Below are 230,686 nucleotides of genomic sequence, written 5' to 3'. Positions count from 1 at the left end.
GCCACCCAGTTCAGGGACTGCGGCAGTCGATTTAGGCGCAGACATGGCATCCATTTGCATGGAGCGCATGTCCAGCATCAACCGATTAAATTCAATACCTTGGCTCATGGTCTACTCTCGTTGGCGACCCGCAATTTTTTGACACTCACTCGGCGGGTAGTGAGGTGTTAGCAACAAGGGTGCCAGCTCCGTGGCTGCTCTGAACAAAAGCGTTTCCCGGGCTTTGTTGGCGAACGAATCAAGTCGCGAACAAATAAGCTTCCACATCCATCCCGGCATCGCGCATCTGCGCCAGCTTGTAGCGCAAGGTGCGTGGGCTGATGCCCAATCGCTCAGCCGCTTCTTTGCGACGGCCGCGCTCGGAACGCAAGGTGTCGATGATCATCTGGAATTCACGGCGACGCAGGTCATCACCCAACGCCCCGGCCGATTCAGCCTCGACCTCCACGGCCCGCACCGGCGCCAACGCCGGCAACGGCGCACAAGCCACCGGTCCGGACAGGCAGAAATCCTGGGGCTGGATCAAACCACCCTGCTGCAGAATCAAGGCGCGCTGGATCGCGTTATCCAGTTCACGCACGTTGCCCGGCCACGGATAACCGATCAGGCACGCCTGTGCCTCGGGCGACAGTTTCGCAGCGGCATGCTTCATTTTATTGACGTGTTTGGCCAGCAGACGCTCGGCCAGCGGCAGGATGTCGGCGGTACGCTCGCGCAGCGGACGCCAGGCCAGCGGAAATACCGACAATCGATAGAAGAGATCTTCTCGGAACCGCCCCGCCGACACCTCACCGGACAGGTCACGGTTGGTGGTCGCCACGACCCGTATATCCAGGGAGATCGGCTTGCGTGCGCCGACCCGTTCGACTTCACGCTCCTGCAACACCCGCAGCAATTTGGCCTGGAGCCCGAGGGGCATTTCAGAAATTTCGTCGAGCAGGATCGTTCCGCCATCGGCCTGCTCGAACTTGCCGGCCTGCGCCGCGATGGCGCCGGTGAATGAACCTTTTTCGTGACCGAACAAAGTGGCTTCGAGCATGTTGTCGGGGATCGCCGCGCAGTTGATCGCAATGAACGGCTGACTGGCGCGATGGGAGTGCTGATGGATATAACGCGCCAACACTTCTTTACCGGTCCCGGACTCGCCGGAGATCAATACCGTCGAATCGCTGCGCGCGACCCGCGCGGCCAGTTCCAGCAATTGCACACTGGCCGGCTCGAAGGCGATCGGCCCTTCGCTCTCGGTCGCACCGAGCGTGCCCAGTGCGTGCCGCGCCACGAGGTCGAGCAAGGCTTTGGGCTCGAACGGCTTGACCAGATAATCCGCCGCGCCCTGGCGCATCGCATCGACGGCCCGCTCGACCGCACCATGAGCGGTCATCAGCAACACCGGCAATTGCGGCTGACGCGTTCGCAGCAAACCGAGCAGTTGATGGCCGTCCATGCCTGGCATATTGACGTCGCTGATCACCAGGCTGAAGGCCTCATTGCCGACCGTCGCGAGCGCCTCTTCCGCCGAACCGACGGCCGTGTAATCGTGCCCCGCGAGCAGCAGCGTATCGGCCAGTGCTTCGCGTAGCGCGCGGTCGTCCTCGACCAGTAAAACCTTGATTGCCATGTCCTTCACTCCGCTCCCTGAGCGTTAGGCTGTTCACCGGAAAAAAGCGGCAGGATGACCTGCGCGCAGGTGCCGCGACCCGGCCGCGAGCGCAACTGCAATTCTCCCTGATGAGCACGGGCCACGGCCTTGACCACGGTCAGGCCCAGGCCAGTCCCGGTGGTTTTAGTGGTGAAAAACGGCTCACCCAAGCGCGCCAGTACTTTGCCGTCGATGCCGCTGCCGCTGTCACTGATGCACACCCGCAGGTTGTTTCCCCTGGCATAGAAATGCACTTTCAAGCGGACATCACCGGCACTGGCCTGAACGGCGTTCTCGATCAGATTAAGGATTGCGCCGACCAAGGTGTCGAGGTTGCACAGCAGTTCACCGGCATGACTGTCGCACTGCCAGCGAATCGGCAAATCCTGAACATGAGTCAGTGCCGCCGATTGCAGCGACTGCATCAATTGCTTGGGCGTGACGCGGTCGGTCAACGGCAGCTCGCCCCGCGCGAACACCAACATGTCGCGAACCTGATGTTCCAGCTCATGCAACCGCTCTTTCAGGCGCCCGGCAAAACGTTGCTGCGTGGCGACCGGCAATTCCTGCTCAGTCAAATGACTGGCGTAGAGCAACGCGGCGGACAACGGCGTCCGAATCTGATGGGCCAGCGAGGCGACCATTCGGCCGAGAGACGACAGGCGCTCGTGGCGAGCCAGCTGATCTTGCAGATGACGGGTTTCGGTCAGGTCGTTGAGCAACACCAACTGCCCGGGCTCGGCATCCAGCGAACGAGTGGCGATCGACAGACGTCGACCGTCCTTCAGAGAGATTTCGTGACCGTCGTCTTCGCGAGGAGCAAAGCAACGAGCAATGACATGGCGCCAGAGCTCGCCTTCGAGGGGCAGGCCGAGCAACTCGCAGGCCGCCGGGTTGGCTTCACGCACAATGCCCTGGGCATCGATGACGATGACGCCGCCAGGCAACAGATCGAGGAGGTTTTGCAGACGGTTGGCCAGGCGTTCCTTTTCCGCCAGCTCTTGCATGCGCTGAGCGCTGACCACCGCCAGCTCACCCTTGAGCTCGGTGACCCGGGCTTCCAGCATGCTGTAGGAATCAGTCAGCTGGCTCGACATTTGGTTGAACAGCGAGAACGCCTGCTCAAGGCCAAGCCGGCTTGCCTGCTCTACGGACGACGGTTGCCCCGAAGCATCAGGGACAGGAGACATCTGGGCGGCTTGGGGCATCGTGCTCTCTCGCTAGGCTGACCGTCAGTTAAACGGAACGTTGCGAGGGATGTAGCAATACCCGTGCCTAAAAAAAACCGCCTACAAATGAACGACTTGAAAAACAGGCGTCAATCATCCGCCTGTTCATCACCGTCGCGACGGCTCATGCCGTACTTGCGCATCTTCTCCACCAGCGTGGTACGACGAATACGCAGGCGTTCTGCGGCACGCGCCACGATCCCATTGGCATCATCCAGCGCCTGCTGAATCAAGCCCTGCTCCAGACCACCGAGGTAGTCTTTGAGGTCCAGACCTTCCGGCGGCAGCATGGCGTTGGCGGTGAAGTCCGGGGTATGACCGTTGATGGCCACCCGTTCTTCAAGATCACTGCGCAGGCTGTCGACCAGTTGCTCGTCTTCATCATCGACGTAGCGGAATTTCTTCGGCAGCTCGACCACGCCGATCACCCCGTAGGGGTGCATGATCGCCATGCGTTCCACCAGGTTGGCGAGTTCGCGAACGTTGCCCGGCCAACCGTGACGGCACAGCGACATGATCGCCGCCGAGTTGAAGCGGATCGAACCACGCTTCTCGTGCTCCATGCGCGAGATCAACTCGTTCATCAGCAACGGGATGTCTTCGACACGTTCGCGCAGCGGCGCCATCTCGATCGGGAACACGTTCAGGCGGTAGTACAAGTCTTCGCGGAACGTGCCGATCTCGATCATGCTTTCGAGATTCTTGTGAGTCGCCGCAATGATGCGCACGTCGACACTCTGGGTCTTGTTGCTGCCCACGCGCTCGAAGGTGCGTTCCTGCAACACGCGCAGTAACTTGACCTGCATCGGCAACGGCATGTCGCCAATTTCGTCGAGGAACAGGGTGCCGCCATTGGCCAACTCAAAACGCCCGGCGCGGCTGGTGATCGCCCCGGTGAAAGCGCCTTTCTCGTGGCCGAACAATTCGCTTTCCAGCAACTCGGCCGGGATCGCCCCGCAGTTGACCGGAACGAACGGCGCGTCACGACGCTTGGAGTGGTAGTGCAGGTTGCGCGCGACCACTTCCTTGCCGGTGCCGGACTCGCCAAGGATCAGCACACTGGCGTCGGTATCGGCCACTTGCTGCATCATCTGACGGACGTGCTGAATCGCCCGGCTGGTGCCGACAAGGCTACGGAAAAGGTTGGGTTCTCGATGACGACCGCGTTCGCGGGCCTGGTCGTACATCTCGCGATAGACCTGCGCACGGTGCAGCGAGTCGAGCAATTTGCTGTAGCTGGGTGGCATTTCGAGGGTCGAAAGCACTCGGCGACGCTGGTCTTCAGGCAAGTCAATGGAAGAATTATCGCCCATTAACAAAACCGGAAGGAACTCATCCCAGGTTGCGAGTGTCTTTAACAGGCCCGGAAGTGCGCCAGGAGCATTGACCGTCCCGATGAGGACACAGATCACTTCACGACTTGATGACAAAGAGCCGACAGCCTGCTGCCAGTCATGGCTACCACAGGGTAAATTTTCTTCGCCAAGAAAATTTAAAATCACCGCCAAATCGCGGCGGCGGACGCTATCGTCGTCAATCAGCAGAATTTTGGTTTCACGCCACATGCAATAGCAACTTCCCTAGTCAACTCAATGCCCAAAATGAGGGGGCAAGCTAGACGCTTGCAGACACGTTATGCCTGTAGACGACTGAAATCTGGTACCAGCCACTAGTTAAGTCAAAAAACCGTGCACAGTCAAATTTATGGCGCACTATGTTTGGATTAACTGAGGGTTAATTAACCAAACAGATGGTAAACCTTTGCCGCGCTCTGTGCTTGATGGATCTGCGACATCTCGTCGACTATCGCCTGGCGCTCCCCTGTCGCCGCCTCCAGAAGCTGTTTATACACGCCCAGCAACTCCTCAAGGTTGTCGCGCAACGCGACCTCATCCACCGAAGCTTCACTCAAGACGTCTTCCATGCAGGAACGGCAAGCCAGGTCCAATTCACTAATGGCCTCCCAGTTGCGCTCGGCCAATGCACCGACGAGGGCATCGCGGGTTAGTTCGATTCGCTGCAAGACAAGACTCATGGTGATCTCCTTAAAACTGCGGACCCGGCGCGGCAATGGCATCCCAACCGTCTTTGACCGTGCGAAGCAGGTCGGCGACTTCGTCGAGGATTTTTGGATCGGTCTTGATATTGGCTTCAGCCAGACGCTTCATCATGTAGGTATAGAGATTATCCAGCTCGCCTACCGATTCAGCCTGATTTTCCAGATCCAGACCTTCACGCAGACCGCCGATGATGCCGATGGCCTTGCCGATCAGAACACCCTTGTTCGGAATGTCTTTGCGTTCCATCGCGCCCCTGGCTTGGGCTATGCGATCCAGTCCGCCTTCCATAAGCATCTGAACCAGACGATGCGGGCTGGCTTCGGAAGTCTGCGCCTGAGCGCCAATCTTCTGGTATTGGCGAAGGGCTAACATTGGATTCATGTTGTACCTCATCAGAAATCTGTGGTTCGTATAACCAGTGTATCGACGACGCGTCAAAAAACTTTAGATCCAAAAACAAAAAGCCCGGAGCGCTCTAAAACGCTGCCGGGCTTTTGGCGGTTCGGGTGTTACGAGTTCTTCTGCTGCGCTGTCATCGCCTCAAACATCGAGGTGATGTTACTGGCTGTCGCTTTCAGCTTGCCGACCAGAGTATCCATGTCGTTGTACTTTTTGGTCAGCACCGCCGTCAGGGTCTCGATTCGGCGATCCAGGGCCGCCTGGTCATTGGACAGCTTTTTCTTGGTTGAATCTAGACTCTTGGCGCGCGCATCCAGGATAGAGTCGACTGCTTTGCCATTGACGGTTTTACCTTCGGTGTAAGGCTTGATCGCGTTGTTCATACGCTCAATCAGACCGTTGGTACCCGTGAACAGTGTCTGAACCTCACCGCCCAGCTTCTTGTCGTTCATTGCAGTGTTGAACTTGGTGCTGTCAAAGTCCAGTGCGCCGGTCTTCTGGTTGGTGGTGATACCCAACTGGGAAAGCACAGTCAGCTTGTCGCCGGCACCGGTCTGTGACAGCGGGCCCCGCAAGGAATCCAGAATCGAACGTGGCAGCGGGTCACCGGTCAGCGCCGCGGAAACGGTCAGCTTGCCATCGTCATCCAGGGACGGCTTGGTCAACGAAGTCACAGCGTTGGCGACGGCGTTGTACGCATCGACGAATTTCTGGATCGACGCCTTCAGACCATCATTGTTGGGCGCAACGGTGACGGTCGACTTGCCGGTGGTGAGCAAATTCAGGCTCAACCCGGAGATCGTCTTGTCGATGGTGTTGGACTTGCTGGTCATCGCCAGACCGTCGACGCTAAACACCGCATCCTGGGCCGGAGCACCAATAGCCCCCGAAGAAGTGGCCGTCGGCGGTGTGACCATCGGGGCGGTCCCATCGATTTCCAGACCGGCAATACCGCTGGCGGAAATGTCGGAACCCGCACCAGTCGTCGTGGAACCCAACACCAGACGCGAGCCGAAACTGTCGGTCACAATGTTGGCGCTCAAGCCACTGGACTGGTATTGGCTGTTGATCGAATCACGCACCGATTGCAACGTGGCGCCTGCACCCACAGTTACCGGATAGCTTTTGCCATTTTGGGTGATGGTCAGCGTGCCAGCAGGGATCGCACTGGTTGTACCACCGGCAAATGCAGCGGAAGCCACTTTCGATGAGGTGGCCAGGCTAGTGATGTCGACCACGTAGTTACCGGCGACAGCCGCGTTACTGGACGTAGCGGTCAGCACTTTTACATCGGACGACGTCGCGGCAAAACCCGTGAACTGAGGGGTTGTCGTACTACCCAGATCGGTAAGCGCTTTCTGGAACGTGGCCAACAGCGACTTCAAGGTACCAATCCCGGAAATACTCGCCGAGTTAGTGGCGGTTCCACGATCGATCTGACCTTGCTTGGCCGCTTTGTCAGCGTTCACCAAGGCTTTGACGATAGCACCAGTATCAAGGCCGGAACCTAAACCTGTGCCCGGTAGAATTGGACTTGCCATGTGAAACTCCCTTCAGTGTGTCGCCGGCCTTTTGACCACTACAACGCCCAAAAGAACATAGCAACAAAATTCGTGCCAGTTGTCAGGCTTTAGCGCTGAACAACAGGCTGCTTGCATCATTCAAACTATTGGCCAGTTTCAAGACCTCTTCGTTGGGGATCTGACGGATCACCTCACCAGAGTCGCTGGCAATCACTTTTACCACAACCTTGCCTGAAGGCTCGTCAATCGAGAACTCCAGATTACGCTTGACCGACTGAACGAACTTTTCGATTTCCTGAACGGCCATCTTCAGTTTTTCCTGCTCGGTTAAGCCGCTTTTACCTTCATCCTTGACAGCAACCACTGACGCAGCGACCGCTTGAGGCTTTTCCGCAGGCTTCTCGGCAACAGCCGTCGCCTTTGGGGCCGCAGGATAAGACAAGTTCAGCTTCACGCTCATATCCATGTCCATCACCTCTTAAACCAAAAAAGCGAGAGAGCGCGACATGCACACTCCCCCGCCAAAACTCACTCAGCTATTACTGAAGCAGTTTCAGTACAGCGGATGGCAGTTGGTTGGCCTGAGCCAGAACTGCGGTGGAAGCTTGTTGCAGAGTTTGTTGCTTGGTCAGCTGTGCAGTTTCAGCAGCGAAGTCGGTATCTTGTACGCGACCCAGTGCAGCACTGGCGTTTTCGTTGATGTTTTGCAGGTTGGAAATGGTGCTGGACAGACGGTTTTGTGCAGCACCGAGGTCAGCACGGCTGGAGTTGATCTTGGCCAGAGCGGCGTCGATTTTGGTCAGCGCGTTGTTCATCGAAGCTTCGGCGGTTGCCGAGTTGTTACCAGTGATCTGAACGGTAGCCGAGTCAACCGACAGGGTAGCTGCGTCGAAGCCGCTGTCCAGGGTCAGGGTGATCTGGTTGGTAGCGCCAGTGTTGGAACCAACCTGGAAGGTCATGGTGCCAGCGGTGCCGTCGATCAGGTTCTTGCCGTTCAGGTTGGTCGACTTGGCGATACGAGTCAGTTCGTCCGACATCGAAGCGAATTCTTTGTTCAGAGCAGCGCGGTCAGCGGTGCCGTTCGAGTCGTTTCGGGATTGAACAGCCAGTTCACGCATACGCTGCAGAATGTTGGTCGATTCTTGCATCGCGCCTTCAGCGGTCTGAGCGATCGAGATACCGTCGTTGGCGTTTTTGATAGCCATGGTCTGACCGCGGATCTGCGAAGTCATACGGGTAGCGATTTGCAGGCCGGCGGCGTCATCTTTAGCGCTGTTGATTTTCAGGCCGGAAGACAGGCGAGTCATCGATGTCGACAGAGCGTCGGAAGCGCGGTTCAGGTTTTTCTGAACGTTCAACGATGTGACGTTGGTGTTTACTGTTAAAGCCATGACGAATTCCTCGTTGGTTGGGTACTGCGGCTTCCGGCCCTGGCAACCGCCGGGTATGGCCTAGAGAACCTTCGTAATAGTTATCGTCGCCAATGCAACTTGCTTTAGGGGATTTTCAAAATTATTTGCCATCACGTTGCCACCCCCCGTAAATCAAGGGGTTGGCGATGATCCGGCAGCGAAAAAATGACGCCAGGGAAATGTCGGCGACAGGTTGGCGAGGACTCGCCGGCACCGACAGAAGGGATATTGCTTAAACAGACAGGCTTTCGGTCAGCAACTCGACCAGTTCATATTCCAGGTAATCGGCCAATGCGAGCCAGTTCTGCGCTTCCTGACACGCGAACATTTTGCTGAGCAAAAATGCCCATTGCTGTTGCGATGCCTGCGGCGTGGAATCAAATGCCGAATGCACTTCACCGACCAGCTCGATCATTACCAGGCTGGCTTCGACATCACGCCCCAGACGGAACAAGGCTGCACAGTGCTGCGCATCGGCAACGAAGGTTTCAAGCGCGCTCATGACGCAAACTCCGGATGAAAAACCGTACCGGCGATCATCGCCCCTGCCCGACTGCTGTTATGGAAACGCACCTGTGGGTGGCCCGCAATAAAACGCTCCAGCTCACACAGATAGCTGCGGAAGTTGAGTTGAGTCTTGATGCGCTGGCCGTGGCCATCCAGCACCCAGTGCTTGGCAGCCCCCATCTGCGGCCCCAGATCACCATCGCTCCACCCTGCGTGGGTCTTGTCACCCGGGAAGGCAAAGTCGGCGCCGAACAGCGTGATTTGCACAGCGCCCATCTTCACCGCCAGGTCGACCGCCGGGTGAATCACGCTACCGCCAACATACAGCTCGCCCCTGGGCAATTGCCGACGCAGCTGCTGGTAGATCGGGCTCGCGGAATAACCGGCATAACGCGGCCCCTGCCAGGCCTGGATCACTGCCGGATCAAGCATGGGCATGTACACCAGCGTGATGTCGGCCGTGCCTTCAGACGGCAGGTGCCGCTGCGAAATGCGCTGGTCGATGCTGACGACAATGTCAGGACGAATACCGTGCTTGAGCAGCGGACGATAGGCTGTGTCGACGCAGATGAACAACGGTCGCTCGGCTTCATTGCGAATGGCGCGCAAGGTCGCAAAGTGCTGTTCCAGGCTTGGCCCGGTGGCGATGACAAACACCTCCCGCCCCGGCTGTGAACCGAACAACTCGGCCACGTCGCGATCGCCCAGCAACCATTTGAGACTGACCTGCAAGCGCTCCACGATTTCAGGCGACTGCGGATCGAACTCACGATTGTTGAAGGTCAGATGGGTTTCACTGATCAGGCGATCACGGATCTTTGCGCTGAAATCGTCGGCCAGTACCAGCTCGGAGGGCAAGGCAAAAAACGGCAGCTGGATTTCTCCCAGATCGCCGGCATACAACAGCTCGACCCTGGGATCGCTGAGCCACGGCTGTTGATCGAGCAGTTGCAGCACCAGGGCAAACACGGCGCCGTTGAGGATGTGCACGTACAAATGCTCAAGACCGGCGCGTTGCAGCAACTCCATTTGCAGATCGCCGAGCCCGGTGCCGTAGACGTGCGCCACCGGACTGTCGAGCGGCAAACTGTCGGCCTGAAGCACGGCCTCGCGACTGCGATCATGGCGGCTGGTCAGCTGAATGCCATTGATGCTCAGCGTCGAGCCCAGGCCTTCCACCAGATCAGCCTGTAGCAGGCTCGTGTCTTCGACCAGCAAGCGCACAGCCAACGCCGGCCAGCGTTGCTGGATGACGTCGACGTTGTGCTCAAAGAACTCGCTCATGGCGCCTCGCATTGTGTTCGGGCAAAAAAATAGCGCTCAAGATTACACCTTGAGCGCTTTTTTTGTGTCTGGCTTTCTTTGACTAAGACGCCTTGTTCAAGGGCGGTAGAGGATCGCCGAGCCCCAGGACAGGCCAACGCCGAAACCGCTGAGCGCAACGCGCTTCCAGTCGGAGTCCAGCACGTGTTTTTCCAACAGCAGCGGAATGCTCGACGACACGGTGTTGCCGGTCTCGACCATGTCCTTGATGAACTTCTCCGGCTCACCTTCGAAGCGGCGCGCCACGGCGTCGACAATCGCGGCGCTGCCTTGGTGAATGCAGAAGGCGTCGATGTCATCAGCGGTCAGTTGCGAGTCAGCCAGCAGCTCATGCAAGTGCGCCGGGACTTTGAGCAGTGCAAAGTTGAACACCTGGCGACCGTTCATGTAGAACACGCCGTCGGTGACTTTCAAGTGCGGCGCACCGGAACCGTCGGTGCCGAACTTGGCTTTGCCCAGCTGCCAGGGCGCGTTTTCGCCCATCCAGGTCGCGGTGGCGGCGTCGCCGAAGAGCATGGTGGTGTTGCGGTCTTCCGGGTCGACGATCTTCGAATAAGGGTCGGCGGTGATCAGCAAGCCATTCTTCAGGCCAGCGGCTTCCATGAAGCCCTTGATCGCGTAGATGCCGTAGACGTAGCCGGAGCAGCCCAGGGAAATATCGAACGCCGCCACGGTAGTCGGCAGGCCCAGCTTGTCCTGAACGATGGCGGCCGTGTGTGGCAAACCTTCTTCGTCGCCGTTCTGGGTGACGACGATCAGCACATCGACGGATTCACGCTTCAAGTCAGGGTTGTTGGCGAACAGCGCGTTGGCTGCTTCGACACACAGGTCCGACGTTTCCTGCCCGGCGTCTTTACGCGGCAGGAAGGCCGAACCGATTTTGCCCAGGATGAACTCTTCATCCTTTTCGAATTTTGCACCTTGTGCGTAATTGTCCACGCCGGCTACAGGAACGTAGCTCGCAATGCTTTTTATGCCAATCATTACGGCTTCCCAATAATAAACAGCCCAATACCACCGCTCGTAATGATTCGAGGGGCGCCGACAAACAGTGAAAAACGTCGCCCCATGGAGGCGACAACGGGAAGAATAAAAGGCTATCACTGGGCCAAACAGAGACCAGGCGCCACCTCCCCGATTTATACAATACAGTGAAGATGCGCGTTATGACTCGCAGGTCACGCTATTTTGCCGAAACAGACCGACAAGGCGTTATTCGACCAACGACCAGTCCAGCGCGGTACCACGCTGGATGGCGTGGCGGGCGCGGCGGCCCAGAAGGGTTTCAGCGTGTTTGGGCGCCAGCCCCAGGCCAGGACGGATGGCACGCAGATTGGCGACGGTAAACGGCTCTCCGGCCGCCATATCTTGCGTGACATAGAGCGAGCGTCGGTACACCAGGGACTTGCGCTCGGCCTCGGTCACGCCGTAATGCACCTTGCCCATAGCCTGCCAGGCACGCTCGGTTTCGATCACCAGGCTTTCCAGTTCGGCCGGCTCCAGGGAGAAACTGGCGTCCACCCCTCCGGCCGCACGGTCGAGGGTGAAGTGCTTTTCGATCACAGTCGCTCCCAGCGCCACGGCGGCCACAGACACGCCGACGCCCATGGAGTGATCGGACAGGCCGACCTCGCAGCCAAACAATTCACGCAAATGTGGAATCGTGCGCACATTGCTATTGGCCGGTGTTGCCGGGTACGTGCTGGTGCATTTGAGCAGCACCAGGTCCTTGCATCCCGCCTCACGGGCAGCGCGCACGGTTTCGTCGAGCTCGGCGATGCTGGCCATGCCGGTGGAGATAATCAATGGCTTGCCGGTGGCCGCGACCCGACGAATCAGCGGCAGGTCGGTGTTTTCAAAACTGGCGATCTTGTACGCCGGCACATCGAGGCTTTCGAGGAAATCGACGGCGCTGTCATCAAACGGCGTGGAGAACGCCAGCATGCCCAGTTCATTGGCCCGGGCGAAAATCGGCGCGTGCCATTCCCACGGCGTATGCGCTTTCTCGTACAACGCATATAACGAGGTTCCGGCCCACAGACTCTTTGGGTCCTTGATGAAGAACTCACCTTCGGCCAGGTCCAGGGTCATGGTGTCCGCGGTGTAGGTTTGCAGCTTCAAGGCATGCGCGCCGGCTTTGGCCGCCGCTTCGACGATTTGCAGCGCCATGTCCAGCGACTGGTTATGGTTGCCGCTCATCTCGGCGATGATGAACGGCGGCGCGTCGGCACCGATGGAGCGGTTGCCGATCTTGAAGCTAGTCATTGCTGCGTTCCTTTAATACGCGCGTGAACGCGCAAGCACTCTGAGTAAAACCGGCTTCGCGAAACACCTTCAGCGAAGGCTGGTTGTCCGGCAACACCTGGGCGGTGATGGCCGTCAGTTGCGGCCAGTGGGCCGTCACGAACGTCTCGCCGCGGACCAGCAGCGCCCTGCCCCAGCCCAGGCCGATGCGATCTTCAAACAGATAAATCGAGACTTCGGCTTCAAAACCGCGCACGTCGTAACGCAACACCCCCACCGGACCGTCATCGGTTTCGGCGATCAATAGCAAGCGCCGCGCATTATTCAAACTGGCGGCCAGCCAATGTTGATGCGACGACCATTCAATCGCCCCGGCGTCCAGCGACCAGCGCCGAACCGCCTCGGCGTTGCGTCCGTGGAACAGAAGCCGTGCATCGTCTGCGGTCGCGAGACGGATCTGCAACACCGCACCGGCCAACGCTGCCGCCACCCGCTGCGCCCCCCGACCATCCACCAATTGCCGCGAATGATCGGCCAGGCTCTGGCGTATCCCCTGATTGCCCGCGACAAAACCGATGGCCTGGCGCAGTTGCTCGATGCTCACCTGCTCACGAGGGCCCAGGTAGACATGGGCACCCGAGGCGGCCATGACCTCGCCATTGGCCTGCTGATTGTTCGAGACCGCAATGCAAATCGTCGGCAGCCCCATGGCCGCCCGCTCCCAACTTGTCCCGCCACCGGCACCGACAAACAGGTCGGCCTCGGTCATCAACCGGTAGAAGTCACTGACAAAACTGTGCAAGCGCCAGTTCGGCCGAGTCGCCGCCATGGCCTGCATATCGTCCCAGGCCGGGTTGTCGGCTCCGGCAACGAAATCGACTTCCAGCGCATCAAAATCCGCCATGGCCAGCATCGCGTGATGAGTCTGCATCGCCGCATCGAAGCCGCCGAAATTCACCAACACCCGCTGGGCCTGCGGTTTGATCGGGATCGCCGGGCAACGGAACTCATCGCGCAGCATCGCGAAACGTGGGCCGAACAACGTATGGCAGCCAGGCGTGAGCAGTGAGTCATAGGCCGCTGGTGTGCCCGACAGGTTCTGGTTGAGCAGCAGGTCGACGGCGTACTGGCGAGTGGCAAGATCATCCACCGCAGCGATCCGTAGCGCCCAGCGCCGGGCCGCCGTTTGCCAGTGATGGTCGAGGCCGTAGTGATCGACGATGATCCAGTCGAACGGCGGATGGTTTTCCAATGCCTGCGCCAACGCGTCGATGTCCGCCTGCCACGGCAGCATGGATTCGATGCCTTGCTGCGGGTCTTCATCGGGATAACGCCCCGGCAGCGCGAAGGTTTCAAAACCTTCGGCCGCCAGACTGTCCAACCGATGGCCCGGCAGCAGGCGACAGGCAAAGGCAACATGTGAACCCTGCTTGCGCAAGGTTCTGGCCAGGGGCAACAAGCGAGCGATATGCCCGCTGCCAATGGTCGGCGATGCGTCGGAGCGAATCAGCACCCTCATTGCAGTTCGCCTCCAGCCTTCAACGCGGCGTAAAGGTATTCAGCGCGTTTCCAGTCTTCGAGGGTATCGATGTCCTGCACCAGATGCCGCGGCAGAATCACCGGCAGGCTCGCCGGGGAAAACAATACATCGCCACGCAACCAGGCCTCGCTGCGCCCCCAGTAGAACTGCCCCGCATCTTGAAAGGCTTCGGCCAGGTCCTGCGAGCGGGTGTTGCGAAATTCCGGGTACAACGACGTCAACGCGCCGTGTTCGTCGAGGGTCAAGGCACGCTGCACGGGAAAGCCGAAACCGGCCACGGAAAACGCGAAGGATTTATCCGGGTTCTGCTCCAGCAATTCAAAGCCCTGACGCAGAAACCGTGCCTGCAAGAGGGGTGCGGTCGCGTAGATACAACAGGCATAGTCGAACGCCGCAAGCTCATTCAAGGCATGCACCATCACCGCCGCCGTGCCGGTGAAATCGTCGGCCAACGACGCCGGACGCATGAACGGCACCTGAGCACCGTGCACCCGCGCGACCTCGGCGATGTCTTCATCGTCGGTGCTGACGACCACCTGATCGAACAGCTGCGAATCCAGCGCCGTACAGATCGAGCGGACGATCATCGGCACGCCGTCGAACGGTTTGAGGTTCTTGCGCGGGATTCGCTTGCTGCCGCCCCGGGCCGGAATGATGGCTACGCAGCTCACAACCAGCCCCCCGCCGCCCGACGATACATCATGATGTTCAACCCAGAATTCGCCTCAAATGCCCCACCACTTCATCCTGCTCCTCATCCGTCAGATCCGGGTACAACGGCAAGCTGATGGCTTCGGAAAAATAACGTTCGGCCTCAGGGAAGTCGCCGTCCTTGAAACCCTGCTCACGGTAATACGGCTGCAAATGCACTGGAATGTAATGCAGGTTCACCCCCAGCCCGGCAGCCCGTAACGCTTCGAACACCTGAGTCTGGCTGAGTTTGATCTGTTCCAGCTGCAACCGGACAACGTACAGGTGCCAGGCCGATTCGGCACCTGACTGAACGGCCGGCAATGTCACCGCAATACCCGCCAGCAGTGTTTCATAACGCGCGGCCAATTGACGACGTCGGGCGACAAACGCATCAAGCCGCGCCATTTGCGACAGGCCCAAGGCGGCATGCAGGTCGGTCATGCGGTAATTGAAGCCAAGCTCCAATTGCTGGTAGTACCACAACCCTGTGTCCGGCACGCTCATCTGAGCCGGATCACCGGTAATACCGTGACTGCGCAAACGGCGCAAACGGTCGGCGAATTCCGGGCGATTGGTCAGCACCATGCCACCTTCGGCGCTGGTGATGATCTTCACCGGGTGAAAGCTGAAAATTGTCATCGCCGCGTATTGGCCACACCCCACCGGCCGCCCCAGATACGAAGCGCCCACCGCATGGGAAGCATCCTCGATCAAGGTGAAGCCATAGCGTTCGGACAACTGCGAGATCGCGCGCATATCGCAACTCTGCCCCGCGAACGCGACCGCCACCACCACTTTGGGCAACTTCCCGGCCGCTTCGGCGATCTCCAGTTTCTCTGCGAGTAACCGTGCATCCAGGTTCAAGGTGTGCGGGTCGATGTCGACGAAATCGACGTCGGCGCCGCAGTATCGACCGCAGTTGGCCGAAGCGACAAACGTGTTGGGACTGGTCCAGAGGTAATCGCCCGGACCAAGCCCTGCGACCCGACAGGCAATGTGCAACGCCGCCGTGGCATTGCACACGGCTACCGCATATTCAGCCTGGCAGTGTTCGGCCAGGGTTCTTTCAAAGCGCTCGATCGTCGGCCCCTGAGTCAGCCAGGGCGAGTTGAGTACCTCAATGACAGCGTCGATGTCTGACTGATCAATGTTTTGTCGGCCGTAGGGAATCCGGTACGGCATCATGACCGTGACTCAACACAATGCCCAACCAGCAGGCGGCCACAAGCGTCCTTGAACTTCATTTTGCCGTTGCACATGTGCTGAGTCCTTTTGCTGATCAGGTAGCTTATGCGAGCAACTGCGTCCAATTCACGCTGGAAGCATCGCCGAGGGTAAAGCCCTTGCCGGTCAAGGCCAGGTTCTGGTTGTAGGCTGAATCCTGTTCGAAGCGTGCTTGCCACTTGTCGCGCAGAGCGGCGCGAGCCTGGGTTGCCTCAGGCAGCACGCCCGGATGCAACAGTTGCGCTTGTGGTGTCCAGACAGTCAGGTAACCGGCATCGGCGACTTTCAGGCACAGGTCGATATCGCCAAACACTTCGTCGAAATGCTCCTCGTCCAGACCACCTACCGCTTCGAACACGTCCTTGCGAATCATCAGACAGGCACCGGACACTGCCGAGTAGTTCTGCTCGACCTGATGGCCGTTCATGTAGCCCTTGGCGTCCTTACGTTCATCGACAAAGACCGAGCCGATATCGCCATTCAAACCCAGGACCAGACCGGCCTGAGTGGTGACGCCACGAATGTCCATCAGTTTGGCGCCAACGATGCCGACTTCCGGACGCTGGGCCTGGTTGAGCATGGCGTCGAGCCAATTGGCATTGACCACTTCGGATTCTGCCGACAGCAATACCAGGTAGTTCCCCTTGGCCTCGCCACAGGCAAAATTGTTCAGCGCCGAGGCGCTCAGGCGCTGACCGCTGCGCAGTACACGAAGGCGATCGCCCTTGCCTTCCAGGCTGCTCAGCCAGGTTGCGAGTTCTTCGGATTGGCTGTGGTTGTCAGCAATCAGCACTTCGTGACGCTGATAACGGGTACGTTGCAGCACACTGACCAGCGCCCGTTGCAGCGACTCAAGGTTGTCCTGGCTCTGGAGGATGATCGACACCAGCGGCCGTTCAGCGTGTTGATAGTCGATCTGGTACGTCAGCGGCAGTGCCGAGCTGACCTGAGCGCGATAACCGCGCGCCGCCAGCGAGCGGGTCAGCACCTGACGTTCCTGAGCGCTGGATTCTTCTACCGGGGCATTGCAAATCAGCAAGGGTTCGGCCAGATGCGCCAGCCCTGCCAGGCCACCGTCCTCGATCAGGCGCAGCAACAGATCGAACTCCAGAGCCTGGGGGTACTCGGTCGAGAAACCTTTGGCCTGAGCCAACACATCACGCTGGATCAACCAGTGCCGCGCCATCAACGACGGCACGGTTTGCAGCAGGTCGAGGTTGACCCCGGGACGGAATACATCCGCCAGAGCGCCGTTGGCCTGACGCTGAAGCTCATCCATCGCCACCGCACGCACACCCTCGGCACCGGCCAGCTCAAGGCTGGCGCGCAGCAAACCGCTGGCAGTGAACTGATCTCCGGCCTCGGCCAGCAACAGCCAATCGGCGGTGGACTGGGCGACGATCTGGTTGATGCGCTCCACATAATTGATTGTGCTGACTTTGACGAAGTGCACGGTGTCGCGCACGGTCGTGGTCGCCGGTAAATCACCGGTGGTGAACACCACCAGGTTGAACGCCCTGCAGTGACCAGCGACCAAGCTATCGAAGGTCGCCTGCAACTTGACCATGTCGGCGTCCAGATCCAGCAACAGAATGCCGAACTGAGGACCGCCATTGTGCCTGGCCAACTGTGCGGCGATCGCCTTGAGCTGCGCGGCATCCGGGTTACGCGCTTCGAGCCAGTTCAGCAACCGGCCGGACGGCATGTTCTCGAACAATCGACGGTCTTGCTGACCCGGTAAAGCGTTCAGTCGCTCGGCCCAGGCTTGCAGCTTGAGGCCTTCTTCCGGCTCTTCGCTGTCCTTCAACGACTCCGCCAGGCGCTCGACCACCGCCCGGTTGAACACGTTCAGGCTCAAGGCCTCCCACAACCGGCTACGCACAGTGCGGTCAGTGTCATTGGGGTGAATTTGCATCAACTCATGCTGCTTGAGCAGGATGCCTTCCAGTTCCTGAAGTTGCAGGCGTCCGGCAGGCATGGCATGCAGCAGGAATTCGAACTCGGTCAGCAGGTCGAACACCGGTTTGTTGTAAAACGGCATTTCGACGAATTGCTGGGGGCCGAACGAACGAATCGGCTCCTCCCCCGCCTCGCGCCAGGCCGAGCGAATAATCATGGTGCCTTTGAGCGAGCGACCTTCGATCAGGCAATCGGCCATGGCGGTAAAACTGTCCAGGGCGATCTGCTTGGCCTGGACCGCCCCCTTGGCGCTGAGTGGCGTCGGGATCGAGGCCAGGAATTCGGCAAACTGCTCGCGCTCGGCAACGCTTTTGGCGTCTTTGAAGGTCAGCACCGTCAACACGTTGGTGTTGTGGTCCGAGGCCCCATAGTTCATTTCCCGCACGGCGAACGGAATCGGCAGGATCCGTGCCTTCGCGCAGGCCAGCAGGTAGAAGGTATGGCCGATTTCCTGCCATTCGAAACCGGTGCCCGGTGGCAGCAGGCTGTACCACTGTTGCAGCAGATCGGTACGGGTGACCGCATAGAACGGCGGCAGGAAATTATCCATGAACCGCACGACACGGTCTTCAGCCTGCTCCGAGTTGTAGTCCTCATGAACCTTGCGGTCGCGGCGGAAGTAGTTCACTTCAGTGGCGCGGGTCAGGTACATGATCCCGTAGCCATGGCACACGCCGTAGTCCGGATTGGCTTCGAGAAACTCCACCGACTCGGTCAGTGCTCGGTGCAGCAGGAAGTCGTCATCGGCGGCAAACACCATGTAAGGCGTGGTGACCTGATTGACGCCGTAAGTGAGTTTTTCCTGCAGCCCCTTGTAGGTGTATTGCGGCAAGTGGCGATAGTCGACCGACGGGAAGTCCCGGGCCATGTTCTCGTCACCCTCAGCAGAGGAGTCCAGAACCAGAACCGTGCAGGGATAGCTGCTGTAGTACTGCAAAGTGCGCCGCAGGAACGCGTTCCGGTTGTGAGAAATCACCACCACCGTAAACCGCTCGTTCAGCGGTGCAACGTTGTTTTGAGCACTGTTTTGAACCTGCATCTTCCTATCCCCACAACCGGCCAATCGCCAAGAACCTGAAACCACTTTTGATTAACGAACGCGACGCAGATAGCCGTCTGGCGCCACGGTGATCAGCAGTTTGTTTTGCATCTGCTGGTCGATCTCGAAGTCCTTGTTTTCTTCCAGGTACTTCCACACTGCGGTTTTCGGGTTATCGCCCGGGCCCCAAGGACGATCCGGGAAGAAGTCCGCCGGCATGTCTTCAACCACGGTGTCCATCACCACGCAGTAGCTGTCCACCGAGACCAACGGCGCGTAAAGACGCAGCTCTTCGAGCACGTGATCGTGAGTGTGGTTAGAGTCCAGCACCAGAATGACTTTCTTGCCTTCGGCCGCGGCGCGCACTTGTGCAGCGATCGCAGGATCAATGCTCGAACCTTCGATCATCTTGATGCGCTTGCTCATCGGGTGGCTTTCGATGGCTTCGCGGTTGTGCGGACGGATGTCGAGGTCAATACCCAGCACTTCGCCGTGGCCTTGCAGCTCAAGCAACGATGCGTAGTAGATGATCGAACCGCCATGGGCGATGCCACACTCGATGACCAGATCCGGTTTGACCTGCCAGATGATCTCTTGCATGGCCATCATGTCTTGCGGCAGCTGGATGATCGGACGGCCCATCCACGAGAAGTGGTAGCTGTATTTGTGCTTGGCCGATTCGTTGAAGAAGTCCCGGGCCAGGCCGGTGAGTTTCTGGTCATCACCTTGCTGGGCGATCTGTTCCCGGCATTCGGCTTCGAAGGCTTTATTGATGCTGTTGTCGGTCATTTCAAAATTCTCAATGGTCACTGGAACGAAGCGCTGTCGACGGCGTGATAGACGTAGCGTCCATCGGTCATCCGCTTGATTTCTTCGAGGTAGTTGGAGTTCATCACAAACAGGTTGGCGCCTTCGGGTAACGCATCCATGGCTTCTTGTGGCGAGGACACCCGCACGCCACTCAGGGGCAGATACCGACCCTGTTTGGCCGGGTTGATATCCACCACACGATCCACCGCCACGCCGGCCCGTTGCAGGAACAGCGAATAGATCACGCCTTTGGACGACGCGCCCCAGATCGCCGAACCCTGCTCGGGCGCGGCCTGAATGATCTGCACGGCTCGGTCGAGGCTGGTGGTGAAATCTTCGGGCAGCGTCAGGCGCGACACCGGTTGATCCGGGGTCAGGCGCAACGTCGACAGGTCGGCGACGATGTACAGGTATTGGCCACCGAACAGGTGACCGGCCTCGTGCACCGTGCCGAACATCCGGCGCAGGTCGTCGAGGCGGAAATAATTGACGTGCTCGTAGAACAGGTCGAACCAGGCACGGTGCTCGAGGATCCAGTCGAAGCACGGCACTTCGATGTAGATCTGCCCGCCCTGATTGGCGTCGGCCATTTCGGCGAGGAAACTCACCGGGTCCTGAATGTGCTCCAGCACATGCCGCAGCACAATGGCGTCCGCCGCCAGTCCTAGGCCGCGGGTGAACGGCGCCTTGATCACGTCAGCGTTGTTGCCTTCGTAGGCCGGGTCAATGCCGGTGATGGCGTAGCCCAGGCTTTTCAGCAGCTCGAGAAAGTAGCCTTTGCCGCAGCCGACTTCGATCAGTTCCTGACCCTTGAAGTGACGGGCAATGATGCCTTCGACATCGCTCAAGTGCTTCTGGAACTGACCCGAGTGCGCCTGTTCGTTCTGGTAGTCAGCGTCGTAGCTGAGCTTGTCGGCATTGAAGGCCTGGTTGAAGATCAACCCGCTCTTTTCGTCCTGCACCAAGACCATGTCGGCGCACGCCGACGCTTTCGCCGACGCAGGGTCGGCAAAGGTGCGGTTCTGCAACACCGGCAGGTCGGCGACCCGATACAACTCATGCCTCATGCTCTGCTCCCAGTAGCTGTTGCAAACGGTCCGCCACGCCCCAGAACGCCATCGGTTCGTGGGTCGGGTATGGGTAGTGACCGAGGTTCAGGCGGATCGCCGCGCCACGCTCGCGCAGGCGCTGCTCGACCAGCGCCCGAACCGAAACCGGTTGGCCGCTGGAACAATTGATCACGCCGTCGAATTCACGCTGTTGCACGATGGCGGCGAGGTAGCCGGCGGCCGTGTCGATGGCCAGGTAATCGCGCAACTGCTCGCCGGCCGACATGTTGAAACTGGCATCGCCGGCATCGATGGCCCGGTCCAGCGCCGCCAGCAAACTGTTCGGGTTTTGCCCCTCGCCGTGCAGGTAAAACAGCCGCGCCCATTGCAGGGTGAACGGTTGAACCCGCTGCAGATTTTCGAGGAACAGGCGCAAGGTGTTCTTGGCCAGGCCGTAAGGATTACTCGGCAGAGGCGCGGTCTGCTCGCTGAGCGGTCCGCTCTGCAAGCCATATTCAAAACAGGTGCCGGTGACCAGCACTTGCGAGACGCCCGCCTCCACCGCGCCCTTGATGAACCGATAGTCGGCCATCAGGTTGTGCTCGAAGTGAAACAGCGCCTGATAGTTCGGCAACCCTGGCCAGGCCAGGTGCGCCAAGGCATCGATGCCATCGGTCAGCGCGGCAATGTCGAGGTCGGCGGCGTGAATATCCGCCGCAACGAATTCCACGGCCTTGATCCACGGCAAGTTCGCGGCGGTCTCGGCGTTACGCGCCACGGCGCGGACTTCGCAGCCACGGGCGAGCAAGGCCTCGACCAGATGCCTGCCGACGAACCCGGTCGCCCCGGTGACCAGGACTTTCACAGGACGGTCAACTCAGGCACGGCGATGACGAAGCGGCCATCCCACTCGCGCACCTGGGCCAGTTGCTGACTGACTTCGTGCAGCAAGTTCCACGGCAGCACCAGGACGTAATCCGGCTTTTCCAGATCGATCTGCGCGGGCGAAACAATCGGGATGCGGCTGCCCGGCAGGTACTTGCCCTGTTTGTGAGGATTGGCGTCGGCCACCCAGGCCAGCAAGTCCGGCTTGACCCCGGCGTAGTTGAGCAAGGTGTTGCCCTTGGCCGCCGCGCCGTAACCGACCACGCGCTTGCCATCGGCCTTGGCCTGCAACAGGAAACGCAGCAGTTCGTGCTTGATGCGTTCGGCAGCGGGCGCGAGGGTCGCGTAGTACTCGGGCGTTTTCACCCCGGCGGCGAGTTCGGCTTGCAGCTGCTGAGCCACCGCTGGCTGCACCTCGCGGCGCACACCGTCGGCGCGCTGGACAAAGACCCGCAGCGATCCGCCATGGGTCGACAGCTGGCTGACGTCGAACACTTCCAGACCGTTGCGCGCGCACAGGGTCTGGACAGCGGTCAGCGACAAATAGGAATAGTGCTCGTGATACAGCGTATCGAACTGCTGCCCGGCCATCAGGGTCAGCAACTGCGGAAACTCGAACGTCGCCACGCCGGTCGGCTTGAGCAATGTCGCAAAACCGCCGAGGAAATCATTGATGTCGGGCACGTGGGCCAGCACGTTATTGGCCGCCATCAGGTCGGCGGACCAACCGTCGGCGATCAGTTGCGATGCCGTGTCGCGGCCGAAGAACAGCTCGCGGATCTCCAGACCTTTTTCCCGCGCCGCTTGTGCGGTGCTGCGGGTCGGCTCGACGCCCAGGCATGGGATGCCACGCCCGGCCACGTACTGCAACAGGTAACCGTCGTTGGCGGCAATTTCCACCACGCGGCTGTCGGCGGTCAGACCGAAACGCTCGACCATCTCGGCGACGTATTTGTCGGCATGGGCCAGCCAAGTGCTGGAGAACGAACTGAAATACGCATACTCGGCGTCGAACAGGCTGTCGGCGCTGGTGTAATCCTCGGTCTGCACCAGCCAGCATTGCTGACACACCGCCACTTTCAGCGGTACCCATTGCTCGGCTTGTTCCAGCTGATCGGCGCGCACATACGCGTTGGACGGCGGCGAGGTGCCGAGATCGATCAGCGGCAAGGCCAGAGAAGTCCCGCAACCACGGCAGTTCATACACGTACTCCAGCGAAGTGTTCATCAAGCAAAGGATGGCTGGAATCCCGTGCCGACAGATTATTGACAGGCAACGGCCAGGCAATCGCCAGCCGTGGATCGTTCACGCTCAAACCACCCTCGTGCACCGGCGTGTAATCCGCGCTGTGCAGGTAGAGCAATTCAGCGTCGTCGGTCAGGGTCTGGAAGCCATGGGCGAACCCGGCAGGGATCAACAGGCTGCGACCGTCGCCGGCCCGCAGGTGTTCGGCGTGCCAGTGCAGAAAGGTGTCGGAGTCGGGGCGAAGATCCACCGCGACGTCCCAGACTTCACCGCGCAGGCAAGTGATCATTTTCGCTTCCGGCGCGCTGGCGTTCTGGTAATGCAGACCGCGCACACTGCCGCGTTCGCGGGTGCAGGAATGGTTGATCTGGCGGATATGAAACGGCTCACCGAATGCACTCAGGCTGCCTTCACAAAACAACCGCGCAAAGTGCCCGCGCTCATCTTCGAAGCGTTTGTGCTGCACGCTGAACAGTCCGGCGAGCGGCAATGGCTGCAACAGAAACTCGCTCACAGCGCGCCTCGGTACAGATTCAACTGGCTCAGCGTGATGGCGCGCATGTCGTCACCGTTCTGCCACGCCAAATGCCAGTCGAGGGTCTGGGTCAGGCACTGCTGCAACGACCAGCGTGGCTGCCACGCCAAGAGTTGACGGGCGCGGCTGCTGTCCAGGCGCAGCAGACCGGCCTCATGCAAATCACTTGGTTCGATGCGCAGGCCACGGGCTTGCGGCCAGCGGCTGGCAAGCAATTCGACAACTTCGCCGACGCTGCACATATCCGCTTCGCTCGGGCCGAAGTTCCAGGCACCGGCAAATGCCGGCCCCTTTTCGTAGAGCCCGGCGGCCAGTTGCAGGTAACCGGCCAACGGCTCCAGCGCGTGCTGCCACGGGCGTACGGCTTGTGGGTAACGCAGGGTCACCGGTTCGTCGGCGGACCAGGCTTTAAGCACATCGGGGATCAAACGCTCTGGTGCAAAATCACCACCGCCCAACACATTGCCGGCACGCGCAGTGGCCAGGGCCAGACCGTGTTCGGCATGTTTGTCGGCCGGGAAGAACGACGCCGCGTAAGACTGCGCCAGCAACTCGCAGCAGGCTTTGCTGCTGCTGTAAGGATCGTGTCCGCCGAGGGCTTCGTTTTCGCGGTACGGCCACAGCCATTCCTGATTGGCGTAGACCTTATCGGTCGTCACCAGCACACAGGCGCGCACGCCACCGACCTGGCGGATCGCTTCGAGCAAATTGAGGGTGCCCATGACGTTGCTGGAGTATGTCCCCAGCGGGTCGCGATAACCCTCGCGCACCAGCGGCTGGGCTGCCAGGTGCAGGACGATTTCCGGTTGGGTTTCGGCGATCAGCTCCAGCAGCGCGCCGAGGTCACGCAGGTCGCCGCGCTGATCGTTGATGCCTTCGTGCACCCGCGCCAGCTCGAACAGGCTCGGCTCGGTCGACGGGTCCAGCGAAAAACCGCTGACCTCGGCCCCCAGGCTTTGCAGCCACAACGTCAGCCAACTGCCTTTGAAACCGGTATGGCCGGTCAGCAGGACCCGCTTGCCGCGCCAGAACTCCGGACTCAGTCCCATTGTTTCCATGGGGCCTCCCCGCTCTGCCACAACGCTTCGAGGTGGTTCTTGTCACGCAGGGTGTCCATCGGATGCCAGAAACCTTCGTGCTCGAAGGCCTTCAACTGTTCATCCTGGGCCAGACGGGCCAAGGGCTCGGCTTCCCAGGTGGTCTCGTCACCGCCGATGTACGACAGCACTTTCGGTGAAAGCACAAAGAAGCCGCCATTGATCCAGCCACCGTCGCCACGGGGCTTCTCGGTGAAACCGAGCACCTGATCGCCGTGACGCTCCAGGGCACCGTAACGGCCCGGCGGTTGTACGGCAGTGACGGTCGCCAGGCGACCGTGGGCGCTGTGGTAGTCCACCAGTTGACGGATATTGATATCGGAGACGCCGTCGCCGTAGGTAAAGCAGAAGGCTTCTTCATCCTTGAGGTAACGGCCGGCGCGCAGCAAGCGGCCACCGGTCATGGTTTCTTCACCGGTGTCGATGAGGGTGACGCTCCACGGCTCGCTGTAGTTCTGGTGCACGTCCATGCGGTTGTTGCGCATGTCGAAAGTGACGTCGGAAGTGTGCAAAAAGTAGTTGGCGAAGAAGTCCTTGATCGCATAGCCCTTGTAGCCAAGGCAGATCACGAAGTCATGAATTCCGTGGGCGGAGTACTGTTTCATGATGTGCCAAAGAATTGGCTTGCCGCCGATCTCGATCATTGGCTTTGGCTTGAGGTGCGACTCTTCGCTGATCCGCGTACCGAGACCACCTGCCAGAATTACTGCCTTCATCGCTGTCCTCTTGCTCTTCGCGCGGCCTGGGCACCCTCGCGAGGGTGGGCGGACCGTCAGATGCACATCATTTACCCGCAGCCATTGAGCCGTTCACACCCATTGGGGTGAAGGTTTTATGGCGATATACGGGGGACTTGCAGGAAGTGAGCCAATTGCGCAGGACAAAAAAAATCGCAGCCTTGGGCCGCTACAGGTGTCAATACATCCCTGTAGCGGCCCAAGGCTGCGATCTTTTGATCGTTTAGAGGGTAATCACGGAATCAGTCAGGCAACCAACCCCACAACCAGTGATTGAGGTTGTCGCCCCGCAGCATGAAATCGCGGTGAACCGCTTCACGCAATTCATCGCCCATACGGTAGCTGGCGTCCGGGTCGGCCAGGTGCATGCGGATCGCCTGCAGCCATTCGTCCGTGCTGTTGCTATAGACCCTGGTACACGGCAGATGGCCGCGATAGGCCTCGGTGTCGGTGCAGATCACCGGGTATCCACAGGCGCCGTACTCCAGCAAGCGCAGGTTGCTTTTGCAGTCGTTGAAGATATGGAATTCCAGCGGTGCCAGCGCCAGGTCGAGGTTCAGGCTGGCCAGTTTGAACGGGTAGCTCTGCAAGCCGATGGTGGAGTGAAACTCGTGGACATACGGACGCAAGGCATCAGGGCACATGCCGAAGAACACCCACTCGACTTGGTCCGCCAGTTCGCGCACAACCTCGGCAATGATCTCCAGGTCACCGGTGTGGCTGGTGCCGCCCCCCCAACCGACTCGAGGCTTGCTGGAGGTGCGCCGATGGCTGGTCAGCGTCGCCCATGGTGCCGGCGATAGCATGTTCGGCACTACGCGGATTTCGCTGTGCATGCTCGACAAGGCATCGGCCAGCGGCTGAGTGGTGACCACTACGCGATCGCACAGGCCAATGCCTTCGCGCAACAGCTGCTCGGTATTGACCGGTTTGTTGCGGGCGTGGGTGTTTTTCTTCGGCGCACTGACGATGTAGTCGTCGAGTTCGAAAATTCGTAGCGCACTGGAGTACTTTTTCATCCGCAGAATGTCACCCGCAGCGCCTTCGCTGTAACGCCCTTGCAGAATGATCGTGTCTGGTGACAGACGCTCGATCTCCACGGTCGACGGCGACTCATAGGCCACCCGCGCGATCACCCGACCGGCTGCTTCGAGCTCAGCCAGTGGCGCGGTTACCCGGTAATGGCCAACGGCGGTGCTGTTAACCGGCAGACCGAGAATCAACGGCAAGGCACGGGTGCAGAACGGGTTCCAGTTATTGCGCAGTGACGGCTCCAGACTGAAGCTGGAAATCCCAAGGCTCAGCGCCGGGCTGTAGGCCGGATCCTTGGCGATCTTCGGCAGCCATTTGCGATAGAAATCCTCCTGTTCACGCTCGCGCAGTGCCAGTGTCGAAAGCCCTGCCGGCGACACCTCTTGCTGCACCCATACCACGCTGGCGTAAGGCGTCCAGACCACCAGATAACCATCGTTGCCTGCCCGTAAACACAAGTCGACGTCGCTGAGGCCCTGGGTGAAGGTCACCTCATCGAACTGCTCGAGTTCATCAAACACTTGCTTGCGCACCATCAGGCAGAGATTGCTCACCGCACTCCAATTCTGGGTTACGTGTAATCGCTGCATGTAGCCGCGAGAACCGGCCGCTTCGCCATAAAATGGCGAACCGACCGGCCCGGCCAGGCCAAGAATCAACCCGGCACTGACGATCGAGCCCTCGGGGCTGAGGATACGAGCACCGACCACACCCACTTCGGGGCGCTGGGCGTGATTGAGCATTTCATCCAGCCAGTCGCTGTCGCAGATCACTGTCTGCGCGCTGAGCAGCAGCAAATATTCGCCATGCGCCAGGCTCGCGGCAAAGTTACGGATCGCCGCGTCGTTGGCATCACCGGCGTAACGCAATACTTGCAGCATTGCGGCGCCCAGCTGCGCCATCGCCTCCAGCCAGTCGAGCATCGCCGGGTCGTCCGTGCCGCTGTCGACGATCAGGATTTCGTATTGGCCGTAAGCCGTGCGCTCGATCAGGCCTTCGATGCACCGCTGCAACGCGTACAGCGAATCGCCGGTCTGGATGATGATCGACACCAAAGGGCGCGCCCCATGGAGGTAGTCGATTCGGTTGATCAACGGCAACTCTTCCTGCCGGATCGAGTGCGCCACACCAATACGATCCAGGTGTGCGCTGACCATCCCGGCATTGTTCTCGATCACCTCCGGCAACGACAGCCAGGCGGCGAAAGACTGACTCGACTCAATCTGGATTTCGGCGATGTGCTCGATGGTTTGCGGCCCGGCCTCTTCCACCAGACGCCATAACAAATCGTGCGGCGCCAGCTCACCGTGAGCCGAATCGAAGCCGCCCAGCGTCATGAAGCGCTGCCGCTCGAAGGCCAGGGTTCGGCCGACGTAGGGATAAGCACGCATCAGATCGAGATTGAAATCGGGTTTGAACACCGGGTCGATCGACTCGCCATCGACCAGCGCGCCCTCATCGCTGTAGGCACAGAGAATGCCCACCGAACCCGCAATGCGTTCAGCCAGGATCAGCAGGGCCGACTCGCGCAAAGTGTCGCCAGCATGCAGCAGATAAAACCAGTGAGCGCCTTCCAGCTGCGGCACCACCGCATTGAGTTGTTGCGCCCAATCCGCCTGGAACGGCAACTGCACCACACGATCGTCGGTCGCGCACAAGGCATCAGAAAGCACCACCACCGCCTGCGGCGTGTAAAGCTGTCGGCTGATGCTTTGCAACGTAGTGTTCAGCGCTGCACTGTCAGCGCCGCTGTCGATCACAATCGGCACGATCTGCGGACGGAACGCCCAGCTGTCGAGGCGTTGCGGCATGAGCTGCTGCTCGACATCGGAGAACCTGCGGATCGCCAGCCATTCGCGATAGAAATCGGCGTAGCTTTCGCTCTCCCCGCCCACCCGACCATTCACCACTGTGTTGCGGTTGCCCAAAATGCGCACCACGCACAATTCTTCCCAGGCGTGGGGCTGGTCGGTGATTTTAGTCAGCTCGATGTAGCGCACCCAACCCGATGCCGGTGCCGATTCACCGCTGCGTGCCGCGAGCATCTGCGAAAGCCAGCTCCACTCCACCGCTGCGGCCTTGACCATTTCCGGGGTTTTGCTCAGACGCTCCGGGTACAAACGTTCGGTACTCAGCACAGTGCTCAGCGACACCAGATTGCCGCGACGCATCAAGCACACGAACAAGGCGAAATCGAGCATGGCGACGAAACCGGCGCCTTCCTGAATCAGCGCCGGCAACAGCTCCAGTACATCGACGCGACGCATCAGGGTCGAACTGAAGTTGCCGAGGAAATTCTTCGGCGTACCTTCGAAGATCGCCAGCATGTCATCGCCCTTGAGCAAGGCGTCGTTCGGTGAGAACCGGCAATTGTCGACCCGTGGCGGCAGGATGAAATTGCCGGCGTCGCTGAGCATCCGCAGGGCAAAGACCACATTCACGTCCGCGTGGTCGATCAACACCTGCGCCTGCAAGGCTACGCTGGGTGAAAACAGACGGTCGTCATCGCACAGCACTTTGATGAATTCGCCACGGGCTTCTTCGACGCAACGCAATACGTTCTTCTGCAAGCCCAGACGCTGCGGATTACGCAAGTAGCGAACCGGGTGAGCCGGCTCGATGAAGGCCTCGACAATGTCGCGGATATCGTCGCCGGACGAATCGTCACAAATGACGATCTCGATGTGCTCGTAGGTCTGGGCGAGCGCACTTTCCAATGCCTGACTGAAGAAGCGCGGGTTGAAGGCTGGGATGACGATACTGACGAGGGGGCGTTGATTCACGGCAGGAAACTCTCGAGCGGCGGGCCTCTACCCTTTCAGGCAGAGGCCCCGGAACCGCTTACAAAAAGACGGTTGGCAGCTCGGCAGGCGCTGGCTCAGACCTTGTTGAACAGGCCCAACTGAGCGATCTTGCTGAAGGCCAGTTGCGAGGCCTGCAACATGGTTTGTTGCAAGGTCAGACGGGTCATCACTTCAGCCGGATCGGAATCGCGGATTGACGATTGGGTCTGGGCATTGGCCAGCGTCAGGCTCTGGTTGGTATCGTTCTGGGTCTCCAGAGCAGCACCGCGACCACCCACCGAACTCAAGGCGCTGGACAGCTGATCGGTGCCGCTGGCCAGGTTGGCAATACCGGAAGCCAGTGACGCTTGCAGCTTTTGAGTAGCGATCGGGTCACCATTGGTTGGTGTATTCAGAGCGGTTTTCAGTTGGCTCACGGTGTCCAGGATGTTCTGGGTTTCGTGAGTGTTGACCGCGATGCTGAACTGATCGTTGGCAGCCGGCGCACCGCTCAACGTGAAACTCACACCCGATGCAGTGGCGACGCTGCCGGCCATGGTTCCGCTAGACACAGGCTTACTGCTGGCCGTCAAAGGCGCCGCATACAGGTCGAAGGCGGTGGCGCTGGTGAACTTGAGGATCGCCGAACCGGTAGGGAAACTGGCGTGGTAATCCACCGGGTTGGTGATGCTGCTGGTGGTGACCTGCGCCGCCGAAGCGTTGCCCGGGCTGCCGGTTGCACTGAAGGTGTCCGGCTTGGCCGCCAGGGTAAACGTGTGGCCAGGCAGCACGGTCGCCGCCGTATCGCCGGCACTCAGGTTGATGTTCAGGGTCAGCTCGACGCCACGGAAAGTGACGGCCTGGCCGTTCTTGCTGGCAGGGTCGAACGCACCGCCCTGACTGGCTTCGGCAGTCACGTCATTACCGCCCGAGTCGGTGATTTTCAGCTGGGTGCCGCTGACGAAGTCCACGGTATACGGCTCGCCGCTGCGGAATTTGGCGTTGTAGGTGACGTTCGACGACACCTGGCCGTTGGACAGGGTCACGCGGCCGTCATCCACGACCGGCGCGGTCCGGGTGACCTCGCTACGGCTGGTGTTGATCGCCTGCTGGAACGCTTCCCAACCGGTGCTGTTGGTGGCCATCGACATGGTGTCGCCGATCGCCAGGTCAAGCGTCACCTGGTCGCCGTTGTAGCTGTAGGTGCCATCGTTGTTACGCGTGAACGGAATTGTATCGCCCTTGGAACCGGCGAAGATGTATTTGCCGTTCTCGTCCTTGCTATTCATCAGGCTCAGCAACTGCTCTTCGATCTGCCCCAACTCAGATGCGTTGGCCTGGCGATCGGCATCGGTGTAACCGGCGTTGCCGGCGCCCACAGCCAATTCCTTGGCGCGCTGCAACACGCTATTGATGCTGGTCATCACCGCTTCGGTCGTGCCCAGGGTCGCCTTGATGGTGGTGGTATTGGCCTTGTACTGATCAAGCATCGACGCCTGTTGACCCAATTGCAGCAGACGCGAGGCGCCAACCGGATCATCGGCGGCGGTGTTGACGCGAACCAGGCTGCTGGCCTCTTCGCTGCTTTTGACTACGTTGGCGAAATTTTTCTGGTAGTTCGCAGCAGAGGACTCGTAAAACTGGGCGGTAGAAATGCGCATGGGCTACGACTCCTTAAAGACTGTTGATCAGTGTGCTGAAGATTTCCTGCGCAGCCTTGATGATCTGCGAAGACGCGGTGTAGTACTGCTGATATTTGACCAGGTTGCCGGTTTCCTCATCGAGGTCGACACCCGACAGCGAATCGCGAGCGCCCTTGGCGTTGGCCAGGATAGCGGTGGTCGCGGCACTGTCGAGCTTGCCTTGCGCGGCCTTGGCGCCGACGCCTTCGACCAGTTTGCCGTAGGCGTCGGTCAGGGAAATGCCTTTACTGGCCGAACCGGTATCCACGGTCTGCTTGGTCTGCAAGCCGGCCAGTGCGGTACCGTTACGGTTGTCCAGCGTGCCCGGTTGACTGAGCGTGACGTTAATTGCACTGCCTTGACCTGGCGAACCGGCCACGGTCATATCAAAGGTCGCCGTACGCTGCACGGCGGGTGGCCCCGGATCCATGATCGCGGCGCCGCTGGCGTCGACCAGTGGAATGCTCAGGCTGAGCGTATTGTTCTGGCCAGGCACAATGGTGCCGCTGCTGAGTGCATTGCCTTTTGCATCGAGCAATTGGTAAGTCTGGGTGGTGCCACCGCCGGCACCGAAAACCACTTTGACCGGAGTCGAATTCTGCAGCCCGTTCTGAATGGCCAGAGTGGTCGCCGAGTCATAAATATCAAACTGCGTGGTCAGGGTCGGTTGACCACTGGCCGGGATCGTCAAGGTGCCGCTACCGCCCGGTGCGATGGACGCGCTCAACGGTGCCGCGATGGCCAGACGCTTGCTGTCGGTCATCTCGGTCTTGATGTTCGCCGCCGCGTTGCGGGTCGGCGTGATCTTGAACGTGTCGCCCGCCGCGGCGGTGCCGCCGGAAAGCTTCAGCGAGAAACCGTCGATTACCGGCGGCGGCGTGGTCAGGGTGCTGAAAGCGCCCATGGACGTGCCATCTGGCAGACGCGACACGGTGTAGTTGGTGCCGCTGGTGAAGGTGACCTTGTAGTCGTTGATGGTCAGCTTGCCGCTGTCTTCGATACTCACATCAAAGTTACCCGAGCCGGCACTGTTGCCGACGGTGGCAACACTGCGGCTGGCCATCTGCGCGGCACTGTTGATGCTGTTGAACAGGTTCGAGCCGAACGCACCGTTTTTGTCGATGCCCTGAGCCTGGAGGCTGTTCATCTGATCGGCGACAACCAGCGCCACGCGGCCCAGTTCGTTCATCGCCGGGTCCAGTACGGTGCTGCGATAGCGCAGCAAACCACCCATTTCACCACCGGTCATCACCGACGTGATGTCAACGGTGCTACCGGCGCGATTGAGCTGAATGCCCATGCGCGAAGGGTCGTTCAGGCTTGACGCCACGGACAGGGTGCTGGCGGTGCCGCCGATGACCAGCGGCTGGCCGCTGCCCAGATAAACGTCAAGGTTACCGTCGCGTTCGATGACCTGCGCACCGGTGAAGGTGGAGAGCTGACGCACGGTTTCGTTACGCGCATCGAGCAGCTCGTTCGGCATGCCGCCGGATTTGGAAATCTCGGAAATCTTCTGGTTCAACTGCGCCACGGTGGCGGCCAGTTTGTTGACCTGATCGGCCATGTTCGCCAGGTTGCCGTTGACGTTGGCGTTCTGCTGCGTCAACTGGCTGGAGATCGAGTTGAAACGATTGCTCAAGGCCTGGGCATCGCTGAGCAGCAGCTGGCGCGACGCGTCATCACCCGGCTTGGCGTTGACGTTCTGCACCGAGGCGAAGAACTTGGTCAGGGCGCCGTTGAGGCCGGTGCCGCTGTCCGAGAGCAAGGCGTCGAGCGGGCTGATCTGCCCGGCATACGCAGCCGCATCGCTGTTGAGCGAGGTGGTGGTCTGCAGTTGTGCATCGAGGTAGCTGTTGTAGACGCGACGCACATCGGCCAGGGTCGTACCGGTGCCGATGTAGACATTGCCGAACTGATTCGAGGCTTTGGTGCCCTGCACGGTTTGCTGGCGTGAATAACCGGCGGTGTCGGCGTTGGCAATGTTATTGCCGGTAGTCATCAACGAGGATTGGCTAGCAGCCAGACCCGACATCCCGATATTGAGCAAACTCATGGTTCAGACCTTATGCCTTGTGCCTATAGAGGCGTAGTAGAAGCGCCCGCCGCAGCGTAGTTTTGGTAACTCGTCATCTGCTTGGCTATCTGCGAAATCTTGCTTGCGTAGGCCGGGTCTGTCGCATACCCGGCTTTCTGCAGCTCGCGTACAAACTGTTCTGGGTTATCGGCAGACTTCAGAACATCTTGATAGCGATTATTGGTTTGCAGCAAAGTCACCAGGTCATGGAAGCTGTCTTTGTACGAATCGTAGGAGCGGAACTCTGCCGTCTCCTTGACCATCTCGCCATTCCTGAATTCGCTGGTGATCGCTCGCGCCGATTCACCCTTCCAACTGCTGCTGGCCTTGATGCCAAACAGGTTGTGACTGCTGCTGCCATCCTGGGCACGCATGACCGATTTGCCCCAACCGGTTTCCAGGGCCGCCTGGGCCACCAGGTAACGCGGATCGACGCCGATACGGTCGGCGGCTTCCTTGGCCATCGGCAGCATGGTGTTGACGAATTCGTCGGCGGAACTGAAGGCTTTCTTCGGTGGCGCCAGCGGAATCTGCGCCATCGCACGGCCGTAAACCTGCAGACGTCCGCTCGACTTGTTATCGGTTGGCGAGGGCAGCCAGTCGCCATTGAACAGCGGGCCGGCACCGGTCACGACCGGAGTCGCGGCGCGCTCAGGCAGCAAGGCTTTGTTCGGGGTTGTAGCGGCAGTCGTTGCCGAAGGCACCAGGCCGGCGAGCAAGCGATCGGACAGTTTCGGCGGCAAGGCCAGACGGCGCTGATTGATCAGCGCCATGTCATTGTGATGCGTGCCCTCGCCTGTTGGCGCTTTCACCGAACGCGAGGCCCACAACGGACGCTGACCATTGAGCCGCGACAGCGGACCGTCGGTGGCCGCGGTGCCTGCGGCAACCGGTGTCGGCACGGCCGCTTTCGCCGCTTCCTGCTTGGCGGCGGACGCGGCTGCAGCCTCGCCCGGCGCCAGCGGTTTGTTCTTCGACATCTGGCGCATCAGCACGTCCGCCAGACCGATACCGCCGCCCTCGCGGGACATGGAAACGGCCAACTGCTGGTCGTACATTTCCTGGTATTGCTTGGCCGCCGGCGTGTTGAGCGGATTGTCCTTGCCCAGCGCATCGGTGGCCGAGCGCATCGACTTGAGCATTTCACCGAGGAACAGCGACTCGAATTCCTGCGCCACTTTGCGCATGTTCGCGTCACTGTCCTTGTCGCCGACCTTGAGCTGGTTCAAACGATTCAAGTCCGAATAGGAGCCCGAATCGTTGCTGCTGACACCCAGGCCGCCCTTGCGCATATCCATGGTCGCTGTCCTCAGATCACAATCAGGTCGGCTTGCAACGCGCCAGCCTGTTTCAATGCTTCGAGGATCGCCATCAAGTCACCCGGTGCCGCGCCGACCTGGTTCACCGCACGCACAATTTCGTCGAGGGTGGTGCCCGGGCCGAACTTGAACATCGGCTTGGCTTCTTGCTGAGCGTTGACCCGCGAGCGCGGCACGACGGCGGTCTGGCCATTGGACAGAGGGCCGGGCTGGCTGACAATCGGGTCTTCGGTGATGGTCACCGTCAGGCTGCCGTGAGTCACGGCGGCCGGTGAAACCTTGACGTTCTGGCCGATCACGATGGTGCCGGTGCGCGAGTTGATGATGACTTTCGCCACCGCCTGACCCGGATCGACTTCAAGGTTTTCGATGATCGACAGATAGTCGACGCGCTGACTTGGATCGAGCGGCGCGCTGACCCTAATCGAACCACCGTCGATGGCCTGGGCAACGCCAGGGCCGAGCATGTCGTTGATCTTGTCGACGATGCGCTTGGCGGTGGTGAAGTCCGAACGGTTGAGGTTCAGGGTCAGGCTGTTGCCCTGGTTGAAACCGCTTGGCACCGAACGCTCCACCGAGGCACCGCCCGGGATACGACCGGCCGACGGAACGTTGACGGTGATCTTCGAACCGTCGCGGCCTTCGGCATCAAAACCGCCGACCACCAGGTTGCCTTGGGCGATTGCGTAGACGTTGCCGTCGATACCCTTGAGGGGTGTCAGCAGCAAGGTGCCGCCGCGCAGGCTCTTGGAGTTACCGATGGACGAAACGGTGATGTCGACCTGCTGACCCGGCTTGGCGAACGCCGGCAGATCAGCACTGATCGACACGGCGGCGACGTTCTTCAACTGCACGTTGCCCGAACCCGGCGGCACCTTGATGCCGAACTGCGAGAGCATGTTGTTGAAGGTCTGCAGAGTGAACGGGGTTTGCGTCGTCTGGTCGCCGGTGCCGTTAAGCCCGACCACCAGGCCGTAGCCGATCAATTGGTTGGAGCGCACGCCGGAAATACTGGCGATATCCTTCAGCCGCTCGGCTTGCGCGTTGAACGCAGCCGAGAGCATCAGGGCAGCCACCATCAGGTGTTTAAGATTCAACGTGGCCACCTAGAAAGGGAACAGCGGGCTGAGGAAGAAACGGTCGAACCAGCCTGGCTGACTCGCATCGGCAAACGCACCGGTGCCCGAGTAGGTGATGCGTGCATCGGCGACGCGGGTCGACGACACGGTGTTGTCGGTGGAGATGTCATCGGCGCGCACCATGCCGGCAATCCGCACCAGCTCATCGCCGGTGTTGAGCGTCAGCCACTTCTCTCCGCGCACGGCGATGATGCCGTTGGGCAGCACGTCAGCGACGGTCACCGTGATCGAGCCGGTCAGGCTGTTGCTCTGCCCGGACTTGCTGTCGCCCTTGGTCGCACGGTCGCCTTCGTAGCCAACGTCCAGGCTCAGGCTACCGCTGCCCACAGGGTCGCTGGTGCTCAGGCCACCGCCAAAGAACGAGCTCAGGCCGATGTCGGTCTTGCTGTTCTTGCCGATTTGCGAGTTGGCGTTCTTGCTGGCCTGGGTCCGTTCGTTCAGGGTGATGGTGATGATGTCACCGACCCGGAACGCCTTGCGGTCGCTGTACAGGTTCTGTTCAAAGCCGGCCTGATAGATCGAGCCGTTATTGGCGGCAGCCGGCAACGGCGTGCGCGGCAACACCGGGGCGTAGTAAGGGTCATTGGGCTTGGGTGGCGGAGCGACGCAGCCCGCGAGCACGACGACCCCACTCAGTGCCAGAACAGATACAAAGCGATTCATGACCCTACCTCACGGTGTTGCAGACGACCTCATGGCCGCCTCATAGACTGATTACAGATTCTGCGTTACGAACGAGAGCATCTGGTCGGCGGTGGAGATCACCTTGGAGTTCATCTCGTAAGCGCGCTGAGTGGTGATCATGTTGACCATCTCTTCAACGGTGCTGACGTTGGACGTTTCCAGGGTGTTCTGCAGCGTGGTACCGAAACCGTTCAGGCCCGGGGTGCCGACTTGCGGCGCGCCGCTGGCAGCGGTTTCCAGGAACAGGTTGTTACCCACGGCTTGCAGGCCGGCCGGGTTGATGAAATCGGCGGTTTGCAGGTTGCCGATCACCTGGCTGGCCGGGTTACCCGGAACGGTGACCGACACGGTGCCGTCGCGACCGACCGTGAAGGTCTGCGCGTCGTTCGGAATGACGATGGCCGGCTCCAGGGCGAAGCCGCTGGCATTGACGATCTGGCCATTGGAATCGAGGTGGAACGTGCCGTCACGGGTGTAGGACGTGGTGCCGTCCGGCTGCAGGATCTGGAAGAAACCGCGACCATCGACGGCCAGGTCCAGCGGCTGCTCAGTGGTTTGCAGGCTGCCGGCGGTGAAGTTTTTCTGGGTGCCGACGATGCGCACACCGGTACCCACTTGCAGACCCGACGGCAGTTCGCTGTCCTGGGTCGACTGGGCGCCTGGCTGGCGCTTGATCTGATAGAGCAAGTCCTGGAACTCGGCACGGTCACGTTTGAAACCCGTGGTCGACACGTTGGCCAGGTTGTTGGAAATGGTCGTCAGGTTGGTGTCCTGGGCGGACAGACCTGTTTTGGCAACCCATAGAGCCGGAAGCATTCGATTCTCCTCGTGCGCCTGTTTTACGGCGCGACGTTCTGATAATTAGCTGATCTGCAAGACCCGAGCCATGGCCTGGTCATCGTCTTTGGCGGTGTTCATCATCTTGATGTGCAGCTCGAACTGCTTCGACAAAGCCAGCACCGAGGTCATCTCTTCCACGGCGTTGACGTTGCTCGACTCAAGGAACCCGGACACCAGTTTGACGCCTGCATCGGCTTGCGCCGGCTTGCCGTCCTTGGTGTGGATCGAACCATCCAGGCCTTTGGTCATGTTCTTCAGGTCAGGGTTGACCAATTTGATACGGTCGACTTCAGCCATCACACGCGGGCCTTCGCCCATCGCACGGATGCTGATGGTGCCGTCTTCGCCCACTTCGATTTGCTGCTCGGGCGGCACGGCGATCGGTCCGCCATTGCCCATCACCGGCATACCGTTGCCGGCACGCAGCACGCCCAGGGCGTCCACGTTCAGGCTGCCGGTGCGCACGTAGCTTTCAGCGCCATCGGGGGTCTGCACGGCGATCCAGCCGTTGCCTTGCACCGCGACGTCGAGGTCGCGACCGGTTTCAACCAGCGAACCTGGTGAGAAGTCGGTGGCCGGACGCTCGGTCATGGCAAACGCACGCGCCGGAAAGCTGTCACCAAACACCGGCATCGAACGGGCCTGTTCCAGGTCCTTCTGAAAACCGTTGGTAGAGATGTTTGCCAGGTTGTTGGCATGAGCCTTCTGCGCCAGTGCATTCTGGCTGGCGCCGGTCATTGCCACATAAAGGTACTTGTCCACACTCTTTCCTCTGCATGCCGGACGTTTGCCGCCCACCGCTGTACTGTTGAGCGATAAGCAATTTACAGACCAACTTTTTTCTGGCGGTGCGAGGCCCGGCAAACAAAGGACTTGAGGGGTTTTGCGGGGATTGGGGAAATGTATCGGAGACGAAAAACCGGCGGTGTTATGCCGGTTGGTGGCAAGTGCTGGCCTTTGCAGCCAACAGGATCCCCTGCGGCGAGGGAGCTTGCTCCCGCTGGGCTGCGAAGCAGCCCCAAAAAGACTGGCCGAGCGTGACAGTCAGATCATGCCGGATGGTCTTACGGCCGCTTCGCACCCAGCGGGAGCAAGCTCCCTCGCCACAAAGTTGTCATTGCTTCAGCTTAAGCGTCGGGGTCTTTGCCGACTTCATACTCACGCAACTTGTTGGCAATGGTCGTATGCGAAACCCCCAACCGCTTGCCCAACTGCCGACTGCTCGGATGCTCGGAATACAACCTCTCCAGCACCGCTTTCTCAAAGCGCCCGACGATCGCATCCAGCCCGCCTTCGAGGGAGAAATCGCCAAGCGGCTGACGCACGCCGTAATCCGGCAAGCGAATGTGCTCGGCCTTCACGGTCCCGCCTTCGCACAACGAAACCGCCTGGAACAACACGTTTTCCAATTGCCGGACATTGCCCGGCCAATGGTAATGACTGAGCCGCTCCATCGCCGCTGGCGCCAGCTTCGGCAGCGGGCAACCGATCTGACGACTGGCCTGGTCGAGGAAGTGCTCCACCAACGGCGTCAAACCATCGAGGCATTCACGCAGCGGCGGAATGTGCAGTGAGAGCACGTTCAAGCGGTGATACAAATCCTGGCGAAACTCGCCCCGCGCGCATAACTCGGACAAGTCCACCTGCGTCGCGCAGATCACCCGCACATCCAGATAGACCTCTTCATCACTGCCCACACGACGGAAGCAACCGTCCTGCAAGAAGCGCAGCAATTTCACCTGCAAGCGTGGGCTCATTTCCCCGACGCCATCGAGAAACAACGTACCGCCCGCCGTCAGCTCCAGCAGCCCAAGCTTGCCTTCGGCACGCGCGCCTTCGAAGGCGCCGGGGCCGTAGCCGAACAGCTCGGTCTCCGCCATCGATTCCGGCAGGCCGGCGCAGTTGAGCGCCATCAAAGGTGACTGGCCGCGCGGACTCGCCAGGTGACAGGCACGCGCCAATAATTCCTTACCGGTGCCGGTTTCGCCTTCTATCAAGAGCGGCGCATCCAGCGGCGCCATGCGCCGCGCTTCGCGGACCACCGCGGCCATGACTTTCGAGCTTTGGAAGATGCTGTCGAACCCGCGCAGTTCCTGCTTGCGCACGTTATAGATGCGCTCCCCCACCCGATCAGCGCGGTGCAGCGTCAGGACTGCACCGGCCATGGCTTCGCTGTCGTCATGCTCGGATTGCAGCGGCGCGATGTCGGCGAGGAACACATCGCCCTTGACCTTGACCCGCAGCCCGTTGATCCGCGACTTGTTGGCACGCACCAGTTCCGGCAAATCAAAATCCTCGGCGTAACGCGATAGCGGAATCCCCGGCACCTCATCCACCCGCACCCCGAGCAACTGCGCCGCTGCACGGTTGGCCGCCACGATGGAGCCGCCCATGTCGATCGACAACACCGGAAACTCCAGGGCGCCGAGCAAGGCATTGAGCTCCATGTGCCGACGCTCGCTGGGCATCAGCCCTACACGCTTGACGCCAAATACCCCGGCAATCGACTCGAATTTCGGACGCAACGCCTGGAACTGAATATTGATCAGGTTCGGGCAGTGCAGGTAGATCGCATTGCCATGCTCACCGCCGACCTCGCCGCGAGCGACGTTGATTCCGTACTCGACCAACAAGTTGAGAATGTCGCGCAGGATGCCGATGCGGTTCTGGCAGTGGACTTTGATACGCATATAAAGGCCCAAGAAAAACGGTCAATAGGTTGGATGCCCGAGGTACAACCCTGTGGGAGCGAGCCTGCTCGCGAATGCGTCGGTGCATTCGGCATTGATGTGTCAGGCAGAACGCTTTCGCGAGCAGGCTCGCTCCCACAGGGTATTTTTTTGCTGGCACGCTCAGATAGCCGTCAAGATTATGTGACAGGCGCAACGCTTTTCAAACCCGAAAAACTCAATACCTGCGCCACTGCGATCCATTCGTAACGAAATCTTTACGAAAACTGGAGAACTTTCCTACGCACGGCACGATTCACCTACTGCAACGCGGCACGCCTTGGAGTATTTCTAAGTCCATAGCAGTACATAACAAGAATGAAATCCCCTAGCAGGAGAGCAGCATGAAGCAGACGCAGTACGTGGCTCGCGAGCCCGATGCGCAAGGTTTTATCGACTACCCCGCTGAAGAACATGCGGTGTGGAACACGCTGATTACTCGCCAACTGAAAGTGATCGAGGGGCGTGCGTGCCAGGAATACCTGGACGGTATCGAAAAACTCGGCCTGCCCCACGACCGCATTCCGCAACTCGGTGAAATCAACAAAGTCCTCGGTGAAACCACCGGTTGGCAAGTAGCCCGAGTGCCGGCGCTGATCCCCTTCCAGACCTTTTTCGAATTGCTGGCCAACAAGCAGTTTCCGGTGGCGACCTTTATTCGGACCCGCGAAGAGCTGGATTACCTGCAAGAGCCGGATATTTTCCACGAGATCTTCGGCCACTGTCCGCTGCTGACCAACCCTTGGTTCGCGGAATTCACCCACACCTACGGCAAGCTTGGCCTACAGGCCACCAAGGAAGAACGCGTGTACCTCGCGCGTCTCTACTGGATGACCATCGAGTTCGGCCTGGTCGATACACCAGAAGGCCTGCGCATTTACGGCGGCGGCATTCTCTCCTCGCCGAAAGAAACCGTTTACTGCCTGTCGGACGAACCTGAGCATCAGGCCTTCGATCCGCTGGAATGCATGCGCACGCCTTACCGCATCGACATCCTGCAGCCGCTGTACTTTGTCCTGCCGAACCTCAAGCGTCTGTTTGATGTGGCTCATGAAGACATCATGGCCATGGTCAAGCAAGGCATGCAGCTCGGTTTGCACGCGCCTAAATTTCCACCCAAAAAAGCCGCGTGATCCGCAGCTTTTAGAATCAAGTGAGCCTGTCAGGACACGACGCTTTGCTATAGCGTGGTGAAACTGACGGCCGATTTCCAATCATTCGATTTCAGGAACCCATCATGTCCACATTGAATCAAGCCCATTGCGAAGCCTGCCGCGCCGATGCCCCTCAGGTCAGCGACGAAGAATTGCCGATCCTGATCAAGCAGATCCCGGACTGGAACATCGAAGTGCGCGACAGCGTGATGCAACTGGAAAAAGTGTTCCTGTTCAAGAATTTCAAGCACGCCCTTGCATTCACCAACGCAGTCGGTGAAATCTCCGAGGCCGAAGGCCACCACCCTGGCCTGCTCACCGAGTGGGGCAAAGTCACCGTGACCTGGTGGAGCCACTCCATCAAGGGTCTGCACCGCAACGACTTCATCATGGCCGCGCGCACTGATGAAGTGGCCAAGAACGCCGAGGGCCGCAAATAATGCATTTCGACGCCATCGGTCGAGTACCCGGCGACCCGATTCTCGGCTTGATGGAAGCCTATGCGCAGGACCCGAACCCGCGCAAATTCGACCTTGGCGTGGGCGTCTATAAAGATGCCCAGGGCCTGACGCCGATTCCCCAGTCCGTGAAGCTGGCCGAGCAGCGCCTGGTGGATCGCCAGACCACCAAAACCTACATCGGTGGTCACGGCGAACCGGCGTTCGGCAAGGCGATCAACGAGCTGGTACTTGGCGCCGACTCCCCACTGATCGCCGAACAACGGGCCGGCGCCACCCAGACACCGGGCGGCACCGGCGCGCTGCGCCTGAGCGCCGACTTCATCGCCCAGTGCCTGCCGGGCCGTGGCGTGTGGCTGAGCAACCCGACCTGGCCGATCCACGAAACCATCTTCGCGGCGGCCGGGGTCAAGGTCAGTCATTACCCCTACGTCGGCAGCGACAACCGCCTCGACGTTGAAGCCATGCTGGCAGTGCTCAAAGACGCGCCGAAGGGCGATGTGGTGTTGCTGCACGCCTGCTGCCACAACCCGACCGGTTTCGATCTGTCCCATGACGATTGGCGCCGCGTGCTGGACGTGGTGCGCAGCCGCGATCTGGTGCCGTTGATTGACTTCGCCTACCAGGGCTTCGGCGATGGCCTGGAACAGGATGCGTGGTCGACCCGGCTGTTCGCGGCCGAGTTGCCGGAGGTGCTGATCACCAGTTCCTGCTCGAAAAACTTCGGGCTGTACCGCGATCGCACGGGTGCGCTGATTGTCTGTGCGAAAACCGCTGAGAAGCTGGTGGATATCCGCAGCCAACTGGCAAACATCGCCCGCAATCTGTGGTCGACGCCGCCGGATCATGGCGCTGCCGTGGTCGCGACGATTCTTGGCGATCCCGAGTTGAAAAGCCTCTGGGCCGACGAAGTGGAAGCCATGCGTTTGCGCATCGCCCAATTGCGCAGCGGCCTGATGGAAGCGCTTGAACCCCATGGTTTGCGTGAGCGTTTTGCGCATATCGGTGTGCAACGCGGGATGTTTTCCTACACCGGCTTGTCACCGGAGCAAGTGAAACAGCTTCGTGATCATCACAGCGTGTACATGGTCGGCACCGGCCGTGCGAACGTGGCCGGGATCGATGCAACCCGCCTTGATCTGCTGGCCGAGGCCATCGCCGAAGTCTGCAAGTAACCTCAAGCCCTGCACACTCCCACCTGTGGGAGCGGCGGTGCGGCGATCCGACTTGCTCGCGAAAGCGGTGTGTCAGGCGACATAGATGTCGACTGAGACTCCCTCTTCGCGAGCAGGCTCGTTCTCACATTTGTTTTGCTGACCCTTCCAACGAACCAATCGCTGAAGTTGCGCCCGGCCGCGTCAGCGGCGAGAGGGTTGCAACCTCACCAGAGTGGGAGCAAGCCTGCTCGCGAAGGGGCCAGTCAGAGCAATCCATCACTCTCGGGCAACTCATACTCCGCCGCAACCTTCCCAGCCCTCCCCGGCTTGCTCAGGGTCGGCTCCTTCTCCAGACACTCCACCAGATAATCAATAAGCACCCGCAATTTCGGCGGCAAATAGCGCGTCGGCGAATGCAGCAACCAGGCGCCGCCATGGTAGGACGCGAGGAAGGTCCAGTCCGGCAGCACCTGCACAATCAACCCTTGCTCCAGCGCATAACGCGCCGTGAAATACGGCAGACTGCCAATCCCGATGTGCTGCAACACCGCCCCCAGCCGCACACCTGTGTGATTCGCCGCATACCGACCGCGCACACCGACCGTCACAGCCTTGCTGCCTTTCTTGAATTTCCAGCGCGCATCGCTCGGGGTTTCACCCAGGTAGATACAGCTGTGGTTGAGCAAGTCGTGGGGGTGCGTCGGCGTACCATGTTCGGCGAGGTATTGCGGTGTAGCGCAGAGCAAATGGTCGATGGTGAGCAATTGCCGCCCGACCAACCCTGCGGGCGGTCGATCGGTAATCCGAATCGCCAGATCAACGTTGTCGTCGATCAGATCCACCTGCCTATCCTCAAGCAACAACTCCACATCCACTTTGGGATAACGGCGCAGAAATTCCGGCATATGCGGGTGAATCACAAATCGACCGACCGCCTTGGGCACGCTGACCCGAACCAGCCCTTCCGCTTCATGGGTGAACTGCCCGCTGATTTCCATCACGGACTTGGCCGCACTGACCATTTCCTGGCAACGCTTGAACACCTCTTCGCCACCGTCGCTCAAGCGCAGCTTGCGCGTGGTTCGCTGCAGCAGACGCGTGGCCAACGCTTTTTCCAGACGCGAAATACTGCGACTCACCGCCGAGGGTGAAGAACCCATCTGACGAGCCGCTTCGGAAAAGCTGCCGGTCTCGACAACCTTGACGAAAATCGCCATTTCACCCAGTAACGGCAGTGGAAGATTTATGCTCACAGCGCAACAGTCCTTTGATGTTTGAACGGATTATCACGCAATTCCACGATTCATATAATAAAAAGAGAAACTTTAATGAGGACATGGAATATGACGCTTCGCCTCTTTTTCCATAGTGATGACCTCAAGGCCAATGTGGAAGTCCTGGATTGCACGCCCCAGGAAAACGAGTTTGCGGTGGTGCTGCGCGCCACGTTGTTTCACCCCCAGGGTGGCGGCCAGCCTTTCGATACCGGCTGGATCGGCGAAAGCCAGGTGCTGCGCGTGGTCCAGGACCCGGACCGAATCATTCATTTTGTCGACCGACCAGTAAAACCCGGCATGACCCAGATCAGGATTGACGAGCAACGCCGCCGGTTCAATTCGCGCATGCATTCGGCCGGCCACCTGATCGGCCATTTTGTCCAGGCACTGGGCTGGATGCCGGTCAAGGCTCATCACTGGCCGGGCGAAGGACGCGTGCAATTCAAACCGCTGGAGTCGGCAAAAGAGATGGATGCCGAGATGATTCAGCACGGCATCGAGCAATGGGTCGCCCATGACCTGCCGCGCCTGACATCGATGCGCGAAGGCGCCCGGGAAATTGGTTTCGGTGAGCTGCCCGCCTACGGCTGCGGCGGCACCCATGTACGTAGCCTGAAGGATTTGGGCACGGTCACGATCGCTTCCCTTTCACTGAAAAAGGGAATGCTGTCAGTCCACTACAGCGTGGATTGAGCTTTCGGCGATGTCGTCCCCGGCATCGCCCGACGCCCGGGGGAGCCCGCATTCGCGGGTTCTGTTGACTATCTAATAGATGGACCTAAGACATGATGCTTGACGTCGAGCGTCTCGATGAGACGTGCATAAAAAAACTGGCCAATGAAGAAGTCCTCGCCATCCGCGTCAAAGGCCTGCTGCCCCAGCCGCTGGCGATTCAGATTGGCGACAAGATCCTCGCCCCGGGTTTCGAAGGCTATATCAATGCGCCGAGCATCGGTCGCATCGGCATGGCGTTTTATGAGGCGGAAAACCAGCCGCTGCTGATCGAAGATTATTTCGAGCATGCCTCGCGCAACATCGCGGAATTACGCAAACGTTGCGCGCCCTACTCGTCCCCGGTCGACACCTTGCGCTGCATGCTCGATGAGTCCTGGCCGGCGGGTGCGCACCTGGAAAATCTCTACGGCCGCAAGATGTATGTCGGCCTGTCCCGCGTGGTGAAACCAGGGGTGTGCTTCCTGGCCCATCACGACATTTTCGCCAAGGATGCCCCCGACAGTTACCAGGCCAGAAGCCTGGAAGCGCAGTTCGCCTGCAACGTCTACCTGAACATGCCCTCCGAGGGTGGCGCCTTGCAGATGTGGGACCACGATATTTCTCCGGATCAATTCGACGAGATGCGTGGCGACAGCTACGGCATCGACCCGGCCTTGCTCGGCACGCCGGCCCTGGAGATTCGTCCTGAGCCGGGTGATTTCATCATGTTCAATTCGCGCTGCATGCACTCGGTAACACCCGGCGTGGCGGATCCGCGATTGAGCCTTTCGTTCTTTGTCGGCTATCGCGGCAATGCTTCACCCCTTACTTTCTGGAGTTGAAATGCTTTCGAATTACCTGGGCGAGTTCCTTGCGCTGGCGACTATTCACTTTCTGGCTGTGGTCGCACCTGGACCGGACTTCGCTGTCACCATCCGTCAAAGTGTGCGTTTCGGCCGGTTGGTCGGGATCTGCACGGCCCTGGGCATCGGTGCGGGGATTTCCGTGCACGTGCTCTACACCCTGCTCGGGGTCGGCGCGTTGATGCATACGACGCCCTGGTTACTGACGGTGGCCAAGGTGGTGGGCGGCGTTTACATTTTGTACCTCGGTGTCAGCCTGCTACGCAGTAAACCCAAATCCGCGCTTGAGGGGGACAAAGTCGCCAACGAGCCCGTCGTCGAACAAACACTGTTGAAGGCGTTCACCACCGGCTTTTTGACCAACGCGACCAACCCCAAGGCAACGCTGTTTTTCCTGGCAATTTTCACCACGCTCATCAGCGCTACGACACCCTTGAAGATCCAGGCGCTGTATGGGGCCTGGATGTGTTTTGTGAACGCGCTGTGGTTCGTGATCGTCGCGCTGTTCTTTTCCAGCGCCCGGGTGCGATTGCTGTTCATGCGCATGGGGCATTGGTTCGAACGCACCATGGGGGTGATTCTGATCCTGTTCGCCGGGCGTTTGATTCTCTCGATGTAAGAGCGCCTCAAACGCAAAAGGCCCGCTCAGTCTGACTGACGGGCCTTTTTCGTTTCTGCGCCGCTTTTGCATTTCTGTGCGACAGATCCCACATCAGGGACTCCCGTAACACTCCGTTACAGTGTTAGCTTGGAACCGTTTCTGTCTCATCGATCAGAAACTTCTCACTCCACTGCCTGCAAAGGAATGCCAACAGCAATGAATTTCTCACTCAAGCACCTGGCTGCGTCAACCCTGATACTGGCCAGCCTTTCGTCGTTCACCCTGACAGCGCAGGCCAACATCACCCCGCAACAGAGTGCGGCGATCCTCAAGACGTTCAGTGACACCTCCGTAACGGATTTCAGGCAATTCCTGGGAGGCCTGGCCAAGAGCGACCTCGGCAAAACCGACAATCTCGGCTCCGCCATCAGCGCCTTCCTCGACAACAAGACCCTCACTCCAGACCAGCAGAACGAAATCCATCGCCTGCTTGGTCTCTACGCACGGGTGAAATACGGTGCCGCCGCTACCGAGACCCTGCGCGAGCTGGTGGCTATCCCGACTTTCCGCGTCGAGGGCGTTGATCAACACGACAATCCCGAATTCATCAAGATCGCCGACAAGATCAAGGGCCTCGCCCAGGCGTTCAACCTGAACTTCCGCAACATTGACAACCGCGTCTATGAAATATCCCTTGAGGGCAGCAGCGACGAAGTCGTGGGCATTCATGCGCATGCCGATGTGGTGCCCGTAACGCCGGAGAACTGGGTTCTGAAAGACGGCACCAAACTTGATCCGTTCAAGGTCACCCTGATCGGCGACCGCATGTATGGCCGGGGCACCGAAGATGACAAGAACGGTATCGTGGTAGCGCTTTATGCGATGAAGGTCATCAAGGAAGAGAAGCTGCCGCTGGCGCGCAATTTCAAGCTGCTGGTCGATACCACCGAAGAAACCACCGGCGACGCCATCCCTTATTACTTCGAACACAACCCGACACCCAACTACAACCTGGCGCTGGATGGCGGCTACCCGGTAGTGATTGCGGAGAAAGGCTACGGCACCGTGATGGCGAACTTTGCCAAACGCAAGGCTGAGGGCAAGGGCGCCGAGATCATCTCGATGACCGGTGGCATGGCCACCAACCAGATCCCGTCGACATCGGTCGTCACCCTTTTGAGTGAGAAGCCTGTCGAGTTGGCCGCCAGCCTGCAGAAGGCCGGCGCCGAATATGCCAAAAGCAATGGCGGCAACTTCGACGTCACCGCCAAAGTTGATGGCAAGGATGTCAAATTGACGGTCACCGGCGTTTCCGCCCACTCCTCCGAACCCGAATCCGGCATCAACCCGGTGTCGAGAATGCTGGGCTTCATCAATAGCCTCGACGGCAAGGTTGCGCTCAAGCACAACCACATCACCGACGCCGCCCGCTACGCTGCCGACAACTGGGGGCTGGATTACCTGGGAGGCAAATTGGGGGTCGGTTTTTCCGATGCTTTCATGGGACCGCTGACCGCATCCCTTACCTATGTCGGGATGGACGATAAAGCCTTCAAGCTCGCGGTCAACCTGCGCGTGCCGAAGGGCAAGTCGCCGGAAACGCTCAAGACTGAAATCGCCGATAAGCTTGATGCCTGGAGCAAGAAAACCCACATCGCGGTGGCCTTCGACTACTCGATCGCCGAGCCGATGTACCGCAACCCTGAAGGTGAATGGGTCAAGGCCTTGCTCGCCGTGGCCAGCGAAAACCTGGGCATGGAACACAAGTACGGCACCTCTGCGGGCGCCACTTCGGTCCATGAACTGCCCAATGGCGTGCAATTCGGCCTGGCCAGGCCCGAGGTCAAGTACACCGGCCACACCGACAACGAGTTCAAGATGGTCGACCAGTTCCTGCTGGACCTGCAGATCGTGACGGAAATGATGGGGCGGATCGGGCAGTTGCCGAAACTCTGATCGCCTTTTCGGACCCGCTGTTGTGGCGGGTCCGACGCGTTGATCATCTTGATGCCGGCACCGACAAAAAAGGACCGTCGGTCCTTTTTATAAATGACACACAAACAAAAACGCCGCTCATTGCTGAGCGGCGTTTTTGTTGAATATGGAGCGGGAAACGGGACTAGAATCTAGCCTCTAACCTTTTGATTAGAAAAGGTTTTCCTTGCTTCCTATCTCAGGAATGGACGCTATCTTGGACTTGTTCTGGCTCATTGGCAAGTCCAATACCAAGTTTTTTCCATTGATTGCCACAGAGGGCCAACAAGAACCATGACTCACCCTTCACACGCCCCTGGAGGCGAGTCGTTCGTGGAGGGGTTCAACGGAAGGAGAGCAAATGAACGCAGCAATATTGGCGTGTGCACCTTCCGGCACGTCGTGGGACGGCATCAATTGGGCCGGTGCTCAACGTCGAGTAAGAGGGCTGCAAGCGCGTATTGTGAAGGCGGTACAAGATGGCGGGCATAACAAGGCGAAAGCCCTGCAATGGCTGCTGACTCACTCGTTTAGCGGCAAAGCATTGGCCGTGAAACGGGTGTCTGAAAACAAAGGCAAAAATACCCCCGGGGTGGACAAGGTCACTTGGAATACACCGGGGGCCAAGATCTGTGCGATAGCGTCATTGAGGCGGCGAGGCTACTCGCCGCTTCCGCTTCGGAGAGTGCTTATTCCTAAGAAAAACGGCAAGACGAGACCTCTCGGAATTCCCGCGATGAAATGCCGGGCCATGCAGGCGCTCCATTTGCTGGCTCTGGAACCGATAGCGGAAACCACCGCCGATCCGAACTCTTATGGATTCAAGCCGGAACGTTCAACTGCGGATGCCGCCGCACAGTGCTTTGGTGTGCTGTCACGAAAAGCAAACGCGGAGTGGGTGTTAGAGGGCGACATTCAAAGCTGTTTCGACAATATCAGCCATGACTGGTTGATCGCCAACATTCCCATGGATAAGGCGATTTTGCAGAAATGGCTCCAGGCCGGTTATGTCTACCAGAATCAGCTGTTCTCCAGCCACGCCGGAACCCCGCAGGGAGGCATCATAGCACCGGCAACAACAGAGCAAACTCTCGGATAAAATGGGGACTGCGCATTGCCAGGGAGAGTTTTGCCCCGAGGCATGCGGGATGCCCCGATGTCGAGATTGTTCTCGTCATTGAGGGCCTCGCCCCCACTGATGGGAGACTTCAGTCATGAGCCGAAAACCGCGTATCTGGCGTATTCGTCTGACTTTTGAGCCAAATCGATTCTCTCGTGAACAGCTCGAGAGGGTCTACGAGCAGCTTAAGCCGACAGAAACGCGGGCTTCCTCAGAATTGTCACAATCCCAGCCCTCGGTGAAAAAGCATCGTACTGCCAAGCGAGGTGAGCAATGAGCCAGGCTGGGATGGTGGCATTCTATGCCCGCGTATCCTCTGACCAACAGGCTAAACGCGGCACGATTGAAAGCCAGATTGCCGCGTTGACAGAGCGGATCTGTGGCCGATGGTGCCCATGTTGCTGAGGACATGCGCTTTGTCGGCGTCAGCGGCGCGACGCTGATTCGTCCACAGTTGGAGCGGCTCAGAGACCGGGCGGCCCTCGGCCTGGTGGATCGTCTCTATGTCCTGTCCCCAGATCGACTGTCGCGCAAATATGCTCATCAGGCATTGCTGATGGAAGAGCTATTGGCGTGTGGCGTGCAGGTTGTGTTCCTCAATCATGCCATTGGCGTCACGCCGGAGGAGTCGTTGCTGCTGCAGATGCAGGGCATGATCGCGGAGTACGAACGGGCCAAAATTATGGAACGCAATCGTCGCGGCAAGCTTCATGGGGCCAAACGCGGCAGCATCAATGTGCTGTCGACTGCCCAGGATAAAACGCACATCGTACATATCCATCAAGGATTTGATTTTCTTGGGTGGAATTTTAAGAAGTACGTTCCGAAGTCGTCGAAAAGAAAAGCAAAGCTGATGATCAAGCCTTCGAAGAAAAATGTATCAGCGTTCTACCGAAAAGTGCGAGATATCATAAAAAATAGCGGAGCGCTTACCCAAAACGCACTGATGGGACGGCTTAACCCTGTACTGCGAGGATGGGCACAAAACCATTCCCCGGTTGTGGCGAAAGCCACCTTTAGTAAGCTGGATAATCTAATATTCTGGCGTATTTTTAGGTGGGCAAAGCGACGGCATCCGAGGAAGTCTGTTGGCTGGATTAAGCGACGATATTACTGCTCCGAAATTCATCGGGCATTTGTGCACCCATTAAAGGGGCCCGACGGGATGGTAAGGTTTCGCCAACTATACATGCTGGCGGACACAGCAATCGTTCGTCACAAGCGTTTACCGCTTGCGTATCAACCGTACGATGCAGAACAGGAGTTCAAATGGGAGGCATTAAGGGTTCAGCGGATGCTGCACAAGCTTCGTTATCGACGGCAGATACATAGCCTTTTCAGGCGGCAACAGGGTATATGTGCCTTATGCGGGCATGCCATCAGCAAGGATACCGGCTGGCATGATCACCATGTTGTCAGGCGGGTGGATGGCGGCTCTGATAAGTTAGAAAACCGCGCACTGCTTCATCTCGACTGATACTTGCAGTGCCATGAACTGGGACTCAACAAGCCACTTCAGTATAACGGTTTGCAAAAAACCACCTTCCGCGTAACCGGCCAGTGATGCACTGGCTTTCGTAAGCTTGAGCCGTATGCGGGGAAACTCGCACGTACGGTTCTGAGGGGGCTGCGGATCAGTAATGATCTGTGGCTACCCGACACTTCTTCGTCCAATCTCGATCAAATGACCCCCGATCAACTGCGTGCATTCGCTGCGCAGTTGCTGTCGCAGGTCGATACGATGGGCAAGAAGATCCAGCGAATCGAAACGGTCAACGAACAGCTCACCCACGAAATCGCACTGTTCAAACGGCACAAGTTCGCCAAGCGCAGCGAACAGCTGAGCCCTGACCAGGGCAGCCTGCTCGACGACCTCCTGCATACTGATATCGCGGCCATCGAAGCCGAGCTGAAGGCGGTCAATCCGCCTGCCGCACCGCCTGGACCGGGTCAGCAGCCCAAGCGTGCGCCATTGCCGCCGCAGTTTCCACGAACCGTGATCCGTCACGAACCAGAGAACACCCAGTGCGTGTGCGGCTGCCAGCTTCAGCGCGTCGGCGAAGACGTCAGCGAGAAGCTGGATTACACGCCGGGCGTGTTCACGGTCGAGCAACACGTACGTGGAAAATGGGCCTGCCGCGAGTGTGAAACGCTTATCCAGGCACCGGTGCCGACGCAAGTGATCGACAAAGGCATCCCGACCGCAGGCCTGTTGGCTCACCTCCGACCGCGATCATCACCCACAGGGGCGCGCAGAGATCATGCGCTGCGGCGCCCCCGTGCGTGTTTACCTGTCAATGTGCCGATGCGCCGCTTGCCCCCACTCCGGTTTGCCCGCGCACATACTGGTCCTCGAATGCCTCGCGCTCGGTTTTAGCACGCGCACTGTGGTCGAGCTTCGAGAACACGTAGGCGGCGAGGAAGGCTATCGGCATGGAGAACAGCGCCGGCTGGGTGTAAGGGAACAGCGGCTCGCTGAAGTGAAACACGTCGACCCAGACCAACTTCGACAGCACCACGAACGCCATCGCACTGACCAGCCCCAGGTAACCTCCCGCCAGCGCGCCACGCGTCGTCAGCCCGCGCCAGAACATCGAGAGAAACAGCACCGGAAAGTTCGCCGAAGCAGCGATGCCGAAGGCCAGCGCAACCATGAACGCCACGTTGGTATTCTCGAAAACGATACCCAGGCCGACCGCTACGAACCCCAGACCCAGCGTTGCATATTTGGTCACCCGCAGCTCTTGCGCCTCACTGGCCGTGCCCTTCTTTATAACCCGCGCATACAGGTCGTGAGCAATTGCCGAGGCACCGGCCAGGGCAAGCCCGGAAACCACGGCGAGGATGGTGGCGAACGTTACCGCCGAGAGGAAACCGAGCAGCATGTTGCCACCGACGGCCTGGGCCAGGTGCATGGCAACCATATTGCCGCCGCCAAGCAGCTTGCCGCCAGTCTGACCGCCCTCGAAGTACTGCGGTTCCTGGCTGACGATGACGATCGAGGCCAGGCCGAGCAGAAAGATCACGTTGAAGAAATAGGCGATGAAACCGGTGGCATAGAGCACCGACTTGCGTGCTTCCTTGGCGTCGCTGACGGTGAAGAAACGCATCAGAATGTGCGGCAGCCCGGCGGTGCCGAAGACCAGGCCCAAACTCAGCGAAAGCGCAGTCAGTGGGTCAGCGAGCAGGCTGCCGGGCGCCAACAGGCGGTCACCCAGACCGTGAATGCTCATTGCCCGATTGACCAGGGTGTCGTAGCTGAAGTTGAACTCGTTCATTGCCAGCAACATCACTAGGGTACCGCCGACCATCAGCAGAAAGGCCTTGATGATCTGCACCCAGGTGGTTGCAACCATGCCGCCGAAGGTCACGTAAAGCATCATCAGTGCACCGACAATCAGCAGCGCGATATGGTAATCGAGGCCGAACAACAGCTTGATCAACTGCCCGGCCCCCACCATCTGCGCCACCAGGTAGAAGCACACAACGGTCAACGAACCGATCGCTGCCATAGTCCGCACCTTGCCTTGATCGAGGCGGTACGAGGTGATGTCTGCGAAGGTGAAACGACCGAGGTTGCGCAGTCGTTCGGTCATCAGCAACAGCAGCACCGGCCAGCCGGCGAAAAACGCGATCAGGTAGATATAGCCATCCATGCCCGAGGTGTAGATCAGCGCGGTGATACCCAAAAGCGTCGACGCCGACATGTAGTCGCCGGCCAGCGCGAGACCGTTCTGAAAGCCCGTGATGCCGCCACCGGCGCTGTAGAAATCGGCGGTCGAACGTGTGCGCCGCGCGGCCCACCAGGTGATGCCCAGGGTGAAGACAACGAACACCATGAACATGCCGATCGCATGCAGGTTGAGCGGCTGCCGCACCGTCGCGTCCATAGTCGGCGCGGCCAGTAACGAGGTGGAGCAGAACGCTGCGCCCAGGGCGAGCAAAGTAAATGCTTTCATCGTGCCTCCTCCTGCTCGACCTGGGCGATCAGCTCGCGGGTCATCCGGTCGAATTCACCATTGGCGCGATACACATAGAAGCCAGACAACGCGCAGAAGAACACGAACAACGCTACCCCAGCGGCTACCCCGAACGTCAGGTTCGAGCTCTCGGCCAGGCGGCGGGCGATCAACTCGGGCCAGAACGACACCAGCCCCATATAGGCGTAGAACACCGCCACGATCACCACGAGAAGGCTCAGCGTGAGCCGGTTACGTCGAGCCACCAGATCTACGAATTGGGTGTTGCCACGAATGCGTGCATACAAGGGACTGGAACTGGGCATGGGATCACCTCTGACGAAAGCACTTGTTGTTATTGGAATAAGGTGTGCGGCGGCTTGATTTAGTGTTCGATTGTGCTGGGTACCTCCTGTGGCGCCTTGGCCCATTCACGCAGCACGAACTTCTGGATCTTGCCGGTCGCGGTTTTCGGCAGTTCCACCAGGGACACATGCCGCGGCGCCTTGAAATGCGCCAGGCGCTCGCGACACCAAAGAATCAGGTCGTCGCCACAGACGGTCGCCACGGCATCCGCGCGCAAAGTGACGAATGCGTGGGGTGTTTCCCCCCAATGGGAATCGGGGCGTGCTACCACGGCGGCCTCGATCACACTGGGGTGTTGATAGAGCACTTCCTCGATCTCCAGTGAGCTGATGTTCTCGCCGCCGGAGATGATGATGTCCTTGGAGCGGTCCTTGATTTCTATGTAGCCATCCGGGTGCTGCACTGCCAGGTCACCGGTGTGCAGCCAGCCATCGGCGAACGCTGCGCGAGTCGCTGCGGGGTTGTTCAGGTAGCCCTTCATCACCGTATTGCCGCGTACCGCCAGCTCGCCGAGGGTGACTCCATCGGCGGGTACCGGCTGGCCGCTATCGACATCAAGTACCGTGGCGTCTTCAAGCATCGGGTGGGCTACACCTTGGCGGCTCATGAACTGGGCGCGGGCCTCCAGTGGCATTTCGTCAAGGCCCGGCTGCCACAAGCAGAGGGTGCTCGGCCCGTAGCTTTCGGTCATACCGTAGGCGTGGGTGATGCTGAAGCCTCGCGCTTCCATGGCGGCTATCACCACGCTGGGCGGCGCCGCGCCCCCTGTGATCACCGCTACAGGCTGACCGGTGCGCCGCTCGAACTGCTCCTCGGCATGGATCAGCATCGACATCACCACCGGCGCCACACTCATATGGGTGACACCATGCTCGGCGATGGCCGCATAGATCGGCGCGGTCTGCACCTTGCGCAGGCAGACATGGGTGCCGCCAGAGAGCGTGACCGCCCAGGTATGGCTCCAGCCGTTGCAATGGAACATCGGCAGCGTCCACAGGTACACGCTGCGCGGCCCGAGCTGGAAGATCAGCGCACCGGCGCAGGCGTTGAGGTAAGCCCCACGGTGATGCAGCAGCACCCCCTTGGGATCACCGGTGGTGCCTGAGGTGTAGTTGAGGGCAATTGACTGCCATTCGTTTTCCGGCAGCGAAAGCGGCCGCTTGCAATCTCCCTGGGCGAGGAACGCCTCGTAGTCCAGTTCGCCGATCAGTTCACCGCCACTGGACTGTGTATCGTCGATATCGACCACCAGCGGTCGCGTTTCCAGCAGTGCCAGCGCCTCGCGCGCAGTGGCCCCGAATTCGCGGTCACAGATCAGCAGCTTGGTAGCGGAATGGCGAAGGATGAAGGCGATACTCTGCGCTTCCAGGCGCGTATTGATACTGACCAGTACCGCGCCTGCGCCAGGCACACCGTAGTGCGCCTCCAGCAGTTCCGGCACGTTCGGTGCGAGTACCGCAACGCGGTCACCGGGGCGAACCCCTACCCGCTCCAGTGCGCTGGCCAGGCTACAGCTGCGTTGATGCAACTGCCGGTAGGTGTAGCGACGCGCGCCGTGAATCACCGCGTCCCGCTCTGGATAAATGTGCGCGGCGCGCTTGAGGAACGAGACCGGCGACAGCGGCACATAGTTGGCGTCGTTGGGCGCCAACTCGGCGTCGAACATCGAAGGCATCATGACCACTCCCCCGTTGCCACTCGGGCGCTGTCGAAACGATGGGCGGGTACGGCACTGTGATGTGAATACATACAATCCTCCTGACCGTTATCGGTCTGTTGTTCTTCTGGCGAAGCGACACGCATGCGGCATACGGCATACGGCTTACAAGCTGCTGCAGAGATGTCCTCCATCAACCACGATTTCTGCCCCGCTCATCGCCTTGCCGGCATCCGAAGCCAGTAGCAACAAGGCTCCATCCAAGTCAGCCGGCAGATTGAAACGACGGCTCGGAATTCGCGCACGCAGCTTTTCTCCGGCTTCACTGCAAAGGAATTCTTCATTCAGCTCGGTCATTACGTAGCCGGGAGCCAGGGAATTGACCCGGATGCCGTGGCGCGCCAGTTCCAGCGCCATGGCGCGGGTCAACTGAGCCAGTCCGGCCTTTGCTGCAACGTACGGGCTTACCGCACCGGCCACGCGGCTGGCGAGAATGGACGTGACATTGATCAGGCTGCCGCCCCGCCCGCCTTGCACCATTTGCCGCGCCGTTTCCTGGGCGACTATCCAGGCACCTTTGAGGTTGGTATCGAGAATCCGATCCCAGCCCTCATCGTCGTAGGCCAGCAGGTTTTGGCTGTCGCTGACGCCGGCGTTGTTGACCAGAATGTCCAGCGGGCCGATTTCATCAAGGCAGCGACAGACGTCGTCGCGGTGGGTCACGTCGAGGGTGAATGCCTTGGCATGGCCGCCAGCCGCTTCGATCTCCTCCACCAGGCTGCGCAACGGCTCGCTGCGCCGCGCCGCCACGGCCACTTCAGCGCCGGCCGCCGCCAAGGTCAGGGCAAAATGCCGACCGAGCCCGCTGGATGCGCCAGTAACCAGGGCGCGCCGGCCGTCGAGGCTGAAAAGATGGGCAATAGAAGGCTGCATCAGTGCGCTCCTACGCGGCGGTCGAGAAGTTTTTTCGCCAGGCTCATGCGGTGCACTTCGCTCGGGCCGTCATAGATGCGAAACGGTCGAATGTCGCGGAAGATCCGTTCGACCACGGTCTCATCGGTTACCCCTCGGCCACCAAGCACCTGCACGCAACGATCAACCACCCGCCACAACGCTTCGGAGCTGATCACTTTGGCCATGCTCGAATCGACATTGGCGCGCTGCCCTTGATCAAGCACCCAGGCGCAATGCCAGACCGCCAGGCGCACGACGTGCAGGTCCATCATGTTGTCCGCCAGCATGAAGCCAACGCCCTGATGCTCGCCCAGCGGCTTGCCAAAGGAATCACGGGTACGGGCGTAGTCGCAGGCGATGTCATGGGCGCGTCGGGCGGCGCCAAGCCAGCGCATGCAATGGGTTAGCCGGGCGGGCGCCAAGCGCACCTGGGCATAGCGAAAGCCCGCGCCGATCTCACCCAATACATCACTGGCCGGCACGCGCAGGTTGTCGAAGCGCAACTGGCTGTGACCACCAGTGAAGCAGCTGTCCAACGAGTTCATCTGCCGCTCGTGGATGATGCCGTCGCGGTTCATGTCCGACAGAAACATCGTCGCGCTGCCGTCTTCCATACGCGCCATGATGATCACGAAACCAGCACCATCGGCCCCAGTGATCAACCATTTGCGGCCGTTGATCAGGTAGTCGTCGCCATCGCGGGTGGCCGTGGTCCGCAGCATCGAAGGGTCGGAACCCGAGCCCGGCGCCGGTTCTGTCATGGCGAAGCAGGAGCGTATGCGGCCCTGTACCAGCGGACGCAGCCAGCGATCCTTTTGCGCCTCGGTGGCGACCACATCCATCAGGTGAATGTTGCCCTCGTCAGGCGCGTGGATATTCAGCGCCACCGGTCCCAACGGCGAGTAACCGGCTTCTTCGAAGACGATGGCTTTGGCAGCATGGCTAAGCGCCTGGCCACCCATCTCGCGGCTGGCATGGGGCGTCAACAGTCCGGCCGCACGGGCGCGCTCGATCAACTCCTGGCGCAAGGCTTCGCTCGGGCCATGGGCGGTCTGCCGTGGGTCATTTTCCAGCGGGATCACCTGCTCGGCGATAAACAGGCGGGTCTTTTCCTGCAGGGCGAGCAATTCATCGGGGATAGTGAAGTTCATGGCTGTCCTTGTGTTCTAGGCTCGGTGCGGTGTTTGGAAAGTGCAAGCGCACTCAAGGCAGCGCCTTGGGATTGCTGATCGCCAAATGCGCGAGGGTTGTCTGTTGCAGCACCTGCAGTAGCTGAGCTTGTTCATCTCCAGCGTCGAAACGACCTTCGCGGATCGCGGCGACCAGGTGCTGACGCGCAAGCTCAAGCGACAGCTGCGGATCATTCAGCAGTGCACGCAGGTGCTCGCCCTCCTCGGCGTCGGCGCGACTGCCGGCGTGATACTCGCGGACAGCGATGGCCATCGCGTTGGCCACCATCAACGTCAGGTAGCGCTTATCGGCGGGCAGTTCGGGGAGCAACGTCTGTAGCAGGGTCTGGCGAGCGATTTCCAGCAGCTCGCGGGCATCGGGGCGGTTCATCGGGCACCTCCGGTGGTCAGGCGCAGGATTTCCAGCTCCAACTCGGGCAGCAAACGCCCGGTCAGTGCTAACTCAAGCGACGGCTCTTCACCGCAGAGGTGGCGTTGCGCTTGTTGCAGGGCGATCACCGCCCAGCGCAAGGTCGCCATCACTTGCCAGTAATTCAGTTGTTCACGGTCGATGTGCAGCGTGGACACCTCGCGGTAGCCGCGTAGAAAGTCCTCCAGCGGGCCGATGCCCCCCGCTTCTAGGTCCGGTCGGGCGAATCGCCAGCAACGTGCGCTGAACCAGCCGATGTCTTCCCGCGGATCGCCCCAGCCGGTGAATTCCCAGTCGAGTACCGCCTGCAAGCCTTCTTCGCTCGCCAGGTAGTTACCGGTGCGGTAGTCGCGGTGCAGCAAGCACACCACACTGTCACTCGGCGCATTCAGTTCGCACCAGCGCAGGCCCCACTCCAGCACTGGATGGGCAAACGCGTGCTGGTCGAGGAACGCGCGGTAGGCAGCGATGGCGGCGAGTGCCGGCGGCGTGCTCGGTACCGGCAGAAATTCCAGTTCTGCACTTGGCGGGCGTAGTTGATGCAGCCGCGCCAGGTTGGCCCCCAGCTCAGCGGCCAGTTGCGGATTGCCTCCGCTAGCGCATCGGCCAGTGAGCAAATGGCCGGCTGCGATCCCGGAAACCATTTCCATCAGAAAGAATGCGCGTCCAATCACTGCAGTGTCGCGACACAACCACAGCGGCCGAGGCACTTTCACGCCGGCCCGATGGACCCGACTCAGCACCGCGAACTCTTCGGCACGGCTGAGACTGGCCGGTAGCGCGGAGACTGCATCGCTGCGCAGTACCCAGCGTTGCACGCCGGCCCAGGGGCCACCGTCGACCTGCAATTCGAGCAACCAGTTTTCCTGGATCGCACCGCCTGAAAGCTGCTTGCGCTGCAGGATGACCACCCGATGCGCCTCGGCCTGCTCTCGGATGAAAGCCAGCAGGCCTTCGTCATTCGCCACGTCGCTGCGCACGCCAGCTGCTTGAGATGCTGCGTTGAGACTGCTCATCAATCAATTCGCCCTGACTTTTGGATTTTTTATCGGGAGTTGCTTATGGCGTGTTAGCTATAGCAACTGCCGGGCCAAATCCTAACAGGCCTTCGTCAATCAAGCGCAAAGCCCCGCCATGCCTGGGCTGCAGCAGCTCACTTGAAATGCAGGGTGCATCACCACGCTGAATATCCGTTTCACTATCGAGACAAATCTGTTCAACTATGAAAAATAATTTCATATTTGAAATGAGGAGTTGTGCATGTCACTGCCCCGTGCGCAAATCGTCGTGCTGATCAGCCACCTGCAACGTCCCAATCAGCAGAGCCGACTGGCGCAAGTGGTTGAGGGGTTGATGGGTGACTACGCCGATGAGACCAACATCAAGGTGCTCGACACTTCGGTGGACGAAGCGCTTCAGGTCGCTTGCGAGCTGGAGCGGCGCGGTGAAGTCGACGTGTTCGTGTGCGCAGGCGCAACCGCTGCCTACCTGCGCAAGCATCTGACCCGCCCGGTACTGTCGATGCGTATCAGCGGCGCTGACCTGCTGCACGCACTGGAGCAGGCACGTTCGCACTCCTCCCAGGTGGCACTCCTGAGCTACAACCGCACCAACGTGGAACTACAAGCAATGGCCGCGCTGTTCACCGTACAGATCCATCAAGCGGCCTACACCACCCTTGAGGAGGCGCGGCAGGCGGTGGAAAAGATGGCCAGCCTCGGTTGCCGCAGCATCATCGGTTCGTCCACTGTGCTCGAAATCGCGGAGCAGGCCGGTCTGCATGGCGTACTATCGCTGAGCGCCGAGACCGTCCGCAAAGCCCTGGAGGAAGCGCTCGGCATCCTGCACAGCCAACGCATCGAAATCGCCAAGCGCCAACATTTGAATGGTGTTTTGCAGCACATTCCGGCCGGTGTGGCTGCGGTGGACAACCAAGGTATCGTGCAATCGCTCAACCCGGCACTGGCGTTGCTGCTGGACCTGCCAGTGAGCGCCGCGCTCGGTCGGCCCTTGCAAGAACTGTGTCCGGCGCTGGACCTGGAGCAAGCGCTACGCGATGGCATCGGTGAAGAAAACCAGGTCATGCGCCTCGGCACACATCAAGTGGTCAGCAACTTGCTGCCGATCCTGGAAAACGGACAGCGCACCGGCATGGTGTTGGTCTGTCAGGACACCACAGCAGTACAGCGCGCCGACCAGCGCATTCGCTCCTCCCGCCGCCCGGGAGCGTTCGCCGCCAAATACCGACTGGAGCAGATCAGCGGCAACAGCCTGGCCAACCGTGAACTGCTGCACTTGGCCGAACGCTATGCGCTGACCAACTCGACCATCCTCATCACCGGCGAGAGCGGCACTGGCAAGGAGCTGCTGGCCCAGGGCATCCACAACACCAGCCATCGCCCGCATGGGCCTTTCGTGGCGATCAACTGCGCGGCGTTTCCGGAGTCGCTGCTGGAGAGCGAGCTGTTCGGCTACGAGGAAGGTGCGTTCAGCGGCTCGCGCAAAGGTGGCAAACCCGGTCTGTTCGAGGTAGCGCATCGCGGGACGCTGTTCCTCGACGAGATCGGCGACATGCCAGTGTCGCTGCAGACTCGTCTGCTTCGCGTGTTGCAGGAACGCGAAGTGTTGCGCCTGGGCGGCACCGAGCCGATATCCATCGACGTGCGGGTCATCGCGGCCACCCATCAGGACTTGCGTGGAGCGATTGAGGCCGGACGCTTTCGCACCGACTTGTATTACCGGCTGAACATCCTGCGCCTGCAAACCCTGCCGTTGCGCGAGCGCCCTGAGGACATCGCGCTGATAGCCCGCGGCATCGTCCAGAGCCTGCTGGTCAGCGGCCAACCGCGAGGTGCGGGTGCGCTGCCCCCGGCGTTGTTGCCGTACCTGATGGCTTACGCCTGGCCGGGCAACGTGCGCGAACTGGAGAACATCGTCGAACGCGCAGTGCTCTCGGCCAAGGAACTGACGCAACACGGCGAGATCGACGAACAACGCCTGGCGCGCCTGCTTCCCGAGCTCTTCGAGCAGCGAAAAGACCCATCGGCCATGCCGCCGGCACCGACGCAGAACCTGCGTACGCTAAGCAAGACGGTGCAATTGAACCATGTGCGCCAGACGCTGGACGACTGCCAGGGCAACCTGGATGAGGCAGCCCGCCGTCTAGGCATCAGCCGCACGACACTCTGGAGAAGGTTGCGCAACGAGCGCAGTTGAAAACAAAAAAAGCACCCTAACAGACTGTGTGAAAACACACTGAAGGCCAGCCCAACAAACGCCCCGACTTGTTCGGGGCGTTTGTTTTTGTGCGAACGACAGACGAAAAAAGGCCTTTAGCCCATTAGCGCCATCAACTGGCGGGCTCCGAGCACGCTAATTGCGCGTTTTAGGTTGTAGGCGTTCACTGCCAGGGCCATTTCCGCTCTCGCTCCATCCAGTTGGCGCAACAGGAAGCGAGCGTTGCCAAACACCCATTGCTTCAGGTTGCCGAAGGGGTGTTCAACGATGGATCTTCGGCTGGCCATCATCTGCGGATGGGCCAGCATTCGTTGCTCCATTCGCTCAAATGCTTCCTCATGGGCATGACGTGAGATGTAGCGGCGTTGAGCGCCAGTGCATCGGGATTTGAGCGGGCAGGCAGCGCAGCCGCTGACATCTGCCTGATAGATCCGATCACCCTTGTTGCGCTGCTTGAGCGTCAACCACTTGCCCGCCGGGCATTGATAACGATCGTGTTCGGCTTCGTAGGTAAAGTCTTTGCGCTCAAAGAGTTCCTCGCCGCCTGGGTTGACTGAGCGATTAGGTGGCACATAAACCGTAATTGCAGCCTCCTCGTAGGCCTGAAACTGCTGGCCGTTTGAATAGCCGGCATCGGCCGTCACGCTCAAGGCATCTTGTTCCAGGTATTCTTTGGCGGCCTTTGCCATTGGCTCCAGTTGTTTTCGGTCGTCGCCGTCCTGGGTCACTTCATGATGCAGAATCAGGCAATGTGCGGCATCCACGGCGCTCTGCACGTTGTAGGACACACGCGGCCCCTTGGGCGTGCGCATCATGCGGGCATCGCTTTCATGGGTGTTGAACTGCTCCAGGCCCATCGAATTCATCAGCGCCTGGCAGCTCTGATTGTCCTGCTGCCGAACTTCAAGCTGCGCCAGTGCTGTTTTGATCGCGCCGCGATCAATCACCTCTCCCGCCTCGGCCTTGTCGGCCTCATCCAGTTCCGCCAGATACTGGGCTATGCGCTTGTCCAGTTTCTCTTCCTGACGCTTGAGTTGCTTGAGGTTCATGTGGCGCCGCGAGGAAGCGACCGCCTGAAACTTACTGCCATCGATGGCCACCAAGTCACCTGCGATCAGGCCTGCCATGCGGCAAAACCGAACGAAGGCGCGACACGTCGCCACAAAGGCGAGTTTGTTGTTTTTACGAAAGTCAGCGATGGTCTTGAAGTCGGGTTTGAGTCGGTTGATCAGCCACATCACTTCGATGTTGCGCTGGCATTCGGCTTCGAGCCGCCGCGATGAGCGGATCCGCTGAAAATAGCCGTAGAGGTAGAGTTTTAGCTGATCGGCAGGGTCATAAGAGGGGCGACCGGTGCTTTTGGGAAGCGCTTTATCAAAACCCAGTTGCACCAGATCCAGCTTGGCGACGTACAGGTCAATAACCCGGACGAGGTGATCCTCAGGGATCAACTCTTCCAGCGAGACCGGGAATAGACTGGTCTGGCTGCGGGACTCTCCTTGGATGTAGGCCATAACGAAAAATGCTCCGTATCTTTCGATACGGAGCATTTTCTTTGAGCGCTGCGCAGATTGCTAGGTTTTCACACAGTCTGCTAAGGTGCTTTTTTTGATGTCGCTATCTATAACGACCTGCATTTGAAAACGCCCCGACCTGCAATCAAGGCGCTTTTCGACCAGGATTAACTGCGACTGTCCGGTCCTGCAAACCAGCATTAATTGCGAATGAACCTGCACTGATCCGCGCCGACCTGCATTCCATTGTCGCCAACCAGCATTAGGGCTTTATTCATGTGCCCTACTTGCCCAGCCCGCGTAGACCCTGGGCAACCTTCGATGGCACTGGAAGCGCTGGTGAAAGGTTTGCGGATCGCCGCGCTCACCGCGTGGAATACGCAACAGGATCTGGTGGCAAGCGCAGGCCAGGTCAGTTGAGGCAACGCTGTTGCTGATCCAAACAAAAGAGCGTCTAACCGCGCTTATAGCGCCGAGAAGGCGTAGCTGATAATCAGACGGTTCTCATCGAACTCCAGGCTGCTGTAATCGCGACGCAATGTGCTGTTGCGCCATTTCAGCGACAGGTTTTTCAGGCTGCCACTCTGGATCACATAGGCCAACTCACTTTCCCTGCCCCACTCCTTGCCGTCGCTCACAGTCGCGGTGTGCACGTCTTCACCGCTGATGTAGCGGTTCATCAGGGTCAGGCCAGGAATGCCGACACCGGCGAAGTTGAAGTCGTGACGCAACTGCCAGGACCGCTCCTTGGCGTTGTCGTAACTTGAGTTGTAGCTGTCGTTGGCCAGGGTGCCGCCGCTGGTGCCATTGACGCGCATCCAGGCGTTGTCGCCGCTGACTTTCTGCAACCCCAGGTAAAAGGTGCTGCTGCCGTACTTGGCCGAGAGCATGGCGGAGGCGGTTTTGTTGTCCAGCTCCCCTGCCCGTTTGCTGCCGCTCTCCTTGCCGATGAAGTAGCCAAGATTGGCGCCCAGCACCCAGCTACCCACCGCTTGGCTGTGCACCAGGTTGATGAATTGCTGGTTGTAGATGTCCTTGAGCTCGGCATTCCACAGGCCAATCATGGTTTGCTTGCCGTTGAAGCTGTACTCGCCACCGGCAAAGTTGAAGCGGTCGGAGGTAACGCCGCCGACACCGGTCATCGACATGTCGTCCATGCTTGCGTCGTTGCGCGGGCTGTTACCCCGGAACTGCCCGCCATACAGGGTCAAGCCGTCGATTTCCTGGGAGGTAACCTGGCCTCCCCGGAAGGTTTGCGGCAGGGCGCGGCCGTCATCGGAACGTAGGATCGGCAGTACCGGCATCCATTCGCCGACCTTCAGTTCAGTTTTTGACAGCCGAGCCTTCAACGCCACGCCCAATCGCCCAAAATCATCGGCAGGACGGCCATCCTCATGCACCGGTAACAATTGGGTGTTGGTGGTGCCGCGACCACCATCGAGCTTGAGCGCATACAGCCCCAGCACGTCGACACCGAAACCCACCGTCCCCTGGGTAAAGCCGGACTTGGCGTCCAGGATAAAGCTCTGGGTCCACTCCTCAGCCTTGCTCTGCGGATAAGCCGGATTGGTGAAGTTGCGATTGATGTAGAAGTTGCGCGCCGTCAGGCTCGCCTTGGCGTCCTCGAAGAAACCCTCGGCCAGGGCCGGAAAGGCAAACACGGCCAGCGCCAGTCCGAGAGCATGGGTGCTCACGACAGGTGTAAGCATGCGGATAGTTTTACTGCTGCAGTTCATTATTTTTATTCTCATGGTTAAAAAGCGCACAAAACCCTCCCCTCTGCGTTGACAGACGAGGTGAAAAAAGGGAGGGCAAGCTGATACGGCCCCTCAAATTAGGGTGCGTACCCCTTCAGTACACCGCCTGTTAGCAGGCGATGCGCGTCAGTCGGTTAGAAGATGCTGCGGTAGAGGGCTTCTACGTCCTGCTCGGTCATGTCCTTGGGATTGCTGTCGATCAGGCGACGCAGGTTCAGCACCACCGCGTTGGCCATCTCGGCGAGGGCGGGTTCGTCTACCTCGAGTTTCGACAGGCGGGTTTCCAGGCCGCTGGCGGCCACCAGCGTTTCAATGGCCTGGACAAACGCTTGCGCGGCATCGGCCTCGTGCTCGAAATGGCGATCAGGCAACAGGTACGCCGCCAGCTCCGCGTATTGGCTTTGCGCCGCGCTCAGGTTGAAGCGCAGCACCGGCGCCATCACCAGGGCATTGGCGTGGCCGTGGGGAATGTGAAAACGCGCCCCCAGCGGATAGGCCAACCCATGGATCGCCGCCACCGAGGCGTTGACGAAAGCCATGCCCGCCATCAGCGAGCCTTGCAGCATCGCCGTACGCGCCGCTACGTCCTGACCGTTGGCCAGCACTTTGCGCAGGTTGGCGCCCAGCAACCCCAGGGCTGCGGTGGCCAGGCCATCGGCAATAGGGTTCTTGCGGGTGCGACTGGTGTAGGCCTCGATGGCATGAACCATGGCGTCCAGGCCGGTGGCAGCGGTGACCTTGGCCGGCAGACCGAGTGTCAGCAGCGGGTCGAGCACCGCCACGTCCGGCATCAGTTGCGGCGAATACACCGCTTGCTTGCGCTGTTGCTCGTCAGTGATGACGGAGACCCAGGTCACTTCCGAGCCGGTGCCTGCCGTGGTCGGCACCAACACCAGCGGCACCCGCTGCCCCTGGGCTTTGTCGGTGCCATACAGATCTTCCAGGGGCTGTTCGCTGTTAATCAGTAAAGCCACCAGTTTGGCGGCGTCCAGGGAACTGCCGCCACCGAGGCCCAGCACGCCATCGGCCTTGAATTGACGTGCCTGCTCGGCGGCCTCCTTGACCACGGCGGACGACGGATCGGGAACCACTTGGTCGAACACAGTGACCGCGCAGCCAGCCGCTTCCAGCGCCGCCTGGGCCTTGCCTGCAAAGCCGAGGCTGACGATGCCCGGATCGCACACCAGCATCACCCGTTGTGCACCGAGGCCCTTGAGTTCCGTGCCCACGCTGTGCAACGCGCCCGCTTCGCAGACAATGCGCGGCACGCTTCTGAATTCATAATTCATCGGTCAATCCTCTCTGTTTACAGCACCGAGGCATAAATGGCGCGGGCATCGTCGCGGGTTACCGGACGCGGGTTATTGATGAGCAGGCGCTCGACCTTCATCGCGTCATCAGTCAGGCGATCCAGGTCGTCGGCAGTCACGCCCACGTCCCGCAGCCGCTGGGCAAATGGCATGCGTTCCACCAACCGGGTCATGAACTCAATGAAGGCATCGCAGGCCAGTGCCTCGCTGGCAAAGCGCTGCCCCGGCAGCACCGCCGCCGCCAGTTGCGCGTACAACGCCGAGGCTGCGGGACGATTGAAGTTCAGCACCGGCACCAGCACCAGGGCGTTGCTCAAACCGTGGGGTACATGGAAGTGGCCGCCCAACGGATACGCCAGCGCATGCACCGCCGCCACCGGCGAGTTGGCAAAGGCCATGCCCGCGAGCATCGAGCCCAGGAGCATGTCGGAACGGGCCTGCAAATCACCCGGCTCGGCCAGGACCCGATCCAGATTGCCCGCCAGCAGGCGCAACGCCTGCACTGCCAGGCCATCGGACAGCACATTCTTCTTGTGCACGCTGGTGTACGCCTCGATGGCATGGACCATGGCATCGACACCGGTCATGGCGCTGACGGCAGCAGGCAAGCCAACGGTCAGGCGGGCATCCAGCAACGCGATATCCGGATACAACAATGGGCTGACCACGCCCTTCTTCTCATGACTGGGGGTGGTGACAATCGCCACCGCCGTCACTTCCGAGCCCGTACCCGCCGTGGTCGGCACCTGGATCAATGGCAAGCGCGGGCCTTGGGCCAGGTTGATACCGTAGATCGACTCCAGCGCCTGTTCGCGGCCACAGAGCAAGGCCACCAACTTCGCGGTGTCCAGGGAGCTGCCGCCACCCAGGCCGATCACTGCTTGGGCACGGCAGTTACGCGCGGCATCCACCGCGTCCTGCACCGATTCCGACGGCGGATCGGCCTGCACATCGCTGTACAGCGTCGCTTCGACCCCGGCTTCGCGTAGGGCCCGCAAGGGTGCATCCAGCAAACCGGCGCGCAACAGCCCCGGATCGCTGACCAGCAATACCCGCTCGGCCTTCAGCTCGCGGCACAAGGTGCCCAGGCGTAATGCGCCATCGATCTCGCAAATCACCCGAGGCGTGGTTTCAAAGTTAAACGTCGACATTTATCTGCCCTACCCTGCTGTCACGCTGCCGCGCTCGATGCGGAACAACGCATCGACCAGGTCGGCAGAGTGTGTGTCATCGGATTCGGAGATCAGCACGCACAGGCCTTCCTGGCCCAGTTTTGCGATCACCTCGCTCAAACGCCGGGACAACACCGGCGCCACACCCTCGAAAGGTTCGTCCAGAATCAGCAACTGGTTGCCCGGCATCAGCGCGCGGGCCAAAGCCACCAGCTTCTGCTGGCCACCGGACAACTGCATGGCCTTGCGGTCACGGAACTGGGCGATTTCCGGAATCAGACCGTAGACCCATTCCAGGCGCTGCTTGCTGTCGGCCAGTTTATTGGCCCACACCGGCAGCATGATGTTCTCTTCCACGGTCAGCGCCGGGATCAGGCGCCGGTCTTCCGGCAAGTAGCTGATACCCGTCGCCGCACGAGTAAAGGCCGGTTGCGCGCAGAGGTCCTGCCCATCGAAAAACATTTCGCCGGTGTCAGTGGGCAACAACCCCATGATGGCGCGGATCAAGGTGGTCTTGCCGGCGCCATTGTGGCCGATCAAGCCGACCATTTGCCCGGGGCCTACGTACAGCGACACGTCATTGAGGATCGGTATGCCTTCAATCGACACGTTGAGATTGCGAATTTCCAGGCTCATTTCACGGCCCTCCTTTGCGCCTTGTCGTGGGCCTTGTCGTGGGCTTTGGCGCCGCCGGTGACGAACTCCTGCACCCGAGCATTGGCCAACACCTCTTGCGGGGCGCCGTCGGCCAGGACTTCACCGCTGTAGAACGCAAGGATGCGCGACACATAGCGGCGTACCACGTCCATGTCATGTTCGACGAACAGCACGGTCACTTGATGTTCGGCGACTACCCGCATCACGGTGTCCATCAGCGCGGTTTTCTCTTCGGCGCTGACACCGCTGGTGGGCTCGTCGAGCAGCAACATCTGTGGGTCACCGATCAACGCCATGGCGATGTCGATGAGTTTGCGCACCCCTTGCGGCACCGCCGTGACCAGGGTGTCGCGCCATTGCGGTATGCCGAACTCTGCGAGAATGGCGTCGGCGCGGGCGATCCGTGCGGCGCTGCGCACGGGCGCCAGCAGCGCTGGAAACGGACTTTCTGCCGCCGCCACCGCGATCAGCAGGTTGTCCAGCACGCTCAATTGCGGGAACAGTTGGGCGACCTGGAACGAACGGGCCATGCCCGAGCGGGTAATCGCCCGTGGCGTGCGGCCAATGATCGACTGGTTATTGAAGAGGATCTCGCCCCGGCTCGGCTTCAAGTAACCCGTGACCATATTGATGAAGGTGGTCTTGCCGGCGCCGTTGGAGCCGATTACACCGACCACTTCCCCTTTGTTGATCCGCACATTGACGTCCTTGGCCGCAGTGACGGCGCCGAACTCTTTGCACAGGCCCTGGGTTTCGAGAATGCAGGTCATGCTTTGGCCCTCCTGGCGTTACCGGTAAATAGGCTCCACAAGCCCTTGGGCAGGAACACGATGATCGCCAACAAGGTGAAGCCCAGGATCATCTGCCAGCTATGGGGCACCAGTTCGATGGCGTAAGTGCGCACCACGGCAAACACTATGGCGGCGATAAAGGGGGCGGCCACGTGGGCGGTGCCGCCGAGCAAGGCGATGAACACGAACTCGCCGGAGGTGATCCAGTAGGCCATTTCCGGGTCGATATGCCCGGCGGACAGCGCCATGAAACCACCACCCAATGCCGATACCGCCGCGGCTGCGACGTAGTTCATGTACAGCACCCAGCGCGGGGACTGGCCGAGGTACTCGACCCGCACTTCGTTTTCACGGATGGCTTCGCACATCATCCCGGCGCTGCTGCGGCTGTAGCGATGCAGCAACACCGCCAGTACCGCCGAGCAGGCAATGATGATCATGAACAGCGCCAGCGGCCCCTGCCCGGAAGCCGGCGACCAGCCAAACAGTGTCCAGGCCTTGACGTTGAAGCCGTCGGTACTGCCCAGGGCCGAGCTTTTCACCAGCACGCCGTAGAGGATCATCGAGAACGCCAGCGATAGCATGGCAAAGAAAATCTCCCGATAGCGGGTCATCAGCAGACCCAGAATCATCGCCAGCAGCACCGCCGCGCCAACGCCGATCACCAACAGCAGGGCCAGGTCGCTGATGTTGAGGAAGTGCCCGCTCATGCCCACGGCGTAGCCACCGACACAGAAGAACAGGCCCTGACCAAAGGTCACCAGGCCGGCGCGCATCTGCATCACCACGCCTTGCACCACCATGGCCTTGGCCAGCGCCATGGTCAGCAGGAACACCAGCCATTGCGGGGCAATCCAGCCACCGGCGGCCAGTAACGCTGCAACCGCCAGTAGAATCAGTTCGGTTTTATCCAGGCGCATCAGATTTTCCTCGCAAGCACGCGGCCGAACAGGCCTTGCGGACGTACCGCCAGAACCAGCGCCATGACGCCGTAAATCACAAAGAGTTCGAATTCCGGCGCGTAGTGCACCGCCGCCGCACGGCTCAGTCCCACCAGCAAGGCGCCTACTGCCGCGCCTTCGATACTGCCCATGCCACCGATGACCACCACGGCGAAGGCCAGGACGATGATTTCCACGCCCATGCCCGGCACCACTGAAATCGCCGGAGCAGTCAAGGCACCAGCCAAGGTGCCGAGCATGGTGCCCAGCACAAAGACCAGGGTGAACATGCGCTTGACGTTCACGCCCATGGCCATGGCCACTTCGCGGTCGTGGATCACAGCCCGCAGGACCTTGCCCTGGTTGGTGCGTTCCAGCCACAGGTACAAGCCCAGCCCGAGCACCAGCGACACACCCACCAGCATCAGGTCGTAATTGGACACCTTCAATCCGGCCAGGGCGCTGCGGCCCATTTCGGCATAGGGTTGATAGGCGAAATAGGGGTTCACGCCCCAGATCATTTTCATGGTGTCTTCCAACACCAGCAGCAGCGCGTAGGTGATGATCACCATCAGCACTTCGTCGCGGCCGTACATGAACTTGAGCAGGCCGCGCTCGATAATCAGGCCGACGATCAGCCCAGCCACCAGGGCACAGCCAAGCATCAGCAGGTAACCGGCCCAGACTGGGCCGATGCCGTTATTGAAATACCAGCCCACCAGCGAGGCGGCGGTGTAGGCGCCAATGGCATAGAAGCTACCGTGGGCCATGTTCAGGATCCGCATGACCCCGTAGATCACCGTCAGCCCGGCCGCGACCAGAAACAGCCACGAGGCATAGATGGTGCCGTCAATCAGCACCGCGAAAAGACTCATCATAGAGGTCCTACCTTGGCAAAAAGGTGGCGGCGCCACAGGGCCGCCACTTCGGATCAATCAAGCGAGGTTGATCAGTTGCACTGGGCACCGGGGAAGCCAGCCTTGATCCACTCCAGAGCGGTGGTGCCGTCCGGTGGGGTCACGCACTCACCAGAGAAAGCGATGACGTTTTGCACGCTGCCTTTCTTACTGGCCTTGTCGTACTGGTACTCGCCATAGGAAATGCCCTGCATGGCCTGATGGCCGCCGGCGCGGGCCATTTGTACGGTGCCGGACACCGATTCAAAGGTCGCGCCCTTGAAGGCCTTGGCGATTTCCAGCGGCGCCGGGATCTTGCCCGATTCAACCTTGGCGTTTTCCGCCGCGTGCTTGAGTCCGAGAATGGCCTGGGCCATTTTGCTCGCGGGGTAAGTCGGCGCGGTGTTGTACGCGGTTTGGTACTTGTCCTTGAACCAGCGATTGAGTTCGTTATCCGGCGCGAACGCACCGAACGGGCCCCGACCGCCGATAATCATGCCGTTCGGCGCCTGGTCCTTGTAGCGGTCCAGGGCAGACTCGCCGCAGGTCAGCACGGCGGTGGCGTCTTCCAGCAGGCCACGGGCGTTGGCTTGCAACACCAGGGCTTCCATGTCGCCGCCCCAGAAGCTGGAGTGGATGATGTCCGGACGCTTGACCGACAGTGCGGAAATCTCCGCGCCGTATTGGCCCTGGAAGACCTTCGGCATCTGCGACTCGACCACCTTGGCCTTGGGCATCAACTGCTCCATGGAGTGGGTGAAGTCGTTCCAGCTGTCCTGGCCCCAGGCGTAGTTCTGCTGGATGCCGGCAACTTTCTGCGCGTCCGGGCGGGTCTTGGTCAGGTAACGGGCGGCGCCGATATTGTCCACGGCCGCATCGAGGCTGGTGCGGAACACGAATTGCGGGGTCTTGTCTTCGTTGAACAACTGGGAAGTGCCGCAATCGTAGAACACGGTCATGGCACCCAGTTCTTCGGCCACAGGCGCAATGGCCAAGCAGTCACCGGAAGAAATGTAGCCAACCACCGCATCAACCTTCTGGCGCTGCACCAGGTTACGGAACTCTTCGACCTGTTTGGCCGCGCCGCCCGCCTCGTCGATGATCACCACCTCGATTTCGGCACCGTTGATACCGATGGTGTTGTAAGGCACCGGGAGCTTGCCTTTGTTTAGCCCTTCCACCAGCACTTTGGCGGCGTTCGCGGAGGGCTCGCCGAACGGCCCGGCTGCTGGACCCGATAGAAAAGTCACCACGCCGATGCGGAACTTGCCGTTCTCGGCAGCCATGGCCGAGGAGCCCATGGACAGTGCCAAGCCAGCGGTAATGGCTAAGGTCAAAGGGTGTTTCAGTGCGCTTTTCTTATAGTTGTTCATCTGTGCTTCCACTGTCGATTAATGAGTTGACTAAGGACTCTCGGGACGGCTGTTTTTCGAGCCAGGGCTTTCAGCGGCCATGCGACGTTTGATGGTGGCGCTGCTTTGCTGCAGTTCCTGGGCGGAATACACCGCCCAATTGCCCAGCATGGCCTTGGCGGGCGGGTAGTCGTTGTTGAGTACCGGTGTGCCGATGGCCTGGGTCTGCTGGATCTGGTGGGTTTGTGGGTCGATCCGCGAGACAAACCCGGGCGGGTCTTCCGGCAGGGCGATCTCCAAACCCTCCAGGGCACGGATCAACGCCTGGGTGTCAGTGCTGCCCGCGGCTTTTTCGTAGGCTTTGGCCAGCACCATGACCCCGGTATAGGCGCCTTGGGCGGCGTAGGTCGGGTAGCGACCGTTCAAGGCCTGGAAGCGCTCGACAAAGGAGCGATTGCGCGGCGTGTCCGGCCAGTTGTTGTGGTGCCGCGCCGAGAGGATCAGCCCGGGCGGTGCTTTGTCGCCCAGGGACACCAGGAAATCGTAGTTGCCACCGGTGTCGAAGTTGGCTAGGCGCGACGTGGCGAACAATTGGGTGCCGGCCGCCTGCTTGACGAAGGCGTGGAAGTCACCGCCCCACAGGGCCGAGACAATGATGTCGGGCTTGGCTTGTTCCAGGGCGGCGATATAGGCCGAATAGTCAGGCTCATACAGGCGTGGCCAGAGCTCGGTGACGTCCTCAAACTTAACCCCCAGTTGGGCAAAGGCTTCGTGCAAGTCATCACGGGACACATGGCCGTATTCGTAATCCGGGCCGATGAACGCCAAGCGTTTCCAGCCGGTTTGTTGTTGCAGGGCTTGCAGGTAGCGGGCACCGGCGGCCATCGAGGTCCAGGTGTCATTGGTGACCCGGAAGTAGTACGGGTGGCCGTTTTCCAGGGGCATGCGCGAGGACGCATGGTCGGTGCCGATCATCAACACCTTCTCGCGCTTGGCCAACTGGCTGACCGCCAGGCCCACGCCGGACGAGACCATGCCGCACAGCACTTGCACACCGTCCTGGTGGATAAAGTTTTTAGCAAGGCCTACGCCGTAGGAAGCCTTGGACTGGTCGTCGTCGATAATCACCCGCAGGCGCGGCACTTGCTGGCCGGCCTCGCGCTGGGCCTGCAACTCGCCGAGGGCGAGCTGAATCCCGGCGATGCTGTCCTGGCCGTAGATCACTGCGCGCTCGGTCATCGGGTACAGGCAACCCATGGTCAGGTCCGCCTGGGAGGCGGCCGCGCCCAACTCCACGCGGCCGACCTGGGCTGAGGCAACAACGCTCAGCAGCAGACCGCCCAATGTGAGCGCGCAATGAAACCATGGTCGTGGCAGTGACATAGAAATCCTTTAGGGCGTTGGCAACGCCTCTTGTTAGTTAGCCAGAGGGATAGAGCAAAGGGTGTGCCAGGACGCTGGCACAGACGGATTTTCGTGTGAGCGAGCTGGCTCCGGGCGGCGTTCCTACGATGACGAAGTCACATTCATCGGGGATGTTGGCGGGAACAACACTATCGCGAGCAGGCTCGCTCTCACATGGGTATGCTGCTTTGAGCGGTGCCCACGTGGCGTTGAGCGCTTAGCGCTCAACCTGCGCGCGGTATTGAGCGGTTACCGCTCAGTGGAGCGATCCAGCCCCAGGCGTTGCAGGCGACGCTTGAGCGCGTGCCGGGAAATACCCAACAGGCCCGCTGCCAGACCTTTATGGCCCGATGCGCGGCTCAGAGCATCGGTGACCAGATCACGCTCGGCGCGCTCCAGTTGCTCGCCCAGCACCAGCGGCTCGACCTGCGGGCCTTGCAGCGGCGCTGGCAGCATCGCCACGGTGATCGCCTGCCCCGGCGAAAGAATAGTCAGGCGTTCTACCAGGTTCTTCAGCTCGCGTACGTTCCCGGGCCAGCGGTGACGGGCCAATGCCTGGGCGCTGTCCGGCAGGAAGCGGATCGGTTCTACCCCCTCCTCCACGGCCTGGCGCCGGGCAAAATGCTGGGCCAGCAACAGCACGTCTTCACCGCGTTCGCGCAGTGCCGGAATATCCAGGGTGATAACGTTCAGGCGATAGAACAGGTCTTCGCGAAACCGCCCCGATTGCACGTCATCGGCCAGATCCCGATTGGTCGCCGCGACTACTCGCACATCAGCGCTGCTCGCGGCACTGGCACCCACGGCACGGTAACTGCCGTTCTCCAGAAAATGCAGGAGTTTGGCTTGCAGCGCCAACGGCAGTTCGCCGATCTCATCGAGGAACAGGGTGCCGCCATTCGCCTGACTGACCAGCCCGGCACGCTTCTGGTGGGCACCGGTATACGCGCCCTTTTCCGAGCCAAACAACTCGGCCTCAATCAACTGCTCCGGCAACGCCGCGCAGTTGACCTCGATAAACGAATGCCCGCCCCGCCCGCTATGGTTGTGCAGGGCCTGGGCGACCAAGGTTTTGCCGGTGCCGGATTCGCCCAGCAGCAAAATCCGCGTCGCGGAACTACGGGCAATGCGCCCCACCGCTGCGTGCAAGGCGCCCATCGCCGGGCTGTGCCCAAGCAGCCCGGCGGCCAGTTCACCGCTGACCACCACTGTGGGCTCTTCGTGGTTGGCCAGCGACAGGGTGCTGGCGATGGTCGCCAGCAGGTCATCCAGTTCGAAAGGTTTGGTCAGGTAGTCGGTGGCGCCGCTTTTCACCGCCTGTACGGCGGCGCGGGTGTCGCCGTGAGCGGAAATCATGATCACCGGCAGTTGTACGTGACGCTGGCGTAAACCGTCCAAAGTGGCCATGCCATCGATGCCCGGCAGCCCGAGGTCAAGCAGCACGATGTCGATGTCGGTGGTGTTCCCCGCCAGCAATTCCAGTGCAGCCTCGCCGCTGCCGGCCGTGCTGATGCGCATGCCTTCGCCGCGCAGGGCATAGCTGAGGGAGCGCACCAGCGCCTCTTCGTCATCAACGATCAAAACGTGAATGTCAGACATCGGTGGTTTACTTCGCCTCATTCCCTGGGGGCGTGGGGAAAGTCCAGGATCACCTGAGTCCCTACGCCAAGCGTGCTGATAATGTCCATGCGCGCACCGTTGGCTTCCAGCAGTTGCTGACTGATGCTCAGCCCCAGCCCGGTGCCCCGCGCCTTGGAGGTAAAAAACGGTTGGCGGATGCGTTGCAAGTCCGCCTCGGAGATACCGCAACCCTGGTCAATGACCATGACCCGCACCTGCCCATCCCACGCCTGGGCACACAGGTGCACGGGGCTTTGGTTGTCGCAGGCCTGGAAGGCATTCAAACACAGGTTGAGCAGTATCTGGCGGATCTGATCCGGGTCGACGTACAACTGCAAGCCGGGTTCTGTCTTGCACAGCAATTGCAGGTCATTCGGCGCCACCAGCCGGGCGATCTGTTCGAACAACGGCGCCACGGCCACCACCTTGGGTTGAGCCGGGTGCGGCCTGCCGTATTCCAGCAGATCGCTGGTGACGTGGGACAGGCGGTCGATCTCCTTGCCCAGGTCGGTCAGCAAGTGGCGTCGTTCGGGCTCCTCCTCACGACGCAGCAAGGCTTGCACCGTGGTTTTCATGGTCGCCAGGGGATTGCGCACCTCATGGGCCACGCCGGTGGCAAAAGTCCCCAATACCGCCAGGTTTTCCGTGCGCACGGTGTTTTCCAGCACGTCGGCCAGGCGCGCGGCCATCACGTTGAATGCCCGCGCCACATGGCTGATTTCGTCGTCACGGGGCTGTTCGGCCAGGCGATAACTCAGGTCGCCCATGGACAACTGATGAGCGCCCTGCAACAAGGTGCTGACCCGCGAACGCAGCTGCCGGGACAGGGTAAAAAACACAACGAGGATAAACGCGATAAAACCGGCGGCCACCCAGTACAACCACCAACGCGCATCGTTCAACGGCTTGAGGATAGCCCCCGGCTGCACACTGAACACCAGTTGCCAGCCGGGGATGATCTGCGGGCCATCACGCCACTGCTTAGGCGCCTCGACCGCGCGCCCGGTGGGGTCGATAAAGGCACCGCTCGGCACCCGCAGCAACGGTGCAACCACCCCGCTCATCCCGGCACTGACCAGCAGCTCGGTCAGCGAAGCAAGGCGCAGGTGCAAGGCGATGCGCACGCGGTGATCGGTGCGGCCATTGCGGATCGTCTTGCGGATCAAAAAGCCACCGGAGCGCCCGGGTTCGGCGAGCAACGGCCCAATCACCTCGATGTCACCCACCCACTGGATCGGCAGACCGGCGATGGACCAATGAGTGTTGGTCCAATAGGGCTCGCCGGAGGCGGCTTGCCCCGGCAGCACATTGATCAAGAGGTCGTGCTCATCGAAAAACAGCACGCCATAGAGGAACGGTAAGTCCGCTTCGAGCTTGAGCAATGAGTCCACGTCACTGCCAGGGCCAGACTGATCGGCGATAAACCCCGGCATGTTCGGGTGATTGGACAATGCCGAGAGCTGGTAGAAACGGTCATCGAGAAACGACGACAAGCGGTTGGCCGTGGACAGCGCCTGGGCGTCCAGACGTTCACCGGTCAGGCGATTGAGCAAATCCTTGGCCAATTGCTCATAGAGCACCGCCAGCGTGATGAGGGCAATGCCCATCACCAATACGGACAGCAAGGTATAGCGCGCCACCAGGCTGCGGTGCGGCCGGGCGAGCCACTTGCGTAGCCCGCAGAAGTAAGCAGTGCGGTTCATGGCTTTTTTGATTATTTTTTATAAAGTCGCCGCCAGCATAGGGATGACAACTTGTACCTGTCTATTAGCATAAGCATCTGCGCCCATCATACGGCCACTATTGAATTCTGTAGCCGCTGCCGAGGCACGAGGCTGCGAACGGTCCTGAAGGGGCCGCAGCAGGTCCGAAACCTGCGTTGCCTTCAGGATTTTTACGACCGCTTCGCGCCCGATCGCAGCCTCGTGCCTCGGCAGCGGCTAGAGGTCAAAGCGATCAATGGCCCTGCGCCTTTCGTTATCGTCGCACACGTCGTAGCTGGCGGTGGTCTGGATATTGGTGTGATGGGCCAGTTTTTGGGCGATCGACAGATCATGTTCTTCGATCACCCGGGTAATGAATGAGCGCCGGAAGTCATGGGCATGATCTTCACCCCGACTTGCGTTTTGTTTGCGTGAAATGACGATCCATAAAAAGCCAAGTAAATCATGCCATTACAGGTCTAATGTCCTAATTTTTCCTTATCTCGGCATGATCCCATCCACACGTAACTGAGCATTCGCATCGCCGGCGGCAGCCTTACCCGACGCTGCGCCCAATGATCGGCGGCACGCTGAACATCAAGCACATCCGTGCCCACTGGGACGAGATTCTGCGTCTGGCCACGTCGATCAAGCTGGGTACTGTCACTGCCTCATTGGTGCTGCGCAAGCTTGGCAGCTATCCACGCCAGAACGGCCTGGCCGTGGCCCTGCGGGAGCTGGGCCGGATCGAGCGCACTCTGTTTATCTTGGACTGGCTGCAAAGTGTCGAGCTACGCAGCCGTGTGCATGCAGGACTCAACAAGGGCGAAGCACGCAATGCCCTCCGCCAGGGCGGTGTTCTTCAACCGCCTAGGTGAAATCAGGGATCGGAGCTTCGAGCAGCAGCGCTACCGGGACAGCGGACTGAACCTGGTGACCGCTGCTATTGTGCTGTGGAACACGGTCTACCTGGAACGCGCAACCCAAGGGCTGACTGACACCGGAAAACCGGTGAATACCGACCTGTATCAATACCTATCGCCGTTGGGCTGGGAGCACATCAACCTGACCGGCGACTACGTCTGGCGGCAGAGTCGCAAGCTGGAAGAGGGGAAATTCAGGCCGCTACGGTAAGTCGGAAAACCTTAGCGTACGATTTTTTCCGAATTCTGTAGGCTCCCCTTGTAGGTGCGTACCAGGTAACGCATCAGCCATTCGTTGACTTGCGCTTCAGTTTCCGGCTTGTGGAAGTGATACAGCGTTTCGTGGGCTTCCTTCACTGTGCGAAATGGCCGCTCAACCTTGCCCTTCGAGCGGGTCGTAGTGCGTGTGCCATCCTTGCCTGCCGGCGGGAATGTGCGTCTGCCACTCGATGTCCAGTGCCTGCATGACGTTCTGGAAGACGCGGCGCTTGGCCACCGGGCCATTGTCCAGGTAGATCATCTTCGGGCGGCCTTGGAGCGGAAAGCTGGGGTCGGCCTTCGGTGATCTGACCCCGAAATGTTGGACATCAACATTGGGGGGCACGTAGAGACGCCGGTAGGATCAACACTTCAGTTCAGGAAGCAGTCACACGGTTGCGACCTGTACGTGTCAGCTTCGGCTGCGTCAAAACTTGTGGACTGAATCACACAGCAGCTCACCGAAACCACTACCCGTGCGCGAATAACAGGGCACTGCTCGCGGTCAAAGCACAGGTCAACAACCAACAAGGAAGATGCACCATGAGGATACGTCACCTGCGCTATTTCCTGATCGTCGCTGAAGAGCAAAGCTTTGCTCGTGCGGCGGCCAGAGTTCACATCGAACCTTCCCCGTTGTCCAGAGCCATAAGAGATCTTGAGTCCTATCTCGGTGTCCGACTGCTCCATCGCACCAAGGGGCGTATACAGCTGACTTGGCCAGGGGAGGTTTTCCGTGAGGAGGCGCGCCGCGTCCTTGCCTTCATGGATAACGCCCTGACGCGCGTGCAATCGGCCTCCCAGGGCTATCGTGGCCGGGTACGTATAGCCATCGCCGATAGCCTGGCTCAGCCTCGGCTGACACAGCTGCTGGCTCGATGCCGTGAAGAGGAACCTGCCACCGAGATTCGGATCGTGGAAATGACCGTCAACGAGATGCATAAGGCTCTTGCCCATGACGAGATAGATGCGGGTTTCACTGTCGACAGCACAGTCGCCACCAATGGCTTCACAAAGTTAAGGGTGTGGGTCGAACGCCCTGCCATCGCTATTCCCACTCACCATCCGCTGCTTTCCCTGGATAAAGTGCCTCTTGGGGAAGCACTCCGCTACCCGTTGATTCTTTGCCATCCTGAACGTTGCGCCGGAGGACACAACGTCATTAATCATTGGTTTGAGGACGATTCGTTGCCCTCCCCCAATATTGCTGAACATGTTTCTGGTCATGAGCCAATGATGATGCTGGTGGCCGCTGGCTATGGCATTGGTATCGGGTTGGAATCGCAGCTTTCCATTTACAACCACCCTGACGTCATTGTTCGGCCGGTTATCGACGCTATCCCCGACACGGCAACATTCATCGTTGTACCGGAGAGGCCAATTTCAGCAGAGCTGGAACGCTTCATTAAAAGAGCGCAACACATCGGGGGCAGCATGACCAATGAGTGACGATGATCATTCCATGCTCAGCACTGGGCTCTCACATTAAGTTCCATACATTTTTGTCTGGTGCAAGTCTCAAATATCCCCTTCATCATCGCGAGATAAAGGGGGCGGCCATTGAATTCAGTTGGGGAGGCGCCTGCTCATGCACAAGCGTTGGAGCTGGTAGCGCTTGTCAATCGCACCCCGCCATTAATGACCGACTTTTTTTGTCGTCTAGATGACGAAAAATGCCGTATTCAGTTGCTACTAAATTGAACAACGAGCCAACGCCCGACGGACTATTTATCAAAACGCTGAACCTTTTAATAGTGTCAGTTCCACGGATAGCGTTGGCCGCAATGCTTCGCCTCGCAGCCTTAGCTTCAATGACGAAGCAATGAATACGATGGTCAGCACAATCCTATTGTTTGATGTGCTCCAGTGGTGACATCGATTCAATACGGGTCACGCCCAACACGTGCCACTGAGCATTAAGGAGTGACCATTATGTCTGAACAGAACTCGGCTCCGATTGCGGAGCGACGCATTCTCCGCCGGCCTGAAGTCGAGGCCAAGACAGGCTTCAAACGTGCCTATCTTTACAGCCTCATGAAGGCGGGACAATTCCCCAAAGCCATAAAACTTGGCGTCCGTGCCGTTGGCTGGGACTCCACTGAGATCGACCAGTGGATCACTGACCGCCTTAAAGAACGCGCCTGACTGAGCTCCCCATTCCTTGCCAAAGAGGAGCACGTCATGCAGGTGATTTCTGTTATCTCGACCAAAGGCGGTGTAGGAAAAACCACCGTAGCCGCGAACCTCGGCGGCTTTATCGCCGATGCCGGCCTAAGGGTTCTGCTGCTTGATCTTGATATGCAGCCGACGCTGTCATCCTACTACGAGCTTGCCCGTCGCGCTCCATGCGGGATCTATGAGCTGCTGGCATTCAACGAGCGCGACATTGCGCGCCTGGTATCGCGCACCGTCATAGACCGGCTGGACGTGATTCTGTCCAATGACGCGCATCGGCAGTTGAACACCCTCTTGCTGCATGCCCCGGATGGGCGGCTTCGACTGCGGCACCTGCTACCGGTGTTTCAGCCGCACTACGACCTGGTGCTACTCGATACTCAAGGCGCTCGCAGTGTGCTGCTCGAGATGGCCGTGCTGGCGTCCGAACAGGCGGTCTCGCCCGTCACCCCCGAAATCCTCGCCGCGCGTGAAATGCGCCGAGGCACTCTGCAGCTCATCGAAGACATCGCCCCCTATAGGCATCTGGGCATTAACCCGCCACACCTTCATCTCCTGCTCAACCGCGTACCTGCTGTGTCAGCCAATGCAAAGCTGATCCAGCAGACACTGCGTTTGATCTACCGAGATCAGGAAGGGGTTCACGTCCTGCGTACCGAGATTCCTGCAATCGAGGCATTTCCCCGAGCGGCAACGCGTGGTTTGCCGGTCCACCGGGTTGAGCACCGACGGCCCACTGGCCGAGTCGCGGCAGCCGCACTGGACATTGTCCGCGGGCTGGCCAGCGAACTGTGCCCGCAATGGCAGGAACAGTTCGCTCTGGTCACCGGGAAGTTTGAGGGAAGACATTCTCATGTTGAACGCCCATGAACTGGCCCGTGGCCACAAGCGACTACTGCCACTGATTGAACATGCCCTGAGCGAGGGTTGGAATGTCTCCCGAACACCTGGCGGGCACCTGAAATTCGTCAAGCCGGGCTTACCGCCGATTTATACCAGCGCGACAGCCAGCGATCACCGGGCAGAACGCAATGCGCGCGCCATGCTGCGGCGCGCACAACGTCACGCCACAGTGGTCGAGCACCCCGATCAAGAGGGAGCCGACCATGACTGATGTCTCCCCAGAAGACATCGCCAGCAAGCTCCTGAGCGATGGTTTCACACGCAACGGCCCGGTAGCGAGTTCGATGAGCGATCCGATCGCCGACACGCCAATGGTGGTGACGCTGGACCAGTTACGCTCCTATGAGCTCGATCCGAGGCTGACGCGCAATCCGCTGTACGAGGAGATCAAAGCGTCCATCCGCCAGCGTGGGCTGGATGCCCCGCCGCCGATCACCCGACGCCCTGGTGCCGATCACTACATCATCCGTAACGGCGGCAACACGCGCCTGGCGATACTGCGCGATCTTTGGAGTGAGAGCAAAGACGAGCGATTCTTCCGTATCGGCTGCCTGTTCCGCCCATGGCCGGAGCGTGGCGAGATCGTTGCCCTGACGGGACATTTGGTCGAGAACGAACTTCACGGCGGCCTGTCGTTCATCGAACGTGCCCTGGGCATCGAAAAAGTCCGTGAGCTCTATGAGCAAGAGGATGGTAAATCGCTGTCGCAATCAGAGCTTGCCCGACGCCTCAAGGCTGATGGCTACCCCGTGCCCCAACCCCACATCAGCCGCATGCAGGAGGCGATCCAGTTCCTGCTGCCAGCGATACCGAACGTGCTCTATGCCGGCCTCGGACGCCCCCAAGTCGAGCAACTGACCAGCCTGCGTAGGGCCGGTTCCCGGATCTGGGATGCGCGCATGACCAGAAACAGTGCGAGCATTGATTTTGCGACGCTGTTCCAGGACGTCCTGATGGTATTTGACTCCCCAGGGAGCTTTGCGGCGCAGCGAGTACAGGATGAGCTGATCGGTCAAATGGCCGATTTGCTCGGGGTGGACTATGACACGCTGGCATTCGAGATCACCGATTCCGAGAAGCGCTGGCAACTGCTGAATAGTGACCCCAACAACACGTCCAGCACGGCGACTACCGGACAGGCACCCACGAGCCAGCCAACATTGCCATCGACGGTCGCACCGCCGCCGTCAGCATCCACACCGCGGACGACGGAGACATCCAGAACATCTGCAAGCGAGCCCCATACGCTCCAAGGTGGATCTGCAACACGTCCTCCGGCCGACGCGGTTGAGGATCAACAGGACAAGGACGATCGCTCGGTCTTGTTTCAGGAACATATCGTTTCGCCGGCCGAGACCACCGATCGCCTGCAGTCGATCCAGCGACTGGTGGCTGACCACACCGGCGAGACACCACCTGATTTCGGAACAAACGTCCTGCAGGCCATCCCTGTCCAGGCTGGAGGTCTCTATCCGATCTCGGATGTCTGGTACATCGACCCCAGCCTCGATACACCCGATCGGCTGCGTATCCACATCGCTCAATTCGCGCGTGAGATCGCCAACGAAGCGGGTCTGGATGATGGCATCGTCGCCTGCAACGAGGGCATCGGCTTCACGTGCGCACGAGCGTTTGGCGAGTTGGACACGCCATCAAATCTCCCGCGCTCGTTACTGTCACTGCTGCATGCCTTGAGCGCCCCCTATCAGCCGGTCGGCAGTTTGCCTGTACGCATCAACACAGCACAACTGGCCGAGGACCTGGGCGCTCTTTTACTGGGGCAGGTGCGTACGCCCTCATCACAGCAGGTCGTGCGTCTGAGCGACAGTGGGCTGGTGAAGCTTTTCCGCTTGTTGAGGCTTGCCAGGCGATTGCTGGACATCGAGGCCGGCATCACTGATGGCGACACCGCCATGCACGGATCATGAGGACGGCCGCCATGCCCGACCCCCATCCGCTCAATCAGGCAGTGATCGCGCAAGCGCTCCACGATTTGCGCAACGGCCAGCTACGCCGGGCAAAATCCATGGGGTTCGACGACACGGCGCTGGAGGCACTCAAGCACCCGGCCATGGCCAGTCTCCTGGCCAACGCAACCGTTAAATGGTGCTCAGTGAGCGTGAACAAGGAGGTGCTGCATCATCTCTTGAGCCAGGTGAATGATGTCACCCGGGAGATTGAAGAAATCGATCGGCTTCTGCGGCTGGGAGCGAGTACGGAGCTCATCAGCAAGTTCTACGGCTTGACCCACCAGGAAATCGCCCTCAGGCGCGACGTCATCGGGCTACCGAAACGCAAGGGCCGGCATCCGGTCCTGTCAGAAGAACAGGACGCTGATCTCTGGCATCGCTGGTCAGCGACCGTCAAAGAACGTGGCACCGAGTTGAACGACGACATGGCAATGCTTGCGATTACAGCCGATCTTGCCGAATGCACGGGCCTGCCCATCTCAGTGATCTGGAGCGCTATCCGAGGGTGGATTGATGAAGGGCTGGTCTGATGGGCAGTCCACGTCATTCACGCGGCCCCGTATCGCTGGGGGAGCTGTTCGACCAGGCACTGCAGCACATGCAACCTCCCCCGGACACAACACCGGCGCCGACTCCGGCACCCCCTCCCTCTGATGGATTCATCTTCAGCGGCAACCGCCATGACAGCGTGCCCCGTGCATTGCTGCTGGATAACCGGCTGACCCCGCTTGAACGAAATGCCTGGCAGGTCTTTCGTCTGCTGCTCAACGACGATGGGGTCACCGCCTTCCCCACCTACGATCAGCTCTGCCCCTATCTGGCCTCAATGCCGTGCACGGCTCGTGCGTCCCATGAGACCGTCGCGCGGGCGCTAACGTTGCTGCGCCTGACGCGCTGGATCAGTCTGGTGAGGCGCCGTCGTGATCCGAAAACAGGACGAATACAGGGCAATCTCTATGTGCTGCACGACGAGCCCCTGACGCCCTATGAAGCCATTCAGCTCGACCCGGATTATTTGGGTCTGGTCAGCCAGGCATTGAATCACGCCAGCAAGTCCGTCCAGCGTGTCGGTGTGCACACGCTCAAAGAAATGGCCGACGACCCGCTGCTCAGCGGGCGAATACTGCCAAGCAGGCTTCAGGTGCTGTCGCAGCGATTGGCTGCGCAAGGCTGGACCGAAGAGCAAAGTTATCCACAACCTGGGGATGACCACGAATCCGAAGAAGGTCCCAAAGACTTACTTCGGAATCCTACCCCCCCGACTTCGGAATCCGAAGCAGGCGTAAAACCCAGTAAAACCGACTCACTTCGGAATCCGAAGACCGATAGTACTGTACGTAAAGAAAAAGAATTAAAAGAAGTACGTACAGTACCGCGCGAGCGGGGAAAACTTCGCCTACCCGAACGCTTCCTGTCACTCAAAGCAGAGCAGCAATCAGGCGCGCTGACCGCACTGCAGCCTGTGGATGCCGAGTTGCACCAAGCCATCCTCGACGAATGGGATGCACGTTGTCGGGCAAGCTCAGTGCGCAACCCTGCGGGCTACCTGTTTGGCATCATTCAGAAGGCCATGAAGGGTGAGTTTCACGCCTGGGTCGGTCAGAAGACAGCCAGCCCCCCGGTAAGCCAGCCCCCACAGCCACCGCCAACGCAGGCTGTCGACCCTGAAGTCGCCCGAAAGAACATCGCACGGCTGCGCTCTCTGCTGGGTAGGTGAAAGCAGCACCCACGGGGCATCAATGGCGTTTTGCCAATGCTCAACATCAGGGTTTGTCCTATACCTCTGCCAGCAAGTCCAACGACGTCCATGATCGCCTATACCACTGGTATAGTTGAACACACTGCCTTCCCTTCAATGCATCACCTCCAGCCGCAGAGTCATTCGCCTGAAGAGTCCACCGAAGGCCACCGTCGCCTATACCACTGGTATAGTTGAACAGGCTGCCTTCCCTGCAACGCATCATCTCCAGCCTCAGGTCATCCGCCTGAAGAGTCCACCGAAGGCCACCGTCGCCTATACCACTGGTATAGTTGAACAGACTGCGTTCCTTGCAATGCATCACCTCCAGCCCCGGGGTCATCCGCCTGAAGCGTCCACTGAAGGCCACCGTCGCCTATACCACTGGTATAGTTGAACAGGCTGCCTTCCGGCAACGGTGGCGGGCAACGGACGCAGAATGCCTCACGCCACCCTCTCATCCGCAGGGAGGTGCAAGATTCCACTGCGGCAGTGCGAATTCACAAACAGGCGGTCATGCGGTGCGGTTTGATGACTGACACCCTTCCGGTCAATGCCGATGCTGGCGACTCGTTTCCTCACCGAGAGTCGTCACGATGGCCACCGAACCCGAATCTTCTCTGCAGTTGAACCTTGGGTCATTGCGCAGCGCGATGTCGCTGACACTGCACACCCATCATGCGTCCCGCATCTGGCACGGACGCGCGCCCTCCGAAGGCAAGCCGGGCATTGTTGGCCTCAACGGTTTTGTCGCCATCATGACCAAGCTCAAGCGAGGTTCTGAGCAAGACGACCCCTACTCCGACTGGTGGATGCTGCGCATCGAAGACAAGCTCAGCACCACCAAGGCACAACTCCAGACCCTGCGCGAACAGGTTGATCAGGCGCTGGCCGATGTGCCGGCGGCACTCAGTCTGGGCGAGAACCTCAACGTCCAGCCGGTAAAGCTACCCCTGTTCGTGGCCTCGCAACTCGGCTTCATGGCGGTCTATCTGCTGGCCGACTACGACGACCTGGCCCGGCGCCTGATCCTGGCGCATCACACGGCCCTGATCGACCGCAGCACCCTGGAACGCTGGCTCAATGAAGGCGCACATGCGCTGCGCAGCCTTTTCAGCCTGGCGCAGCAGTATCGCTACTCCGGTACGAAGCGCGATGATTTCGCCGCAAACAACGCGGCGGCGCGTGCCGCCCTGGAGAAATACGGTGAACTGCCGCAGGACGTGCTGGAAGGCACGCGCCGTTCACGCTTTGCGCCACCGCTCATCCGTCGTGCCCCTTTTGCATCGGCGCCAACTCCGTCAACAACTTCCGATATTGCGCCAGCCGGTGAACCCGACGCGGCTGAGCCAGCCGTATCTGCAGGGGGACCTCTGGGCGAAGACTCTTCCGTGTCGTTGGACCGCGAGGACCACCCAGCATGACCGCATCCAACCGCTTCTTGGCACTGGAACAGGCGGACTTCCAGCGGCTGGAACACGCAGGCTACCTAAAAGGCCTTTTAAAACCTTTTAAAGGTAATGGGGAGCTTGCGACCTGGGCCAGCCAGTGCAAAGCACTGCGGGACGATCTGATCGGACTGGCGCAGCGCAAGGTGCTGTCGCAGGCCCGCAGCCACCCCTTCAACCTCCTTCCTGTGCAACTGGCCCAGCAAACCACTGGCGCAGGCACGACCTTTCTGCGCTGGCGCAACCTTGATCGCTCACGCATGGGTACGGCTTTGTGGGAGGAGCTGCTTGCCAGCCCCGGCACACCGACATCGCTGATCGATGACCTCTACACCATCGAGGTGCAGCGCATCGTGCTGAACCTGCAGATCAGCCTCACTCACAGCATCGCCCGCCAAACCTCGGAATGCGCCAGCAAGTTGGTCCACGCCGAGGGGGCTTACCAACGGCGTGTCCACGCCACCACCCCCAAGGAGTCACACCCATGAGCACGCATTTCTACGGCGAGGGCAACATCGGTTCTGCGCCAGAATTCCGCGAGTTTCCGAACGGCAACAATGAGCCGCGCAGGCTGCTGCGCCTGAATGTCTATTTCGACAACCCCGTGCCTACCAAGGAGGGCTTTGAAGATCGCGGTGGGTTCTGGGCGCCGGTCGAGATCTGGCATCGCGACGCCGAGCGCTGGGCCGCGCTGTACCAGAAGGGCATGCGCGTCTTGGTCGAAGGTCGGGCGGTGAAAGACGATTGGGAGGATGCGGACGAAAACGAGCGCGTGACCTTCAAGATCGAAGCGCGTCGCGCTGGCATCCTGCCTTATCGCATTGAGTCTGTCGTGCTCGGGGCCAAGCCCGCGGCAGCGGAGCCAGCCGAGAACGAGTGATCATTCCCGCCCTGCGTGCACCTTTCCCGCTGAGCGATTGCGCCAACCACCAGTCGCTCACCGGGCAACAGTCAGCGTCCATGGCGTTCCACTGAGATCCACCGCTCGCGGCACATGGAGAAGCTCCCGGAGAACCAACCTACGGCCCCCATTCGCGGCCTCATGGCTTCCGGCTACTCTTGCAGACGCTTCTCGCTTGCCACATCAGTCCAGATTCTCCGCGATATGGAACACAAGTTTGAGCGGTTCCTTGCTGTCGACTATCTGGTACATCACATCCCGCTTGCTTCTCGGCAGCGTTTTGGTACAGCGCTTCGCCGTATCACGCACTGCGGCATCCGTGCCGTGGATGGTCGCCGCCAACAGCAGCACTAGGTATGCATCGGTAAGCGTCTTCGCCATCACCTCACTCTCGTTGCAAATCGTCACTAACGCTTGGCCCATTGCATAGCGTCTTTCTTCGGCTGATCAGGGGGTAGCTTAACGACCATCACTCGCTGTCTCGCCACTTTGCACCCAACCGCTTGGGCCTGGATCATCTCAAGTTGCTCCACTGACGTCCACTGAGGTCGCTGTCCGCGGTACATGACGATGCCCCCCGATGTTCCACTCACGACACGCTTGAACCTCCTGAGCACGCCATCACACGCTGCTTACGTCGGTCTGCTCACACCCACTCACGCTGAATACGGAGCAGCAGCGGCTCGGTTAGGTTTTCGACAACCCCGGTAATCGCCGGCATCAATGATCGGGTGTCCATTCTTTCCCGGTGCACAGGTCGAATGCCGGGCTCTTCATTGCGCATCGGCAATGAAATGGACGGCGTATTCATCAATATCTTGACCTAACGCTACAAGGAGGGTCCATGCGTCTGCCATTCGAGCTCGATCCGCAGATCATCCATCACATCATTTACAGCCAGGCGGGCTCCATCAGCAAAGCCCTCATCGAGTTGCTGATGAACTCGGTCGACGCCAGGGCCAGCTCTGTGCATCTTTCACTGACCCGTAGTGGCTTCACCTGCAGCGACGACGGCCAGGGCTTTGCCAGCCGCGACGATGTCGTTCGGTACTTCGGTCGGTTCGGCACGCCACACGATGAAGGCGACGCCACCTACGGCCGTTTCCGCCTCGGGCGCGGCCAGATCATGGCGCATGCCAAGACAGTCTGGCGCTCCAATGCCTGGAGGATGACCGTCGATACACGTGCGATGGGCTATCACTACGATCTGGACGACCTCCAGGACGCGTCGCCGGGCTGTTCGATCTCTGGCGACTGGTACGAAGTCCTGAGTGATGTGGAGCTGATGTCGGCCATCCAGGAGGTTCGGGACCTGGTGCGTTACACCCCCGTCAGCGTTGAGCTGAATGGCCAGCGCATCACCCGCGATCCCCGCACCGAGCACTGGGATGCCGAGGACGAGTTCGCCTGGTATCGGGTGAAAGCGGACGGCGCCGTTTCCATCTACAACCAGGGCGTACTGGTGCGTCACGATCCCGCGCATTTGTGGGGTGCAGGCGGCCTCATCGTTTCCAAAAAGGCCATCGGCCTGAACGTCTCCCGCACCGAAATCCTGCGCAAGACCTGCTCGGCGTGGAAATCAATTGCCAGGCAATTTGGCCAGATGGCTGACCAGATGGCGTCCCGTCTTGGTGACCACCGCAAAACCGAGGCTCGCCGTGAAAAATCCGCGCGGGCCTTGCTTTCGGGCGATGCCAACATCGTCCAGATCTACTCTCGGGAAGAGGTCGTCACGCTTCTGCCCGGCAAGCGGCACGTGTCGTTAGAGGACTTTCTGCGCAAATGCCGTTATAGCCACAACCAGCGGCAAGGCGGCAGGTTCGCGGTCGTAGACAACGCCTTCGAGGTCCCGAAGGGGGAAACCATCGCCCGCGAAGGTATCGCCGTGATTGTTCACCCCACCACGCTCGACCGCTTCGGCTGCTACAACGCACAGGATTTTCTCGACTGCATCATTCGGGTCCATGCCAACCTGCGCCACGACGTGGAGCAGAACGGCACACCGTACTGGTGGCTGAACGGCCTCTACGTTCCGGACTTGCTCGCGTTTTCAACACTGCGCGACGCGTTCATTGAGCGGACCCATATCTTGACGGAGAAAGACGCGCTCGATCGGGAAACACGGCGCGCCTGGACCGCTTTACGCTGGTGCCTGCATCACTACGCCGCCCTGTGCACGGGTGGCCGGCCTGCGTACGGGGGGCAGGTCCGTGAGGGTAAATCGCTGCACATTCTTCTCGGGCAGTCCAACATCGCCGAGGCGTGGACCGACGGCAGCAGCTACATCGCCGTCGACGTCACCCTTGTGAAACGGCTCAAGTCCAGTCCGCTCAGGAGCGCTGCCTATATTTTTTCTCTCATCGAGCACGAGGTTGCCCACGAAGGCGACAGCCTCGACTGCGGCCACGATGAAGCGTTCTATCAGCGCTTCCATGACCTCGCCCTGCAACACAGCGAGCAACGCCAGCGCTACATGCACATGTGGCTAATAAAGTACACCATGAGCCTGGAGGGTGACGGGAAGCGCGCGCGTGGCGAGGCCTGGCGTGAACGTTATCTGGTCGACCGTGCCGGCAGCGGTCGGGAGAAACGCGGCCTTCCGCCGATCATCGAAGATATCAGCAACGATCCTGTCGTCGTCGACCCGGTTCCTGGCGAAAATATGGCCTTCATCGACTACCAGAACACGCTTCTTGCTGTGGTTGGCACCGATTCCCCGGCACCCAACTGGCCGAATGTCCTGACGCGTGCCGAGGCTGACCAGAAGCTCATCGAGGCGCAGCACCGGGTTGACACGGCGCAATGTACCTCAGCGCAGATCCAGTACGACGAGGAAGAGGCCACGTATTGGGCCGAGATCGAAGCCTATGAGAAAGCCCAGGCCGGGGCCAAAGAGGCTGCACGGCGTCGATTCGCCACACTGTTCAATGTACAGGTCCAAGAGCTCCATCCTGACGCACTGTGCTACTTGCTGCGCGAGGATCTGAGCGATGAAGAGCTTCATGCCCTGTGGGCTGCAAAGCCCTGGGAGGCTGACGACCAGGAGTACTCTGGCGATGACGAACTTGAAGACGGCGACCTCGAAGAAGTCGACCCGCCCGATGGTCGTCAAGGAGCTTCTTGTGATGGCCCGACAGCGCATTTATCCGAAGACCTGCAGGCACTGATCCGTCCCGGCGAGACAGCATGGACGCTCGAGCGCAATGCGGCCGCTGCCGGCTTCTTTTGTGTTGGTGATTATCTGAAATGGCGTGAAGGGCCGGATGCCTGATCCGGGGGCGGCTGTAGCAACCGATGGTCGCCCTCAATTCGCCAGCGCCTATCGGCCTGCCAAGTACCGGCTTCCAGCGGACACCGCTATACCCAGGGTATAGCGCCATGGACGTCCACTGAGTTCCACGTGCGCGCCCAAAACGAAGCGCCTGCTCTGACGATCGCCTAAACGACCCTGGATTCAACTGCCGCAATCTTGCCTCCCAGGGCCAACAAGCCGGTTATTGTCGAGTCCACCTTGTTTGCGGTCTCTCGCGGTCTCCCCGGACATGCTGGTGCTCATTCGATGGACACCACGCTATTTCCGAGGAGGTTGCATGCGCGTGTATCTGTGCGAGAAGCCTTCGCAGGGTAAAGACATCGCGCGTGTGCTGGGTGCGAAACAGCGCGGAACTGGCTGCTACAACGGACCAGGAATTGTCGTGACCTGGTGCATCGGTCACCTGATCGAGGCGGCACCACCGGAAGCCTACGGTGAGCAGTACAAGCGCTGGTCCATTGAACAGCTTCCCATTCTTCCCGAGCGCTGGCGCAGCGAGGTCAAGGCCTCCACTGCCGCGCAATTCAAGGTCGTCAAACAGTTGCTCGGACAGGCCACCGAACTGGTGATTGCCACCGATGCTGATCGCGAAGGCGAGATGATTGCCCGCGAAATCATCGAGCTGTGCGGCTACTGTGGTCCCATTCAACGGCTGTGGCTGTCGGCACTGAATGACGCCTCCATTCGCAAGGCACTGGACGCGCTCAAGTCATCGAGCGAGACCCTGCCGCTGTATTACTCGGCACTCGCCCGCTCTCGCGCCGATTGGTTGATCGGCATGAACCTCAGCCGGTTGTTCACGGTGCTCGGCCGCCAAGCCGGCTACCAGGGCGTCCTCTCAGTCGGTCGTGTGCAGACGCCGACGCTGCGTCTTGTGGTTGATCGCGACCGCGAGATCGCCCGGTTCGTGTCTGTTCCGTTTTGGTCCGTCGAAGTGCAGCTATCGCACGCCGGCAATTCTTTCACCGCAAACTGGATGCCGCACGATGCCACCACCGATGCTGCAGGTCGGTGCCTGGACCAACGAACGGCCCAGCAGGCAGTAAGCCAAATCGGCGGCACTCGTGAGGCGCAGGTGCTGTCGGTGGAAACCGAGCGGGTCCGCGAAGTCGCGCCTCTCCCGTTCGACCTCAGCACGCTGCAGGAAGTCTGCTCGCGTCAGTTTGCTCTCGACGTTCAGGAGACACTGGACATCGCGCAATCGCTGTACGAGACGCACAAGGCGACCACCTATCCCCGTTCGGACTCCGGCTACCTGCCGGAGAGCATGCTGGCCGATGTGCCGACGGTACTCAACGCCATCCTCGCAACTGATCCCAGCCTGCGCCCCTTGATCGACCAACTCGACCGCACCCAACGCTCACGCGCCTGGAACGATGCGAAAGTCACTGCTCACCACGGCATCATTCCCACGCTGGAGCCGACCAACCTTTCTGCCATGTCGGAGAAGGAGCAGGCCGTTTATGGGCTCATCCGTTCGCATTACCTGGCGCAGTTTCTGCCTCACCATGAGTTCGACAGAACAGTCGCCACCTTGTCAGCCGGCGGCCAGACACTGCAGGCGACGGGTAAGCAGGTTGCCGTCCTGGGATGGCGCCTGGCGCTAATCAACAGCGGACCAGCAGCACCCGACAATACGGACGACGAGCCCACCCAACGTAGCCAGATCCTGCCGCTGCTATCCGAGGGCACACATTGCCAGGTCCACTCTGTCGATCTGAAAGCGCTGAAGACACTGCCACCCAAGCCGTTCACGCAGGGGGAGTTGATCAAAGCCATGAAGGGTGTCGCCAAACTGGTGACCGACCCACACCTGAAGCAGAAGTTGAAGGAAACCACGGGCATCGGCACAGAGGCCACCCGTGCAAACATCATCAACGGCTTGCTGGGCCGAAGCTACCTGATCAAAAAAGGCCGATCCGTCCGCGCCTCCGAGGCGGCTTTCACCCTGATCGACGCAGTTCCAGCGGCCATCGCCGACCCGGGCACGACCGCCATTTGGGAACAGGCGTTGGACATGATCGAAACCGGTCAGTTGACCCTGGACACCTTCATCGAGAAGCAATCGGTCTGGATCACGCAACTGGTGCAACAGTACCGTGACATCATCTTGTCCATCCAGATTCCCGAAGGTCCAGCTTGCCCATTGTGTGGTGCAGCGACGCGGCAGCGCACCGGCAAAACCGGTCCTTTTTGGTCGTGCAACCGTTATCCTGACTGTAAAGGCACCGTACCGTTCGAATCGTTCGATGGGAAGCAAGCCGCTTCGCGCAAGCGGCGGACCGCTCCCAGAGCTTCCTGACGCCTGCCAGACACGTCCTGCCCCAGCCGCGTTTTCCAGCGGTTGTCAGGAATGGCCCCGCTACCCGCGGGGCATCCCAAGCATGCCCCCGCCTTCTGCAATGGCATGTACCTCTCCAGCGGCTCGTGTCGTCGGGAGGATTGAAGGTGCTTTCCTGCCCGGCCGGATGCACGGCCTGTTGATCGGCACTCTCTACGTCCGGCCCGAAGGGTCTCCTGGCGCCTTGCGCGCGAGATGCCAGGAGACCCTTCGGGGACGACGGTGTTCTCCCCCGGTGCCCGCCGGTGAAACAACGGGCTCCTTTTGTGCGCGGATGTGCGCCGAAAGATATCGACCCCAGCCACGAAACGGGTCGGGTGCGATCTGCTCCAGCGACAGGCGTTGACGACGGCCAGAGTCCCTGCGACAGCCACAGGTGGTATCCCTGTCCCCCGCTGGAGGCGTACTGCCTCCAGCGCCTTGTTCCTCTCCGCATCTTGAACGCCGTCTGCCTGCGACCTGTCCAGAACCGGGTGACTTCGCCACAACCAGAACAGAAGATGGACACATGCACCTTCAACCCCTTCGGTACGGCAGCGTGTGCCGCCGCATCAAAGTCATGAACTTGGCCGCCGAACAGGGAGAGTGGCATGTCGCCATAATTAGGCGTCAGCTCCGGTAATGATGACGAAAGCCCCATACCGGTGCCGAACTATGAAACCCTATTTCTGCTACTACGGGAATACCCCGGCACAGCGGACAGGTACCAATGACGGGGGCTCTGGCTAATGCCCAAGGAGTGCCGCCGCCTTTAAGGCATACCGGACGACTACACCCTGGTGCCGTATCGCGTGCACCTCGCTGCAAAGCCATTGGCAACTCAATGGCCGTGCCTTGCGGCCTAGCTCGGACGACACCTGCAACAGGTCTTGCAATAACAGGGGCGCGCAAAAAGCCCATTGTCGGCAGACGCCATGAAGCCGCTTTGCCATTCTGCCACCATCTGTTGCTAACTCCGGTCAGCACCATGCCAGCAGCCACGGTCCTCAGGCTGCGACGTGGAGGTTCCACGTAGACCGATCCAGTCCGCTTCGCATCGTTTTACGCGGACGTGCGCCACACCTAGCGCCGATGCTCTTCATTCCCGCGCAACCCCGCGTTTCTTCATTCGACGCATGGCACTGACCAGTTCAGAACTGCCGTCGTGTCGGCGTACGCGAATTCAATCCACCGCGCCTATGGCGCATCGTCTTCTGGAGGCTCCCATGGCACTGTGCAGCAAATCACGACTGTTCGAGTTCGGCGGCCATGGCTGCGTCATCAGCAACGAGGTGATATTCCACCCACGACTCAACACAGGCACTGAATCTCGGCGAACAACTGCGCGAGGCCGTGCTGCAGAACCAGATCGATGAAACATCGTGCCTACTCAAGCGCTAGACGGTGAGCCTACTTGTCGGCATCTCCGACCTGCATATTCAAGCGATCCTGCGAGCGCACGTTGCGCAGCTTCTGCTTGATACCTCCAACGCTGAGTGCTTCGACTGAAGCACCAGCATTTATTCACCCACTGGGACCCGATCCCCAGTTGGGGATGGGCTCCGCCTAACCTCTGCTGGAGAAATACCATGTCTCAGACTCCCAATCCTTTCATCCGAGGCTACCAAAACCTGCATGTCGTTCGAACTCTCTGCATCACCTATGAAGACGACAGCCCGCCCGTATGGCGGCGACTTCATCCCAGCCAAGCACACCTTCTGGACGATCAAATCGCACAGTTTCCCTGCATCCTGTGCAACGACTTCGCGCTGATCACGGAAGGCCAGGAGGTCGGCGACGACCTTGAGGCACAGTGCCAAACCGAAGGAATCGTCCGCTCGGTGGTCTACGCCGTCCTCGGCGGCGATGCCGGGCAGCCCATCCACATCGGCGATACCTACGCCGCTGAGGACGCGCGGGAAGTTGTACGGCGCCTGACTTTTGAGACTGGCTTCTACAGCCGATGCTGGGAAATCAGTACGGCGCACATCACCGAAGAAGCGGGTTGCTACCTGACAGAGCTTGCAGACATCGCCACGCCGATCGGTTTTCTGTTCGTCGCTTTCCGGATCCCATACAGCCCGGCGATCGGCGTCAAGGTGATTGCCACGCCCTGGACCGATGCCAACCTGCAGTACGTCGAAGGCATCACCGCCGAGCAGTTGCGGCAGGAGCAATGCGACAAAGGCATGCCGGAGTCGCTGGTGAATGTTCTTCTTCTGGCCGCGCAGGCTGATGTCCGCATCCTGATCTTCGACGCCGACGCACCGGTACTCGACGGCTTGCCGTTGTACGAAGAATGACCCTTGCCACGACATACCTTCTAGCCCCTCAACCGAGGGGCTTTTTTCTGCTCGGATGAAACGACAAATGCGGGGCACGCCGGTTGCCGATTGACGCGGGCCTACCGCCGTGTGGCGATGTCATTCTGCGCACAGGTTTGCTGGCGTAGCCGGCACCATCCCAGGTAGTCGAGACCTTCAAGACTTCGGTGCGGCTTTGCGCGCTGGTCACTGTGCTCCCTGATGCACGCAGCATCTATTTACCCACCCCCCAAGGGATACCCTCCCTTGCGGGCAGGAGTCCCTTGTTTTCCTCAAAGGAGTCTCCCCATGGATCACTCGTCCATTCGCACGCAGATACCAGCGTTGGTGTCGGCCCATGTTCCGCGCAATGTTCGCAGCTTCAAGTTCCGCATCTACGAAGACCTTCCGCAGGAATCCTCGCTCGGCGTCCGTATGGACCCGCAGCCCTTCGAGGGCAAAATTGTCGCCAAGACCGATCAGGTCATTGTGGTCAAGATCGGTCGTGCCGAATTCGCCGTACTGGATCGCCACCAGGTGAGCCAGGAACCCGACGAAGGCACCAAGGTACAAGTCCAACCCTATGTTCGTCGCCGCTTCGACGGTCTTCGCGCGGATACGCCCGAAGAGCGCACAGAAGTAGCCTCAGACGGCACTCCATACACGGTGAAGACACACATTCTCGGATCAGCACCGGCCAAGTTGCCGGCCCCTGAACTGCGTTGCCCGGAGTTGCAGGAACTCGTTCATCAACTGGAGCAACTGCCCGCTCCCGATGGTTTCCGGCGCATCACCCACCTCCTGGTGGATGCCAAGGCCAGGGATTTCACCTGGGTCGACCCGTTGCCCAACAACATCATCGAAACGCCACCCGCGATCAGCTTCACGGTCTCCACGGAGAAATTCCAGGGCCGCGTCACGGTGCTCTATGACCGTGCCGGCGACCATTACGCCGTGGAGTTGCGCCACGCTGATGAACTCATCCAGCGCGTGGACGAGGTGTACTTCGACATGCTCGGCGAAACGCTGGAACACCTGATCGACGACGGGCATTGGCGGCAGATCCAGGTGGAAATCCTGTCGGACGGGCGCAAGCCGATCCGGCATTGATCAGTCGACCAACACCACTCCTTACCTGTCCAGCTTCCTGCCTTCCTGGCGGGAGGCATTTTCCTCAAGCAATGGAGACCACCATGTTGCGATTCAAAGGTACAAATTTGCGTCCCGTGCTGGCCGAGGCAATCGCTCACAAGGGCCGCCTCATCCTCGCCAAGGATCATGGGGTGTATTTCCTGGCCGAGTTCGGCGAGCGTACACCCGATGGGCAGCAAAAACTGCTGGCCTACGCCGTTGGCTGCGATCCCGACATCGATCCATTCGATGACTGGTGGGAACTCGCCCGCACCGAGCTTGGCGGGGATGACTTCGGGGAGTTTCTTGATCCTCACGATGCTGTCTTCACCCGCATCCTCAACAGTGAAGACGATCTTGAGTTGTCGGCCACGCCGACACAGCTTTCGCTGCAAGCCGTTGCGTCCAAGCCTGGTAAAGGCTAGCTCACCACCTGATCACAAGGCCTCCATCCGGGCAATGCTGTTCACTTAAGGATTGTTGACTAATCCTTGAACCGCTGGAAAATCCGGAATTCGATAAGGATTCCGGATTTTTTTTGTCTATTGCCCAGGATTTGAACACTGTTTTGGAAACTGCCGGACAGTCCCTTGCTCGATTGGATGTCTTGGCGGAACACATCCCAGTGGAATGGATAGAGGCTGCGGCGACATTAGCTGAGCAAGCCAGCATTCGCCGTCGCCGATTACCTTCCGACCTGGTTTTATGGCTGGTGGTGGGCATGGCTTTCTTTCGCGGCGAACCGATTGCCGAGGTCGCTCGCCGCCTTAATATCTGCTCCAAGGGCTTGGCCAACGAAGTGCTTCTGGCCAACAGCGCTCTCTCCAAAGCCAGGCAGCGTCTGGGTAAAGAACCCGCTTCGTGGCTCTTCCAGCAGTGCGCAAATGTCTGGGGTTATGAGCGTTACCCGAAAGACCACTGGCATGAACTGCAAGTCTTTGCCGTCGATGGTGCGTTGTTTCGAACCCAGGAAACACCGCAACTGCGTGATCACTTCGGGGCAGGCAATACCTCCAGCGAACGACAAACACCGTACCCGGTCCTGCGTCTGGTGGCCTTGATGAATGTCCGTTCTCATGTACTCGCCAATGCGGCCATCAGTCCATATCGTCGCGGGGAAATCCCCTTGGCTGCCGAGTTTGTCGAGGCGATTCCCGCTCACTCGGTCACCTTGCTGGATAAAGGGTTCTTCAGCGCCGACTTGCTATTGAACATCCAGAACGGTGCGGCCAATCGGCACTGGCTTATTCCAGAGCGAAAAGGCCTTGTGTCCACAGAACTGCTGCGGTACGGCGACGGGGATCGCCTTCTTCAAATGCGCGTCTCGCCTCAGGCTCGAAAGAAAAATCCGACGCTGCCGGAGCACTGGCAGGTTCGAGCGGTGACCTACGAAATCCAAGGAAAAGAGAAAACGGTATTCACCTCTTTGCCCTCCGAGCAGTTCAGTGCTGAACAAGTGGCTACGCTGTACCACGAACGCTGGGAAATTGAACTGGGGTTCAGGGATATCAAAAGTTCAATGCAGGACAACGCCTTGACGCTTCGAAGCAAAACCGTGGACTTGGTGTATCAGGAGTTGTGGGGATTGCTACTCGGTTACAACGTCGTGCGTAGAGAAGCCAGTCAGGCCGCCGTGGCCCACCAGCGGGCGCCTTGCGAGATCAGTTTCAAATTTGCCTGCCAGTTTATTGCCAGCCACTTGGTTGTTATGGCAGCGGTGTTGTCGCCCTCGCACACACCACGAAGATTGAAGGAGCTGCGCGGCAGCATCGGCACGCTGTTCATAAAAAAATGCCCCAGGCCGTCGAGACCCAGGGCAGTGAAGATGTCTAAAACCCGATATCCAGTGGATCGCAACGCTGCTCCGCTTAAGTGAACAGCATTGCTCCATCCGGGGGCCTTTTCTGAACAACGGCCATGTGACCGCATGCCTGTCTCTCGTTCCTTTCACAAGGAGTTCCTTCTGTCGTCGGTGCCTGCCGGCACGCCAGCCTGGAGACAGCTCACATGCGCGACCCATTCAAGATTGACCAACCCACCTGTATCAGTTTCAGCGGCGGTCGCACCAGCGCCTACATGCTGTGGCGAGTGCTGCAGCCAATGCGGGCCTGCCTGCGGATACCGTAGTCTGCTTCGCCAACACCGGCAAGGAAGTGGAGGCCACGCTGCGTTTCGTACGCGAGTGCAGCGTACGGTGGCAGGTGCCGATCCAATGGCTCGAATATCGCGATGCGTTGCCCGGCTTCGCGGTGGTCAATTTCGCAAACGCCAGCCGGCAAGGCGAACCCTTCGAGGCGCTAATCCGCAAGCGCCAGCACCTGCCCAACCCGGTAGCTCTGGGTTGCACCACCTCCCTGAAAATCCGTGCAATGCACAAGTTCGTAAGCAGTTTGGGTTGGACCGATTGGGATCAGTTCATCGGCATCCGGGCTGACGAGCAGCACCGCGTGGCGAAGATCAGGACGCGCAGTCATTCCACAGAGTCCAGCGAGAGACGATGTGCATGCCGTTGGCCGAGGCTGGCGTGCGCGAGGTGACCGCCTTCTGGCAGGCCCAGCCCTTCGATCTGGAATTGCTGACCGTGAACGGCCGCACGCTCGAAGGCAACTGCGACCTGTGCTTTCTCAAGCCACAGGGACAGCGGCTGGCACTGATCAAGGCCAAACCGGGGTCCGCCGTCTGGTGGATACGTATGGAGTCTTTGAATCTTGCCAGCAAACCCAGCGGCGCGCGCTTTCGCCACGATGACCCGAGCTATGCCGACCTAGCCCGATTCACCGCCCACCAGCGCGACATGCTCGATTCCGACGAAGCGTCCATCGCCTGTTTTTGTGGTGACTGAACAATGGGGATGCGCGCCAGTACCGATTTCCGGTAGCGGGCACATCGCACGGGTGCCACGTTACAGCCGTGTTCCGCTGACGTTGTCAGCAACATGCCCAGGTGGTCACGATCTTCAAGACTACGGCGCGGTTCCGTCCGCGTTGATCAATCCAGTTCGCACTCGGCATCCCAGATGCGAACGCCCATCGAGTCTTCGATGGTGATGCCAGTCTAGTTGTACCGGATCCCAGGATCCATCAACCCACGCGGGGGTTACACACCTCCCGTCCGGGTCGGTGTGTCTCCGCACTCTTGTCCTGCAAGTCTGGAGATTCACCATGACCACTTCATCCGAAAAAACCTTTTTCGATCTTCACATCACCGGCCTCGGTTATCTCAATCGCGTTCGCGAAGTGAAGCCAAAGAAAGGTGATCCGTTCCTGGCCTGCGATATCGCAGCGCTCAATGGTCCGAGCGACGACGTCTCGTACGTGCGTTTTGATACGCGCGTATCGGGCTCGGAAGCACAACACCTGGTTCGTCGCTGCATCGAGGCCGTCGAGGCGGAGAAGAAAGTGATGATCGGGTTCCGACTCAGCGACCTGTGGGCTGATACGTTCACCTACACCAAAGGTAAACGTGCAGGCGAACAGGGAGTGAGCCTCAAGGCCCGTCTGCTGTTCATCAGTTGGATCAAGGTCGACAGTACTTTGGTTTACAAGGCCGAGCCGAAATCGACCAAGGCCGATGAAAGCGAATCGCAAGCCCCTGCGGCTTCCGAAACGCCTGTCAGCCAAGAAGCACCCGCTTCGGAAACCTCCGAGCCTGTTGCAGAACCTGTCGACAAAGCCACCGATGCACAAACACCGGCACTGGCCGAGTCGTTCTGATCCGTAACGCCGGGGTGGTCCTTCGATTCAACCCTCGTGCGGTTGATATCGGGCCAACATAAGCCCCGGCCTTCCTTCATTGCCTAATGGGTTATTACGCCATTGGCGTATCCATCCGCATCGGTACGACCGACATGCAGATAGGCTTCTTCCTGCCAATTTTCGTCCAGCCCCTGCATCGCGGGGCTTTTTGTCCTATGCACTCGTGCTCGCCTGGCTCCTAGCCAGTCGTTGTCGGCTGCTCAATTTTCAAGGAGTTTGTCATGCAACTTGCCTCTCGTTTTGCATCACGTTCCCCCGTGCTACGTGCTGATCATCCGCTGTCGGATGACCAGATCCGCGCAGTCGCCCCTTCCATCTTCGCGGAAAACCCGCATGAAAGCCGTTCCGAGCGGTACAGCTACATACCGACCTGCGCTGTACTGGCGAAACTACGCGATGAAGGGTTCGAGCCCTTCATGGTGTGCCAGACCCGCGTGCGTCACGAAGACCGTCGTGAATTCACCAAGCACATGCTCCGGCTTCGTCATGCGAGCCAGATCAATGGCAAAGAGGCCAATGAAATTATCTTGCTCAATAGTCACGACGGTACGAGCAGCTATCAGATGCTGGCGGGTATGTTCCGCTTTGTCTGCCAAAACGGTCTGGTGTGCGGCAACATCGTCGGTGACGTCCGTGTGCCTCACAAGGGCAACGTGACGGAACATGTCATCGAGGGCGCCTATGAAGTCCTGCGTGGCTTCGACCAAGTACAGGACTCCCACGAAGCCATGCGAGCTATCACGCTCGACGATGGCGAAGCAGAGGTCTTTGCGCGCTCGGCACTGATGCTCAAGTACGACAGCCCGGACAAGGTGCTGCCGATCACTGAAAGCCAGGTGTTGGCGACACGCCGGTTCGATGACCAACGCACGGATCTGTGGTCGGTGTTTAACCGAGTACAGGAAAATCTGGTCAAAGGAGGTCTGTCCGGCCGGACTGCCAACGGTCGTCATCAACGCACACGCCCGGTGCAAGGCATCGATCAAAACGTACGCCTCAATCGGGCATTGTGGTTGCTGGCCGAAGGTTTGCGACAGCTCAAAGCTTGACCGCTCGCTGACTTTGCCCACTCCGGGCAGAGTCAGCGATTCTCACACATCGCTCCTGCCAGAGCGCTCTTCAATCCCCAAGGGACTGTACTGGCCTCGCGGGCTGGTGCCGTCCCTGCTTCTTCGTAAGGACATCACCATGCCCCATGCATCCGCCATCCAACCGCTACTGCGCATCCACGGACCGACTTCTTTATCCCAAAGGAGCTTTAGCATGAACCTTCGATACCTCCCACATCTGCGCTCCGCGCAGCCCTTCTCCGCCCAAGGAGCACCGTGCCATCAGTGGTGATTTAGCGTTGGTGGTTATCACTGACGAGCAACGCAGTCTCACGACCATTCAATTACTCGTCGAGGCAGTTGCCCCCTGAAGGCCGAGATTGTCGGTTTATCCACCTGTTGGGGCCCATCCCCCAAGGGTGCTGTGGTCCTCAACAAGGAAACTTCCATGGCACATTCATCCAGATACCACCGCCGCCACTCCAAGCTGTTGTTTCCGGTTGGCGCGTTGATCTTCAGCAAGGGCGTCGATCGCCTGATGCGTGAAGGTCGCCTTGATCCAATGCCGTTCTTTCAACGTCATGCGCGTGGTGACTGGGGCCAGGTTTCCGACGAGACATGGTACGCCAACAACGCCGCGCTGAAGATCGACTGGCAGCTCAATTCATTCTACGTGGTCACCCGCGAAATCAGCCTTAGCATCATGTCCGAGGCCGACCGCAGTGCCACCATGATCCGGCTACCGTCGGAACGCTGAGGCCGCTCTTGCCATTATCTACCGACTTCCGGTCGCCAGTACCGGTCAGTCACTTTTTTCACCGCCCGGGGGCCTAACTCGGCCCCTGTTCCCCTTGGCCTAAGGCAGAGTTTCCGAGCGCGGCCAAGGCCATGATCAATCTGGTGACTCGGCGAATCCTATTGTTTGCTGATGCACCGGCCTTGTGAGGCGATGGTGTCGGTTCCACGCTCCAGAGAATCGACCGATGCCAGCATTCAGCCAAAATCACCCCAGCAAGGTCTTACTCTGCCTGCTGATGACAACCGCTCTGGCCGGTTGCACGACGGCATCCGCGCCTACCCCGCCCACTCCGGCAGAACCCGCAAAGAAAGGTCCCAGCGCGTCCGCGCGCTGGATGCCGGAGTTCATCCCGGTGGTGCGTTATGGCCGGTACACCCTGGTCGAGTTGGCCCCGGCATCAGCGCAACAGGACCTGCTGCTTCAGGTCGTCGATGTGGCCGTTCCCGAGACACGCACAGCCACCGTTGGGGACGCCCTGCGTCATGTCCTGCTCCGTTCTGGCTACCAGTTGTGTTCCAGCAGTGATATCGCAGCGCTGAATGCGCTCCCGCTACCGGCTTCGCATTACCGACTGGGTCCGCTGTTGTTGCGTGATGCGCTGCTCACGCTGGCCGGTCCTGCCTGGGATCTGGAAGTCGACGACGGCGCACGCCGGATCTGCTTCACACACGCAGCACAGCCCACCACCGATGGCGCCCTTCCCCAATCCGGACCAGTCGCCCCTGTCGGCATAGCGCGGCCTCCATTGAAAACGGAGGCCAGGCCATGACGGGATCTCAATCCACCACAGCCGTTTCCCGCAGCATGCTGTTGCGTGCAGCAGGTATCACATGGCTGGTCCTCACTAGCGCAGCCACGATCGTCAACCATGTCTCACTGTCGAGTCTGGCCACCCAGGCCAGCGCCAACGCTCAGGCCAGCCAGGTTGTTGCCTTGGAAGCCCGACTGACTGATCTGAACCAGCGCCTCGACGTTCTGCAGAAACGGCCTGTCGCCTTGACCCAAGCCCGTTATGAGGCTGATAGCAAAACACTTGAGCAACGAATGACCGCCGTCGAAAGCGGGCTCGACCAGCGTCTGACAGCAGCCAGCCTGTCTTCTCTGGAAACACGCATCGACCAGTTGACCTCCCGTCTGGATAAACCCAACCAGACGACTCCAGTACCGGTGCGCACCCGTGTGACACACCCCACAAAGCCAATCCAAACAGCAAACCTACCGTTCACGGTTATGGGAACGGAGCTTCGCGGCGGCGAACGATTCCTGTCGATTCTGCCAACTGGCAATGCCGCCTTTTCCGAGATGCGCGTCCTGCGTCCCGGTGAGACCGACAGCGGCTGGCGCCTGCAAGCCATCGATGGCCAGACCGCCGTGTTCCAGCGCGAGAACGACGGTCAGACGCATCGATTGACGCTGCCATAGGGGCTCCGGATGAACAGCAATCTTGTTTTCCGCGCGTTAACGCTGAGCCTGATCGCCTTCTTTAACTCTCCGGTGATCGCACAAAACGCTCGCACGATCGCCTCTACCGTCTCGCCCAGCGAGGAACAAACAGCGACCTCACGCGTCAGCGACGAACAACAGGCCCGTGACTGGGGGTTGCACACGGAAGAATGGGCTCGCTATCGCCAATTGATGCAGGGACCGCTGGGCCTTTTTTCGCCCAACCTCGACCCATTGACCGCACTCGGCATCGAAGCGCGCTCCGAGGAAGAACGCGACCGCTATGCCGAGTTGCAGGTTCAGGTTGAAGCCCGCCGCGTCGAAAAGACGCTGGCATACCAGCAGGCCTACGACGCCGCCTGGCAACGCCTGCACCCGGGCATGCAACGTGTCACCCTGCCCGGCCATACTCCACGCAATTCCTCCACCACAGCCAACAGCACCGACCGCATCGCCGTGTTCATCAAGGACGGCTGCGCGCCCTGTGGCCTGGCGGTTCAGCAGTTGCAGGTATCCGATGTCGGCTTCGACCTCTACATGGTTGGCAGCCGCGCCAACGACGCGCTCATTCGCGACTGGGCAAAACGCGCCAGGATCAATCCAGATCGCGTACGCAACGGTTCAATCACGCTCAACCACGATGCCGGTCGCTGGCTGTCTTTGGGCCTGCCGGGGGACCTGCCTGCCGTTGTGCGACAGGTCAATGGCCAATGGCAACGGCAGTGACCCGTTGGCGTCATCGGCTCGTGGTACTGGGGTGGATGGCCATCATCGTCCCCGTCAGCGCGCAGGACGTACCGCCTCCGGCATATCAGATCGCCGCTCACCGGGCTGGCATTCCCTCTGCGGTGCTGTATGCGGTGGCGTTGCAGGAGAGCGGCCTGCAACGCGATGGCCGGCTGGTGCCATGGCCCTGGACTCTGAACGTGGCAGGCGTATCGCGCCGTTTCAGTTCCCGCGCCAAAGCCTGTACGGGTCTGCAAAAGGCGCTGCGGGAGGCTCCTCCCACACGGGTCGACGCCGGCCTCGGCCAGATCAATCTGGGTTATCAGAAGCACCGCTACCCGCAGCCCTGCGATCTACTCGACCCGTATCGCAACCTCGTTATCGCAGCGGAAATTCTGCGCGAACAGCACACCGACGGCGAGGACTGGCTGCTCGCCATTGGACGCTACCACCGCCCGGCAGGTGGGGCACCGGCTGCCCGCTACCGCATGAGTGTGCACAAGCACCTGCAGCACGTGCTCGGCGGCGCCCTCGCTGAAAACTCCCTCAGGAGAAAACCACTATGAAGCTCCATCCTCCTCTGCGAATCGCCGCCCCATCGCTGTTCGGCCTGCTATGCCTGGCCACCGGGGGAGCGCTCGCAGACGCCGCCTCGTTGATCGTGGTCGAAGACCGTGGCGGTGTTTCGGCATGGCCCTACTACCAATCACTGAATCTACGACCAGGCCAGGACCAGCCGTTAGCTCCTTCCCTCTCCGCACCTCATCCGTCACAGCAACGTTTCAGCGAAACAGACATGCTGCCGGTTCGTTCCGGGCGGCTGTCGCCGGGGGAGGAGCCGCGCAGGGTCATCCAGGCCTCCGGGCTGCGGCCAATGTTTCTGATCGGCGATGACGACCGCTCGCGCCAATGGTTACGCGAGCGTGCTGCAATCCTGGGCGAGTTGAAGGCGGTCGGCCTGGTCGTCAACGTGGCATCTGCCGACGCCCTTGCCACCTTGCGCGGACTGGTCCCGGACCTGACACTGTCGCCGGTATCAGGCGACGATCTCGCAGAACGCCTGGGGTTGCACCATTACCCCGTACTGGTCACTGCCACCGGCATTGAGCAGTGAGCCACTCGCCATGGCCCAGCCTCATGCGGTGGAAGTCCTACTACGGCCAGCGGTGGAGCTGTACACCGTGGCCGTCTGCGCCGCTGCCACGCTTCTGTGCCTGGTGGCGCCATGGTCGCTCGCGCTCAATCCGCTGCTCGGCCTGGGCTCGGCCCTGGCATTCTTCGCCTTTGGCGCGATCCGCCTGCGGGAAGCCTGGGCCATCCTGCGCTACCGCCGCAATATCCGCCGTCTGCCGAAGTACGTGATGACCAGCCGTGCTGTGCCGGTCAGTCAGCAGCGCCTGTTCATCGGTCGGGGGTTTCGCTGGGATCAACGGCACACGCATCGGCTGATGCAAACGTACCGCCCCGAGTTTCGTCGTTATGTGGAACCCACGGCTGCCTACCGCATCGCCCGCTGCCTGGAAGAGCGGCTGGAATTCGCACCCTTCCCACTCTCAAAGCTTGCCCGACTGACGGCCTGGGACAGCCCATTTAATCCGGCGCGGCCGCTACCTCCAGTCGGTGGCATGCCGCGCCTGCATGGCATTGAACCGCATGAAGTGGACGTTACGCTGCCGCTGGGGGAACGGGTTGGGCATTCACTCGTCCTGGGCACCACGCGGGTGGGCAAAACAAGACTCGCCGAGCTGTTCATCACCCAGGACATCCGGCGGCGTAACGCAGCCGGCGAGCATGAAGTGGTCATCGTCTTCGACCCCAAAGGCGATGCGGACCTGCTCAAGCGCATGTATGTCGAGGCCAAACGCGCCGGGCGCGAGGGCGAGTTCTATGTTTTTCACCTCGGCTGGCCAGATATTTCCGCCCGCTACAACGCCGTGGGACGGTTTGGTCGCATCAGCGAGGTGGCCACGCGCATTGCCGGCCAACTCTCCGGCGAGGGTAATTCCGCGGCGTTTCGCGAGTTCGCCTGGCGCTTCGTCAACATCATCGCCCGTGCACTCGTCGAGCTGGGGCAGCGGCCCGACTACCTGCTGATCCAGCGGCACGTGGTGAACATCGATGCCTTGTTTATCGAATACGCCCAGCACTACTTCGCGAGCAACGAGCCGAAGGCCTGGGAAGTCATCGTGCAGATCGAGGCCAGGCTCAACGACAAGAACACTCCCCGCAACATGATCGGCCGCGAGAAGCGCGTCATTGCGCTCGAACAATACCTGTCACAGGTCAGGGTCTACGATCCGGTGCTGGACGGGCTCAGATCTGCCGTACGCTATGACCGCACCTACTTTGACAAAATTGTCGCCTCGTTGCTGCCCCTGCTGGAAAAGCTCACGACCGGCAAGATTTCTCAGTTGCTGGCCCCGGACTATGCCGATCTGGCCGACCCCCGGCCCATTTTCGACTGGATGCAGATTATCCGGAAGAAGGCCGTGGTGTATGTGGGCCTCGATGCGCTCTCGGATGCCGAGGTTTCAGCCGCCGTGGGCAACAGCATGTTCAGCGACTTGGTGTCGGTCGCTGGACACATCTACAAGTTCGGTATTGACGATGGTCTACCCGGCACGGCGTCTGGGGTCAAAGTACCGATCAACGTGCACGCCGACGAGTTCAACGAACTGATGGGTGATGAGTTCATCCCCATGGTCAACAAAGGCGGCGGTGCCGGTCTCCAGGTCACCGCCTACACGCAAACGCTCAGTGACATTGAAGCGCGTATTGGCAACCGCGCCAAAGCCGGTCAAGTGGTCGGTAACTTCAACAATCTGTTTATGTTGAGGGTGCGGGAAACTGCGACCGCCGAATTACTCACGAAACAACTGCCGAAGGTTGAGGTGTACACCACCTCACTGATGAGCGGCGCCACCGACAGCTCCGACATTCACGGCAAGACCGATTTTACCAGCAACACCCAGGACCGCATCACGACGACGAGTGTGCCCCTGATCGAACCCGCCCATGTTGTCGGCCTGCCCAAGGGGCAGTGCTTTGCACTGATCGAAGGCGGCAACCTCTGGAAGATTCGCATGCCGCTGCCGGCACCCGACCCTGACGAAGTGATGCCTAGGGACCTGCAGCAGCTTGCTGGGTACATGCGCCAACACTACGTCGAGGCGGGTGACTGGTGGGACAGCAAAGCACTACCGGGCCTGCAGGATGCCCCTCTGCCTGATGACCTGCTTGACGGGTTCCGGCATATGGCGACCGCCGAAGTGGATGCTGAAGAGGCGCAACCGTGAGTGACCCGGCCAACACAGCGCAGCGCCAGCAGACCCAACAGCAGGGTTTGATCACCGGCATCATCACGCTGCCATTCCGGTTTGTGGCCGTGCTGTTGGGGTCTTTGTTTCTGTCCATCGTGATCGAATGTGTGGGTATGCACCTGTTCTGGGCCGATCAAGGCTGGCGGCACGCGCAAGGCATGCTGGACTACGAACTGACGCAACTCTCACAACACTTCACACGCAGCGCCGTGGTGCAGGAACCGGGACAAACGGCGTCCTGGTTGGTAGAAACGGCTTACCAATGGGTGTTCGTCAAAAGCGGGCTCATTGACTGGATGCGCGACGCATCGGCCAAAGCCAGTTCACCCAGCCAGGGAGCGGGTCGGGATTTCCGTTTTTATCTGAGTCAGGTTTATGTGTACCTGGAGAACGATCTGATCGCCAGTGCGTACACGCTACTGGTGTTCCTCGTCCGGCTGCTGGTGCTGGTACTGACCATCCCACTATTCCTGATGGCAGCTTTCGTCGGACTGGTCGATGGCCTGGTGCGGCGGGACATCAGGCGCTTTGGTGCGGGCCGTGAGTCAGGCTTTGTCTACCACCGGGCAAAGGCCAGTCTGATGCCTCTCGCCGTCATGCCTTGGGTCCTTTACCTGACCCTGCCCGTCAGCGCACACCCGCTTCTTATCTTGCTTCCCTGCGCAATTCTGTTAGGTGCCGCAACAGACCTCGCAGCAGGCAGCTTCAAAAAATACCTATAAGTGCTGACCGGTATTTCAGGCCAGTAATGCCTGCGCCGCCTCCATTTGCTCGTGCTCAAACGCTGGCGCAAAATCGTCCAACTCGCTCGCTTGCAACCCCACCACTGCACTGAGCGCAATCTGCCGCCAGTCCAGCACGGCGTCATACACTTCTGCCAGCACGGCCAACGCATCCTCCCGACTCAACGAAAAATAGGTGCTCCGCGCCAGCAGCATCTCAAGATCGGTGATCGGTCCATCCTCCTCCGACAGCCAGGTTTTCGACTCTCGCTCTTTGTCCGGGAAGGGATTGACGTCGAATGCCGGTGCCAGCCGCCAGAGCCCCTTTTCCACATGAAGAAAGCCATGGTTCTGCAGGTGGTCATCCACATTGGTGATCAGTAGGTTAAAAACCAGTCGCCGCCACAGCTGCTGCACATCTGCGGTCGGTGCATACCCCACGGAACGGATAGCATCGGCAATTTCGGTATAGCTTCGATCCTCTTCGCGCGACGCCTGCAGCAAAGACGCGGCGGACTGGTATGGAATACGCCCATCAGCACCATCGCGATCGAAACGACGGATGATAGCGACCGGTACGCCGTCCAACTCTATGATACGGGCCGGCGCGGCATTGATACCTGCTTGTTTTGCCAAGCATAAGGCCAGCACTTCGCCGCGCGTCACGCTACGGGTGTCGCCCACGCTTGGGAATTTTCCAATGGCGAGTGCGCCATCCTCATCGACCACCGTGCTCTTGGGGCGCATCCCGCCGAGCGATGTGCCTTTGCCCTGAAGGTAACGCAAATCTTCAGTGCTTTCCTGACCTTTCTCAACTGCCCGGCTGGCCTGGTAGATGCGCTGCAATTCCAGCAGTGGCGGTGTAGCGCGCCGTCCATCTTCAATCGTCCGGCAATAATGTCCGTTCTGATCGCGCAGTCTCAGCGCGCCGATCCGGCTGAAATCGTCAACCGCCAGCAGGTAGTCCATCTCTGTCAGCGACGCGAGCGATGGATTACCCTTACGACGCTTGGCATGGTCACGTGCGATGACCCGGCGTCCCCAAGCGTCCGGTGTCGTATCGGCAATGGCGAAATGAAAGACCGAATCGTGAGCTGAGGGAGCTCTACGTGGCTGATAACCCGAGATCAGGCTGAGATCGGCAGAAACATTGAACCCCTCCTGATTCCCCAACCATCCCTGCTCATAGGCAAAGGTGGTGTTCTCACGGCGTCCCTGCTTGACGTAAATAAGAGTGCCAACAGGTATTCCCGCCTTACCAAGACAGACCTGGACTTGCTGGCGAACTGAAGTAACCGATTTCATAATGCCCCCGATGCCGGCGGTTTACTGCGTACACGTTTAGGCAATTGTTCATCCATCAGCGTCAACCCGATGTCGTCGTGCGCCGTATCCAGCAGGTTGGCCAGCGCCTGTACCTCACCGAACACGTGCAAGGCGCGGGCGAAGAAATGAATAGGCACCCGCATATCCCCTTTCTCCATGCGCCGAACAGTGGACACAGAAGCTCCCATTCGCTCTGCAAGCGAGGCCTGTGAAATCCGTCGACGCCTGCGTGCAAGCTCAATGTCGCTGCCGAGCTTGCGGAGCGCCCGCTCGACGGGCAACGGCAATGGTGTACTCATTTATCATCCTCATAGGAACGCTTAAGGCTATTATCAGTTCCCATGAGAACAATTACCTCACGCCTTGTTACTGTTGTCAATAAACATCCCACGGGAGCGCTAATAAGCGATTAGCACTCCAATCAGAATGCTAAAGTGAAATTTGACAAGATATCCGCCCTGAGCGTCCACGATTTCGATACGCAGAGACACAGATGAAGAGATAGCTGTTCTGCGATGAAACAATCGCCCCTGCCACTCTCTTCAGAATGCACAACGCAACACCACCAAAAAAATGTTGTAAGGAAAGTGGTGAGGAGTAACTCCCCATTGTTTGCGGCTTTCCACCAGCTATCCCCGCAGCATCGAGCCATTCGAGTCCATCGGAAATGGCGCAATGGCAAGGTTTCACAATTCGGCTTACGCATGGCGACGTCCTGTCGTAGCGTTGCTGCTCACCAGTATCTTCATCACACAGCTCGCCGCCGCAGCTGACGATGGGTATGAGCGTGAACACCTGGCGGCCGTCGCCCGCCAGCTCGACCTGCTTGACCGTCTGGCCAAACAATCCGCCAGCACCGCCCCCGAGTCACGCTCCCGCTATCACTTCGACTATCGGCGTCTGGATGCCGACCTGCAGCGCATGCGGTCGGGCATCAACGACTACCTGACGCCTCAGCGTGCACAGCCACGCGATCCCTCTGCACTGCTTGGCGATTACCGCCAGGACGCCAAACAGGAGGATGACCGATGAACGCCAACCAGCTTGCCGCCTTTCAGGCCAATGCAGGCTTCACCCCCTCTGCTGTCGCCGGCGTACTGCTCGGCGCCGTGTTCGCAACCCTGCTGCTGTGGGGCGTATGGGCCCTGCGCACAGCCTATGTCGGCTGGTCGGAACAGCGGATTTCCCAGCGTCAGTTCGTCGGCGTTGCGGTGAGGTTTATCGCGATGTACGTGGTGCTGACTTTTTTCCTGCTCTCCTAACGCAAAGGCTCACATCATGAACCTGCTCTCGTATCGCTTGCATTCGGCACGTATGGCCGTCCTGACCTCGGCATCCACACTCGCCATGCTGCCGACGTTTGTCCGGGCCGACCTCCCAACCCTGGAAGATCCGTCGAGGGGCACCGGCTCCGGCATCATGGAGACGCTGCGCAATTACGGTTACGACATCGTGATGCTCGTTGCCTTGCTGGTGGTCGCCTCGATGTTTGTCGGTGTCTGCTACCACGCCTACGGTACCTATGCGGAAATCCACACGGGCCGCAAAACCTGGGGGCAATTCGGCCTGACGGTGGCCGTGGGCGCCGTCCTGCTGGTCGTTGGTGTCTGGCTGCTCACTGAAGCCACCGGCGTGCTCTAGGAGTCATGCCATGAGCACGCATCAGGACATTCGGCCTGACGGGACGGTGGTGTTTCTTCCACACCGTCTCAACCGTCACCCCGTGGTCGTCCGCGGCCTTACCGCGGATGAGCTGTGGATCTGCGCCGGGCTGTCGGCGGCAGGCAGCCTGGTGGTTGGCGTGCCGCTGGCCTTTGTATTTTCGACGATCGCCATCGTGCCCACGGCCATCATGCTGGGCATCGCTGCCGGGGTGTTTGCAGGTGGAGGCATGCTGCGTCGCCAGAAACGTGGCAGACCCGATACCTGGCTGTATCGCCAACTGCAGTGGCGTATTGCACAGCGTCATCCAGCCTTAGCGTCTTTTGTGGGCGCGCACGCGTTAGTGATCCGATCGGGTTACTGGAGCACGCGCAGGAGCAAGGCAGCGTGAGCCGGTTCAAGAACGAAATCACTCACCTCCAGTCGCACATCAAGACCTTGCGGCTGGGGCTTGGCGCACTACTTGTTATCGCCTTGGTGATGGGCGGCGGCTGGTGGAGCGCACCGCGTGACCTGACCGTGCACGTCCCGCCCGACCTGCGCTCCGGCAGTACCCGGAAATGGTGGGAAGTGCCACCCGAAAGCGTCTACGCCTTCTCGTTCTACATCTGGCAGCAACTCCAGCGCTGGCCCACCAACGGTGACGAAGACTATGCGCGCAACATTCATGTACTGGCGCCCTACTTCACCCCCGCCTGCCAGACCTTTCTGCGCAATGACTATGAATACCGCCGTACGGCAGGTGAGTTACGCCAGCGGGTACGAGGCATTTATGAAATTCCGGGGCGTGGCTACGGCGAGAACCCGGCCCAGCGGGTGAAAGTCGTCTCCGACCGCGATTGGATCGTCACGCTTGATGTGACGGCGGATGAGTACTACGGCGCCGAGCAGGTCAAACGAGCGCTGGTTCGTTACCCGCTCAAGGTCGTACGGGTGGACGTCGACCCCGAGCGCAACCCGTTCGGCCTGGCCCTGGACTGCTACAGCGGCGCGCCGCAACGCATCATCAGCCCCGACCCCGTCACACCTGCCAGCACCACGCCGGGCGGGCTGGGTGGCGCTATGGGAGAGACGCCATGAAACACCTGCTCTGTGCCTTCAGCCTGCTGCTCACCGTTGTGCTGTCGCCGACAGTCCACGCCGTGGAGATCCTTCGCTGGGAGCGCCTGCCCCTGGCGGTTTCCCTGGTCGTGGATCAGGAGCGGATCGTGTTCATCGACCGCAACGTCCGCGTGGGTGTGCCTGCTTCACTCGCCGGACGCCTGCGGGTACAAAGTGCCGGTGGTGCACTCTATCTGCGCGCCAGTGAGCCCATCGAACCAACACGCCTGCAACTGCAGGATGCTGACAACGGGACACTGATCCTGCTGGACATCGCGGCTGAGCCCGCTCGGGCAGGCCAGGCAGCGATGGAGCCCGTGCGCATTGTTGAGGCTGAGGGCCCTGCTCAACGCTACGGCGAGGCGCAGACATCTCAGGACAGTCATGACAGCGCCGACACGACCAGCCCGCCTCGTGCTGCCCGTGAAACACCTGTGCCCGTGGTTCTGACCCGCTACGCCGCGCAGCACCTGTACGCCCCACTGCGCACAGTCGAATCCGTTCCTGGCGTGACGCGCGTGAACCTGCGCCGCCATCAGCCCCTAGACGCGCTGCTGCCCACCCTGCCCGTTCAGGCCAGAGCCATCGCCGCCTGGCGGCTGGATGATCTGTGGGTGACCGCCGTCAGGTTGGCCAACAGGTCGACCTACTGGCTCACCCTGGATCCGCGCGAACTGCTGGGTGATTTCACGAACGCAACGTTTCAGCATTCAGCCTTGGGCCCTGTCGGTACCCCGGAAGACACCTCGGTGGTTTACCTGGTGACCCGAGGGCATGGCCTGGCCGAATCTCTGTTGCCGGCAGTCAGCCCGATCAATGCAGCGCTGAATCTGCCGTCCCCCTCAACGCCTGCCCCGAAGGACGGAGTTCGTCATGAAAGGTAACGGTCTGCTGAAGTGGCTGATGGTGCCCATGGCGCTCTTGCTGGTGTTCGTCGGGATCAAGCTGTTTTCCGACGGTAACGTCCAACCGGTCAATGACGGCACTCCCCGGCTGACGCCGCAAGAGGCAAAGGCATTGGGTATCGAAGGCGACACGCCCCGCGACACCGTGGCGACGCTGGTAGGTCAGGTCAAACAACTGCGTACCGAATTGCAGGGTGCGATGGCGGACAACAAAACGCAGAAGTCTGAAAACGAGCGGTTGCGTCAGCGTGAAGGCTCAATTGACCGGCGCATCCAAAGTGCGCTGGAGACTGAACGCAACCAGTTGCGCAACGACCGTGAGCAGGTCTCCGGCGAGCGGCAGCAAGCTCAGGGCTTGCTGCAAGACCTGCAGCGCCAAATCGAAGGGCTGTCCAGTCAGCGTGGCGATGCCGACCTTCCCATCGGTCTGGGCCTGAAACCCGGGGACGGCGATGGACTCGGCAGTGACGGTATTCACTGGATTGAACCGGACGATGCCAGGCGCGATGGTAAAAGTAGCGCCTCTGGCAAGCGCGACAGCTTCAGCTTCCCCACCCGTTTCGGGCCCGCGCAGAAGACGCTGGAAGCGACCCGGGAGACCGTCGTGGAAGCTGGCAGCAAGGCGACGGGTGTGTCCACCGCAACGCCGGTTTACACCGTGCCAACCAACGCAACGCTGATGGGCTCGATTGCGATGACTGCGTTGATCGGGCGCGTGCCGGTGGACGGTACGGTGAATGACCCCTACCCGTTCAAGGTCCTCATTGGTCCCGACAACCTCACCGCCAACGGCATCGACCTCCCCGAGGTGTCCGGCGCGGTGGTCAGCGGTACCGCATCAGGCGACTGGACGCTGTCCTGCGTGCGCGGCCAGATCCGCAGTGTGACGTTCGTGTTCCATGACGGCACCATCCGCACCGTGCCCGAAGAGGGCCAGCTCGGTGGCAACCAGCAGCAGGACAACAGGGGCAGCAACGCTACCCAGGAAGGCCTGGGCTGGATCAGCGATCCCTATGGCATCCCGTGCGTTTCAGGTGAACGCCGCAGCAACGCCCAGCAGTACCTCGGCAGTCAGGCGCTGATTACGGCGGCGGGTGCCGGCGTCGCATCGCTGATCAAATCGGACAACGACAGCGTCGCTGTGGTGGCTAACAACAACGGTTCAATGGGCACCGTGGGTATTACCGGCAACGAAGCGGTGGGCCGCATCCTCGCGGGCGGTGTGCAGGACATGTCGCAGTGGGTGAACAAGCTCTACGGGCAGGCCTTCGCAGCCGTCTACGTCAAGCCCGGTGCCCAGGTCGCCGTCCATCTCGAACAACCCCTCAGCATCGACTACGCCCCCAAAGGTCGTCGCGTCGATCACCGTTTAGGAGGCGCTCCCCATGCGCAGGATCTGGATTAACGGCCTGACGGTCCTCATGGTGGCCGTGGCCTTGGCCGGCTGCTCGACCAGCAAGGAAAAGATGCTGCCGCATGACGGCAACACCATGCTCGATATCTGGAACGAGGAGACCGGCGGTGCCGCGCGTGGCGGGCAGAGTGCCCAGCAGTTGCTGGACGCCCGGCAGTCGCTGCGCCGGTCACTCACGCAAGACGATGTGAACGCGGCGCCGACTGTCAACGCAAGCTATACCCGCACCGCGCAGAACGAGATCTACCGGCAGTTCCACCGCCTGCCCAATCCAGACCTTGTGATGTACGTCTTCCCCCATCTGGCAGGCACTGATCCCGCTCCCGTTCCCGGGTACACGACCGTCTTTCCCCTGTACCAGCGGGTCCAGTACGCCATGCCCGGTGAACGGGTCGAGAACTACTGATGCGCTGGCCATTTTCCCGCGTACCTGAGACAACTCAGACAGACAGGCCAACGCCGGATGCCTGGGAGCGCCATGTTGCCGAACTGCAGGCTCACGGCATTCCGACGCCGGGCAAGCCCGGTGCCACGCGGCGGCGTCCTGCCACACAGGCTGTCGAGCAGGCGCTTTATGACGTCGCGCCCTCGTTTGCCGATCTGTTGCCCTGGGTCGAATACCTGTCCGACTCAAAATGCATGCTGCTCGAAGACGGCGTCTCCGTCGCGGCATTTTTTGAATTGATGCCCGTCGGTACGGAGGGCCGTGAGGCGGCCTGGCTTGCGCAGGCGCGCGACGCCCTGGAAAACGCACTACAGGACAGTTTCGATGAACTGGATGACTCGCCCTGGGTGATGCAGCTCTACGCTCAGGACGAGACCGACTGGAACCCGTACCTTGCCTCCCTGCGCAGTTATCTCCAGCCACGGGCACAGGGCAGCGCCTTCAGCGAGTTCTACCTGCGCTTTTTCGGTCACCATCTGCGGGCCGTTGCCAAGCAGGGCGGCCTGTTCGAGGACCGCACAGTCACCAAGTTACCCTGGCGCGGCCAAACGCGCCGCGTCCGCCTGGTGGTATATCGGCGGGCTGGGAGTACGCCCGCCCGACGCGGGCAATCCCCCGAGCAGGCATTGAATGTCATTTGCGACCGGCTGCTCGGCGGCCTGTCCAATGCGGGCATACGCGCCCGTCGCCTGCAGGCGGCAGATATTCATGCCTGGCTGGTGCTTTGGTTCAACCCGCGGCCGACGATGCTCGGCCCCACGTTAGACGACCGCGAACGCTTCTACCGCCTCACGTCCTATCCGACGGAGTCCGAACCCGGCGAGCTGGAACTGGCCAGTGGTACGGATTTCGCGCAGCGCCTGTTTTTCGGCCAGCCCCGCTCTGACGTCGAAAACGGCCTGTGGTACTTCGACGACCTGCCCCACCGGACCGTTGTTGTCGACCGGTTGCGCACGCCGCCCAACACCGGGCACATCACCGGTGAAACCCGCAAGGGCGGTGATGCGATCAATGCCCTGATGGATCAGATGCCCGAAGACACGGTGATGTGCCTGACGATGGTCGTCACGCCGCAGGACATTCTTGAGGCGCACCTGAATCACCTGGCGAAAAAGGCAGTTGGTGAAACCCTGGCCTCGGAACAGGCATTGAAGGACGTCCAGCAGGCGCGCGGGCTGATTGGCAGTGCACACAAGCTGTATCGCGCCTCGCTGGCGTTCTACCTTCGGGGTCGGGACATGGCAGACCTCGATACCCGCGGTCTGCAACTGGGCAACGTCCTGCTCAACGCAGGCCTGCAACCGGTGCGCGAAGAAGATGAAGTCGCGCCGCTCAACAGCTATCTGCGTTGGTTACCCTGTGTCTATGACCCGGGCAAAGACAAGCGTCAGTGGTACACCCAACTCATGTTCGCGCAGCATGTAGCCAACCTGGCACCGACTTGGGGGCGCAGTGCCGGCACCGGCCGCCCCGGGATCACCTTCTTCAACCGTGGCGGCGGCACCATCACCTTTGATCCGTTGAACCGACTCGACCGCCAGATGAATGCACACCTGTTCCTGTTCGGCCCCACCGGTTCAGGCAAGTCGGCCACGCTCAACAACATCCTCAACCAGATCACCGCCATCTACCGGCCACGGCTGTTCATCGTGGAAGCCGGTAACAGCTTTGGCCTCTACGGTGAGTTCGCCGCGCGTCTGGGGCTGACGGTGCATCGCGTCAGGCTTTCGCCCGGTGCAGGCGTGAGCCTTGCGCCCTTCGCCGACGCCTGGCGCCTGGTCGACACGCCCAGCCAGGTCCAGACACTCGATGCCGACGCGCTCGATGAAGAATCCGCCGAGGGCGATGCCAGTGCTGACGAGCAACGTGATGTGCTGGGTGAACTGGAGATCACCGCACGATTGATGATCACCGGCGGGGAGGACAGAGAGGAAGCCAGGATGACCCGTGCCGATCGCAGCCTGATCCGTCAGTGCATCCTCGAGGCCGCCCATCGCTGCGTGATAGAAAAACGCACGGTACTGACCCGTGATGTACGCAATGCGCTGCGCGAACGCGGTTGCGATTCGACGTTACCCGAGACACGTCGTACTCGTCTGCTGGAAATGGCCGATGCGATGGACATGTTCTGCCAGGGCGTCGATGGCGAGATGTTCGACAGGCCGGGTACGCCTTGGCCGGAGGCCGATATCACGGTTGTCGACCTGGCCACGTTCGCCCGCGAGGGCTACAACGCGCAGCTGTCGATTGCCTACATTTCGCTGATCAACACCGTCAACAACATCGCCGAGCGCGACCAGTTCCTCGGCCGCCCGATCATCAATGTCACCGATGAAGGCCACATCATCACCAAGAACCCGCTGCTCGCGCCCTATGTGGTCAAGATCACCAAGATGTGGCGCAAACTGGGCGCCTGGTACTGGCTGGCAACGCAGAACCTGGACGACCTGCCGAAAGCCGCCGAGCCCATGCTCAACATGATCGAGTGGTGGATTTGCCTGAGCATGCCGCCCGACGAGGTGGAGAAGATTGCCCGGTTTCGTGAACTGAACGCCTCGCAGAAGGCCCTGATGCTGTCCGCACGCAAGGAAGCCGGAAAATTCACGGAGGGGGTGATTTTGTCAAAATCAATGGAGTTGCTGTTCCGTGCGGTACCGCCCAGCCTGTACCTGGCGCTGGCAATGACGGAACCCGAAGAGAAAGCCGAACGTTTTCAGTTGATGCAGCAGCACGGCATCAGTGAACTGGAAGCCGCGCTACGCGTTGCCGACCAGATCGACCGAGCGCGGGGCATCGAGCCGCTGCGCTACGACCTGTTTGATTGACGTCGAGGATTCCGCCATGCCTTCGCCCACTTTCCTCCTCTACCGTCGGTGGCCGTGCGGGGTCTGGCTGCTGGGGTGGGTGATTGCTGGCCTGCTCGTGCTCTGGCTTTGGTCGTGGGCCGACGAGTCGCATGAGTCAACCCACACGTCGGACACCACCGCTGCCCAGCACCCGGCCGGCCCACCTTGGCGCTATGGACGCATGAATGCGCGCTTCACCATTGTCGAATACGCCGACCTCGAATGCCCCTACTGCAAGGCCTATGACCCCATACTGCGGCATTGGATCGACCAGCACCCGGAGGTGAATCTGCAATGGCACCACCTGCCGCTAGCCATGCACGAGCCGGCAGCGACTCGACAGGCGCGTCTGGCCGAATGCATCGGCGAGTCCCACGGCCATGATGCGTTCTGGCAAGCCATCACCTGGATCTACCAGCACACCCGCAGCGACGGCCAGGGCCTGCCGCCCGACACCGAGTACCACGGCCAGGACCCAACCGTGCAAGCCTGCCTCGCCAGTGAGCGGCCCGACACCATCATCCAGGGGCAGGCCAACGAAGCACGCCATGGCGGCGTGAGCGCCACCCCGACCCTGCGTCTGATCGACCACCACAGCGGCCAGTCACTGACCCTGGCCGGCCCGGCCGAAGGCGACGCGTTGCTGTCGGCATTGGACCTATTGGTGTCCAACGGTACGGCGCCATACGCAGCACAACTTCATCACCAAATGCCTGCCGACGTCGTCGGCGACATGCCCAGATAGCCCGCGGTCTTCAAGGCTATGGCGCGGTTTCGACCGCGTTGACTGCACGCCAGTTCGCCACGCATCCCCCGAGCGAACGGTCATCTGCGCAAGCGATGGCGGATGCCTATCGTCACTGTCTCCGGAGGGTCCGCCCTCCAGGGGCGGCTGCCTCCAATTCCTAAAGGAGGTTCCCATGTCCACATCCCTCGCCATGATCAGTGGTAATGCGTCACTCAATCCCGTCGGCACACCGGACGACGACCAAATCATCGAACAGGCGTTGGTCATCCTTGAGCAGCGAGTGTTCACTCGTGGCCCCTCGCTGCAAAGCCCGGAGGATGTGCGCAATTTCCTGCAGCTGAAAATCGCAGCACAGCCGCATGAAGTCTTTGGCGCCGTGTTCCTCGATTCGAAGCATCAGGTGCTGGCCTACGAGCCTTTGTTCCAAGGCACTATCGACAGCGCCAGCGTCTATCCACGGGTGGTGCTCAAGCGCTGCCTGGACCATAACGCCGCCGCTCTGGTGCTCTGCCACAATCACCCTTCCGGCTGTACTGAACCCAGTACGGCGGACGAAACGTTGACCCAGCGATTGAAGGAGATATTGGGACAGGTCGATATCCGTCTGCTGGATCACTTCATCATCGGGAAAGGCGATCCTTATTCGTTCGCCGAACACGGATTGATCTGATCCTCCTCGCGCCAGCTTGCTGACGCTCCAACACCCCATCGGAAGCGATGCTTTCGATGGGGTATCTGCGGTCCACGAAATACCGCGATTCATCGGTGCATGGAAACCGGGCACCTCCCTTTTCCGATTGTTTGTTGTCGCGTTAAGCGCGATGCGTTGCACTACCGAGGTCATGAACCACCGGATGCTGCGCCATGTTGTGTTCTCTTTCCCCCGGCCCGATCAGTTGCCTGGCCTTGGCCATTGCGCTGTGTGCCTCTGCGGCTAGTGCAATGGATATCTGGGTCATCACCGACCGCCAACATCCCGTGCAAGGTACACCTGACCGACTGATCGAGCTGGATGCACCCGCGCGTATTGAAGCCGAACTGTCGACCGATCTTCCAAGTGATGTCCAGCAAGCGTCACTCTTGGTACAGCAGCGCCTCAAGCACGGCGGCCCCGCGCTGGAGCAGCGTCTGGCCAGGACCTACCAGGACGTGACCGATGCCTGGAGCTTGGGCATTACCTCTCTCCCCGCCATCGTCATGGATCAACGCTACGTAGTTTATGGCGAGCCGGGCGTCGCCACGGCGATCGCACGCATCGAGGCCTACCGGAGGACTCAACCATGAAGTGTGCCCGGCTTCGGCGTACCGGCATCGCCACCATTCTGTTAATGACCGCCTCGTCATCGTTCGCGCTCAACACCGCGACCATCGTGTCTTCCACTTTGTCCCCATCGTGCCTGGAATACCGGGTGGTAGGGATCTGCTATTGGCTGTTCTGCACGCCGTTCGGCTGCTCGGTGCGGACGTCCACCAAGGTGCGCCACTACATTCCGGATGCCGTGGTTTCGAGTTACTCCAATACCGGTGAGAACCCGTGGCTCGAAGTGCGGGCCATGAGCGCACCCAACGTGACGGCCCAGGCCGGTGGCGACGGCACGACGAACCATGACAATGAAAGCAACATGGCGAAGTTCAAGAACGCCGACGTGATCGGCCATCCCGGCGGTCATGTGTTCGGCCAATTTGCCAGCACCTCAGGTTACGCCTGCAAAGGTGCCGGCACCGCGTTCATGCCGTACCTGCTGAGCACGCTCGACACCGTGGCCTGGCGCTACAACGTGCCCGAAGCCGTGTACCCAGAGGCCCTGATTCCGGGCATGCGCGAGATCGGCGCGCGCAGCACGTTCAACCTGTGGGGCGCCGTCTATCCGCGCGGCGGATTTCTGCATCAGACCGACGATTATAAGACCGGTGCCGTGGTCGCCCAACGCGCCGGCGACATCGTCACCCGGCGGGGGCAATTGCATGTCTATCAGCCATTGCTCGCGAACTCGCAGCCCGGTTACTGGCCGGCCGGAGCGCTGGAGGAAAGCAATGCCTCGACCGGCAAGTGGCAGGAGCTGACGCCGCGTCTTTCCAACAGCTGCGCGGTGTTCCCCCACAGCGAACCGCTGACCCAGGCCCAGCAAGGTGATTATGCCTGGGCGCTTTGGCGCCCATACAGCTGTTGCGAACGCCGCGGGCAGACGTTCCTCGGCAGTACAGACTTCAACTGAGGGGAAAACAATGAAGCGTCCTGTCACCCTCTTCCACCCATTGCCGTTGCGGTGGCAGGTGGCCCTGCTGGCCAGCGCGCTGGTGCTGGTCAGCAACCTGGTATCGGCCCAAACCGACGGTTTCCAGAACAGCGGCAGCGTGATTGGCGACGACCTCATGTATTCGATCGGTGGCGGCAGCGCGGTGTCTATGAGCCGCGCGGCCGGCATGCATTCGCTCGGTGTGGGCGCGGGCTGGAACAGCAACCTGATGTGCGGCGACATGAACATCAGCACCACGATCCAGAATCAGCTCAACGGCCTCACCAATGGCTTTCAGAACATCATGAGCAGCGTGATCCAGAACGCGACGAGCGCGGTCGCGTCGTTGCCGGCGCTGATCATTCAGCGGGCAGACCCCGGCCTCTACAACCTGTTGACCAACGGTATTCTTCAGGCCAGGCTCGATTTCGATCGTTCCAAACTGACCTGCCGCGCGATGGCCGAGAAGATGGCCGACACGGCAGGCGGACAGATGAGCTGGAGCCAGCTCGCCGAGGGGATGGCGTTGCGCCAGGCGGTGGCGAGCACTGACGCGGTGTCAGCCATCGAACAGGCTGAGACCAGCCGGGGCAAGGATGGCGTGCCGTGGGTGGGCGGCGGCAATGCTGGCGGTGCCGGCCAGCCGTCGATCAAAGTGATCGGCGATGTAACGCGTGCCGGCTACAACCTGGTCAATGGCCGCAGTGCAACCGACCCAACATCCATCGACCCGACGAGCTGTAATAGCCTGGCCTGCCAGACCTGGTCGTCGCCGCAAGCGGCCACCGACTGGGCCACACGCGTGCTCGGCGAACAGGAGCAGCGCACCTGCGCGATCTGCACCAAGACCCAGACCGTGCCAGGCGTCGGGTTGACGCCGCTGATTCAGGAAGAGTACGAGGCCAAGCTGGAAACGCTGCAGGAATTGATCAGCGGCGCCCGCCATACCACCGCTGAGAACTTGCGTGCAGCCGGCAGTACATCCTTGCCGGTTACCCGCGGCGTGATCGAAGCGCTGCGCGATGAACCCGACCAAGATGTCCTCGCCCACCGCCTAGCGTCCGAGGTAGCGCTGGCGTCGGTACTGGAAAAGGCTCTGCTGCTGCAGCGCACACTATTGACCGGCAAGAAAGAACCCAATGTCGCGGCTAACCAATTGGCCGTCGAAGCGGTCAATCATGAAAGCGACACGCTCGACCGCGAAATCCTCAACCTCAAAACCGAATTGGAGATCAGGCGCGAGCTGGCAAACAACTCGCCGATGACGATCATTCAGCGCCATGGCACGCGCGCGTCAGGCTCGCGTGGTATCTACGAGGGCGACCCGGTGCCGGATCGCCTCGACCAGTTACAGCGCTCCCATCCAGGAGACCCGCCATGAACGCAGCATGGCTACGGCCGCGCTGGCGCGTCCCCAGGGCATTGCTATGGATGCTGCTGCTCGTTGCGCTGGCAGTGGCGGCCAACATCGCTGGCCTCTATCGGGTCGGCAGCATTGCCGGCTGGGAACTCTGGCTGGCGAACGCGGCTGGCTACTTCCTGCTGTGGCGGCTCTGCCTCTACGGGGCGACTGTCTATGGCTGGGTGTGGATGCGCCGTCGGTTGCTGGCACGCGAATCGGATGCCTCGACACAGCGCCGGCTGCTACGTACCGAAATCGCCGGAGTCACTGCGATCGTCGCACTGGAGGCCAGCCTGCTGATGCAGGCGGTCTAGCGGGAGACCTGGAACATGACGCTTTTCACCACTGACTATCTGGAGTATTACCTGACCCTCGTGGGCTGGATCGTCCACAACGGCATCTGGGCGGTGCTGGTTTCCAGCGGCGTGTTCGCCATTCCCTTTATAGCCATTATTATCCAGGAATGGCTCAAAGCACGTACTGAAGGGGCCGACGAAGGCAACAAGGGCGTACTGTCCTCGATGCGCATCGAGAACCGCATCTGGGTGGCCATCGTCGTGCTGATGTTCGCCGGCATCCCGTTTATCGATATTGACCTCGGCACGATCAAGTACGACCAGGCGCGATCGGCACAGTGCCAGGTTAATATTCCGCAACCTACGGATACCGGCTGGTCGCAGTCATTCAGCACGCTCAACAACCAGAGTGCCAAGGTGCCGGTGTGGTGGGCATTCATGCATGCACTCTCGCGTGCGGTGACGGGGGCCTCGGTTGCGGCGATCCCGTGCGGAACAGATCTGCGACAAATGAGGATGGACATCAACACTACGCGCATTGACGACCCCCTCCTCGCACAGGACGTGGCGGACTTCACCCACGACTGCTATGGACCCGCCAGGGCGAAATTGTTCATGAGTCGACCGGAACTGGATGAAGCACAGATGCATGACGTGACCTGGATCGGCTCCAGTTACTTCGTCAACACCAACGGTTTCTACGACACCTACCATGCTAAGACACCCCGTGATGGCTGGCCCTACGATAGCAACCGAGACGCCGGACTCGCACAGGTGCCGAGCGGAGCGGGTTATCCAACATGTCATCAGTGGTGGAGCGATGGCAGTAACGGGTTGCGCACACGGCTATTGGCCCAAGTCGACCCCAACCTGCTCAACCGAATGGCAGGATGGGCCGGATTCTTGAGTCGTGCCGAAGTGGATAACTCGGTGGTCCGTGCGATCGCCTCCCCGCGCCAACAGAAGCTCAATCAGGGAACGGTTTACACCGACTATGGTGGCCAGATCGACAAGACCCTGCCGAACATCGTTACCCGCACGGCGGGCGACGTAGGTCTTGCGGTGGGAGCCATTCCTGCATTTCCGGCGATGGACGTGGTGCGCCAGGCCCTGCCAATGGTGTTGTCGCTGCTGAAGATGGCCTTGGTGATCTGCATCCCGCTAGTGCTGTTGATGGGCACCTACGACCTGAAGACCGTGGTCACCGTCAGCGTGGTCCAGTTCGCGCTGTTCTTCGTCGACTTCTGGTTCCAGCTCGCTCGCTGGATCGACAGCACCATCCTCAACGCGCTCTATGGCTCGGGCTGGGGTTGGAACCGGCCCGTCACTAATTTCGATCCAGTGATGGGGTTGAACAACGCCTTTGGCGATCTGTTGCTGAACTTCGTCATGGGGACGATGTTCATTGTGCTGCCAACCTTCTGGGTGATGGCGCTATCTTGGGCGGGTATCCAAGCAGGGAACATTCTTCAGGGGCTTGTTGGCGCTACAGGAGATGCAAAAGCCGCCGGTGGAAAGGGACCCAATGCATTGATGAAGGCCGTTTCAAAGAAATGAGCGGGTAGTCAATTGTCATCATGAACGTGCGGATCGATACGATAGCCATCATACGTGTAAAGTCCGAAGCCGGCTGGTCCGTTTTTCCACTCAGGCTCAGACGTTTCATCTAATTCTGCGTTATTTGCCACCCGGGAGATGACCACGCCGAATATCAGCAGCAAAGCCAGCCAGAACGCGGTATAGAGCAGCACAGCCAGTACCGCGAGCTTGACGCCCCAGATCAACACAGCCGCCGCTGACGTAGGCACGCCTTGCCCAATCAGCCATCCCGATACCCGCCGCTCTCTGCACACATAAGCACGCCATCTGCGGCCGAGCCAGCGGCCAAAGCGTTCTGCATTGCTGATGCGAGTTCTTGTGCTCATAGTCATCACCTGCTAAGCGCGTTGAACAATTACTCCAGTTTGCTCCAATTCTGCCGGCTGGCTGTCACCAACGCGTCCCAGTCGTCTGGCGGATTTCCACGACCCAGCATCTTCTCAAACACCGCATACGGATCGGACTTGCTCCCCGATGCACGCAGCGTTTGCTCATCGTTGACCCAAGCGTAGACAATCACTTTCGCCCTCGAGTCATAACGGAAGAATAGCCGAAACCGTCTCCCAATCTTGGCCCTTCGCCAGTGGCGGTATTCCGGCCCCAGTGTGTTTCCTTGACGGTACTCATCGCGCGCCGGCTCATCGGGAACGACTTCAAGCACCAGTTGGCTCAGGGCTCGGAACAGCTTGACGTTGGCATTGGATGCAAATCCTATCGGGTCATTCTGCTCCGCGCGCTGCGCGGCGGTATACAACCTCTGCAACTGCTCGATCACACAGTCGTGGAAGAGTAGCGTCCATCCGTGCCGCTGCATCAGAGCGCCACATCGCCGTCAATCTCGTTGGTCAGATTCACATCACGCCCAGCCTGCATCAGCATGGCGTGAGCCAGTTCGTCCGGCAACCCGCGAACATGCCGACCAGCCTCGATATCGCGGGCCAACAGACTCAGAAACGCGCCGATGGCCGGATCTTCGTGCTCGGCATTCGCGCGGGTGACAACAATCTGTCCATCCTCGCCCAGGTCGAACGCTACCTTGCCGCCGGTATCGACGCCCAACGCCTGACGGATCGGCTTGGGCAGCGTGATCTGGCCCTTCGATGTGAGCGTGGCTAGTTCATGAATGGCTGGCATGGCGTGGCGTGCTCCTTGGATGACAGTTTTTTCGATGGTAAGGAACATTCCTTTCCTCGTCAAGACAGATTGGCGAGATCTTCAGACGCCGGTAGGCGGATCGCGCTTACCTCAAAAAAAAAGGACTGACCCCGTGTCGGATAGCTTGTAGAGCGACTCCCCGAGCCGAGCTACATGTAAAGGCTTCGATAAAGGTAAAAGGGCTGGGAAGGGTCAATGGAATGGGGGCAAGGGGAAAGGCTCTACCCGTAAAAGGAAAAGGCTCTCCCATCCACCGCAACGTCAGGTGACATCATGTTCGCGCTGTTCCAACGAAAACGCTCGGCGTCGGCACCGATGGCGCCCACGGAAGCGGCTGTAAAAGGTAAGGGGCTGACGCGGCAGGAGTCGGCCGCATCGCTGCTGGCCACCCCACGCCGGCAGAAGTTGCTAGAACACATCTGGCAACGTACTTCGCTCTCACGCAAGCAGTTCAGGTCCCTGTATCTCGCACCACTGGAACGTTACGCCGAGTTGGTCCAGCAGTTCCCCGCGTCGGAAAGCCATCACCATGCCTATCCAGGCGGCATGCTCGACCACGGGCTGGAAATCGTCGCCTACGCGCTCAAGCTGCGGCAATCGCACCTTCTTCCAGCAGGCACAACACCTGAGGACCAAGTAGCACAAGCCGAAGCCTGGACAGCCGCCATTGCCTACGCAGCGCTCCTGCACGATATTGGCAAGATCGCCGTCGACCTTCATGTGGAATATGCCGACGGCAACACCTGGCACCCCTGGCACGGACCATTGTTGCATCCGTACCGCTTCCGCTATCGCAAGGAGCGTGAGTACCGGCTGCACAGTGCCGCAACCGGACTACTCTACAACCGCCTGCTTGATGGTCACATCCTGGACTGGCTCAGCGACTATCCCGCGCTGTGGTCGTCGTTACTGTATGTGCTGGCAGGCCAATATGAACATGCCGGCGTGCTCGGTGAGCTCGTAACCCAGGCCGACCGTGCCTCTGTCGCTCAGGAGTTGGGTGGCGATCCAGCCAGGGCGATGGCCGCGCCGAAACACGCACTGCAACGCAAACTGCTGGAGGGACTGCGCTTCCTGCTTAAGGAGGAGCTGAGGTTGAACCAGCCCCAAGCATCAGATGGCTGGCTGACACAGGACGCCTTATGGCTCGTCAGCAAGACCGTCTCAGACAAGCTGCGCGCGCACCTGCTTTCGCAAGGCATCGAAGGCATCCCATCGAGTAACACCGCAGTATTCAACGTTCTGCAAGATCACGGCATGCTTCAGCCAACAGCCGATGACAAGGCCATCTGGAAGGCAGTCATCACGAGCGAGGGTGGATGGTCGCATACGTTCACCTTGCTACGGCTGGCCCCAGCCTTAATCTGGGAAACCGGGGAGCGGCCCTCGCCCTTTAGCGGCACTGTGAAGGTCGTACAGGAAGAAGCTGCGTCAATAGAGTCTACCGCCTGCATACCGCCCAGTGGCGAAGCCGCTGCGATGACGGTGAACGGAAGGCCTTCATCCGCACCAGTGATACCAGCCGCAACCGCGGTCCCTGCTGATGGACTGGATGATCTACTGGAGTTGTTCGCCACGCCGGATAACGCACACATTAGACCTTCACCACCGGGCAACAACGAACCCAAACGAACGCCAGTTCAACAAGAATCCAATGCGCCTGCTACGTCACCAGTATCTGTCATACAGGAGCAAGCCCCATGGACGCGGCTCTCAGGCGAACACTTCATGATTTGGCTGCACCAGCACATTGATAGCCGCAAGCTGATCATCAATGACGCGAAAGCTCTGGTCCATACCGTAGCCGATACCGTGTACCTGGTGAGTCCTGGGCTGTTTCAACGTTACGCACAGGAACACCCACAGTCAGCCGTCTTCGCCAAAGAAGAAAAGACGACAGACTGGCAGTGGGTGCAAAAGCGCTTCGAGAAGCTGGACTTGCACCGAAAGCAGGAGAACGGCTTGAACATCTGGTCCTGTGAAGTCACCGGACCGCGCAAATCACGCAGGCTGCATGGCTATCTGCTGAATGACCCTCTGCGACTGTTCAATGACATCCCTATGAACAACCCCTATCTCACGGTGTTGTCAACGACGAACTCTGCCGCGAAGCACAAGGGCGCGATATGAAAGGCTCTCACGTAAACGATATTCTTCCTGCGATGATCCCCCCACGGTTGAGTGACAAAACCTCGCCCCGCACTGCGGGCTGGCCAACGCCCACAATTTGAGGAAGCTAACTCCCGCCATTGCCGGAAGTCTCCAGTCTCGGCTGGCGACGGACAACTCCCCCAGCGGGGGACGTTGGATAGCCATCGACGACTGCTCCACGAGTCTCCGGGGTTTTCCACCAGCGGTGAGGGATAGTTAGTGCATGAGGTCGTGCTTCACGATGCCATCGGCGGCTAACAAGGAAGATGGTTAAAAGGGCGTGCGAATTTCGCACTTCCTCCCTCGACACCCCGCTGACCGAACACAATCACCTATAGTCGTAGTGAAATATCCAGAGACCGCTGGTAATCTCTTGACCACGTTCGCCAAACATTAAGGGATGGAGGCGAAAATAGAAGCCCTGGAGCCGCGAACCTCCGGGGCTTTGCTTTTCTACTTGGCGAGCACGTACATAATCAGCGACACGCTTACGACCCAGGAAACGATCAGTAGTATTCCCATCCAAATAAAATGCTGATCCATCGCCGCTCCTTGTGCATGGCTTAACCTTCAAGATCAGCTTAGCGCACCACGGCCCTGACGTACGCCTGGCAAGCCCGTAACGCGATCAGTCCTTGATCGCTGGCGTCGGTGATTCCGATAATTCGTTGAGCATGTGCTGGGGCAAATCTGGCCCGCTGGGTACGGCACTACAGCAAACCAGACAGCGGCGCACCTGCTGTCAAAAGTCATGGTTTCCAGACGCTGGTTTCCACTATGGTTTTCACGATATTGCAGTGTTTTTCACTGGCAGCTTGGCCAGTTGCGGAACAAGCCTGCGGAGGTGTTGCGTAAAGCGCTACTCCAATTTGTGAAGCGCCCCCATGCAGTCATGCTCGTCAGCCTCAATCTATCCTGGATAGCTGATTGGGGTGCGCTTTAGACCAGCCCTATAGTCGAAAGCGCTTAACCAAGTCGTCAAGTTCATGACCTAAGCGTGCCAACTCGATACTTGAGGCGGCTGTCTCATCACTCGCGCCAGCGGTTTGTTCAGAAATATCACGCACGTTCAGCACGCTACGGTTAATCTCTTCAGCCACTGCGCTCTGCTGTTCAGCGGCTGAGGCAATCTGCTGATTCATCAACTGGATTGTAGACACCGTGCGGGCGATATTTTCCAGAGAGGTTCCGGCACGACGAGTTAATTCAACACTGTTATCAGTCAATATACGACTGCTCTCCATAACGGCGGAGACTTCTTGAGTGCCGTTTTTCAAGCTGGAGATCAGCGTTTCAATTTCCTCGGTAGATTGCTGGGTACGCTGCGCCAAGCTACGAACTTCATCGGCAACTACCGCAAAACCTCGTCCAGCTTCACCCGCTCGCGCTGCCTCAATGGCGGCATTGAGAGCGAGTAGATTGGTTTGTTGTGCGACCGCCTTAATAACATCAAGCACGCCGCCGATTTTGTCGCTTTCCTCTCTGAGATTACTCATAGCCACGGTGGAGTTGCCGACTTCGATAGCCAGGCGTTCGATTTGAGCCACGGCCTCACCAACAACTTTGTCACCTTCGCGGGCCTGCTTATCTGCGGTAGCGGCGGCGTCAGAGGCCTCTTTCGCATTACGCGCGACCTCTTGCACGGTGGAGGTCATTTCGTTCATGGCAGTAGCAACTTGATCAGTTTCGACTTTTTGGCTGTTCACACCAGCACTGGTCTGCTCGGTGACGGCTGACAACTCTTCAGCAGCGCTAGCAATCTGGATGACACTGGCGCCGATACCGCCAATCAGTTCGCGCAGGCTGGTGGTCATCTGTTGCAGGCTTCTCTGCAGTTGACCCAGCTCATCGCGGCGATTAACCTCCAAATCCTGACTCAAATCGCCGGAGGCAATACGATCGACGTCCTTGAGGACATTTTGCAACGGTGTAACGATTTGCCGGGTAATGATCCAAGCCGCGACGGCGCCGAGCAGCAACGCCAGCGCAGCGATACTAGCAAGCAGAGTTTTAGCAAAAGACGAATCGGCATCGCGCTTGGCAGATTGCGACGCTATCAACTGCTGGGTGGTATTGAGCAAAATGTCGCCTTGCGCGCCCATTCGGGCGAACACCGGAGCCAGATTGGTTCCCACCTGGTTTAAGGCGCCCAAGGCATCGCGATACACCTTGACCGCGGCTATCTGCTGATCAATCAGCGCCGCATCGCTGGGCACAGTCAGTTGGACACGCGCAGAGTTCAAATACCCAGCCAGTTCGTCGAGCGTCTGGAGGATCATCCGGGAGCTCTCCCCCTTTGGGTTGAGCTCCATCTGCAAACGATGAATTCGCAGGTCCTTGGTCATCTCGCTGACACGAGCGATGTCCTGTACTTTGACGCCGCGTTCAGCAAGAACATTGATGGCTATCCAGCCGGTGAGAGCAAGGAAAAAAGTCAGCGCCAATACCAGGCCGAACCCAAGACCGAGCTTGGTACCTACACGGATATTGCTGATCCAGCCGAACATAAATACTCCAAGCAGTAGATTGAGTTTGCCTACGGATTTATCACAGATGTTTATCGGTTGGCTCGTCGATAGGCTTGAGCAATAACATATTGCGGAATGTGTCTCGAGGCTCAGAGGCTCAAACCCCCATGAATGACCCGCCACCTGCGGTTTGAATATCAGGTTTTCTCAGGTTCCGGCGTGTAGGAAATGACACTCAGTATAGGAATCAACACGGTGTGTCGGAGAGTGACAAGGTTATGGGGTATGCCTATGCCCTGGTGTCCGCCACTTTGACCACGCTTTGACGGAATGGCGGACAGAGGTGGGACAGGCATGAGACGGATTCGCCGTCCCTGGCCAACACCAGCCAGCAGGAAGGCCCGGCTGACATGGCTCTCGGATAAAATGCGGGATAAACCCATATTACGCTGATATCGCATTTGGCCAGCAGCCGAGTCGGTGCCCGTCAAAGTGAATACTGTCGATCTGCCCAATAGGATCAATGTTTGTGACAATGATGGATGTCGGGGAAGTGCGAGTGGGTGTGCTGGATCGCGGCGTGCTCATGTAAGTGGCTACGTGGTTCCACTCCATCCCAGTCGAATTCATGCTCATGCTGGTGGTGCTCGTCATGGATATGACGATGGCTGTGCTTGAGGGGTTGTGCTGATGTTCGTGAGCGTGATTTTCGGTGAGATAAATCCAGACACCGATGGCCATCAATGCGGCAGCGAATAAGAACAAAAGCGACACTGACTCACCCAGGATCAGAATCGAGATAACCGCCCCCAGAAATGGAGGCGTTGAGAAGCACGCACCGACTCGAGCGTTTCCAAGTCCGCGAAGGGCAAGGACGAACAACACCAAGCTGACGCCATACCCTAGAAAGCCAACCAGAAGTATTGGGCCGAGCGTAGTTACAGTAAGGGCCAAGGTTGAACATCCACTTCGAGTGATCAAACGCCAGTTTGGCAATACGAAAGTGCGCTATCGCGGACGGATGAAAAACACCGCGCAACAGACCACGCTATTTGCCTTGTCGAACCTGAAGATGCGAAAACGGCTGCTGGTTGCGGAAGTGGTGCGCCTGTGATTCGCGAAATGCGCGGATAAAAGGTGTTATTCAAAGGAAAAACAATAAATTAAGTAGAACCAACACCTGATTTTTGGCTGTCCACCGACTTTTGAACTCCCAATGGCTGGAATGTCAATAAATCGGGGGTGGGGGGACTTCAGACCTCCCCTAAACCTATTTGGTCTAATTATATGACATATATCAATCATAGATTTCATTTATTAAAACTCGGGAGCTATCGTATACGTGACTGAGTAACCCTAGGGAAGGTCTGAAGTACCCACCGATTTTTGAGGCCCTCGCTGCTTGAGGTTCAAAAAATCCAAGTCGGCCGAAAAACAGACCCTTCTTGTCTTTAATTCACGGCTCTTTCCTCTGATCGTGCTGTTTCAGGGCGATCAGCCCGCATTACAGACGCACCTCTCCCGCATTCAACAACCGTTTTCGCACCATCCACAGGTTCGACAATGCGAACAAGGTTGTCTGTTGGGCGATGTTTTTCGACAAGCCACGAAAGCGTACTTTCGTGTAGCCAAACTGGCGCTTGATCACGCGAAAGGGATGTTCAACCTTGGCCCGCACCTGCGCTTTGGCGTATTCGATCTTGCGTCGCATACGCCCGATCAAACTCTTTTTTCCGTGCTTTCTATAGCTGCTGGGACGCGCGTGTTGCCGCTGACCGAAAACTGACCCAGTAAAGGCTGTTCTGCCGACTGAAAACTGACCCAGGTGTTCAACTGCTTCTGCTCACTTTTCGAGCAGGAGAACACAGGGTGATCAGCATGGAAATGTTGGGAAAAATCCGGCGGATGTACTTCCGCGACAAGCTCTCGCTGCATCAGATAGCCAAGCGTACCGGACTGTCGAGAAACACCATTCGAAAATGGGTCAGAGCACCCGAAGCCACCCAGCCGGCGTACCAACGGTGCGCAACCTTCAACAAACTCAGTCCATTTCACGAGACGCTGGAGCAGGCGCTTAAGGCCGATTCGTTTCGGGCAAAGCACAACCGCAGGAGTGCCAAAGCACTCTTCGAACAGATCAAGGCCGAGGGGTACGACGGCGGCTACAGCCAACTCACCGCCTTTATACGCTCGTGGCGCGGCGAGCAAGGCAAGTCTTTACGAGCCTTTGTGCCGCTGACCTTTGCACTCGGGGAGGCCTTTCAATTCGACTGGAGCGAAGAAGGTCTGCTGATCGGCGGCCTGTTCCGACGCATCCAGGTCTCCCATATGAAGCTGTGCGCCAGTCGCGCATTTTGGTTGGTTGCGTATCCCAGCCAAGGCCACGAGATGTTGTTCGATGCCCATACCCGCTCGTTTGGCGCGTTAGGTGGGGTGCCGCGTCGCGGCATCTACGACAACATGAAGACCGCTGTCGACAAGGTCAACAAGGGTAAGGGCCGCACGGTCAATGCTCGGTTTGCCGTGATGTGTGCGCACTACCTGTTCGACCCGGACTTCTGCAACGTCGCTTCCGGCTGGGAAAAAGGCATCGTTGAAAAGAACGTCCAAGACAGCCGACGGCGCATCTGGCTCGATGCTCAAAACTGCATGTTCCACACCTTCGAGGAATTGAATGCCTGGCTCGGCCAACGCTGCCGTGCGCTCTGGGGCGAACTGCTGCACCCGCAGTACAACGGGCTGACCGTGGCGGACGTCCTGGAGCTGGAACGCGCTGAATTGATGCCGATGCCGACTGCCTTTGATGGCTACGTCGAGCGCACCGTACGGGTCTCCAGCACCTGCCTGATCAGCGTGGCGCGAAATCGCTATTCGGTGCCGTGTGAGCGGGTCGGCCAGTGGGTCAGCAGCCGTTTGTATCCTTCCCGGGTGGTGGTCATCGCCGATGAAACGACGATTGCCAGCCACGAGCGTCTGTTTGATCGAGATCAGGTCAGTTTTGACTGGCAGCATTACATCCCGCTTATCGAGCGCAAGCCTGGAGCGCTGCGCAATGGCGCTCCGTTTGCTGATCTGCCGAAGCCGTTGCAGCTGCTAAAACGCGGTCTGAGGCGTCACGCCAATGGTGATCGAGTCATGACGCAGGTACTGGCGGCTGTTCCCATCGCCGGGCTCGACGCCATATTGGTGGCTGTGGAGTTGGTACTTGAATCAGGCAGCTTGAGTGCTGAGCACATCCTGAATGTCCTGGCTCGACTGACATCGACAGCAGCCCCTCCGTCCGCCGAAACCAGCCTTCAACTCAAGATAGCGCCTGTCGCCAATACGGCACGCTACGACCGGCTCCGTACCACCGATGAGGAGACTCGCAATGCGTGATCTTATGGCGGAACTCAAAGAACTGCGTCTGCATGGCATGGCCAGCGCCTGGGAAGAACTAGCCTCGCAAGGAGAAGCTTCGACGGCATCCTCGAAATGGCTACTTGAGCATCTTCTCCAACAAGAACATGCGGATCGAGCGGTGCGCTCAGTGAACCACCAGATGAACATGGCCAAACTCCCCATGCATCGTGATTTGGCCGGCTTCGACTTCAGCGCTTCCAGCGCAGATGCCCGCCTGATCAGGGATCTGTCCAACCTGGAGTTCACCGATACCGCGCAGAATGTCGTGTTCATCGGCGGGCCTGGAACAGGCAAAACACACCTCGCCACCGCCTTGGCTGTGTCCGGGATCACGACGCATCACAAACGCGTGCGCTTCTACTCCACGGTGGATCTGGTCAATCTGCTGGAACGCGAAAAGTACGACGGCAAGACGGGCCGCATCGCTCAAGGGCTGCTACGAACAGACCTGGTGATACTCGATGAACTGGGGTATTTGCCCTTCAGCCAGAGCGGTGGTGCCCTGTTATTTCACCTGCTATCCAAGCTGTACGAGCACACCAGCGTGGTGATCACCACCAACCTCAGCTTCTCGGAATGGTCGAGCGTGTTTGGTGACGCCAAGATGACAACGGCGTTGCTGGATCGGCTGACACACCACTGCCACATCGTCGAAACGGGCAACGAGTCCTACCGCCTGCAACACAGCAGCTTGGTCGCCCAGACCAAGATCAAATCACGTGAACGAAAGCGCAAAGACAATGATGGTGCCGAGGACGATGAGCTGTTTTGATCTGCACCAAAAATACCCTGCCGCATGCCCACATGCGGTGGGGCTTTAATGCCTCTTCCACCGGGACACGACTGCTAAGCTTATCCACAATTGCTGATGCCAAAATCAGCAATCCGCCCTGGGTCAATTTTCAATCGGCAGGGTGGGGATGCGGACAAAAACTTGGACTGGTTATGCCGCGAAGCCCAGGCTTTCACGATACTCAATGGGACTGAGCGCGCCGAGGGAAATCTTGATTCGTTTTTCGTTGTACCAGCGAATGTATGAATCCAAGGCCTGAATGAACTGCTCGATGCTCGTTGACTGCCAGTTGCGAGGATAGAACAGCTCCGTTTTCAGTCGGCCGAAGAAACCTTCACAAGCCGCGTTGTCAGGTGAGCAGCCTTTGCGCGACATCGAACGAATCAGCTTCGCATCAGCGATGCGCGATAGCCAGCCGGGCCAGCGGTAGTGAGCGCCACGATCGGAGTGAACAACAGGCCGTTTATCGTTGCTGGCCACCGTTTCGACAGCGGCATCCAGCATCGTGTTCACAAGCTCGGCGTCGGGACGCGTGCCGATCGACCAACTGATTACCTTCCCATCGAAGCAGTCGATCATGGGGGACAGGTACACCTTGCCGGCTGGGATCTGGAACTCCGAGATGTCGGTCAGCCATTTCTCATTCGGAGCTAGGGCCGTGAAGTCGCGGTTGAGGAGGTTTTCCGGCGCCGGACTGATCTCCCCGAGGTAGGAACCGTATCGACGCCGTTTCGGCTTGGCGACGACTAGGCACTCCTGCTTCATCAAGCGCTGCACCACCTTCTCTGAAAGGCGTACACGCTGCCTGCTCAACGAAGCTCGCATCCGACGGTAGCCATAGCAACGATGATTGCGCTCGAATATGTCCGCCATGGCACGACGCGCTTCGGTGTACTTTTCCGCGACCTGCATTCGGGCTCGATGATAGAAATAGGAGCTTCGGGCCAAGCCCAACGCGTCAAGCAGCTCTAGCAAGGAGTACCTCTGCCTTAGGGCATCAGCCAGCAATGTCTTCTCCCGATTGGTCAGGACTTGCCGGTTGATGCCCGTCTCTTTTTTTATGAGTTCATTCGCCCTCATCAACAGGTCATGTTCAAGCTGCAAACGGCGAACATCGAGCTGGAGAGATTCGAGTTGCCGCTGCAACTCCTCTCGTTCCGGTGACGATGAGGGTTCAAGCCGACACTTCATGGATGGGGATACCTCTGGGCCGAGTAGCTGGTTTTTCCAGTTGTACAAGGTCGGCCTGCACACGCCCAGCTTTTGAGCCAGGGCTTTCGCACTTTCTTTTCGCGTGCACAGCGCGATGACCGCTGCCTGCTTCACCGCTGGCGGCCGGGCTAACCCGTCTGATCGACCGACAATACGCGTATGCAACTCGGGGCGCATTTCGTAAATCCAGGCACGCAACGAATCCCGCGCGGGGTAGCCCAACGCCTTGATGGTAGCGGCGATGTTGCGACCGTATTCGAGATAGTGCCCGACAGCCTTTTCCCTTTGGGCCAGTGAGTACTTCGACTTCGAGTTCTCGTAGCCACGCGGCAGGTCGAGGCATCGCTCATACTCTGCGTGCCAGCTCTTCAAAGAGTTCTTCGTCGGGTAGCCCAACTGACGAATAGTTGCCCCGGTTCGCTTGCCCAGTTTGATGTAGAGCTTGACCGCTCGGATACGGTCTTCGTATGAGTACATGAACTACCTCCAGGTAGTCCAAGATTTCCGCCGCATCCCCGGTGGGTCAGTTTTCAATCAGCGCCGACAGTCATGGGCTTCCGTCAGTTCCTGTTGCGGGGCAAGGACAAGGTGAGCGGGGAATGGCGCCTGGTCTGTCTGGCCTGGAATTTGAAACGCATGGCCGTTATGCGCCACAAATCCGTCCAATGCGGGTAAGAATGGGTTAAATCCGCTCGCACCCAGAAAGCCTGGGGCAAAAATGCCTGGAAATACCTAAATAGTGAGGCAAATTGCTTCGCCTCACTATTGATGCCCCGCTCATGAATTCAAGTCCGACAGGCTGCTAGGTCAGTGACATCTCGGCACTGGGTCAATTCGGCGTCGGCGCCAACAACCAGCGCAAATAGGCGACGGATTCGTCGGCGCGCTTAGCCTTGAAGGCCGAGCAGCGCGAGCCGGGTAGTTTTTTGAAGGGCCGTTGATTGAGACGATCCAGCAGCACGCCGATCTCCGTATTAAGTTCGCTCAGGGAGAAAAACTGGCGGTTGCGCAGCACCGCGAGGATCCAGCGTTCGACCACCTGCACGCCGACTTCGACCTTGGCTTTATCTCTGGGCTTACGCGCGCGAGCAGGCAGCACGGCGACTCCGTAATGCTCGGCCAGATCGCGGTAGCTGGGGTTAATGTCCGGCTCGTAGCTATGCGCCTTGGTTACGCCACTGCGCAGGTTGTCCGGCTTTTGTTCCCTTCGCCATTATGTGGCACTGGCTCGGCAGCCCCAGGAATGATGGGTGACGCTCGAGCCGAGGGGCACATAAGAATCAAAGGGAATCGAGCCATTTCAGCAAGTCGACGTCCCAGTGCCGAGCGCCTGCTTGGGAGGATGCCGCCGAGGATTGATCGGGTGGAGCGCACAGGGCGATGGCAGCCTTCCTACTCCAGCCACTTCACGTAGCGCTTGATTGCCGAGCCAAGCCAATTGCCGCGAATCCGATCGACAGTTTGCGGCTTCAAGAAATAACGTTCCAACATGACAACCTCCATTCCATGAAACAGGGTGGAAGGTCATCATCCGACCAGAGTGAAACGTTATGTGGCGTTTACCGGCGCAGTCGCCTTGAAGTACGGCCAAACGCCCGCGCTGGGAACATAACGGCGAAGGGAACAAAAGCCGGATTATGTGGCGCGCCACATAATCCGGCACCAGGATTTCTGACGTCCCGCCGAGAAAAGCGAAGCAACGTACGTGCAAGCCCAGCCAGTCGGGCAGTTTCTGCGACCAGGTGTCGATCATGGTGTGCCAATCATTCAGATCGACGTTCTGCGCCGCGCTGGGCGCCAGAGCTAGACCGACGTTGTTGATCAGTGCCTTCACCGCCTTGAACTGCGGGGGCAACCCTTCGACCACCGCTTTCACCGCCTGATGAAATAGAGATCGCTCGGTTGACCGGTTTCTCGCTCCCCACAATCACCTGTTGGTGCCTCTCCCGCCCGACTGCGGCCCCAGCACTTCGACGATATAGTCCAAAAAACTTTGCAGCTTTTGGGTACGCAGCCGCCCCGGCGCCGTAACCAAATGCACGGGCAGAGCTGGGGCGGCGTAGTCGGGCAGCACGCGCTGCAAGCAACCCGCCCGCAAGTCGTCGGCCACCAGTGCCTCGGGCTGCAAGATGATGCCCATGCCCCCCAACGCCGCCACACGCAGCGCGTGGCCAACGTTGGCAGAGAGCGGCCCATGAATGGCAACTTTTTCGCGGCCATTGGGCCCATCGAAATACCAGACCTCGCGCGGAGACCAGTGGGTGAAGCCAAGGCATTGGTGCTGCGCCAAGTCAGCCGGTGCTTGTGGCGCGCCATGTTCGACTAGATAGGCCGGAGCCGCACAAGCCACCATGCGGTACGGCGCCAAGGGCCGCGCACGTAGGCCTGAGTCGGGCATCGTACCCACGCGAAACACTGCGTCATAGCCACCGGCAATCACGTCCACCACGCTGTCGCTCAACTCCAGCCCAAGTGTGACCTGCGGGTGACTGGAACGGTAACCGGCCAGCACGGGAGCCAAACAATGGGTGCCATAGTTGATGGAAGCGCTGATACGCAAATGGCCTTGCGCCAATTTACGGCTGTCGCGGGCAATGGCATCGGCTGCTTCCACCTCCACCAGCACGATCTTGCAGCGCTCGTAGTAGTTGCGCCCCACTTCCGTCAGGCTTTGGCGGCGGGTGCTGCGGTTGAGCAAGGTCACACCGAGCTGCTGCTCCAACTGGCGCACATGCTTGCCGACCATGGGGGCAGAGAGCTCCAGCGCATCAGCGGCAGCTGCGAAGGAGCCACTCTCTACCGCCTTGACGAAGACCATCATGCTGCTGAACTTGTCCACAGGATTAGAAACCAATAGTTTTTAATCAAAATATTATGCGCGCATTTATCTTTTATCGGGTCGTTTCTACAGTGACTGCATAGCAACCACTCACTGAGAATACTCACCATGCTGAACATCGACTTAAACGGTAAGACTGCCGTCATCACGGGTTCCACTGCTGGCATTGGCTTGGCGATTGCCAAGTCTCTGGCTCAGGCTGGTGCAAACGTTGTGGTCAACGGCCGCACGCAGGCAGCGGTGGACAAGGCTGTAGCCGCCGTGCAGGCCCACGCACCAAGCGTTGAGGTGCAAGGCGTGGTTGCTGACCTGGCCACGGCCGAAGGCTGCCAACAGTTGGCGGTGCAAGCGCCGCACTGCGACGTTCTGATCAATAACCTGGGCATCTATGGCACCGTGCCGTTTTTTGACATCAGCGACGACGAGTGGCAGCGCTACTGGGATGTGAACCTGATGTCTGGCGTTCGCATGTCGCGGGCCTACATGCCGCAGATGCTGGAACGCAACTGGGGCCGCGTGGTCTTCATTGCCTCTGAGTCGGCCTACAACATCCCGGCGGACATGGTGCACTACGGCATGAGCAAGACCGCCATGTTGGGCTTGGCTCGCGGGCTGGCCAAGATGGCCGCAGGCACAGGCGTGACCGTGAACAGCGTATTGCCCGGCCCTACGTTGTCTGAAGGCGCGGCCCAGATGCTGATGGCAAATGCCCCTGCCGACCAGACACTGGAAGAAGCGGGCATTGCATTCGTCCAACAGCACCGTCCCTCCTCGATCATCGGCCGCGCGGCGCAGCTGGACGAAGTGGCGAACATGGTGACCTACGTGGCTTCGCCCCTGTCGTCGGCTACGACGGGCGCGGCACTGCGAGTGGAAGGCGGGATTGTGGACAGCATTTAAGCCTTCATCGCACCTCGTTCTGGTGGTTTGAACAGCCAGAAAACTGATGCCCCATGGTTCAAGAACCATGTTTTTTTGGGGTGCGCCAGGCATGGCGCGTTGCGCGCAAGCGCAACCAGTTTGGCTATGGTGGCCACGCTGGTGACTTGGAGGTGACGGTGACAATGAAAATCAGCGCGAGAATGACGAACCGGCGACGCCCGACATGGGCCTTTTCAAGCGGGATTTCTAACGGTGCGGTCTTGGAGGTCATGGGGCTCTCCGGCTTCCCTCGCGGGAAGTTTTATTGTTGGAATGATATGTAGAGCGTGTCTCAGCAAGCGACCGCAGCAGGCAGCGGTGAACCCGCAAAACAGGCCTGCAGGTTGACCAACACGATTTCGCCCATGGCCAATCGGGTCTGCTCGGTAGCGCTGGCGCGATGCGGCTGCAGCACCACATTGTTCAACGAGCGCAGGGCATCCGGAACGCGAGGCTCATCGACAAAAACATCAAGGCCTGCACCGGCGATGGTGCCGTTGCTCAAGGCAGCAATCAGCGCTGGCTCATCAACCAACTTGCCGCGTGCGACATTGATCAGATAGCCATTGGCGCCCAGTGCCTCGAGTACCGTTGGAGTGATGATTGCGCTGCCTTGATCGGCAGATGCCGCTAGCATCAGCACGTCGCTGCGGCGCGCCAGCTCGATCAGATCCGGAACAAAGGTGTAGCCGCTTTGTGGCTGCTCACGCAGATCGGTGTAATTCACCGTCATGTTGAAGGCTAAGGCGCGTTTGGCGATGGCATGTCCAACCCGGCCCAGCCCGACGATACCCAGCTGAATGCCGGTAACTTTTCGCGCCAGTGGTTGTACGACGGAGCCCCAGTGGCCTTCGCGCACGATGCGGTCGCCGGTGCCCAGATCACGTAAGGTCATGATCAGCAGGCCCATGCCCATGTCTGCGACGTCGTCGGTCAGCACACCAGGCGTAGTCGTCACCTGAACACCGCGTTGAACTGCGTGTGCAAGGTCTCGCTACTCTTCAAAGTAAAGCACGCGGCCATAACAGCCTCATGGAAATTCGCTGACGTAACGCCCTCAATCGGCGTGCGGCCATCCAGCACTCCATGGGGATTCAGTAATGCTCGGTAAATCGCCCAGGAATCAGCGTCCTGCGAATGCTTCAGAACAGCCTGCACCAGCTTATGTTTCAGGGGATCTAGGTGCCAATCTGGAACGCGCCGCCCCTGGTTACCCAGGCTCAACGCAAGCACTCTTTTGGCCTGAACCTCGTAACTGATCCATCTGCGTGATTTACCAGCCATCTCAGCAAACACCGCCACCGGGAGATTATGTGGTGCGTTGAACATCTCCAGCATTTCCATTCGCTCTCGCTGTATATCCGAAAGCCCAAGCGCTAGTCCTGAAACAGCCGATATGCGTTGAGCGGCTGCAGGCAGCGTCGGCATTGTGCTTCCTGCGCTTGTCGCCCCCAGGATGGGAGCGCGCGTCGCGGTAGGGACCACTTCGTCAAAACCTCCCGCCAACTGCGGAACACCTTCTAGGCGAATGGTGATCGGCATGCTAGCCGCTTCAACCCGGCACTGCTCGAAGAGATCCAGTCTATCGGCCCAATCCTGCATCATGCGCCGCCGCTGCTCCACGTACTCGGCATGGTTGTACGCCGAGCTCACCTTATCGGGATCTGAATGAGAGAGCTGCGCATCGACCCAAATCTTCGGGTAGCCAATTTCGTTGAGGCCGGTGGAAATAGTTCCCCTGATGCCATGACCTGTCAGTTGATCCTTGTACCCGATCCGTTTTAACGCGGCATTAAGCGTGTTTTCGCTGATACGCTTTTTCAAGTCACTGTAGTGAGCGAACAGGTACCGCTGGGCTGGCTTCACTTGATCGAGCAGGTGGCGAACGACCTCCACAGCTTGCACAGAGAGCGGCACGATGTAGGGCGGGATACCACCGGAACGCTTGCCCTCCTTCCGCAGTTCAAGCTGCAGCTGTTTCACCACTTCAGGGGGGATGATCCAGAGGCCTTTATCGAGGTGGAACTGATCCGGCGTCGCCAGCCGCAACTCCCCCGTACGCACTCCCGTCAAAAATAGCAACCGAAGGCCAAGCTGGGTCTGCAGCTTACCGGGATACTGACGTAGTATTTGGAGCATGGCCGGGAGCTCGGGCATGCGCAGGAATGGATTATGGCGCACAGGTGGCTGGGGCAACGCGACGACGTCCAGGTCGAACGCCGGATTCAGCGGTAACCCGGGGACGATGATCAATGCGTAACGGAACATCTGCCGGAACCAGGTCCGGACCTTCTCGGCGCTAGTGAGCGCCTTTCTGCGCTCTATCCTCGCCACGACCTCCAGCAGGTCGGACCGCTGGATTTCGTAGATTGAGCGCTTCCCAAGAGCAGGAAGTACGTCTTTGACAAAAATACGCTGGATCTGTGAGAGCGTGCTCTGCCGTCCTTCCTTGAGAACGAGTCTACGATGCTCTACCCACGTGTCGAACACTGCCTTGAATGTGTTTTCGTCCGCGAGACGGACGGACTGCCGCTTCTGCTTACGGTGTGCTCGGGGGTTGATGCCCTTGGCCAAAAGAGCTCGGGCTTCGTCGCGCAAAGAACGAGCCTCCCGGAGACTGACCTCGGGATAAGTGCCCAGCGACATGCGTTTCTGCTTACCGGCCCAGTAGTAGCGGTAGTGCCACGACTTGCCGCCTTCAGGTGCCACCGCCAGGGATAGCCCATCAAGGTCGCCGAGGGTGTAGGGCTTTCCGGTTGCTTTTGCTTGCCGGACAGCCAGATCTGAGAGTGCCATGCTCTAGCTCCTGAACTCTTGGTCAGGACTAGATACTGGTCGCGTAGGCCTCGCCCCTCCAGCAACAATCCGGAAACCGTGACACCCGTATTGATGGACTTAAAAATGGACTTAAAAGTCGTGGCTGTCGGTGGTTTCCAGTGGAACTCACTGGAACGAAAAAAGGACCCTAAGGTCCTGATTTCAACGACTTACAGAACTCAACGGAACTCTGTAGATCATAATTTGGAGCGGGAAACGAGACTCGAACTCGCGACCCCGACCTTGGCAAGGTCGTGCTCTACCAACTGAGCTATTCCCGCAAATGGCGTCCCCTAGGGGACTCGAACCCCTGTTACCGCCGTGAAAGGGCGGTGTCCTAGGCCACTAGACGAAGGGGACACGCTAACTGAAACACATGGTGTGTATTTCAGTGCCCAAATCCGCATCCGAAGATGTCGGCTCTGGCTTCACTCAGCCCTGCCCGAAAGCAACGCTGCTTAAAATTGGAGCGGGAAACGAGACTCGAACTCGCGACCCCGACCTTGGCAAGGTCGTGCTCTACCAACTGAGCTATTCCCGCATATGGCGTCCCCTAGGGGACTCGAACCCCTGTTACCGCCGTGAAAGGGCGGTGTCCTAGGCCACTAGACGAAGGGGACACACGTACAACATTCACTCCCTACCGCGTTTCGCTGTGTGCTTTACGCTGTAAGTGGCGCGCATTCTATGGATGGATTGAGGGGTCGTCAACCCCCAGATATAAATTTATTTAAATCAATGACTTCGCCCCGCTTTCAGCCGGGATTCCGGCTTTTGCGCCCGCTGACCTTTGGCGACTATATTCTGATAACCACCAAGACGTTATAGTCCGTCGCTGAAGATGATGGCAATCTGAACCACGATTGCCAGTATTTATATAAGTCGAACCCCGGCCGATATAAAGATAGCCACAACCGATTCAACTCGTCGAGCGGTCCTATGCGCCCAAATGCCAAGCCACTACACTCGATCGCGAACCCTATAAAGAGGTCTTACCGGTGACACCACTCATGATCACCCTGCTAGTCGTAGCCGGGATCGCACTATTGATCGCCATTGGCTACATGAACCATGTGGTGGAAAACAACAAGCTGGAAAAGGCCCGTACCAAGGTTGAACTCAACGACCGCCTGCGTCGCTGCGGCGAAATCACCGAGACTTTCCCCGGTCAGCTGATGACACCTGGCCTCAAGCTGCTGCTGACCCGCCTGGAACTCAATGTCTGCAAGCGTTTGCTCAACCTGGAAAAAACCAGTTCCAACCTCAGGGCCCGGATTACCGAACTCGAAGCCCTGGTCGCGCAAGGCGAATCGATCCCGGTCAACAACCCGCCGGCACCGATCCAGACCGAGGCCAAGGCCAAGGACGTGCGTTTCCTGCTCGAAGCCCTGCACGGCCAAATCACCCGCGCCGCACAGGATGGCTTCCTGCCGACCAACGAAGCCAAGCGCTGGATCCGCGAAGTGCGCCACATTCTGGTCCTGCTGCACATCGAGTTCTTCAATAACCTGGGCCAGCAATGCCTGCAACAAAACCAGCCAGGCCAGGCCCGCCTCGCCTTCGAGCGCGGTGTGCAATACCTGCGTAAACAGCAGGAACCACAGATCTACGCCGAACAGCTCGAATACCTGGAAAAACTCCTGGCGCGGGCCAACGCCATGGTGATGGACAACATCGCGGCCGTTGAAAGCGAGACCAACCAGTTGAACGCCGGCCTCAAAGAAGTTGAAGCGGATGCGGACTGGAAGAAAAAAGTGATCTACGACTGATCGGAAGAATCAAGGAAGCCACCGCGAGGTGGCTTTTTTTTGGACTGAGTTTGGCGGGTGAGTACTGCCGGTCAAGATGGGTTGGCGGCGAGGCCCTCATCGCTGGCAGGCCAGCTCCCACAGGGTCAGGTGTTCACCTGCAAGTCATTGGTCGGCTGTCAGGTCGCCTTCGCGGGCAAGCCTCGCTCCTACAAGGGGTTCGCTGTACACGCTTCGCTCTTCACCACTCATCAGGCCGAGCGTTAGCTCGCCTGCAGCTTGGCCGTCATCGCTGGCAAGCCAGCTCCTACAAGAATTCAGCGTACAGCTTTTGATTCTCACCACTCATCAGGCCGAGCGTTAGCTCGCCTGCAGCTCTTGATCTTGATCCACCCGCCCCTTTCGGGAGGCTGAGTGGAGGTGTTCATCCGGGGAGTGGCGCGTAGCGCCGTTCGACGCAGTCGAACACGCTGCATGTAGGTCGTCGCGAAGCAGACCGGAGGGCAGTGTCCCCGGATGGATACCGGAGCGAAGGAACGCCGAGCCTTAGCGAGGGGCCGGACGCTTGGGGCGAGACTTTTTGGTTCCTTTTGTGGCGTTTGACAAAAGGGACTCGCCGTAAGGGCGAAACCATAAGTGGCCGTTACCACAGGAATGGATATACACCCGGTCAACAGCAGCATGGTCGGCTATCAGGCCGCCATCGCGAGCAGGCTCACTCCCACATTAGATCTGTGCACATACGCAGGGAGACAAATCAGAGCCGGAAGTGTCCGACCATCCCCTTCAACTCAACCCCCAACTGCGCCAATTCAATGCTCGACGCCGCATTCCCCCGCATCGCCAACGAAGACTGATCCGCACTCGCACGAATACTCGTCACACTGCGATTAATCTCCTCGGCCACCGAACTCTGCTCCTCGGCGGCCGCCGCAATCTGCTGGTTCATCTGCTGAATCAACGACACCGCCGCCGCAATACTTCCCAGCGCACTCTCAGTCTGCAACGCGTCACTCACCGCCAGCTTCACCAGCTCACCACTGTTCTGAATCTGCTGCACCGACGACTGCGCCGCCGAACGCAAGGCGCTCACCAGACGCTCAATCTCCTCGGTCGATTGCTGAGTGCGCTTGGCCAACGCCCGAACCTCATCCGCCACAACCGCAAACCCCCTGCCCTGCTCGCCGGCCCGTGCTGCCTCGATCGCCGCATTGAGCGCCAACAGGTTGGTTTGCTCGGCGACACTCTTGATCACACTGAGCACCGTGCCGATGTTCTGGATTTCTGCACTCAGGCTTTCGATGCTCGAACTGGCCGACGTCGCCGAATCCGCCAGCTGCTCGATCCGCGCCATGCTTTGACGCACCACCTGCTGGCCACTTTCCACCTTACCGTCCGCCGTTTGCGCAGCCTGAGCGGCTTCCTCCGCGTTACGCGCCACATCGTGCACCGTCGCCGTCATCTGATTCATCGCCGTGGCGACCTGCTCGGTTTCTTCCTTCTGGCTGCTGACCTCCAGGTTGGTCTGCTCGGTCACCGCCGACAAGGATTGCGCCGAACTCGCCAACTGCTCGATACCGGCCTGCAAACCGCTGACGATGGTGCTCAGCCCCGCCCCCATCTGTTGCATGGCCTGCATCAACTGGCCGATTTCGTCACGGCGCGTCACTTCAACCGTCGCACTCAAATCACCCGCGGCGATCTGCTGCGCAACACGAATCACACTGCGCAGCGGCGCCACGATCAATCGGGTAATGACCCACGCCGCGATCAATCCGACCAGCAACGCCAGGGCCGAGGAGCCGATGATCAGCATCGAGTTCTTTTTCAATTCGGCCTGCATCGACTGGTCTTCGGCGACATACGCCTGATCGACCCGCTCCACCACCTGCGCAGCACGCTGGTGCAGTTGCTCATAGACGGTTTTTTCCTGGGCTAACAGACCGGTGTATTCGGTCAGTTTCTCGCTGAAACTGGTGATGTGACCCGCCACTTCATTGAGGACAGTCTGATAGCCCTCATCCTTGACTGTGGTTTTCAACTGCTCGGCCTGAACCTGCGCCTGATCGGCCTGCTCGATCTTGCCCTGAGCTGCGCTGTCATCGCCCTTGCGGCTCTGATCCAGACGCACACGCGCTTCGTTCATGGCCTGCAGCATCAACCGCGACACCTGGCTGACCTGATTGGCTTGCTCGATGAACTGCCCACCGTCCTTGCCTTCGGACTCCTTCAAGGTATAGGCGCCATCGTCGGCAAGCCCGGCTTGCAGGACATCCAGATTATTGGCCAAGCTGGACACCGACCAACTGGCCATTTCCAGGGCCAGGTCCTTGGCCTGACTCAGCGAGACGAATTCGTCGAAGGCCTTGCGATAAGCCGCCAGGGACTGCTCGACGTCATTCATCACTGGCACGTTGGCCGCTGAAGCAGCCTTGAGCTGCGCCGCCAAGGCGATCAGGCCATCAACCCCCTGGCGCAGGGCATCCGCGGTTTTCGGGTTGCCGTGCAAGGCGTATTCCTGCTCAAGCAGTCGCACCTTGAGCAAACCGCTGTTGAGCGACGACATCTGCTTGAGCCCGTCGAAGCGCTGACTGATGGTTTGCAGGGACCAAACGCCGATGGCTGCCACCAGGGCCGTCAACAGCAGCACCAAGACAAACCCGACACCCATTTTTTTTGCCATACCGAGGTTGGCAAAACGTCCTTGCACGGCCGAAATCATTGCACTTAGTCCCCTGACATAGTCTGTTGACGCAGATTCGCAATGGGCATGGGCCAGCACAAGTCTCTGGCGTCGGAATAATGGCAAAAAGCTACGTCCACGTCGTTTTCAGAACGCTTTAGGTCGATTCGCAGCGGTTGCCTGAAAAAATGCCCGGGCACGAGGATCGCAGGCATAAGCGACGTTGATGCGCTGCCAATCTTTCGCCTGGCCGTCAGGACTGAAGGCCGTGGCAGAAGACAGCAGCACACCGCAGCGCCGGGCCTGTTTGCGCACCTGAGCGTAGTCGGACATCCGCGATCGCGCCCAGATAAACAGGCCACCAGCCGGCTTGCCGAAAACTTCCCACTCGGCGTCTTCGAGCACTTGCAAGGCCGCCTCTCTGTCCGTATTCAAACGCTGGCGCTGACGCTGTACCAGTTTGCGGTACGCGCCGCTGGCCAACAGGCAAGTCAGCACCGATTCGCAGAACCTTGAGGCGCCCATGCTGCTGATCATCTTGACCTCGGCCAATCGCGATATGACCCCTTCGCTGGCCACGACAAAGCCGACCCGCAATGAACTGCTGAGGGTTTTCGAGTAACTGCCAACGTAGATCACGTTGTCATCCCCCCCCAATGCAGCGAGGCGCGTGCCGGGGCCGTAGTGCAAATCGGCATAGACGTCATCTTCAATCACCAGCACGCCATGGGTCTTGGTCAATTGCAAAACCTGCTGCGCCATCGCAGGCGTCAGGCAACTGCCCGTCGGGTTGTGGTAGAAACTGTTGATGAATAGCGCGCGGGGCCGGTGCTTTAACAATAGTAATTGCAGTTGCTCCGTGTCGGGCCCGCGCGGGGTACGAGGCACCTCGATCATCGTCACGCCGTGCAGCCTGAGCAGGTCAAACAACAGTGGATACCCCGGACTTTCCACCACCACGCAATCTCCCGGCTTGAGCAAGGTGCGCACGATCAGGTCGAGCCCCTGACTGGCACCTGCGGTGGTCAGGATACGGTTTTCATCCACTTCGATACCGAGCCGTCCAAGGCGTTTGAGAATTTGCAGACGCAAGGCAGGCAGGCCTCGTGAAGTGCTGTAGTTGAACAACCCGGCCATGTCGGTACGGCTGACCTGACGAATCGCGTAGCTCAGGTCGTCCGTTTCGCGCCAGCTCTCCGGCAACCCGCCACAGCCCAGCTTAAGTTCGCCCGAGCAGCCGCCCTGTTTCAGTTCCGCCCCTTCGAACCAGAGGCAATCCTGTTGCCCCTGGGCGACCAGCGTTGGCGTGGCGACAATGAAACCGGCGCCATGACGCGGCGCCAGCACACCTTGAGTCACCAGCCGCTCACAGGCTTCGACGACGCTGGACTGACTGAGCAGATTGACCCGCGCGATGTGCCGCGCAGAAGGTAAACGCGTCCCTGGCTGCACCTCGCTCTGACGGAGCCAGACGGCCAACCCATCGACGATTTGCTGTACAACCGGCACCAATGCCTGTCGATCGATTCTCAATTCCATGAGCAAGCAAACTCCTGTCCATTTGCGGGGAGCAGTTAATCACAGGTGCGCAGGATCGGATGTGCGACAACGCCGCCAAAACCCTCGGTTCTAACCATTTGAAACACATTGTCCGCCGCCCTTCGCGACACCATGAAAAAGCCCGTACGTGTGCGGGCCTTTTCCTACGAGGCAGGTCTTGATGGGTCAGAACGCCGTGACACCACCGTCCACTGCCAGCGAGTGACCGGTGGTGAACGCCGCGCCGTCGCTGCACAGATACAGCACGGCACTGGCGATTTCCTCGACCTTGCCGATGCGGCCGACCGGGTGCATGGCGTTGGCGAACTCGCCCTTCTTCGGGTCCGCTTCATAGGCGCGACGGAACATGTCGGTGTCGATCACCGCCGGGCATACCGCGTTTACGCGAATCTTTTTCTTGGCGTATTCGATCGCCGCCGACTTGGTCAGGCCGATCACCGCGTGTTTCGACGCCGCGTAAATGCTCATCTTCGGCGCCGCACCAAGGCCCGCCACCGAAGCGGTGTTGACGATCGCGCCGCCGCCCTGGGCCAGCAGCAACGGCAACTGGTACTTCATGCACAGCCAGACGCCTTTGACGTTGACGCCCATGATCGCGTCGAACTCATCAAGGGTGCCTTCAGCCAGTTTGCCTTTCTCGATCTCGATGCCGGCATTGTTGAAGGCGTAGTCCAGACGGCCGTAGGTATTCACCACTTCGTCCATCAGATTTTTTACATCGCTTTCCAGCGTGACGTTGCAGCGCACGAAGGTCGCTTCGCCGCCCGCTGTACGAATCAGCGCCACAGTGCCTTCGCCCCCGGCCGTGTCCATGTCGGCCACCACCACTTTCAACCCTTCAGCGGCGAATGCCTGGGCGGTCGCGCGGCCAATACCGTTGGCAGCGCCGGTCACCACGGCGACCTGGCCGGAAAACGTCATGCTCATTGTTATGCCCTCAAAGAGAAGAATGCGGGGGATCGTGTGTTTCCAGTCTAGCCACAGGGGCATGGGACACGGCAGCACTATCAGAAGCCCGGTTGAGTGACCATGAGTGGCAGTGATAGAACTGCGGCACCGACTATCACTGCACTGGATCGACGTGCATTCGCCGCATCAGCCAAACTTGCGGCATCGATCATGAAGGTCTATCAACAAGGCTTCATTCATCTTGAGTGCCTGTCATGACTACCCAGACCAATCGCCAGTTCCTGCTCGCCAAACGTCCGGTGGGCGCAGCTACCCGCGAGACCTTTACCTATCAAGAAGTGCCAGTCGGTGAACCGGCTGCGGGTCAGATCCTGGTCAAAAACGAATACCTGTCCCTGGACCCGGCCATGCGTGGCTGGATGAACGAGGGCAAGTCCTACATTCCGCCGGTCGGTATCGGCGAAGTCATGCGCGCATTGGGTGTAGGCAAAGTCGTTGCCTCGAACAATCCTGGATTTGCGGTCGGGGACTACGTCAACGGAGCCTTGGGCGTACAGGATTATTTCCTCGGCGAGCCACGAGGTTTCTACAAAGTCGATCCGAAACTGGCACCGCTGCCCCGTTACCTGTCCGCGCTGGGCATGACCGGGATGACCGCCTACTTCGCGTTGCTTGATGTCGGCGCACCGAAGGAAGGTGACACCGTGGTGCTCTCCGGCGCGGCCGGTGCGGTGGGCAGCATTGCCGGGCAGATCGCCAAGATCAAAGGCTGCCGCGTGATCGGCATCGCGGGCGGCGCGGACAAGTGCAAATTCCTGATCGACGAACTGGGGTTTGACGGCGTCATCGACTACAAGAACGAAGACGTGCATGCCGGCCTTAAGCGTGAATGTCCAAAAGGTGTCGACGTGTATTTCGATAACGTCGGCGGCGATATTCTCGACGCGGTGCTGGGTCGCCTGGCCATGAAAGCGCGCGTGGTGATTTGTGGCGCCATCAGCCAGTACAACAACAAGGAAGCGGTCAAGGGCCCGGCCAACTACCTGTCGTTGCTGGTCAACCGCGCGCGAATGGAAGGCTTCGTGGTGATGGACTACGCTGCTCAGTTCGCCGCCGCCGGGCAGGAAATGGCCGGCTGGATGGCCAAGGGGCAGCTCAAGAGCAAGGAAGACATTGTTGAAGGACTGGAGACCTTCCCGGAGACGCTGATGAAATTGTTCAGCGGCGAGAATTTCGGGAAGTTGGTGTTGAAGGTTTAACCCAACAGTTGATTCACCACAAAACCAATGTGGGAGTGAGCCTGCTCACTCCCACATTTTTGATCTTCGGTGTTTGATCAGGCGATTTCAGCTACAACTTCGGCCAACGCCTTCGCTGGATCCGCCGCCTGGCTGATCGGACGGCCAATGACCAGGTAATCGGAACCGGCATCCAGCGCCTGACGCGGGGTCAGGATACGGCGCTGATCGTCCTGGGCGCTGCCTGCCGGGCGAATCCCCGGGGTCACCAGTTGCAGCGTCGGGTGCGCCGACTTCAGGGCACGGGCTTCCAGGGCCGAGCACACCAGACCGTCCATTCCGGCTTTTTCTGCCAGTGCCGCCAGACGCAGCACCTGTTCCTGCGGCTCGATGTCCAGGCCGATACCCGCCAGATCTTCACGCTCCATGCTGGTCAGCACGGTCACGCCGATCAACAGCGGTTTTGGGCCGGTACGCTGATCCAGCACTTCACGGCAGGCGGCCATCATGCGCAGACCGCCGGAGCAATGAACGTTGACCATCCACACGCCCATTTCCGCCGCGGCTTTAACCGCCATCGCGGTGGTGTTCGGGATGTCGTGGAACTTGAGGTCCAGGAACACTTCAAAGCCCTTGTCACGCAAGGTGCCGACGATTTCCGAGGCGCAGCTGGTGAACAGCTCCTTACCGACTTTGACCCGGCACAGTTTAGGGTCCAACTGGTCGGCCAGCTTCAGTGCGGCGTCACGGGTGGGGAAATCCAGGGCGACGATGATAGGAGTCTGGCAGACGGACATGTGCGGGCTCTCAGGCAGGACGAAATCGGCGCGCATTGTAGCGGAACCAGCGCCACTGCGGGACCCGATGATCGGTAAATCGTCCCGAAGACTCCAGCAAGACTAGTCCCTGCGCCGATTGTGTCGAGTTCGATACACACACGACACGCCCACAACACCCTTCCTCGCTACCCTCGGCAGCCGCAACACGTCCTTACAGCACTTCCCGCCTCCGGGCCGGACGCCTATGCTGGAACCACAACCTCGCAGCCCATCTTTGTGGTTGGCAGCCTACCTGGCAGATGAACGCACGCATGCACAGCACCCCAGCACCTCTGAACGACGATCAAAAAGCGCCCGCTGACGACAAACGCTGGAGCATTCGCGCCCTGATCGTCGACGATGACGTCCCGATCCGCGAACTGATGATCGACTACCTGGCCCGGTTCAACATTCACGCCAGCGGCGTCACCGATGGCGCTGCCATGCGCCTGGCGTTGCAAGCGGAGCATTTCGACGTGGTGGTGCTCGACCTGATGCTGCCCGGTGAAGACGGGTTGTCCCTGTGCCGCTGGCTGCGCGCCGAATCGGACATTCCGATCCTGATGCTCACCGCACGCTGCGAACCCACCGACCGGATCATCGGCCTGGAACTGGGCGCCGACGACTACATGGCCAAGCCCTTCGAACCAAGGGAACTGGTCGCGCGGATTCAGACCATTCTGCGTCGGGTGCGCGACGATCGCACCGAACAGCGTGCGAATATTCGCTTCGACAACTGGCGCCTGAACAGCGTGCTGCGGCAATTGATCGCCGCCGACGGTCTGGTGGTGCCGCTGTCCAACGCCGAATTCCGCCTGCTGTGGGTGTTCATTGAGCGTCCGCGCCGGGTGCTTAGCCGTGAACAACTGCTGGACGCTGCCCGTGGTCGTTCCATCGAAGCGTTTGATCGCAGCATCGACTTGCTGGTCTCGCGCCTGCGCCAGAAACTCGGTGATGACCCGAAAGCCCCGCAGTTGATCAAGACCGTTCGCGGTGAGGGTTATCTGTTCGACGCACGAGACATCGGCTGATGCGGGCGCGCTTCGATACGCTGTTCGGCCGCCTGTTTGGCGTGCTGCTGCTGGCGATCATCCTGGCGCACCTGTTGGCGTTTGCCTGGTTTCACCATTACGGTCCTCCCCCGCCTCCACCGCCGCCGGCATTTTCCGAAGGCATGGGCGGACAGCGCCCGCCGATGGACCCGCGCTTCGAAAACCGGCCACCGCGGCCGTGGTTCGGCGGCCCGTTGGTGCCGCTGACGTTCCAGTTTGTCACGCTGATCATTGCCGCCTGGTACGGCGCCAAACTGCTCAGCCGGCCGATCCAGCGGCTGAGCGACGCCGCCGAACGCTTGAGCGAAAACCTCGACAGCGCGCCACTGGATGAATCCGGCCCACGGGAAGCCCGGCAAGCGGCCTACACCTTCAATTTGATGCAGAAACGCATTATCGAACAGGTGCAGCAGCGCTCACGGATGCTCGGCGCGGTGTCCCACGACCTGCGCACGCCGCTCTCTCGCCTCAAGCTGCGGCTGGAGCAGATCGAAGACCACAAGCTGCAGGGCCAGATGCGCCAGGACTTGGACGACATGATCAGCATGCTCGATGCCACCCTCACCTATTTGCACGAGCAGCGCACCAGTGAAGCCGGGCAATGGATGGACGTGCAGGCGCTGGTGGAATCCTTGAGCGAAAACGCCCAGGACCAGGGGGCAGATGTCCAGGCCAGCGGCCACTGCGCGCCGCTGCAAGTGCAGCCGATGGCGTTGCGCTCGTGCATCAACAATCTGCTGGACAACGCCCTGCGCTATGCCGGGCACGCGCGGATCACGCTCGAAGACAACCGTGAGCAACTGGTGATCCGCGTCATCGACCACGGCCCGGGTATTGCAGCGGACAAACGTGAAGCGGTGTTCGAGCCGTTCTTTCGGCTGGAAGGTTCGCGTAATCGCAATTCGGGCGGCGTCGGGCTCGGTATGACCATCGCTCGCGAGGCGGCGGAACGACTGGGTGGGCAGTTGAGCCTGGAAGAAACACCCGGCGGCGGTCTCACCGCCGTCATCCGCCTGCCCCGCGCCTGAGCCACACACCAATTCCTGCAGGCTCACGCCTACATGATCCGAGCCTGGCCTGAGACTTGTGTGTACCAATCGGTACAAACCTCACACACCCACGACACCTTGCCCCTTGACGCTGCATAAGCCGGTGCACCCACCGGTTTTCCATTCCAGGGAGTGAGTCCAATGATTGGTAGTGTCAGCAACTACACGAGCTATACCAGCACCAGCAGCACCTCGACCAACAGCGCCCGCAGCCAGCAATTCCAGAAAGAACTGTTCGCCAAGCTCGACAGCAACAGCGACGGCGCGGTAGATCAGGGCGAACTTGAAAGTGCCCTGTCGCAGAAAACCGATGACGGCCTGCTGGTCAGTCTGAGCAAAAACTTTGGTGATCTGGACAGTGACGACAGCGGCAGCTTGAGCAGCGAGGAAATGGCGGCAATGGCACCGCCGCCACCACCGCCGCATGACCAGGCACCCAACACCGAACTGGCCGACGCGCTCGTCAGCGCCCTGGACGCCGACGGTGACGGCGCCATCAGCAGCGACGAATTGAGCAACGGCCTGAACAACGCTGGCAGCAGCGCCGACAGTACAGAAATCTTCTCGGCCCTGGACAAGAACCAGGACGGCACCGTCAGCAAGGACGAACTCGCCGCCAGCCTGACCCCGCCGCCACCGCCACCACAGCAGGTATCCAGCGAAGAATTGTTCAACCAGCTGGATACGGACAGCGATGGCAGCGTAACCACCACCGAACTGAGCAGCGTGCTGCAGGCCAGCGACAGCACCTCATCGACCAGCACCGACACCAGCGCTGCGTTGCTCAAGGAGTTGGACAGTGACGGCAGCGGTGAGGTCAGCAGCGATGAACTGAACGCGGCGCTGCAAGCAGGTCGCGAGAAAACCAGCGACAACTCCACCGCTCAATTCAACGTCAATGAAGCGCTGAACAAAATGATCGCCAACCTGAGCAAGCAGTATTCGCTCGATAACGTGGCGAGCGTGGGCAAATACTTGAACGTATCGACCTGAGTCAAAAGCTTCGCGAGCAAGCCCGTTCCCACAGTGGATCTGCGCCCTTCACAAATCCCCTGTGGGAACGAGCCTGCTCGCGATGAGGCCCTCAGCCCCGCCGAAAATCTCAGGGCCGGCGATCGTCTACCCGCGCATGACTCTTGCTCCAGTCCGTCAACAGACTGTACGCAACCGCCAGCAACGTAGGCCCGATGAACAGCCCGATGAACCCGAACGCAATCAACCCGCCAAACACGCCGAGCAACACGATCACCAATGGCAGATTCCCGCCCCGGCTGATCAGGTACGGCTTCAGCACGTTGTCGACGCCGCTGATGATGAACGTGCCCCAGCAGCCGAGGAACACCGCCATCCCGTACTCACCCTTCCAGGCCAGCCACGCGGTGGCCGGAATCCACACCAACGGTGGCCCCATCGGAATCAGACTGAGCATGAACGTCACGATGCCCAGCACCAACGCCCCGGGCACCCCGGCAATCAGGAACCCGATCAACGCCAGGACCGCCTGCGCCGCTGCTGTGCCGATCACCCCGTTCACCACCCGCTGCACCGTCCCGGCCACGAGTTCGATGTAGTACCCGGCGCGATCACCGATCAGGCGCTCCAGCAGCCCATGGACAAACGCCGCCAGCCGCGGCCCGTCACGGTAGAAAAAGAACACGAACACAATGCTCAATGTCAGCTCGAGAATCCCGCCGCCAATCTGCGCACTGCGTGCCAGCAGCCAGTTGCCGACCTGACCCAGATACGGTTTGACCGCCACCATCATCGCCGCGCCTTGCTCATCAATGCTGTTCCAGATCACCATCAACCGCTCGCCCACCAAAGGAACGCCGCCCAGCCAGGTCGGTGCTTCGGGCAAACCGTCCATCTGCACATCCTTGATGAACGCAGTGGCATCACGCACGTGATCCGCCAGGTTGAACCCGAGCCAGACCAGCGGCACCGCCACCAGCAACATCCAGCCCAGTGTCAGCACCAGCGCGGCCAGGGATTCCCGGCCGTTGAGCCAGCGGGTCAACAACCGCATCAGCGGCCAACTGGCGAACGCCAGCACCGCGCCCCAGAACAAGGCCGACCAGAACGGCGCCATCACCCAGAGGCTCGCGCCAAACAGCACCAGGAGCAGGATCTGCACCAACAGCCGATCGTTATTGAGCATGTAGGTTCTCGAAAAAATCAGTCAACAAAGAGCAGGCAAACGCGCCAGCCGCGTTTACCTGATGAAGCTTATCGCAACAGTTCGATGTGCAGGCCAGGGCTTTTGGCACTGCCGGCTTCCATTCGCGCCGCCCGCACGCCCTGCCCGATCAGCGCCTGGCGCCACGCTTCGGCGTTTGGCCCGGAAACACTGACCCGCAAGGTGGTGTCGAGGTTCAAGCCGCGAGAAATGAGGCGCAGCCAGGTGGCATCAGGATCGGCGCTCAATGTGGGGAAATCGAGTTCGCCCGTACTTTTCAGCTCTCGCAGCAAGGTCGCCGACGTCGGCAGCAAATCACCCAGCGGCGCGGCAGCGTCGAACTGCTCGACGTGCAGGTAGGCTTTGCGATTGCCGCGAGTGATGCTGTAAAGCGCCACCAACGTATTGTCCCGGGGCGCCGCGAGACGCAAGAGCAAGTACGCCTGTTGATCGTCGGCACCGTACAACTTGGCGTTACCGAAGACCTCATTGGCCCAGAGGCTGCTTTCACCGCAATCACGTGCCTGACACCAGAACAGCAAGCCGGCGCCCTGCTCTTGCAATGCTTCACGCGCGGCGGTGAAGGCGTCGGTTGACGAATGCTCCGGCGGCAACTCATAGGTCACCGATGTCGCCGTTCCCCGGGCGCCGACCTGACCATCGAAGCGCAACTGGCCGCTGATCTTACGAATCGAACCCAGCGGATAAATCCGCTCGAGCTCAACGCCGGGGCGATAGTCGACGATCTGCGCGTCGGCCATGCGCGGCACGATCGGCAAGTCCTGACTGCCCGGGACATCGGCGGCAAATAACAAGGGACTGAAACAACACAGCACCAGCACATTGAATGAACGCATGGATAGACTCATCGGATCAGCATGGCCTGGGCACCCTTGACGACACTGGCATCATCGAAGCGCTCGGGCACCAGCAAACCACGCTGGACCGCCGGACGCGCTTCCATGGATGCCATCCAGCGCTGCAAGGCCGGCAAACCGTCAACCTCGACGCCCGACCACTCATGGCCACGCACCCACGGATAGGTGGCAATGTCGGCAATGCTGTACTCGCCCGCGAGAAACTCCACGGCTTGCAGGCGTGTATCGAGCACCTCATAGAGGCGACGTGTTTCATGTTGATAGCGGTCGATGGCGCCCTGGAGTTTTTCTGGAAAGTAACGGAAAAACACGTTGGCCTGCCCCTGCATCGGCCCGATTCCCCCCATCTGGAACATCAGCCATTGCAGGACGACCGAGCGCCCTTTCGGGTCCTGGGGCAGCAGTTTGCCGCCCAGCTCAGCGAGGTAAATCAGGATGGCGCCGGATTCGAACACGGCAAAATCGCCGTTGGCGCGGTCGACAATGGCCGGAATCCGGCCATTGGGATTGATTTTGAGGAAGTCAGGTGACTTCTGTTCCTTTTTGTCGAAACTCAAGGCGTGCACCGTGTAGGGCAGGCCGAGTTCCTCGAGCACGATAGAGACCTTGTGGCCATTCGGGGTCGCAGCGGTGTAGAGATCTATCATGGTTGTCTCCCATTTCAACCCGCCCAGCCTCGACAGTTGCCCGGCGCAAGTCAAGGAACGGCGAAGAACCGATTGAAACAGTCTGCGACAAGGTCGGCGCCGGGTTCGTCATTCAGGTGCAAATGATGGCCGCCAGGCAGCTGTTCACGGCTAAAGGGTAGACGCTCCAGCAACTCGGGATGTTTGGCGAGCATGCCGTCAGCTGCTACCACCAAAAACGCAGGGCAACTGACCCGCTGGACGAAGGCCATCGCCTGTTCGGTTGTCAGACGCAGGGGCGATGGCAGCGTGAGTCGGTTGTCAGTGCGCCAGGTGTAACCGCCCGGCACCGGCATGAGTCCACGCTGGGCCAACAGCTCGGCGGCTTCGCGACTGACCGCCACCAGGCCTTTCATGCGTGCCTCGATGGCTCGATCCAGGGTGTTGTAGACCGGTTTGCGTTTTTCCCGCAGATCCAGCTGGGCTTGCAGGGCCATGCCCATGCGTTCGGCGGCATTTTCGCCTTTGTCTGTCGGAGGAATGATGCCGTCGATCAACGCCAGATGCGTGACACGTTCCGGCATCGACCCGGCAATAATCAACGAAGCGATCGCCCCCATCGAGTGCCCCATCAGTGCAAAACGCTTCAGGCCCAACTGCTCGGCGACTTGCAGCACGTCGTGAGCGTAGTCCCACATCGCGTAACCGGCGCCGGTCGGGCGATGCCCGGAATGTCCGTGACCGGCCATGTCGAGGGCGATGATGCGCAGGCCTTTGAGCTTCGGTGCCAGCCGGGCGAAGCTGTTGGCGTTGTCCAGCCAGCCGTGCAGGGCGATCACCGGCAGGCCGTCTTCGGGACCGAACAGGTGCGCGGCCAGCTCGATGTGCGGCAGGCTCAGGCGAACTTCTTCGACAACGTGGCTCATGCGCAATCCTGTTGGCGACGACCTTCCCAGCGGCTGAACAGGTTTTTCAGCAGCGTGGCGGTGTCTTGCGGACGTTCGAGGGGGAACATGTGGCCACCGGGCATGGTCAGGGACTCACCCAGCGGCATACGCCCGACGGAGCTTGCATGGTGACGCATCACCACCCGGCTCTTGTGCCCGCGCACCACCGCCAGCGGCACTTTCAACTGGCGTGCCTGGCCTGGACTGGTGTGCGGGACGCCACGGTAGATGCTGATCTCCGTGGCCGGGTCGAAACGCAGGCGCAGCTTGTCGCCGACTTTTTGCAAACCGTGTTGCAGGTAAGCGTCGAAGCACTCGGGATCAAAGCTGCGGAACAGGGTTTTGCCGGCGAAATAGAGCCGTGCCGCGTCCAGGTCGGCGAACTCTTCCCGGCGCCCCAATGTACGGCCGGCGGGGGTCAGGCGGTCGATGAAACCGAAACGCTTGGCCGCACGGATCACCCATTGATCGGCGCGGGTCAGCACCGGCGAATCGAGCATCACCACGCCCCGATACAGTTCAGGGCAACGCAACGCCGCGTGCAGGTGCAGCACGCCGCCGAAGGAATGGCCGACGCCCCAGACCGGCTCCGGTTGCTCTTTGAGGTGATGGATCAGCTCATCCACCAGGTTGCGCCAATTGTCGTCCGCCGGAAAACGCGGATCGTGGGCGTGCTGTTCCAGATGCGTCACCTGGTACTCGGGCGCCAGCGCCGCGAACAACTTGCCGTAGGTGCCCGAAGGAAAGCCATTGGCGTGGGCGAAAAATATCTGTTGCGACATACCGGCAAATCCATAAGCGAAAACAAGGGTTGATTGTCCGTAAGACGCGAGGCGGCGGCAATGACTGTAAGTGCCAGGAATGATGACAGTCCGGTCAGGGGCATGAGCATTCAGACATCGCCGAACCCTGTGGCGAGCGAGCTTGCTCGCGTTCGGCTGCGCAGCAGGCGCAAAACCGGTGCACGCCGCGAGAGGCGTGCCGGCAAGGGCTGCTGCCGCAGCCAACGGGAGCAAGCTCCCTCGCCACAGGTAATCATCGGGCCGGAAGATGTGGTTCGCTCGACAATCAACGGGCCGGTGGATTCTCACCCAACGGCACGACCGCCATGGTCAACCGCGACACGCAACTGGCCTTGCCCTCGTCACTGCTCAAACGGATATCCCAGACATGAGTCGTGCGCCCAATGTGAATCGGCTTGGCCACTGCCGTCACTCGCCCGCTGCGCAATCCGCGCAAGTGATTGGCGTTGATTTCCAGACCCACGCAATAGAATTTGCTGGTATCGATGCACAGGTAACTGGCCATGGAACCGACCGTCTCGGCCAGCACCACCGACGCGCCGCCGTGCAGCAAACCGTAAGGCTGGTGGGTGCGGTGGTCGATGACCATGCTCGCGGTCAGGGACTCGTCATCAAAGGCTTCGAAGCGAATATCCAGCACTTCGCCAATGGTGTTTTTCTGGATTGCGTTCAACTGCTCGACGTCGGGAATGGTACGCCACAGACTCATCTTGCTTTCCTTTGTTGGTTTTATTCGTGGCTCAATCCTGCCACAGCACCGTCTCGCTGCGCTCGCTCCATTCTTCGAACCGAGCGCCGTAAGACGCTTCGATCACGTTGCGCTTGATCTTCAGGGTCGGTGTCAGGAAGCCGTTTTCCACCGCCCAACTGTCCTTGACCACCACCAACTGGCGCAAGCGTTCGTGTTTGTCGAGGCCGCCATTGACCTCCTCCAGCAGCTTTTCCAGGCTTGCATGCAACCCTGCCCGCGCCGTTCCCCCGGCGTCCTGCTGACCGACCGCCGAGAGCACGCACAACCCCAGCGGCGCACTCAAGCCATCACCGACCACGCACACCTGTTCGATCCGCGAATGCACCGCCAGCCGATTTTCGATCGGCGCCGGCGCGACGTATTTGCCTTTGCTGGTCTTGAAGATCTCCTTCAGTCGCCCGGTCAGGCGCAGGTTGCCTTCGGCATCTTGTTCGCCCTTGTCGCCGGTGCGCAGGAAGCCGTCCTCGGTGATGGTTTCTGCGGTTTTCTCGGGCTCCTTGAAATAGCCAAGCATGGTCGCACCGCTGCGCACCATGACTTCGCCCGAATCGGCGATCCGCACTTCAACCTCCGGGCAAGGCTTGCCGATCCAGCCGGGTTTGTTCTCGCCGGGCCGGCCGATGTGGGAGTAACCGCAGCTTTCGGTCATGCCGTAGACCTCCAGCACATCCAGTCCCAGCTTGCGGTACCACAACAGCAAGGTCTGCGGCACAGGCGCGGCGCCGGACAACGCCACGCGCAACGCATCCAGCCCCAACCCGACGAGCACTTTGTGCCCGACCCGTTTGCCGATAAAGGGCAGGCCGAGCAGGAAGTCGAGGCGTTTTGCCGCAATCTTGCTGTACACGCCCATCTGGAACTTGGTCCAGATCCGCGGGACGCCGAACAACGCGGTCGGCCGCGCGCGCTGCAAATCGGTGAGAAAGGTGTCGAGGCTTTCGGCAAAGAACACGGTTTGCCCGGTGTAGATCGACGCCAGCTCGACGAACATCCGCTCGGCGACATGGCACAGCGGCAGGTAAGACAGCAGTCGATCCGACTCGTTGAGACCGAACAGCTGAGTGCCGCGCGTGGTGGCAAAGCCCAGATTGCCGAAGCTATGCATCACGCCTTTGGGCACCCCGGTGGTGCCGGAGGTGTAAATGATGGTCGCCAACTGGTCGGCGGACGGCTTGGGGTCGTCCTGGATCGGTGAGCTCTTTTGCAGATCGGCCCAGCTGTAGTCGAAAGTACCCGGCGGATGCAACGGCAGGCTGATGGTCGGCAGATCGGCACTGACCCCGCGAGACATGCCTGGCCAGTCATCGAGCTTGCCGATGAACGCCAGCGCCGCTTCCGAGTGTTCGAGCACTTGCGCCACCGACTCGGAGGTGAGGTTGGGGTACAACGGCACCGAAACGTGCCCGGCCATCCAGATTGCCAGGTCGGCGATGATCCAGTGCGCGCAGTTTTTCGAAATCAGGGCGATGTGGCTGCCTTGGGGCAGTTCGCGTGCGCGCAGCCAATGCGCAGCGCAGCGAGCCTGATGGCCGACGTCGGCCCAGGTCAGGGTCTCGACGTGTCCGCCGCCGGTAGGTTGGACCAGAAACCGCTGGCGGGGATGACGGGCTTCACGCTCGTAAAAGACGTCCAACGGCAAACGAAAAGCAGCAGACATGCGACTCGCTCCTTTATTTTTGGTCTGGAGCAAGCGTAGTCAACCAAGCGGTTGCTTGGTTGACTATTTCACACAAAATCCCGGAACACCGCCGCCCCCTGTAGGAGCGAGGCTTGCACGCGAAGGGCTTTCAACGACGGCAACAGCTTCGCGCCTGCAAAAAGCCAAAGCAAATGCGGTTACGGGTGTTTGATGCTGTTGAGCTTCATCGAACCTATCAGCAGTTCAGCGTTCTCGACCTCGGCCAGGCCAGCGGTGCTGACCCTCTCTGGTGGATAGCCGGCGCCATGCTGCAAGTAACTCAACAAGTTCCCCACCAACGGGTTGTGACTGACCAGAAGGACGTCACTCACCGACACGAGTTGCTCGGCCACCTTGTCTGGATCAGTGTCCGGGGTCAGCCACTCGACAGTGCGAATCTCCGGTTCGAAACCCAGCGCCTCGCGCACCAGCTGCGCGGTCTCCTGCGCTCGCAGAAACGGGCTGGCATAGATGGCTGTAATCGGCTGACCGATCAGTTCAGCAGCGATGCTCAGCACCTCTGAACGACCATGTTCCGTCAGTGCGCGCTCCGAATCGTGTGGTTTGGAACCGTGTGGCTCGGCTTCACCATGACGCAATACCCAGAGTTTCATAGTTTCGGCTCCTCATCTCGGGCCGGATGTGGCGCTGGCGGCACGGCGTGCGGCGCTTCGCCTTCCGGTGTACGCGGCGTCGGCCAGTCGGCGAACGGCCAGGGTTTCTGGTCGCTGTGGAAGGTGCCGAAACGACCGATCTGCGCCAGGAACTGGCTCAGGCTGTCGCCGAAGTTCATCAGGCTGGCGCTCGGGGCGCCATAAATCAAACGATAGATCAGTTGCACCAGCACCACCGCCCCCAGGATGAACTGCGCCACTTGCCAGACCAGCAAGAAGACGATCATCCATAACACCCGCAGCAGAATGGACTCGTAGGTGGCCTCTGTTTTCGGATCGTTCATGTGCAACTCCCTGCTTTATCTCGAAAGCGTGATCAGTTGAAACCGCTGGTGGAAATGAAGTCCACATCGGTTTTGGGTTCGCCGCGCATCAACAGTTCAATCACTTGATTGAGCGTGCGCCCTTCGAACAGGATCGCGTGCAACCCGGCGACCAGCGGCATATAGACGCCCACTTCCTGAGCCTTGGCCTTGAGCACCTTCAGCGTGTTCACGCCTTCGGCGACTTCGCCCAGGCGGGTCACCGCCTCTTCCAGGCTCAACCCCTGGCCGAGGGCAAACCCGACCTGGTAATTGCGGCTTTTCGGCGACGAACACGTGACGATCAAGTCGCCCACGCCCGCCAACCCAAGGAAGGTCATCGGGTTGGCGCCCTGATTCACCGCGAAGCGGGTCATTTCCGCCAACGCCCGGGTGATCAGCATGCTCTTGGTGTTTTCACCCATGCCCAGCGCCACCGCCATGCCGGCGATGATCGCGTACACATTTTTCAGCGCCCCGCCCAACTCCACACCGAAGCGGTCGGCGCTGGCGTACACGCGAAAGGTCCGGCCATGCAACGCCTCCTGGACCCGCTGGCAGAGTTCTTCGTCTTCGCTGGCGACCACGGTGGCGGTCAGTGCGTGCTCGGCGATTTCACGGGCCAGGTTCGGCCCGGACAACACGCCGATGCGCGCTTGCGGAGCGATTTCTTCGAGGATCTCGCTCATCAGCTTGAACGTGTGGGCTTCGATGCCTTTGGTCAGGCTGACCAGCAATTTGCCGCTCAACCGTGCGGCGTGCGGGACCAATACCGAACGCAGCGCGCTGGACGGCAGCGCAACAAAGCACAGGTCGCAAGCGTCCAGGGTCGCTTGCAAATCAGTCACCGGTTCTACCAGGGGAAGAATCTTGATGCCTTTGAGGTAACGCGGGTTTTCGCGATTGACCCGCATGGACTCAGCCTGCTCGGGGTCACGCATCCACTGCCGGACCTGATGCCCGTTCTCGGCCAACAGATTAGCCACGGCGGTACCAAAACTTCCGCCTCCCAGGACCGCAATTGGGCGCTGTTCAGTCATATGCAATCCGTTAATCCATACCAGTGGCGATGTCGGCATTATACGGAGCGTCCCAGTGGCGGCCAGCCCCCGTATCAATTACCGGCACTTGTAGGAAGAAGACCAATAAATCCTAGGAAAATGCCGGCATCGTGAATGGAAAAGTCGAACAGCTCGGTTAACATGCGCGCCATCTCATCGTTATCAAGGATGTTTCGTGTCGTTTGGCTCTCCTTCACCCTCCTCTCCGCTGGTTCTGGCATTGCTTTTCAGCTCGCCATTGCTGGCCGACGACTTGTTCCTCGACAACGAATCGCTGCCGCAAGTGCTCACGGCCACCCGCCTGAAGCAGTCGCCGGCCGCAGTCCCGGGAAGCATGACGGTGATCGACAGCGAACTGATCAATGCCAGCGGTGCACGGGACATCAGCGAATTGCTGCGCCTGGTGCCGGGCATGATGGTCGGCAATATCAGCGGTAATCAGGCGGCGGTGAATTACCACGGCACCAACGCCACGGAAGCGCGGCGCATGCAGGTGCTGATCGACGGCCGCTCGGTGTACCGCGCTGGCCTGGCCACGGTGGACTGGAGTGATATCCCGGTGGCCATGGAAGACATCGAGCGCATCGAGGTTTTCCGCGGCCCCAACACGGTCAGCTACGGCGCCAATGCGTTGATGGCGGTGGTCAACATCATCACCCGCAACCCGGCCGACAGCCACGGCACGCGGATGAAAGTCACCCGTGGCCAGCGCGGCATCGATGATTTTTACGCCAGCCAGGGTGTGGGCTGGGACGGCGGCGACCTGCGTCTGTCACTGTCCGGCCAGCAGGACGACGGCTTCGACACCGACAGCAGCGGTGCTGATTATCGCGACAGTCGCCGCTTGAACCGCTTCAACCTTGCCGTCAGCCAGACGCTGAGTGAAAACCAGAGCATCGACTGGCAGTTGAACGCCAAGGACGGAACCAACCAGCGGCCTTATACCTACCGCCCGGTGTTCTCCGGGATTACCGCAGCCGGGAACAATTCCGACGTCGTTGCCAAGGACTACGCCGGTTCGTTGCGCTGGAACCTGGACATCAATCCTGATCACAGCCTTTATATCCAGGGTTCGGCTCAGCACTGGGACCGTCAGCAGACCTGGCGCGCCTGTGATGCGGAAGTTTCGTTCAGCCCGCAACTGACCGAACTCTGGCAGCTCAACCCGAACTACACCGAACGCCTGGCGCGCAACATCGAGCGCTTCACCGGTCCCGGCGCGCCGGCCGGCACGGCGGCGGAACAAGCGCTAGGCAATCAAGTGCTGGCGCAATGGCGCAACGGTGCCCGGCAAACCCTCTGTGGCGACATCGACCAGAGCGCCCGGGAAACGCGCTACGACCTGGAACTGCAAGACACCCTCAGCCTGTCCGACAGTCTGCGACTGGTCAGCGGCATGAACTATCGTTACGACCGGGCAAATTCCGAGACCTACTTCAATGGCACGCTCGACGACACCACTTGGCGCGCATTCGGCCAACTCGAGTGGCGCGCCACCGAGCACTGGTTGCTGCAGGGCGGCGCCATGTTCGAAGACACGCAATTGACCGGCAGCTCGCTGACCCCGCGGGTAGCGGTCAATTACCTGATCAACCCGCGTCACGGCTTGCGCGCGGTGTATTCGGAAGCCATCCGCTCACCGGACATGTTCGAGAACAACGTCAACTGGAGTTACCAGGTGACCAACCTGCGGCCCAGTGCCTACGGCCAGACCAGCGCCCGGTATTTCGTCAAGACCCGCGGCCCCGGCGACCTCGAACAAGAACGCATGCGCTCGCGCGAGCTGGGCTACAACGGCTACTTCGCGGAGCTTGGGCTGACGGTCGATGTGAAACTGTTCTACGACGAAATCAGCGGCATGATCAGCGAACCCCTGCGCAACAATCAGTACATCGCCAGCAATTCCAACAGCTCGCGCTTCAAGGGCACGGAAACCCAGCTGGACTGGCGCCTGAGCAGCGCCGACCGGCTGCGCCTGACTTACGCCTACGTCGACGCCGAGGCGAGCAATCCGCAGGATGAGCGACTGACGGCGCGCAACAGCGGTTCCGCCGGTTGGCTGCGCAACTGGGGCCACGGCTGGAACAGCGCCCTCTTCTATTACGGGGACGACGCCCTCAACGGTTACCGCTTCGAACGCGTCGACACGCGCATCGCCAAACGCATCGGCCTGGGCAAGGCCAATCTGGAACTGGCCGGCGTGCTCCAGCAGCGCCTCGACCATCAACCCACCACCTTCGTCGACAACAACTATGACGAGCGTCGGGTGCTCTACTTCAGCGCGGAGCTGACGTTTTAAATGCTGCATCGCCTGTCGCGGAAGTCGCCAACCCTTGGCCGCCTGCTGGCAGGGGTGTGCCTGGTGTTTGCCGGCCTGCTTGGCAGCCTGACGATTCAGGCCGCCGACATTCTGCTGACCGGCGCCGAAGACAGCCCGGGCGTGCAATCCTTTGTGCAGGCGCTGAGCGGCATGCGCCCGGCCGACAGCGTTCGCTTCCAAGTACTGGACAGCTTGCCGAGGCCGGGCGCACTGCCCGGCGATACCCGTTTGATCCTGCTCGATCTGCCGAGCCTCGATTGGCGCCTGCAAGAGACACAAGGCCCGCCGACGCTGGTACTGCGCATCAGTCGCCTGCAAGCCCATCATCGTTTCGGCGCTGACTTTCCATCGCACCTCAGCCTGCTCTGGAGCGATCCGCCGCTGGATCGGCAATTGCGCCTGACCCGGCTCATCCTGCCCGAGGCCCGACGCATCGGCGTGCTGTACGACAGTCACAGCGAATTCCTGCTCAAGGAATTGCGTCTGTCGGCACAAGCGTTGGGCCTTGAAGTGATCGCCGAGCGATGGGACAACACCAACGACAGCCGCCCTTTACAGAATTTGCTGAAGAACTGCGACGTGCTGCTGGGCCTCGACGACGCCGATCTGTACAACCCGAAAACCGCAAAAAACCTGCTGTTGAGCAGCTATTCGCGACAACTGGCGCTGGTCGGCCCGAACGCTGCGTTCGTCAAGGCTGGTAGCCTGGCCAGCACCTACAGCGATCAGAACGATTGGCTGGAAGTGCTCGACGAATTGCTCGATCGGCCGCAGACAGGCTGGCCCCGTGCGTTGTATCCAAAACACTTCAAAGTGTTAAGTAATCCGCAGGTGGCTCGTTCATTGGGTATTGAACAGGTGACTGAAGCATTTGTCGCAGCACAGTTGGCCGAAGGAGAAAGCAGCCCATGACCTTCCGTCGCGGTTGGGACATCAACACCCGCACGCAGATCATCAGCCTCGGCCCCGCCCTGTTGCTGACGTTGCTGCTGATCAGTTTCTTCACCTTCGTGCGGATCCAGGACCTGCGCCAGGAGCTCAACCACACCGGCCAGCTGATCGCCAACCAACTGGCTCCCGCCACGGAATACGGGGTGATCTCGGGCAACAACGAGGTACTCGAAAGTTTGCTCAAGGCGACGCTGGCCACGCCCAACGTGCGCTTTCTCGAAGTCCAGGACAGCGCCAACCGGATTCTGGTGTACGTCGAGCAACCGTCGGAAACCCATGCCCGCTCGCATCAGGTCGAAGTGTTCCAGGCGCCGGTACGGCTGCAACGGATCGCGCTGAACAATGATTTCTTCCAGGGCAGCAACGTCGCCAACACGGCCCCGCCCGAGGACTATCTGGGCCGGGTGATCGTCGGCTTGTCCAATGACGCCTTCAGCCAGCGTCAGCAGGAAATCCTGTTCAAGGCCGGGATTCTCGCCTTGTTCGCGCTGCTGTTTACCTTTCTGGTGGCCCGACGCCTGGCCGGCAGCCTGTCGCAGCCGATCCGCGACATCGGCCACGCCGTGAAGGCGATTCAGGAGGGTGATTACAAAACGCCGCTGCCGATCGTCGATGACACTGAGTTGGGCGCGTTGTCGCAGCACATCAATAACCTCGCGCAAGGCCTTGAGCAGGCCAGCCGTGAGCAGCAGCAGGCCATGGCGCAATTGATCCAGACCCGCGAAGAAGCGGAAAAGGCCAACAACGCCAAATCCGACTTCCTGGCGATGATGAGCCACGAACTGCGCACACCAATGAATGGCGTGCTGGGCATGCTGCAACTGCTGGAAACCACCGACATGACCGAGGAGCAGATCGAGTATGCGGCGCTGGCTTCGGAGTCGACCGAACACCTGCTCAAAGTCATCAACGACATTCTCGACTTCTCGCGCATCGAGCGTTCTGAACTGGAGCTGGAACACATTCCGTTCAACCTCGCTGACCTGATCAGCAGCTGCGCCCAGTCGTTCCAGCACAGCGCGGCGCAACGCGGGCTCGATCTGGCCCTGGCGATTCCCGAGGACATGCGCGCCTTGCAGGTTCAAGGCGACCCGACGCGGATCCGGCAGATTCTGGTCAACCTGGTGGGCAATGCGCTGAAGTTCACCGAGCAAGGCCGCGTCAGTATCGAACCGCAATGGCAGTCACTGGATCACGAACTGCTGTGGTTCACCTGCACCGTGCGCGACAGCGGCATTGGCATCTCGGCCGAAAGCCTGGAGTTGATGTTCAATGCGTTCCAGCAGGCCGACAGTTCTATTTCAAGGCGTTACGGCGGCACCGGGTTGGGGTTGCCGATTGCCCGCACCCTGGCCGAACGGATGGGCGGCACCTTGCGCGCCCAGAGCGAAGAAGGCCGGGGATCGGTGTTTACCCTGGAAATTCCGTTGGCCCTTTATAAGCAGTCGCTACCGGAGTTGAAACCACGGACACAGAGCGGCGACGGCCATGGTGAAGGACGCAATGTGCTGCTGGTGGAGGACAACCCGGTCAACCAGACGGTGATCGAAGCAATGTTGCGCAGTCTGGGCTTTACTGTCAGCGTCGCGACCGATGGCGCGCAGGCGGTGCAAAGCGCCAAAAGCCTGATATTTGAAGCGATTCTGATGGATTGCCGACTGCCGATCATCGACGGCTACGAAGCAACCCGCCAGATCCGCCTGCTCCCCGGCTGCGCAGACTTGCCGATCATCGCCCTGACCGCCAATGCCTTGCAGGGCGACCGTGAAGCGTGTTTATCAGCTGGAATGAACGATTACCTGGCCAAGCCCTTCAAACGCACTGATCTGCAGCAAATTTTGCAGCGCTGGGTGCAGTAGTACAGGCCTTTCGACCATCTGCGACTGGCGTGAAAGGCGAAAGTGCGGCAGTCTTAGGCACCCGAACAGGCCCGAAAAGGGGCTTGAATAATAATTTCAGTGCACAAGTGTACATTCATGTCCTTGGTGCTGTGACTTTCACCACAACGCAATAGTCTATGAGTAGGCTGCTGACTCGAGGCATGAACGCCTCGGTCGGCCGGGAAGATTTGCCCCACCCTGCCGCATGGGACTATTGAGGAGCTCGCATGACCCAACAAAACGCCTTTACTCGGGAAGACCTGCTGCGCTGCAGTCGCGGTGAGCTGTTCGGCCCGGGTAACGCACAACTGCCCGCCCCGAACATGCTGATGGTGGATCGCATCACCCATATCAGTGCCGAGGGTGGCAAGTACGGCAAAGGTGAATTGGTCGCCGAGCTGGATATCACTCCTGACCTGTGGTTTTTCGCCTGCCACTTCGAAGGTGATCCGGTGATGCCAGGCTGCCTGGGCCTCGACGCCATGTGGCAACTGGTCGGTTTCTTCCTCGGCTGGCAAGGTCTGCCGGGCCGTGGCCGTGCGCTGGGTTCGGGCGAAGTGAAATTCTTTGGCCAGGTCCTGCCGACCGCCAAGAAAGTCACCTATAACATTCAGATCAAGCGCGTGCTGAAGGGCAAGCTGAACCTGGCCATCGCCGATGGTTCGGTCAGTGTCGACGGCCGCGAGATCTACACCGCCGAAGGCCTTCGGGTCGGCGTTTTCACCTCCACTGACAACTTCTAAGGGTTATCCGCATGCGCCGCGTCGTTATCACTGGTCTGGGCATCGTATCGTGCCTGGGCAATGACAAAGAGACCGTCTCCGCTAACCTGCGTGCAAGCCGCCCTGGCATCCGGTTCAACCCGGAATATGCCGAAATGGGTCTGCGTAGCCAGGTTTCCGGCTCCATTGACCTTCCCCTCGAAGAGCTGATCGATCGCAAGATCTATCGCTTCGTCGGCCACGCGGCGGCGTACGCCTACCTGGCCATGAAAGACGCCATCGCAGACTCCGGCCTGACCGATGAGCAAGTCTCCAACCCGCGTACCGGCCTGATCGCCGGTTCCGGTGGCGCCTCCACGCTGAACCAGATGGAAGCGCTGGACATCCTGCGCGAGAAAGGCGTGAAGCGCGTTGGCCCATACCGCGTCACGCGGACCATGAGCAGCACCGTTTCCGCTTGTCTGGCCACACCGTTCAAGATCAAGGGCCTGAATTACTCCATCGCTTCTGCCTGCGCCACCAGTGCTCACTGCATCGGCAACGCCATGGAACAGATCCAGATGGGCAAGCAGGACGTCGTGTTCGCCGGCGGCGGTGAAGAAGAGCATTGGAGCCAATCGTTCCTGTTCGACGCCATGGGCGCACTGTCCAGCCAGTACAACGAAACCCCGGAAAAAGCTTCCCGTGCATACGACGCCAAGCGTGACGGTTTCGTCATCGCCGGCGGTGGCGGCATGGTCGTGGTCGAAGAGCTGGAACACGCTCTGGCCCGCGGCGCGAAGATCTACGCGGAAATCGTTGGCTACGGCGCGACCTCCGACGGCTACGACATGGTCGCCCCAAGCGGCGAAGGCGCCATCCGCTGCATGCAGATGGCCATGTCCACCGTCGATACTCCGATCGACTACCTGAACACCCACGGCACCTCGACTCCGGTCGGCGACGTCGCGGAAATGAAAGGTGTGCGTGAAGTGTTCGGCGACAAGGCCCCGGCCATCAGCTCCACCAAGAGCCTGTCGGGTCACTCCCTGGGCGCCGCCGGCGTTCACGAAGCGATCTACTGCATGCTGATGATGGAAGGCAACTTCATGGCGGGCTCCGCCAACATCGAAGAATTGGACCCGGAAGTGGCAGACATGCCGATCCTGACCAAGACTCGCGAAGACGCCACCATCAACACCGTGATGAGCAACAGCTTCGGCTTCGGTGGCACCAACGCCACCCTGGTACTGAAGCGCTGGACCGGCAAGTAATACTCCGCCGTCTCGCAGCACACAAAAACGCCCCGACTGGTTCGGGGCGTTTTTTTATGCCTGAAAAAATGTGCACTGCGATGCTTTTTGTAGGAGCCAGGCTTGCCGGCGAAGGCGCACTGAAGGACGCCTTCGCCAGCAAGCCTGGCTCCTACAGATACCGTGTTCTACCAGCGAGATATTCACGGCGAACATGAAGCTTTTGTCATGAAACTCAATGCCCTGCGACCGAATGCCACGTGTTTGGCGGGCTGCAGGACTATTGTCGGTTTCGCAAAAATTCGTTACCGAACTCAGTCGTTTACTTAGCAGGCTAACCAAACATATAACAGAGTCCTGCACACGCCTTGCTGCAGATAACAGAGATTGGAGCTAGCAGATGACTGTAAAAGTAACTGAACGCGACGATTCACATAAATCCCATGAAGGCATAGCCGCCGGTATCCGTATCTGGGATGTACATCAACAAGACATGCTGGTGGGGATGTTTCATTCCGAAACCGACGCCCACAGCTACAAGGCTGAACTGGAAAAACAGGAGCAGCAACGAGCGCTCCGATCTGCATAAGCAATGACTGCATTGAAAACGACAAACCCCGCCATGAGCGGGGTTTGTCGTTGTTGAAGCCGTTAAAGGCTTACCACATCAGATCATCAGGGATCTGATAGGCCGCGTATGGATCATCTTCGGCAGCGACTTCTTCAGTCTTGACGTTCAGCTGCACGATGCGCCGAGGATCGCGCTCCTGAATCTTCAGGGCCGCCTCACGCGGGATCACTTCGTAGCCGCCGGCATGGTGCACGATCGCCAGGAAGCCATTGCTCAACTGGTTGCGCATCAGCGTGTTGACGGAGATACGCTTGACCTTCTTGTCGTCAACGAAGTTGTAGTAGTCCTCGGTGGTCAGCTTCGGCAGGCGCGATACTTCGATCAATTGCTTGATCTGCGCCGCGCGAGCCTTGGCCTCGACTTTCTCCTGTTGCTGACGGTTCAGCTCCTGGTCGCGCTTGACCTTCTCGGCCATGGCTTCCTGGGCGGCACGCTGCTGCGAGTCATCGAGTTCAATCTGGCCTTTATGGGCCAAGCGTTGCTGCTTCTGCTTCTCTTTGCCGACCTGTTTGGCCTGCTTTTGGTTGACCAGCCCTGCTTTGAGCAACTGGTCGCGAAGGGAAATGCTCATGGTGCTTATTTCTCACTTAGGCCACTGCTCAACCGCAGCTGGGCAAATTCTTTTCCTGACGTTTGGCTTCGCCCCACAAGGCGTCCAACTCTTCGAGGGTGCAATCTTCCATGGGACGGTGGGTGTCGCGCAATGCCTGTTCGATAAAACGGAAGCGTCTTTCAAACTTGCTGTTGGCGCCACGCAGTGCAGTTTCCGGGTCGACTTTCAAATGACGCGCCAGATTGACCACGGAAAACAGCAAATCACCCACCTCATCGGCAATCGCTGCCGAGTCATTGTCGGCCATGGCTTCGAGCACTTCATCGAGTTCTTCGCGGACCTTGTCCAGCACCGGCAAGGCGTCCGGCCAGTCGAAACCGACTTGCCCCGCGCGCTTCTGCAACTTCGCCGAGCGGGACAATGCAGGCAGCGCGGCGGGCACATCGTCGAGCAAGGACAGCTGTTCGGGCGCGGATGATTTCTCGGCGCGCTCCTCAGCCTTGATCTCTTCCCAGCGCTGCTTGACCTGCTCTTCACTCAGACGCGGAACATCCAGCGGCGCGTACAGATCACCGGTTGGAAATACGTGAGGATGGCGACGGATCAGCTTGCGGGTGATGCTGTCGATCACACCGGCGAATTCGAAGCGCCCTTCTTCCCGGGCCAGCTGGCTGTAATAAACCACCTGGAACAGCAAATCACCCAACTCGCCCTGCAAGTGATCGAAGTCACCGCGCTCGATGGCGTCAGCGACTTCGTAGGCTTCCTCAAGGGTGTGCGGGACGATGGTGGCGTAGGTTTGCTTGATGTCCCACGGGCAACCGAACTGCGGGTCGCGCAGACGGTTCATCAGGTGCAGCAAGTCTTCAAGTGAATACATCAATCAATCTCTACATCTGCAATGCGGTATGTCGGCCCAACCGTAACCTTGTAGGAGCGAGGCTTGCCCGCGAAGGCGGTGTGTCAGGTATGACGCCTTCGCGGGCAAGCCTCGCTCCTACAGGGATCATCATCACGGTGTACGGTTACGCCGGGTTTCGATGATGTTCGGCAACTGGGAAATCCGTCCCAGCAACCGCCCCAATGCATCCAGCCCCGGAATCTCGATGGTCAGGGACATCAGCGCGGTGTTGTCCTCCTTGTTCGAGCGGGTGTTGACCGCCAGCACGTTGATCCGCTCGTTGAGCAATACCTGCGACACGTCACGCAGCAAACCGGAACGGTCGTAGGCGCGGATGATGATGTCCACCGGGTAGGTGAGTACCGGCACGGGGCCCCAGCTGACCTGAATGATCCGCTCCGGCTCGCGCCCACCCAGTTGCAGCACCGAGGCACAGTCCTGACGGTGAATGCTCACGCCACGGCCCTGGGTGATGTAACCGACAATGGCATCACCCGGCAACGGCTGGCAGCAACCGGCCATTTGCGTCATCAGGTTGCCGACACCCTGAATCTGAATGTCGCCGCGCTTGCCCGGTTTGTAGCCGGTGGCTTTGCGCGGGATCAGTTCCAGCTGCTCATTGCCGCGTTCCGGCTCGACCAGTTGTTGCGCCAGGTTCACCAGTTGCGCCAGGCGCAGATCGCCCGCGCCCAACGCGGCGTACATGTCTTCGGCGGTCTTCATGTTGGCCTTGTCGGCCAGCTTGTCGAAGTCCACCGCTGGCAAGCCGAGACGACTGAGCTCACGTTCGAGCAGGGTTTTACCGGCCGCGACGTTCTGATCACGCGCCTGCAACTTGAACCAGTGAACGATCTTTGCCCGTGCCCGCGAGGTGGTGATGTAACCCAGGTTCGGGTTCAGCCAGTCGCGGCTCGGAGTGCCGTGCTTGCTGGTGATGATCTCGACCTGTTCACCGGTTTGCAGGCTGTAGTTGAGCGGTACGATGCGCCCGTTGATCTTCGCGCCACGGCAGTTGTGACCGATTTCGGTGTGCACGCGGTAGGCGAAGTCCAGCGGGGTCGCGCCCTTCGGCAGGTCGATGGCATGACCGTCCGGGGTGAAGATGTAGACCCGGTCCGGCTCGATATCGACCCGCAGCTGTTCAGCCAGACCGCCGATATCACCCAATTCTTCATGCCACTCGAGGACCTGGCGCAGCCAGGAAATTTTCTCTTCGTAGTGGTTGGACCCGGATTTGACGTCGGTGCCCTTGTAGCGCCAGTGCGCGCAAACGCCCAGCTCGGCTTCTTCGTGCATGGCGTGGGTGCGGATCTGCACTTCCAGCACCTTGCCCTCGGGGCCGATCACCGCGGTGTGCAGCGAGCGGTAGCCGTTCTCTTTCGGGTTGGCAATGTAGTCGTCGAATTCCTTCGGGATGTGCCGCCACAACGTATGGACGATGCCGAGCGCGGTGTAGCAGTCGCGCATTTCCGGCACCAGCACACGAACGGCGCGCACGTCGTAGATCTGGCTGAACTCCAGCCCCTTGCGCTGCATTTTGCGCCAGATCGAATAGATGTGTTTGGCCCGGCCGCTGATGTCGGCATCGACGCCGGTGGCCTGCAACTCGACTTTCAGCTGGTTCATCACATCGGCAATGAAACGCTCGCGATCCAGACGCCGCTCGTGCAGCAACTTGGCGATCTGCTTGTACTGATCGGGCTCAAGGTAACGGAAGGACAAATCCTCCAGTTCCCATTTGATATGACCGATACCGAGACGGTGAGCCAGCGGCGCGTAGATGTCGAAGACTTCACGGGCAACGCGATTACGCTTTTCGTCGTCGGCGGTTTTCACCGCACGGATCGCGCAGGTGCGCTCGGCCAGTTTGATCAACGCGACGCGCACGTCGTCGACCATGGCCACCAGCATTTTGCGCAGGTTTTCGACCTGGCCCTGGGTGCCCAGCACCAACGATTGACGGGGGCTCAGGCTGGCGCTGATCGCCGCCATGCGCAACACGCCGTCGATGAGTTTGGCGACCACCGGACCGAAGCGCTGGCTGACCGCCGGCAGTTCGATCTGGCCTTCGCGCACGCCGCGGTACAGGACCGCTGCGACCAACGAATCCTGATCGAGTTTGAGGTCGGCGAGAATCTCGGCGATCTCAAGGCCGGTGCGGAAACTCGAGGTCCCTTCGGACCATAGATTCTTCGCCGCATTGGCCTGTTGTTCAGACACGCGAGCGAACTCGCACGCTTCCTTCAAGGCTTCGCGATCCAGTGCCAGATCGACACTGACCGCATGATCGAGCCAAGCCTCGAGATTGATACTGCCGTCAGTGTTGATCGGCTGGTGTGCTCTCACCTGTACCATCTTGCTTACCTTCCCTACGACGCAGATTCAATGCGTCAATTCGCTGACCTTCATTGCCCGATTGCCCTCACGGGGCTACTGCAAGAGCGGCACGGGCGGCCAGTCGGACCAGACGAGCCGTCCTAGCTCGCTTCAAATAACGCCATGGCCTCGACATGTGCCGTCTGAGGAAACATATCGAGAATCCCGGCACGTTTTAACCGGTAGCCCTGCTTGATCAATTCGACCGTATCGCGCGCCAGCGTTGCCGGGTTGCACGACACGTACACCAACCGTTTGGCGCCCAGGGACGCCAGCTTGCGCACGACCTCGAAAGCACCGTCACGCGGTGGGTCCAAGAGTACCGCACAAAAGCCTTCGCGCGCCCATTCGGCATCGGTCAAAGGCTGGGATAAATCGGCCTGAAAAAAAGTCGCATTATGAAGATTGTTGCTAGCTGCATTCGCGGCTGCTCGCTCGACCATCGCCTGCACACCTTCCACTGCCACCACCTCGCGAACGACCTTGGCCAGCGGCAATGCAAAGTTACCCAACCCACAGAATAGATCGAGAACCCGTTCCTCCGCTGTCGGCTTCAGCCACTCCAACGCCTGGGCGATCATCGCTTCATTGACCCCGGCGTTGACCTGGATGAAATCTCCCGGTCGGTACGCCAGATTCAAGTCCCACTGTTCAAGTCGATAACCCAACGACTGGTCAGTCTCGACCGGTTGCGGTTCACCGTCTCCGTGCAGCCACAGCTGGGCTTCATGGAACGCGCAGAAATCCTTGAGGATCGTCATGTCGGCGTCGGACAGCGGCGCCATGTGCCGCAGCAACACCGCCAACGACGAACCGCTGAACAATTCCACATGCCCCAGCGCCTGAGGTTTGCTCAAGCGTCGAAGCATTTCCGGCAAGCGGGTCATGATCGGCTGCAAGGGCTGGACCAACACCGGGCATTCGTTGATGGCCACGATGTCCTGACTGCCCGCCGCGCGGAAACCGACTTCGAGCTTCTTCGCTTTCATGTCCCAACGCACCGCCACTCGAGCGCGACGGCGGTAACCGAATTCCGGACCGCTCAACGGCGCTGCCCACTCTTGGGGTTCGACACCGGCGACCTTGGACAGTTGTTCGGCGAGCATGCGCTGTTTCAGGGCAAGTTGTTCAGTGTGCGGCAGATGTTGCACGCTGCAACCGCCACAGCGGCCGGCATGCGGGCACGGCGCCGGACGACGCAACTCGCTGGCCTGGAACACCCGTTCGGTGCGCGCCTCGACCACTTTGCCGTGGGCACCCAACACGCGCGCCTCGACGTCTTCGCCCGCCAGCGCGCCGAGGACGAACCAGGTGCGACCTTCGAAAAACGCGATACCGCGACCGTCATTGGCCAGGCGCTCGATGCTCAAGCGCTGCTTTTTGCCGGTCGGAATTTGCGGGGCCTTGCTGCCGCCAGTGGGTTGGAAGCGCAGGCCTCTCTCTTGCTTGGCCATCAGTTGGGCGCGTCGAAAATGCCGGTCGACAAGTAACGGTCGCCACGGTCGCAAATGATCGCGACGATCACCGCGTTTTCAACTTCCCGGGACAGGCGCAGCATCGCTGCCACCGCACCGCCCGAGGACACGCCGCAGAAGATGCCTTCTTCGCGGGCCAGACGACGGGTCACGTCTTCAGCTTCGCTTTGCGCCATGTCGACAATGCGGTCGACACGATCGGCTTGATAAATCTTCGGCAGGTATTCCTGCGGCCAGCGACGGATACCCGGAATCGCCGAGCCTTCCATCGGTTGCAGGCCGATGATCTGCACGTTGTCGTTCTGCTCTTTCAAGTAGCGCGAGACACCCATGATGGTGCCGGTGGTGCCCATCGAACTGACGAAATGAGTGATGGTGCCCTCGGTCTGGCGCCAGATTTCCGGGCCGGTGGTGGTGTAGTGCGCTTCGGGGTTATCGCCGTTGGCGAACTGATCCAGCACCTTGCCACGGCCTTCGGCTTCCATTCGCTGAGCGAGGTCGCGCGCGCCTTCCATGCCTTCTTCCTGGGTGACCAGGATCAGCTCGGCGCCATAGGCCGTCATCGCGGCCTTACGTTCGGCGCTGGAGTTGTCCGGCATGATCAGGATCATCTTGTAACCCTTGATTGCGGCAGCCATGGCCAGCGCGATACCGGTGTTACCCGAAGTCGCTTCGATCAGCGTATCGCCGGCGTGGATCTGCCCACGCAATTCAGCGCGGGTAATCATCGACAGCGCCGGCCGGTCCTTGACCGAACCCGCCGGGTTATTCCCTTCGAGCTTGAGCAAAAGGGTATTGCTGGTGGCGCCAGGCAGGCGCTGCAAACGGACCAGCGGGGTGTTGCCGACGCAATCGGCGATGGTTGGGTACTGCAAGGTCATGGCGTATTCGCAATCCAGACTGCGGGGGCGCCTATCATACCGGCAAACGCGAGCAGGCCATATCACGCAAAGTGCGGTGCTTATGGCTTATGGGAATAAGGGGCTGTTTCAGCGTTACGCTCCCACAGGGTGCGGGGTTGATCAGACGATTTGTGGTCGGCAAAGATCCACTGTGGGAGCGAGCCTGCTCGCGATGGCGTCGTCACTGACGCCATCACTCTCAGCCACTAACCGAATATTTAGCCGCAGCCCACGCCCAGTGTTCTGCGCCCAAAGACTCCCACCCTGACGTTTCACCGCATTCCTCGCAATGCTCAACCCCAAGCCGAATCCGCCATCCCCCGGCCGCGAGCCGTCGAGTCGAATGAACGGACAGAAGATCCGCTCCAGATCCGCCTCAGCCACTCCTCCACCCTCATCCTCCAGCCACAAATGCCAGAAGTCGCCGTCACGTTCCCCGCCGAAACGCACGATACCGCCACTCGGCGAATGACGAATGGCATTGCGCAGAATGTTCTCCAGCGCCTGCGCCAAGGTGTTGAGATTGCCCCGAACCCAACAGGACGAATCCACCGCGCACTGCAACTGGCTCGCCGGCCAGGCACTTTCATAACAAGCGTTTTCCGTGAGCATTTCCCACAGCGCCTGGACCTGGATCGCTTCGTCGGGCAACGGTGCGCGCTCGGTGTCGAGCCAGGCCAGTTGCAGAGTGTCTTCTACCAGCCGCTGCATGCCATCGACTTCCCGCCCGATGCGCTCGCGCAATTGCGCCAGCCCCTGCTCGCTTTCGCTGGCGACCCGCAGACGGCTCAGCGGCGTGCGCAGTTCGTGGGACAAGTCGCGCAGCAATTGCTGCTGCAGGGCCACAGTGCTTTGCAACCGCTCGGCCATGTGATCGAAGGCCCGACCCAGCTCTCCGAGTTCATCCGAACGTTTGGTGGTGCTGCTCGACAGACGCACATTCAACTGGTCGGCGCGCCAGGCATTGGCCTGCTCGCGCAATTGATTCAACGGCACGACCAGCAGCCGATACAGGCCGACGCACAGCAACAGCGTGAACAATCCCGGGATGATGCCGTTGGTGATCACGCGCCAGAACAGCCTGTATTGGCCGGGCATGAAGCGCTGGGGCAGTTCGATGACCAGGCTGCCAGCCGTCGAATCGCCGGGAAACGGCACGCGCAGCCACGGCAGGCGTTTCTTGTGAATGGGCCAATCCAGGCCGCGCAGGAAAGTCAGTCGCTCGATTTCCTGGTCAGTGAGCGGCTGGCTGCTTAGGGACTGCAAATCACCGCTGATGACGCCAACCCAGCCTGTTTCACGCTGTTTCATACCATGCAGCCAGGCATCGACGCCCGCGCTCTGCTCCGAACGCCACGCCTGCTCGGCCTCGGCGGCATACCCCGTCAGCGTGACTCGGGCCTGATCCGACAAAAACTGGTTTCGCTGCTCCATGTAGCGCCCCCAGGACCAGCTCAGCCAGATCATCAGCAGACAGAACGCCACTAACAGACACGCCAGTTTCCAGAACAGCGAGTGTCGGCCCGGCAAGTCAGACCATTTCATCGCCGGCACTCAACACGTAACCCTTGCCCCAGACCGTACGCACTTGCCGCTCGGTGTAGCCGATGCCTTTGAGTTTGCGGCGGATCTGACTGATGTGCATGTCGAGGCTGCGGTCATGGGCGGCAAAACCGCGTTGCAGCACGTGCTGATAAAGGAAGGCTTTGCTCAGCACTTCATCGCCATTGCGATTCAAGGTGTCCAGCAATCGATACTCGCTGCGGGTCAGGCCGGCGGCGAGTTCGCCATAGGAAACGTCACAGAGTTCGTCATCGAAACGCAGGCTGTCGACCGAGGACGTCGCCGCTGCCGGCTCCGGCCGGCGGTCGAGCGCCACCCGGCGCAGGATCGCTTCGATGCGCACACGCAACTCGGCCATGCTGAAAGGCTTTGGCAGGTAATCATCGGCCCCCAGGCGAAAACCGCTGATGCGATCCGCCTCAGCGCCCAGCGCCGACATCAGCACCACCGGGGTCGAATGGCTCTGGCGCAGTTGCGTCAGCACGTTCAACCCGTTCAGCCCTGGCAGCAAAATGTCCATCAGCACCACGTCAAAGGGTTGTTGGCGGGCAATGTCCAGGCCTTCCCGGCCGTTCTGGCACCAGGTCACCTGAAAACCGCACCGGCCCAGATGCTCGTGCACATAAGCGCCGAGCACGAGATCGTCTTCAATGGACAGGATGCGAGGATGGCCAACAGAGATGGGAGTCATGAGTATCTGCAAATAATTCTCAGTTGGCGATTATTCAAGATTGCCTGACGTTGGGCAACCCAAGGTTTGCCCGTGGCGCGAAAGCGCCGGTCCGGCCGACGAATGACGACATCAATTTTACGAAGATTGCCTGCCTGCAAATCGCTACACTGGCCCGATGGCACGTGCCGGACGCACGTGCAGGTCAATCAATAGCTGGATGCAGGAGAGATGCGTGCTCAAGAAACTGGGAATTAAAGGCCGCGTGCTGTTGCTGACCCTGTTGCCGACCAGCCTGATGGCGCTGATCCTGGGTGGCTATTTCACCTGGATGCAGCAATCCGACCTGCAAACCCAACTGATGCAGCGCGGTGAGATGATCGCCGAACAGCTCGCGCCCTTGGTCGCCCCGGCCATGGGTCGCAAAGACAACGAGCTGCTGGAGCGTATCGCCACCCAGTCGCTGGAAACACCGGACGTGCGCGCCGTGACCTTCCTCGCCGCCGACCGTACGCCCGTAGCCCACGCCGGCCCGACCATGCTCAACCCGGCGCCGTTGGGCAATGGCTCAAAGATGCTGCGCCACAGTGGCAACGATGCGACACGCTATCTGCTGCCGGTCTTTGGCAAGCACCGCAACCTTGCCGGCGACCTGATACCGGATGAAGCCGACCGACTGTTGGGCTGGGTCGAACTCGAACTGTCCCACAGCGGCATGCTGCTGCGCGGTTACCGCAGCCTGTTCGCCAGCCTGCTGCTGATCGGCGCGGGCCTGGCCGGCGCAGCGCTGCTCGCCTTGCGCATGGGCCGGACCATCAACCGGCCGATCAGCCAGATCAAACTGGCGGTAGCGCAACTCAAGGACGGCCATCTGGAAACCCGTCTGCCACCCCTTGGCAGTCAGGAACTGGATGAGCTCGCGTCCGGCATCAACCGCATGGCCGGCACGTTGCAAAACGCGCAGGAAGAGTTGCAGAACAGTGTCGACCAGGCCACCGAAGACGTGCGCCAGAACCTGGAAACCATCGAGATCCAGAACATCGAACTGGACCTGGCGCGCAAGGAAGCCCTGGAAGCGAGCCGGATCAAATCCGAGTTCCTGGCCAACATGAGCCATGAAATCCGCACCCCGCTCAATGGCATTCTCGGCTTTACGCACCTGCTGCAAAAAAGCGAGCTGACCCCGCGCCAGCTCGACTACCTGGGCACTATCGAAAAGTCCGCCGACAGCCTGCTGGGGATCATCAACGAGATCCTCGACTTCTCGAAAATCGAGGCCGGCAAGCTGGTGCTCGACAATATTCCGTTCAACCTGCGCGACCTGCTGCAGGACACCCTGACCATCCTCGCCCCGGCCGCCCATGCCAAACAGCTTGAGTTGGTGAGCCTGGTGTATCGCGACACGCCGTTGTCGCTGGTGGGCGATCCGCTTCGGCTCAAGCAGATCCTCACCAACCTGGTGAGCAACGCGATCAAGTTCACTCGCGAAGGCACCATCGTCGCCCGGGCCATGCTCGAAGAAGAACACGAAGACAGCGTGCAACTGCGCATCAGCATTCAGGACACCGGCATCGGCCTGTCGAACCAGGATGTGCGCGCGCTGTTCCAGGCGTTCAGCCAGGCTGACAATTCGCTGTCCCGACAGCCAGGAGGCACGGGCCTGGGTCTGGTGATTTCCAAGCGCCTGATCGAACAGATGGGCGGCGAGATCGGTGTCGACAGTACGCCGGGCGAAGGTTCGGAATTCTGGATCAGCCTCAGCCTGCCCAAGACCCGCGACGACGCCGAAGACCTGCCCGGCCCGCCGCTGCTCGGGCGCCGCGTCGCGGTGCTGGAAAACCATGAACTGGCCCGTCAGGCCTTGCAGCATCAGCTGGAAGATTGCGGCCTGGCCGTCACGCCGTTCAATACCCTGGAAAGCCTGACCAATGGCGTGACCGGCGCACATCAGACCGATCAGGCGATCGATCTGGCGGTGCTCGGCATCACCAGCAACGACATGCCACCGGAGCGCCTCAACCAGCACATCTGGGACCTCGAACACCTGGGCTGCAAAGTGTTGGTGCTGTGCCCGACCACCGAACAGACACTGTTCCACCTCTCGGTGCCCAACCCGCACAGTCAGCTTCAGGCCAAGCCGGCCTGCACCCGCAAGTTGCGTCGCGCATTGTCCGATCTGGTCAACCCGCGCCAGCAGCGCAGCGAGCCCGGCGAACCGGTATCGAGCCGCGCGCCGAAGGTGCTGTGCGTCGACGACAACCCGGCCAACTTGTTGCTGGTGCAAACCCTGCTCGAAGACATGGGTGCCAAGGTGCTCGCGGTCGAAAGCGGTTACGCGGCAGTCAAAGCAGTGCAAAGCGAGACTTTTGACCTGGTGTTGATGGACGTGCAAATGCCCGGCATGGACGGGCGTCAAAGCACCGAGGCGATTCGTCAGTGGGAAAGCGAGCGGCATTGCACGCCGCTGCCGATCGTCGCCCTCACCGCCCACGCCATGGCCAACGAAAAACGCGCGCTGCTGCAAAGCGGCATGGACGACTACCTGACCAAACCGATCAGCGAACGGCAACTGGCCCAGGTGGTATTGAAGTGGACAGGCCTGGCGTTGCGCAATCACGGGCCGGAGCGTTCCAGCGACAGCCATGGCGGCGCCCATGAATTGCAGGTGCTCGACCACGACGAAGGCTTGCGCCTGGCCGCCGGCAAGGCCGATCTGGCCGCGGACATGCTGGCGATGTTGCTGGCCTCCCTGGAAGCTGATCGCGAGGCCATTCGCCTGGCCCGGGAAACCAATGACAACAACGCCTTGATCGAGCGTGTCCACCGCCTGCACGGCGCGACTCGTTATTGCGGCGTCCCGCAACTGCGTGCCGCCTGCCAGCGCAGCGAAACCCTGCTCAAGCAACAGGACCCCAAAGCCCCCGGCGCCCTGGAAGAACTCGACCGTGCGATCAACCGCCTGGCCGCCCATGCCCGGATAAACGCTTGATGCAGCGCAATGACGCCGGCCAGCATCGGCGCTAAGCTCACCGGGTTCTGTTCGTCGCGGCACCATTCCAGGTGTGGGAGCCCCTCGCCACAGCCGTTCGCACAATAGAACGGTGCGCGGCCACACAGGACTCGAAAAAAATCAGGAGGACCGTATGCGCACGATTCTTTTCAGCAGCCAGACCTACGACCGTGACAGTTTTCTGGGCACCGAGCTGCCTGCCGGTATCGAGCTGCACTTTCAATCGGCGCGGCTGAGCCTCGATACGGTGGCGCTGGCGGAGCATCACGAGGTGGTCTGCGCGTTCATCAATGATGACTTGAGCGCGCCGGTGCTGGAACGTCTGGCAGCGGGCGGCACACGCTTGATCGCCCTGCGCTCGGCCGGTTACAACCATGTCGATCTCGCGGCGGCGAAGCGTTTAGGGCTGTCAATTGTGCGGGTCCCGGCGTACTCGCCGCACGCGGTGGCCGAGCACGCGGTGGCGCTGATCCTGGCGCTCAACCGCCGCCTGCACCGCGCCTACAACCGTACCCGCGAAGGGGATTTCAGCCTGCACGGCCTGACCGGTTTCGATTTGGTGGGCAAGACGGTCGGCGTGGTCGGCACCGGGCAGATCGGCGCAACCTTCGCGAAAATCATGAACGGTTTCGGTTGCCGGTTGCTGGCCTACGACCCCTACCCCAATCCGCAGGTCGAAGCCCTCGGCGCCCGCTACCTGAGCTTGCCGCAATTGCTGGCCGTGTCGCAGATCATCAGCCTGCACTGCCCGCTCAATGAGCAGAGCAAACACTTGATCAACCGTGAATCACTGGCGCACTTGCAGCCCGGCGCGATGTTGATCAACACTGGACGCGGCGGCCTGGTGGACACGCCGGCGCTGATTGATGCACTGAAGGACGGCCAATTGGGGTATCTGGGGCTGGATGTCTATGAAGAGGAAGCGCAGCTGTTCTTCGAGGACCGCTCCGACCTGCCGCTGCAGGACGATGTGCTGGCGCGGCTGCTGACCTTTCCGAACGTGATCATCACCGCGCACCAGGCCTTCCTGACCCGCGAAGCCCTGGACGCGATTGCCACGACCACCCTGCAGAACATCGCAGCCTGGGCCGCTGGCACGCCGCAGAATCAGGTCGAGGGCTGAGCCGGTCAGGCCTTGGACAAGAGAATCATCAGGCCCAGCCAGCCGAAACCCAGCAAGCGTTGCCCCACGGAATGCCCGCGACGCAGCAGGAACCAGACAAAAAACGGCGGCAGAAAGAAAATCATCAGCTTCAGCCACAGTTCCACCGGACGCACGCCGTTGGAGGCGGGCATCGGCGCCGCCATCTCGATTGGGGCTGCGGTTTTGCGTTTACGCCCGAATGCGGCCGGGGTCACCCTGGCCACTTTCTCATCCTCCGGTAAACGCCCGAAAGAAAGGGGTGCCTGCACAGGCGCTGCCGTCGAAGTGGCCGCTTGCACCGTTCCCGCCGGTGCACCGCAATGAATGCAAGCAGGCGCCGTGGAGCTGATGCGTTGCTTGCACTCATAACATTCGATTAACGCCATGTCCGTTCCTTAGAAATGCAAAAGCGGCAGTGTGCCATGAGTCGACCGGTGATTTGAACCAGATCGAAGGTCATCTGCCCGCGCCATGCTGCGAGCAGGCCCGTGATAGCATACCGCGCATATTTGGAGGACCCATGGTCGAACACGATTTCCGCTATAGCCTGATGAACCCGCAACACACCCTCACCGAATGCCGCGCCCTTGTGCCGGGGCGTTATCAAGTCACCGGCAACGGCGGCTCGATTCGTAATAACGACGTGCTGGTCGTGACCCTCAAAGGTGCCAAGGACCTGTCCATGCGCCTGACCGTGGAAACGGTTCGCCACTTGATCAACCCGCCCGGCCAATGGGTCGCAGTGGCCAGTGGTCCGGTGTTCGGCGAATTGGCGATCCACACCTGGAAAGTCAACTGCGACAGCTGCGCCAAAGAGCTGAGCTTTGAGTTTGCGGTCGATGCCAAACTGGGCAACAAGGCAGAAAAACCTGCCGCCACTGCGCGCATTGCCGAGCTGGGCTGGACCACCGTTGGCGAGAAGCACCTGTGCCCGACCTGCCAGGAGCCCGCGTGATGAAACGCCTCGCCCTGACCGCCCTGGTTGGTGCCAGCCTGCTGGGCTGCGCCGCCGAGCCGGTGAAATTGCAACAAAACCGCAGCTACATCCTGGAATGGATCGGCGAACGTCCACTGATGGATTACAGCCACCTGACCATCACCCTCGGTGAAGACGGTCGGGCTTACGGCAATGGCGGCTGCAACCACTGGTTTGCACCGTACACGCTCGAAGGTGACAAGCTGAGCTTCGGCAAAATCGGCAGCACCCGTAAAATGTGCGCACCCGCCGTGATGGAGCAGGAAAAGCGCTTCATGCAGGCCCTGGAAAATGTGCAGCGCTGGGATGTTTCGCCGATCGAACAGATGCGCTTCTGGCCGGCCGAAGGCAAGCCGTTGCGTTGGTGGCTTGAAGAGGGTTGATAACCCCGAGCTGTGGCCAAGTGAATACCTGTGGCGAGGGAGCTTGCTCCCGCTGGGCTGCGCAGCAGCCCTAAAACCCGTCACCTCGGTTCATCAGGAACACCGTTTGTACCGGTTTTGCGACTGCTGCGCAGTCGAGCGGGAGCAAGCTCCCTCGCCACAAGATCCATGCGCAGTCACTTTACCGCTTGCAACGCCTCAAGCTTGGCCATCACCCCCGCCGCCGTCTGCTCGCCCATCAATTGCTCGCGCACCTTGCCTTTGTTGTCGATGATGTAGGTCACCGGCAACGCTTCGCTGCGCGGCAACTCGAAAAGATCCGCCGGGTCCGACGCCAGTACGGTGAACTTGATTCCCAGTTTCTCGCTGGCGCTTTTCAGCTCTTCCCCCTGCACATTGTCGAAATTGACCCCGAACACACCTATCTTCTTGTCCTTCAACTGATCCGCCAGCGTATTCAACTCCGGGATCTCGGTACGGCACGGGCCGCACCATTCAGCCCAGTAGTTGAGGACCACCCATTGGTTGTCCAGACGTTCGGCGGCGACTTTCTGGCCGTTCTGGTCGATGCCATAGTCGTTGCCACAGCCCCCCAGCATCAACGCACCGATGATCGCCAATGCTGCTGCCAGTCGTCTTGTCATGTCGTAATCCTTGTTCAAAATTGAATGCGCCTGCGACCCATCGCCTCCCGAGGTTCTGGATTACGCGCTGCACAGTTAGAATAGCCGCCACCTTACGCAAGATGCGACCCGCACATGACCGATCTGACGCTTTATCACAACCCGCGCTGCTCGAAATCCCGCGGTGCGCTCGAACTGCTGGAAGCCCGTGGCCTGACCCCGACCGTGGTCCGCTACCTGGAAACGCCGCTGGACGCCGCGCAAATCCAGAGCCTGCTGACCAAACTCGGTATCAGCGCCCGGCAACTGCTGCGCACCGGCGAGGACGAATACAAGACTCTCAACCTGGCCGACAGCAGTTTGAGCGAGGAGCAATTGATCGCCGCCATCGCCGCCAACCCGAAACTCATGGAGCGACCGATTCTGGAAGTCGGCGACAAAGCCATCATCGGCCGTCCGCCGGAGAATGTGCTGGAGTTGCTGCCGTGAGCGCGCCGTACATTCTGGTTCTGTATTACAGCCGCAGCGGCTCGACCAATGAAATGGCCCGGCAAATTGCCCGTGGCGTCGAGCAGGCCGGGATGGAAGCGCGCTTGCGCACGGTGCCGCCGATCTCCACCGAATGCGAAGCCGTGTCGCCGGACATCCCCGATGAAGGCGCGCTGTACGCCAGCCTCGACGACCTGAAGCACTGCGCGGGCCTGGCCATGGGCAGTCCGACCCGGTTCGGCAACATGGCCGCGCCGCTCAAGTACTTCCTCGACGGCACCAGCAATCTTTGGCTGACGGGGGCGCTGGTGGGCAAACCGGCCGGGGTATTCACCTCCACCGCAAGCCTGCACGGTGGTCAGGAAACCACGCTGCTGTCGATGATGTTGCCGTTGCTGCACCACGGCATGCTGATTACCGGCCTGCCGTATAGCGAATCGGCCCTGCTGGAAACCCGGGGCGGCGGCACGCCGTATGGCGCCAGTCATCACGCCGGGGCGGATGGCAAAAGCGGTTTGAACGAACATGAAGTCGCGCTGTGCCGGGCCTTGGGCCTGCGTCTGGCGAAGACTGCGCAGAAACTGGGGAACTGACGTGGCGAAAAAGCCGAAGATTCTGCCCTCGATCGAATGGCTCGAACCGCGGGTCCGGGCGATGCGCGCGATCAGCCTGCTGTGCTTTTTCGGGCTGGTGGGGCTGCTGTGCGCCTATTATCTGGTATTTGCCGACCTGCACGGCGCCCGGCCGTGGGTGATTTTGCTGATCGAACTGGTGCCCCTGCTATTGCTCGCACCGGGGATGATCATCGGCAGCGCACGCGGGCATTCGTGGATGTGTTTTGTGGTGAATCTGTATTTCATCAAGGGCGCACTGGCCGCGTATGACCCCAATCGGCAGCTGTTTGGCTTGCTGGAAATGGGCGCGAGCCTGGCGGTGTTTTGCTCGGCGCTGTTGTATGTGCGGTGGCGGTTTCAGTTGAATCGCAAGTTGGCGGGTGAAGGCGAGATCTCCGCCGCCTGATCTGACGCCTTCGCGGGCAAGCTTCGCTCCTACAAGGGCTGCACCGCACCTGTAGGAGCAAAGCTTGCTCGCGAAGGCCACGACTCGGTCTTAATGATTGACGGTGTACGCCAGCATCATCGAAATCTGGCTCATCGGCCGGCCGCCACTCTGTTCATGCCACTGGTTGAACACATCCTGCACCAACGCCAGGTCCCGCTGGCTGGTCGGCACCTTGTCGACGATCTTCTGCGCGTTCAGCCCCGCCACCACGTCATAGCTCGGCACAAACGTATCCTTGCCGACCATGCGCAAGAAACGCGGCGCCGACAACCCGCCCAATTGATGGCCGCGCTTTTTCAGGTACGTCCACAGCCCGACGATGTCCGTCACCGGCCAATCGGCGATCAATGCGCCGAAGCTGCCCTTCTCATGCGCCACGTCCAGTACGAACTGCGCATTGCGCGGCACGCTCTTGAGCTTGCCCAGGTGTCGGATGATCCGCGCGTCCTGTATCAGGCGCTCAAGGTGTTCGGCGCTCATCAGCACCACCTTTTCCGGGTCGAACTTGAAGAACACTTCTTCGAACGACGGCCACTTGGCGTCCACAAGGCTGTGTTTGAGGCCGGCGCGAAACACGCGCAGGGCCATGGTCGAGAGATAACGATCGTCGCTGATCTTGCGCAGTTGCGCCGGGGTCTTGGGAACGGGCAGATGGGCTTCCAGTTCAGCTGCTGAACCGAAGCGATTCAGACAGTATTCGTGCAGCCACTTGTAATCGCGCATGCCCTCTCCTGGAGGTTGAAACAAAAAACAATTGCAGGAGTGAGCCTGCTCGCGATAGCGGTGTGTCATTCAACGTTGATGTCGACTGACACGACGCAATCGCGAGCAGGCTCGCTCCTACAGTTTCTGATTAGAGGTTGACCACGTTGACGAACCGCGAGGCGGCGGTTTCGTCGATCTTGAGGCTGGTGAAGTCGAACAGGTTACGGTCCGCCAGTTGCGACGGTTGCACGTTCTGCAAGCTGCGGAAAATGCTTTCGGTGCGGCCCGGGGTCTTGCGTTCCCACTCTTGCAGCATGTCCTTGACCACCTGACGTTGCAGGTTTTCCTGGGAGCCGCAGAGATTGCACGGGATGATCGGGAATTGCTTGAAGTCCGAGTAGGCCTGAATGTCTTTTTCGTTGCAGTAGGCCAGCGGCCGGATCACCACGTTGCGGCCGTCGTCGGCGCGCAGCTTCGGCGGCATGGCCTTGAGCGAACCGTTGAAGAACATATTAAGGAAGAACGTCTCGACGATGTCGTCGCGGTGGTGACCGAGGGCCATTTTGGTCGCGCCGATTTCGTCGGCAAAGGTGTAGAGCGTGCCGCGACGCAGGCGCGAGCACAACGAGCAGGTGGTCTTGCCTTCCGGGATCAGCTCCTTGACCACCGAGTAAGTGTCTTTCTCGACAATGTGGTACTCGATGCCCAGCGTTTTCAGATAGGCCGGCAACACGTGTTCAGGGAAGCCTGGCTGTTTCTGGTCCATGTTCACGGCCACGATCTCGAACTTGATCGGAGCGACCTTCTGCAAGTGCAAGAGCACGTCGAGCATGGTGTAGCTGTCCTTGCCACCGGACAGACAGACCATGACCTTGTCGCCGTCTTCAATCATGTTGAAATCGGCAACAGCCTCACCCGCCTGACGGCGAAGGCGCTTTTGCAGTTTGTTCTGGTTGACCGTGAGAGTGCCCATGACGCGAGATCCGTAAGGTGTGACGAAAGGCCGGCATTTTACGCAAAAACCCACCGTCGGCGAAGTGCCTGGCGACTGCACTTTATCTGAGCTGAGCATACCCCTGTGGCGAGGGAGCTTGCTCCCGCTGGGTCGCGCAGCGGCCCCAAAACCATCCTGCACCATCGGGTCAGTCAAACCCCGTCGGCCGTTTTTGCGACGGCTGCGCAGCCGAACGGGAGCAAGTTCCCTCGCCACATAGGTCGCGCAAGACCCTGCGGCGATTAACAGCAGGGTTTACAGCGCAATTTGCTCTAACGCCCTACAACCTGCGTCGTGAAGACCTTTCTATACTGCGACATAAGGTCGCATACATATCCAGACCTTTTACTTACTTGGCCACTTTGGCCTGTAGGCGCTCCACTGGGGGGCGACGGTAAAAACAAGAGGAGTGACTGGCATGATCCATCACGTAGTGGGGCTCTTCACCCACCCCGACCAGGAATGGAAAGAAATCCGTGGCGACCAAGAGGAAAGCATCAGCCACATGTACCTGACTCACACGCTGATTCTGGCGGCAATTCCCGCTGTGTCGGCGTTTATCGGCACCACTCAGGTCGGCTGGGTCATCGGCAATCGAGCGCCGGTCATGTTGACCCAGGAAAGCGCGCTATGGATGACGATCATGTCGTACCTGGCGATGCTCGGCGGCGTCGCGGTCATGGGCGCATTCATCCACTGGATGGCCCGTACTTATGACGCCAATCCAAGCCTGGCACGCTGCGTTGCATTTGCGACCTATACCGCGACCCCGCTGTTCATCGGCGGTCTGGCGGCGCTGTACCCTCATATGTGGCTGGGGATGATCGTCGGAACGGCGGCCATCTGCTACACAGTGTACTTGCTGTATGTGGGGCTACCCACTTTCATGAACATTCCATCAGACGAGGGCTTTCTGTTTTCCAGTTCGGTACTTGCCGTAGGCCTGGTGGTGCTGGTCGCCATCATGGCGTTTACAGTGATTGTCTGGGGACTCGGCGTGGGGCCGGTCTACACCAATTAGCAACTCACCACCCAAAAACAAGATCTGCCAACACAGGCCGCCGCAAGGCGGCCTTCTAATGTGTGAGGGGTAACGACCATTCGGCGCCTCGGCGATTCGCAAGGCCCCGGGGTTGCGGCATACTCGACGTCTCTGGAGATCCATCAAGCATGCCCGAGCAACTCAATACCCGCGTCGAAGACTGTTATCAGCTGGCCGAATCCTTTTTCAAACGAACTTTCAAACGCCCCGTGGTGAGCCTCAAGCTGCGCGGTCAAAAAGCCGGTGTCGCGCATTTGCACGAGAACCTGCTGCGCTTCAATCCGCAGCTGTACCGGGAAAACACTGAAGACTTCCTCAAGCAGACCGTGGCCCACGAAGTCGCGCACCTGATCGCCCATCAACTGTTCGGCGACCGCATTCAGCCGCACGGTGAAGAGTGGCAATTGATCATGCGTGGCGTGTACGAACTGCCGCCCAATCGCTGCCACACCTACGACGTCAAACGCCGCAGCGTGACGCGCTACATCTACAAATGCCCGTGCGTCGACAGCGATTTCCCGTTTTCGGCCCAGCGCCATGGCCTGGTACGGCAAGGGCGGCGGTATTTGTGCCGGCGGTGCCGCAGCACGCTGGTGTTCAGTGGGGAGATGCGGGTCGAGTAGTCAGATTTGTGGTGGCGGCGCCGGACTCATCGCGAGCAGGCTCGCTCCCACAGGTATTGATTTCGAGCACAAGCTTTGTGAACGACACAGATCCTGTGGGAGCGAGGCTTGCCCGCGAAGAGGCCGGAACAGACGCTAGAGAATTACCTTGGCACGGCGCAATTCTGCAATCCGCTCAGCACTCATCCCCAACTCCCCCAACACCTGATCCGTATGCTGTCCCAACACCGCGCCGATATGCCGCGGCTCCGGCAATCCCTCTGAGAATTTCAACGGGCACGCCATCTGCGCCTGCGCAGAACCGTCCCCCCGCGGCACCTGCGTCACCAACTCCCGCGCCTGCAACTGCGGATGCTGCACCGCCTCGGCCAAACTCAGCACCGGCTCGACACACGCATCGACCCCGGCAAACAACTCGCACAGTTGCGCAAAGTCATGTTTCTCGAATTCGGCTTTCAACTCATTCTTCAGTACCTGTTGCTCGGCGGGTTTGGGCGACAGGCCCTTGGCCGCCAGCTCCGGCCGCCCCAGCGCGCTGCACAGTTGCTGCATGAAGGCCGGTTCCAGACTGCCCACCGATAACCAGCGCCCGTCCCGCGAACGGTAGTAGTCGTAGAAGCTGCCGCCATTGAGCATCTGATCCTCCCTGCCCGGCTCCACACCACAGGCCAGGTACCCGGCGCCGGCCATGGCGTTCAGGCTGAAGGCGCAGTCGGTCATGCTCACATCCAGATGCTGCCCCACCCCGCTGTGCTGGCGAGCGATCACCGCCGCCAGCAACCCGATCACTCCGTGCAACGAGCCGCCGGCGACATCTGCCACCTGCATGCCCAAAGGCAACGGCCCGCTCTCGGTGCGGCCGGTGTAGCTCGCCAGCCCCGCCAGGGCCAGGTAGTTGATGTCGTGGCCGGCGCGGTCCTTGTAGGGGCCGCTCTGGCCATAACCGGTAATCGACACGTAGATCAGCCGCGGATTGATCGCCTTCAACGCGTCATAACCCAGGCCCAGGCGTTCCATCACACCGGGGCGGAACTGTTCCAGCACGATGTCGTGGTCCGCCAGCAATTGCTTGATCACCTCCAGCGCCTCGGGCTGCTTGAGGTCCAGCGCCAGGCTGCGCTTGTTGCGATTGAGGTAGGCGTGGCTGGCCGACACCCCGTGATCGTGCGGCGGCAACACCCGGAGCAAATCCATACGGGTCGGCGATTCGATGCGCAGGACTTGCGCGCCCATGTCCGCCAGCAACAACGAGGCAAACGGCCCCGGCAGCAGCGTCGAGAAATCCAGAACCTTGAGTGATGCCAGTGGACCGGGCATGAGCGACCTCCGTGAACGATGCCTCCAGCCTAGGCAGGCAAACGCATTGCAGCAATCACCTGAAGTGTCAGCAGCTGTGACCGTTGCGCTCAAATCCCGGGCAAGAAAAAACCCGCCGAAGCGGGTTTTTCAGTGCTGCCAGTCTTACTTGACGCTGCTTGGGGTTGGGCCTTCGGCCACGCCCAGGTCGTCTTCTTCACGGGTGTCGGAGATACCGCGACCACCGGAAGCCAGCTCGACTTGCAGCTTGTCTTCGTCCAGCTCTTTCACCCACTTGGCCACGACCAGGGTCGCAACCGCGTTACCGACCAGGTTGGTCAGCGCACGGGCTTCGGACATGAAACGGTCGATACCCAGGATCAGCGCCAGGCCGGCAACCGGCAGGTGGCCAACGGCCGACAGGGTTGCCGCCAGCACAATGAAACCACTGCCGGTCACGCCTGCAGCGCCTTTGGAGGACAACAGCAACACCAGCAACAGGGTGATCTGGTGGGTGATGTCCATGTGGGTGTCGGTCGCCTGAGCGATGAACACAGCGGCCATGGTCAGGTAGATCGACGTACCGTCGAGGTTGAACGAGTAGCCAGTCGGGATTACGAGGCCGACAACGGACTTCTGTGCACCCAGGCGTTCCATTTTGATCAGCATGCGCGGCAGAGCGGATTCCGAAGAGGAAGTGCCCAGTACGATCAGCAGTTCTTCACGGATGTAGCGAATCAATTTGATTACGCTGAAGCCGTGCGCGCGGCAGATGCCGCCCAGTACCACGAGCACAAACAGGATGCAGGTGATGTAGAAGCAGATCATCAGCTGACCGAGTTGCACCAGCGAGCCAACACCGTAGGCACCGATGGTGAAGGCCATCGCACCGAACGCGCCGACTGGAGCGAGCTTCATGATCATGTTGATGATGTTGAACATCACGTGGGCAAAGCGATCGATGAAGTCCAGAACCGGCTTGCCGTAGGCACCCAGGCGATGCAGGGCGAAACCGAAGATCACCGAGAACATCAGCACTTGCAGGATGTCGCCGTTGGCGAAGGCGCCGACGATGGTGTTCGGGATCACATTGAGGATAAAGGCAACGATGCTCTGGTCTTTACCGGCCGAGATGAAGCCAGCGATTTTGCTGGTGTCCAGAGTGGTCACATCGATGTGCATGCCGGCGCCCGGTTGCACGACGTTGACCACGACCAGACCGATCAGCAAGGCAATGGTGGAGACGATTTCGAAGTACAGCAGCGCATAGCCACCGGTCTTGCCGACCGATTTCATGTTCTGCATGCCGGCGATACCGCTGACGACCGTACAGAAGATGATTGGCGCGATGACCATTTTGATCAGTTTGATGAACCCGTCACCCAGTGGCTTGAGGGCCACACCGGTCTGCGGGTAGAAGTGACCGAGCAGGATGCCGATGGCGATAGCAACGATCACCTGGAAATACAGGGATTTATACAGTGGCTGACGAGTCGTCATTGCAAAGTTCCTCAAGAGTGCCCCGTGACAACATCCGTCTGTTGCCCAAGACACTTCAATTGCGAACCCTCCTGCACTGGAGGGATTTGTTTTGTCGAGCTGCGCAACGGCAGGCATCTGCTTGTTGTATCGCAAGGCCCGTGCCACCTTTAAAAAATGCCTGCATGCCTTTTGACATCAAGGGTTACAGGTCCAGCCTTGCCACTGTCGGGTTACCACAATGTGGCGGATTTCCGCCCATCGACCAGGTCTCGTCCTACAATTTGGCGGATATCCGCCTGTTCATAACGAGGGTCGACAGCTACCATCCGTCGTTCATTGGGTCGGACCTGCCTGCCATGCGTGAACGCACCATCGCCAGTCATTTCGCCCGTGCCGCATTAGGTGGCGCGCGTCGGTTGGGTTATGACTATTCAAATCTGCTGCAACAACTCGGCATCAGCCCCGAGTTGCTGGATGAGCCACGGGCGCGAATTGCGCCGGAGCAGTTCACGCGATTGATCCAGGCGTTGTGGCTGGCCCTCGACGACGAATACCTCGGTTTCGGGCCGACGCCCAGTAAAACCGGGACCTTCGCAATGATGTGCCACGCCGTGATCCACTGCCGCAACCTCGATAAGGCGCTGCATCGCGGTTTATTGTTTTACAGCCTATTCCCTGACGGTCCGCGCCTGACCCTGACCCGCGAAGACGAATGGGTCCGCCTGAGCCTCGACGATTCGAAGTTCCAGGACCCTGATCATTTCCTCACCGAAAGCCAACTGATGGTGTGGCACCGCCTCGGCAGCTGGCTGATCGGCCAGCGCATTCGGCTGGAGCAGGCGACGTTCAGTTATCCAAAGCCCGAACACGGCGCCGAATACGATTTGCTGTTCCCCTGCCCCATGGAGTTTTCCACGGCGCAGAGCAGTTTGCTGTTTCACAGCCGCTACCTGCACATGCCGTTGTTGCAGGACGAACGCACACTCAAGCATTTCCTCCAACATTCTCCCGCTGACCTGCTTTCGCGCCCGGATGACGGCGACAGTCTGAGCAGCCAGTTGCGCCGCTTGCTCAGCCGCGACAGTGCACGCTGGCCGGACCTGGAAGCGGTGGCTGCGCACCTGCACATCAGCCCGCAGACGTTGCGTCGGCACTTGCGCGAAGAAGGGTCGAGTTTTCAGGAATTGAAGGATCAGTTGCGCCGGGACATTGCGATTTATCACCTGGGGCGAGCAGATCTGTCGTTACAGCAGATTGCCGAGCAATTGGGGTTTTCCGAGCCTTCGGCGTTTCATCGGGCGTTCAAAAAATGGACCGGGTTGACGCCGGGCGCCTATCGCGCGCAAGAGAACTGAATCTGCGTTGAATTGACTGGCCTCATCGCGAGCAGGCTCGCTCCTACAGGTGATCGGTGTGAACGCAAATTATGCATTCACTGAAGATCTCCTGTGGGAGCGAGCCTGCTCGCGATGAACGATGATGCGGTCTGCCTGAACGAACGACTACGGCGGATCAAGCCTGTCCAGCATCTGAAACTGGTTTTTGGGTTGAATTGACCGGCCTCATCGCGAGCAGGCTCGCTCCTACAGGTGATCGGTGTGAACGCAAATGATGTATTCACTGAAGATCTCCTGTGGGAGCGAGCCTGCTCGCGATGAACGATGACGCGGTCTACCTGACTGAACGACTACGGCGGATCAAGCCTGTCCAGCATCCGAAACTGATTTTTGGGTTGAATTGACCGGCCTCATCGCGAGCAGGCTCGCTCCTACAGGTGATCGGTGTGAACGCAAATGATGCATTCACTGAAGATCTCCTGTGGGAGCGAGCCTGCTCGCGATGAACGATGACGTGGTCTACCTGACTGAACGACTACGGCGGATCAAGCCTGTCCAGCATCCGCAACTGATTTTTGGGTTGAATTGACCGGCCTCATCGCGAGCAGGCTCGCTCCTACAGGTGATCGGTGTGAACGCAGATTATGCATTCACTGAAGATCTCCTGTGGGAGCGAGCCTGCTCGCGATGAACGATGACGCGGTCTGCCTGACTGAACGTCTACGGCGGATCAAGCCTGTCCAGCATCCGCAACTGATTTTTGGGTTGAGTTGACTGGCCCCATCGCGAGCAGGCTCGCTCCTACAGGTGATCGGTGTGAACGCAGATTATGCATTCACTGAAGATCTCCTGTGGGAGCGAGCCTGCTCGCGATGAACGATGACGCGGTCTGCCTGAACGAACGACTACGGCGGATCAAGCCTGTCCAGCATCCGAAACTGATTTTTGGGTTGAATTGACCGGCCTCATCGCGAGCAGGCTCACTCCTACAGGTGATCGGTGTGAACGCAGATTATGCATTCACTGAAGATCTCCTGTGGGAGCGAGCCTGCTCGCGATGAACGATGACGCGGTCTACCTGACTGAACGACTACGGCGGATCAAGCCTGTCCAGCATCCGAAACTGATTTTTGGGTTGAATTGACCGGCCTCATCGCGAGCAGGCTCGCTCCTACAGGGGATCTGCGGAGCATGCACTTTTCGCGAGCGCCGCAGATTCAATTGTAGGAGCGAGCCTGCTCGCGATGAGGCCCGAAAAAACACCGCCAACCCCTCGATCAAACCACCGGAAAATGAATCCGGAACGCCGCCCCGCCCATCGGCGAATCCCCCAGCGTCAGCTTCGCGTTGTAGCTCTCGATAATGTCCTTGACCACCGCCAACCCGATCCCCTGCCCCGGGTGCTGGCGATCCAGCCGCTCGCCCCGTTGCAGAATCCGCGCCCGCTGATCCGGCGGCACGCCCGGCCCGTCGTCTTCAACGCACAACTCGACCCCGCTCAGGGTTTCGCGCACGCTGATGCGCACTTCGCTCAGGCACAGGCGATAGGCGTTTTCCAGCAGGTTGCCCATCATCTCCAGCAGCGCGCCCTGTTCGATCGGCACGTAACACGGCTCCGGCAGGTTGAACGCAACGCGCACGCGCTTGTCGCGATAGACCTTGTCCAGCGTGTCGCACAGACTTTGCAGCACCGGCTGCAGGCGCACCTGGTGGCGTACCAGCCCACTTTTACGCAGGCTGGCGCGTTGCAGTTGATAGCCGATCTGCTGGCTCATGCGCTCGATCTGGGTTTGCAGCAACCAGGCCTGATCTCGGTTTTCCGGGCGCTGGGCCATGTCTTCGCTGACGCCTTGCAGCACGGTCAGCGGGGTTTTCAGGCTGTGGGCCAGGTCGTCGAGGGAATCGCGGTAGCGGCTGCGCTGCTCGCGTTCGCTGTGCAGCAAGCGGTTGAGGGAGCCGGTCAGGCGCAGCAGCTCACGCGGGTGTTGTTCGCTGAGGCTTTCGCGGGCGCCGCTTTCGATTTCGTCCAGCTCCTGACTGAGCCGACGCAAGGCCTGCAAGCCCCAGGTCAGGCCGATCCACAGCAGCGCCAGCAGCACCAGCAACGCGGCACCGAAACCGAGGTAGAGGTTTTCGCGCAGGCCTTCGAGGGTGACTTCGTACTCGTGCACCGGTTGCAGGGCGACGATGCTGAATGCCGCGCTTTTGCCGCTGAGCAGTTTGACTTCGACGTCGTAGACGAAGAATTCCTGACCATCGGCCTCGCGAATGCGCGCGAATTCGTTGCCGCGTCCGTCGTAACGCGGTTTGTAGTTGATCTTCTCTTCGCCGGTGGCCTTCGAGCGCCAGACCAAATGACCTTCACGGTCATAGATGTAACCGAGCAAGCGGCTGTCAGTCAGGTTGAAGCGCTCATCGGGCAACTGCGCTGGCATCTGCAGGGCGTTGTTTTCCACCCGCGCGGCGGAAATCAACGTGTTTACGTCCGACGCCAGGCGTTGCTCGATGGAATCCTGCAACGCCAGGCTGAACGCGCCCTGCATCGCTGGCAGCAACGCCAGCATGAACAGCACCGCCAGGGTGGCGGCGGCCAGCATCAAGCGGACACGAAGGGAGCGAATCAAGTGCAGCGCTCATTGAACAGGTAGCCGAGGCCACGCACAGTGTCGATCGGTTTGAAACCTGCCGGGCCTTCGAGTTTGCGCCGCAGACGGCCGACCAGCACTTCGATGACGTTCGGATCGCGCTCGTCGTCATCCGGATAGAGCTGCTCCATCAAGCGGTCCTTGGCCACCACTTGCTGATGATGCCGCATCAGGTACTCGAGGATTCGATACTCGTAGGCGGTCAGCGCCAGCGGTTGTTCATCGAGGGACGCTTGTTTGCGATTGAGGTCGAGCAGCAGCGGCCCGGCGACGATGGTCGACTGGGTGAAACCGCTGGAGCGGCGCAGCAAGGCATTCAGGCGCGCATCGAGCTCTTCGAACTGGAACGGCTTGACCACGTAATCGTCGGCGCCGGCGGCGAGGCCTTCGACCTTGTCTTGCCAGTTGCCACGCGCCGTGAGGATCAGGATCGGGAAGGCCTTGCCACGCGAGCGCAGATGACGGATCAGGTCGAGCCCGCTCATGCCCGGCAGGCCGAGGTCGATCACCGCCAGGTCGTGGTTGAACTGCTCGGTCTGGTACAACGCCTCCTCGGCGTTGGCCACGGACTCGACCACGTGGCCGCTGTCCGTCAGGCGGGTTTGCAGGTGATGGCGCAACAGCGCTTCATCTTCGACGACCAGCAGTTTCATAACGCTCTCCTAGGCAAATCGTTATCTCCAGCAGCACAGTTCTCAGTCACACCGCAGAACCCTGTAGGAGCGAGCCTGCTCGCGATGGCGCCAGCACATTCGACATTGATGTCGACTGACACGCCGCTATCGCGAGCAGGCTCACCCCTACCGGGATTGCACTTATCAGAAAGCGTAGTTCGCCGACAGGTAGGTCTGGGCGCTGCTGGTCAGGTCCAGCGAACCCTGCTTGCTGCCACCGCGCTCGCTCATCTCGGTGCTGGCGTTGCTGCGCAGGTAACGGTAACCCAGTTCGACCGAGGTGTTTTGCGACACTTGCTGCAATACGCCAACCTGGCCGCCAATGGCGTAGCCGATGTTGCTGTCGCGGCTGAACCCTGGGGACTCCTGGGTCATTTTGGTCAGGCCGGCCGTGGCACCGCCGAACAATTTGGTGCTGGCGCCTACCGGGTAGAACAGATCGTAGCTGCCCAACAGGTTTTCCTGACGCAGTTTAATGCCATTGTGCGAACCCGACACGTTGTCGTAAGTGGCGTAGTAGCGGCCCTCGCTGTTTTGCTGGCCCAGACGCACACCCCAGGTGGTGTCCTTGCCGATCACGCCGTCGGCGTTCGGGTGGTTGAGGTTGTCGTTCAGGGCGTGGGACTTTTTGACTTTGTCGCTGGTCTGTCCAAGAGTAAGGCTGGCGAAATTATCGTTGGAAGCGAAAGCCGCGGTGCTTGCGCCCATGACGGTGAAAGCCAGAAGCAGTTTTTTGAAGTGAGTCATTGGGGAATTTCCTCATGCGCTATTTGCTTTTTGGGTACGGGGCAAGGTTACGCACCCACCCCTGAACTCCCCCTGAACGCACTCTGAACCTAAGCTGAATCAACTCCACCCGGCTGTTTTGATGACTTTTATGCAGGAGATCCGACCATGCGCGTGTTCCTCGCCCTCGTATTACTGGCCTTGAGCGGGCTCAGCCACGCCGAGATCAAGACTCAGGAGATTCCCTATCAGAGCCCCGACGGCACGAAGCTGATCGGCTATTACGCTTACGACGATGCTATTAAAGGTCAACGTCCGGGCGTGGTGGTGGTGCATGAATGGTGGGGCCTCAACGATTACACCAAGCGCCGCGCCCGTGATTTGGCAGGACTGGGTTACAGCGCGCTGGCCATTGATATGTATGGCGATGGCAAGAACACCGAGCATCCCAAGGACGCCATGGCCTTCATGCAAGCGGCGTTGAAAGACAGTGCCGCGTCCAGCGCCCGCTTCCAGGCCGGGCTCGATTTGCTGAAGAAACAGCCACAGACCCATCCGGATAAAGTCGCTGCCATCGGTTACTGCTTCGGCGGTGCCGTGGTGCTGAATGCAGCGCGTCAAGGCGTTCCGCTGGCGGGCGTGGTGAGTTTCCACGGCGCGCTGGCGACCAAAACGCCCGCAACACCGGGCAGCGTGAAAGCGAAAATCCTGGTGGAGCATGGTGCGCTGGACAGCATGGTGACGGCGGACAACGTCGCGGCGTTCAAGGCTGAGATGGACAAGGCCGGGGCCGACTATCAATTCGTCAGCCTTGAGGGCGCCAAGCATGGGTTCAGCAATCCAGATGCGGATCGGTTGGGCCATGGCGATCATGGTGGGCCGGATATCGGGTACAGCAAGGCGGCGGATGAAAAATCCTGGGCGGATATGCAGGCGTTCTTCAAAAAAATCTTCGGTTAAGCAGAAGACCGAGGCGTGGCCTTCGCGGGCAAGCCTCGCTCCTACAGGGCTTGTGTCGTTACGCCATTTCGTGATCGGCTCAAACCCGTAGGAGCGAGGCTTGCCCGCGAAGAACGATAACGCGGTCTACGTCAGGGCTACCCAGCCCGAAGGCAACCCGGCAAAATGCGCGACATGAATTCCACCCCCGCCCTGCCCGTCTGCTGCACCCCGCTCGACGCCCATTGGCCGCTGCCGTTTGTGCTGCCTGATACGGTGCTGTTGAGCACGCACTTCGATACCTCGCAACTGGCCCTCGATGATTTCAGGCGCAGCGCCATCGAGCCGCCAGCGAGCATCCAGCGCTCGGTCGCCAAGCGTCAGGCCGAGTTTCTGGCCGGTCGGGTCTGTGCCCGGGCGGCGTTGCAGAAGCTGGAAGGGCTGAGTTTCAGCCCGGCCATCGGTGAAGACCGGGCGCCGGTCTGGCCTGCGCATATCAGCGGCTCAATCACCCACAGCACCGGCCGGGCCGCGGCGATTGTCGCGAACAAGACCCACTGGCGTGGATTGGGGATGGACCTGGAAAACCTGCTAAACCCTGAACGTGCCGAACGCCTGGCCGGGGAAATCCTTACCCCGGCGGAATTGCAGCGCATGGCCGCAGGTCATCGTGATCAGTTGGCGATGCTGGTCACGCTGACGTTTTCGGTGAAGGAGAGTCTGTTCAAGGCGCTGTATCCGATTGTTCGGCAGCGGTTTTATTTTGAACATGCGGAAGTGCTGGAGTGGAGCGAGAGCGGTGAGGTGCGGCTGCGATTGCTGACAGATCTGTCCAGCGAGTGGCGCAATGGCACTGAGCTGGATGCGCAGTTTGGGGTGGTGGATGGGCAGTTGTTGAGTCTGGTCAGCATCAGGGCCTGAGGATTTTTGGTGTTGGCTCGGGCCTCATCGCGAGCAGGCTCACTCCTACAATGGATCTGTGCAACACCGAAGATTCCCTGCAGGAGTGAGCCTGCTCCGGGCGGCGTTCCGACGATGAGGCCAGTACAGACGCCGCAAATCTCACCGCTTCTCCTGATTCCTCGGCCAACTCAGGCTGAAGCACGCCCCGCCCAGACTCTTGCTCTTGCTGATCAACGCCCGCCCGTCATGCCAATGGATAATCCGCCGCACAATGGACAGTCCCAAGCCATGCCCGCCTGATGCCCGTGTACGGCTGTCATCAAGGCGCAGGAACGGCGTGAAGATTTTTTCCCACGCCGACTCTGGCACGCCCGGCCCGTCATCTTCGATGTCCACCCGGCAACGCTGCTGCCCCACCTGATAACTGACCGTCACCCGCGACGAGGCATGGCGCATGGCATTGCTCACCAGGTTCTGGATCGCCCGGTGTAAATAGCGCGGCTCGGCCTCGACCCAGGCATCGTCACAATCGGCGGCGGACAGGCACAACCCGCGCTGCACGGTGACGTCGGCGCGTAGCGGTGCCAATTCCTCGATTACCTGATTGACCAACGCATCCAGATCGATCCGCTGGAAATTCAACGCGGGCGAGCCCTGCTCCAAACGCGCGTAGGTCAGCATTTCGTCCACCAGCTTGTCGAGGTCCTCGATGTCGTGGTCCATGCCTTCGCGGTACTTCTCCAGGGCCTGTGGCGTGGTGGCCGAGCCGATCATCTCCAGGCCAAAACGCAGGCGCGCCACCGGGGTGCGCAATTCGTGGGACACCGCGCGCACCAGTTCACGCTGGATCGCCAACAACTGTTGCAAGTGCTCGGCCATGCCATTGAACGCCGAGGCCAGCCGCCCCACCGAATCCGCGCCGCGCGCCGGCACGCGGGTTTCCAGGCTGCCCTTGGCAATACGCGTGGCAGCGGCTTCGAGACCACGCAAGCGACGCTCAAGTTGTCGCACCAATAGATAGACGATCAAGCCGATCAGGCTCAAACCAAGGGCCGCGATCAGCACCAACCATTCGGGCGGATAAGGATTCATCTGGTACAGCGGGCCGATTTCCAGGACCCACGGCGTGCCGACCATGCCGGCAAACACTCGGATCGAGTCACCGCCCTTGCCCAATGCCATCACCGTGTCGCCTTCGGAGATCCGGCGGCTCTGGTCCTCGTCCATGTCCGCCTGGTCGACGGTGACCAGGCGCAAGTCGAAACCGAAGCCTTTGTCTTGTTTCAATTGCGCCAGGCGCTTGGGCTGCTCAGCCACCGGCACGCGCACCAGTTCGTCGGCCAGCAGATAGATAGTCGCTCGCGCCAGTTGCTCGCTGATCTGCTGGACTTCTCCCGTCAAAACCAACTGCTCCTTGTCGCTGACCAGCCGATACACCTTCGCTGCATGCGGGCCGGTCTGTTCCACCAGCGCCTGGCCGCGCAGCACGCGGGTACGCTGCGTCAGGTCGAGGTCGGTCTGGGCGAAGGTCTTCAGCGCCAACGGAATCCCCAGCAAACGCTCCCACACCAGCAAGGCCCGGTGGCGTTCGGTTTCGTTCATCGGTTGCAGGTTGTCGGCCATCAGCGAGAAGGTGCCGTGGGCCAGGCGTTCGCGGTATTGCTCACTGCGCACCTGGTTAAGCAGGTGCAAGGCCAGTACCCCGAGCACCGCGACCAGAATCAGCGCCGCGCACATGCCGCCGTAGATGCGCAGGAAGATTGAGTTCACAGGGTGCAGGCTTCCGGAACGAACAGATACCCTTTGCTGCGGATGGTCTTGATCAGTCGTGGATGCTCCGGATCGTCGCCGATTTTGGGGCGGATGCGCGAGATGCGCACGTCGATGGAGCGATCCTGGCCGTCATAGCCGATGCCGCGCAGGGCGGTGAAAATTTCTTCCCGGGACAGGATGCGCCCGGCGTTGGCCACCAGCAGCCACAGCAGATCGAATTCGGCGCTGGTCAGCTCGATGCCGTTGTCATTCAGCCAGGCCTCGCGCAATGCGTTGTCCACCACCAGCGGGCCGAACTGCAGGCGTCGTTGTTTTTCCGGGGCCACCTCAGGGGCTTCACTGCGGCGCAACAGCGCCTGGATGCGCGCCAGCAGCAGGCGCGGACGCACTGGCTTGCACACGTAATCGTCGGCCCCCAGGTCCAGGCCAAGAATCTGATCGGTATCGTCGGTGCGGGCGGTGAGCATCAGGATCGGGCCGTCATATTTATTGCGGACCTTGCGGCAGATGCTCAGGCCATCTTCGCCCGGCAGCATCAGGTCGAGGATCACCAGGTCCGGCTTTTCATTAATGATGCGGGCCGCGGCCAGGGCGCCATTGCCCTCGATCGATACGCGCAGGCCATTGGCTTCCAGGTAATCGCGGGTCAGTTCGGCCAGACGCTGGTCGTCCTCCACAATCAATATCTGCCAGGCTTCTTGCTCCACGGTGACCTCTGCTTGCCAACAACACTTATAAGGAAGGATCCGCCCGTCTTTTTGTAATGATTGGGGAGGATAAGAATGCATACACACTGGCCGATTGTATAAACGCCGAACGCCGAGAACACAAGCCGGCAAATGCGTTCGGACAACCCGGATTTTTGTGATAGGGTTCGCGCCCTTAAAAATCCGAATGACTGTTTTCAATCGCTGAAAATCAGTGAAAAACGGTTCGCTCCCGCTAGGTCGCGGCCTACACGCCTGTTCCTTCTTTCACACACAATTTACGCACAGGCTTATCCACAGGTAGTACGTTGCAACACCCTCCAAAACGCATTATCTTGTAGCCCGGCGCCAAAAAAACCCTACATGTAGGGTTTTGGCTTAAAAAGCCTAACCACATTTCAGACCAGAAACTCAAGCGCTTTATTGCTGTTTCCGGTTGAACCAAGCGTGAATTTGAAAGCCCAAACCGCACCTGCGGATGGCACCGTTTTTTGAGGCCAGAACAGCCGGAACGGTACGGGTGTTGCAGACATTACTGTCACCCTGAATGGAATCCGGTTTCGGGCCCTGGCTCGAGACCAAAGACTTCGGCAAGGAAGCGGCATCATTAGCCTTTTCCTACTGTCCCGAAGTTGTTATGCCCGAGGCCCCTCGGTTGTAGTGCTTCAGGACAGAACGGTGGGCACCATGAAGGTGCTCAAACAAACATAGAGAATGTGGAGACACTCCCCCATGCAAACCGACACAACTCGCGAGAACCCGCAGGGCACCTTGCCGCAGGCCGCTGATTCGACTTCGGATCTGTCCGCCACCGCGCCTGGCCAACTGCGCGTGATCAAGCGTAACGGCACTGTCGTTCCTTATACCGATGACAAGATCACCGTCGCGATCACCAAAGCGTTTCTCGCAGTTGAGGGCGGCACCGCTGCCGCCTCGTCGCGAATCCATGACACCGTTGCGCGCCTGACCGAACAAGTCACCGCAACCTTCAAGCGTCGCATGCCTTCGGGCGGCACCATCCACATCGAAGAAATCCAGGACCAGGTCGAACTGGCCCTGATGCGTGCCGGCGAGCAGAAAGTGGCCCGCGACTACGTGATCTACCGTGACGGTCGTTCGAAAGAACGCGCTGCCCACGCACCGGCCGAAGAAGCGGTCAACGCTCACCCGTCGATCCGCATCACCCGCGCCGATGGCTCATTTGCGCCTCTGGACATGGGCCGCCTGAACACCATCGTCACCGAAGCGTGCGAAGGCCTGGAAGAAGTCGACGGCGACCTGATCCAGCGCGAAACCCTGAAAAACCTGTACGACGGCGTGGCCCTGACCGACGTCAACACCGCCCTGGTGATGACCGCCCGTACCCTGGTCGAGCGCGAGCCGAACTACTCGTTCGTGACCGCTCGCCTGCTGATGGACACCCTGCGTGCCGAAGGCCTGAGCTTCCTGGAAGTCGCCGAAAGCGCGACCCACCACGAGATGGTCGACCTGTACGCCAAGGCGTTGCCTGCGTACATCGCCAAGGGTATCGAATTCGAATTGCTGAACCCGGTCCTGGCCACCTTTGACCTGGAAAAACTCGGCAAGGCGATCAACCACGAGCGCGATCAGCAGTTCACTTACCTGGGCCTGCAAACCCTGTACGACCGTTACTTCATCCACAAGGACGGTATCCGCTTCGAACTGCCGCAAATCTTCTTCATGCGCGTGGCCATGGGCCTGGCGATTGAAGAGAAGCAGAAAGAAGACCGTGCCATCGAGTTCTACAACCTGCTGTCGTCCTTCGACTACATGTCGTCGACCCCGACCCTGTTCAACGCCGGCACCCTGCGTCCACAGCTGTCCAGCTGCTACCTGACCACCGTGCCGGATGACCTGTCGGGCATCTACCACGCGATCCACGACAACGCCATGTTGTCGAAATTCGCAGGCGGCCTGGGCAACGACTGGACGCCGGTTCGTGCATTGGGCTCGTACATCAAGGGCACCAACGGCAAATCCCAGGGTGTTGTCCCGTTCCTGAAAGTCGTGAACGACACCGCCGTCGCCGTTAACCAGGGTGGCAAGCGCAAAGGCGCTGTCTGTGCCTACCTGGAAACCTGGCACATGGACATCGAAGAGTTCATCGAGCTGCGCAAGAACACCGGTGATGATCGTCGTCGTACCCACGACATGAACACCGCCAACTGGATCCCTGACCTGTTCATGAAGCGCGTCTTCGATGACGGCAAGTGGACCCTGTTCTCGCCGTCCGAAGTACCGGACCTGCACGACCTGACCGGCAAGGCTTTCGAAGAGCGTTACGAGTACTACGAAGCCCTGACCGAATACCCAGGCAAGGTCAAGCTGTTCAAGACCATCCAGGCCAAAGACCTGTGGCGCAAAATGCTGTCCATGCTATTTGAAACCGGCCACCCATGGCTGACCTTCAAAGACCCGTGCAATCTGCGCAGCCCGCAGCAGCACGTCGGCGTGGTTCACAGCTCGAACCTGTGCACCGAGATCACCTTGAACACCAACAAGGACGAGATCGCCGTTTGCAACCTGGGCTCGATCAACCTGCCGAACCACATCGTCAACGGCAAGCTGGACACCGCCAAGCTGGAACGCACCGTGAACACCGCCGTTCGCATGCTCGATAACGTAATCGACATCAACTACTACTCGGTGCCACAAGCGAAGAACTCCAACTTCAAGCACCGTCCGGTCGGCCTGGGCATCATGGGCTTCCAGGACGCTTTGTACCTGCAGCACATTCCTTACGGTTCCGACGCGGCCGTCGAATTCGCCGACAAGTCGATGGAAGCGGTCAGCTACTACGCGATCCAGGCTTCCTGCGACCTGGCCGACGAGCGCGGCGCCTACGAGACGTTCCAGGGTTCGCTGTGGTCCAAAGGCATCCTGCCGCTGGATTCGCAACAGATCCTGATCGAGCAACGTGGCCAGAAGTACATCGACGTTGACCTGAACGAATCCCTGGACTGGGCACCGGTTCGTGCCCGTGTGCAGAAAGGCATTCGTAACTCCAACATCATGGCCATCGCACCGACCGCGACCATCGCCAACATCACCGGCGTATCGCAGTCGATCGAACCGACCTACCAGAACCTCTACGTGAAATCGAACCTGTCGGGCGAATTCACCGTGATCAACCCGTACCTGGTTCGCGACCTGAAGGCTCGCGGTCTGTGGGACTCGGTCATGATCAACGACCTGAAGTACTACGACGGTTCGGTGCAACAGATCGAGCGCATCCCGCAAGAACTCAAAGAGCTCTACGCGACCGCCTTCGAAGTGGACACCAAGTGGATCGTTGACGCGGCAAGCCGTCGTCAGAAGTGGATCGACCAGGCTCAGTCGCTGAACCTGTACATCGCCGGCGCTTCGGGCAAGAAGCTGGACGTGACCTACCGCATGGCTTGGTACCGTGGTCTGAAAACCACTTACTACCTCCGTGCCCTGGCCGCAACCAGCACCGAGAAGTCGACCATCAACACCGGCAAGCTGAACGCTGTTTCCAGCGGCGGCAACCACGGTGAAGATTCGGTCCTGGCAGCGCCAGCCGGCCCTGCTCCAGTGCCGAAGGCTTGCGCCATCGACGAGCCGGATTGCGAAGCTTGCCAATAAGCTGAGCCGGTGAGCGCCGCAAGGCGCTCGTCTGGATAACCCCCGATCAGTCCTCTGGATTGTCGGGGGTTTTCTTTTGCCCCAAGAAAAGTGGTGACCGGGCTGACGCCTTCGCGAGCAGGCTTGCTCCTGAACTGGACAGGCGCCGCACTGAAGATCCTTTGTAGGAGCGAGCCCGCTCGCGAAGGGGCCATCACTGACAACGCAAAATTCGGCACTCGAGACAAATCCCGCTCATAAAAAAAGCCCCTCTCACGAGGGGCTCTTTATTCAGCGCGAACCAGCATCAGGTCATCTGAATGATGGTCTGCATGATGGTGCTCTGAGTGGAGATGGTCTTGGCGTTCGCCTGGTAGTTGCTCTGCGCCTTGATCAAATCGACCAGTTCGTTGGTCAGGTTGACGTTGGACTCTTCCAGGGAGTTGGACACCACCGCACCCAGCGTACCGGTTTTCGGAGCATCGACACCCGCCTCGCCCGAGGCGAAGGTTTCTTTCCAGCGCGTACCACCGATGGGCTGCAGGCCTTGCTCGTTGGCGAAGCTCGCGACCGCCACCTGGCCGATGGCCTTGGTTTGCTGGTTGCTGAAGTTAGCGGTCATGACACCGGTTTCGTCGATGGTCAGGCTGGAAATCTGGCCAGTGGCGTAGCCGTCCTGAAATTGCTGGGTACGGGCAGTCGGCGAATTGTAAGAGGTAGTCTTGGTCATGTCGAAGGACAGGCCGCCAGTGGCCGCAACCGAACCGTTAGGCCCCCAGACTTTCGGCGTCACGCTGGCATTGGTGACCACGCCCGGCACCCAACCGGTCAACTGGAAGACTTTACCGGTCACAGCAAAGCCAGGACTGCCGGTCATGGTGTTGACGGTACCGTCAGAGTTGAAGGTCACGTTGGCCGTCACTGGCACCGGTGGCTCGGCGGCCGGGTTGGACGGCGAACGACCGTCGACGTAGGTGTACACGGTCCACGCGTTGGTACCGGTTTTCACGTAGTACTGGTCCAGGTTGTGCTGGTTACCCTGGCTGTCATAGATATGCGTGGAGATCGGCTTGTTGTAGCTCAATGGCTCGGCCGGGTTGAACGGTGTAACGGTCGGCAGGGTTTCCGAGGAGTTCAGGTTAATCGTCTGGTCGACGCGAGTGGTGGCCTTGGGCGACAGGCTCGAGGTGTCGATTTTCAGGTCGGTCAGCACGCCATTGATGATCTTGCCGTTGTCATCAACGCCGTAACCTTGCAGGCGGTTGCCGTTGTTGTCGACCACGTAGTTTTCGGCGTCAGTCTTGAACGCACCGGCACGGGTGTAGCTCAGGGAACCGTTGTCGCTGAGGATGAAGAAACCGCTGCCCTGGATGCCCATGTCCAGCACGTTGCCGGTGTTGTTCACGTCGCCCTGGCCGAACTGCTGGGAAACGTTGGCCAGACGCACGCCGTTGCCGACGGTCTTGCTGCCGGTACCCAGGCGAGTGGCCGAGTACACGTCTTCGAATTCTGCACGGGACGATTTGAAACCGGTGGTCGCGACGTTGGCGATGTTGTTGCCGGTCACGTCCAGTTGTTTGTTGGCTGCATAGAGACCGCTAAGGCCGATATTGAAAGACATATTCCACTCCTTTGTGCCGTGTTAGTCGGCTCTATATACCAATGGTCTGTACTTTGGACAGGGCGATACTGCCCAGGCCTGCGAGGTTCAGCATCAACTCACCGCCGGTCTGGCTGATGGTCACGCTGTTGACGGTGGCTGGCAGGTAAGTCACCAGCGCGGTCGCCTTGCTGTCGTAAGTCGCGGTGGCGGCGAATTTGTACGTGCCCGCCTTGGCCACTTCGCCCGCATCGTTCTTGCCGTCCCAGATGAAGCTGGCGTTGCCGGCCTGCTGGCTGCCCATATCGATGGTGCGAATCACTTTGCCATCGGCGTCGGTGATCTTGATCGTCACCGGATCCACCGATGCCGGAACCACGGCCGTGCCGTTGAAGCTCTTGGAGGTATCGACCACCGCTGTGTCGGTCTGCGCGACCACCGAGCGGCCCACCAGCGAAGATGCTTGCAGCGCTTGCGACGAGTTGTAGTTGCCGGCAATGCCGCTGACCGTATCGTTCAGCGTGGTGATGCCTTCCAGGCTACTGAACTGTGCCAACTGAGCCACGAAGTCACCGTTGTCCTGCGGCTCGAGCGGGTTCTGGTTCTTCAGCTGGGTAACCAGCAATTGCAGGAACGCGTCCTTGCCCAACGCCTTCTTGCCGGTGGCGCTGTTGGTGGCCGAGGCCAGGCCGTCGCTGCTGGTGTTATTGGTCTTGACCGAAGAGTTGGCCAAGACGTCCTTGATGCTCACGCCGCTGGTGGTATCGGTAACACTCATCTGAGTCGCCCCTTATCACTGACCGAGGGTCAGGACCTTCTGCATCATGGTTTTGGCGGTGTTCATCATTTCAGCGTTGGTCTGGAACGAGCGACTGGCGGAAATCATGTCGGCCATTTCTTCGACGACATTGACGTTCGGGTAGTAGACGTAGCCCTTGGCATCGGCAGCCGGATGGTTCGGCTCGTAACGCGCGTCAAGGTTGCTCTGGTCTTCGACCACGCCCAGCACTTGCACGCCTTGGCCGGCGGCGTCCTGGTTCTGGAACAGCGAATCGCTGCCGCCGCTCTGGCCGCCCTGGAACATGGTGGCGAACACCGGGTGACGGGCGCGATAGGTCTGGTCGATGCTCGACGAGACGGTTTCGGCGTTGGCGATGTTCGAGGCCACGGTGTTCAAGCGCGTGGTCTGCGCGCTCATGCCGCTACCGGCAATGTTGAAAACACTGGATAGGGACATGACTTACTCTCCGCGCAGGGCTGACATCAGCCCTTTGAATTTGCTGTTGAGCAGGGTGAAGCTGGCCTGGAAGCCGACGGCGTTTTCCGCGTAGTTCGACTGTTCCAGTTGGGCGTCCACAGTGTTCTGGTCGATCGACGGCTGCATCGGCGTGCGATACATCAGCGACTCGTCGCCATTGCCCAGGCCTTCAGCCTCGATATGGCGGTTGTTGGTCATGTTCAAGGCAAACGTACCACCCTTGGTTTTCTCGTTCTGTGCGGCGAGCACTTTGGAGAACTCCAGGTCCCGAGCCTTGTAGTTCGGGGTATCGGCGTTGGCGATGTTGTTGGCCAGGACTTCGGCACGCTGAGCGCGGAAGCCCAGGGCTTGTTCATGGATACCGAGCGCTTTATCGAAGCTGATGCTCATGTCGGGAAACCTTCGGGTGACCTGATTTTTCGTAACAGAGACATAGCAAGTGGCGTGCCAATTCAAAAAACCCCGGAAACCGGGGCTTTGCCGGCAGTGGCAAGACGGCAATGCCAGAAAAGCGGCAACCGATTTCCGCCGCCTGCCGCTTTTCTGCCGCTTATCACCCTCTAAAGAACACCACCCTCCCCTGTGGGAGCGAGCCTGCTCGCGATGGCGTCGTGTCAGCCAACATCCATGTTTCTGTTACACCGCTATCGCGAGCAGGCTCGCTCCCACAGGGGGATCGTGGTGATGTCAGGGAAATCATCGGGCAAAAAAAACGGGAGCCCCTGAGGACTCCCGTTTTTTGATGCGGCCAACGAATCACTTCGCCTGGTAAATGATCCCCGGGCTGCACTGGACCATCTGGTAATGATCCGGCAAACCGTTCAGCGCTTCGGAGGCGCCGAGGAACAGATAACCGCCTGGCTTGAGCGTGCTGTGAATACGCAACAGGATGTCTTTCTTCACCTCGGCGGAGAAGTAGATCAGCACGTTGCGGCAGAACACGATGTCGAACTTGCCCAGGGCCGCGTAGCTGTCCAGCAGGTTGAACGAGCGAAACTCCACGCGACTCTTGATCGGCGCCTTGATCGCCCAGCGCCCCGGCCCTTTGGGGTCGAAGTAACGCTGAAGACGCTCGGGCGACAGACCACGGCCGATGGCCAGGCTGTCGTACTCGCCGGTCTTGCAGTTGGTCAGCATGGTGCCGGACAAGTCGGTCGCGACGATTTGCGCGCCCATCTTCAACTGGCCCATGTTGACGCGCTCGAACTCATCGATCGACATCGACAGCGAATACGGTTCCTGACCCGACGAGCACGCCGCCGACCAGATCCGCAAGCGCTGGCCGGGGGCCGCCTTGATCGCTTCGGGCAACACCTTGTTCTTCAAGACTTCAAACGGATAGGTGTCACGAAACCACAAGGTTTCGTTGGTGGTCATGGCATCCACCACCATCTCGCGCAAACCGCTGCGCGGCTGGGTCTGGATGCGCTGAACCAGCTCACCCAGGGATTTGATGCCTTGCTGCTCCATCAGCTTGTTGAGACGGCTCGAGACCAGGTACTGCTTGTTTTCACCGAGCAAAATGCCACAGGCTTTTTCCAGGAATACCCGGAACTGTTCGAAATCCAAATTACCCGTAGACAAAGATGCCGCCTCTTAAATCGTGTTAACCGCCAGGGGCAGAAGGCCCCTAGCTGATATCTGCTGCTTTGATCCGGTCGACTACCCGGGATGCCAGGTCATCAGGACGGAATTTTGCCAGGAAGTCGTCCGCGCCGACCTTCTTGACCATTGCCTGATTGAATACACCCGACAACGAAGTATGCAGGATGATATGTAGCTTTTGCATGCGCGGGTCGTTGCGGATCTCGGCCGTCAGGGTGTACCCGTCCATTTCCGGCATCTCGATGTCGGAAATCATCATCAGGAACTCTTCTTCCGGCTTCTTGCCCTCATCGACCAGCTTGCGCAAGTAATCCAGCGCTTGCCTGCCGTCGTTCAATGCCACCACTTCAACGCCGACCGTTTGCAGGCAACGGGTCACCTGCTTGCGCGCCACCGACGAGTCATCGACCGTCAATACCCGCAAGGACAGCGCCTTGTGCTGGGTTTCGACATCCACCACGCCGACCGAAATCGCTTCCGGTGTCGGCGCCACTTCCGCCAGCACTTTCTCGACGTCGATGATTTCGACTAACTGATTGTCGACCCGAGTCACAGCCGTCAGGTAATGATCGCGTCCCGTGCCCTTGGGTGGCGGATGAATCTCCTCCCAGTTCATGTTGACGATGCGCTCCACCGATCGCACCAGGAATCCCTGGGTCTTGGTGTTGTACTCCGTGATGATCACGAAGGGATTGCTTTGATCTTTAAGTGCGCCGGAGCCGGTCGCCATCGCCAGATCAAGAATCGGAATGGTCGCCCCCCGGATATTTGCCACACCGCACACGACAGGACTGGACTTGGGCATCAGGGTCAGTTTGGGGCATTGCAGCACTTCCCGAACCTTGAACACGTTGATCCCATACAGCTGCTGGCCGTCGAGACGGAACAACAACAGCTCAAGGCGATTCTGCCCAACCAGTTGCGTGCGCTGGTTTACTGAATCCATTACACCAGCCATGCACTGACTCCTACACCAACGCTTAAGTGTGTTGCGACGCACATTTATTGCTAAACGGCACGGCGCTTGCTTTTTAACTCTTATGAACACAGAACCGACATTTTTCCGACGCCTGACATCAATTACCCGCAAATTGCTTTGCGCAATGTCGGCCGTCTGCCTGTTCAACGCTGGCAGCCCTGCCCTTGCTGACGCGGTTACCTTGCCTGACATGCTTATCGGCGTCACTCAGGGCTTTCTTGAATTCACCGTAGAAGACTATTTGGCTACCAGTCAAACGGAAGGACGCTACGAAATCGAAGTCAACCAGCTCGATCCGCGACTGCGCATGCCCATGTGCGACAAGGAATTGACAGCCACCCTGGAGAGCCCGGCGACCCCGATCGGACGGGTCACGGTCAAGGTCCGCTGCGACAGCACATCCCCCTGGACAGTCTTCGTGCCCGCTCAAGTCCGCCTGTTTCGGGACGTTGTCACCACCACCCGGCCGCTCAAACGCGCCGGGGTCATCGAGCCCGGCGATGTCATGTTGCGCGAGCGAGACATCAGCCTGATCAACCAGGGTTATTTCACCTCCCTGGAACAAGCCGTGGGGCAGAAACTTACCCGACCAACGGTCGCCAATCAGGTCCTGACGCTGGTCCATCTCGAACAGGCGGAAGTCATCAGCAAGGGCGACCAAGTGGTGATTACCGCCCGCAGTGGTACGCTCAGTGTGCGTATGCCGGGCGAAGCCCTGTCCAACGGCGGCCTGCGTGAACAGATTCGTGTGAAAAACCTCAACTCCCAGCGGGTCATCAAGGCGCAAGTCATCGCGCCGGGCCAGGTGGAAGTTGCCATGTAGAACAATCTGCTGGTGAAAGATGGCGCGCCGCCCGGCTGTTCCCTAAACTGTGCCGCAGGCAGGACAAGCGCTGGCGCATGCAAGCTCATTGATAAATGGGCCTAAAGTTTTCGCAGGGAGAGCCGAAAACATGGCAAGCGTCCAAATACCCAGAGGTTTTTTACCATGGTCATCGATTTCAGCCGTTTGAACAGCTCCTCGTCACTTACCGGTAGTACGCGTACCAGCACCGCGAAGGAAACCGCCGAAACCGGCACATCCGCGCCGCTGAATACCCCGGCCGAACAGGCCAGTACCGTCAAAAGCGGGGAATCGGTACACCTCAGCAATGAGGCTCAACAGTTGCAGAAGGTCACTGACAAGCTGCGCGATCAGCCTGCCGTCGACAACGCCCGCGTGGCCGAGTTGAAAGCAGCGATTGCCGATGGCAGCTATAAAGTCGACAGCAACCGTGTAGCCAGCAAACTGCTCAACTTCGAAGCCCAGCGCTAGGCCACGGCCTGCGCCAGGCTTTTGGACGCTTAAACCCCAAGGCCAGCCATGCACGACACTAATTTACTGCAACTGATCACCGACGACTTTGCTCCAGCGCAACGCTTGCTGGAGTTACTGCAAACCGAGTCCCTCGCCTTGCACGGTCGCGACATGCCGCTGCTCGAAGATATTCTGGCGCAGAAGCAGGCAATGATCATTCTGCTTGAACAGCATGGCCGCAAGCGCAGTGAAATCCTCGTCAGCCTCAATCTGCCGGCCGATCGCAGTGGCCTGGAGCAACTTGCCAGCCAGTCGAGCATCGGCGATCAATTGCTGGAACAGAGCGAGAAACTGACCGATCTACTGGCTCAATGCCAGGCAGCCAACGTCAATAATGGCCAGTCGATCCTGGTCCAGCAGGCCGCCACGGCCAATCAGCTGAAAATCCTCACCGGCGGCGAACCGCCAGCGCTTTACGATGCCCGCGGATCAACCTCCAAGCTCGCAAAGCCGCGCCCGCTTAGTCAGGCTTGAGCCTGTTGATGAGCACGCTCTATCAAGACGCCTCACATGCTGGCAGTATGCTAGCAAGTCGCAGTCAAATTTTGCCTGGAGAATGATGAACCGTGTTCAATGCCTTAAACGCGGACGATGCTCCGCAGCCACCCAAGGTGCTATCCACGCCGATGGAAATCGCCGGTAACCTGCGGCAGCTGCAAGAAAGCCATGATCCGCTGATCATCACGTTCCATGAGCGCACCCAACGCTTCCAGAGCTATCTGGTGAACGTTGATCGCGACAGCAATTCGATCGCCCTGGATGAAATGATCCCGCGTGACGGAGAACGTTTTCTGCTGGCCGGAGAACCATTCAAGGTTGAAGGCTTTCATGACGGCGTGCGCATCGCCTGGGAAAGTAACGGTACGCTGACCATCGATGAGTCCGGCGATGCTCGCTGCTATCGTGGCCCACTGCCCGCTGAAGTGATCTATCACCAGCGCCGTAATGCGTTCCGTGCAGCGTTGAAACTGGCGCAACTGGTCAACGTCGAACTGGGCGGTGAGAAACTTAAATCGACCTTGGGCGGCAAGTTGCTGGACATCTCGGCCACCGGCTGCAAACTGCGTTTTGAAGGTGACATCACCGGCAGCCTGCAACTGGGCCAGGTCTATGACCGCTTTGTCGCCGCCCTGCCCTTCGGCAACATGACCGCACCGGTCGAATTGCGTTACCTGCACTTCGAAGAGAGGATCTCCACCACCTTCGCCGGTGTTCGCTTTCATAACATGAGCGGTCTGGTGCAGCGGCAAGTCGAACGGTTCGTCTATCAGCTACAGCGTGAAGCACGCCGTTTCGACAAAGACGACATGTAATACGGTGCTTCAACAAAAAACGGGCAGTCCCTTGCGGTGACTGCCCGTTTTTTTATGCGCAGGTTTTTAGGGCCTGGCTTCAGTGAAGCTTTGCTCACGACCCGCATCCGGGTCTTCTGATGGTGGATCGGTCTCGGGATCCGGCTCTGGTTCAGGCGCAGGTTCCGGGCTGATCGGATTTTGCATCTGATCCTGCACCACCTGCTCATCGACCCGCGGGTCAAGGCACGCCACCAGCGGCGAACTCGACATACTGTCCGGCATAGCCACGTGATGCAGCGGCGCATCTTCGACCTGATGCAGGTTGGTGACCGCTTTCGGGCGAATCCGCCACACCAGCACCAACGCGAAGAAGCTGAAGAAGGCATACAGCATGTGGCTGCCGAACAGCTTCATCAGGACCCCGGCCACCAACGGCCCGATGCTGGCGCCCACGCCGTAAGTCACCAGCAACATCGCTGTCAGGGACACGCGACGATCACCTTCGACGTGGTCATTGGAGAAGGCCACCGCCAGCGGATACAGGCAGAACATCACCAGCGAACAGAAGAACCCGGCGACGAACAGAACCTCCAGCGGCACCTGCTGCATGATCGCCAGCGGCAACGCGGTCAGGGCCAGGACCACCGCAAAACAGCGGATCAACAACGCCCGGTCATAACGGTCAGAGAGCCAGCCCAATGGCCACTGCACCAGCAGCCCGGCAAAAATGCAGCTACCCATAAACAGACCGACCTGCTCGGTGGACAATCCTTGCTGCGAAGCATACAGCGGCGCCAGACCGTAGAAGGAGCCAATGATCAGCCCCGCGCCCAGCACCGTGCTCAATGACTGCGGCACGCGCTTGATGAAGAACCGCGGCTCCATCGGCGCCGGATGCAATGGCGCCGGGTGAATCCGCCGGGTCAGGGCCACCGGCACCAGACACAGCGCGAAGCACAAGGCGACCAGCATCAGCAGCTCCAGGCCCAGGGCCGGGTGCATGACCAGAATCAGTTGGCCCAGCACCAGTCCCAGGTAGGACGCGATCATGTAGCCGCTGAATACCGTGCCACGCTGGGACGCTTCAGCCTGCTCATTGAGCCAGCTTTCGATCACCATGTACTGGCACATCATGCCGAGACCGACGATCACCCGCAGGAATATCCACGCTGGCAGCCAGTCGACCAGACCGTGGCCGAGCACCGCCGCGCCGACAATCCCGGCGCAGGCCGAATAGGCGCGAATATGCCCGACCCGGGCGATCAGTCGGTGACCGATCTTGCCACCCAGCACCAGGCCGAAATAGTTGGCGGCCATCAACGCACCCACCCACAAGCTGTCGACGTTATCCGCCGCCAGACGCAAGCCCAGGTAGGTACTCAGCAAGCCTGAGCCGATCAACATCATCAGCGAGGCAAAATAAAGCGCTCGAAAAGGTTTCCAGATTTGGCGCATCGGCGTTCCGAGCGGCTCCTTGCGGTAAGAAACGGGCTATCCGAAAAGATAGCCCGAAGACGACAGGTCGTCAGGCCTGGGTGGCCAGGACACGGCGCTCCCAGGGGGTAATTTCATCAAAGAAGCTGGTCAACTCCATGGTCTTCGAAGCGACGTAGCCTTCGATGAACTCCTTGCCGAACAGTTCCTTCGCCAATTGGCTACGTTTCAGACGTTCAAGAGCGGCATGCAAGGTACACGGCAACGAAAGATTATCCGGGACTTCGAATTCGCCCTGGATCGCCTCGCTCGGCTCCAGTTCGTTCTCAATGCCATACAAACCGGCGGCAAGACTGGCGGCGATCGCCAGATACGGATTCGCGTCAGCCCCCGGCAAGCGGTTTTCGACCCGACGGGCGGCCGGTGAACTGGCCGGAATGCGCAATCCGGCGGCCCGGTTGTCGTGGGACCAGCAGGCATTGTTCGGCGAAGCATACGGATGGCACAAGCGCTGATAGGAATTCACGTTCGGCGCAAACAACGCGGTGAAATCCGCCATGCCGGCCTGTTGGCCACCAATGAAGTGACGGAAGGTCGCTGTCGGTTGGCCTGCCGCATCGCTGAACACATTTCGTCCGTTGCCGATCTCGACGATGCTCTGGTGAATGTGCATCGAACTGCCCGGCGTGTGCGCCAGCGGTTTGGCCATGCACACCACGCTCAGGCCGTGCTTGAGCGCGACTTCCTTGAGCAGGTGCTTGAACAGGAACGTCTGGTCGGCCAGCAGCAACGGATCGCCGTGCAGCAAGTTGATCTCGAACTGGCTGACGCCCATCTCATGCATGAAGGTGTCGCGCGGCAAACCCAGGGCCGCCATGCATTGGTAGACTTCGCTGAAGAATGGCCGCAGACCGTTATTGGAACTGACACTGAACGCCGAATGACCTTCCTCGCGCCGACCGTCCAGGCCCAGCGGCGGCTGGAACGGTTGCGTCGGGTCGGGATTGGGCGCGAACACGAAGAATTCCAGCTCGGTCGCCACCACCGGCGCCAGGCCCAGCGCCGCGTAACGGGTGATCACCGCCTTGAGTTGGCCACGGGTCGACAGCTTCGAGCTCTCGCCGGTCAGTTCATCGGCGTCGCAAATGGCCAGTGCCCGCGGTTGCGGGCTCCAGGGCAGGCGGTGGATGTGTGCCGGGTCAGGCACCAGCGCCAGGTCGCCATCATCGCTGCCGTAAAAGCGTGCGGGCGGATATCCGCCCATGATGCATTGCAGCAGCACACCCCGCGCCATCTGCAAACGCCTTCCTTCGAGAAACCCCTCGGCGGTCATTACCTTGCCCCGAGGCACGCCGTTCAAATCCGGCGTGACACATTCAATCTCATCAATGCCCGTCAATCGCTGTGCGAGTGAACGCTGGCCATCGGTTGTCATGACGCAATCCTTTGTAATTGTGCGAGCCGCGAACGGCGACCCGTACAAAATAGGCTCCGCCTGTTCGGAATATCAAGCAGCGCCACACAAAAAGAAACGTCAGGGCAAACAGAGGCTGAACACCCCACCACCCAACGGCCCGCCGTTGCTGATCCGGGTGCGTCCTTCCACGCCATTGCGCTGATGCAAGGCGGCGATCCGTCCGGCGAAATACAAGCCCAGGCCTGTGCTGCCGCTGCTGTGGTTGATGCCCTGCACATAATCGGCCTGACGCTCGATCATCTCGACCGGATAACCGTCGCCATCGTCGTTGATGGACAGCACCAGTTCGCCGGCCTCGTCGCCGACACTGATCAGCAATGACTGGCGGGCGTAACGAATGGCGTTGTTGATGCAGTTGGCCAGCACCGAGGCCACCAGCTCGCGATCAAAGAAACCCAAGGGGCTCAACGGGTCGACTTCATAAGTCGCGACAATGCCGCGACTGGCGAACACTTCCTGATGAGCGGCCAGTTGCGCTTCGATGAAATCATCCAGCTCATGGTAGGCCGGCTGCAACGGCATCTGATTGACGCCCAGTTTGTACAGCCCCAGCAACTGCACCAGCATGCCGTTGAGGTGAGCGAACTCGTACTCGATGACGCCCTGCTCCGGGCTGTGCCGTTCGGGATCGGGCAAGCGGGCCAGCCATTGGCTGTGGGCCTGCATCAGCAGGGTCAACGAGTTCTTCATGTCGTGCACGGTGGAGGCAATCACCGTCGAAAAATCCAGTGCAGAGTTGTCTTGGCTCATCCGCTGAACGCCTTGATTTTCAGTTTCTGAAAGCGCGGATACCGCGCGTCGGTGTCGGGCATCATGCCCACCAGTTTCAGGCAGGCCCGGCATTCATCGAGCTCGGCCGACGCTACGCTGGTATCGGTGCCGTGCAGCAGCGATTGCGCCATGTTAAGGGCGATACTGATGTTCTTCGGTTGCAGCGCCAGCGCTTTGCGAAAGATTGCCCGGGCTTCGACCAGATTGCCGGTCTTGTACACCTGCACACCCTGCCGGTTGAGGTCGGAGGCCGCGTTGCTCTGGCTGAGGATCGTCGGGTCGTCGGTCAGTTTGGCGATCCCTTGCATCACCACTGGATCGTCACCGTAGATTTCCGCACAGTTTTTCAACATCGTCGCGCCGGCGCTCGCCTGGCCGAGCATTTGCAGCTGCTTGGCCACCAGCAGCGCGGCTTCGGCGCTCATGAACTGCTCCATGCCATCGAGGCGCATCATCGCCTGCTCGGTGAGCTTCTCGGCGGTTTCGGCGTCGTTGAGCAACAGGCTGGTGGCTTTCATCAGGCGCGCACGAATCTGCAGGCCAGGATCAGACGGGTTTTCCTTGGCCACCAGACTGAGGGTCGTATTGATCTCCAGTCGGGTGCGGGTATCCAGGCCTTTCTCGCTGCCTTTGCTGATCAACGCATGGGCCAGGCCGAGGTTGCTTTCGGCATCCTTGAAGCGTGACTGCGCGCCTTGGGACACGGCCTGGCGATAAGCCTTTGAGGCCGTATCGAAATCTTCGTTGGCCATCGCCAGTTTGCCCAGCAGTGCTTGCCGGCGCACCGCCAGCGGCGACAGGCGAATGGCTTCTTCCAATACTTTCTGCGCGCCCTTGGTATCCCCTTCGGCCACCAGCACATCAGCCATGCCGTCATACAGCGCCGGCATCATCGGAAACACTTTCAGGGCTTTTTCGTAGACGCCCTTAGCCTGGCTGACCTGGCCACGCTTGAACAGCAACTTGCCCAACCCGGCAAACGCCCACGGCAACGGCCGATCGGCAATGATGCTGTCGTAGAGACGTTCCAGCGCTTCGTTTTGATTCAGGTCGCGCAAGGCGTCCGCGCGGTAACGCAGGCACAGCGGCGAATAACGGATGTCCTTCTTGCACAGCTCGATGCAGGCATTGAGCACTTCGAGCGGTTTGCCACGATCGAGCGCTTGCAGGATCGGCTTGAGCAGGTTCTTGCGCTGTTCCAGACGCTCCAGGCGCTGGGCCAGGCCGGAACGGTTGAACGGCTTGGTCAGGTAAGCGTCGGGTTCGTGTTCCAGCGCGCTGAGCACCATGGCCTGGCTGGTTTCGGCAGTGACCATGACGAACACGCTTTCATGGCTGATCAGTTTTTCGATCATCAAGTCTTCGAGGACTTGCTGGCCGTTCTTCTTGCCGTCGCCGAGGTGAAAATCCTGCAGGATGAAATCGTAGGCCTTCTGCGAACACATGCGCAGCGCCTGCTCCCCGGTGTCTGCGGTGTCGACGTCCTTGACCCCCAGTTCACGCAGCATGGACCTGACGGAACTGCGGAAATCCGAGAAATCATCGACGATCAGAAAACTCTTTTGGTGATACGACAGCATCGAAGATTTCCAGGCAATTTGAGAAGAAGACAATGACCGTTCGGGTTATCGGCCAGGAGTGCCGTTCCCTTGAGAACTCCAGCCAATCAAGTGTCTCTAAATATTTGAAGGTGTTATTGAAAAACGGGATTATGCTGCTTTATTGACGCGCTTTTTATAACCGAAGATATCAATAGACCGCAGTCGCCGACTAAGGCAGAAGAAATGACCAGCACCCCCCAGCACTCGGCCCCGGCTCCTGAGCGTAAGGCCCTGAAGCCCAGCACCCTGGATTTTCCAGTGGTAGGCGTTGGAGCGTCGGCGGGCGGGCTGCAAGCCATCAAACTGTTTTTCGAGAACATGCCGCATGACAACGGCATGGCGTTCGTGATCATTCTTCACCTGTCGCCCGATCACCAGAGCATCGCGGACAAGATCATCCAGGAATCGACCCGGATGCCAGTCCTGCAAGTCACCAAAACGGTGCCGATCGAGAAAAATCACGTTTACGTCATCTCGCCGGCTCAGCGGCTGACGATGAATGACGGGGTGCTTGAAGTCAGCAGCAACGACCCGCACGGGTCTCGGCACGCCTCGATTGATCTGTTTTTCCGCGACCTGGCCGAAGTCCACCGCGAGCGCGCTTTCTGCCTGGTGCTGTCAGGCAGTGGCTCCGATGGTGCGGTCGGGCTGTCGCGCATCAAGGAACACGGTGGCATCACCATGGCCCAGGCACCGGAAGATGCCGAGTTTGACGGCATGCCTCGCGCTGCCATCGAAACCGGCAATGTCGATCTGGTGTTGCCGGTGGTGGAAATGCCGCAAAAGCTGCTGGAGCTGTGGCGAAACTCACAGGAAATCAGCCTGCCCACCGCCAACGACCCGGACCTGCAAACGTTCGCCTCCGTGTCCGAGCGTGACGCGGCGCTCGCCGAACAGCTGCTCCATGACATCCTGATCCAGCTGCGCACCGGCACCGGCCATGATTTCAAGCACTACAAGCGCGCGACCGTGTTGCGGCGGATCGAGCGCCGGATGCAGGTCACGGCCCAACCCGACCTGGGTGCCTATTTCCGCTTCCTGCAAAACAATCCCGACGAAACCAAAGCCCTGCTGGGCGATATGTTGATTGGCGTGACCAACTTCTTCCGTGATCGCGAGGCGTTCGAAGCCCTGGAGCGGAACGTGCTGCCGCAACTGGTCAGTGCCGCCGTGTCGGCGCAGCCCGAGAAAGAAGAAATCCGTGTCTGGTCCGCCGGTTGTTCAACGGGCGAAGAAGCCTACAGCCTGGCGATGCTGCTCAACGATCAACTGCAACTGGACGCCAGCAAAGCCTCGCTGCAACTGTTCGCCACCGACATTGACGAGCGCGCCATCAGCATCGGCCGGGCCGGTCTGTACCCGCAAGCGATCGTGACCGATGTGCCGCCGACGCGCCTGCGGCATTACTTCGTCAAGGAAGATGACCACTACCGGATTCGCAAGGAAATTCGCGAAAAGGTCCTGTTTGCCAAACACAGCCTGTTGTCCGATCCGCCCTTTTCGCAGATTGACCTGATCGTTTGCCGCAACCTGCTGATCTACCTGGATCGCGAAGTGCAGCGTGAAATTCTGCAAATGTTTCACTTCGCACTGCGTCCGGGCGGTTTCCTGTTCCTGGGCTCTTCCGAGAGCGCCGATGCTTGCCACGAACTGTTCGCTCCGGTGGACAAGCGCAACCGGATCTTCCGCGCCAAGACCGGCACGACCAATAGCCGACGTACCCCAACCATGCCGCGCGGCGGGTATGTGCGCAGCAATATTTCCCGTGAGACGCCGCAAAACGCGGTGCAGCGCAAACTGTCCTTTGCCGACATCCATCAGCGCGCCCTCGAAAGCGCGGCGCCACCGAGCATGATTGTCGATGCCAACGCCGACATCCTGCACATGAGCGATAGCGCTGGGCGCTTCCTGCGCCATGTGGGCGGCGAGTTGTCGCGTAACTTGCTGACGCTGATTGTTCCCGAGTTGCGTCTGGAGATTCGCACCACGCTGTTTCAGGTCCAGCAGAGTGGCCTGGTGGTCAAATCCCGTGCGGTGCCGATCAGCCGGGACAACCGGCGTTACAAAGTCGACCTGATGGCGCAGCCTTATAAGGACGAAGAGTCGGACGGCGAGTTTGTCCTGGTGATTTTCGAAGAGGCCGAAGTCGATCCCTCGGAACAGGCCGCCTCGACCCTGACGCAAACCGAAAGCCAGGTGCTGTCCAACCTTGAACGCGAACTGCAACGCACCAAGTTGCACTTGCAGGACACCATCGAACAATCGGAAGTCTCCAGCGAGGAGCTGAAGGCCTCCAACGAAGAAATGCAGGCAATCAACGAAGAGCTGCGCTCGGCCACCGAAGAGCTGGAGACCAGCAAGGAAGAACTGCAATCGATCAACGAAGAGTTGCTGACGGTCAACTTCGAGCTGAAAACCAAAGTTGAAGAAACCGACAAGATCAACGACTACCTGACCAACCTGATCGCCTCCACCGACATCGCCACGGTGTTCGTTGACCGCAACATGCGGATCAAATGGTTCACTCCGCGCGCCACGGACATCTTCAGCATGTTGCCGGTGGATACCGGACGCTCCTTGCTCGACATCACCCACCGACTGCACTACGACGACCTGGCCCGTGATGCAGCGCTGGTCTTCGAGTCATTGAACATGATCGAGCGCGAAGTCAGCAGCACCGACAAGCGCTGGTACATCGCCCGCCTGCTGCCCTACCGCTCCAGCGAAGACCATATCGACGGGACGGTGCTGACCTTCATCGACATCACCAAACGCCGCGCCGCCGAAGAAGAACTGCGCCTGGGCGAAGAACGCATGCGTCTGGTGGCTGAAAGCACCCGCGATTACGCGATCATCACGCTGGATGAACAAGGGGTGATCACCAGCTGGAACAAAGGTGCCGAGTTGATCTTCGGTTATAGCAAGAGCGAAGCAGAGGGCGCTTATTACGACTTTATTTTCTCTGAAGAGGACCGCGCCAGCGGCGTGCCCGAGAAAGAACTGCAGACGGTGCGCGACCATGGGCGCAGCGAGGACGAACGCTGGCACTTGCGCAAGGATGGCAGTCGGTTCTTTTGCAGTGGTGAGGCGACGTTGCTCAGCGGTGACAACCTCCGAGGCTACGTGAAGATTGCCCGGGACCTGACCGGCCACAAACGTCAGCACGAAGCGCAAAGCCTGGCGCTGGCCGAGACCCGCAACACCAATTACCTCAAGGACGAGTTCTTCGCAGTCATGTCCCATGAGCTCAAGCACCCGCTGAACCTGATCCAGCTCAACGCTGAGCTGCTGCGTCGCCTGCCGGTGACCAAGTCCGTGGCTCCGGCCGCCAAGGCCGTCAATACGATCTGCGATGCCGTCAATAGCCAGGCCCGGATCATCGATGATCTGCTGGATGTCGCCCGTGTCCGTACCGGCAAACTCAAGCTGCAACCGGTCGCCACGGACCTGGTCAGCGTGCTGCGTGATATCCACAGCGTCGTGCTCAACGAACGGCACGAAACCACGGTCGAGTTGCATGTGCCTTCAGAGCCGTTGATGGTGCATGCCGATCCGACACGCCTGGAACAGATTATCTGGAACCTGGTGAACAACGCGCTGAAATTCACCCCGCCCAATGGCCACGTGCAACTGATCGCCAGCCAGGACGGGAACAGGGTGCGGCTGGACGTCAAAGACAACGGCACCGGCATTGCCGCCGAGAACCTTGAGCACGTGTTCGATCTGTTCGGCCAGGCAGAGAAGCAACATGCCACGCACAACCGTGAAGGGCTGGGGATCGGCTTGTCGCTGGTCCGCCAACTGGCAGAAGCACAACACGGCTCGGTTGAAGTGAGCTCACCCGGGTTGGGTGCAGGGTGCACGTTCAGTGTCTACTTGCCGATGGCCAAGACTGATCATGACGCTCAAACCGCTACGCAGGTCGACGAGGGGGCCGGACGGCTGAGCGGCTTGACCATTCTGCTGGTCGACGACTCTGCCGAAGTGCTGGAAACCTTGAAGATGCTGCTGGAAATGGAGGACGCGCAAGTGATTGCCTTCGACCGTCCGGTGGCCGCGCTGGACGCCGCAAAAGGCACGCACTTCGACCTGATCATTTCGGACCTGGGCATGCCAGTCATGAACGGTCACGAACTGATGAGCGCTTTGCGGCAACTCCCGCTGCTCAGGGATGTGCCGGCCATTGCGCTGACGGGCTACGGTGCCCAAAGCGATATTCAGAAATCCCGGCAATCGGGCTTCGACCAGCACATCGGCAAACCGGTGTCCTACGATGAACTGATCGAGACCATTGAGGAACTGCGACGCTCCTCGAGCCTGTCGATCGGCAAATGACTCAGCGCAGATAGGCGCGTTGCACATTGATGCGCCGATCAATCGCCTGCCGCAGGCGATCCTTGTGGTCCGCCCACACCCCGGGGTCGACTTTGGTGGCGCGCATCAGCTCAAGCATCGCGGCTTTGGCAGCCAGGTACTCCGACCAGGCGTCTTCGGAGCGGATTTTCAAACGCTCCCGTTCGGACATCTCCATGCGCCGCAAGGCCAGTGTCGGTTCATCGGTAATCACCGGGGCCAACGTCAATTGCACCCGATGCGGCGCGACAAACGCTTGGCTGTCCGCCACCAGCTCTCTTGCCCGCTGAGCGCCCCACTTCAACGCGGAACAATAATATTCACCCACCGCGCGGTCATGAAACTCCTCGCAAATCGCCCCGCCACCGTCAGCGTATATACCGATGAACACCTGCGTGACGCCCCCATGACCGACCCGTGCCTGCACCTCGACCTGCACACCATCGCTGAGCACTTCTTCATGGATGTGGTGAGGTAGCCGGCTGTTGGTCCATAACCAGAAATGTGCACCTCTGTGTCGCATCGCGTCACTCCTTGCATGGTACGAGGAGTAAGGCACAGCAACGATGGACTTGCCATGTAGGTCGTCGGGTCGACGGGCATAAAAAAGCCCCGCTGGAGGATTCTCCGGCGGGGCTTTTTATCACAGCGCAGGGCTGAAAATCAGGTGGTGTCCCAGGGCAGGTTCGAACTGCCAACCTTCCCCTTAGGAGGGGGATGCTCTATCCAATTGAGCTACTGAGACACAGATCGCCCCGCTGGGATGCGGTGCGATAGACGGCGAGCATGTTAACGGCCAGGCCTGCTTTTGTCATGTCGTCCGTAGGGCTTTTTAAGTGTAGGCAGCCGCCCCTTGTCATCGTGGCTTAATTTACCGTGCAAATTGCATCCTCTCAAAATGCCATCATTGCAATTTGCAACGACGGCCTCTTTAAGTAATAAGTTAATTCTTTGTTTTTAAAGGATTTAATTGCCGTTAGACTCTTGGCACGCGGGCTGCTTTAGCTGTTCTCACGAACAACCGAGGTTAGCCTCATGAACAGCGTCCTTTTACTCTCGAATGCAATCGCCCTTACCGTCCTGCTGGGTGGTCATTTTGCCGCCGAGAGCGGCGCTGAGCAGGTCGCGCATCGGATGCCGCATTACCTCCAGCTGCAAAAAGCCCCGCAATTGGCGGTCATGAACGATCAGCGCGGCTTTGTTGGCCAGGACGTAAGCCAGCAAAATTATCTTCCGGTGTCTCAGACTTCGGAACGCTTGGTATTTTGAATCACCCTATCAGGAGCACAGCAATGTCCAAATCAGCCGCAGGATTTTTGATCCTTGCCTTACTGAGCGGCATTCTTCATCTGTCATTGGTCCCGGACACGGTTGCCACCGTACCCCTGATCGCCTGCGGCGTTTTCGGCGCGTTATTCGTGCTGGCGCTGATTATCGGACGCAAAATCAAATTCGATCCGGTTCTGCGCTGACGTTCAGCAATTTCAGAAGATTGGCGACGGTGACGGCAATCTCGCCAGAGTTGTCGAGTCGGTAGATCTGCGAATCACCGAGAGGATCCTCCGCTGTAAATAACCTGTTGCGGCGCAATCTGGCTTCAATTTCTGCAAGGCTCTCACGGCCTCGCTTCATCAGTCGCTCGCGTAATACCTCATCCTGGACCGTCAACAGCACCGGCAACAATGTCGGGTAGCGTTGCAGTGCCTCGGCCAGGTGGCCACGAGAGCCATTGACCAAGACATGACGACCTTCTTCCAGCCAATGGTCGATCTGGACCGGAATGCCGTAATCCAGGCCATGGGCGTGCCACGACAGCGCAAAGTCACCCTTGTCGCGGCGTTGTTCGAACTCCTCGCGAGAGACTCCGATGGCATCTTCGCCTACGGATTCAGCCGAACGCGTAATGACCCGTCGTACCACTTCGCCGTTTATCGAGCGTAAAGGTTGTCGAGCCGCTTCGATGAGGCTGTCTTTGCCGGATCCGGAAGGCCCCATCAAGTAAATCAGCCTGCCATCCATCCTGAATCCCCCCCCTGTGCGGGTCTGCCACTAGTAAATCGGCCATTTGCCACTATCCTGTATAAGGTAAGGACCAAGGATCGAATCCGCGTAGCATGCACCTTCAGGCGTCTTCGGGCATCACCTGACGGGAAGAGCACGCGGTCAGCGATACGGGCAGGGACCAAAGTTTTCTAACCAGTCCACATTTTCGATAAAGGTGCTGGCATAACGCCTTTACCCAGCTCAATATTTGTCACAGAATTGACGCCAATGATCTGGCTGCTTTGAGGCATGATGCGAGCCTCTATCAATTCAGGTTGAACATTTGGCCAGAGAGCTTGTCCTATCAGACATCCTGCGGCCAATCCCGAGAACCGCTCCCCTGAACTAACCGGTTAAATATATGCGCCCATTGAAACAGGCAATTTATTCCAGCCGTACGGCTGACAAGTTCGTCGTACGTCTGCCAGACGGAATGCGTGAACGCATTGCCGAGGTGGCTCGCAATCATCATCGCAGCATGAACTCCGAAATCATTGCGCGCCTTGAGCAGAGTCTTATTCAGGAAGGTGCACTGGGCGAAGAGTTGAGCATGCGCCTGGACAGCCCGGAGCTGTCATTGCACGAACGTGAACTGCTGCAACGCTTCCGCCAACTCTCCCACCGTCAGCAAAATGCTCTTGTTTCGCTGATTGCCCATGACGCCGAAATGGCCGCAGACGCTTCCTGATTCGACCCGAAAGCCAAGCCAGCATAATCGCTGGCTTTTTTTTGCCTGAAATTCGGCCATAAAAAACCCGCCGAATTGGCGGGTTTCTTAAAGCAGGCAAGTCAGAGCAGGAAAATCGTCGCCAGCCCGAGGAAGATGAAGAACCCGCCGCTGTCAGTCATGGCAGTGATCATAACGCTGGCACCCATCGCCGGATCGCGCCCAAGCCGCGCCAGAGTCATCGGGATCAAGACCCCCATCAACGCCGCCAGCAACAAGTTAAGCGTCATGGCGGCGGTCATCACCACCCCGAGGGACCAACTGCCATAAAGCAGATAGGCCACAACGCCAATCACGCCACCCCAGACCAGGCCATTGATCAAACCGACGGCCAGCTCCTTGCGCATCAATCGCGAGGTATTGCCGGTGCTCACCTGGTCCAGCGCCATGGCTCGAACGATCATGGTGATAGTCTGGTTGCCCGAGTTGCCACCGATACCGGCCACGATCGGCATCAATGCCGCCAGTGCCACCAGTTTTTCGATGGAGCCCTCAAACAGGCCGATCACCCGGGATGCGATAAACGCGGTGATCAGGTTGACCGCCAGCCAGGCCCAACGGTTGCGCAGGGATTTCCAGACCGAAGCGAAGATATCTTCTTCTTCGCGCAGACCCGCCATGTTGAGCACTTCGTTTTCGCTCTCTTCACGGATCAGGTCGACCATTTCATCGATGGTCAGACGGCCGATCAGCTTGCCGTTCTTGTCGACCACAGGCGCCGAGATCAAGTCGTAACGTTCGAACGCCTGAGCGGCATCGTAGGCATCTTCGTCCGGGTGAAAACTCACCGGGTCGCTGGCCATGACTTCCGAAACCTGCTTTTCCGGATCGTTGACCAGCAAACGCTTGATCGGCAGCACGCCCTTGAGCACGCCGTCGTAGTCGACCACAAACAGTTTGTCGGTGTGGCCCGGCAGCTCCTTGAGACGCCGCAGGTAACGCAGCACGACTTCGAGACTGACATCCTCACGGATGGTCACCATCTCGAAGTCCATCAGCGCACCGACTTGCTCCTCGTCATAGGACAACGCGGAGCGGACGCGCTCACGCTGTTGACCATCGAGGGTTTCCATCAGTTCGTGGACGACGTCTCGCGGCAGCTCGGAAGCCAGGTCAGCAAGTTCGTCGGCGTCCATGTCCTTGGCCGCAGCCAGGAGCTCGTGATCGTCCATGTCGGCGATCAGGGTTTCACGAACCGAGTCGGATACTTCGAGGAGAATGTCGCCGTCGCGATCCGCCTTGACCAATTGCCAGAGCGTCAGACGATCGTCCAGCGGCAAGGCTTCAAGGATGTAGGCAACGTCGGCGGAGTGCAGATCATCGAGCTTGCGTTGCAGCTCGACGAGGTTTTGCCGGTGTACCAGGTTCTCGACCCGGTCGTGATGCGGACCTTCCTGGCGATGAGTCAGGTCTTCGACCACCCGCTGGCGCTGCAGCAGCTCAACGACTTGAGCGAGGCGGTCCTGCAAGCTTTCCTGCGTTTTCTTTACTTCTACTTCAGACATAGGCGAACTCCACTCCCAGCAGCGGGGCACGCCGGAAGGATCAATCAGTCAATTCATGATTGGAAAAACGGGATACTGAGTAACTACTGGGTAAGTCCATGGAGGTATTCCACAAGCCCCGGCGGGGCTGACGGGCGCAATGATACACCGCCCGACGGTTTTAAACGTCAAAAAATCATGGCTGAAACAAGCGGTTGCAAGACAAAGCTGAGTGCAGTCCTGATCTCTCCAACTGCGACGACTCATTCTGAAAAGAAAACACACCCTCATCGAAAAATGTAGCGGCTACCCTGACATGGACCGTCATGGAGGACGTTTAATGCCATCGATTGCCTTTTATTTTTTACTGCTTGCCCTGCTCTGCCTTTCACCCCGGTTGCAGGCAACCATCCTTCACCGTTGCGAAGCACCCGACGGTCGCCTCACCTTCACAACCCTGAGTTGCGCGGAGGGTGAAAGCTTCTCGCAGCAAGAGGTGCGCACTTTCACGCCCGGCAACGCGATAGCGCTCATGCCTGAGGCTGACGTTCGGGAGACACCCTCGACGAAAACCGGAAGGAAGGAGCCAACCATTGTCGGCCAGACTGAGGACAAGTGCGCAAACCTGATAACCGCCAAGGAACGTCGCGAAGCAATCATCAATCAACGGATAGTCGCGGGCATGACACAACAGGACGTCGAGAGCGCCCTGGGCAAGCCGGACAAGATCAGTATCAGGAATTCCGCAACAAGCTACCGCTACGAACTCAAGCGAGGTCGCAGCGCACATGTGGAGTTCGACGAGAAAGGATGTACAAAGGGAAAAGCCAAATCCCGGACGGCAAAAAGCCCACGTTAAACGCGGGCTTTTTGGTGTTTGGTGCACTCGACAGGATTCGAACCTGTGACCGCTCGGTTCGTAGCCGAGTACTCTATCCAGCTGAGCTACGAGTGCATTTGTGTTTTTATACCAGATCACAACTGGTTGGAGCCAAGTCATTTGCATTGCTGCAAACAACCCTTAAATGGTGCACTCGACAGGATTCGAACCTGTGACCGCTCGGTTCGTAGCCGAGTACTCTATCCAGCTGAGCTACGAGTGCATTTGTTGCCGCGCATTATAGGCCGTCTAATCTCTATGTAAAGCACTTTTTCTAGTAATTTCAAACACTTACCGAAAAAGCCAGATTACAACGTACTACGCAAATAATGGCGGAGAACGGGGGATTCGAACCCCCGACACCCTTTTGAGGTGTACTCCCTTAGCAGGGGAGCGCCTTCGGCCACTCGGCCAGCTCTCCGCAACACGGGGCGTATATTAACCAGCTTCTTCCCCGTTTGCAAACATAAAAAACGATAAAAATTAATGGCTTGGTTCGTCGTCCTTCTCTTTCTTGATCCGCAAGTAGATTTCCTCACGGTGAACCGCAACCTCTTTAGGTGCGTTAACGCCAATACGCACTTGATTTCCTTTGACGCCGAGCACGGTCACGGTGATTTCGCCATCACCAATAATCAGGCTTTCTGCGCACCGACGAGTCAGAATCAGCATACCTTTCTCCTCACGCATTTCATTTCAGGGACAACAGTCTGCAAAAAAAAGGCACTCGACCTACAACCGGAAAACGATCGCAGCCCTACATGCCTGAGTATTGACCAGCGCGAGCAAAAGAACAGTTCCTGGGTCGCGCCATTCAAAAAAGACAAAGGGCGCGGTCAGACCGCGCCCTTTGGCAAACGCATCACTCGCCTGTTCGGGCCGGTGCGTCCAGTTCGAAAGCTGTGTGCAGAGCGCGCACAGCCAGTTCCAGATACTTCTCTTCGATCACAACGGAGACTTTGATTTCCGACGTCGAGATCATCTGGATGTTGATGCTTTCTTTCGCCAGGGATTCGAACATGCGGCTGGCCACGCCTGCGTGAGAACGCATGCCGACGCCGACGATCGAGACCTTGGCGATCTTGATGTCACCGACCACTTCACGGGCACCGATCTCGCGAGCGGTGTTTTCCAGCACGGTTTGTGCGGCCTGGAAGTCATTGCGGTGCACGGTGAAGGTGAAGTCGGTGGTGTTATCGTGCGCAACGTTCTGCACGATCATGTCGACTTCGATGTTCGCGGCACTGATCGGGCCGAGAATCTTGAATGCAACGCCCGGGGTGTCTGGCACGCCACGGATGGTCAGCTTGGCTTCATCGCGATTGAAAGCGATGCCGGAAATGATCGGCTGTTCCATGGTTTCCTCTTCATCAATAGTAATGAGGGTGCCCGGACCCTCCTTGAAGCTGTGCAGTACGCGCAGCGGAACGTTGTACTTGCCGGCGAATTCCACCGCACGGATCTGCAACACCTTGGAACCGAGGCTGGCCATTTCCAGCATCTCTTCGAAGGTAATCTTGTCCAGGCGCTGGGCCACGGACACCACACGCGGGTCGGTGGTGTAGACGCCATCGACATCGGTGTAGATCTGGCATTCGTCGGCCTTCAAGGCCGCCGCCAGCGCCACGCCGGTGGTGTCGGAACCGCCACGACCGAGGGTGGTGATGTTGCCATGCTCGTCGACGCCCTGGAAACCGGCGACAACCACCACACGACCTGCCTTCAGATCACCGCGAATCTTCTGGTCATCAATCTGCAAGATACGCGCTTTATTGTGTGCACTGTCCGTCAGAATCCGCACCTGGTTGCCGGTGTAAGACACCGCAGGCACGCCGCGTTTGATCAGCGCCATGGCCAACAGTGCAATCGTCACCTGCTCGCCCGTGGAAACGATCACATCCAGCTCACGCGGAACCGGTTGGCCATCACCACTGATTTGCTTGGCCAGATCGATCAGACGGTTGGTTTCGCCGCTCATTGCCGACAGGACAACCACCAGGTCATCGCCGGCATCGCGGAATTTCTTAACCTTGTCGGCGACCTGCTCGATTCTCTCGACAGTGCCGACTGAGGTGCCTCCAAATTTCTGTACGATCAAAGCCATTTCAAAGCCGCCTCTGCCCATGAAGGGCGCCCAAATAATCACTCAAACAGCGTTCCCGCCCGCCACTAGACGACGGGCCGGACACCCTGCCTTATAAACCCTGCTCTACAAATGGAACCGTCAGGGCCAGTGCCGCGTCCAGTGCGCCAGCGTCAGTACCACCGCCTTGCGCCATGTCTGGACGACCACCGCCCTTCCCGCCCACTGCCGCAGCGGCTTGCTTCATCAAATCACCGGCTTTGAGTTGGCCAGTCAGGTCTTTGGTTACGCCTGCAACCAGAACGACCTTTTCCTCATGGACACTGCCGAGCAGGATCACTGCGCGGCCGAGTTTGTTTTTCAGCTGATCGACGAGCGCCAGCAGCGCCTTGGCGTCCTGACCGTCCAGACGCACGGCCAGCACTTTCACGCCTTTGACGTCCAGGGCAGAAGCCGACAGATCGTCGCCCGCCGCGCTGGCCGCCTTGGCCTGCAACTGCTCGAGTTGCTTCTCCAGCAGACGGTTGCGCTCCAGCACAGCCGACAGCTTGTCGATCAGGTTGTCGCGGCTGCCCTTGACCAGGTTGGCCGCTTCCTTGAGTTGTTCTTCTGCAGCGTTCAAGTACGCCAGTGCCGCAGCACCGGTGACTGCCTCGATACGACGCACGCCCGACGCAACACCGCCTTCGCTGATGATTTTCAGCAGGCCGATGTCACCGGTACGGTTGGCGTGGATGCCACCGCACAGCTCGACGGAGAAATCACCGCCCATGCTCAGCACGCGCACGTTGTCGCCGTACTTCTCGCCAAACAGCGCCATGGCGCCTTTTTTCTTGGCGGTTTCGATGTCGGTTTCTTCGGTTTCAACGGCGGAGTTCTTGCGAATCTCGGCGTTG

General features: G+C 59.8%; 202 protein-coding genes, 8 tRNA genes and 15 pseudogenes (2 of these 225 only partly in view). 95 read left to right on the top strand and 130 right to left on the bottom strand.

What is annotated here, in order from left to right; translation table 11 throughout:
- The 33 genes from fliE to BLU63_RS19325 all read right to left on the bottom strand — a co-directional run.
- Positions 1–108: the start of a flagellar hook-basal body complex protein FliE gene (fliE, locus tag BLU63_RS19485; protein WP_010456962.1), read on the bottom strand. Its footprint begins 222 nt before the window's first position; 108 of the gene's 330 nt are visible here — the first part of the coding sequence; its start codon is at positions 106–108; its stop codon lies beyond the left edge, outside the window.
- Positions 109–238: 130 nt separating this feature from the next.
- Positions 239–1,618, bottom strand: coding sequence for a sigma-54-dependent transcriptional regulator (locus tag BLU63_RS19480; RefSeq protein ID WP_077748626.1), 1,380 nt, complete (start codon positions 1,616–1,618; stop codon positions 239–241).
- A 5-nt stretch (positions 1,619–1,623) separates the two neighbouring features.
- Positions 1,624–2,829, bottom strand: coding sequence for a sensor histidine kinase (locus BLU63_RS19475; protein WP_167362297.1), 1,206 nt, complete (start codon positions 2,827–2,829; stop codon positions 1,624–1,626).
- A gap of 128 nt (positions 2,830–2,957) precedes the next feature.
- Complete coding sequence (locus BLU63_RS19470; RefSeq protein ID WP_010456968.1) at positions 2,958–4,433, bottom strand: sigma-54 dependent transcriptional regulator; 1,476 nt, start codon at positions 4,431–4,433, stop codon at positions 2,958–2,960.
- A gap of 173 nt (positions 4,434–4,606) precedes the next feature.
- Positions 4,607–4,903, bottom strand: a complete 297-nt coding sequence (locus tag BLU63_RS19465) for a hypothetical protein (protein WP_010456970.1) — start codon at positions 4,901–4,903, stop codon at positions 4,607–4,609.
- 10 nt (positions 4,904–4,913) lie between these two features.
- The gene (gene fliS / locus BLU63_RS19460; protein WP_010456972.1) at positions 4,914–5,309 is read right to left on the bottom strand and encodes a flagellar export chaperone FliS; all 396 of its coding nucleotides are present in this window, start codon (positions 5,307–5,309) and stop codon (positions 4,914–4,916) included.
- A 128-nt stretch (positions 5,310–5,437) separates the two neighbouring features.
- Entirely contained in the window at positions 5,438–6,868 is a 1,431-nt protein-coding gene (gene fliD, locus BLU63_RS19455) for a flagellar filament capping protein FliD (RefSeq protein WP_077748623.1), read from the bottom strand.
- A gap of 82 nt (positions 6,869–6,950) precedes the next feature.
- A complete protein-coding gene (locus tag BLU63_RS19450; RefSeq protein WP_010456977.1) occupies positions 6,951–7,316 on the bottom strand; it encodes a flagellar protein FlaG in 366 nt (121 codons plus the stop codon).
- Between the two features lie 73 nt (positions 7,317–7,389).
- Positions 7,390–8,241: a flagellin domain-containing protein gene (locus tag BLU63_RS19445; RefSeq protein WP_008072599.1), complete on the bottom strand. Its 852-nt coding sequence runs from the start codon at positions 8,239–8,241 to the stop codon at positions 7,390–7,392.
- A gap of 253 nt (positions 8,242–8,494) precedes the next feature.
- Entirely contained in the window at positions 8,495–8,764 is a 270-nt protein-coding gene (locus BLU63_RS19440) for a hypothetical protein (protein WP_083375983.1), read from the bottom strand.
- Positions 8,761–10,053 (bottom strand): motility associated factor glycosyltransferase family protein, encoded by a 1,293-nt coding sequence (locus BLU63_RS19435; protein ID WP_083375982.1) that lies wholly within the window; start codon positions 10,051–10,053, stop codon positions 8,761–8,763. Before BLU63_RS19435 ends, BLU63_RS19440 begins: the two co-directional genes overlap by 4 nt.
- A gap of 96 nt (positions 10,054–10,149) precedes the next feature.
- Entirely contained in the window at positions 10,150–11,076 is a 927-nt protein-coding gene (locus tag BLU63_RS19430) for a ketoacyl-ACP synthase III (protein WP_010456985.1), read from the bottom strand.
- A 228-nt stretch (positions 11,077–11,304) separates the two neighbouring features.
- Positions 11,305–12,357, bottom strand: coding sequence for a pseudaminic acid synthase (gene pseI / locus BLU63_RS19425; protein ID WP_083375981.1), 1,053 nt, complete (start codon positions 12,355–12,357; stop codon positions 11,305–11,307).
- Positions 12,350–13,855: a UDP-2,4-diacetamido-2,4,6-trideoxy-beta-L-altropyranose hydrolase gene (gene pseG, locus BLU63_RS19420; protein ID WP_083375980.1), complete on the bottom strand. Its 1,506-nt coding sequence runs from the start codon at positions 13,853–13,855 to the stop codon at positions 12,350–12,352. The genes pseI and pseG overlap by 8 nt, the downstream gene beginning before the upstream one ends.
- Positions 13,852–14,547 carry a pseudaminic acid cytidylyltransferase gene (pseF, locus tag BLU63_RS19415; protein ID WP_010456991.1) on the bottom strand — a complete coding sequence of 232 codons (696 nt, stop codon included), beginning with the start codon at positions 14,545–14,547 and terminating at the stop codon, positions 13,852–13,854. The genes pseG and pseF overlap by 4 nt, the downstream gene beginning before the upstream one ends.
- A gap of 37 nt (positions 14,548–14,584) precedes the next feature.
- Complete coding sequence (gene pseC / locus BLU63_RS19410; RefSeq protein WP_083375979.1) at positions 14,585–15,754, bottom strand: UDP-4-amino-4,6-dideoxy-N-acetyl-beta-L-altrosamine transaminase; 1,170 nt, start codon at positions 15,752–15,754, stop codon at positions 14,585–14,587.
- A gap of 103 nt (positions 15,755–15,857) precedes the next feature.
- Positions 15,858–18,791, bottom strand: coding sequence for a TIGR00180 family glycosyltransferase (locus BLU63_RS19405; protein ID WP_083375978.1), 2,934 nt, complete (start codon positions 18,789–18,791; stop codon positions 15,858–15,860).
- A 51-nt stretch (positions 18,792–18,842) separates the two neighbouring features.
- Entirely contained in the window at positions 18,843–19,580 is a 738-nt protein-coding gene (locus tag BLU63_RS19400; RefSeq protein WP_010456998.1) for a cephalosporin hydroxylase family protein, read from the bottom strand.
- Positions 19,581–19,597: 17 nt separating this feature from the next.
- Complete coding sequence (locus BLU63_RS19395) at positions 19,598–20,668, bottom strand: class I SAM-dependent methyltransferase (RefSeq protein ID WP_083375977.1); 1,071 nt, start codon at positions 20,666–20,668, stop codon at positions 19,598–19,600.
- Positions 20,658–21,515 carry an NAD-dependent epimerase/dehydratase family protein gene (locus BLU63_RS19390; RefSeq protein ID WP_083375976.1) on the bottom strand — a complete coding sequence of 286 codons (858 nt, stop codon included), beginning with the start codon at positions 21,513–21,515 and terminating at the stop codon, positions 20,658–20,660. The genes BLU63_RS19395 and BLU63_RS19390 overlap by 11 nt, the downstream gene beginning before the upstream one ends.
- Complete coding sequence (locus tag BLU63_RS19385; RefSeq protein ID WP_083375975.1) at positions 21,512–22,738, bottom strand: class I SAM-dependent methyltransferase; 1,227 nt, start codon at positions 22,736–22,738, stop codon at positions 21,512–21,514. The genes BLU63_RS19390 and BLU63_RS19385 overlap by 4 nt, the downstream gene beginning before the upstream one ends.
- Positions 22,735–23,295, bottom strand: a complete 561-nt coding sequence (locus tag BLU63_RS19380) for a dTDP-4-dehydrorhamnose 3,5-epimerase family protein (RefSeq protein WP_010457005.1) — start codon at positions 23,293–23,295, stop codon at positions 22,735–22,737. Before BLU63_RS19380 ends, BLU63_RS19385 begins: the two co-directional genes overlap by 4 nt.
- Complete coding sequence (gene rfbG, locus BLU63_RS19375) at positions 23,292–24,374, bottom strand: CDP-glucose 4,6-dehydratase (RefSeq protein ID WP_042932659.1); 1,083 nt, start codon at positions 24,372–24,374, stop codon at positions 23,292–23,294. Before rfbG ends, BLU63_RS19380 begins: the two co-directional genes overlap by 4 nt.
- Positions 24,356–25,129 (bottom strand): glucose-1-phosphate cytidylyltransferase, encoded by a 774-nt coding sequence (rfbF, locus tag BLU63_RS19370; RefSeq protein WP_008072576.1) that lies wholly within the window; start codon positions 25,127–25,129, stop codon positions 24,356–24,358. Before rfbF ends, rfbG begins: the two co-directional genes overlap by 19 nt.
- A gap of 263 nt (positions 25,130–25,392) precedes the next feature.
- Positions 25,393–28,965: a glycosyltransferase gene (locus tag BLU63_RS19365; protein WP_083375974.1), complete on the bottom strand. Its 3,573-nt coding sequence runs from the start codon at positions 28,963–28,965 to the stop codon at positions 25,393–25,395.
- Between the two features lie 95 nt (positions 28,966–29,060).
- Positions 29,061–30,626, bottom strand: coding sequence for a flagellar hook-associated protein 3 (locus BLU63_RS19360; RefSeq protein WP_010457009.1), 1,566 nt, complete (start codon positions 30,624–30,626; stop codon positions 29,061–29,063).
- A gap of 13 nt (positions 30,627–30,639) precedes the next feature.
- Positions 30,640–32,700, bottom strand: a complete 2,061-nt coding sequence (gene flgK, locus BLU63_RS19355; RefSeq protein ID WP_010457010.1) for a flagellar hook-associated protein FlgK — start codon at positions 32,698–32,700, stop codon at positions 30,640–30,642.
- A gap of 23 nt (positions 32,701–32,723) precedes the next feature.
- Complete coding sequence (flgJ, locus tag BLU63_RS19350; protein ID WP_083375973.1) at positions 32,724–34,019, bottom strand: flagellar assembly peptidoglycan hydrolase FlgJ; 1,296 nt, start codon at positions 34,017–34,019, stop codon at positions 32,724–32,726.
- Between the two features lie 11 nt (positions 34,020–34,030).
- The gene (locus BLU63_RS19345) at positions 34,031–35,119 is read right to left on the bottom strand and encodes a flagellar basal body P-ring protein FlgI (RefSeq protein ID WP_010457013.1); all 1,089 of its coding nucleotides are present in this window, start codon (positions 35,117–35,119) and stop codon (positions 34,031–34,033) included.
- A gap of 27 nt (positions 35,120–35,146) precedes the next feature.
- A complete protein-coding gene (gene flgH / locus BLU63_RS19340) occupies positions 35,147–35,842 on the bottom strand; it encodes a flagellar basal body L-ring protein FlgH (protein WP_010457015.1) in 696 nt (231 codons plus the stop codon).
- A gap of 51 nt (positions 35,843–35,893) precedes the next feature.
- On the bottom strand, positions 35,894–36,679 hold the full coding sequence (gene flgG / locus BLU63_RS19335) for a flagellar basal-body rod protein FlgG (protein ID WP_010457017.1): 786 nt from the start codon (positions 36,677–36,679) through the stop codon (positions 35,894–35,896).
- A gap of 45 nt (positions 36,680–36,724) precedes the next feature.
- Entirely contained in the window at positions 36,725–37,465 is a 741-nt protein-coding gene (locus BLU63_RS19330; RefSeq protein WP_010457018.1) for a flagellar basal body rod protein FlgF, read from the bottom strand.
- Between the two features lie 365 nt (positions 37,466–37,830).
- Positions 37,831–39,393, bottom strand: coding sequence for a sigma-54-dependent phenylalanine hydroxylase transcriptional regulator PhhR (locus BLU63_RS19325; protein WP_010457020.1), 1,563 nt, complete (start codon positions 39,391–39,393; stop codon positions 37,831–37,833).
- Positions 39,394–39,776: 383 nt separating this feature from the next.
- On the opposite strand from BLU63_RS19325, the gene phhA reads away from it, so the two are divergent.
- The 3 genes from phhA (at position 39,777) to BLU63_RS19310 (ending at position 42,219) form a co-directional block, all read left to right on the top strand.
- A complete protein-coding gene (gene phhA, locus BLU63_RS19320) occupies positions 39,777–40,565 on the top strand; it encodes a phenylalanine 4-monooxygenase (protein ID WP_010457022.1) in 789 nt (262 codons plus the stop codon).
- Positions 40,566–40,669: 104 nt separating this feature from the next.
- The gene (locus tag BLU63_RS19315) at positions 40,670–41,026 is read left to right on the top strand and encodes a 4a-hydroxytetrahydrobiopterin dehydratase (protein WP_010457024.1); all 357 of its coding nucleotides are present in this window, start codon (positions 40,670–40,672) and stop codon (positions 41,024–41,026) included.
- Positions 41,026–42,219 (top strand): amino acid aminotransferase, encoded by a 1,194-nt coding sequence (locus tag BLU63_RS19310; protein ID WP_083375972.1) that lies wholly within the window; start codon positions 41,026–41,028, stop codon positions 42,217–42,219. Before BLU63_RS19315 ends, BLU63_RS19310 begins: the two co-directional genes overlap by 1 nt.
- A 245-nt stretch (positions 42,220–42,464) precedes the next feature.
- Here the strand turns inward: BLU63_RS19310 and BLU63_RS19305 are convergent, their stop codons facing one another.
- Entirely contained in the window at positions 42,465–43,454 is a 990-nt protein-coding gene (locus tag BLU63_RS19305; RefSeq protein ID WP_010457027.1) for a LysR family transcriptional regulator, read from the bottom strand.
- A 90-nt stretch (positions 43,455–43,544) separates the two neighbouring features.
- Between BLU63_RS19305 and BLU63_RS19300 the strand changes: the two genes are divergently transcribed.
- The 8 genes and pseudogenes from BLU63_RS19300 to BLU63_RS19270 form a co-directional block, all read left to right on the top strand.
- Positions 43,545–44,171 carry an alanyl-tRNA editing protein gene (locus tag BLU63_RS19300; protein WP_077748609.1) on the top strand — a complete coding sequence of 209 codons (627 nt, stop codon included), beginning with the start codon at positions 43,545–43,547 and terminating at the stop codon, positions 44,169–44,171.
- Between the two features lie 92 nt (positions 44,172–44,263).
- Positions 44,264–45,034, top strand: a complete 771-nt coding sequence (locus BLU63_RS19295; protein WP_010457032.1) for a 2OG-Fe(II) oxygenase — start codon at positions 44,264–44,266, stop codon at positions 45,032–45,034.
- 1 nt (position 45,035) lies between these two features.
- The gene (locus tag BLU63_RS19290) at positions 45,036–45,674 is read left to right on the top strand and encodes a LysE family translocator (protein WP_077748608.1); all 639 of its coding nucleotides are present in this window, start codon (positions 45,036–45,038) and stop codon (positions 45,672–45,674) included.
- A gap of 198 nt (positions 45,675–45,872) precedes the next feature.
- A complete protein-coding gene (locus BLU63_RS19285) occupies positions 45,873–47,612 on the top strand; it encodes a dipeptidase (RefSeq protein WP_083375971.1) in 1,740 nt (579 codons plus the stop codon).
- 379 nt (positions 47,613–47,991) lie between these two features.
- Positions 47,992–48,729, top strand: coding sequence for a reverse transcriptase N-terminal domain-containing protein (locus tag BLU63_RS19280; protein WP_329608834.1), 738 nt, complete (start codon positions 47,992–47,994; stop codon positions 48,727–48,729).
- Positions 48,730–49,159: 430 nt separating this feature from the next.
- Positions 49,160–49,417, top strand: a pseudogene (locus tag BLU63_RS33850) (recombinase family protein); the annotation flags it as partial.
- Positions 49,418–49,507: 90 nt separating this feature from the next.
- Positions 49,508–50,227, top strand: a pseudogene (locus BLU63_RS33845) (group II intron reverse transcriptase); the annotation flags it as partial.
- A gap of 207 nt (positions 50,228–50,434) precedes the next feature.
- Positions 50,435–50,974 (top strand): annotated as a pseudogene (locus BLU63_RS19270) (IS66 family transposase zinc-finger binding domain-containing protein); the annotation flags it as partial.
- Positions 50,975–51,044: 70 nt separating this feature from the next.
- Here the strand turns inward: BLU63_RS19270 and BLU63_RS19265 are convergent.
- The 7 genes from BLU63_RS19265 to BLU63_RS19235 all read right to left on the bottom strand — a co-directional run bounded on the left by BLU63_RS19265 (position 51,045) and on the right by BLU63_RS19235 (position 58,301).
- Positions 51,045–52,709 carry a cation acetate symporter gene (locus tag BLU63_RS19265; RefSeq protein WP_057005319.1) on the bottom strand — a complete coding sequence of 555 codons (1,665 nt, stop codon included), beginning with the start codon at positions 52,707–52,709 and terminating at the stop codon, positions 51,045–51,047.
- Positions 52,706–53,035, bottom strand: coding sequence for a DUF485 domain-containing protein (locus BLU63_RS19260; protein ID WP_057005320.1), 330 nt, complete (start codon positions 53,033–53,035; stop codon positions 52,706–52,708). Before BLU63_RS19260 ends, BLU63_RS19265 begins: the two co-directional genes overlap by 4 nt.
- 59 nt (positions 53,036–53,094) lie before the next feature.
- Positions 53,095–54,753, bottom strand: coding sequence for an acyl-CoA synthetase (locus BLU63_RS19255; protein WP_057005321.1), 1,659 nt, complete (start codon positions 54,751–54,753; stop codon positions 53,095–53,097).
- A 144-nt stretch (positions 54,754–54,897) separates the two neighbouring features.
- Positions 54,898–55,665 carry an SDR family NAD(P)-dependent oxidoreductase gene (locus BLU63_RS19250; RefSeq protein WP_057005322.1) on the bottom strand — a complete coding sequence of 256 codons (768 nt, stop codon included), beginning with the start codon at positions 55,663–55,665 and terminating at the stop codon, positions 54,898–54,900.
- Positions 55,665–56,837, bottom strand: coding sequence for an acyl-CoA dehydrogenase family protein (locus BLU63_RS19245; protein ID WP_057005323.1), 1,173 nt, complete (start codon positions 56,835–56,837; stop codon positions 55,665–55,667). Before BLU63_RS19245 ends, BLU63_RS19250 begins: the two co-directional genes overlap by 1 nt.
- Positions 56,838–56,889: 52 nt before the next feature.
- Positions 56,890–57,246, bottom strand: a complete 357-nt coding sequence (locus BLU63_RS19240) for a DUF6285 domain-containing protein (protein ID WP_057005324.1) — start codon at positions 57,244–57,246, stop codon at positions 56,890–56,892.
- Positions 57,243–58,301 (bottom strand): phosphotransferase family protein, encoded by a 1,059-nt coding sequence (locus BLU63_RS19235; RefSeq protein WP_057005325.1) that lies wholly within the window; start codon positions 58,299–58,301, stop codon positions 57,243–57,245. Before BLU63_RS19235 ends, BLU63_RS19240 begins: the two co-directional genes overlap by 4 nt.
- Positions 58,302–58,545: 244 nt before the next feature.
- Between BLU63_RS19235 and prpR the strand changes: the two genes are divergently transcribed.
- Positions 58,546–60,501 (top strand): propionate catabolism operon regulatory protein PrpR, encoded by a 1,956-nt coding sequence (gene prpR / locus BLU63_RS19230; RefSeq protein ID WP_057005326.1) that lies wholly within the window; start codon positions 58,546–58,548, stop codon positions 60,499–60,501.
- Positions 60,502–60,617: 116 nt separating this feature from the next.
- Here prpR and BLU63_RS19225 read toward each other — a convergent pair whose 3' ends face one another.
- The 13 genes and pseudogenes from BLU63_RS19225 to BLU63_RS19165 form a co-directional block, all read right to left on the bottom strand.
- Positions 60,618–62,036 carry an IS1182 family transposase gene (locus tag BLU63_RS19225; protein WP_057005327.1) on the bottom strand — a complete coding sequence of 473 codons (1,419 nt, stop codon included), beginning with the start codon at positions 62,034–62,036 and terminating at the stop codon, positions 60,618–60,620.
- A gap of 464 nt (positions 62,037–62,500) precedes the next feature.
- Positions 62,501–63,730 (bottom strand): OprD family porin, encoded by a 1,230-nt coding sequence (locus BLU63_RS19220; RefSeq protein WP_371859410.1) that lies wholly within the window; start codon positions 63,728–63,730, stop codon positions 62,501–62,503.
- A gap of 197 nt (positions 63,731–63,927) precedes the next feature.
- Positions 63,928–65,082: an iron-containing alcohol dehydrogenase gene (locus tag BLU63_RS19215; protein ID WP_057005328.1), complete on the bottom strand. Its 1,155-nt coding sequence runs from the start codon at positions 65,080–65,082 to the stop codon at positions 63,928–63,930.
- A gap of 17 nt (positions 65,083–65,099) precedes the next feature.
- Positions 65,100–66,254, bottom strand: coding sequence for an iron-containing alcohol dehydrogenase (locus BLU63_RS19210; protein ID WP_057005329.1), 1,155 nt, complete (start codon positions 66,252–66,254; stop codon positions 65,100–65,102).
- A gap of 9 nt (positions 66,255–66,263) precedes the next feature.
- Positions 66,264–66,911: an ATP-binding cassette domain-containing protein gene (locus tag BLU63_RS19205; protein ID WP_057005330.1), complete on the bottom strand. Its 648-nt coding sequence runs from the start codon at positions 66,909–66,911 to the stop codon at positions 66,264–66,266.
- Positions 66,908–67,702: an ABC transporter ATP-binding protein gene (locus tag BLU63_RS19200; protein ID WP_057005331.1), complete on the bottom strand. Its 795-nt coding sequence runs from the start codon at positions 67,700–67,702 to the stop codon at positions 66,908–66,910. Before BLU63_RS19200 ends, BLU63_RS19205 begins: the two co-directional genes overlap by 4 nt.
- Positions 67,699–68,643, bottom strand: a complete 945-nt coding sequence (locus tag BLU63_RS19195; protein WP_057005332.1) for a branched-chain amino acid ABC transporter permease — start codon at positions 68,641–68,643, stop codon at positions 67,699–67,701. The genes BLU63_RS19200 and BLU63_RS19195 overlap by 4 nt, the downstream gene beginning before the upstream one ends.
- Entirely contained in the window at positions 68,643–69,539 is an 897-nt protein-coding gene (locus BLU63_RS19190) for a branched-chain amino acid ABC transporter permease (protein WP_196765148.1), read from the bottom strand. Before BLU63_RS19190 ends, BLU63_RS19195 begins: the two co-directional genes overlap by 1 nt.
- A 74-nt stretch (positions 69,540–69,613) precedes the next feature.
- Positions 69,614–70,933: an ABC transporter substrate-binding protein gene (locus BLU63_RS19185; RefSeq protein WP_057005334.1), complete on the bottom strand. Its 1,320-nt coding sequence runs from the start codon at positions 70,931–70,933 to the stop codon at positions 69,614–69,616.
- A gap of 30 nt (positions 70,934–70,963) precedes the next feature.
- Positions 70,964–72,295, bottom strand: a complete 1,332-nt coding sequence (locus BLU63_RS19180) for an ABC transporter substrate-binding protein (protein WP_057005335.1) — start codon at positions 72,293–72,295, stop codon at positions 70,964–70,966.
- Between the two features lie 270 nt (positions 72,296–72,565).
- Entirely contained in the window at positions 72,566–73,915 is a 1,350-nt protein-coding gene (locus BLU63_RS19175) for a sigma-54-dependent transcriptional regulator (RefSeq protein ID WP_057005336.1), read from the bottom strand.
- A 17-nt stretch (positions 73,916–73,932) separates the two neighbouring features.
- Entirely contained in the window at positions 73,933–75,639 is a 1,707-nt protein-coding gene (locus tag BLU63_RS19170) for a sensor histidine kinase (protein WP_057005337.1), read from the bottom strand.
- 237 nt (positions 75,640–75,876) lie between these two features.
- Positions 75,877–76,058: pseudogene (locus BLU63_RS19165) on the bottom strand (integrase); the annotation flags it as partial.
- A 138-nt stretch (positions 76,059–76,196) separates the two neighbouring features.
- Here BLU63_RS19165 and BLU63_RS19160 point away from each other — a divergent pair.
- Positions 76,197–76,773: pseudogene (locus BLU63_RS19160) on the top strand (Tn3 family transposase); the annotation flags it as partial.
- 56 nt (positions 76,774–76,829) lie between these two features.
- Here the strand turns inward: BLU63_RS19160 and BLU63_RS19155 are convergent.
- Positions 76,830–77,103 (bottom strand): annotated as a pseudogene (locus tag BLU63_RS19155) (IS481 family transposase); the annotation flags it as partial.
- 260 nt (positions 77,104–77,363) lie between these two features.
- On the opposite strand from BLU63_RS19155, the gene BLU63_RS19150 reads away from it, so the two are divergent.
- The 10 genes from BLU63_RS19150 to BLU63_RS19100 all read left to right on the top strand — a co-directional run bounded on the left by BLU63_RS19150 (position 77,364) and on the right by BLU63_RS19100 (position 85,934).
- A complete protein-coding gene (locus BLU63_RS19150; RefSeq protein ID WP_057005340.1) occupies positions 77,364–78,269 on the top strand; it encodes a LysR family transcriptional regulator in 906 nt (301 codons plus the stop codon).
- Positions 78,270–78,752: 483 nt separating this feature from the next.
- The gene (locus BLU63_RS19145) at positions 78,753–78,965 is read left to right on the top strand and encodes an AlpA family transcriptional regulator (protein ID WP_057005341.1); all 213 of its coding nucleotides are present in this window, start codon (positions 78,753–78,755) and stop codon (positions 78,963–78,965) included.
- 36 nt (positions 78,966–79,001) lie between these two features.
- Positions 79,002–79,865: a ParA family protein gene (locus BLU63_RS19140; RefSeq protein ID WP_057005342.1), complete on the top strand. Its 864-nt coding sequence runs from the start codon at positions 79,002–79,004 to the stop codon at positions 79,863–79,865.
- Positions 79,849–80,109 carry a hypothetical protein gene (locus tag BLU63_RS19135; protein ID WP_019689285.1) on the top strand — a complete coding sequence of 87 codons (261 nt, stop codon included), beginning with the start codon at positions 79,849–79,851 and terminating at the stop codon, positions 80,107–80,109. The genes BLU63_RS19140 and BLU63_RS19135 overlap by 17 nt, the downstream gene beginning before the upstream one ends.
- Positions 80,102–81,826 carry a ParB family protein gene (locus tag BLU63_RS19130; RefSeq protein WP_057005343.1) on the top strand — a complete coding sequence of 575 codons (1,725 nt, stop codon included), beginning with the start codon at positions 80,102–80,104 and terminating at the stop codon, positions 81,824–81,826. The genes BLU63_RS19135 and BLU63_RS19130 overlap by 8 nt, the downstream gene beginning before the upstream one ends.
- Before the next feature lie 11 nt (positions 81,827–81,837).
- Entirely contained in the window at positions 81,838–82,398 is a 561-nt protein-coding gene (locus tag BLU63_RS19125) for a DUF2857 domain-containing protein (RefSeq protein ID WP_057005382.1), read from the top strand.
- The gene (locus BLU63_RS19120) at positions 82,398–83,585 is read left to right on the top strand and encodes an STY4528 family pathogenicity island replication protein (protein ID WP_057005344.1); all 1,188 of its coding nucleotides are present in this window, start codon (positions 82,398–82,400) and stop codon (positions 83,583–83,585) included. Before BLU63_RS19125 ends, BLU63_RS19120 begins: the two co-directional genes overlap by 1 nt.
- Positions 83,586–84,202: 617 nt before the next feature.
- Complete coding sequence (locus BLU63_RS19110) at positions 84,203–85,030, top strand: PFL_4669 family integrating conjugative element protein (RefSeq protein ID WP_057005346.1); 828 nt, start codon at positions 84,203–84,205, stop codon at positions 85,028–85,030.
- On the top strand, positions 85,027–85,542 hold the full coding sequence (locus tag BLU63_RS19105) for a DUF3158 family protein (protein WP_057005347.1): 516 nt from the start codon (positions 85,027–85,029) through the stop codon (positions 85,540–85,542). Before BLU63_RS19110 ends, BLU63_RS19105 begins: the two co-directional genes overlap by 4 nt.
- Positions 85,539–85,934, top strand: coding sequence for a single-stranded DNA-binding protein (locus tag BLU63_RS19100; RefSeq protein ID WP_019689279.1), 396 nt, complete (start codon positions 85,539–85,541; stop codon positions 85,932–85,934). The genes BLU63_RS19105 and BLU63_RS19100 overlap by 4 nt, the downstream gene beginning before the upstream one ends.
- A gap of 204 nt (positions 85,935–86,138) precedes the next feature.
- On the opposite strand, the gene BLU63_RS19095 is transcribed toward BLU63_RS19100, so the two are convergent.
- Together BLU63_RS19095 and BLU63_RS32800 are read right to left on the bottom strand one after the other, a co-directional pair.
- A complete protein-coding gene (locus BLU63_RS19095) occupies positions 86,139–86,378 on the bottom strand; it encodes a DUF7740 domain-containing protein (RefSeq protein WP_082643880.1) in 240 nt (79 codons plus the stop codon).
- 223 nt (positions 86,379–86,601) lie between these two features.
- Positions 86,602–86,766, bottom strand: a complete 165-nt coding sequence (locus BLU63_RS32800; RefSeq protein ID WP_156422912.1) for a hypothetical protein — start codon at positions 86,764–86,766, stop codon at positions 86,602–86,604.
- 33 nt (positions 86,767–86,799) lie between these two features.
- Between BLU63_RS32800 and BLU63_RS19085 the strand changes: the two genes are divergently transcribed.
- The 17 genes and pseudogenes from BLU63_RS19085 to BLU63_RS19005 all read left to right on the top strand — a co-directional run bounded on the left by BLU63_RS19085 (position 86,800) and on the right by BLU63_RS19005 (position 106,836).
- Positions 86,800–89,226 carry an ATP-binding protein gene (locus tag BLU63_RS19085; protein WP_057005348.1) on the top strand — a complete coding sequence of 809 codons (2,427 nt, stop codon included), beginning with the start codon at positions 86,800–86,802 and terminating at the stop codon, positions 89,224–89,226.
- A 319-nt stretch (positions 89,227–89,545) separates the two neighbouring features.
- Positions 89,546–91,570: a DNA topoisomerase III gene (locus tag BLU63_RS19080; protein WP_057005349.1), complete on the top strand. Its 2,025-nt coding sequence runs from the start codon at positions 89,546–89,548 to the stop codon at positions 91,568–91,570.
- A 1,607-nt stretch (positions 91,571–93,177) separates the two neighbouring features.
- Positions 93,178–93,891 (top strand): DUF5983 family protein, encoded by a 714-nt coding sequence (locus BLU63_RS19075; protein WP_083375969.1) that lies wholly within the window; start codon positions 93,178–93,180, stop codon positions 93,889–93,891.
- A gap of 309 nt (positions 93,892–94,200) precedes the next feature.
- A complete protein-coding gene (locus tag BLU63_RS19070; RefSeq protein WP_057005351.1) occupies positions 94,201–95,001 on the top strand; it encodes a hypothetical protein in 801 nt (266 codons plus the stop codon).
- 83 nt (positions 95,002–95,084) lie between these two features.
- On the top strand, positions 95,085–95,447 hold the full coding sequence (locus BLU63_RS19065; RefSeq protein ID WP_057005352.1) for a DUF3085 domain-containing protein: 363 nt from the start codon (positions 95,085–95,087) through the stop codon (positions 95,445–95,447).
- A gap of 113 nt (positions 95,448–95,560) precedes the next feature.
- Positions 95,561–96,898: an IS4 family transposase gene (locus BLU63_RS19060; protein ID WP_082643881.1), complete on the top strand. Its 1,338-nt coding sequence runs from the start codon at positions 95,561–95,563 to the stop codon at positions 96,896–96,898.
- Positions 96,899–97,029: 131 nt separating this feature from the next.
- Positions 97,030–97,864: pseudogene (locus BLU63_RS19055) on the top strand (phosphoadenosine phosphosulfate reductase domain-containing protein).
- 319 nt (positions 97,865–98,183) lie between these two features.
- Positions 98,184–98,735 (top strand): STY4534 family ICE replication protein, encoded by a 552-nt coding sequence (locus BLU63_RS19050; protein WP_083375968.1) that lies wholly within the window; start codon positions 98,184–98,186, stop codon positions 98,733–98,735.
- Between the two features lie 263 nt (positions 98,736–98,998).
- Positions 98,999–99,826, top strand: coding sequence for a DUF932 domain-containing protein (locus tag BLU63_RS19045; protein WP_057005354.1), 828 nt, complete (start codon positions 98,999–99,001; stop codon positions 99,824–99,826).
- A 448-nt stretch (positions 99,827–100,274) separates the two neighbouring features.
- The gene (locus tag BLU63_RS19040; protein ID WP_083375967.1) at positions 100,275–100,583 is read left to right on the top strand and encodes a hypothetical protein; all 309 of its coding nucleotides are present in this window, start codon (positions 100,275–100,277) and stop codon (positions 100,581–100,583) included.
- 226 nt (positions 100,584–100,809) lie between these two features.
- On the top strand, positions 100,810–101,394 hold the full coding sequence (pilL2, locus tag BLU63_RS19035) for a PFGI-1 class ICE element type IV pilus protein PilL2 (protein WP_057005355.1): 585 nt from the start codon (positions 100,810–100,812) through the stop codon (positions 101,392–101,394).
- The gene (locus tag BLU63_RS19030; RefSeq protein WP_057005356.1) at positions 101,391–102,047 is read left to right on the top strand and encodes a hypothetical protein; all 657 of its coding nucleotides are present in this window, start codon (positions 101,391–101,393) and stop codon (positions 102,045–102,047) included. Before pilL2 ends, BLU63_RS19030 begins: the two co-directional genes overlap by 4 nt.
- Before the next feature lie 9 nt (positions 102,048–102,056).
- Positions 102,057–102,794 (top strand): TIGR03759 family integrating conjugative element protein, encoded by a 738-nt coding sequence (locus tag BLU63_RS19025; protein ID WP_057005357.1) that lies wholly within the window; start codon positions 102,057–102,059, stop codon positions 102,792–102,794.
- Between the two features lie 35 nt (positions 102,795–102,829).
- Positions 102,830–103,360, top strand: a complete 531-nt coding sequence (locus tag BLU63_RS19020) for a transglycosylase SLT domain-containing protein (protein WP_231990897.1) — start codon at positions 102,830–102,832, stop codon at positions 103,358–103,360.
- Complete coding sequence (locus BLU63_RS19015; protein ID WP_083375965.1) at positions 103,357–103,908, top strand: integrating conjugative element protein; 552 nt, start codon at positions 103,357–103,359, stop codon at positions 103,906–103,908. Before BLU63_RS19020 ends, BLU63_RS19015 begins: the two co-directional genes overlap by 4 nt.
- A 10-nt stretch (positions 103,909–103,918) precedes the next feature.
- Positions 103,919–106,090: a type IV conjugative transfer system coupling protein TraD gene (traD, locus tag BLU63_RS19010; RefSeq protein ID WP_083375964.1), complete on the top strand. Its 2,172-nt coding sequence runs from the start codon at positions 103,919–103,921 to the stop codon at positions 106,088–106,090.
- Positions 106,087–106,836: a TIGR03747 family integrating conjugative element membrane protein gene (locus tag BLU63_RS19005; protein WP_057978209.1), complete on the top strand. Its 750-nt coding sequence runs from the start codon at positions 106,087–106,089 to the stop codon at positions 106,834–106,836. Before traD ends, BLU63_RS19005 begins: the two co-directional genes overlap by 4 nt.
- A gap of 15 nt (positions 106,837–106,851) precedes the next feature.
- On the opposite strand, the gene BLU63_RS19000 is transcribed toward BLU63_RS19005, so the two are convergent.
- Together BLU63_RS19000 and BLU63_RS18995 are read right to left on the bottom strand one after the other, a co-directional pair.
- Positions 106,852–108,141 (bottom strand): type II toxin-antitoxin system HipA family toxin, encoded by a 1,290-nt coding sequence (locus BLU63_RS19000; RefSeq protein ID WP_057978211.1) that lies wholly within the window; start codon positions 108,139–108,141, stop codon positions 106,852–106,854.
- Complete coding sequence (locus tag BLU63_RS18995; RefSeq protein WP_024718120.1) at positions 108,138–108,461, bottom strand: helix-turn-helix domain-containing protein; 324 nt, start codon at positions 108,459–108,461, stop codon at positions 108,138–108,140. The genes BLU63_RS19000 and BLU63_RS18995 overlap by 4 nt, the downstream gene beginning before the upstream one ends.
- A gap of 376 nt (positions 108,462–108,837) precedes the next feature.
- Between BLU63_RS18995 and BLU63_RS18990 the strand changes: the two genes are divergently transcribed.
- The 16 genes from BLU63_RS18990 (at position 108,838) to BLU63_RS18915 (ending at position 122,775) form a co-directional block, all read left to right on the top strand.
- Positions 108,838–109,194, top strand: coding sequence for an integrative conjugative element protein, RAQPRD family (locus tag BLU63_RS18990; RefSeq protein WP_057978213.1), 357 nt, complete (start codon positions 108,838–108,840; stop codon positions 109,192–109,194).
- The gene (locus BLU63_RS18985; protein ID WP_057978215.1) at positions 109,191–109,424 is read left to right on the top strand and encodes a TIGR03758 family integrating conjugative element protein; all 234 of its coding nucleotides are present in this window, start codon (positions 109,191–109,193) and stop codon (positions 109,422–109,424) included. Before BLU63_RS18990 ends, BLU63_RS18985 begins: the two co-directional genes overlap by 4 nt.
- 52 nt (positions 109,425–109,476) lie before the next feature.
- Complete coding sequence (locus tag BLU63_RS18980; RefSeq protein WP_082631599.1) at positions 109,477–109,803, top strand: TIGR03745 family integrating conjugative element membrane protein; 327 nt, start codon at positions 109,477–109,479, stop codon at positions 109,801–109,803.
- 10 nt (positions 109,804–109,813) lie between these two features.
- Positions 109,814–110,215, top strand: a complete 402-nt coding sequence (locus BLU63_RS18975; protein WP_028622317.1) for a TIGR03750 family conjugal transfer protein — start codon at positions 109,814–109,816, stop codon at positions 110,213–110,215.
- Positions 110,212–110,904 (top strand): PFL_4703 family integrating conjugative element protein, encoded by a 693-nt coding sequence (locus BLU63_RS18970; RefSeq protein WP_048350987.1) that lies wholly within the window; start codon positions 110,212–110,214, stop codon positions 110,902–110,904. Before BLU63_RS18975 ends, BLU63_RS18970 begins: the two co-directional genes overlap by 4 nt.
- Positions 110,901–111,809, top strand: a complete 909-nt coding sequence (locus BLU63_RS18965) for a TIGR03749 family integrating conjugative element protein (RefSeq protein WP_057978218.1) — start codon at positions 110,901–110,903, stop codon at positions 111,807–111,809. Before BLU63_RS18970 ends, BLU63_RS18965 begins: the two co-directional genes overlap by 4 nt.
- Positions 111,799–113,235, top strand: a complete 1,437-nt coding sequence (locus BLU63_RS18960) for a TIGR03752 family integrating conjugative element protein (protein ID WP_057978220.1) — start codon at positions 111,799–111,801, stop codon at positions 113,233–113,235. The genes BLU63_RS18965 and BLU63_RS18960 overlap by 11 nt, the downstream gene beginning before the upstream one ends.
- Positions 113,216–113,650 (top strand): TIGR03751 family conjugal transfer lipoprotein, encoded by a 435-nt coding sequence (locus tag BLU63_RS18955; protein WP_057978221.1) that lies wholly within the window; start codon positions 113,216–113,218, stop codon positions 113,648–113,650. Before BLU63_RS18960 ends, BLU63_RS18955 begins: the two co-directional genes overlap by 20 nt.
- Positions 113,650–116,514, top strand: a complete 2,865-nt coding sequence (locus BLU63_RS18950) for a conjugative transfer ATPase (RefSeq protein ID WP_083375963.1) — start codon at positions 113,650–113,652, stop codon at positions 116,512–116,514. Before BLU63_RS18955 ends, BLU63_RS18950 begins: the two co-directional genes overlap by 1 nt.
- Positions 116,515–116,530: 16 nt before the next feature.
- Positions 116,531–117,280, top strand: coding sequence for a DsbA family protein (locus BLU63_RS18945; protein ID WP_057005372.1), 750 nt, complete (start codon positions 116,531–116,533; stop codon positions 117,278–117,280).
- Between the two features lie 193 nt (positions 117,281–117,473).
- Positions 117,474–117,953: a RadC family protein gene (gene radC / locus BLU63_RS18940; protein ID WP_231990967.1), complete on the top strand. Its 480-nt coding sequence runs from the start codon at positions 117,474–117,476 to the stop codon at positions 117,951–117,953.
- Positions 117,954–118,147: 194 nt separating this feature from the next.
- Positions 118,148–118,567: a TIGR03757 family integrating conjugative element protein gene (locus BLU63_RS18935; protein WP_057005374.1), complete on the top strand. Its 420-nt coding sequence runs from the start codon at positions 118,148–118,150 to the stop codon at positions 118,565–118,567.
- Complete coding sequence (locus tag BLU63_RS18930) at positions 118,564–119,499, top strand: TIGR03756 family integrating conjugative element protein (RefSeq protein ID WP_057005375.1); 936 nt, start codon at positions 118,564–118,566, stop codon at positions 119,497–119,499. Before BLU63_RS18935 ends, BLU63_RS18930 begins: the two co-directional genes overlap by 4 nt.
- A gap of 10 nt (positions 119,500–119,509) precedes the next feature.
- A complete protein-coding gene (locus BLU63_RS18925; RefSeq protein WP_057005376.1) occupies positions 119,510–120,901 on the top strand; it encodes an integrating conjugative element protein in 1,392 nt (463 codons plus the stop codon).
- Complete coding sequence (locus BLU63_RS18920; RefSeq protein ID WP_057005377.1) at positions 120,898–121,236, top strand: hypothetical protein; 339 nt, start codon at positions 120,898–120,900, stop codon at positions 121,234–121,236. The genes BLU63_RS18925 and BLU63_RS18920 overlap by 4 nt, the downstream gene beginning before the upstream one ends.
- Before the next feature lie 15 nt (positions 121,237–121,251).
- Positions 121,252–122,775, top strand: coding sequence for a conjugal transfer protein TraG N-terminal domain-containing protein (locus BLU63_RS18915; RefSeq protein WP_057978227.1), 1,524 nt, complete (start codon positions 121,252–121,254; stop codon positions 122,773–122,775).
- Between the two features lie 8 nt (positions 122,776–122,783).
- Here BLU63_RS18915 and BLU63_RS18910 read toward each other — a convergent pair whose 3' ends face one another.
- The 3 genes from BLU63_RS18910 to BLU63_RS18900 are packed head-to-tail and all read right to left on the bottom strand — an operon-like array spanning position 122,784 to position 123,951.
- Positions 122,784–123,143 (bottom strand): DUF3742 family protein, encoded by a 360-nt coding sequence (locus BLU63_RS18910; protein ID WP_057978241.1) that lies wholly within the window; start codon positions 123,141–123,143, stop codon positions 122,784–122,786.
- A gap of 29 nt (positions 123,144–123,172) precedes the next feature.
- On the bottom strand, positions 123,173–123,631 hold the full coding sequence (locus BLU63_RS18905; RefSeq protein ID WP_057978230.1) for a type II toxin-antitoxin system YhaV family toxin: 459 nt from the start codon (positions 123,629–123,631) through the stop codon (positions 123,173–123,175).
- On the bottom strand, positions 123,631–123,951 hold the full coding sequence (locus BLU63_RS18900; protein ID WP_057978243.1) for a type II toxin-antitoxin system PrlF family antitoxin: 321 nt from the start codon (positions 123,949–123,951) through the stop codon (positions 123,631–123,633). Before BLU63_RS18900 ends, BLU63_RS18905 begins: the two co-directional genes overlap by 1 nt.
- Positions 123,952–124,245: 294 nt before the next feature.
- On the opposite strand from BLU63_RS18900, the gene mobH reads away from it, so the two are divergent.
- Positions 124,246–126,102, top strand: coding sequence for a MobH family relaxase (gene mobH / locus BLU63_RS18895; protein WP_083375962.1), 1,857 nt, complete (start codon positions 124,246–124,248; stop codon positions 126,100–126,102).
- Positions 126,103–126,704: 602 nt separating this feature from the next.
- On the opposite strand, the pseudogene BLU63_RS33345 reads toward mobH, so the two are convergent.
- From BLU63_RS33345 to BLU63_RS33340, 3 genes and pseudogenes are all read right to left on the bottom strand, one after another.
- Positions 126,705–126,821 (bottom strand): annotated as a pseudogene (locus BLU63_RS33345) (lysis protein); the annotation flags it as partial.
- A gap of 252 nt (positions 126,822–127,073) precedes the next feature.
- Positions 127,074–128,630 carry a methyl-accepting chemotaxis protein gene (locus BLU63_RS18885; RefSeq protein WP_057978233.1) on the bottom strand — a complete coding sequence of 519 codons (1,557 nt, stop codon included), beginning with the start codon at positions 128,628–128,630 and terminating at the stop codon, positions 127,074–127,076.
- A 481-nt stretch (positions 128,631–129,111) separates the two neighbouring features.
- Positions 129,112–129,533, bottom strand: a pseudogene (locus BLU63_RS33340) (EamA/RhaT family transporter); the annotation flags it as partial.
- Here BLU63_RS33340 and BLU63_RS32795 point away from each other — a divergent pair.
- A pseudogene (locus BLU63_RS32795) lies at positions 129,499–129,705 on the top strand (transposase); the annotation flags it as partial. The pseudogenes BLU63_RS33340 and BLU63_RS32795 overlap by 35 nt on opposite strands.
- 390 nt (positions 129,706–130,095) lie before the next feature.
- Here the strand turns inward: BLU63_RS32795 and BLU63_RS18875 are convergent.
- A pseudogene (locus BLU63_RS18875) lies at positions 130,096–130,353 on the bottom strand (transposase); the annotation flags it as partial.
- A gap of 116 nt (positions 130,354–130,469) precedes the next feature.
- On the opposite strand from BLU63_RS18875, the gene istA reads away from it, so the two are divergent.
- A complete protein-coding gene (gene istA, locus BLU63_RS18870; protein WP_115284415.1) occupies positions 130,470–131,969 on the top strand; it encodes an IS21-like element ISPpu27 family transposase in 1,500 nt (499 codons plus the stop codon).
- On the top strand, positions 131,962–132,765 hold the full coding sequence (gene istB / locus BLU63_RS18865; RefSeq protein WP_010466203.1) for an IS21-like element helper ATPase IstB: 804 nt from the start codon (positions 131,962–131,964) through the stop codon (positions 132,763–132,765). The genes istA and istB overlap by 8 nt, the downstream gene beginning before the upstream one ends.
- 171 nt (positions 132,766–132,936) lie before the next feature.
- Here the strand turns inward: istB and BLU63_RS18860 are convergent, their stop codons facing one another.
- Complete coding sequence (locus BLU63_RS18860) at positions 132,937–134,475, bottom strand: IS3 family transposase (protein ID WP_057977870.1); 1,539 nt, start codon at positions 134,473–134,475, stop codon at positions 132,937–132,939.
- Between the two features lie 66 nt (positions 134,476–134,541).
- Here BLU63_RS18860 and BLU63_RS18855 point away from each other — a divergent pair.
- Positions 134,542–134,673: pseudogene (locus BLU63_RS18855) on the top strand (transposase); the annotation flags it as partial.
- A gap of 217 nt (positions 134,674–134,890) precedes the next feature.
- Here the strand turns inward: BLU63_RS18855 and BLU63_RS18850 are convergent.
- From BLU63_RS18850 to BLU63_RS18840, 3 genes and pseudogenes are all read right to left on the bottom strand, one after another.
- Positions 134,891–135,193, bottom strand: a pseudogene (locus tag BLU63_RS18850) (IS21 family transposase); the annotation flags it as partial.
- Positions 135,194–135,298: 105 nt separating this feature from the next.
- On the bottom strand, positions 135,299–135,865 hold the full coding sequence (locus tag BLU63_RS33170) for a hypothetical protein (RefSeq protein WP_174604249.1): 567 nt from the start codon (positions 135,863–135,865) through the stop codon (positions 135,299–135,301).
- A gap of 60 nt (positions 135,866–135,925) precedes the next feature.
- Positions 135,926–136,852 carry a LysR family transcriptional regulator gene (locus tag BLU63_RS18840; RefSeq protein ID WP_231990896.1) on the bottom strand — a complete coding sequence of 309 codons (927 nt, stop codon included), beginning with the start codon at positions 136,850–136,852 and terminating at the stop codon, positions 135,926–135,928.
- 96 nt (positions 136,853–136,948) lie between these two features.
- On the opposite strand from BLU63_RS18840, the gene BLU63_RS18835 reads away from it, so the two are divergent.
- Entirely contained in the window at positions 136,949–137,737 is a 789-nt protein-coding gene (locus tag BLU63_RS18835; protein WP_057976741.1) for an SDR family NAD(P)-dependent oxidoreductase, read from the top strand.
- Positions 137,738–137,861: 124 nt separating this feature from the next.
- Here the strand turns inward: BLU63_RS18835 and BLU63_RS33550 are convergent, their stop codons facing one another.
- From BLU63_RS33550 to BLU63_RS18805, 7 genes and pseudogenes are all read right to left on the bottom strand, one after another.
- The gene (locus BLU63_RS33550) at positions 137,862–137,990 is read right to left on the bottom strand and encodes a hypothetical protein (protein WP_255312017.1); all 129 of its coding nucleotides are present in this window, start codon (positions 137,988–137,990) and stop codon (positions 137,862–137,864) included.
- A 60-nt stretch (positions 137,991–138,050) separates the two neighbouring features.
- A pseudogene (locus BLU63_RS18830) lies at positions 138,051–138,749 on the bottom strand (NAD(P)-dependent oxidoreductase); the annotation flags it as partial.
- Complete coding sequence (locus BLU63_RS18825; RefSeq protein ID WP_057976730.1) at positions 138,713–140,554, bottom strand: tyrosine-type recombinase/integrase; 1,842 nt, start codon at positions 140,552–140,554, stop codon at positions 138,713–138,715. The gene BLU63_RS18825 and the pseudogene BLU63_RS18830, both read right to left, overlap by 37 nt.
- A gap of 226 nt (positions 140,555–140,780) precedes the next feature.
- Positions 140,781–140,856, bottom strand: a tRNA-Gly gene (locus BLU63_RS18820).
- A gap of 3 nt (positions 140,857–140,859) precedes the next feature.
- Positions 140,860–140,935 (bottom strand) — tRNA-Glu (locus BLU63_RS18815).
- A 105-nt stretch (positions 140,936–141,040) separates the two neighbouring features.
- A tRNA-Gly gene (locus BLU63_RS18810) sits at positions 141,041–141,116 on the bottom strand.
- A gap of 3 nt (positions 141,117–141,119) precedes the next feature.
- Positions 141,120–141,195 (bottom strand) — tRNA-Glu (locus BLU63_RS18805).
- Positions 141,196–141,573: 378 nt separating this feature from the next.
- Between BLU63_RS18805 and BLU63_RS18800 the strand changes: the two genes are divergently transcribed.
- Positions 141,574–142,344 carry a hypothetical protein gene (locus tag BLU63_RS18800; protein ID WP_010457037.1) on the top strand — a complete coding sequence of 257 codons (771 nt, stop codon included), beginning with the start codon at positions 141,574–141,576 and terminating at the stop codon, positions 142,342–142,344.
- A 736-nt stretch (positions 142,345–143,080) separates the two neighbouring features.
- On the opposite strand, the gene BLU63_RS33840 is transcribed toward BLU63_RS18800, so the two are convergent.
- The 4 genes and pseudogenes from BLU63_RS33840 to BLU63_RS18780 all read right to left on the bottom strand — a co-directional run bounded on the left by BLU63_RS33840 (position 143,081) and on the right by BLU63_RS18780 (position 147,493).
- The gene (locus tag BLU63_RS33840) at positions 143,081–143,944 is read right to left on the bottom strand and encodes a methyl-accepting chemotaxis protein (protein ID WP_370654447.1); all 864 of its coding nucleotides are present in this window, start codon (positions 143,942–143,944) and stop codon (positions 143,081–143,083) included.
- Positions 143,942–144,139 (bottom strand): annotated as a pseudogene (locus tag BLU63_RS33835) (HAMP domain-containing protein); the annotation flags it as partial. The pseudogene BLU63_RS33835 and the gene BLU63_RS33840, both read right to left, overlap by 3 nt.
- Positions 144,140–145,153: 1,014 nt before the next feature.
- On the bottom strand, positions 145,154–146,545 hold the full coding sequence (locus tag BLU63_RS18785) for an aminotransferase-like domain-containing protein (RefSeq protein ID WP_083375960.1): 1,392 nt from the start codon (positions 146,543–146,545) through the stop codon (positions 145,154–145,156).
- 186 nt (positions 146,546–146,731) lie between these two features.
- Entirely contained in the window at positions 146,732–147,493 is a 762-nt protein-coding gene (locus BLU63_RS18780; protein ID WP_077749218.1) for an SDR family oxidoreductase, read from the bottom strand.
- 236 nt (positions 147,494–147,729) lie between these two features.
- Here BLU63_RS18780 and BLU63_RS18775 point away from each other — a divergent pair, with 236 nt between their 5' ends.
- Positions 147,730–148,734 (top strand): NADP-dependent oxidoreductase, encoded by a 1,005-nt coding sequence (locus BLU63_RS18775; RefSeq protein ID WP_010457045.1) that lies wholly within the window; start codon positions 147,730–147,732, stop codon positions 148,732–148,734.
- A gap of 77 nt (positions 148,735–148,811) precedes the next feature.
- Here the strand turns inward: BLU63_RS18775 and pyrF are convergent, their stop codons facing one another.
- Positions 148,812–149,510 carry an orotidine-5'-phosphate decarboxylase gene (gene pyrF / locus BLU63_RS18770; protein ID WP_167362277.1) on the bottom strand — a complete coding sequence of 233 codons (699 nt, stop codon included), beginning with the start codon at positions 149,508–149,510 and terminating at the stop codon, positions 148,812–148,814.
- Positions 149,511–149,803: 293 nt separating this feature from the next.
- On the opposite strand from pyrF, the gene BLU63_RS18765 reads away from it, so the two are divergent.
- From BLU63_RS18765 to xopAW, 3 genes are all read left to right on the top strand, one after another.
- Positions 149,804–150,562 carry a response regulator gene (locus BLU63_RS18765; protein WP_077749216.1) on the top strand — a complete coding sequence of 253 codons (759 nt, stop codon included), beginning with the start codon at positions 149,804–149,806 and terminating at the stop codon, positions 150,560–150,562.
- A complete protein-coding gene (locus BLU63_RS18760; RefSeq protein ID WP_083375959.1) occupies positions 150,562–151,611 on the top strand; it encodes a sensor histidine kinase in 1,050 nt (349 codons plus the stop codon). Before BLU63_RS18765 ends, BLU63_RS18760 begins: the two co-directional genes overlap by 1 nt.
- 162 nt (positions 151,612–151,773) lie before the next feature.
- Positions 151,774–152,625, top strand: coding sequence for an EF-hand domain-containing protein (gene xopAW, locus BLU63_RS18755; RefSeq protein WP_083375958.1), 852 nt, complete (start codon positions 151,774–151,776; stop codon positions 152,623–152,625).
- Between the two features lie 109 nt (positions 152,626–152,734).
- Here xopAW and BLU63_RS18750 read toward each other — a convergent pair whose 3' ends face one another.
- The 10 genes from BLU63_RS18750 to BLU63_RS18705 all read right to left on the bottom strand — a co-directional run bounded on the left by BLU63_RS18750 (position 152,735) and on the right by BLU63_RS18705 (position 161,507).
- Positions 152,735–153,790, bottom strand: coding sequence for an AI-2E family transporter (locus BLU63_RS18750; RefSeq protein ID WP_077749214.1), 1,056 nt, complete (start codon positions 153,788–153,790; stop codon positions 152,735–152,737).
- A 68-nt stretch (positions 153,791–153,858) separates the two neighbouring features.
- Positions 153,859–154,665: a DUF4892 domain-containing protein gene (locus BLU63_RS18745; protein ID WP_083375957.1), complete on the bottom strand. Its 807-nt coding sequence runs from the start codon at positions 154,663–154,665 to the stop codon at positions 153,859–153,861.
- An 8-nt stretch (positions 154,666–154,673) separates the two neighbouring features.
- Positions 154,674–155,333, bottom strand: a complete 660-nt coding sequence (locus tag BLU63_RS18740) for a glutathione S-transferase family protein (protein WP_077749213.1) — start codon at positions 155,331–155,333, stop codon at positions 154,674–154,676.
- 50 nt (positions 155,334–155,383) lie between these two features.
- On the bottom strand, positions 155,384–156,238 hold the full coding sequence (locus BLU63_RS18735; RefSeq protein ID WP_083375956.1) for an alpha/beta hydrolase: 855 nt from the start codon (positions 156,236–156,238) through the stop codon (positions 155,384–155,386).
- Positions 156,235–157,041, bottom strand: coding sequence for an alpha/beta fold hydrolase (locus BLU63_RS18730; protein WP_010457066.1), 807 nt, complete (start codon positions 157,039–157,041; stop codon positions 156,235–156,237). The genes BLU63_RS18735 and BLU63_RS18730 overlap by 4 nt, the downstream gene beginning before the upstream one ends.
- Positions 157,042–157,327: 286 nt before the next feature.
- Positions 157,328–157,771 (bottom strand): hotdog fold thioesterase, encoded by a 444-nt coding sequence (locus BLU63_RS18725; protein WP_083375955.1) that lies wholly within the window; start codon positions 157,769–157,771, stop codon positions 157,328–157,330.
- A 31-nt stretch (positions 157,772–157,802) separates the two neighbouring features.
- On the bottom strand, positions 157,803–159,470 hold the full coding sequence (locus tag BLU63_RS18720; RefSeq protein ID WP_083375954.1) for an AMP-binding protein: 1,668 nt from the start codon (positions 159,468–159,470) through the stop codon (positions 157,803–157,805).
- Between the two features lie 179 nt (positions 159,471–159,649).
- Complete coding sequence (sixA, locus tag BLU63_RS18715; RefSeq protein ID WP_083375953.1) at positions 159,650–160,105, bottom strand: phosphohistidine phosphatase SixA; 456 nt, start codon at positions 160,103–160,105, stop codon at positions 159,650–159,652.
- Positions 160,102–160,449: a DUF4389 domain-containing protein gene (locus tag BLU63_RS18710; RefSeq protein ID WP_010457073.1), complete on the bottom strand. Its 348-nt coding sequence runs from the start codon at positions 160,447–160,449 to the stop codon at positions 160,102–160,104. The genes sixA and BLU63_RS18710 overlap by 4 nt, the downstream gene beginning before the upstream one ends.
- Before the next feature lie 32 nt (positions 160,450–160,481).
- The gene (locus tag BLU63_RS18705) at positions 160,482–161,507 is read right to left on the bottom strand and encodes an NAD(P)H-dependent glycerol-3-phosphate dehydrogenase (protein WP_010457075.1); all 1,026 of its coding nucleotides are present in this window, start codon (positions 161,505–161,507) and stop codon (positions 160,482–160,484) included.
- Between the two features lie 196 nt (positions 161,508–161,703).
- Here BLU63_RS18705 and BLU63_RS18700 point away from each other — a divergent pair, with 196 nt between their 5' ends.
- The 6 genes from BLU63_RS18700 (at position 161,704) to BLU63_RS18675 (ending at position 169,222) form a co-directional block, all read left to right on the top strand.
- Positions 161,704–163,827 (top strand): TonB-dependent receptor plug domain-containing protein, encoded by a 2,124-nt coding sequence (locus tag BLU63_RS18700; RefSeq protein ID WP_083375952.1) that lies wholly within the window; start codon positions 161,704–161,706, stop codon positions 163,825–163,827.
- The gene (locus BLU63_RS18695) at positions 163,828–164,760 is read left to right on the top strand and encodes an ABC transporter substrate-binding protein (protein ID WP_083375951.1); all 933 of its coding nucleotides are present in this window, start codon (positions 163,828–163,830) and stop codon (positions 164,758–164,760) included.
- Positions 164,757–166,658 (top strand): ATP-binding protein, encoded by a 1,902-nt coding sequence (locus BLU63_RS18690; RefSeq protein ID WP_083375950.1) that lies wholly within the window; start codon positions 164,757–164,759, stop codon positions 166,656–166,658. The genes BLU63_RS18695 and BLU63_RS18690 overlap by 4 nt, the downstream gene beginning before the upstream one ends.
- 248 nt (positions 166,659–166,906) lie before the next feature.
- Complete coding sequence (gene fabA, locus BLU63_RS18685; RefSeq protein ID WP_008148022.1) at positions 166,907–167,422, top strand: 3-hydroxyacyl-[acyl-carrier-protein] dehydratase FabA; 516 nt, start codon at positions 166,907–166,909, stop codon at positions 167,420–167,422.
- 11 nt (positions 167,423–167,433) lie between these two features.
- A complete protein-coding gene (gene fabB, locus BLU63_RS18680; protein WP_010457084.1) occupies positions 167,434–168,654 on the top strand; it encodes a beta-ketoacyl-ACP synthase I in 1,221 nt (406 codons plus the stop codon).
- A gap of 379 nt (positions 168,655–169,033) precedes the next feature.
- A complete protein-coding gene (locus tag BLU63_RS18675) occupies positions 169,034–169,222 on the top strand; it encodes a hypothetical protein (protein WP_010457086.1) in 189 nt (62 codons plus the stop codon).
- Between the two features lie 70 nt (positions 169,223–169,292).
- Here the strand turns inward: BLU63_RS18675 and BLU63_RS18670 are convergent, their stop codons facing one another.
- The 7 genes from BLU63_RS18670 to BLU63_RS18640 all read right to left on the bottom strand — a co-directional run bounded on the left by BLU63_RS18670 (position 169,293) and on the right by BLU63_RS18640 (position 177,725).
- Entirely contained in the window at positions 169,293–169,835 is a 543-nt protein-coding gene (locus BLU63_RS18670; RefSeq protein WP_010457087.1) for a DUF2058 domain-containing protein, read from the bottom strand.
- 28 nt (positions 169,836–169,863) lie between these two features.
- On the bottom strand, positions 169,864–170,697 hold the full coding sequence (mazG, locus tag BLU63_RS18665) for a nucleoside triphosphate pyrophosphohydrolase (protein WP_010457090.1): 834 nt from the start codon (positions 170,695–170,697) through the stop codon (positions 169,864–169,866).
- 132 nt (positions 170,698–170,829) lie between these two features.
- On the bottom strand, positions 170,830–173,073 hold the full coding sequence (relA, locus tag BLU63_RS18660) for a GTP diphosphokinase (protein WP_010457093.1): 2,244 nt from the start codon (positions 173,071–173,073) through the stop codon (positions 170,830–170,832).
- Between the two features lie 122 nt (positions 173,074–173,195).
- Entirely contained in the window at positions 173,196–174,548 is a 1,353-nt protein-coding gene (rlmD, locus tag BLU63_RS18655) for a 23S rRNA (uracil(1939)-C(5))-methyltransferase RlmD (RefSeq protein ID WP_083375949.1), read from the bottom strand.
- Positions 174,548–175,450 carry a cysteine synthase CysM gene (cysM, locus tag BLU63_RS18650; protein ID WP_042932649.1) on the bottom strand — a complete coding sequence of 301 codons (903 nt, stop codon included), beginning with the start codon at positions 175,448–175,450 and terminating at the stop codon, positions 174,548–174,550. The genes rlmD and cysM overlap by 1 nt, the downstream gene beginning before the upstream one ends.
- A 141-nt stretch (positions 175,451–175,591) precedes the next feature.
- The gene (locus tag BLU63_RS18645) at positions 175,592–177,016 is read right to left on the bottom strand and encodes a sensor histidine kinase (protein ID WP_083375948.1); all 1,425 of its coding nucleotides are present in this window, start codon (positions 177,014–177,016) and stop codon (positions 175,592–175,594) included.
- Positions 177,003–177,725, bottom strand: coding sequence for a response regulator transcription factor (locus tag BLU63_RS18640; protein ID WP_083375947.1), 723 nt, complete (start codon positions 177,723–177,725; stop codon positions 177,003–177,005). Before BLU63_RS18640 ends, BLU63_RS18645 begins: the two co-directional genes overlap by 14 nt.
- Before the next feature lie 214 nt (positions 177,726–177,939).
- Between BLU63_RS18640 and BLU63_RS18635 the strand changes: the two genes are divergently transcribed.
- Together BLU63_RS18635 and BLU63_RS18630 are read left to right on the top strand one after the other, a co-directional pair.
- A complete protein-coding gene (locus BLU63_RS18635; RefSeq protein WP_010457103.1) occupies positions 177,940–180,693 on the top strand; it encodes a response regulator in 2,754 nt (917 codons plus the stop codon).
- A 154-nt stretch (positions 180,694–180,847) separates the two neighbouring features.
- Entirely contained in the window at positions 180,848–181,837 is a 990-nt protein-coding gene (locus BLU63_RS18630; RefSeq protein WP_083375946.1) for a 2-hydroxyacid dehydrogenase, read from the top strand.
- 5 nt (positions 181,838–181,842) lie between these two features.
- On the opposite strand, the gene BLU63_RS18625 is transcribed toward BLU63_RS18630, so the two are convergent.
- Complete coding sequence (locus BLU63_RS18625) at positions 181,843–182,244, bottom strand: hypothetical protein (RefSeq protein WP_083375945.1); 402 nt, start codon at positions 182,242–182,244, stop codon at positions 181,843–181,845.
- A 134-nt stretch (positions 182,245–182,378) separates the two neighbouring features.
- Here BLU63_RS18625 and BLU63_RS18620 point away from each other — a divergent pair, with 134 nt between their 5' ends.
- On the top strand, positions 182,379–182,813 hold the full coding sequence (locus tag BLU63_RS18620; RefSeq protein ID WP_010457109.1) for a hypothetical protein: 435 nt from the start codon (positions 182,379–182,381) through the stop codon (positions 182,811–182,813).
- On the top strand, positions 182,813–183,217 hold the full coding sequence (locus tag BLU63_RS18615; RefSeq protein WP_010457111.1) for an META domain-containing protein: 405 nt from the start codon (positions 182,813–182,815) through the stop codon (positions 183,215–183,217). The genes BLU63_RS18620 and BLU63_RS18615 overlap by 1 nt, the downstream gene beginning before the upstream one ends.
- A 176-nt stretch (positions 183,218–183,393) precedes the next feature.
- On the opposite strand, the gene BLU63_RS18610 is transcribed toward BLU63_RS18615, so the two are convergent.
- A complete protein-coding gene (locus tag BLU63_RS18610) occupies positions 183,394–183,861 on the bottom strand; it encodes a TlpA disulfide reductase family protein (protein WP_010457113.1) in 468 nt (155 codons plus the stop codon).
- A gap of 114 nt (positions 183,862–183,975) precedes the next feature.
- On the opposite strand from BLU63_RS18610, the gene arsC reads away from it, so the two are divergent.
- From arsC to BLU63_RS18595, 3 genes are read left to right on the top strand one after another with little or no spacing between them, the layout of a single operon-like run.
- Positions 183,976–184,329, top strand: a complete 354-nt coding sequence (gene arsC / locus BLU63_RS18605) for an arsenate reductase (glutaredoxin) (protein ID WP_010457115.1) — start codon at positions 183,976–183,978, stop codon at positions 184,327–184,329.
- Entirely contained in the window at positions 184,326–184,922 is a 597-nt protein-coding gene (gene wrbA / locus BLU63_RS18600) for an NAD(P)H:quinone oxidoreductase (protein ID WP_010457117.1), read from the top strand. The genes arsC and wrbA overlap by 4 nt, the downstream gene beginning before the upstream one ends.
- A 1-nt stretch (position 184,923) precedes the next feature.
- Positions 184,924–185,349: a DUF2069 domain-containing protein gene (locus tag BLU63_RS18595; RefSeq protein WP_010457118.1), complete on the top strand. Its 426-nt coding sequence runs from the start codon at positions 184,924–184,926 to the stop codon at positions 185,347–185,349.
- Between the two features lie 90 nt (positions 185,350–185,439).
- On the opposite strand, the gene BLU63_RS18590 is transcribed toward BLU63_RS18595, so the two are convergent.
- Complete coding sequence (locus tag BLU63_RS18590) at positions 185,440–186,114, bottom strand: DNA-3-methyladenine glycosylase I (protein WP_083375944.1); 675 nt, start codon at positions 186,112–186,114, stop codon at positions 185,440–185,442.
- 130 nt (positions 186,115–186,244) lie between these two features.
- Positions 186,245–187,069 carry a tRNA 2-thiocytidine(32) synthetase TtcA gene (gene ttcA, locus BLU63_RS18585; RefSeq protein ID WP_010457122.1) on the bottom strand — a complete coding sequence of 275 codons (825 nt, stop codon included), beginning with the start codon at positions 187,067–187,069 and terminating at the stop codon, positions 186,245–186,247.
- 439 nt (positions 187,070–187,508) lie between these two features.
- On the opposite strand from ttcA, the gene BLU63_RS18580 reads away from it, so the two are divergent.
- Together BLU63_RS18580 and BLU63_RS18575 are read left to right on the top strand one after the other, a co-directional pair.
- Positions 187,509–188,111, top strand: a complete 603-nt coding sequence (locus BLU63_RS18580; RefSeq protein ID WP_010457124.1) for a Yip1 family protein — start codon at positions 187,509–187,511, stop codon at positions 188,109–188,111.
- Between the two features lie 149 nt (positions 188,112–188,260).
- Positions 188,261–188,755, top strand: a complete 495-nt coding sequence (locus BLU63_RS18575; RefSeq protein ID WP_010457127.1) for a SprT family zinc-dependent metalloprotease — start codon at positions 188,261–188,263, stop codon at positions 188,753–188,755.
- A 135-nt stretch (positions 188,756–188,890) separates the two neighbouring features.
- On the opposite strand, the gene BLU63_RS18570 is transcribed toward BLU63_RS18575, so the two are convergent.
- Complete coding sequence (locus BLU63_RS18570) at positions 188,891–190,072, bottom strand: CaiB/BaiF CoA transferase family protein (protein ID WP_083375943.1); 1,182 nt, start codon at positions 190,070–190,072, stop codon at positions 188,891–188,893.
- A 144-nt stretch (positions 190,073–190,216) separates the two neighbouring features.
- Positions 190,217–191,551, bottom strand: a complete 1,335-nt coding sequence (locus tag BLU63_RS18565; protein ID WP_083375942.1) for a dicarboxylate/amino acid:cation symporter — start codon at positions 191,549–191,551, stop codon at positions 190,217–190,219.
- A 338-nt stretch (positions 191,552–191,889) separates the two neighbouring features.
- Between BLU63_RS18565 and BLU63_RS18560 the strand changes: the two genes are divergently transcribed.
- Complete coding sequence (locus BLU63_RS18560; RefSeq protein WP_083377274.1) at positions 191,890–192,888, top strand: AraC family transcriptional regulator; 999 nt, start codon at positions 191,890–191,892, stop codon at positions 192,886–192,888.
- 1,259 nt (positions 192,889–194,147) lie between these two features.
- Here BLU63_RS18560 and BLU63_RS18555 read toward each other — a convergent pair.
- The 3 genes from BLU63_RS18555 to BLU63_RS18545 all read right to left on the bottom strand — a co-directional run bounded on the left by BLU63_RS18555 (position 194,148) and on the right by BLU63_RS18545 (position 196,936).
- A complete protein-coding gene (locus BLU63_RS18555) occupies positions 194,148–195,494 on the bottom strand; it encodes an ATP-binding protein (protein WP_010457134.1) in 1,347 nt (448 codons plus the stop codon).
- Positions 195,491–196,168, bottom strand: a complete 678-nt coding sequence (locus BLU63_RS18550; protein WP_077749196.1) for a response regulator — start codon at positions 196,166–196,168, stop codon at positions 195,491–195,493. Before BLU63_RS18550 ends, BLU63_RS18555 begins: the two co-directional genes overlap by 4 nt.
- Positions 196,169–196,333: 165 nt before the next feature.
- Entirely contained in the window at positions 196,334–196,936 is a 603-nt protein-coding gene (locus BLU63_RS18545; RefSeq protein WP_010457138.1) for a membrane protein, read from the bottom strand.
- 147 nt (positions 196,937–197,083) lie between these two features.
- On the opposite strand from BLU63_RS18545, the gene BLU63_RS18540 reads away from it, so the two are divergent.
- On the top strand, positions 197,084–197,875 hold the full coding sequence (locus BLU63_RS18540) for a dienelactone hydrolase family protein (RefSeq protein WP_010457140.1): 792 nt from the start codon (positions 197,084–197,086) through the stop codon (positions 197,873–197,875).
- A 174-nt stretch (positions 197,876–198,049) separates the two neighbouring features.
- Positions 198,050–198,775 (top strand): 4'-phosphopantetheinyl transferase family protein, encoded by a 726-nt coding sequence (locus BLU63_RS18535; RefSeq protein ID WP_197678972.1) that lies wholly within the window; start codon positions 198,050–198,052, stop codon positions 198,773–198,775.
- Positions 198,776–198,916: 141 nt separating this feature from the next.
- Here the strand turns inward: BLU63_RS18535 and BLU63_RS18530 are convergent, their stop codons facing one another.
- Entirely contained in the window at positions 198,917–200,527 is a 1,611-nt protein-coding gene (locus BLU63_RS18530) for an ATP-binding protein (RefSeq protein WP_010457144.1), read from the bottom strand.
- The gene (locus BLU63_RS18525) at positions 200,524–201,237 is read right to left on the bottom strand and encodes a response regulator (RefSeq protein WP_010457146.1); all 714 of its coding nucleotides are present in this window, start codon (positions 201,235–201,237) and stop codon (positions 200,524–200,526) included. Before BLU63_RS18525 ends, BLU63_RS18530 begins: the two co-directional genes overlap by 4 nt.
- Before the next feature lie 732 nt (positions 201,238–201,969).
- Here BLU63_RS18525 and BLU63_RS18520 point away from each other — a divergent pair.
- Positions 201,970–204,864, top strand: coding sequence for a ribonucleoside-diphosphate reductase subunit alpha (locus BLU63_RS18520; RefSeq protein ID WP_010457148.1), 2,895 nt, complete (start codon positions 201,970–201,972; stop codon positions 204,862–204,864).
- 286 nt (positions 204,865–205,150) lie between these two features.
- On the opposite strand, the gene flgE is transcribed toward BLU63_RS18520, so the two are convergent.
- The 6 genes from flgE to BLU63_RS18490 form a co-directional block, all read right to left on the bottom strand.
- Complete coding sequence (gene flgE, locus BLU63_RS18515) at positions 205,151–206,464, bottom strand: flagellar hook protein FlgE (protein ID WP_083375940.1); 1,314 nt, start codon at positions 206,462–206,464, stop codon at positions 205,151–205,153.
- Between the two features lie 31 nt (positions 206,465–206,495).
- The gene (gene flgD / locus BLU63_RS18510; RefSeq protein ID WP_010457152.1) at positions 206,496–207,221 is read right to left on the bottom strand and encodes a flagellar hook assembly protein FlgD; all 726 of its coding nucleotides are present in this window, start codon (positions 207,219–207,221) and stop codon (positions 206,496–206,498) included.
- A gap of 15 nt (positions 207,222–207,236) precedes the next feature.
- Entirely contained in the window at positions 207,237–207,680 is a 444-nt protein-coding gene (gene flgC / locus BLU63_RS18505; RefSeq protein WP_010457154.1) for a flagellar basal body rod protein FlgC, read from the bottom strand.
- Positions 207,681–207,683: 3 nt separating this feature from the next.
- On the bottom strand, positions 207,684–208,091 hold the full coding sequence (gene flgB, locus BLU63_RS18500) for a flagellar basal body rod protein FlgB (RefSeq protein WP_010457156.1): 408 nt from the start codon (positions 208,089–208,091) through the stop codon (positions 207,684–207,686).
- Positions 208,092–208,457: 366 nt separating this feature from the next.
- Complete coding sequence (gene cheR, locus BLU63_RS18495) at positions 208,458–209,285, bottom strand: protein-glutamate O-methyltransferase CheR (protein ID WP_010457158.1); 828 nt, start codon at positions 209,283–209,285, stop codon at positions 208,458–208,460.
- 46 nt (positions 209,286–209,331) lie between these two features.
- Positions 209,332–210,264: a chemotaxis protein CheV gene (locus BLU63_RS18490; RefSeq protein ID WP_010457160.1), complete on the bottom strand. Its 933-nt coding sequence runs from the start codon at positions 210,262–210,264 to the stop codon at positions 209,332–209,334.
- A gap of 82 nt (positions 210,265–210,346) precedes the next feature.
- Between BLU63_RS18490 and flgA the strand changes: the two genes are divergently transcribed.
- From flgA to BLU63_RS18470, 4 genes are all read left to right on the top strand, one after another.
- Positions 210,347–211,108 (top strand): flagellar basal body P-ring formation chaperone FlgA, encoded by a 762-nt coding sequence (flgA, locus tag BLU63_RS18485; RefSeq protein ID WP_077749189.1) that lies wholly within the window; start codon positions 210,347–210,349, stop codon positions 211,106–211,108.
- A 165-nt stretch (positions 211,109–211,273) separates the two neighbouring features.
- Entirely contained in the window at positions 211,274–211,600 is a 327-nt protein-coding gene (flgM, locus tag BLU63_RS18480) for a flagellar biosynthesis anti-sigma factor FlgM (protein ID WP_010457164.1), read from the top strand.
- A 48-nt stretch (positions 211,601–211,648) separates the two neighbouring features.
- Positions 211,649–212,116 carry a flagella synthesis protein FlgN gene (locus tag BLU63_RS18475; RefSeq protein WP_010457166.1) on the top strand — a complete coding sequence of 156 codons (468 nt, stop codon included), beginning with the start codon at positions 211,649–211,651 and terminating at the stop codon, positions 212,114–212,116.
- Between the two features lie 92 nt (positions 212,117–212,208).
- Positions 212,209–212,955, top strand: a complete 747-nt coding sequence (locus BLU63_RS18470) for a flagellar brake protein (protein WP_042932643.1) — start codon at positions 212,209–212,211, stop codon at positions 212,953–212,955.
- A gap of 66 nt (positions 212,956–213,021) precedes the next feature.
- On the opposite strand, the gene BLU63_RS18465 is transcribed toward BLU63_RS18470, so the two are convergent.
- From BLU63_RS18465 to BLU63_RS18450, 4 genes are all read right to left on the bottom strand, one after another.
- Complete coding sequence (locus BLU63_RS18465; protein WP_083375939.1) at positions 213,022–214,392, bottom strand: MFS transporter; 1,371 nt, start codon at positions 214,390–214,392, stop codon at positions 213,022–213,024.
- Positions 214,393–214,462: 70 nt separating this feature from the next.
- Positions 214,463–215,704 carry a glutamine synthetase family protein gene (locus BLU63_RS18460; protein ID WP_174604245.1) on the bottom strand — a complete coding sequence of 414 codons (1,242 nt, stop codon included), beginning with the start codon at positions 215,702–215,704 and terminating at the stop codon, positions 214,463–214,465.
- A gap of 201 nt (positions 215,705–215,905) precedes the next feature.
- Positions 215,906–216,598 carry a sensor histidine kinase gene (locus BLU63_RS18455; RefSeq protein ID WP_077749187.1) on the bottom strand — a complete coding sequence of 231 codons (693 nt, stop codon included), beginning with the start codon at positions 216,596–216,598 and terminating at the stop codon, positions 215,906–215,908.
- Entirely contained in the window at positions 216,595–218,199 is a 1,605-nt protein-coding gene (locus tag BLU63_RS18450) for a tetratricopeptide repeat-containing response regulator (protein WP_010457175.1), read from the bottom strand. Before BLU63_RS18450 ends, BLU63_RS18455 begins: the two co-directional genes overlap by 4 nt.
- Positions 218,200–218,403: 204 nt before the next feature.
- Here BLU63_RS18450 and BLU63_RS18445 point away from each other — a divergent pair, with 204 nt between their 5' ends.
- Entirely contained in the window at positions 218,404–222,555 is a 4,152-nt protein-coding gene (locus tag BLU63_RS18445; protein ID WP_083375937.1) for a CheR family methyltransferase, read from the top strand.
- A 1-nt stretch (position 222,556) separates the two neighbouring features.
- Here the strand turns inward: BLU63_RS18445 and BLU63_RS18440 are convergent, their stop codons facing one another.
- Both BLU63_RS18440 and BLU63_RS18435 read right to left on the bottom strand, forming a co-directional pair.
- Positions 222,557–223,096, bottom strand: a complete 540-nt coding sequence (locus BLU63_RS18440) for a hypothetical protein (protein WP_083375936.1) — start codon at positions 223,094–223,096, stop codon at positions 222,557–222,559.
- A 145-nt stretch (positions 223,097–223,241) separates the two neighbouring features.
- Positions 223,242–223,318 (bottom strand) — tRNA-Arg (locus BLU63_RS18435).
- A gap of 290 nt (positions 223,319–223,608) precedes the next feature.
- Here BLU63_RS18435 and BLU63_RS18430 point away from each other — a divergent pair.
- Together BLU63_RS18430 and BLU63_RS18425 are read left to right on the top strand one after the other, a co-directional pair.
- A complete protein-coding gene (locus BLU63_RS18430; protein ID WP_077749184.1) occupies positions 223,609–223,842 on the top strand; it encodes a hypothetical protein in 234 nt (77 codons plus the stop codon).
- A 23-nt stretch (positions 223,843–223,865) separates the two neighbouring features.
- Positions 223,866–224,045 carry a PA3371 family protein gene (locus BLU63_RS18425; RefSeq protein ID WP_010457208.1) on the top strand — a complete coding sequence of 60 codons (180 nt, stop codon included), beginning with the start codon at positions 223,866–223,868 and terminating at the stop codon, positions 224,043–224,045.
- On the opposite strand, the gene phnN is transcribed toward BLU63_RS18425, so the two are convergent.
- Positions 224,020–224,592 carry a phosphonate metabolism protein/1,5-bisphosphokinase (PRPP-forming) PhnN gene (phnN, locus tag BLU63_RS18420; protein ID WP_083375935.1) on the bottom strand — a complete coding sequence of 191 codons (573 nt, stop codon included), beginning with the start codon at positions 224,590–224,592 and terminating at the stop codon, positions 224,020–224,022. The genes BLU63_RS18425 and phnN overlap by 26 nt on opposite strands.
- Before the next feature lie 385 nt (positions 224,593–224,977).
- Here phnN and BLU63_RS18415 point away from each other — a divergent pair, with 385 nt between their 5' ends.
- Positions 224,978–225,304 carry an Arc family DNA-binding protein gene (locus BLU63_RS18415; protein ID WP_003178899.1) on the top strand — a complete coding sequence of 109 codons (327 nt, stop codon included), beginning with the start codon at positions 224,978–224,980 and terminating at the stop codon, positions 225,302–225,304.
- A 101-nt stretch (positions 225,305–225,405) separates the two neighbouring features.
- On the opposite strand, the gene mgtE is transcribed toward BLU63_RS18415, so the two are convergent.
- Entirely contained in the window at positions 225,406–226,848 is a 1,443-nt protein-coding gene (gene mgtE, locus BLU63_RS18410) for a magnesium transporter (RefSeq protein ID WP_010457218.1), read from the bottom strand.
- A gap of 319 nt (positions 226,849–227,167) precedes the next feature.
- Here mgtE and BLU63_RS18405 point away from each other — a divergent pair, with 319 nt between their 5' ends.
- Positions 227,168–227,686, top strand: a complete 519-nt coding sequence (locus tag BLU63_RS18405) for a cell envelope protein SmpA (protein ID WP_083375934.1) — start codon at positions 227,168–227,170, stop codon at positions 227,684–227,686.
- Positions 227,687–227,705: 19 nt separating this feature from the next.
- On the opposite strand, the gene BLU63_RS18400 is transcribed toward BLU63_RS18405, so the two are convergent.
- The 6 genes from BLU63_RS18400 to alaS all read right to left on the bottom strand — a co-directional run.
- A tRNA-Arg gene (locus BLU63_RS18400) sits at positions 227,706–227,782 on the bottom strand.
- A 71-nt stretch (positions 227,783–227,853) separates the two neighbouring features.
- Positions 227,854–227,930, bottom strand: a tRNA-Arg gene (locus BLU63_RS18395).
- Between the two features lie 107 nt (positions 227,931–228,037).
- Positions 228,038–228,128 (bottom strand) — tRNA-Ser (locus BLU63_RS18390).
- 62 nt (positions 228,129–228,190) lie between these two features.
- Positions 228,191–228,379 carry a carbon storage regulator CsrA gene (gene csrA, locus BLU63_RS18385; RefSeq protein WP_003178872.1) on the bottom strand — a complete coding sequence of 63 codons (189 nt, stop codon included), beginning with the start codon at positions 228,377–228,379 and terminating at the stop codon, positions 228,191–228,193.
- A gap of 190 nt (positions 228,380–228,569) precedes the next feature.
- Positions 228,570–229,811 (bottom strand): aspartate kinase, encoded by a 1,242-nt coding sequence (locus tag BLU63_RS18380; RefSeq protein ID WP_008033100.1) that lies wholly within the window; start codon positions 229,809–229,811, stop codon positions 228,570–228,572.
- 91 nt (positions 229,812–229,902) lie between these two features.
- Positions 229,903–230,686 carry the end of an alanine--tRNA ligase gene (gene alaS / locus BLU63_RS18375; RefSeq protein WP_010457228.1) on the bottom strand. The gene runs 1,841 nt beyond the window's last position, so the window shows 784 of its 2,625 coding nt (coding positions 1,842–2,625); its start codon lies beyond the right edge, outside the window; the stop codon is at positions 229,903–229,905.

The sequence above is a fragment of the Pseudomonas mandelii genome (genome assembly GCF_900106065.1).
Classification (GTDB): domain Bacteria; phylum Pseudomonadota; class Gammaproteobacteria; order Pseudomonadales; family Pseudomonadaceae; genus Aquipseudomonas; species Aquipseudomonas mandelii.
The sequence above is the reverse complement of the archived record's forward strand: the minus strand, read 5'-3'. Positions and strand labels throughout refer to the sequence as shown.

What these genes read in the sequence shown, in the direction of transcription:
- BLU63_RS19480 (WP_077748626.1), bottom strand. Translation starts at nt 1,618, where the DNA reads ATGGCAATCAAGGTTTTACTGGTCGAGGACGACCGCGCGCTACGCGAA.
- BLU63_RS19475 (WP_167362297.1), bottom strand. Translation starts at nt 2,829, where the DNA reads ATGTCTCCTGTCCCTGATGCTTCGGGGCAACCGTCGTCCGTAGAGCAG.
- BLU63_RS19470 (WP_010456968.1), bottom strand. Translation starts at nt 4,433, where the DNA reads ATGTGGCGTGAAACCAAAATTCTGCTGATTGACGACGATAGCGTCCGC.
- BLU63_RS19465 (WP_010456970.1), bottom strand. Translation starts at nt 4,903, where the DNA reads ATGAGTCTTGTCTTGCAGCGAATCGAACTAACCCGCGATGCCCTCGTC.
- fliS (WP_010456972.1), bottom strand. Translation starts at nt 5,309, where the DNA reads ATGAATCCAATGTTAGCCCTTCGCCAATACCAGAAGATTGGCGCTCAG.
- fliD (WP_077748623.1), bottom strand. Translation starts at nt 6,868, where the DNA reads ATGGCAAGTCCAATTCTACCGGGCACAGGTTTAGGTTCCGGCCTTGAT.
- BLU63_RS19450 (WP_010456977.1), bottom strand. Translation starts at nt 7,316, where the DNA reads ATGGATATGAGCGTGAAGCTGAACTTGTCTTATCCTGCGGCCCCAAAG.
- BLU63_RS19445 (WP_008072599.1), bottom strand. Translation starts at nt 8,241, where the DNA reads ATGGCTTTAACAGTAAACACCAACGTCACATCGTTGAACGTTCAGAAA.
- BLU63_RS19440 (WP_083375983.1), bottom strand. Translation starts at nt 8,764, where the DNA reads ATGAGCGCGCTTGAAACCTTCGTTGCCGATGCGCAGCACTGTGCAGCC.
- BLU63_RS19435 (WP_083375982.1), bottom strand. Translation starts at nt 10,053, where the DNA reads ATGAGCGAGTTCTTTGAGCACAACGTCGACGTCATCCAGCAACGCTGG.
- BLU63_RS19430 (WP_010456985.1), bottom strand. Translation starts at nt 11,076, where the DNA reads ATGATTGGCATAAAAAGCATTGCGAGCTACGTTCCTGTAGCCGGCGTG.
- pseI (WP_083375981.1), bottom strand. Translation starts at nt 12,357, where the DNA reads ATGACTAGCTTCAAGATCGGCAACCGCTCCATCGGTGCCGACGCGCCG.
- pseG (WP_083375980.1), bottom strand. Translation starts at nt 13,855, where the DNA reads ATGAGGGTGCTGATTCGCTCCGACGCATCGCCGACCATTGGCAGCGGG.
- pseC (WP_083375979.1), bottom strand. Translation starts at nt 15,754, where the DNA reads ATGATGCCGTACCGGATTCCCTACGGCCGACAAAACATTGATCAGTCA.
- BLU63_RS19405 (WP_083375978.1), bottom strand. Translation starts at nt 18,791, where the DNA reads ATGCAGGTTCAAAACAGTGCTCAAAACAACGTTGCACCGCTGAACGAG.
- BLU63_RS19400 (WP_010456998.1), bottom strand. Translation starts at nt 19,580, where the DNA reads ATGACCGACAACAGCATCAATAAAGCCTTCGAAGCCGAATGCCGGGAA.
- BLU63_RS19395 (WP_083375977.1), bottom strand. Translation starts at nt 20,668, where the DNA reads ATGAGGCATGAGTTGTATCGGGTCGCCGACCTGCCGGTGTTGCAGAAC.
- BLU63_RS19385 (WP_083375975.1), bottom strand. Translation starts at nt 22,738, where the DNA reads ATGAACTGCCGTGGTTGCGGGACTTCTCTGGCCTTGCCGCTGATCGAT.
- rfbG (WP_042932659.1), bottom strand. Translation starts at nt 24,374, where the DNA reads ATGGAAACAATGGGACTGAGTCCGGAGTTCTGGCGCGGCAAGCGGGTC.
- rfbF (WP_008072576.1), bottom strand. Translation starts at nt 25,129, where the DNA reads ATGAAGGCAGTAATTCTGGCAGGTGGTCTCGGTACGCGGATCAGCGAA.
- BLU63_RS19360 (WP_010457009.1), bottom strand. Translation starts at nt 30,626, where the DNA reads ATGCGCATTTCTACCGCCCAGTTTTACGAGTCCTCTGCTGCGAACTAC.
- flgK (WP_010457010.1), bottom strand. Translation starts at nt 32,700, where the DNA reads ATGAGTTTGCTCAATATCGGGATGTCGGGTCTGGCTGCTAGCCAATCC.
- flgJ (WP_083375973.1), bottom strand. Translation starts at nt 34,019, where the DNA reads ATGGATATGCGCAAGGGCGGCCTGGGTGTCAGCAGCAACGATTCGGGC.
- BLU63_RS19345 (WP_010457013.1), bottom strand. Translation starts at nt 35,119, where the DNA reads ATGGTGGCTGCCCTGATGCTCTCGGCTGCGTTCAACGCGCAAGCCGAG.
- flgH (WP_010457015.1), bottom strand. Translation starts at nt 35,842, where the DNA reads ATGAATCGCTTTGTATCTGTTCTGGCACTGAGTGGGGTCGTCGTGCTC.
- flgG (WP_010457017.1), bottom strand. Translation starts at nt 36,679, where the DNA reads ATGCTTCCGGCTCTATGGGTTGCCAAAACAGGTCTGTCCGCCCAGGAC.
- BLU63_RS19325 (WP_010457020.1), bottom strand. Translation starts at nt 39,393, where the DNA reads ATGCGTATCAAAGTCCACTGCCAGAACCGCATCGGCATCCTGCGCGAC.
- phhA (WP_010457022.1), top strand. Translation starts at nt 39,777, where the DNA reads ATGAAGCAGACGCAGTACGTGGCTCGCGAGCCCGATGCGCAAGGTTTT.
- BLU63_RS19315 (WP_010457024.1), top strand. Translation starts at nt 40,670, where the DNA reads ATGTCCACATTGAATCAAGCCCATTGCGAAGCCTGCCGCGCCGATGCC.
- BLU63_RS19310 (WP_083375972.1), top strand. Translation starts at nt 41,026, where the DNA reads ATGCATTTCGACGCCATCGGTCGAGTACCCGGCGACCCGATTCTCGGC.
- BLU63_RS19300 (WP_077748609.1), top strand. Translation starts at nt 43,545, where the DNA reads ATGACGCTTCGCCTCTTTTTCCATAGTGATGACCTCAAGGCCAATGTG.
- BLU63_RS19295 (WP_010457032.1), top strand. Translation starts at nt 44,264, where the DNA reads ATGATGCTTGACGTCGAGCGTCTCGATGAGACGTGCATAAAAAAACTG.
- BLU63_RS19290 (WP_077748608.1), top strand. Translation starts at nt 45,036, where the DNA reads ATGCTTTCGAATTACCTGGGCGAGTTCCTTGCGCTGGCGACTATTCAC.
- BLU63_RS19285 (WP_083375971.1), top strand. Translation starts at nt 45,873, where the DNA reads ATGAATTTCTCACTCAAGCACCTGGCTGCGTCAACCCTGATACTGGCC.
- BLU63_RS19280 (WP_329608834.1), top strand. Translation starts at nt 47,992, where the DNA reads ATGAACGCAGCAATATTGGCGTGTGCACCTTCCGGCACGTCGTGGGAC.
- BLU63_RS19265 (WP_057005319.1), bottom strand. Translation starts at nt 52,709, where the DNA reads ATGAAAGCATTTACTTTGCTCGCCCTGGGCGCAGCGTTCTGCTCCACC.
- BLU63_RS19260 (WP_057005320.1), bottom strand. Translation starts at nt 53,035, where the DNA reads ATGCCCAGTTCCAGTCCCTTGTATGCACGCATTCGTGGCAACACCCAA.
- BLU63_RS19255 (WP_057005321.1), bottom strand. Translation starts at nt 54,753, where the DNA reads ATGATGCCTTCGATGTTCGACGCCGAGTTGGCGCCCAACGACGCCAAC.
- BLU63_RS19250 (WP_057005322.1), bottom strand. Translation starts at nt 55,665, where the DNA reads ATGCAGCCTTCTATTGCCCATCTTTTCAGCCTCGACGGCCGGCGCGCC.
- BLU63_RS19245 (WP_057005323.1), bottom strand. Translation starts at nt 56,837, where the DNA reads ATGAACTTCACTATCCCCGATGAATTGCTCGCCCTGCAGGAAAAGACC.
- BLU63_RS19240 (WP_057005324.1), bottom strand. Translation starts at nt 57,246, where the DNA reads ATGAACCGCCCCGATGCCCGCGAGCTGCTGGAAATCGCTCGCCAGACC.
- BLU63_RS19235 (WP_057005325.1), bottom strand. Translation starts at nt 58,301, where the DNA reads ATGAGCAGTCTCAACGCAGCATCTCAAGCAGCTGGCGTGCGCAGCGAC.
- prpR (WP_057005326.1), top strand. Translation starts at nt 58,546, where the DNA reads ATGTCACTGCCCCGTGCGCAAATCGTCGTGCTGATCAGCCACCTGCAA.
- BLU63_RS19225 (WP_057005327.1), bottom strand. Translation starts at nt 62,036, where the DNA reads ATGGCCTACATCCAAGGAGAGTCCCGCAGCCAGACCAGTCTATTCCCG.
- BLU63_RS19215 (WP_057005328.1), bottom strand. Translation starts at nt 65,082, where the DNA reads ATGAATTATGAATTCAGAAGCGTGCCGCGCATTGTCTGCGAAGCGGGC.
- BLU63_RS19210 (WP_057005329.1), bottom strand. Translation starts at nt 66,254, where the DNA reads ATGTCGACGTTTAACTTTGAAACCACGCCTCGGGTGATTTGCGAGATC.
- BLU63_RS19205 (WP_057005330.1), bottom strand. Translation starts at nt 66,911, where the DNA reads ATGAGCCTGGAAATTCGCAATCTCAACGTGTCGATTGAAGGCATACCG.
- BLU63_RS19200 (WP_057005331.1), bottom strand. Translation starts at nt 67,702, where the DNA reads ATGACCTGCATTCTCGAAACCCAGGGCCTGTGCAAAGAGTTCGGCGCC.
- BLU63_RS19195 (WP_057005332.1), bottom strand. Translation starts at nt 68,643, where the DNA reads ATGCGCCTGGATAAAACCGAACTGATTCTACTGGCGGTTGCAGCGTTA.
- BLU63_RS19190 (WP_196765148.1), bottom strand. Translation starts at nt 69,539, where the DNA reads ATGAGTCTTTTCGCGGTGCTGATTGACGGCACCATCTATGCCTCGTGG.
- BLU63_RS19185 (WP_057005334.1), bottom strand. Translation starts at nt 70,933, where the DNA reads ATGAACAACTATAAGAAAAGCGCACTGAAACACCCTTTGACCTTAGCC.
- BLU63_RS19180 (WP_057005335.1), bottom strand. Translation starts at nt 72,295, where the DNA reads ATGTCACTGCCACGACCATGGTTTCATTGCGCGCTCACATTGGGCGGT.
- BLU63_RS19175 (WP_057005336.1), bottom strand. Translation starts at nt 73,915, where the DNA reads ATGTCTGACATTCACGTTTTGATCGTTGATGACGAAGAGGCGCTGGTG.
- BLU63_RS19170 (WP_057005337.1), bottom strand. Translation starts at nt 75,639, where the DNA reads ATGAACCGCACTGCTTACTTCTGCGGGCTACGCAAGTGGCTCGCCCGG.
- BLU63_RS19150 (WP_057005340.1), top strand. Translation starts at nt 77,364, where the DNA reads ATGAGGATACGTCACCTGCGCTATTTCCTGATCGTCGCTGAAGAGCAA.
- BLU63_RS19145 (WP_057005341.1), top strand. Translation starts at nt 78,753, where the DNA reads ATGTCTGAACAGAACTCGGCTCCGATTGCGGAGCGACGCATTCTCCGC.
- BLU63_RS19140 (WP_057005342.1), top strand. Translation starts at nt 79,002, where the DNA reads ATGCAGGTGATTTCTGTTATCTCGACCAAAGGCGGTGTAGGAAAAACC.
- BLU63_RS19135 (WP_019689285.1), top strand. Translation starts at nt 79,849, where the DNA reads ATGTTGAACGCCCATGAACTGGCCCGTGGCCACAAGCGACTACTGCCA.
- BLU63_RS19130 (WP_057005343.1), top strand. Translation starts at nt 80,102, where the DNA reads ATGACTGATGTCTCCCCAGAAGACATCGCCAGCAAGCTCCTGAGCGAT.
- BLU63_RS19125 (WP_057005382.1), top strand. Translation starts at nt 81,838, where the DNA reads ATGCCCGACCCCCATCCGCTCAATCAGGCAGTGATCGCGCAAGCGCTC.
- BLU63_RS19120 (WP_057005344.1), top strand. Translation starts at nt 82,398, where the DNA reads ATGGGCAGTCCACGTCATTCACGCGGCCCCGTATCGCTGGGGGAGCTG.
- BLU63_RS19110 (WP_057005346.1), top strand. Translation starts at nt 84,203, where the DNA reads ATGGCCACCGAACCCGAATCTTCTCTGCAGTTGAACCTTGGGTCATTG.
- BLU63_RS19105 (WP_057005347.1), top strand. Translation starts at nt 85,027, where the DNA reads ATGACCGCATCCAACCGCTTCTTGGCACTGGAACAGGCGGACTTCCAG.
- BLU63_RS19100 (WP_019689279.1), top strand. Translation starts at nt 85,539, where the DNA reads ATGAGCACGCATTTCTACGGCGAGGGCAACATCGGTTCTGCGCCAGAA.
- BLU63_RS19095 (WP_082643880.1), bottom strand. Translation starts at nt 86,378, where the DNA reads ATGGGCCAAGCGTTAGTGACGATTTGCAACGAGAGTGAGGTGATGGCG.
- BLU63_RS32800 (WP_156422912.1), bottom strand. Translation starts at nt 86,766, where the DNA reads ATGAATACGCCGTCCATTTCATTGCCGATGCGCAATGAAGAGCCCGGC.
- BLU63_RS19085 (WP_057005348.1), top strand. Translation starts at nt 86,800, where the DNA reads ATGCGTCTGCCATTCGAGCTCGATCCGCAGATCATCCATCACATCATT.
- BLU63_RS19080 (WP_057005349.1), top strand. Translation starts at nt 89,546, where the DNA reads ATGCGCGTGTATCTGTGCGAGAAGCCTTCGCAGGGTAAAGACATCGCG.
- BLU63_RS19075 (WP_083375969.1), top strand. Translation starts at nt 93,178, where the DNA reads ATGTCTCAGACTCCCAATCCTTTCATCCGAGGCTACCAAAACCTGCAT.
- BLU63_RS19070 (WP_057005351.1), top strand. Translation starts at nt 94,201, where the DNA reads ATGGATCACTCGTCCATTCGCACGCAGATACCAGCGTTGGTGTCGGCC.
- BLU63_RS19065 (WP_057005352.1), top strand. Translation starts at nt 95,085, where the DNA reads ATGTTGCGATTCAAAGGTACAAATTTGCGTCCCGTGCTGGCCGAGGCA.
- BLU63_RS19050 (WP_083375968.1), top strand. Translation starts at nt 98,184, where the DNA reads ATGACCACTTCATCCGAAAAAACCTTTTTCGATCTTCACATCACCGGC.
- BLU63_RS19045 (WP_057005354.1), top strand. Translation starts at nt 98,999, where the DNA reads ATGCAACTTGCCTCTCGTTTTGCATCACGTTCCCCCGTGCTACGTGCT.
- BLU63_RS19040 (WP_083375967.1), top strand. Translation starts at nt 100,275, where the DNA reads ATGGCACATTCATCCAGATACCACCGCCGCCACTCCAAGCTGTTGTTT.
- pilL2 (WP_057005355.1), top strand. Translation starts at nt 100,810, where the DNA reads ATGCCAGCATTCAGCCAAAATCACCCCAGCAAGGTCTTACTCTGCCTG.
- BLU63_RS19030 (WP_057005356.1), top strand. Translation starts at nt 101,391, where the DNA reads ATGACGGGATCTCAATCCACCACAGCCGTTTCCCGCAGCATGCTGTTG.
- BLU63_RS19025 (WP_057005357.1), top strand. Translation starts at nt 102,057, where the DNA reads ATGAACAGCAATCTTGTTTTCCGCGCGTTAACGCTGAGCCTGATCGCC.
- BLU63_RS19020 (WP_231990897.1), top strand. Translation starts at nt 102,830, where the DNA reads ATGGCCATCATCGTCCCCGTCAGCGCGCAGGACGTACCGCCTCCGGCA.
- BLU63_RS19015 (WP_083375965.1), top strand. Translation starts at nt 103,357, where the DNA reads ATGAAGCTCCATCCTCCTCTGCGAATCGCCGCCCCATCGCTGTTCGGC.
- traD (WP_083375964.1), top strand. Translation starts at nt 103,919, where the DNA reads ATGGCCCAGCCTCATGCGGTGGAAGTCCTACTACGGCCAGCGGTGGAG.
- BLU63_RS19000 (WP_057978211.1), bottom strand. Translation starts at nt 108,141, where the DNA reads ATGAAATCGGTTACTTCAGTTCGCCAGCAAGTCCAGGTCTGTCTTGGT.
- BLU63_RS18995 (WP_024718120.1), bottom strand. Translation starts at nt 108,461, where the DNA reads ATGAGTACACCATTGCCGTTGCCCGTCGAGCGGGCGCTCCGCAAGCTC.
- BLU63_RS18990 (WP_057978213.1), top strand. Translation starts at nt 108,838, where the DNA reads ATGGCAAGGTTTCACAATTCGGCTTACGCATGGCGACGTCCTGTCGTA.
- BLU63_RS18985 (WP_057978215.1), top strand. Translation starts at nt 109,191, where the DNA reads ATGAACGCCAACCAGCTTGCCGCCTTTCAGGCCAATGCAGGCTTCACC.
- BLU63_RS18980 (WP_082631599.1), top strand. Translation starts at nt 109,477, where the DNA reads ATGGCCGTCCTGACCTCGGCATCCACACTCGCCATGCTGCCGACGTTT.
- BLU63_RS18975 (WP_028622317.1), top strand. Translation starts at nt 109,814, where the DNA reads ATGAGCACGCATCAGGACATTCGGCCTGACGGGACGGTGGTGTTTCTT.
- BLU63_RS18965 (WP_057978218.1), top strand. Translation starts at nt 110,901, where the DNA reads ATGAAACACCTGCTCTGTGCCTTCAGCCTGCTGCTCACCGTTGTGCTG.
- BLU63_RS18960 (WP_057978220.1), top strand. Translation starts at nt 111,799, where the DNA reads ATGAAAGGTAACGGTCTGCTGAAGTGGCTGATGGTGCCCATGGCGCTC.
- BLU63_RS18955 (WP_057978221.1), top strand. Translation starts at nt 113,216, where the DNA reads ATGCGCAGGATCTGGATTAACGGCCTGACGGTCCTCATGGTGGCCGTG.
- BLU63_RS18950 (WP_083375963.1), top strand. Translation starts at nt 113,650, where the DNA reads ATGCGCTGGCCATTTTCCCGCGTACCTGAGACAACTCAGACAGACAGG.
- BLU63_RS18945 (WP_057005372.1), top strand. Translation starts at nt 116,531, where the DNA reads ATGCCTTCGCCCACTTTCCTCCTCTACCGTCGGTGGCCGTGCGGGGTC.
- radC (WP_231990967.1), top strand. Translation starts at nt 117,474, where the DNA reads ATGATCAGTGGTAATGCGTCACTCAATCCCGTCGGCACACCGGACGAC.
- BLU63_RS18935 (WP_057005374.1), top strand. Translation starts at nt 118,148, where the DNA reads ATGTTGTGTTCTCTTTCCCCCGGCCCGATCAGTTGCCTGGCCTTGGCC.
- BLU63_RS18930 (WP_057005375.1), top strand. Translation starts at nt 118,564, where the DNA reads ATGAAGTGTGCCCGGCTTCGGCGTACCGGCATCGCCACCATTCTGTTA.
- BLU63_RS18925 (WP_057005376.1), top strand. Translation starts at nt 119,510, where the DNA reads ATGAAGCGTCCTGTCACCCTCTTCCACCCATTGCCGTTGCGGTGGCAG.
- BLU63_RS18920 (WP_057005377.1), top strand. Translation starts at nt 120,898, where the DNA reads ATGAACGCAGCATGGCTACGGCCGCGCTGGCGCGTCCCCAGGGCATTG.
- BLU63_RS18915 (WP_057978227.1), top strand. Translation starts at nt 121,252, where the DNA reads ATGACGCTTTTCACCACTGACTATCTGGAGTATTACCTGACCCTCGTG.
- BLU63_RS18910 (WP_057978241.1), bottom strand. Translation starts at nt 123,143, where the DNA reads ATGAGCACAAGAACTCGCATCAGCAATGCAGAACGCTTTGGCCGCTGG.
- BLU63_RS18905 (WP_057978230.1), bottom strand. Translation starts at nt 123,631, where the DNA reads ATGCAGCGGCACGGATGGACGCTACTCTTCCACGACTGTGTGATCGAG.
- BLU63_RS18900 (WP_057978243.1), bottom strand. Translation starts at nt 123,951, where the DNA reads ATGCCAGCCATTCATGAACTAGCCACGCTCACATCGAAGGGCCAGATC.
- mobH (WP_083375962.1), top strand. Translation starts at nt 124,246, where the DNA reads ATGTTCGCGCTGTTCCAACGAAAACGCTCGGCGTCGGCACCGATGGCG.
- BLU63_RS18885 (WP_057978233.1), bottom strand. Translation starts at nt 128,630, where the DNA reads ATGTTCGGCTGGATCAGCAATATCCGTGTAGGTACCAAGCTCGGTCTT.
- istA (WP_115284415.1), top strand. Translation starts at nt 130,470, where the DNA reads ATGGAAATGTTGGGAAAAATCCGGCGGATGTACTTCCGCGACAAGCTC.
- istB (WP_010466203.1), top strand. Translation starts at nt 131,962, where the DNA reads ATGCGTGATCTTATGGCGGAACTCAAAGAACTGCGTCTGCATGGCATG.
- BLU63_RS18860 (WP_057977870.1), bottom strand. Translation starts at nt 134,475, where the DNA reads ATGTACTCATACGAAGACCGTATCCGAGCGGTCAAGCTCTACATCAAA.
- BLU63_RS33550 (WP_255312017.1), bottom strand. Translation starts at nt 137,990, where the DNA reads ATGACCTCCAAGACCGCACCGTTAGAAATCCCGCTTGAAAAGGCCCAT.
- BLU63_RS18825 (WP_057976730.1), bottom strand. Translation starts at nt 140,554, where the DNA reads ATGGCACTCTCAGATCTGGCTGTCCGGCAAGCAAAAGCAACCGGAAAG.
- BLU63_RS33840 (WP_370654447.1), bottom strand. Translation starts at nt 143,944, where the DNA reads ATGGGGGCGGGGCTGAGCACCATCGTCAGCGGTTTGCAGGCCGGTATC.
- BLU63_RS18785 (WP_083375960.1), bottom strand. Translation starts at nt 146,545, where the DNA reads ATGGAATTGAGAATCGATCGACAGGCATTGGTGCCGGTTGTACAGCAA.
- BLU63_RS18780 (WP_077749218.1), bottom strand. Translation starts at nt 147,493, where the DNA reads ATGAGCATGACGTTTTCCGGCCAGGTCGCCGTGGTGACCGGCGCTGCC.
- BLU63_RS18775 (WP_010457045.1), top strand. Translation starts at nt 147,730, where the DNA reads ATGACTACCCAGACCAATCGCCAGTTCCTGCTCGCCAAACGTCCGGTG.
- pyrF (WP_167362277.1), bottom strand. Translation starts at nt 149,510, where the DNA reads ATGTCCGTCTGCCAGACTCCTATCATCGTCGCCCTGGATTTCCCCACC.
- BLU63_RS18765 (WP_077749216.1), top strand. Translation starts at nt 149,804, where the DNA reads ATGCACAGCACCCCAGCACCTCTGAACGACGATCAAAAAGCGCCCGCT.
- BLU63_RS18760 (WP_083375959.1), top strand. Translation starts at nt 150,562, where the DNA reads ATGCGGGCGCGCTTCGATACGCTGTTCGGCCGCCTGTTTGGCGTGCTG.
- xopAW (WP_083375958.1), top strand. Translation starts at nt 151,774, where the DNA reads ATGATTGGTAGTGTCAGCAACTACACGAGCTATACCAGCACCAGCAGC.
- BLU63_RS18750 (WP_077749214.1), bottom strand. Translation starts at nt 153,790, where the DNA reads ATGCTCAATAACGATCGGCTGTTGGTGCAGATCCTGCTCCTGGTGCTG.
- BLU63_RS18745 (WP_083375957.1), bottom strand. Translation starts at nt 154,665, where the DNA reads ATGCGTTCATTCAATGTGCTGGTGCTGTGTTGTTTCAGTCCCTTGTTA.
- BLU63_RS18740 (WP_077749213.1), bottom strand. Translation starts at nt 155,333, where the DNA reads ATGATAGATCTCTACACCGCTGCGACCCCGAATGGCCACAAGGTCTCT.
- BLU63_RS18735 (WP_083375956.1), bottom strand. Translation starts at nt 156,238, where the DNA reads ATGAGCCACGTTGTCGAAGAAGTTCGCCTGAGCCTGCCGCACATCGAG.
- BLU63_RS18730 (WP_010457066.1), bottom strand. Translation starts at nt 157,041, where the DNA reads ATGTCGCAACAGATATTTTTCGCCCACGCCAATGGCTTTCCTTCGGGC.
- BLU63_RS18725 (WP_083375955.1), bottom strand. Translation starts at nt 157,771, where the DNA reads ATGAGTCTGTGGCGTACCATTCCCGACGTCGAGCAGTTGAACGCAATC.
- BLU63_RS18720 (WP_083375954.1), bottom strand. Translation starts at nt 159,470, where the DNA reads ATGTCTGCTGCTTTTCGTTTGCCGTTGGACGTCTTTTACGAGCGTGAA.
- sixA (WP_083375953.1), bottom strand. Translation starts at nt 160,105, where the DNA reads ATGAAACTCTGGGTATTGCGTCATGGTGAAGCCGAGCCACACGGTTCC.
- BLU63_RS18710 (WP_010457073.1), bottom strand. Translation starts at nt 160,449, where the DNA reads ATGAACGATCCGAAAACAGAGGCCACCTACGAGTCCATTCTGCTGCGG.
- BLU63_RS18705 (WP_010457075.1), bottom strand. Translation starts at nt 161,507, where the DNA reads ATGACTGAACAGCGCCCAATTGCGGTCCTGGGAGGCGGAAGTTTTGGT.
- BLU63_RS18695 (WP_083375951.1), top strand. Translation starts at nt 163,828, where the DNA reads ATGCTGCATCGCCTGTCGCGGAAGTCGCCAACCCTTGGCCGCCTGCTG.
- BLU63_RS18690 (WP_083375950.1), top strand. Translation starts at nt 164,757, where the DNA reads ATGACCTTCCGTCGCGGTTGGGACATCAACACCCGCACGCAGATCATC.
- fabA (WP_008148022.1), top strand. Translation starts at nt 166,907, where the DNA reads ATGACCCAACAAAACGCCTTTACTCGGGAAGACCTGCTGCGCTGCAGT.
- fabB (WP_010457084.1), top strand. Translation starts at nt 167,434, where the DNA reads ATGCGCCGCGTCGTTATCACTGGTCTGGGCATCGTATCGTGCCTGGGC.
- BLU63_RS18675 (WP_010457086.1), top strand. Translation starts at nt 169,034, where the DNA reads ATGACTGTAAAAGTAACTGAACGCGACGATTCACATAAATCCCATGAA.
- BLU63_RS18670 (WP_010457087.1), bottom strand. Translation starts at nt 169,835, where the DNA reads ATGAGCATTTCCCTTCGCGACCAGTTGCTCAAAGCAGGGCTGGTCAAC.
- mazG (WP_010457090.1), bottom strand. Translation starts at nt 170,697, where the DNA reads ATGTATTCACTTGAAGACTTGCTGCACCTGATGAACCGTCTGCGCGAC.
- relA (WP_010457093.1), bottom strand. Translation starts at nt 173,073, where the DNA reads ATGGTACAGGTGAGAGCACACCAGCCGATCAACACTGACGGCAGTATC.
- rlmD (WP_083375949.1), bottom strand. Translation starts at nt 174,548, where the DNA reads ATGGCCAAGCAAGAGAGAGGCCTGCGCTTCCAACCCACTGGCGGCAGC.
- cysM (WP_042932649.1), bottom strand. Translation starts at nt 175,450, where the DNA reads ATGACCTTGCAGTACCCAACCATCGCCGATTGCGTCGGCAACACCCCG.
- BLU63_RS18645 (WP_083375948.1), bottom strand. Translation starts at nt 177,016, where the DNA reads ATGAAATGGTCTGACTTGCCGGGCCGACACTCGCTGTTCTGGAAACTG.
- BLU63_RS18640 (WP_083375947.1), bottom strand. Translation starts at nt 177,725, where the DNA reads ATGACTCCCATCTCTGTTGGCCATCCTCGCATCCTGTCCATTGAAGAC.
- BLU63_RS18630 (WP_083375946.1), top strand. Translation starts at nt 180,848, where the DNA reads ATGCGCACGATTCTTTTCAGCAGCCAGACCTACGACCGTGACAGTTTT.
- BLU63_RS18625 (WP_083375945.1), bottom strand. Translation starts at nt 182,244, where the DNA reads ATGGCGTTAATCGAATGTTATGAGTGCAAGCAACGCATCAGCTCCACG.
- BLU63_RS18620 (WP_010457109.1), top strand. Translation starts at nt 182,379, where the DNA reads ATGGTCGAACACGATTTCCGCTATAGCCTGATGAACCCGCAACACACC.
- BLU63_RS18615 (WP_010457111.1), top strand. Translation starts at nt 182,813, where the DNA reads ATGAAACGCCTCGCCCTGACCGCCCTGGTTGGTGCCAGCCTGCTGGGC.
- BLU63_RS18610 (WP_010457113.1), bottom strand. Translation starts at nt 183,861, where the DNA reads ATGACAAGACGACTGGCAGCAGCATTGGCGATCATCGGTGCGTTGATG.
- arsC (WP_010457115.1), top strand. Translation starts at nt 183,976, where the DNA reads ATGACCGATCTGACGCTTTATCACAACCCGCGCTGCTCGAAATCCCGC.
- BLU63_RS18590 (WP_083375944.1), bottom strand. Translation starts at nt 186,114, where the DNA reads ATGCGCGATTACAAGTGGCTGCACGAATACTGTCTGAATCGCTTCGGT.
- ttcA (WP_010457122.1), bottom strand. Translation starts at nt 187,069, where the DNA reads ATGGGCACTCTCACGGTCAACCAGAACAAACTGCAAAAGCGCCTTCGC.
- BLU63_RS18580 (WP_010457124.1), top strand. Translation starts at nt 187,509, where the DNA reads ATGATCCATCACGTAGTGGGGCTCTTCACCCACCCCGACCAGGAATGG.
- BLU63_RS18575 (WP_010457127.1), top strand. Translation starts at nt 188,261, where the DNA reads ATGCCCGAGCAACTCAATACCCGCGTCGAAGACTGTTATCAGCTGGCC.
- BLU63_RS18570 (WP_083375943.1), bottom strand. Translation starts at nt 190,072, where the DNA reads ATGCCCGGTCCACTGGCATCACTCAAGGTTCTGGATTTCTCGACGCTG.
- BLU63_RS18565 (WP_083375942.1), bottom strand. Translation starts at nt 191,551, where the DNA reads ATGACGACTCGTCAGCCACTGTATAAATCCCTGTATTTCCAGGTGATC.
- BLU63_RS18560 (WP_083377274.1), top strand. Translation starts at nt 191,890, where the DNA reads ATGCGTGAACGCACCATCGCCAGTCATTTCGCCCGTGCCGCATTAGGT.
- BLU63_RS18550 (WP_077749196.1), bottom strand. Translation starts at nt 196,168, where the DNA reads ATGAAACTGCTGGTCGTCGAAGATGAAGCGCTGTTGCGCCATCACCTG.
- BLU63_RS18545 (WP_010457138.1), bottom strand. Translation starts at nt 196,936, where the DNA reads ATGACTCACTTCAAAAAACTGCTTCTGGCTTTCACCGTCATGGGCGCA.
- BLU63_RS18540 (WP_010457140.1), top strand. Translation starts at nt 197,084, where the DNA reads ATGCGCGTGTTCCTCGCCCTCGTATTACTGGCCTTGAGCGGGCTCAGC.
- BLU63_RS18535 (WP_197678972.1), top strand. Translation starts at nt 198,050, where the DNA reads ATGAATTCCACCCCCGCCCTGCCCGTCTGCTGCACCCCGCTCGACGCC.
- BLU63_RS18520 (WP_010457148.1), top strand. Translation starts at nt 201,970, where the DNA reads ATGCAAACCGACACAACTCGCGAGAACCCGCAGGGCACCTTGCCGCAG.
- flgE (WP_083375940.1), bottom strand. Translation starts at nt 206,464, where the DNA reads ATGTCTTTCAATATCGGCCTTAGCGGTCTCTATGCAGCCAACAAACAA.
- flgD (WP_010457152.1), bottom strand. Translation starts at nt 207,221, where the DNA reads ATGAGTGTTACCGATACCACCAGCGGCGTGAGCATCAAGGACGTCTTG.
- flgC (WP_010457154.1), bottom strand. Translation starts at nt 207,680, where the DNA reads ATGTCCCTATCCAGTGTTTTCAACATTGCCGGTAGCGGCATGAGCGCG.
- flgB (WP_010457156.1), bottom strand. Translation starts at nt 208,091, where the DNA reads ATGAGCATCAGCTTCGATAAAGCGCTCGGTATCCATGAACAAGCCCTG.
- BLU63_RS18490 (WP_010457160.1), bottom strand. Translation starts at nt 210,264, where the DNA reads ATGGCTGGTGTAATGGATTCAGTAAACCAGCGCACGCAACTGGTTGGG.
- flgA (WP_077749189.1), top strand. Translation starts at nt 210,347, where the DNA reads ATGAACACAGAACCGACATTTTTCCGACGCCTGACATCAATTACCCGC.
- flgM (WP_010457164.1), top strand. Translation starts at nt 211,274, where the DNA reads ATGGTCATCGATTTCAGCCGTTTGAACAGCTCCTCGTCACTTACCGGT.
- BLU63_RS18475 (WP_010457166.1), top strand. Translation starts at nt 211,649, where the DNA reads ATGCACGACACTAATTTACTGCAACTGATCACCGACGACTTTGCTCCA.
- BLU63_RS18465 (WP_083375939.1), bottom strand. Translation starts at nt 214,392, where the DNA reads ATGCGCCAAATCTGGAAACCTTTTCGAGCGCTTTATTTTGCCTCGCTG.
- BLU63_RS18460 (WP_174604245.1), bottom strand. Translation starts at nt 215,704, where the DNA reads ATGACCGCCGAGGGGTTTCTCGAAGGAAGGCGTTTGCAGATGGCGCGG.
- BLU63_RS18455 (WP_077749187.1), bottom strand. Translation starts at nt 216,598, where the DNA reads ATGAGCCAAGACAACTCTGCACTGGATTTTTCGACGGTGATTGCCTCC.
- BLU63_RS18450 (WP_010457175.1), bottom strand. Translation starts at nt 218,199, where the DNA reads ATGCTGTCGTATCACCAAAAGAGTTTTCTGATCGTCGATGATTTCTCG.
- BLU63_RS18445 (WP_083375937.1), top strand. Translation starts at nt 218,404, where the DNA reads ATGACCAGCACCCCCCAGCACTCGGCCCCGGCTCCTGAGCGTAAGGCC.
- BLU63_RS18440 (WP_083375936.1), bottom strand. Translation starts at nt 223,096, where the DNA reads ATGCGACACAGAGGTGCACATTTCTGGTTATGGACCAACAGCCGGCTA.
- BLU63_RS18430 (WP_077749184.1), top strand. Translation starts at nt 223,609, where the DNA reads ATGAACAGCGTCCTTTTACTCTCGAATGCAATCGCCCTTACCGTCCTG.
- BLU63_RS18425 (WP_010457208.1), top strand. Translation starts at nt 223,866, where the DNA reads ATGTCCAAATCAGCCGCAGGATTTTTGATCCTTGCCTTACTGAGCGGC.
- phnN (WP_083375935.1), bottom strand. Translation starts at nt 224,592, where the DNA reads ATGGATGGCAGGCTGATTTACTTGATGGGGCCTTCCGGATCCGGCAAA.
- BLU63_RS18415 (WP_003178899.1), top strand. Translation starts at nt 224,978, where the DNA reads ATGCGCCCATTGAAACAGGCAATTTATTCCAGCCGTACGGCTGACAAG.
- mgtE (WP_010457218.1), bottom strand. Translation starts at nt 226,848, where the DNA reads ATGTCTGAAGTAGAAGTAAAGAAAACGCAGGAAAGCTTGCAGGACCGC.
- BLU63_RS18405 (WP_083375934.1), top strand. Translation starts at nt 227,168, where the DNA reads ATGCCATCGATTGCCTTTTATTTTTTACTGCTTGCCCTGCTCTGCCTT.
- csrA (WP_003178872.1), bottom strand. Translation starts at nt 228,379, where the DNA reads ATGCTGATTCTGACTCGTCGGTGCGCAGAAAGCCTGATTATTGGTGAT.
- BLU63_RS18380 (WP_008033100.1), bottom strand. Translation starts at nt 229,811, where the DNA reads ATGGCTTTGATCGTACAGAAATTTGGAGGCACCTCAGTCGGCACTGTC.